We start from the raw sequence: 230,686 nt of genomic DNA on the forward strand, positions 1-230,686 counted from the left end.
ACGAAGTAAATAAGGCTCTTGGGAAATGTGACATATTAGTGAACGGAGCAGGAGGAAATCACCCATTAGGGACAACGTCAAAACCATTTTTCGAGCAAAAAGATCTTGAAACCGACTTGGAGGGCTTCAAGACTTTTTTTGATTTAGATCCAAAAGGTATAGAATTCACTTTTAATTTAAATTTTTTAGGAACCCTACTGCCTACTCAAGTTTTTGCTCAAGATATGGTGGGTCGTGAAGGGTGCAGCATTTTAAATATCTCATCAATGAATGCTTTTACTCCGTTAACAAAGATTCCTGCTTACAGCGGGGCAAAAGCGGCAGTATCAAATTTTACACAATGGCTGGCAGTTCATTTTTCAAAAGTAGGTATTAGAGTAAATGCACTGGCACCGGGGTTTTTCTTGACGGAACAGAATAGAACACTTCTTACAAACGAAGATGGAAGTTTAACACAACGCGGTCAACAAATTATTGATCAAACACCTATGGGACGATATGGCGAGCCTGAAGATTTAATTGGTACTACGCTATGGTTGTGCGGAGAAGGTTCAAAGTTCGTTACCGGAGTTGTGATTCCAATTGATGGGGGATTTGCCGCATACAGCGGAGTTTAATAATAGTAAATGAGCTTAACATTAGAACAAACATGGCGATGGTACGGTCCAAGTGACCCGGTCTCCTTATTGGATATCAAACAAGCCGGTGCAAGTGGTGTAGTTTCAGCACTACATCATATTCCTAATGGTGAGATATGGCCTCTTGACGAAATTAAAAATCGTAAATCTGAAATTGAAAATGTTGGTTTAACCTGGTCAGTGGTAGAAAGCGTTCCTATTCATGAGGCGATAAAAACACAATCTGGTAACTATCCAATTTATATTGAAAATTATAAACAGACTTTATTAAACCTGGGAGCTTGTGGAATCGATATCGTATGCTATAATTTTATGCCGGTATTAGACTGGACACGTACAAATCTTGATTATGAGGTTGATGATAGATCAACCGCACTTCGATTTGAAGCCAATGCCTTTGCTGCCTTCGAATTGTTTCTACTAAAACGCCCAGGTGCTGAGAACGATTACACAGAACGTCAAATAAAAGATGCCAAAAGCTATTTAGAAACTATTTCCTCAAAAGACCAGGAAAAATTAATTGGAAATATTATAGCAGGTCTACCGGGCGCCGAAGAAGGATATACATTAGAAGAATTCAACCAAATCTTGTCTACTTATAATGCAATTGGGCCTAAAGAACTTAAGCAGCATCTCTATGAATTTTTGGCAGAAATAATACCGAGTGCTGAAAAAGCAGGTGTACTCATGTGCATTCACCCTGACGATCCTCCGTATCCAATATTGGGTTTGCCGAGGGTAGTAAGCACAGAACAAGACATTAAGGAATTGTATGAAGCCGTCAAAAGTCCAAATAATGGATTGACCTTTTGTACCGGGTCTTTTGGTGTAAGAGAAGATAATGACCTTGTGGGTATGATAAAACGCTTAGGAGATCGCATACATTTTATACACCTTCGAAGCACAAAAAGGGATCAACATGGCAACTTTCATGAAGCGAATCATTTGGAAGGAGATGTCGATATGTATGGTGTTATGAAAGCCCTGATTGAGGAACAAAACTGGAGAAAAAAATCGGGGCGAAAAGATATTCGCATGCCATTTAGACCGGATCACGGTCATAAAATGTTAGATGATCTAAATAAGAAAATAAATCCCGGATATTCTGGGATTGGGCGTCTTCGAGGCTTAGCAGAATTGCGGGGTCTTGAACTGGGTATTAGACGCTCACAATAATAATTAATTGATAGTAAAATAAATATATATGTCAACAATTTTTGAAACACGATATGCATCTGGGCCAAAGGCGGTAAAAGAATATGATACGACTCAACTTAGAAAAGAGTTTTTAATAGATGACTTAATGCAAACCGGAGCCATAAAATTTACTTACACACACTATGATAGATATATTGCCGGTGGTGCGGTTCCGACCTCTGATTTAAAACTGGAAACGATAGATCCGCTTAAGGCAAATTACTTTTTAGAACGTCGCGAGATGGGCATAATTAACGTTGGTGCCTCAGGAAGCATTTCAGTGGATGGAGAAATCTTTACCATTGAGCATAAAGACGCTTTATATATTGGCAAAGGTGCGAAGGAGGTTGTTTTCAAAAGTGATGATGCCAAAAATCCTGCTAAATTTTATATAAACTCGGCACCTGCTCATACATCTTATCCAACAAAAAAAACCAGTTTACAGGATGCCAATAAGATTGAATTAGGGAGCTTAGAAACAGCAAATCATAGAACCGTAAGCCAAATGATTATAGGCGGAATCATAACCACATGTCAATTGCAAATGGGAATGACCGAACTTAAAACAGGAAGTGTTTGGAACACCATGCCTGCCCATGTACATGATCGCAGAATGGAAGTCTATTTTTATTTAGACATTCCGGAAAATCAAGCTGTCTGTCATTTTATGGGCCAACCACAAGAAACGCGTCATATATGGATGCATAATCACGAGGCAGTAATTTCTCCTCCATGGTCGATTCATTGTGGTTCAGGTACTTCAAATTATACATTTATTTGGGGAATGGCCGGTGAGAACTTGGATTATGGAGATATGGATGTTGCACAAATCACAGATTTAAAATAAACGATGTCGTTGGACTTATTTAATATAAAAGGAAAAGTTGCTCTCGTTACAGGTAGCACTCATGGACTTGGAATGGCCATGGCTATGGGATTAGGGAAAGCCGGCGCAACGATTGTCGTCAACGGGAATTCATCTCAGGAGAAAATTAATAAAGCTGTATCTGACTATAAGAATGAAGGTATTCATGCCGTAGGTTATAAATTCAATGTTGCTGATGAACAAGAAGTGATCGATACCATTAAAAAAATTGAAACTGAGGTAGGTCATATAGATATTTTAGTTAATAATGCCGGCATCATTAAACGTACCCCTTTAGCCGAAATGGAGGTCGAAGATTTTAAGGCGGTTTTAGACATTGATTTAGTAAGTCCGTTTATCGTTTCTAAACATGTTGTTAAAGGAATGATGAAGCGAAAGGAAGGAAAAATAATCAATATATGCTCTATGATGAGTCAACTGGGCAGAAATACAGTTGGTGCTTATGCGGCGGCGAAAGGCGGTTTGGTGATGTTAACCAAAAATATGGCAACCGAATGGGCCAGATTTAACATACAGGTAAACGGTATAGGTCCCGGTTACTTTGCTACGTCCCAGACAGCACCTATTCGCGTCGATGGACATCCATTTAATGATTTTATTGTCAATCGAACACCGGCAGCTAAGTGGGGCGATCCAAATGACCTGGCAGGGGCAGCTATCTTTTTATCCTCTAAAGCAAGTGACTTCGTGAATGGACATATTTTATATGTTGACGGAGGTATTTTAGCCACCATCGGTAAACCTTCAAACGAATTGTGATGATGAGAAAAATTATCTCTTTATTAGTGATCTTATGTTCTTTTTCGTGCTCTAAAAGGTCTCAGGAGGATATTTATGTGAAAGTAAAAAATACCTTGGATTCGGACAGAGTATTTGAAACTGTTGAAATAGATATTTCAGATGTCGAATTGAAAAATCACACGCTTATTGTTACAAATGATCAAACAAAGGATACACTTATTTCACAATTGGTTGATTCGAATATCGATGGAAGAGCAGATGTTCTTTTATTTCAACCTAAAATAAGCGCAAATTCGGAAAGTACTTTTAAAGTCATGTTAGCACCAATGTCTGAGGAAAAAGATGTTACCGAAAATGAGCGCTGTTATTCGCGTTTTGTTCCTGAAAGAACTGATGATTATGCCTGGGAAAACAATCGTGTTGCCTTTAGAACGTACGGACCCGTAGCACAAAAAATGAAAGAAGACGGTGTGAAAGGAGGCACGCTTTCAAGTGGAATAGATGCTTGGTTAAAGCGTGTCGAATACTCTATAATCAACAAATGGTATGAAAAATATACCACAGGTACAGGTACTTACCATGAAGATACAGGTGAAGGCTTAGATAACTTTCATGTGGGTGTGAGCCGGGGAGTAGGAGGAGTTGCGGTTAAAAAAGATAGTACTTATTATGTTTCCAAGAATTTCATTACATGGAAGACCATAACCAAAGGACCCATTCGCACGAGTTTTGTTTTGACCTATGCCAACTGGGATGCTAACGGAAACGCCATATCTGAAGAGAAAATGATTTCATTGGATTATGGTAGCAATCTGTCGAAGTTTAAGATCACTTTAGATGGTACCGATACAATCTCTGCCGGACTTACCCTTCATGAAAAAGATGGTGAAATTGGTGTTAATCAAGATAATGGTTGGGTTAGTTACTGGGAACCTCATGACGATTCGGAGTTAGGGACGGCTATTGTGATTCCGGAAAATGCAATGATTGGCTATGAACATTATGTAATAGATCGAAAAGATGAAAGTAATCTTTTCGCTCATATAAAAATCAAAAACAACAAAGCCGTTTACTACGCAGGATTTGGATGGAAAAAAAGTGGTCAGTATACAAATAAAGCAACTTGGGAAGCTTATTTAGATCGTTTTTCGAAGAATTTAAAAAATCCTTTGCTCATTGAGATGCACTAATTAAAAAAGCGATCATGAAATTTAAGAACTTATTAGTACTGATTTTCCTTGCGGGTGTCGTTAATTCTTGCTCTCGAACTGAGGACTCAAAAACTTTGCGCTTGGGTCACGGACTGGATGTCAGTCATTCGGTTCATAAAGCCATGGTAAAAATGGGACAAGACCTTGAGCGTCTCTCCAATGGTAAAATGAAACTTGAAATATACCCGAGTCAACAACTTGGTACAGAGCGGCAATGCCTTGAGTTGTTGCAGATAGGGAGTTTAGATATGACCAAAGTTTCTGTTGGAGTTCTCGAAAATTTTGCACCTAAAATGAAGGTCCTTGGATTACCCTTTTTATTTCGCGATAGGGCACACGCTTTTAAGGTTCTAGATGGCCCCATAGGACAACAATTGCTTAACGATGGTGAAAAGTATTGGTTGAAAGGATTGGCTTATTATGACGCCGGAAGCAGAAGCTTTTACACCAAAAAACCCGTGAATACACCAGAAGATTTGAAAGGACAAAAAATACGCGTGATGGAAAGTGTAACAGCTATGGATATGGTACGAGGACTTGGCGGTTCTCCAACGCCTATTTCTTGGGGTGAATTATACACTGCTTTGCAACAAGGTGTTGTTGACGGTGCTGAGAATAACCCTCCAAGTTTTTACCTGTCAAGGCATTACGAAGTTTGCAAGTATTATACATTGAATGAACATACAGTTTTACCTGATGTATTATTAGCCGGGACACATCTTTGGAAGAAACTATCTAAAGAAGAACAGGGCTGGCTTAAGGAAGCTGTAGAAACATCAGTTGTATATCAACGTAAGCTTTGGTTAGAAGCAGAAAATGAAGCCCTACATGCCGTTGAAGAGGCGGGAGTACAAATTATTCGGCCTGATAAATCACTTTTCTCAGATAAAATTAAAGATTCTTATGATAAGTATAAAGATGACAAATCTTTCTACAATCTTATAAAACAGATTCAGGCTACAGAATAATTAAATGCTAAAAACGAATTCATGCAATTAAGAAAAACCTTAGACAAGATCGTCGCTAATTTTCTGATCATCCTTATGGGAGTAATGGTCATAAATGTGCTTTGGCAAGTAGCCAGTCGTTATATTTTGGGGTCTCCAAGTTCGTTTACGGATGAATTGGCACGTTATTTAATGATATGGATAGGTATCCTTGGGGCTGCCTACGTTTCTGGACGAAATATGCATGTCGCTATTGATGTACTGCCGAGACGCTTCGAACCACCAACTCAAAAGCGCATGATGGTTCTTGTGCGAATATTGATTATTCTTTTTTGTTTGGTGGCTCTGGTTATTGGTGGTTCGAGATTGGTTTATATTACGTATGTATTAGGGCAAAATTCACCAGCGCTTCAAGTACCACTTGCCGTGGTCTATGCTGTCATACCCATAAGTGGTATTTTGATCATTTACTATAAAATCTCCGACAATCTAAAAAAAGAATAGACCATGGAATACATACCAATTCTCGTTTTAGTACTAAGCTTCATATACCTTTTGGCGATTGGAACACCGGTGGCATGGAGTATTGCAATTTCATCACTTTTGACATTGATGGTTAGTATTCCTATTATACCGGCCGCCACTACAATAGCACAGCGAATAGGAACAGGCTTGGATAGTTTTGCCTTGTTGGCTATACCTTTATTCATTCTTTCTGGTGAACTCATGAATAAGGGTGGTATCGCTCACAGGCTCATTGCTTTTGCTAAAACGTTGGTTGGAGCCTTACCGGGTGGACTGGCACTAATCAATATTATCTCTGCTATGCTGATGGGAGCTATTGCAGGTTCTGCTATGGCCGCCGCCTCTGCCATGGGGAGTATTTTAGGTCCGGAAATGGAAAAAGAAGGCTACTCCAAAGAATTCGGAGCCGCTGTAAATATTACTGCTGCTACAACCGGATTGGTCATTCCTCCAAGTAATGTATTAATAGTTTATTCGTTGGCCAGTGGAGGTGTTTCTATTGCTGCCTTATTTTTGGCGGGGTATATTCCCGGTATTCTTACCGGATTATTTCTGATGATAGTAGCCTTAGTATGGGCCAAGAAGAAAGGGTATAAAACGGGTAAGCGTAGTAGTTTGAAAGAAATTTTCAAAACGTTTATTGATGCACTACCAAGTCTTTTTATGTTGGTAGTTGTTATAGGGGGTATCGTAACAGGCATATTTACCGCAACAGAAGCATCTGCAATAGCCGTTTTATATAGTTTTTTATTAGGTCTTTTCTACAAAGAGATTACACTACCTAAAATGCCACAGATTTTACTAAATTCTACGGCGACCACAGCAATTGTAATGTTATTGATCGGTGCTTCAATGAGTATGTCATGGGCATTGAGTTATGAAAATATACCACAGGAAATTAGCACCGGACTTTTGGCATTAAGTGATAATCCCATTATTATCCTACTCATTATAAATGTGCTACTTCTTTTTGTGGGAATCTTTATGGATATGACACCGGCAGTACTCATTTTTACACCAATATTTTTACCGGTAGTTACAGAACTAGGTTTAGACCCCATACATTTTGGAATTATAATGGTTTTGAACTTGTGTATTGGACTTTGTACCCCACCCGTGGGATCTGTACTCTTTGTAGGAGTAGGTATCGCCAAAACATCCATAGAAAAGGTAGTAAAGCCATTACTACCTCTGTTCATAGCCATGATAATTTCACTGTTTTTAGTCACCTATTTCCCGGAGTTGAGTCTTTGGCTACCCAGACAATTCGGTTTTTAAAAATAACTTAATTGTAAATTCTGCCTGATAGTTTCTCCATGGCTTGCATTACTAAAAAACCCTCTTCTGCCGTACACGGATTCTCTCCTTTGCCTAAAAAATAATCAACAACGGCCGTAATCATAGGTTGTTGAATATGTTTGGGATTTTTGAATTTGAATACTTCATCACCCGTTTCGTTTGAAAGATTGACCTTTTCTCCATAAAAAGAAAACCGAATACTTCCTTGTGTACCGTAAATAATACATTCGTCCTTTTGGTTCTTTCTAGCACTAGTAAAATTCCAAACACCTCTAAACTGAAATCCGTTTTTAAAATTAATGATGCCATTGACAATGCTTTCAACAAAATCAAGACTGTTTTCTGAGTGCGAGAATCCTTCAATTTTATCAAAAGGTCCAAAATAATGATACATCAAATCAATTTGATGAGGTGCTAAATCATAGAAATACCCACCTCCTGAAATTTTAGGATTTAATCTCCAGTTGTTCTCAGTATTGGCAATAATAGTTGATTTGTTTGGCTGTAATATTTGTAGGTCAGCGAATAACGGTTTCCCTATGGCTCCTTGTTTTAATAGCTCTTTTACTTTTAAGAAAGCGGGAAGTTTCCGGCGATAGTGAGCGACCGTCAATTTAGCATTACTTTTAGCAGCAGCCTCACAAATAATTGCTGCTTCTGTTGTGGTTAATGCCATGGGTTTTTCTAAATAGACATTTTTATTTTCTTTCAAAGCCTTTAAGGTATATTCGAGGTGTGAAGATGGAGGTGTAGCAATGTAAACAGCATTAATGTCTTTATTTTTTAAGAGTTCATCTGCCGAATCGTACCATTGAGATACTTGATGCCTCTCGGCAAAATCTCGCGCTTTTTCAGCATCTCGACGCATTACTCCTATGAGTTTTGATTGTTCTACTATATTAAAAGCAGGCCCACTTTTGACTTCAGCAACATCGCCACAACCAATGATACCCCAATTGACTTGTTTCACAGGTTTACATTTTTATAATTATTGAAAGTTGAAATAATTCTTGGCATTGTAATAACAAATATCGCTTACAATTTTACCAAGCCATTTTTCATCATTAGGCAACTCTCCGTTTTCAACATCCTTGCCGATAGTATTGCATAAAATACGCCTAAAATATTCATGCCTGGGGAAAGACAGAAAACTACGAGAATCTGTTAACATTCCCACGAAACAGCTCAGTAAACCCATATTTGAGAGCGTGTTCAATTGTTTTTCCATACCATCTTTTTGATCTAAGAACCACCAAGCTGCCCCGAATTGAACTTTACCGCGAGTCGACCCATCATTAAAATTACCTACCATGGTCGCAAATACTTCATTATCTGAAGGGTTCAGATTATAGACTATTGTTTTGCTAAGCTGATCTGTGCTATCTAAAGTATTGAAGAAATTACTCAAGGCACGTGCCTGTGAGAAATCTCCTATGGAGTCAAATCCGGTATCAGGACCTAATTGAGAAAGTAATCTCTTGTTATTGTTTCGCAGAGCTCCTAAATGAAACTGTTGGACCCATCCATACTTATGATAACACTTTGAGAGATGAAGGAGCGTATTCATTTTGAAAAAATGAACTTCCTCATTAGTTAGCTCCTGATGATTTTTTAATTTATTGAATAGCGTCTCACAATCGAATTTGTCAACTTCAAAATGATATAATTGTTCAAAACCATGATCAGCAAGCCTTCCACCGGCTGAATGAAAGAAATTAATTCTGCTTTCAAGGGCAACTAATAAATCGGAATAAGAATCGATCTCGTTTTCAACTGTATATTCCAATTTCTTAAGATAGGCCAAATAAGCTGGTCCATTTTCAACTGCAAATGCCTTGTCAGGCCTGAAGGTTGGAAGCATTTTTATGGAGCTATTCTTCTTTTGAACTGTCAAATGATGCTCAAGGGTATCTGTTGGATCATCGGTGGTGCATAGCACCTCAACCTTATGATGCTTTAAAAGTCCTAAAGTACTATGAGTAGGATCTTGTAGCAATGCAGTTGTCTTATCATAGATATATGTAGCATTTTCAGGGGTTAGAAGCTCATCGATATCGAAATAACGCTTAAGTTCCAAATGTGTCCAGTGATAAAGCGGATTTCTTATGGTGTAAGGAACCACTTCAGCCCATTTTAAAAACTTTTCCTGATCGGTGGCATCACCAGTGATATATTTTTCATCGATTCCAAAGGCCCGCATTGCACGCCATTTATAGTGATCTCCGGCGAGCCAAACTTGACTTATATTTTCGAATACACTGTTTTCAGCAATATCTTTTGAAGGAAGATGGTTATGATAATCTATAATGGGTAGCTCTTCTGCATAGTCAAAGTAGAGTTTCTTTGCAAAATCATTTTGCAGTAGAAAGTCACCTGTGATAAATGTTTTCATGATTTTTTAACTCTTTAACTCTTTGATTAAGGCGAGTGTGCTTCTTACTGTTTTTTCCAATCTTGAATAATCTTTGCTTGCGATGATTTCTTTACTAATGAGCTTAGAACCCATTCCAACACAGGTAACTCCTGCATCAAACCATGCTTTTAAGTTAGACTCTTCAGTGCTGACGCCACCTGTTGGCATTATACTCGTCCACGGTTGTGGGCCTTTAATGGCCTTGACAAATCCAGGACCATAAGTGCTCCCTGGAAATAATTTCACAATCTCACAGCCTAATTCTTCCGCCTTATTTATTTCTGTTAACGAACCACATCCAGGTGACCATAAAACCTTTCGTCGATTACAGACCATTGCGATATCTTCTCGCAACGAAGGTGTTACAATAAAATTTGCACCCATCTGCATAAAAAGGGATGCTGCTGCTCCATCAGTAATTGAACCTACACCCATAACCATACCTGGTAACTCATTAATCGCATACGTATTAAGTTCATGAAATACTTTATAGGCAAAATCTCCCCTAGCAGTAAATTCAAGCAACCTTGAACCGCCGTCATAACAGGCCTTTAAAATTTTCTTACCTAATTCGATATCTGGATGATAGAACAAAGGAACCATACCCTGTTCCTTCATTAAATTTGCCACCTCTATTCTTGAAAATTGTGCCATTCTTTAATTTTTATCTCGCTACTCTACCAGAAGCATCACCTCCCATTAATTTTTCTACTTCCGCTACCGTTACCAAATTGGCATCACCTTTAATAGTGTGTTTCAGACATGAGGCTGCCACCGCAAAATCTAACGCATTTTGATCATCATCTGGATATTTGAGTAAGCCATAAATTAAACCTCCCATAAAAGAATCTCCTCCACCTACTCGATCTACAATATCTGTTATTTGATATTGACGTGTTTCGTACATTTTAGAACCATCATAAAGTACTCCGGCCCAGGTATTATGAGATGCAGAAATAGAACCTCGAAGCGTTGTAATGACTTTTTTTGCTCTTGGAAATTTTTCCATCATTTGTTTACAAACAGACAAAAAGGCTTCTGCTTTTACATCATGGCCATGTTTATGAACATCTAAACCTTCAGGATGAATACCAAAATGCTTCTCAGCATCTTCTTCATTCCCTAAGACAATATCACAATATGAAGTGAGTTCCGTCATTATTTTTTCTCTGACTTTATCGTCACAGTACTTCCATAATTTAGCACGATAGTTTAAATCGGTAGAAATGGTAATGCCTTTGGCACTAGCCATTTTTACGGCCTCTAAACAGGCATCAGCTGCTCCTTGTGATATTGCAGGGGTGATTCCCGTCCAATGAAACCAAGAGACGCCTTGAAAAACAGAATTCCAATCAATCATTCCTGATTTAATCTCAGCGATCGCAGAATGGGCACGGTCATAAACCACTTTACTACCGCGACTTACTGCACCGGTTTCTAAAAAGTAAATTCCTAAACGATCACCTCCATAGACAATTTTATCGACTCCAACACCTCGTTTACGCAGTTCCATCATGGCACATTGACCGATATCATTATTTGGTAGACGTGTCACAAAATCAACTGGAACACCATAATTTGCTAAGGAGACTGCTACATTAGATTCTCCTCCACCGTATACAACATCAAAGCTAGATGCTTGTGAAAATCTTAAAAACCCGGGAGGTGCCAATCTTAGCATAATCTCTCCAAAGGTTACTACTTTTTTCATATTTAAGTTTAAAACGATTATTCAGATTTGGCCTCCATTCAATTAATAGATCGAATTGAATTCTCTGTCGAATTTACAATTGTCTCTGAAATTTTTTTGGGATGGCATTAATATTTTTGATTTGAATATTTTTATAAAATACCTCTGCTCCTTCAGATTGAATCTGAATTTGTCCTTTTGTTAATGGTTCTAGTTGATTTTTAGAATTGAGCATTTTAGAATTATAAAGTACCATAACAACTTTTCCGTTCACAATATGCAGACTAGTGTCTTCAAAACAAATAAGTTCGAGGGTGTTCCATTCACCTTGCGGATTTTCATTATCAAAACCTTTATTGCAATGACCTGGATATTTATTTGTCACACCAGAAAAAGTTTCTTTTGTTCCAGTAGGGGTATAGTCGAATTCTTTAGAACCGCTTTTTTTTATAGATGGAATGTCTATTTCAACATTTTTTAAACTGTAGTAATCTCCTACATCACCTTCTTGAACCTGAAACTCTTGTGACTGCATCCAGACATTCCAAAATTTACGAAAAGGGCCGGTGCAGTGATATAATATACCACTATCTTTTTTACGGTGTAAGCGAGGCTCCCATTTTTTATCTCCCCATTTGAATTCCATTTTTAAATGATAGTTTTTATATTGAGCTTTAGTTGTTAGCGCTCCATAGATCTCACCAGAGATATGTACCATCTGATCATTGCCATCTTTTTTTATAGAGAATACATTTTTAGGATCATTATTGAGGCCTAAGGCGCTTGAATTTTTTCCATCGCTTTGCGGATCAACATTCTTTAGATCTTTTACAGAGGCATGCGGAGCCCCAATAAACACGTCCCAATTTTCGTGTAGACTTTCGGTTAGGAGTGGCGTCCATTTTGTTGATGCTCCAATGACCTCTGATTGATCAGATGCCCAAAGAATACCTTTTTCAATAAGTTGATAAAATCTTTGATCATTGTAGACCTCAATGGTGTGCCCTATTCCTGAATAGAAGACTTTACCACCGTCATAATAATGATACCATATAATAGGGTGATCCATGTTCATTTTTTTTCCTTCGTAAGATGTCTCATCAAGGGAGGCCAGAACGTTCACATGTTTCGCTACAGGCTTTCTAAAATTGTACCATTCATCTTTAAACTGCTCCTTATTATTTAAATGACTTATGGCACTATGCTTTGACTCTTTATTTATTTTTAAGGTAGCTGTCTGAACTTTCGGATGGTTATCGAACGAGGCACCGATCATTTCGTTATACCAGGGCCATTGATGTTCAGTATCTGAAGCCGCATGAATACCAACAAATCCACCGCCCTGCGCCATATAATTTTTTAAACCTTCTTGTTGTAAAGAATCTAAAATGTCACCGGTTGTATTCAAAAAAACAAGTGCATCGTATCTGTTCATTCCATCGTTTGAAAAAAGATCGGCATCCTCTGAAAACACAATGTTCCACTTATTTCGTTGTGCCATTTTTTTTAAAAACGCCTTTCCTGTTGGAATTGATTTGTGCCTAAATTCGGTAGTTTTAGAAAACACTAATACGTTTACGGGTATTTCTTCAGGCAATGTTGATGACATGCTAACGAAAGCCATTAGAAGAAAAAGGACCATATACAGTGGTTTGATCATTCTTAATATTTTCTTTTTTTACGTTTTCTCATCGAATTTGCTTGAATATTTCCAACAAATTCTTCATTTACGGGATCCCAAGTCAGACGGGTATTCAATTCATAGGCAATATTAGCTACATTGCATATAGTGGCTGTTCTGTGGCCCGTTTCCACATTGCAAATTGGTTGCGTTCTCGTCTTAATTGCCGACAACCAGTTTTGATAATGATTTCCTTGCCCCGAAAAAGGTCTTGGTTTCTTAGCTTCCGGATGTGATAAAACAATAGAAGCCGGTAACGATTCTAAAAATTTTCTACTTACATCAAGAATACCTTCTGATCCGATAAATCTTACAGCGTTGCCTCTATTAAAGTCTTCATGAAACATTTCAACACCGTTGGCATAGATCATTTTCATTCCTCTTTTTGCATTCTTATCATTTGGAGGAATAAATTGGGTAGGTCCAGAATTATCCATACCTAAATACCATTGAACAATATCGAACATGTGCGTACCCCAATCGGCTAGTTTACCACCACCAAATTCTTTAAAATGTCGCCATCCGGGATATTCTTTTACTTCTTCGGGCGCTATACTGTTATGGTAAGTAACTAGTGGAGCCGGTCCGCACCATTTATTCCAATCAATACCTTTTGGTAATTTTTCTGATGGCAAATCATAGTTTCTATACGGGTCACCAACACTTACCAATACTTTCTGTATTTCACCAAGTTTTCCGGAGTTAATAATTTCTTTTGCTGTTATAAATCGATTCCATGATCGCTGCATACTGCCAGTTTGAACAATGCGCTTATTTTTTTTTGCAGCACTAACCATTGCTTGCCCATCAGCAATTGTATGCGTCAGGGGTTTTTCACAGAAAACATCTTTTCCGCAATTCATGGCGTCGATAGATTGAATGGCATGCCAATGATCAGGCGTTGCAACAATAACCGCATCAATATCTTTTCTTTTTAGAAGTTTTTGATAGTTCGAATATGTTTTAACACCAGCGTAATTGTGAATATTTCTATTTTCTGAATAGAATTTTTCAACATTTGCTTTAAAATAATCAGTCTTGGATAACCATACATCACTCCCCGCAACAATTTGAGCTTCTGTATTCGATATAAACCTATCTGCTAGAATATTCCCTTGTTTTCCTAGCCCTATGATACCAATTGTTATCTTATCACTCGGAGCAGTAAATCCCTGCCCTAATACATGCCTCGGAATGATACTAATTCCCGCAAAGGTCAGGGCAGAATTCCTTATAAATTTCCTTCTTGAAACTGCAGATGAGCTTGTATTTTTTTTTGGCATGGTAAAAGTTTTAAACTTGATTCCTGTTTACTTGAACATATACAATACTTCTCTTATTCTTAAAGAATTTTATCCCGGGTCAAACCGACAACAGGGTCGTTATGTACGCGCTTATAGTTTTTTCAATGCTTCTGCATTCTTTTGCTAAACACTAAAAATAATACTCCACATAATAGCCAAGCGGGTAATGTTACAAAAGAGAGAAATATATCAAACTGAATTGATATAAAATAAAACAACCCAAAACTAATCGCCCAGGCAAATAGTACGGATTTATTAAATGAGATATTCGCGACTTCTGCATAGTTTTTTATTATTCCGGCTTTTTTATGAAAGAAATGCTCAAAAACAATGATTGCTCCAAAAGGGGCCAGTATAAATCCATACAGCGCAACAAAACCGAGAAGTTTCATAGCAAAAGCAGGGAATAAGCCCGCGATTGTTGCCACTGTACCTGCAATAATGGTAACCCAGAAGGTTGAAACTTTTGGAATAATGGCCTGAAACGCCAATCCCGCGCGATAAATTGTTGGGTTTGCGGTGGTCCAACCAGCCAGCACTACTGCGATGATTCCAAAAATACCGATGGCATTATTTGCCAAGGGTCCTGGTGCAACAGGAGGTGCCTCCCCATTACTTAAAAAAGCTTGTGCCTCGGGTGACTTTAAATACACGGCATATAATAATGCAGCCGCAATCCAAGCCATATAATGTCCCACATACATACCTGCTGCTGTAGTCCAACCTGAACTTTTCTTCTTAGCGAATCTAAATACAGACAAATCCGACATACCTACATGCATGGCTGCATTAGCAAACCAAGACCATATAACAACATGCCAGAATGTAAATTTAATTTGTCCAGGAAACGGTTCTGATCCTTCACCCCAAATATCCCAAAACTCAGAAAAATTAGTAACGCCTAACTGACCCAAAGCTACGACTCCACATGCAATAAAGGCCAACACTATTAATGGCGACATCCAGTTGGCAGCTTTTGATACGGTATCATAGCCTTTTGAAGCAATTAGTGAAATCACAGCTCCTATAATTATAACAATTATTATCCATGTAGGACCATTAGGTGTTGTATCCGTTAGTTTAGGCATTTCCATATCAAAAGGAATTCCAACCGCGGTTGCCGAAACGGTGATCATGGCGCCGGCAAGGAAACAAAAGAGAATACCATTGGCCAAATTATAGCCAATGACTAACTTTTTTCCACATATTTTTTCTAATTGATAATAGAGTGTTAGTCTGTTTTTAACGGCAATTTCTGCGGTTAGGAAACGCCAACTTAGAACGGCTAATAAATTTCCCAATAATAAACCAATAATTAGGTCAAAAGCACTCACGCCAGCCGTTAAAAATAAGGGACCTATCATAAATTCGGTACCTGCGGCATGCTCTCCGGCATACATTCCCAAAAAACTTTTCCAGCTTTTTAACTTAGATTTTGGAACAGGTTCTCTTTCAAATTCTCCTCCTGCTACTTCTTCTATGTCTTCTTCGATATTATATTGACTCATAGGTATTGGTTAATTGGTTCGTATTAAATGATTTGGTAAATCGGCTACGGTTTCACAGCAAAGCTGCTCCATAACCTGTTGTAATTCTGTCTTCAATAAAGAAATTGTATGATCACCGCCCTGTTTTCCGAGTGCTGAAACACCGTACATAAAAGACCGGCCCATAAAGGTAAATTTTGCTCCGGAGGCTAATGCACGAGCAATATCAGGACCTGAGCGAATACCACTATCCATCATCACTTCTATCTGGTTGCCGAATTTTGAAGCGATGGTTTCTAGAGGTTTGATGGTCGATTGCCCTGCATCTAATTGGCGTCCTCCGTGGTTAGAAACGATGATTCCGTCGAGACCCAAACGAATGGCTTCTGCAGTATCAGATTCAGATGCGACACCTTTTAAAACAAGTTTGCCTTTCCATAGATCTCGTATGGGTTTTATTTTTTCTTCATTCAACCTCCCACTAAACGTTTCATCCATAAACTTTCCGAGTTGTTTTAAATCCATCCCTTTGGGCATATAGGGTTTTAGTGTGTTGAAAGTGGGGATTCCATATTTGAGGGTTTCTACAGCCCAATGAGGTTTGCTTAGGACTTGTAGAATATTACTGATAGACATTTTTGGTGGCATTGCCAATCCGTTGCGAATATCTCTTGGTCTAAACCCAAAGGTTGGAACATCACAGAGAATTACTAATACAGGGCATTCTGCCGCTGCCGCTCTTTTAATAATATCATCACGCAATTTATTATCGGTAGGATGATATAATTGAAACCAGGCCTTTCCTTCTGTCAATTCGCTTGCGCGTTCTATATTTGACGTTGTTACGGTACTCAGAACAAATGGAATGTTATGTTCAAAAGCAGCTTTTGCGAGAATTTCTGGAGAATTCGGCCACATCAACCCTTGTAAACCAACGGGTGCTATTCCGAATGGAGCATCATATTCAATCCCGAAGAGGGTCGTTTTTAGAGAAGACCCATTATAATCTCTAAGATACCTTGGTTTCAGCTGTACCTCCCTGAGTTCAGAAGTATTTCGACGTAAATTTACGTCTTCATTACAGCCACCATCCAAGTATTCAAAAGCAAATTTCGGAATACGCTTTTGTGCCTTATTCCTTAGGTCATCAATAGATGGATACTTGGTATTAAATGATAGTGCCATAACTTATATTTTAATTTATAATAAATGGTACATGCTTTTTTAAGGAATAATTTTCCTTCAAAAATTTTGAATTTAATCTGGTATCTGAAATCACGATTGCGGCACCCAATGCCGATCCCAGAGATGAATTGGTCGTTCTCAACTTCATACCCCGCAGATAATGACTTAGTAATTTTATATAGATGTCATTATCACTAAACCCTCCGTCTACATACAACCTTTCTATAGGGTCGTTGCCAATGGCGGTTTTTATACTCTTTACCTGCATTCTTACCAGTTCGATCATAAGATGGTGATAGGCATGTTCAAAAGTAGCGTAGGGTATTTTCGTTTTTAATGGTTGACTTTTATCGATTAAACTTTTCCATTTAAATGAGTAGGTAAAGTTTTCTTCAATTTCTTTAAATATTTTGTAATCAAATTTTACTTGCTTGTGGTGGTCATTTGCAACACCGTATTTTTCTGCTAATTCAAGTACTTGAAGTTTATATTCATTCCCTAAGAATAAGCGTGAAGACTTTACGGGTTTTCCAATAATGCGCATATAATTGATACATTCCGCTTGGATATCTTCTTCCGATAACGCTTTCTCCGTAAAGGGATTGAAAGCAATACTCCAGGTGCCTGTTGAGACTAAAATGAATTTTTTCTTGTCACTTCTAATATAGGGTATTAGCGCTGCAGAACTATCATGAATACCAACCCCAATTTTAATTCGGTTCCCATTATAATTCATATTGATACTTGTTTCAGATGATACTATTGGAGGTAAAATTTCATCTATTTTTTCTGTGTAAACCCAATCATGGTAATCCTTCTTTTCATAATCCCATAAAGCCGTATGGCAGCCAATACTTGTATACTCAGAAACAGGTATCTTCGTAAAAATGTAACTTATATATTGCGGTAGGTGTAAAGAATATTTAATTTTCTTAAAAATGTGAGGTTGTTGGTATTTCAACCAGTACAATTGCATTCCGGAGTTCAACATACCGGCATTCGTAGTTCCGGTTTTTATGGCAAAATCCACAGGAGGCCCATATTTTTCGTAAAAAGAACCGATAATCTTTTTATCTAGCGGTTTGGTATAATTGTATAAAGGTGTTAGAACGTCTCCGTGTTCATCAAGGTGCACAAAACTCGCTCCATACGTAGAAAAATTAATGGCAGTTATATGATATTTGTGGTCGTTGAGAATCCGGTCAAAAACTTCTTTTAACCAATTTTTCAGGGCATGTAGGTCTTCAGTAGGGTAGCCGTCTTCATCTTCAATCTCAGCGAAACGATCATATTCTCGATAGACTTCTTTAAAATTTTTATCAAATAAAAAGAATTTCTTATTAGTCTTTCCAATATCGAATACAGCTGTAACCTTCTTTTTCATTTCTCGGTTTTACAGTCCTGAAGCTATTGTTTTTGTCCCTCTTTGTTTGATCAGGTTTGCTCTCACATTTAAATTTCTATAAGCATCAATTGGATGAAGTGCACCTCCCGATAACAATCTTGCTTTTTCTATAAGGGGTCTCACATCAGTTCGATAAGCGTTTTGCAAAAGTTCCTGACACTTAACTACATCGTGGTTGCGTTGTGCTTCTTTTAATAAAGGCTGATTAACCAGTAAAGATTTAGCATATGCCTCTTGAATAGCTTCCAATGATTGAATAATATCCTCTAAAGGGTCTTTAATATTATGACTTGCGTCAATCATCCAGGCCGGATATGGATTTTGCGGATTATTTTCCATACCATAAACCAATTCATTAAAAATAAGGAATAATGCATATGGTTTGATACTGCCAACCGTGAGGTCATCATCTCCATACTTGCTGTCATTGAAATGGAAACCACCTAATTTTCCTTTTAGCATGAGAGTAGATACGATTTGTTCTATGTTCGAATTTGGTAAATGATGCCCCAAATCAACTAGCGTGTAGGCTTTTTCACCGCATTCGTTTGCAAGCATAAATGACGTACCCCAATCTTGAATGACCGTACTGTAAAAATTAGGTTCATAGGGTTTGTATTCAATGAATAACTTCCAATCACTCGGCAAAGACTTATAGATCTCTTTAAGACTATCCTGAGTGTTTTGTAATGCAGTTTGAAAATTATGTTGTCCGGGAAAGTTGGAGCCATCGGATAGCCATACGGTCAAACTTTTTGACTCGAGCTTCTCTCCGATTTTAATAACATCAATATTATGTTGTATTGCCTGATCACGAACAGCCTCGTTTGTATTGCTAAGGGAACCAAATTTGTAGCTTTCACCATCGTTTTCTTGATCTTGAAATGTATTAGAATTAACGGCATCAAATAGTATCTTATGTGAATCGGCCCTTTCTTTGATAGCGGCATAATCCTTCGGAATATCCCATGGAATATGTAATGAGATAGCCCCTGATGTCTGTGTAAGGCTATGTATGATACCCACATCATCAATTTTTTGCTCGAGGCTTGCAGGCTCTCCTTTAAACCCAAATCTTCCAAATCGTGTTCCACCTGCTCCTAAAGCCCAACTAGGTATGGCAACCTGAAAGTCTTGAAGTTTCTTAACGACATCATCAACTTCAAGAGCTTGTTTTGACAGCCTATTCGCTAAAAAATCAAAACTTTCATGATGATCTGAAAGATGCTTTTTGTTGATGCTTTCGAGGTTGTTTACATCTATTCTCATTTATTTCTTTTATTTATGACACATTCGCCGACATTGAATATAAAAAAAATAGTATCGTAGTTTATAATTTTATCTCACATTTTATTGAAATACCAACCCTTTAAAAATTGGACCTCCATAAATTTTTTACAATCTATGGAAGTCAATTTAACTACTAATTCAAATAACTATCGTACAAATGCATTGGCCATTCCACCATCTACATTTAGTATATTTCCGGTTGTCTTATCTAAAATACCGACCAAAGAGAACACGCCATTGGCGATATCTTCAGGGTATATGATTTGATTTAATAAATTTCTTTTTGCATAATGTGCCGGTAGTTCATCAACGGAAATACCATAGGCTTTGGCTCTGCCTTCAGCCCAATCACCTTCCCAAATCTTGCTTCCCACAATCACGCCATCTGGGTTTACGGTATTTACTCTAATTTGATCCTTCCCTAATTCAGCCGCTAATAAGCGCGCCATATGCTGTTGAGCTGCTTTTGAAGTTCCGTAGCCAACATTGTTCGGTCCGGAAACGAGCCCGTTTTTACTCGCTATACAGATAAAATTACCTCCAAGTGATTGCTTTCGCATGATGGCAACGGCTTCTTTTGCCAGCTCAAATTGTCCTTTTACTAAGACATTTTGTAATAAATCCCAATCATCTTCGGTTGTTTCTTCGATAGGTTTCGAAATTGCTAAACCGGCACTATGTACCACAATATCTATACCTCCAAATTCTAAGCACCCTTTTGAAAAGGCTTCTACAATAGAATCTTTTTTGGTTACATCACAAACGCTGTAACTCGCAATATCTTTGGGGTATGTTTCTAGGGCTCGTTGCAATCGATCTTCGTCAATATCTGTAAGGATGACGTTGGCCCCTTCGGTCGCTAACTTATCTGCTATGGCTTTGCCAATACCTCCGCCCGCTCCGGTAACCAGAGCTACCTTTCTCGATAGTGGTTTTTCTTTTGGCATACGTTGTAGTTTAGCTTCTTCCAATAACCAATACTCAATATCAAAAGCTTCTTGCCTTGGTAACGAAGTGTAAGAGGTAATGGCCTCTGCACCGCGCATCACATTTATTGCATTGATATAGAATTCACTGGCAACACGAGCAGTTTGCTTGTTTTTAGCGAAACTGAACATCCCAACTCCTGGAAATAAGATAATAACCGGATTCGGATCCCGCATTGCTGGGCTATTTTCACGCTTGCAAGTGTTATAATACTCCTTGTATTCTGCTCGATAGTCTTCAAAAACAGGCTCTAAACTCTTGAGAACCTTCTCAGTATCTGATAAGTCTTCACGTATATCTAAGGGAAGTATCAGTGGCTGTATTTTGGTCCGTAGAAAATGATCAGGACAAGAAGTCCCCATAGGAGCAAGACGCTCTAGGTCATTACTATTTATATATTCCAGAACAACATCATTATCATTAAAATGTCCAATCATACGGTTTTCAGAAGACGCCAGCCCTCGAAGCAAAGGCATTAGTTGAGAAGCTTTTTCTAAACGTTCTTTTTGTGGAAGGCTTACTGTTTTTTGACCACCAAACACAGTGCCTTTTTCTCTGATTTTGTTTTCTATAAACGCTGAGGCCATTTCAATGACTTCCAAACTATTCATATAGCATTCATAAGAAGTTTCTCCCCATGTAAATAGGCCGTGGCTACCCAAAACAATTCCACGAATTCCCGGATTATCATTTAAGCATTTCTCAAGTTGTAAACCCAAATCAAAACCGGGCCTTTGCCAAGGTACCCATCCCATAGAATCGCCCCAAATCTCTTTTGTAACTTTCTCACTGTCTTTGGCAGCCGCCACTGCAATGAGCGCATCAGGGTGCAAGTGATCTATATGCTCGAATGGAAGTAGTCCGTGTAAAGGAGTATCTATAGAAGGTGCTTTGCTCTCTAAATCATAAATGCAATGATTAAATAAACCGACCATACGATCTTCATCATGGAGACCTTGATAAACATTTTTAAGATTTCGTAACCGCTCAGTATATAAACCGGCGATTCCAGCTCTTGTGAGTGTTCCGATATCACCTCCCGAACCTTTTACCCACATAACTTCTACTTCATCATTCGTCAGTGGATCTTTTTCAAATGTTTTACAACTTGTATTCCCACCGCCATAGTTTGTTATTCTTAAGTCGGCTCCTAAAATATTTGAACGGTATAAAAATAACGCTACTTCATCTCCTTTCATTGAAGATGCTTTCTCATCATCCCACAAATATTCAACGTGCTTAAAATTCGTTGTTACCATAGTATCAATAATTGCATTCTTACACAACGAAAATATTCCAACACCATAGACAATGCATCCTGTACTATGCTGATAGACCATTTTAACCATTAAATTGTTAATTCAGTTTTTTCTATTAATTAGAATTGTTATGTTTGAATTATATTTCATGTTTTAAGTGATACCCCATCCTTTGGAAAAGCAGCAAGCTATACATATCGATCACGATTCAAGAATCCCTAAATACAAGCAAGTTCTGGATTCTATAAAAACCAATATCAAAGAGGGCGTACTTTTAATGGGAGATCGAATTCCATCAATAAATGAGTTAAGTGAAGAATGCTTGCTGTCGCGAGATACTGTAGAAAAAGCGTATGCTATTTTAAAAGAACAAAATATTATCGAGTCTGTTAGAGGTAAGGGGTATTATGTGACAAAAACGAACCTGTCTCTAAAAGTAAAAGTGTTGTTTCTCATTAACAAAGCGAGTTCTTATAAGGTCCGTATTTTTAATTCATTTGTAAGTACGCTTGGAACAAATGCTCACGTCGACTTGTTTATTTATCATTGTGAGGCTTCGGTATTTATGGACATTTTAAAAAGTAGAATAAATCGGTATGATCATATTCTTATAATGCCTCATTTCAAAAATCAGGAATCTCGTCATATGGGATGCCCAGATGATGTACTGAAGTTAATTCATTCAATACCTAGTAAAAAACTAATAATTGTTGATAGAGACCTTAAATTTCTAGAGAATGAAGCAGGACGCATTTATCAAGATTTCACCGAAGATATTTGTTCAGCTCTTAACACGGGAATTGAAAAATTAAAAAAGTATAATAAAATTGTACTTGTTTACCCCGAGAAAGCCGTATATCCATACCCAAAAGGAATCGTTACCGGCTTCAAACGCTTTTGTATTCAACATAATATTGATTACGAGTTACTTGATAAAATCTATGATGATATGGAATTCCAACAGAGAGACCTGTATATCATCATCGAAGAATCTGACCTCGTGAATTTGGTGAAACAAAGTAGAGATCAACAGTTGAAGCTCGGAGAAGATATAGGAATCATTTCTTATAATGATACGCCTTTGAAGGAGCTATTGGGGATTACTGTCATCAGCACAGATTTTAAAATGATGGGGCTGGAGGCAGCAAAAATGATTTTAAACAAACAAAATATTTCGGTGAAAAATAAGTTCAATTTTATTGATCGTTTTTCTTTGTAGTAATTACTTTTACGTATTCACCGTTTATCTTTTCTTCGATTTCGTTCTACTTCGTGTACTATTCTAAACTATTAATAGTGTTGCATATTTTATAGGGTAACTCTAAATAAACTGCTGTAAAATCTGTGTCATTTTTTGTCAAAAAATGATTTACCCAACAGTACAGTACAGGATGCTTAATAATTCCCATGTTTATAAAATTGTGCGCAGGTCAATCAAAGAAATAGCCATTTAATAAAGGGCTCCTAAAGTTTCTTGTTGACGCGAATAAAAAAATAATTTATATGATAAATCCCAAACTTAAAATGAGACAAAAAGCCCAGAAACAGTATGGAATTACTTCTCTTACTGTGCTATTGGTTTTCATTCTTTGTAGTTTTATTTCATTTGATTTACAAGCTCAAAGAACAATAACCGGTAAAATTACTAGTGAGAATGGGGATCCACTTCCTGGAGTAAATGTACTGCAAAAAGGTACTCAAAATGGAGTTGGAGCCGATTTTGAAGGTAATTACTCAATTAAATTAATTGCAGGAGAGCAGACATTAATTTTTTCTTTCGTTGGTTTTGAATCCAAAGAAGTTGTCATTGGTGCAAGTGATGTGATCAATGTCATACTGCAGGAAGATGCGGAGAGCTTAGACGAAGTTGTCATAATTGGTTATGCGCCCGTAGCAAGAGAGAAAGTGTTAGGTGCCTTAGCATCCGTGAAATCTGAAGAACTTGTTAAGGCAACTCCAGTAAATGCATTTGATGCTGTACAAGGGCGCCTTGCCGGTGTGCAACTATTAAGTAATGGTGGCCCGGGTTCTGGTTTTGATATTAGAATAAGAGGTGTTGCTACCTTTTCATCAGGCACAAGTCCACTATTTGTTGTAGACGGTCAACAACTAGAAAATATAGATAATATAGACCCAAATGATATTGAAAGTTTTGAAGTTTTAAAAGATGGTGCCACAGCTGCTATTTATGGGTCAAGAGGCGCTAATGGAGTAGTATTAATAACAACGAAATCCGGAAAAGCCGGTGATGTTAAGTTTGATATAACTTCAAATTCTTCATTTACTTCCTTGAATGGTGAAATCCCCTTGGCTAATACGCGGCAACGAATTTTATATGAGAGGTTAAGACAAAACAATACCGCAAATTTAACAGTACAAGAGCGTGATTCTTTAAGTTTAATTAACCGAAATTCGTATGATTTACAAGATCTGCTAACAAGAACCGCATTAAGACAAACAGTAAATTTAAGTGTTAGTGGAGGTAGTGATAAAGTAAAGGTGTTATGGAATACTGGTTTTCAAGATCAAGAAGGAGTTGTTGTGAATAGCCAATACAAAAGAATCAATTCAAGGTTAAAACTGGATTTTGATCCTTCATCCAAGTTCAAGTTGGGCACCAATCTAAATGTTTCGTTTGAAGACCAAACAGGGTTGAATGAAAATCAAGTATTTCAGCAAATGGTAGAGCGAATTGCCTATTTTCCAATTTTCGAACCGAATGGTACATTTACTCCTGAAATTGCAGGACGTCAAAATCCTGTAGCTGAAGCGAACTTAAGAAAGCTGAGAGATCGTAATTTTCGTTCTCAAATTTTCAATTATGCGCAATATAAAATATTGCCGTCGCTTTCATTGAAGTCTACTTTAGGTATTAATTTTCGGTACAGAAAAAGAAATGATTTCGAACCCATTCTAACTCAAAACCCTAACAGCCCTATTCCTAGAGGTGCTGAAAGAAGAGGTTTAACCTATGATATTCAACAGGAAAATTTCCTAAATTATAATAATACTTTTGGAGAACATACTTTAGGTGTATTTGCTGGTATGCAAATACAAAAATATTTTAGCGAAGGCTTTAATGTTTCTGCACAGTTTGTTTCAGACGATATTCAAACATTTAACAATATAGACCCCTTGACATTCGCTGTAACTAATGGAACGGTGAATGAACGCCATAATTTATTCTCATTATTTGGAGGCTTAAGTTATGACTATAAAAATAAATACTTGGTAGGCTTTACCTTACGTAGAGATGGCTCATCACGTTTTGGAGATGATCAAGAATACGGTAATTTTCCTTCATACAACGTAGGGTGGAGGATTAGTAATGAAGGTTTTATGGAAAATACAAAGGACGTTATTAATAATTTATTGATACGTTATGGTTATGGTGAGACCGGAAACGAAAATATTGGAAATTATGATGCTATCAGTACGTATTCACCTGGTTTTACTTATAACGGAGTGAGTGGGGTAGCACCAACTCGTTTAGGTAACCCAACGATAAGTTGGGAAAGTACTGCCTCTTCCAATTTTGGTGTTGATTTGGGATTGTTTAAGAATCGCCTCAATATCACATTTGATGTTTGGAAAAAAGAAACAGACGATCTATTGGCGAATGTACCTTTACCGGAAGAGAGTGGTTTTAGCAGTATCAGACAAAATGTTGGTGGAGTTGAAAACAGGGGTATTGATCTAGGAATCAATGGAACGATTCTTCAAACAGAAAATTTTACTTGGGATGCAAGTTTTAATATCAGTACACTTGAAAATGAAGTTACTAAATTAAATGACGGTGTAGCGTTTCAATCAGGTGACTACTTAATTGAAGAAGGTCAGCCCTTAGGTAATATATTTGGGTTTAGAAATTTAGGAGTCTATCAGTATGACGAATCTAATGCATATGATGAAAATGGTGTTCGTTTAACTCCAAATTTTGATACGAACGGAACTTTTGTTAATTACACCTTAAATGGTCAAGAATATACGGGTACTGTAAGACAACTAAGAAATTCTGGTCGTGTTTTAGAAGGAGGGGATATTATTTGGGAAGACCTGAATAATGATTTAGACATAAACAATGCTGATAAACAGGTTATTGGTAATGGTTTACCTGAATTGTTTGGGGGTTTTTCAAGTGATTTCACATATAAGAACCTAAGTTTAAGTTTTTTATTTGATTTTACCTTTGGTAATGATCTTTGGAGGAGATATGATGAATTACGTAATGATTTGAATTCAAGCAATGAAACACCGGGGCCCGATAGAATAGAAGGCGCTTGGAGAGAGCAAGGGGATGTTACAGTGTATCCACGTTTAAATAGGGTGCCACAGAATAGAGAGCGTCCAAATAGCTTTTTCGTTACCCCAGGAGATTTTATAAGACTGCGTTTTGTGCGATTGAACTATAATATGCCAAAATCATTACTAGACAAAATTGGTTGGGTTAATAGTGTATCATTCAACGTATCCTTAAATAATTTCGTGACATGGACAAACTACCCGGGATACAATCCGGAACTAGGATCCAGAACCAACCCGTTACAACCGGGCTTAGATAATTTAAGATATCCGAATACACGTGAAGTGATATTTGGTTTGCGAGTTCAATTATAATTAAATAAAAATATACTAATGATACAGATTATGAATAAAAAACGATATAAGCTCATAAGTATTTTGCTTGCAGTAGTTTTCTTAAGTATTTCATGCGACGATCTTGTTGATGAGCAGCCAATTAGTGAGATTGGAGCTGAAAATTTTTGGCGAAATAACAATGATGCCGCTTTGGGTGTGGCAGCTATTTATGACGGAATGCAACCCACTTACAGATTGAAACGTTATTTCTGGGGAGAATTCAGATCTGACAACTTTACGTACGGTAGTGAATCTGCCAGCGCTAATAACTTGGAGATTGTAGCGAATGATATTAACTCTGATAATAGTGGTGTTACAAGATGGACTGATTTTTACATAATGATCAATAGAGCGAATTTAGCGATCAAATATATTCCCCAAATAAGCGGATTCGATGAAGATCTTTTGGCACAAGCACTTGCAATCAGGGCCTATGCTTATTTTGACGCTATACGAGTATGGGGAGGTGTTCCCTTGTTTACCGAACCTGTAGAAAATGCAACACAAGAATTGCAACTGCCTAGAACAGACGCTTCTACAATCATGAATGAGGTAATTATTCCTGATATGCTGAGAGCTGAAGAACTAAGTGCACAAGTTGCAAATAACTATCGTTTCTCCAGAACGAGCATTTGGGCGTTACAAGCAGAGGTGTACATGTGGCTGAATCAATATGATAATGCTAAAATAGCATTGGATAATATTGTAGCGTCTAATGAGTTTAGTTTGGCCGTTGGTATCGACCAATGGCAAAATATGTTTTTAAATGATACAGGTGATGGTGGGGGTCCATTAAAAGTTATGGAAGGACCAGAATTAATGTTATCTATTAATTTTGATCTTAACGAACCGAGAGATAATCCTGGCCAGACTAGAGCTAATAGGTCTGGAATTTTCGCCTTGTTTTTTGCTGGCTTACCATCATATTTTATATCACCAGCACTAGAAAATAAATGGAGAGAAAAATTCCCAATAGATAGTGCAGGTTGGTACAATAAATTTCCGGGTGTGGATCCTAATATTCGAATATCAATCGACGGAGGAGAGCCTACTTTTCTTTATGGAGATTGGCGGTATTATTTATCTCGCGAAGGTGGTTTTGATCTTGGTGTTAGAGATGTTGGCGAAGCGAGATTGGCTAAATACAATAAGTTCAATTACAGTCAAGATTTGGATGACAGTGATATCGTTCTATATAGATACGCCGGAATGTTATTATTATTAGCTGAAGCTGAAAATCAATTAGGTGACGCAACACGAGCTTTGGAATTAGTCAATGAAATTAGAACGGCACGTCTACTTCCACTTGTTACAGAAGCAGAATTTGGCGCAACAACGGAAGAACGAGAGAATTATATACTAGATGAGCGTCAGTTAGAGTTGTTAGGAGAGGCACAAAGGTGGTGGGATTTGCGAAGAACGAATAAGGCCATTGAAGTACTCAATCCTATATTGGATACATTGCCCGGAGGAATTCCATTAACTGAACAGAGATTGTTATTTCCACTTTTTGACGATCATCTGGTAGAAAATCCATTATTAGAACAAAACCCAGGATATTAAAATAGTATTAGATTATGAAAACTATAAAAAAAATGAATTTTAAGTTTCTTCCGCTAGTAGCTTTTATGATGTTATTCGCAGGATGCGATTTAGAACTGCAAGAGGGCTTCGATTTTGTTCCTGAAGTAGACGCAACGGACCCATTTGCCGAGCTAACAGCTTGGGAGTTTATACAATCTGCAAATGAATTAAATGATGATGGCTCTTTGAATAATGAACGATTCAATTATATGATCGCAGCTATTGAAAGAGCTGGTATGGTCGATGAATACAATGGCACAGATCCCGAAAGAACATATTTGTTACTTAACAATAATGCATTTACGGGTGGAGGTGATATTATTCAATTAATAACCGGTTCTAGTAGCGTGGCGGATGGAGAAACACCAGAGCAGGTCATGGCAAGGGCTGACCCTGAAGTCTTGAGACTAATATTACAATACCATATTGTAACAACGTATGTTGCCCAAATACCAACACTTTTTGAGTTTAATGTCAATTATGTATTTCAAACTCTTATCCCCGGTGAGGATGGTATAATAGTAATGCGAAGAGATAATAGATATAGAATAGATATCAATAGGGCTCCTGCTCCATTACCATCTTCGGCGACATCTCAATGGGAAAGAGTACGTAATCATAATTATGTTTTTAATAACGGAATTGGTCATATTATTCAAGATCCGGTAAGAAATCAACCGTATCCAGATCCAGTTATTCCTTAATCAATTGTTAAATAATTTTATAATTTGTTTAGACCTCCATTGTCAACAATGGAGGTTTTTTGTTTCTTATTTTTTTAGATTCGAACGAGCGCGAGAGAGGCCTACACTACAGGTTAGTTATATTTTTAATTTAGATTATTTTTAAACATCAAATAAAACGCACTCATGAATATTTTTAACATACATCGCCCCAAAGTCAAACTTTACTGCATTTTTGGCTTACTTTTAATATCTTGTAGCGAGACTAAAACACAAGTGCCTTGGGTAGATTTAATCGAAAAAGAGAATTTGAATAATTGGATTGTTCGAGGAGGTCAGGCCAACTACGAATTAAAAGATGGAGTGATTACAGGTACAACAGTTGCCAATACGCCCAATACTTTTCTAACCACCGAGCAATTATATAGTGATTTTATTTTGGAGCTAGACTTCAAAGTTGATTCTACAATGAATTCAGGTGTGCAAATACGCAGTAACAGTTTTCCATACTATAGAAATGGCATAGTACATGGTTACCAGGTTGAAATAGATCCTTCAAAGCGATCATATAGTGGAGGTATTTATGATGAAAAAAGGAGAAAATGGCTTCATACGCTTGAGAACAACAACGACGCTCGTGCAGCATTAAAACAAAATGAATGGAACTCTTTTCGTATTGAGGCCCATGGAGACACGATTAAAACATGGATCAATAATGTACCGGCCTCTTTTTTGATTGATAGTAAAACGGCTACCGGATTTATAGGATTACAGGTACACAGTATTAAAAATAAAAGTGATGCCGGCAAAAAAGTACAGTGGAAGAATATTAGAATTATAACCGATAGCGTATCTAAATATACAACAGCATCCCCTCTCAAACCGATTACCACTAAGAATAAGTTGACGATAGATGAGCAAAAAAACGGATGGGAGCTACTCTGGGACGGAACAACTACAAAGGGTTGGAGAGGAGCAAAACTCGATACTTTTCCGTCGAAAGGATGGGAGATACATAACGGTGAACTAACAGTATTGGCTTCAGGTGGCGGCGAATCAGAAGCCGGGGGTGATATCGTTACCAGAGAAATGTTCGAAGACTTTGAACTAAAAGTTGATTTTAAAATCACGGAAGGGGCAAATAGCGGGATTAAATATTATGTAGATACTGAATTGAATAAAGGTGCAGGCTCATCTATAGGGCTAGAGTACCAGATTCTTGACGATCTAAAGCATCCCGACGCAAAATTGGGTAGTCATGAAGGTAGCAGAACACTGGCATCTCTATACGATTTAATACAAGCAAGTAGACAAAAGCCTATACATGCTATCGGTGAGTGGAATACCGCACATATTATTTCAAAGAATAATCATGTAGAGCACTGGTTAAATGATATGAAGGTGCTTGAATATGAGCGTAAGAGTAGCGATTATAGAAAATTAGTTGCAGCAAGTAAGTATGCGAAATGGCCCAGTTTCGGTGAACTTAAACGCGGACATATTCTGTTACAAGATCATGGCGATCACGTTACTTTCAAAAATATTAAGATTAAGTCCACCAAATAAATAATAAATGTAACTATGAGTAGTAACAGAAGAAATTTTATAAAAAAAACGAGCTTGGCGGCTATGGGAGTAGGTTTAAGCGGCAGTATTAATGCAATGTCTGCTATAAGTTATCGTAATATTATTGGTGCAAATGATCGAATTAACCTTGCCATTCAAGGATTGGGTAGAAGATATCCTGCTTTTATTGCTCCTATTGTTCAAAAAGAAAGCAACGTAAAATTGGTATATCTCTGTGATGTTCTTAAGAGTCAAAGAGAAAAGGCAGCAGCCAAATTCGCTGAAAAGAGTACTCATAAACCTAAACTTGAAAATGACATTCGTAAGATTTTTGATGACAAAAATATAGATGCCATTTTTATGGCTACACCTGATCATTGGCATACTCCAGGAGCATGTATGGGCATGCAGGCAGGGAAGCATATTTATTTAGAGAAGCCATGTAGTCACAATCCGAAAGAAAATGAACTTGTGGTGGCTTTTCAAAAAAAATATGATAAGGTGGTACAAATGGGGAATCAACAGCGATCGTCAGTTGAAACGAACCAAATAATTAATGATATTCACAATGGTATTATTGGTGATGCCTACAAAGCGATTGCCTTTTATGTAAATGGAAGGGGCCGGGTACCGGTTCCAACCAAAGCGGCACCACCTGAAGGATTAGATTGGGATCTTTTTCAAGGGCCATCTCCGCGTAAAGCATATATGCACGATACCTGGAATTACAATTGGCATTGGTATGGATGGGATTTTGGAACTGCTGAAATGGGCAATAACGCCACACATGAACTAGACATCGCGCGATGGGCCTTGAATGTAAAATACCCGGAACAGGTTAGTGTTATTGCCGGAAAACATCAATTTAAAGACGATGGTTGGGAAATGTATGATACAATGGAGGCTACCTATAAATTTGCTGATGGTAAGATGATACAATGGGATGGAAGTAGTCGAAATGCACATAATAAATATGGCCACGGCCGCGGTACCATTATTTACGGATCTAAAGGTTCTGTTTTTGTGAACCGTGGTGGTTATGCCTTATATGATTTAAAAGGTAAATTAATTAAAGACAGTAAAACTGAAGGTACCGAAGGAGGCGTTGCATTGGGTGGGGGTGGAGATCTTACGTCCAGACACACCATTAATTTTTTCGAAACCATTAGAGGTAAACAGAAATTAACATCACCGATTGAAGTAGGAGCGGTCTCACAGATGCTAACACACTATGCAAATATTGCAGCTCGAATTAATAAGCCATTTGATGTCGATGCAACTTCTGGAACAATTTACGATAGAAAAGCCATGCAGTTATGGTCAAGAGAATATGAACCCGGTTGGGAACCGAAATTGTAAAGAATAAATTTGGTTTTAGTAAACGCTTTTATCTGCTAAATTTTCAGGATAGCACAGGATAGGAAAGATTGCGTTTACCACTATGTTTGAGAGATTACATCAATTGAATATGTTCAGGCAATTTTTGTATGTAGATCATCAATTATTTAAATCAAGAAATATGCATCACTCTAAATTTAAATGTCTAATAATCATCTTATTGAATTGCATGTATGTGTTGGCCATTTATGGACAGGACGCTTCTGTTAAAAGCAATGAGAAACCAAACATCATATTTATTTTAACTGATGATCAGCGTTTTGATGCATTGGGATATGCCGGTAATAAATATGCTACAACCCCAGAGATGGATAAGTTGGCGCAAGAAGGAACCTATTTCAAAAATGGCATCGTTACAACTCCAATCTGCGCTGCGAGTAGAGCCAGCATACTGACTGGACTTACTGAGCGGGCTCATAATTTCAATTTTCAAACAGGTAATGTTCGTGAAGAGTATATGGCGAATTCATATCCAACACTTTTAAAAAATAATGGATATCACACCGGTTTTTATGGCAAGTACGGGGTGCGATACAATGATTTAGAGAAGCAGTTTGATGAGTATGAATCATATGACAGAAATAACAGATATAAAGATAAGCGGGGTTATTATTATAAAACCATTGATAACGATACGGTCCACTTAACGCGGTATACCGGTCAAAAAGCACTTGATTTTATAGATGCAAACGCGAGTGATGAAAAACCTTTTTGCTTGTCATTAAGTTTCAGTGCACCGCATGCCCATGATCCTGCAGAAGACCAATACTATTGGCAAAATACGACGGCCAAATTATTGGCAGACACCACCATTCCGGGCCCTGCACTAGGGGATGATAAGTACTTTGAAGCACAACCGAAAATTGTTAGAGACGGTTTCAATAGATTGCGTTGGACATGGCGTTATGACACGCCTGAAAAATATCAACACAGCCTCAAAGGGTATTATCGAATGATTGCAGGAATCGATTTAGAGATTGCAAAAATTCGCAAAAAGCTAGCAGAAAAAGGCCTTGATAAAAATACAGTGATCATCCTAATGGGTGATAATGGTTACTTTTTGGGAGAACGACAATTCGCCGGAAAATGGCTAATGTATGATAATTCCATACGCGTGCCCTTAATCGTTTATGATCCAAGAGTAAACAAGCACCAAGATATTAATGATATGGCCTTAAATATAGACATACCACATACGATCGTAGATTTGGCCGGAGTGGAGGCTCCAGATTCATGGCAAGGTAAAAGTTTGATGCCAATTGTAAATGGTCAAACAAATACAATAGGTAGAGATACGATTTTTATAGAGCATATTTGGGATTTTAGTGAAATCCCGCCAAGTGAAGGTGTACGAACTGAAGAATGGAAGTATTTCAGATATGTGAATGACAAAACGATTGAGGAACTTTATAATTTAAAGAAAGACCCTCAAGAGGTCAAAAACTTAATTGGTAAGAAAAAATACAAAGCTGTTGCGGATAAGCTGCGCTCGAAATTAGATGAGTTAATTAAGAAAAACAGTAATAAATACAGAGCGGCACCAACTGATTTGACAGTTGAACTTATACGAGAGCCAAGCACTGATGTTCAAATATATGATGTAAAACCAGAATTTGGATGGACGGTTCCCGTGGCATCAAAATTTCAATCTGCTTATCAAATTCTAATAGCCTCCAATAAAGCTACAATTGATGCTAATAATGGTGATATTTGGGATAGCGGAAGAGTGGCTTCCACGAAATCGACAGATGTTGAGTATGCAGGTAATGCTTTAGAAATAGGAAAATCGTATTACTGGAAAGTTAGAATTTGGGAACAAGAAAATCGATTGGTAGATTATTCTGAACCTCAAAAATTTACCACGGGCCAGAGTAATAGCTACATTATTTCAACAGAAAATAAATTCGTTACTACAGAAGTTAAACCTGCAAAGTTTGAAAAAAGAGATGACTTCTATTTTATAGATTTTGGGAAGGCGGCTTTTGCAACTATGGATTTTACATATAAGGCCAAAGCACCACATACATTAGCGATACATGTAGGAGAAATGGCCGATGATAAAGGGAATCTAAATAGAACACCGCCTAAAAAAAGTAATATCCGATATCAAGAAATAAAAGTTGATGTAAAACCTGGTCAAACTAAATATCAGATTAAAGTTCATGAAGACGAACGGAACACAAGAGCTAATAAAGCCGTGCCTTTACCAGATGGTTTTCCGCCTTTAGTACCATTTAGATATGCAGAGGTAGAAGGCGCTCAAAGCGACCTAAAGGCTGAAGACTTTACACAATTAGCATTTCATACCTACTGGGATGAAGACGCCAGTAGTTTTGAGAGTAATGATAACATTTTAAATCAAGTTTGGGATTTATGTAAATACTCAATAAAAGCCACTACGTTTAATGGGCTTTATGTTGATGGTGATCGAGAACGGATTCCTTATGAAGCCGATGCATACTTAAATCAATTAAGCCATTATACTACAGATAGAGAGTTTGCCATTGCAAGACGTACTATTGAGTATTTTATGAAGAATCCTACATGGCCCACGGAGTGGCAACAACATGTGCCTCTATTGATTTACGCAGACTATATGTATACAGGTAATACAGAACTCATAAAGCGTTATTACGAACCCTTAAAGCATAAATCATTATACGAATTATCTAATGAAGATGGTTTAATAACATCGACTAAGGTTGATGCTGCCTTTATGAAAAAACTTGGTTTTCCTGATGGGTACAAAAAGCCTTTGACTGATATTGTAGATTGGCCAGGACCAAACTTTAATGGTAGCAAAACCAAAGGAGAGCGTGACGGTTTTGTCTTTAAACCATACAGTACAGTGATTAATTCATTCTTCTATGAGAACATGAAAATCATGGCAGAATTTGCAAAAATTCTTGGTAAAACGCAAGAGGCTCTGGACTTTGAATATAGAGCTGCAAAAGCTAAAAAAGCGGTGAACGAACAGATGTTTGATGCAGAGCGTGGTGTATACGTCGATGGAATTGGTACAGACCATGCTTCACTACATGCTAATATGATGCCTTTAGCCTTCGGGTTGGTTCCTGAAGAACATCTTGAATCTGTTGTAAATTACGTAAAATCTAAAGGAATGGCTTGCAGTGTATATGGCGCACAATTTTTAATGGACGGATTATATAATGCTGGTGAATCTGATTATGCACTCGATTTATTGACTGATACTTCCGATAGAGGCTGGTACAATATGATAAAAATTGGATCTACAATTACTCTTGAAGCTTGGGATAATAAATATAAGAATAACTTAGATTGGAATCATGCTTGGGGTGCTGTGCCTGCAAACGTAATCCCAAGAGGATTATGGGGAATAAAACCTAAAACAGCAGGATTTGGTGTGGCAACTATTAAGCCGCAGATGAGCAAGTTAAAATCGAGCGAAATTGAAGTACCAACAGTAAGAGGAACGATTAAAGGAAAGTATACTTATAATGGAGCTAGACTTCAAACCTATGAAATTGAAATTCCGGGGAATATGGTCGCCGAGTTTTCTCTAAACGGTTTGGACGGAAAGGACTTAATCCATAATGGAGAAAAAGTACCATCCGCTTTTGAATCTATACGGTTGTCACCCGGGACTCATACCATTCAACTAAAAATAAATTCGTTCTAATCTCATAACATGTGAATAGGTACTTCCTAATATTTATTGCTGTTCTTTCATTGATGTCATGCCACAAACAGGCAGAAGTTGAAGTGAAAGGTGAACTAAAAAAATGGCATAAAATAACATTGAATTTTGAAGGCCCTGAATCTAATGAATTAGCTGAAGATAATCCGTTTTTAAATTATCGCTTAGACGTCACATTTAAGAATAAAGACAAGGTCTATGTGATTCCGGGATTCTATGCAGCCGATGGTAATGCAGCCGAAACAAGTAGTGATTCAGGCAACATATGGCAGGTGCGGTTTACCCCAGATGCGATTGGCGAATGGACCTACACAACATCCTTTAAAAAAGGCGAAAATATTGCCATAGCTGAAACCTTCTTTGGAGCCTCTAGCGCTGGTTTTATGGATGGTCAGACCGGAAGTTTTATTGTGGTTGAATCTGATAAAACCGGTATTGATAATCGTGCTAAAGGACGACTGCAATACGTAGGTGAATCCTATTTAAAGTTTGCCGAAAGTCAAAAATATTTTATAAAGCTCGGTGTTGATGCACCGGAAAACCTATTAGCATACAATGATATTGATGTGTCAACCAACGCATTAGGTTTTCAAAAAACATGGGAGCCTCATTCCAGAGACTATGATGAGAGTGCGGCACCATTTGTTTGGCAAGAAACGAAGGGTAAAAACCTTTTAGGGGCTATCAATTATTTGTCAAGTGAAGGGTTAAATGTCTTTTCATTTTTAACATTCAATGTTGACGGAGATGACCGCAATATTTTTCCGCATTTACTGAAAGTTTCCATTGGTGATTATGAAGCCTATGCCGGAAACAAAGAAAATAAGGAGGCTTGGGAAACGATGTTTCATAAAACACGATTTGACGTTTCTAAGCTTGAGCAGTGGGAGCGCATTTTTGAATACGCTGAAAAGAAAGGTATGTTTTTACACTTTAAAACACATGAAACTGAAACCGATCATTTAATGGATAAAGGTGTATTTGGTACAGAGGGTAAATTGTATTATCGCGAATTGATCGCCAGGTTTGGACATCATTTAGCAATGAATTGGAATTTAGGAGAGGAAAATAATCAACCCATTGAAGAAGTAAAAAAAGTAGCCAATTATGTTTCGAAGCTAGATGCTTATAATAGCCACTTAGTTATACATACATTTCCGAATAAAGATGATAGATACGAAGCATTCATAGGAGATCAGTCACCACTAACAGGTGCTTCATTGCAGTTAAGTCATGAAGAGTTCAATGATGTACATCCAAGGGTTTTAAAGTGGCGTGAAAAGTCAAATGCAACCGGTAAAAAATGGGCATTGGCCGTTGATGAACCGGGCAAGGCTAAAATTGCTTTATTACCAGATGATGAAGACCCAGAACATAATTATGCCAGGGGAAGGGCCATGTGGGGAACGCTAATGGCCGGAGGTTATGGTGTTGAGTGGTATTTTGGCTACGCAAGTCCGAATTCAGACTTGACCTGCCAGGATTTTAGAAGTAGAGATCTTTTTTGGGATCAGAACAGACATGCGCTACATTTTTTCAATACCTATATTCCGTTCTGGGACATGGAACCGAATGATAGCCTAACAGCTGATGAGATAGCGTATTGTCTTGCGAAAGAAGGTGAAGTGTATGTTATTTACGCCGAAGCGGAAGCAGATAAAATCAAACTAAATCTGGGAAATTCAAATGAAATTTTTACTGTAAGATGGTTTGATCCCAGAAATGGTGGAGACCTTCTTGAAGGGTCGATTGTATCAACAAAAGCAACCGGTATCGTTGCATTGGGGAGTCCGCCGTCGGCAACAGACAAAGATTGGGTGATCTTAGTAAAACGCATTGAATAAAAATCGCTTATGATTCAAAGGTTCAACATTTTGATATATAGCATATGCTTCGTCATTAGTATAAGTATGTATGGTCAAAAAGTACAGCGTCCTTTTATTTGGGTAACGAGCAGCGAGCGAAGCCACATTCTCGATAAGATTGAAAATAAAGCCTGGGCAAAGTCAACGTTTCAAAAACTCAAATTCAGGGCAGATTCAATCGTAAAAATACATGCACAAGGACCGGAGAATTTTTTAAAAGATTTTCCCTTTGATTGGGATGCTGAACAGCCAGGTAAAACACCACCGCTAACGTACACAGATATTGATGGCCCTAAAGGTCATAGCAACCTTGACAATGCCAGTGAATCGGACCTTGCCAACTTTAATAAACTTTCAAAATACTTACAACTGGCAATCGAGTGTGGGGTGGTGTATTATTTGACCGAGAAAGAGACTTATGCACAATGTGCGACTGATATTCTTAGTGCTGCAATACAAGGCATAGTTCAATTAGAGCCTTCTAATTGGTCAGGTCGAGGTGGTTGGCTTTGTCCTGACGATATCTTGCGCGAATCAAGACGAATTGGTGAAAAATTTCCCATTGCTTACGATTTTGTGGCCGCATTTATTAAGAAAGGTGGTAAGACCTATGATGTGGGTAAAAAATCAATGATAGCTTTTCCTGAAAGAAAAGCACAACAAGTCTTTCGAACCTATGCTAAATTAGTCGTTGAACATGGAATGATCAACTCAAATCATCCTGTTTTAGAAGCAAATTGTTTAGTATATAACGCGCTTGCGTTAGAAGATATTGATGAAAGAAATAAGCATCTCAACTACTTTCTCAGTAAGAATACACCACATCAAGACGCCCTAACAAAAATTTCAGAAAGCTATAAAACGCTAGGAGATATCTGGCCAGAAACTTCACAATACACGAATGATGTTGCAAAGCGCACAACCTTATTGATGTACTTATTAGTAAAGTATGATTCAAGTCTAGATCTGGGGCAACACTATGTGAATATTCCTTGGGCGCTACAACGCTTGGATTATTTGGTATATCCCAATGGTGATTTAATTCTTTGGGGAGATGGGCATAGAAAATATAAAACTCCCTATCAAGCTTATGAAACAGCATATGAATTAGGTAAAATTGATGAGGTACCCATTCTTGTTGAACGTTTTGGAAACTTATTGGGTAGTGCAACGGCAAAAGGTAACTATTCGAGACATGGTTTAGAGGCCTTATTATGGTTTTCTGAGGAATTTGAAGAAAAACCACAATCAATTGATTTACCTAGAACCGATGAACAGCCTCATGCAGGAATATTCCTTCAACGCAATATAAGTTCCACTCGTAATCCGGATGACGGTTTGATGTGTTTTGTTGGAGGTGCACCTATGGTACATGGGCATGCCTCTGGAATGAACATTGAATTGTATGGTGAAGGCAAAGTATTGGGTATTGATAACGGTCGTGGCCGCTATGCCAAGGATATTCACGAAAACTACTCTCGCCTCTTTGCTGCACATAATACTGTTATCGTTAATGGTGCCTCTCAAGGAGAGGGACACTGGGTGAATTTAGGCATGGATACTGTTCGCTTAAAAGTGATGGAGCCTATGCCTACCAAAACTGCGGTTTCTCCCAATTACTCTTTTACAACTACCACTTTTTTTGATGGAGGTGGTGATGGAGCAGAGGCCAAACAAGAACGAACTTTAGCCTTAATTAGAACATCACCAACCACTGGATACTACGTTGACGTTTTCCGATCAAAATCAGCGTTACCGAATGAATTCCATGACTATCTCTATCACAATTTGGGGGAGTCCGTAAATTTTTTAAATCAAGACTTAGCCCTTGAAGCTGACCCCAAAAGGTACCAAAAGAATGCTAAAGATAAATGGATTAGAAATCGTATCTATCGAAATCCCGGATGGCATTTTTTCACAGATGTTATGACCTCAAAAACCTATAATAGATCAGTAGAGGTTTTATTCAAGGCCGAAAAATTCAAGGATAAAAAAAGGTATATGAAGGTGTTCTTACCAGGGTTCGAAGACAGAACCTATACTAAAGTTAAAGCGCCAAAAAGCTTCGAAGCCCCAGAGCCCTATAACTCCATGCCAACGCCAACCTTGGTTGTACGCCAACAAGGAGAGGCCTGGAATCGTCCTTTTGTTGCGGTTTTTGAACCGTTTTCTTCTCAGGGTAATACGATTACTTCAGTCGAAAAATTACTACATAATGGTGAATTCAAGGGATTAAAGGTGATTAGCGAGATTGATGGTAAAATAATCGAGCAGTTTATCATTACACAAAACAAAAAAGAACTGTATGAAAATAAGAAAGAGCGATTTTCTTTTAGCGGTTCTTTTGCTGTCATAACTAGAATTGTAGACCAAAAATTATTGAATATCTATGTAGGTGATGGGTATGAGCTCAATTACAATGCTATTCAAATTAGCTCAAAGGACGGAGAATCAATAAGAGCCTATTTAGATTTTTCAAAACCCAATCACTCCACTAATACCTCAGAAAACGCTCAGGTTCATATTGGTCTAAAAGAATAGATCTCAAATGTATGGGTAGACACTTAATCTGCTCGCTAACGACTTGGTCTATTGCTAATAGTTAAAGGCATAAATGCTAGGTATGTCAAACAGTATAGTGCAGGATGCCAGATTTTTGCTCAAAGGCTATTTTAGAGACTTAGTAGAATGATATAGAAATTAGGAGAAGATCAAAATGTCACACCATCGACTAATTTGTAATGTTTAAAACAGACGACAGTTTATCAATAGCCATAGATTCATCATTAAGTGAAATGAAGTACAAGTAATGAGCAATGCAGGTGTTAAGATTTGACATAACAAAGAATAGGGCACTAATCATGATGTTTTTCATGAGTTTCGTGCTGCCAGGGCATGCACAAAATCCCATAGTTCCAAATAAAGGATTGAATGACCCACACATTCATATTTTTAATGACACGGCTTATGTGTATGCATCACATGATAAATCTGCAAACAATACTAGATTCATTATGGAAGATTGGTGGGTTTGGTCGTCTCCAGATTTGGTAAATTGGAAGCAGGCAAGTGTGTTAAAGCCAAAAGATACATATATAGGCGATGATTTTCAAGGATGTTGGGCGACCGACGTAGGGTATCGTAATGGTAAATACTACTGGTACTTTTCAGAAAGAAATAAGCAAACGGGTGTTGTTGTTGGCGAAAGTCCCACTGGTCCTTGGACAGACCCTCTTGGTGAGCCTTTACTTACTTCCGAGCTAACTCCGACTCATGAATACGATATGGCAATTTTCGAAGAAGATGGCGAGCATTATATCATTTTTGGTGTTTGGAATTATTATATAGCGAAACTAAATGATGATATGATAAGCTTGGCTGAAACGCCAAAGAAAATTGAGATTAAAAATCCGAGAGGGCCGTACAACCTTGATGGAAAAAATAAAGAGAAACCTACAGATGACAAACCTTCGGTACATAAATATAACGGCAAATATTACCTGTCATGGGGCTGCTTTTATGCAATGTCTGACAACCTATATGGCCCGTATGATTATAAAGATACCGTTATAAAAAAGGAGAGTTTTGCACCCGGTTATGATGCACCTACCTGGCCACATGGTTTTTTGCAAGGAAGGCATGGTAACTTCTTCGAATGGAATAATCAGTGGTATTACACCTATTGTGATATCAGCCAAACCGGTAATCGTTACTTTAGAGATGCTTTCATAAGCTATGTACATTACAAGAAAAATGGTGAAATGGCACCCATACGAATTGACGGCATTGGTGTGGGTCGTTACGAAGCGAATCAACCGCGAATAGAGGCTGAAGATTACTTCAAAGCCATTGGTTTTGAAAAAGTTGAACATGCTGACAACGTATTCAGTGTGCGTACGAAAGAAAAAGTGGCTGTTCTAAATTTTCCTAATGTGGAAGGGCTGGAATCGGCAAAAAAAATCAAATTATTCGTTGCAGGAACAACACCAAATATATTTACGATAGAAATTAGAAAGGATGGTCAAAATGGAACCTTGTTAGGCGCCAGTAAAATTAATGTATCAAATAATCCTGCTTCTTTTCAAGAATTGACTATTGATTTGATGCCAATGAATACCATAGAAAACTTATCCATAATAATTAAAAAATTCAATACAAAGGAAATTCGGCTTGATGCTTTTTCCTTTATCAAATAAGATACGATGAACAATTACATTAAGTATACATCCATGAATAAATTTCTCACTAGATCATTAAAAGTCATACTTCTGATTTTTATGCTCTCTTGTTCCAATGAGAAGAACGAAGAAGCCCAAAATAGCGCAAACAATACTCGCCAAATTGACGAAAAGGTTGATGCATTGATTGCTAAAATGTCTATCGAAGAGAAAGTTGCCCAAATGCGTATTTTTCATGCAAACATAGGTGTGAAGTCAGATGAAGAGGGTAACTTGATCTTATCAGACAGAGTTAAGGAAAAACTAAAACTAGGTATAGCAGGTATTAAGAATCCCGGTGAACATATCAGCCCTATCGCGGCAGCCAAACTAAATAATGAATTACAGAAATATATTATTGAAAATAACAGATGGGGCATTCCTGCCTTGTTTGTCACCGAATCTTACAACGGTGTAGATGCCGAAGGTTGTACAAAATTTGGTAGACCCCTAACATCTGCAGCTTCGTTTAATCCAGAATTGGTCAATCGTATGTGGGATGTTGTTGGAAGAGAAGCTCGTTTACGAGGAATGCACATGTGTCACTCTCCGGAAGCTGATATTGTTCGTGACCCACGGTTCGGACGAATGAGTGAGGCCTTTGGTGAAGATACCTATCTAACAACTCAAATGGTCACAAATGCCATAAAAGGTGTTCAAGGTAATTATGAAGGTTTAGGAAATGGCACACATATCGGGGCTGTTGCCAAGCATTTTGCGGGATATGGTCAGGTACTAGGAGGTCGAAATTTTGCGGCAGTCGAGATTTCTCCCCGAACCTTGATCGATGAAATCTACCCACCCTTTGAAGCAGCCGTTAAAGATGCGAGATCTCTAGGCATTATGGCATCACATGGTGATTTAAATGGCATTGCAAGCCACGGAAATCCAGAACTTCTTACGGGAGTACTTCGTGATGAATGGGGGTTTGATGGATATTTGGTATCAGATTCAAATGACATCGCACGATTATTTTATTTTATGAAAGTAGCAGAGACTCCGGAAGCTGCTGCATTAATGGGACTTGAAGCAGGGATTGATGTCGACCTTTATGCAGAAGATTCATATGCACTTCTTCCTAAAATGGTAAAGGAAAATCCCGAAATCGAAAAGCTGATTGATCGCTCTGTAAGACGTGTATTACGTACAAAGTTTATTTTGGGATTATTTGACGACCCCTATATTGATTTAAATGATGTGGAAAAAGAGGTGAGGTCTGAATCTTCATTAGCATTGGCAAAAGAGGCCGATCTGGAGTCTATTATACTATTAAAGAACGAAAATGATGCCTTGCCCTTAGATAAAAATAAGCCGACTAAAATAGCATTATTAGGGCCACTTTTAAGTGAAGATACTCAAGCTAATTTTGAAGCTGTTGCAGGAGACAACATCCGTTTTACTTCCGAAAAAGGATTTAATTTAACAGATGAAAAAAGGGGAGTACCTAACTTATTAGAAAGAAATCCGAATGCTATTAACAAAATGATGACGATTGCGCGTCAATCGGATGTTGTAATTTTATATTTAGGAGGTGATGAACACACCGCAAAAGAAGCTTATTTTAATGGAACGCTGGGTGATAGAGCAACGATTGAACCCGTCGGTCAACAAGATGAACTCATTACCAAGATTAAAGCATTAGGAAAACCTGTAATTGTCGTATTGAAACATCGAAGAACTTTAGCAATCAACACCATTTCTGAAATGGCAGATGCGATCTTGGATATTTGGGATCTAAGTGAGTTTGGTGATCAATCAACAGCAAAAATAATTTTTGGTGAAGTGTCCCCCTCAGGAAAATTACCTGTTACAGTACCTCGCTCAATCGGGCAATTACCATTTCACTACAGTCAAAAAGAAATTAATTATAAGAAAGGATATTTATTTCTGGAAGAAGGGCCTTTATACCCGTTTGGTTTCGGACTTAGCTATGCAAAATTTGAATATTCCAATATCCAAATTTCTGATACTTTGATGACTCCTGATACGAAGCTCAACGTAAGTGTAGATGTTACCAATGTCGGTAAGGTTAAGGCAAAGGAAACGGTTCAACTCTATTTAAAAGATGAAATCAGATCGGTTTCTCCTCCAGATAAAGAACTAAAAGGTTTCGAGAAAATTGAATTGGCACCGGGTGAAATGAAAAAAGTTTCATTTGCGATAGATCCTAAAATGCTTGAATTTACAGGACTTGAGATGAAAAAAATATTGGAACCGGGCAAGTATAAGGTAATGCTTGGAACTTCCTCACAGGAACATTTGGAAACAACATTCACACTAAAAAAATAAAAAATGAAGAAACTAATAACAAAACTTTTGGTTGTTTTTATGCTATTTAATTGTACTGCGGTTCAAGAGGTTGTAACTCAAGAGCCTATAGATAAATCTAAAATAAAGGCATCAATGATAAAAGCTCTGGAGTGGCAAGAAGTGCATCCTATTATGGCATTAGCGCCTACTGACTGGACCAATGGTGCTTATTACGTAGGAGTTGCGAGAGCACATAAAACCACAAAAGATATGATGTATATGGCTGCCTTAAAAAATCAAGGTTACCGAAACAATTGGCAAACATTTAAAAGATTACACCATGCAGATGATGTTGCTATCTCATATAGCTATTTATATGTCGATAAAACGGAGCGCAGAAGAAATTTTGTGGATTTAGAACCTACAAAGAAATTCATAGATGCACATTTATATGAACCCGATAGTTGGAAAGAAGGTACAGATAAAAGTGCAATGGGTAAAACGATTCTATGGTGGTGGTGTGACGCCTTATTTATGGCTCCACCTGTTATAAATCTCTATGCGAAACATACAAAGCAACCAAAGTATTTAGAGGATATGCATAAATACTACATGGAGACGTATAATCAGTTGTATGATAAAGAGGAGCATTTATTTGCTCGAGATATGCGCTTTGTATGGAAAGGGTCAGAAAAAGATGAAAAAGAACCAAATGGAAAAAAAATATTCTGGTCTAGAGGCAATGGGTGGGTGCTTGCAGGCTTGGCATTGCTTTTAGAAGATTTGCCCAAGGATTATGAGCACCGTAGCTTCTATGAAAAGTTATACAAAGAAATGGCAGCGAAAATTTTAAGTATTCAACCCAATGATGGTCTATGGCGTACTAGTTTACTTTCTCCCGAATCGTATGATCATGGAGAAGTAAGTGGAAGTGGTTTTTACACCTTTGCACTGGCATGGGGTGTTAATAATGGACTCTTAGATAAAGCAAAGTATACGCCTGCTGTAAAAAAAGCATGGAATGCCCTGGCCGCGTGTCAACATGATGATGGCCGTGTTGGTTGGGTGCAAAATATTGGAGCATTTCCAGAACCAGCCTCAGCCGACAGTTGGCAAAACTTTGGAACCGGTGCTTTTTTGATGGCCGGAAGTGAGATACTAAAACTAGCAGATTAGATAGGTCCTATTTCCAAAAAGTATTCACTGCCTTGGCCTTATCCGTTAAATAGTGAGGCGAGGCAGGGTTAATAAAAACGATTTTAATAAGGTAATATTGTTGCTTATAATTTGAGTAAATACCTTTATTTATGAAACATAATTTATTAGTTTTATTAGGGACAGTTTTATTTTTGGGTTGTCAATCAGAGAATAAAGATTCCGTCAACACTACCGATGGAGTACATTTAATAGAACTAAGTCAAAATTTCAAATCACCTTCGCAAAAGTACTATCCTGAAACTTGGTTTCACCTTAATGGCAATAATATTAGCAAGGAAGGCTTAACCTTAGATTTAGAAGCTATAAAGGAAGCCGGATTACAGGGTATTCATTTATTTAATAAATCGGGAAGGCTTTATCCCAACGTGGAACCCATTAAAATTCTATCACCAGAATGGGAAGACATGATTCGGCATGCAGCAGATGAATGTAAGCGCTTAGGTTTAAAATTCACCATGCAAAATTGTCCAGGTTGGTCAATGACTGGTGGTCCTTGGGTGCCTGTGGAGGAGGCACAACGCGAGGTGGTTGAGTCAGTTTACAGAGTTTCAGGTGGACAAACCTATAATGACGTATTAGAATTAGATTCTTTATATAAGACTTCAGATTTCAACTATCAAGATATTCAAGTATTAGCTTTCCCAACACCAGAAGGAGATGATTTAGAACCCTTAAATCCTTCAAAAATTGAAACTAATAATAGTGCAGTGCCTTGGGAAGCGATTTTTAATCCAAATTCTAAACTCATCGTTACACGAAAAAATACGTATTTAGATAAACCTTTAAAAACTTATAGAAATCAAGGAATTACAAAAGTAAATGATGCTAATTCTTGGGTAAAAACTGTCTTTGATGATGCTGTGACATTACGCAATATTACCTTTCCGCAACTACGTCACATCATTGTAGGTACGCAATATCCAAAAGTAGATGTAGCTCTTAAAGTTGAAGCCATTGTTGATGGCGAACTAAAAATAATTACAACTGTAAAGCTACCTGATGCCAATTGGAATGATCGTCGTAAACATCTCACGTTGGCGATTCCTGAAACCACATCAAATATATTTGTATTTACGTTTCAAGGCAATCATAAAATAGCACCAGAATTTATTCGATTAAGTTCAAATCCAAAACTTCATAATCACCAAGCTAAAGCGGCTAAAGTATTGCGTCGTCTTAAAGACGATGTACAAATTGATTATGCCCAAAACACCATTATCAAATCCAATGCAATTATTAATCTTTCTGATAAAATGACTTCCGAAGGGCAATTAATTTGGGACGTTCCCGAAGGCAATTGGACCATTGTACGTTTTGGTCATATCAACATGCGATTAACCAATAAACCTGCAGTACCCGAAGCTACGGGTTGGGAATCTAGTAAGTTGGATAAAGTTTCTATTGAAAATCATTTAAGAAACGGCATGATTGGAAACTTAATTAAGGATGGAGGTCCAATTGGTGATGGAAAATTACACGGTTTGTTAATTGATAGCTGGGAAAGCCATGTGCCTACTTGGACCATGAATTCTGAAGATATGTTTGCCGAGTTCGAAAATCGAAGAGGTTATAGTATGAAAACCTATTTACCTGTTACAATGGGTTATATCGTTGAAAGTCCAGAAATAACGACTAAGTTTTTACGAGATTTACGACATACCATGGATGAGGTGTTTATTGATAATTTCTTTACACATTTTGCAACGGTTGCGCACGATATGGGAGCGGAAGTATATACCGAAGGTGCCGGAGGCGAAGTTTTACCTATTGATCCTATGCGTTATTACGGAGTTAGCGATATTCCAATGACTGAGTTTTGGTATCCTAAAGAACCATCTGCCCAAAGAGAATATGCAAAACCAATATTTAATGCAGCATCTGCAGTACACCTATATAATAAGCCAGTTTTGGCTGCCGAAGCTTGCACGCAAGTAGGTGTAAAATGGAATGAACATCCATTTTCGGTTAAATATTTAATCGACTATAATTTTACAAAGGGTGTCAATCATTTGGTGTTTCATACCTTTTCACATACACCACAAACTGATGTATTTCCAGGATCTAGTTTTGGAGGTAACATCGGTTTTCCATTAGTACGTCAGCAAACCTGGTGGCCATACATGAAAGATTGGACGGACTATTTAGCTCGAAACCAGTATGTTTTGCAACAAGGTGAATTTGTTGCCGATGTATTAAGATACTATGGAGACCATTTTGAGCGTCCACCATTCGACTTAGATTATTTTCCTAAAGGTTATCGTTTTGACTATTTAAATGCTGAAATATTACACGATAAGTTGAGTGTTAAAGAGGGTAAAATTCGTGTAGAGAATGCAGGAGATTATCGCATCATTACTCTTAGAGATTCAAAAGAAATGTTATTGTCTACGGTAAAGAAACTAAAAGAATTAGTGCTGGCAGGAGCCGTGATTCTTGGTGAAAAACCATTAGGTTCACCTAGTTTAATGGATGATGAGAATGATTTAGAAGAATTATCCTCAATAGCCGATGAGTTATGGGGAAATACGATTGAAGGTGTAAAACAAGTAGGAAAAGGAAAAGTGTATTGGGGAAAATCACTTGATGCTGTTTTAGAAGCTGAGCGTATTGCTCAAGATGTTATTGTTCAAGATGATTTAGATATAAAATGGATTCACCGAGAAACGGCCGACGCACATATTTATTTTGTCGCTTCAAATCATGATAAACCAGTTGATGTTTCATTGAGTTTTAGAGTAACGGGTGTATACCCTCAATTATGGAATGCCTTTACGGGCGAACAACAAGAAGCAAAAGTTTGGAGTACATCAGATGATAGAACCAATGTGGCTTTATCTTTTGCACCAAGTGGAAGTATAATTGTGGTGTTTTCAAAAGGTGATAAATTGCCTTATGCTTCAAAAGTAACCTATAATAATGAGGTTATTTTAAATGCTGAAACTGGGTGGTATAATATTCATGATACAGAAGATTTTCCGAGCATATCTTGGGAAGGTAATAATTTGCTTGCTTCAGAAGCAGGCGTATATACTTTTTTTCAAAATGGGAATAAAACATCTAAAACCATTACATTCAATGAGCAACCCCTACAAACAGATTGGAAATTATCTTTTAATGAAGGTTGGGAGACTCCGAAGTCGATTCAAATTTCAGAATTAAAATCACTTACTGAACTTGATAATGATGCTGTAAAACATTATTCTGGCACAATAACCTACGTTAAAACAATTGAGGTTAAAGCAACTGGAAAAACCACTTTATTAGATTTAGGAGAAGTGGCAAACATTGCAGAGCTTTGGTGTAATGATAAGAAAGTTGGTGTAAAATGGGCACCTCCATTTGTTTTTGATATTTCGAATGATATTAAAAAAGGCCAAAACACCATTGAGGTCAAAGTAACCAATACGTGGCGCAATCAACTCATTTTTGACAATACAAGGTCCGAAAGTGAGAAGAAAACCTGGACCACAAATCCACCTAAACAAAACGAGACTGAATTGGAGGTTTCTGGCTTGATAGGTCCTGTTGTGTTAAAAACAATCCAATGAAATAAACAGCAATAATATCAAAAGTGATCAATGCATACAAGAAATCGGTACTACATTTTTATACATGATTGTGCGGGATAGTTTAATGTATTGAACTTGTTATTATTGTTCTCATTTCAAACCATTTTGTTTTATTATATGGATAGTACGAATTGGATATTTCAATTCTTAGGACGCTTACACCTTATTCGTCCATTTTCCGATAGGACTACTCGTATTGAATTTATTTTGAAGCGCCACCATCAGAGGGAAGTGTAAAGTATTAAGAGATCGAATTAACAGGATGGTATATTTAGGAGCTGCTATTCCATATTTGGAATTCAATGAAGGTAAAAGAGTTGTACAATCACCGGGTCCTATAAAGGGTAAATAGAAAATGCAAAGAGCACCAAGTACATATCAAATTTCGATTCTTGTCGTTTTTCTTTTTTTGAGTGTCGCATGCCTTTGTAGCACCAAGCTCTATGCCAACGAAACTAGCCTTAAAGTTTTGACTAAATTTCAAAAAAATGATTCACTTGAAATTGGTTTTAAGTCCCCACCGCCCTCAGCAAAACCCCGCACATGGTGGCATTGGCTAAATGGTAACGTATCGAAGTCCGGTATCACCAAAGATTTGGAGGCCATGAAGGCCGTTGGTATTCAGGAGGCACAATTATTCAATGTTAAACTAACCTTGCCAGATGGGCCTGTCAAATATCTGAGCCCTGAATGGTTGTCCCTTTTTAAGTTTGCAGCCCAGGAAGCTAAACGATTAGACATGGAACTTGCTTTTCATAACGGCGCAGGTTGGTCATCCAGTGGAGGGCCATGGATCACTCCAGAACATGCCATGCAGACCGTGGTATACAGTGAGATGGTGCTGGTAGGGGGTAAACGGTTACGAGAGCAATTACCACAACCGGAAATGAAACATAATTACTATAAAGACATTGCCGTACTTGCCTTTCCAAGACCCACAAATACTGCGAAAATAGAAGAGCTGGACTATAAAAATCTTTCAGGCAGGGTGCGCAATCATCTATACCCAAATACCAAAGCAATTCCCCAATCGGCCATCATAAAGAAAAACATGGTGATTGATCTAACCGATAAGGTTTCAGAAGCGGGTATTTTAGAATGGAATGTACCAACAGGTGAATGGGTCGTATTGCGATTAGGGCACACGCCCACGGGTAAAAGTAACCATCCTTCACCTGAGTCTGGTAAGGGTCTTGAATGTGACAAAATGAGTAAAGAGGCGGTTGATGTTTTTTGGCAAGGGGGGATACAGCCAATTATTGAGGAACTCGGCGATCTGGTTGGTACAGTGGTCAACAATTGTTTGATTGATAGTTATGAAGTGGGAACCACCAACTGGACAAAAGGATTTGATCAACAATTCAAGCGATTGAGAGGCTATGACCTACTGCGGTACTTGCCCTCAGTAGCGGGCTACTTTGTAGATAGCGGTGAGGTTACCGAACGCTTTCTATGGGATTTTAGAAGAACCATCGGTGATTTAATGGCGGAGAATTATTACGGCCGTTTTAGAGAGCTTTGTCATAAAAACGGACTTAAATTCTCAGTTGAGCCTTATTGGGGGCCATTTGATAATATGCAAGTAGGGGCAACCGGTGATATTGTCATGTGCGAATTTTGGAGCGGAGGATACCCCTTTTTCGATTCGCCAAAGTTTGTGTCTTCAATAGCACATTTAAATGGAAGCTCGATTGTAGGAGCCGAATCGTTTACAGGAATTGGTGGGTGGGACGAACACCCGGCATTATTAAAATCTATTGGAGATAGGGCCTGGGCGCAGGGTATTAACCGTTTTATATTCCACACCTATGTACACCAACCTTGGGACGTCGGTCCGGGATTGGCACTTAGTTATCATGGCACCGATTTTAATAGACTGAACACTTGGTGGTATCAAGGAAAAGGGTTTATGGATTATATCGCACGATCCCAATTTCTATTGCAGCAAGGGAAGAGCGTAACCGACGTTCTGGTATTTACAGGAGAATCGTCACCGAATAACGCCTTGCTCATGCCCGAAATCAAGGCCATGGGGTACGACTATGATTTGATTGGATACAATAAATTGATGGAGCTGACCGTAGAAAATGGCAAATTGAAAACTGTCGTTGGTGGCGAATATGCAGTATTGGTTTTACCCGATATTGCATGGATGCGACCTCAAACCCTTCAAAAAATTGCTGATCTGGCTAAAAAGGGTGCTACCATCTTGGGGCGGCCACCATTAAAATCACCGAGTCTTGAAGGATACCCGAAATGTGACGAGAGGGTAAGGCAATTAACACAAGAACTTTGGTCAACAGGCCTGATAAAAAATAGTTCAATTGCTTCATTTTTAGAGAATACTGAAATTCCGTCTGATTTTAGTGTTGCAAAAGGTGATGCATCTGAGATTAGTTTTATTCATAGAAAAACCCCAAACGCCGATATTTACTTTATAGCCAATGCCAAGAAGGAAAGTGTGAACCATCAATTCAGGTTTAGGGTTGCCAACAAACAACCGGAACTATGGGATTCGCAAACCGGTCAAATTACGAAACCAGCTGTTTGGCAGCATAATGACGATGGTACCACCACTGTACCGATAACCCTAGATGCAGAAGGTTCGATTTTTGTTGTATTTAGAAATGCTTCTACTGAGTTGTCTCATTTGGTGGAAACCAGTTTCGAACTTGAAATGCCCACCCCCAAACCCATATCCAACCTTAAGATTATAAAAGCAGAATTCGGTACCTTTTTACAAGAAGGATTAGTAGACATCACAGAAAAAGTCTCCCAAGCCGTAAATGACGGAAAACTGGATATTAGAGCAACCCGACATTTCTGCGACTGCGACCCGGCGATGGGCTACAAAAAAGAATTTAGAATGCGCTATCAAACAGGTGACAGCATAAAAGAAATGAGCGTTCAAGAACTGGAAAACGTTAAAGTGTCAAGCGATGGAGAGCTAAAAATAGTTAGGGCAATTTTCGGTAAATTCAAACCTGAGACTTGGGGTGTGCCCGAAAAATATCCCATCATTGACCTTACCGAAAAAGTAAAAGATTTGAAAATGAATGGGCAATTAGAAATACTGGTTGATGAAAAGCTTGTCCATGGGTTAAAGGCTGAAGGTCCTAAACCTTTATTACGTGTCACCTATACTATTGATGGATTACCACATACCATTTATATTCCCAAAGGGCAGTATCTTAACCTTACGAGTGAACGACTTCAACCTACTTTCGCGCTTGAAAGTGATGGTATTAAGTGGATATCTCCTTATCCCGGAACGCTAACATACACCAAATCGTCAGGAGCCACAAAAGACAAAGAGGTACGATCAGTACCGAAACCTCAAGAGCTTAACGGGCCTTGGGAGGTAACGTTTTCATCACAACAGGAAAAAACTATTTTTAATAAGCTATCATCATGGTCTGATTCAGAAGAGGAGTCCATCCGTTATTTTTCAGGAACCGCCATCTACAAAAAAGAGTTTGAGGTTAGAAAAAAGTCATTGAAACCTGACCTGACTTTTGAGTTAGATCTTGGCAGCGTTCATGTTATGGCAGAAGTTATCTTGAACGGCACTTCTTTAGGGATATTATGGAAGGCTCCATTTAGAATCAATATCGATCAGGCCTTAAAAAAGGGGACAAATCAGCTAGAACTTAAAGTGACCAATCTCTGGGTCAATTCATTGATTGGCGACGAACGTTTTCCGCTAGATGTTGCATACTACCCTAAAGGTATTAAATCATGGCCTACATGGTTAGATACCTCCAAAATCCGCACTTCTGGTCGCAAAACCTTTGCAAGTCATTCGCATTGGCAATCAGATTCAGGACTTTTAAGTTCGGGCCTGTTAGGCCCTGTGCGCATCATTGCATATAAGAGCGTTCTGTTAGATTAATATAAAAAAGAGCAACATAAAAAATGCGATATCAAAAGTTAATACTTTTAAACTTCGAGTAGGATATGAAGCGCATTTTATGCTAATAATGCATAACAAAAATAAGATTTCTTAAGACCATGACTTTATCGTTTCTGATAATGTAGCACCCCATTGTACGGGATAGTTTAATGTATTGAACTTGTTATTATTGTTCTAATTTCAAACCATTTTGTTGTATTATATGGATAGCACAAATTGGATACTTCAATTCTTAGGACGCTTACACCCTTTATTAGTCCATTTTCCGATAGGACTGCTTGTGGTGGCACTTATTTTTGAGGCGTTTACCATTGGAGGAAAGCGTAAAGGATTAAGAGATGGAATCAACTGGATGGTATATGTAGGGGCTGCTGTTGCCAGTTTCTCTGCGCTTTTTGGTTGGTTATTACGTTCGCAAGAAGATTACAATAGTGATTTGGTCGATAATCATCAATATACTGGCATTGCCACAGCAATTTTAGCATTGATTACTGCTTTCATTTTATGGAATACATCGAAGAAAAAATTTAAAAATTTAAAAGTATATCGATTCTTTTTGATTGTCACAGTAGTTGTGTTAGGGATAGCGGGACATTTAGGAGCCAGCATTACCCATGGAGAAGATTATTTATCGTTTGTTTTGCCGGGTAGTGAAGATGGCTATGATACGTATAAGGCTACAGCCCTGCTTTCTGAATTCGATAATTCTGATACACTTTCAACGCTACAAAAAGATAAATTAAACCTCGAAGTCAGAGCTATTTTTGCCCATAAATGTTATCAATGTCATAGTGAAAACAAGCAAAAAGGCGAATTAATACTAGAGCATAAAGAAGGTGTATTTAAAGGAGGAGAATCCGGGGTCTCCATTGTTGCCGGTAAACCTGAAGAAAGTGAGTTGTTTAGGCGTATTACGCTTCCGGCAAACCATAAAGAAGTAATGCCCGAGAAAGGAAAATTGTTGAACGATAGTCAGATCTCCATAATTAAACTATGGATTGAGAATGGAGCACATTGGTCAGATAAGGAGGTTAAAATATTTCCAGAAGCCAAAATGGCACTTCAAAAGCCTGCGTTACCTTTAGCAACAAATCAAAATCACCCGGTTGATAAATGGGTTGATCAATATTTCACAAAGCATCAAATTGATTGGCCGGAGATCGTTGATGATAGAACTTTTATTCGGCGCGTATATATGGATATTGTTGGATTACTACCTCAACCTGAAGCGATTCAAGAATTTACTCGAGATACGAAGCTCAATAAAAGAGAAGTATTAATTGATTCGTTATTAGCGGATAATAAGAATTACACGCAGCACTGGTTAAGTTTTTGGAACGACCTGTTGCGAAACGATTACAGCGGAACAGGATTTATTACAGGTGGTAGAGAAGAAATTACGCAATGGCTCTATACATCTTTAATACACAACAATTCTTATGATCAGATGGTCAAAGAACTAGTCAATCCTATACAAGGCTCCCAAGGTTTTATAAAGGGTATAAAATGGAGGGGTGTTGTAAATGCCAGTCAGCGCACAGAAATGCAGGCTGCGCAGAATATAGGGCAATCTCTTTTAGGTGTTAATGTGAAGTGTGCGTCCTGTCATAACAGTTTTGTGAGTAACGTATCACTCAAACAAGCCTATGATTTTGCGGCAATTTTTTCGGACACCATATTAGAATTAAATCGATGTGATAAACCTATTGGTAAGATGGCAAAACCCGATTTTCTGTATCCCGAATTAGGAAGTGTAGAAGGGGAAACGATTGAAGATCGTTTATCACAGCTCTCTGAAGTTATGGTAAAGCGAGATAATGGGAGATTATACCGAACCATTACGAATCGTTTTTGGGATCGTTTGATGGGAAGAGGCATAATTGAACCGCTGGATGAAATGGACAATACTCCATGGAATGATGATTTATTAGATTGGTTAGCTGTTGATTTTATCGATTCTGGTTCAGATTTGAAACATTTACTAAAACGCATAATGAACTCTAAGGCCTATCAATTGCCAACGGTCAACTACAAAACATTAGAAGAACTCAAGGAAGAATACGTGTTTAAAGGGCCGGTTGTACGACGTTTAAGTGCTGAACAGTTTTCAGATGCTATTAGTCAGGTTGTAGCCCCAGTTTATGTCGCTGTAGAATTTAATCCTAACGAAGAAAAGATGCCAGCATTACGCATTTGGCATCATGAAAAAGACTTAACGAATACAGTATTGCCACTACCCGGAAAACGGTATTTTAGAAAATCATTTAAACTTTCTAGAGGACGCATAAAACAGGCTTCGGTTTTAATATCGGTAGACGATTCTTATAAATTATTTATAAATGGAAAGCATGTGGGAGAAGGCAATAATTGGACGAATGTTGGGAAATACAATGTCACAAACCTTTTAAATATGGGTAATAATATTATTGCTATTGAAGGAAATAATGTTGGAAAAATGGACAATCCGGCAAGTATTTTATTCGCGATGAAAGTTACTTTTGATGATAATAAAACCTTTAATCTCTATTCCGACAAAACATGGATTAGCACGGACAAAACGCCTAAGACTAATTGGACGAATTTAAAGTTTGATGATAGTAAATGGGTTGAAGTTCGTGATTACGGAACGAACAATTGGAGTAAGCTACTAGAATTTACGTTCAAAGATCATGAAAAAACGTTTGCGAGAGCCAGCTTGGTTAAACAGCATTCTTTTTTGAAAGCTTTAGGAAGACCAAACAGAGAAATTGTAACTACGAAAAGAGAAGAACAAGCTACTTTGCTGCAAGCCTTAGAATTGACCAATGGTGGATTTTTTAATGGCGTGTTAGAGCAGGGCGCGGAAAAATGGCTCAACAAATATGGTAACAATAGCGGTTTAATTGTTAATTCGTTGTATCAGGAATTACTAGGAAGGCATCCTTCTTCTGATGAGCAAAAGATTTTAATGGCTTCTTTAGGTAATCAACCAAATATAGAACAAGTTCAAGATGTAATTTGGTCGGTTTTAATGTCTCCTGAATTTCAATTTATTAACTGATGAAAATAGATGAGGGGTGATGAAGGATCAAAATAATAAGATGAACTCACGTAGAGAATTTATAAAAAAAATGACAGCGGCAAGTATTGCTGCGTCAGCAACAACTATTCCCGTGGCAAGTTTTTTAAGTTCCTGTTCACCTGAAGTTAAAAAAATCGCGGCATCAGCAGATAGTGTTGTTTTGTTATGGATGGCAGGTGGAATGGCACACACAGAGACTTTTGACCCTAAAAAATATGCGCCTTTTGAAAAAGGATTACAAACCAATAGTTTATTAAGTACGTTTCCAAAACATCCAACAGCAGTTGATGGTTTAGAGTTTTCTGAAGGTTTGCAATCTATCGGTAGTGTGATGGATAAAGGTGCTATTATAAGGTCTTATAAAGCCGCAGATTTAGGTTTTATACTTCACACAAGACATCAGTTTCACTGGCATACCTGTTATGAACCACCACAATCGGTGCAAGCACCACATATTGGTGCTTGGATAGCAAAAGAATTAGGGCCGGCTAATCCAGTAATACCGCCTTTTATTTCAATTGGGCAACGTTTTACAATGGGAGAAGCAGAAGAGTTAAAGGCGTTTCATACCGCTGGTTTTTTAGGCAGTGAGTATGGCCCATTTTTAATTCCTGATCCTTCAGAAGGTTTAGATAGTGTACGTCCACCTCAAGGCATGTCTTTAAAGCGTTTCGAGGCACGTTATAAACTGTATAAAGAATTAGCTAATAAAAGTGAAGTGATGGAGCAAGCGAGCGATTATCAGAGAGAATCGCTAATGCGCTCAATGGAACAATCATACTTACTTTTAAACTCACCAGAAGCTAAGGTGTTTGATTTATCTCAAGAGTCGAAAGAAACATATAATACTTATAACACAGGACGGTTTGGACTAGGATGTTTACTAGCGAAGCGTTTAGTGCAAAACGGTGGGCGATTTATAAGCGTATCTACAGAATATGAACCTTTTTTAGGTTGGGATACACATGCAAATGGGCATACTAGAGCTAAACAAATGAAAGCTTTAATTGACAGGCCTGTAGCACAATTAATAAAAGATTTAGATGAATCCGGTCATTTAGACAGAACCTTGGTTATTCTAGCCAGTGAATTTAGTAGAGATGCTATTATGGAAGGACGTCCGGGAGAAGAAGTTAGAGATCAGGCAAGAAGACAACCAGATAAAATTGAGCATATTAGACATTACGGAATGCATCGTCATTTTACTGATGGTGGCTCTATTTTAATTTGGGGTGGAGGTGTTAAAAAAGGATTGGTTTACGGTAAAACGGCGGATGAAAGACCATGTGTTTCTATTGAAAATAAGGTAGTTATAGATCAGGTGCATCAATCTATTTATCATGCATTAGGGATCGATTCTCAAACGCATTATGAAATAGAAGGCAGACCGTTTTATACAACGCCAGATGGTAAAGGAGAACCTATATTGGACTTGTTTGGAAAAGAATTAATTGCATCAAAAGAAAGCAAAGCATAATAATGAATATAATTCATGACTAAGTCTAAAATAAATCGCAGAGCATTTATAAATTCTACGGCAAAAGCCAGTTTGGGCTTGGCTGTTGTTCCTCATTTCAACATATTAAAATCAAAGCCTGAAATGTTTGAAGACATCATTGGGCATGGAGATTTTAAATATAAAGTGCATAAATCATGGGGAGATTTAGATCGAACAATAACACCTGTTAAAAATTGCCATGAAATGGTAATGGATTCGAAAGGGCGCTTGATTATGGTGGGAGACAACACTAAAAATAACATTTTGATTTATGACAAATCTGGAAAACTTCTAGATTCTTGGGGCATTCGCTATAGCGGAGGTCATGGTTTGTCTTTATGGAATGACGGTTCTGAAGATTTTTTATTTATATGTGATTCTAAGGGAGAAAGCCTAATAAAAACAACAACAAACGGTAGAGAATTAATGATTATTGGGCATCCTTCTGAATATGGTGCTTACGAGAAAAAAGATGAATTTAAACCAACGGAGAGTGCTATTGGTCCTAATGGAGATATTTATATTGCTGATGGTTATGGCTCAAACTACATACTTCAGTTTACAAAAGATGGTGAATTTATTAGAAAGATTGGAAGTGGCAGAGGTACAGGTCAAGACCAGTTTCAAACCGCCCACGGTGTGTGTATTGATTATCGCAGTAAAGGAAATCCTACTTTGTTAATTACATCAAGAGCTGCAAACTGTTTTAAACGTTTTACACTAGACGGTAACTATATAGAGCAAATAGATGTACCAGGAGCATTCGTATGTCGCCCTGTAGTTCATAATAAAAATCTGTACTCAGGAGTTTGTTGGTCATCAAATACAGGTTATAAAGAAGGAGATCAGAGTACACATCCTTTTAAGACAAGCCCTAAATCGGGTTTTGTTACTATCTTAGATGAAAATGGAAAAGTAGTGTCTAATCCTGGAGGCACAAAACCTATCTACAAGAAAGGAAAACTGCAACATATGGCACAAGAAAAACCCGTTTTTCGTCATTGTCATGATGTCTGTGTTGATAACGATGAAAACCTCTATGTGTGCCAATGGAATGCGAACAAGACATACCCTATAAAATTAGAAAGGGTTTAATTTGAATTGAATAATAGTATGAGATTAATCGTCATTTATTTTTTGTGCTTGTGTTCTGTAGTCCAGGCGATTGAAGTGAAAGATTTGAAATGCCAGTCTAAAACAAATCCTATAGGAATAACAACAGCGAGACCGAGCTTTAGCTGGACTTTTGTCGGTGATGATAAAAGTCCGGAGCAAGGTGGTTTTCGTATCATGATGGCCTCAAGCATTGAAAAACTCAAATATCCTGATATCTGGGATACAGGCCCAACCAGTAAATCTGAAACAGGCCCTTATCACTACCTTGGAGAGCCATTAAAATCTGGCCAAAAAGTTTACTGGAAGGTAACTGTATGGGGTAACAACAGAGGAGTTAAACACAGTGAACCGGCATGGTTTAAGATGGGTGAAATTGTAAATCCAGAAAAACCATTTGAACCTCCAGTCTTTGAACAAAAGGAAGGTGTTGTACAAATCATTTTAAATCCAAATGATGAGGGAAGAACGTTTGAAGGCATTGGTGGTGTAAGCGCAGGGGCTTCAACCGATTTATTGTACGATTATACAGATCCATATCGCAGCAATATTCTAGATATTTTATTCAAACCTAAATTTGGAGCAGGTTTTCAGCACCTTAAAGTAGAAATGGGCGGAGGAGAAAACTCAACTTGTGGCTCTGAGCCATCGCATGCTATCACGCGTGAAGAGTTAAAAAATCCAGTTACGAGAGGATACGAGTTTTGGTTTATGAAAGAAGCCAAAGACAGAAATTCAAACATGATTTTGGAATATCTGCCATGGAGTTTCCCTGGCTATCTAAAAGAAGATATTTATACAAAAGAGTCAGCTGAATATTTTGTAACATTTTTAGATGTAGCTAAAAGAGATTGGGGCATAGACATTGATTGGGTAGCGGCAGCCGAAAACGAGAACTATACCGATCGCGATTGGCTGGTGAACGATTTAAAGCCTTTGCTTAATGCCAGAGGTTATGAGAATGTAAAAATTCAAGGTCCCGATGACAATAGTGGCGATTGGCAAATATTTGAAGAGCTGGAAAAAGATCCCGAGTTTGCGAAGGTAATCGAGGCAGTTGGTTACCATTATGTAACCGGACGGGAGTTTAATGAAAACATGGTAGATGGTCGGGGACGCCCAACGACTGAAAAAGCAAAAGCATCGGGCACCCCACTTTGGGCTAGTGAAGACTGGAGCTGGACCGGAAAAGAATGGGGTGGTGCAGGAGCACTTAATTTAGCTCGTTTATTCAATAAGTTTTACATACGCGATGAAATTACGAAAACCTTAATTTGGGCACCTATTGGTTCAATTTATGAATCGGTTACTTGGGATAAAGCTGGAGCTATGAAAGCAAACAGCCCATGGAGCGGTTATTATGAATTATGGCCAACCATTTGGGCTATCGCACACACCACCCAGTTTGCAGAACCTGATGGTTGGAATTATCTCAATGATGGTTGTGGTCTGTTTGATGCATCAACATACAAAGGTAGTTGTGTTACTCTTAAAGAGAAGCGAAGCGATAACTGGAGTATGATCATTTGTACCGAAGAATCGGAAACCATAGAAGTGAAGATCGAGAATGGACTATCAAATAAGATAGTACATGTCTGGAAATCCGATGAAGATGAGCAATTTGTTCAGCAGAGCAGCATTATTCCAAAAAATGGAGTGTTTACCATTGAGCTAGAAGCCAAATGCATTTATTCATTAACAACTACGAGCGGTCAACAAAAAGGGCAATACAAAATACCTGAGGAAACTGCTTTTCCGTTTCCATATAAAGAGAATTATGAGAATAGGGAAGTAGGTGATTTGCCAAAGTATCATTCAGACCAAACAGGTAGTTTTGAAATTGCCAAAAAAGAAGACGGAACAAACTGTTTAAAGCAAATAAATCCGGAACAAGGTTACGACTGGATGCGCATTTACCGACGGTCAAATATTAAGCCTAATACCTTGATTGGAGATGTAAACTGGAACGATTTTACTTGTAGCGTCGATGCTTTTATCGAAGGCGGCAATGTAGAACTCGGCGGTAGAGTGCGGGGCAGTTATTTGAGAGGATATCGCTTTATTCTAGGAAAAGAGGGGAAATGGAAACTTGTTTTTGATAAAAATATCCTTGCAGAAGGCAGTATCAATCATTTTGATGGAGGACTTTGGCACAACATAAAACTTCAGTTTCGTGGTAAAGAGATTCAAGCCTTTGTTGATGGAGAATTTATTACTAAGGTGAACGATGAAAGTAGATCTGGCTATGTTCTATTGGGAAGCTCTTATCATACTAATATGTTTGATAATTTGGTGATATCAGATTGAAAATAGTATGACGGTTTATGGAATTGAAGAAGTTAAATTTAATAAGAATTACTATGGTAATTTTTACATCTGATAATGGTGGGGTAGTATTTAAATAATAGACTAAAGCCATTATTAAAGCTAATTAGTGCCTTAGTAATTCTTATTAAATTTTAGACACATGAAGATTCACCTAAAAAATTATAAAAGTAACAACCTATTCACAATACTGTTGATACTATTTGTGATATTAATATCAAGTTGTTCTAATTCCGATGCTGGGGTTTCACTTGCGAACCTTAAATTTGAATATCAAAATTATATAGAATAGAACTTTCTAAAACAATAGTATTACTGAATATAGCAGGACATTTAGGAGCTAATTTAACACATGGCTTTAAAAAGTATTTAGATATAACATATTTCGATCGATGAAAAAAATGAAACGACATACTACTTTTCTTCAAATAGTTATTCTATTGTGTTTAGTTTTTGAAATTTCTGCTCAGGAAAATAAAAGCTTGGAAAATATATTGGATAGCCTTATCACCTATACGAATAGTAATACTCCAGAGAAAGTTTATATACAAACCGATAAAGATCTCTACACCAGTGGGGAGACCATCTGGTTCAGAACCTATGTGCTGAACGGGATAGCGCACACCCCTAGCACTATGAGCAAGGTCGTTTACGTAGAACTGGTCGATTCAAAGGACAACATAATCGCGCAGCAAAAACTATATGTAGAATCCTCGGGAGCTGCGGGCGATATAATGATTCCTGGGGGAATGGAAGAAGACACCTATGTACTACGTGCCTACACCAAATACATGTTGAACGAAAAAGAACCCGTACTTTTTCAAAAGGAGATCCCAGTTTCATCAACACAAAGCGATTGGAATGAAGAACCTGATAAAGGTTCAAAGAAAAAAGTAACGAACAACAAAGCACCAAAACAAGGAAGTGTCAAATTAAGAACAACTAAACCCGTTGTGCAATTCTTTCCGGAAGGCGGTGATCTTGTGGTAGGTTTAGAAAGTGTTTTGGCTGCAAAAGTCACCGATTCAGAGGGCAACGGTCTTTCTATGGAAGGTAAAATTCTCGATCAGAACGGTGATATGGTCTCGCTCTTCGATAGTTACGAATTTGGTTTGGGTCGGTCCGCTTTTAAGGTGAAACCGAATACCGATTATTACCTACAAATCCCATTCGATGGTAAGATGGTAAAGTATTCACTACCCCAACCTTTATTAAAGGGTTATACTTTGCGGATCATGAACCGCGGTGAGCATATAATGATAAGTTCATCTACAAACATTACCAATGGTCTACAGGGTGCACTACTGATAGGTCATATTCGTGGTGATGTAATCTTGAAGCAGGTATTAAATGATAATGCTAAAAACACTAATACCATAAAATTGCTCACTTCCAAACTACCGGATGGAATTGCACATTTTACCTTGTTCGCGCCAAACGGCGAGCCAGTAAGTGAGCGCCTGACATTTATCGAAAACCCTAAAAACAACTTGGAATTATCGCTAAAAACAGATCAACAGGACTATGGTTTACGTGAAAAAGTTAATGTGAACCTTGCCCTAATTGATGATAAGGGAAAACCGCTTAATGGCGATTTTTCGATGAGCGTATTTATCCAGAATGAAGTGCAGAAGGATGCGAACAACATAAAGAGCTGGTTGCTATTGAATTCCGATCTAGGCGGAACGATCTCGAACCCGAGCTTTTTCTTCCGAGAAGATGTAAAAGGCCGCGAGTATTTGTTAGACTTACTCATGCTTACCCATGGTTGGCGGAGGTTCACTTGGCAATCCCTTATGAACGAAAATGTTCGTAAGGAAGCACCCTTCTTTCCCGAAAAGGGTATTATGATAAATGGTATCACTACTGCGTTCAACAATAAGTACCAACCAAAAAAGGTACTTGCGACCTTGAATATCGTTGCAAATGAATTGATACAGGAAAAAAAAATGACCAATGCACAGGGCAGATTCAGTTTTGGCCCGTTTATTTTTATGGATAGCATAACTGCAGTTTTAAACGCGAAGAAGGTACCTGAATCGAAAAAGAACAAAGACCGGTTGACCATACAACTGGACCCATACTTCCCTGAGGTAAAGGTCAAAAATTATATCGAACGAGAGAGCCGTACCAAAACGGTAAGGGGAATTCAAAAGAAACCTTATCCCCTAAGTAAGGTAGCACAAAACATAACACCCGATTTCAAATACGACCCCAATGTCACTAATTTGAACGAGGTCGTAGTGAAAGCGAAAAAAAAGAAAACCCGACAAGAGCTCTTAACTGAAAAAATGAATGCTCGAACATTACATGGACAAGCAAATAACAGACTTATTCCAGACTCTATTCCTGGGGTGGGTCCAGGATCGCCCACATTCGATATGTTAAGATCTGTAGGTGGGGTTCAGATTTTCGGTAACTTTCCAAATCAATCGGTATCAATAAGAAAGGAAGGGGTTCTTTTTGTACTAGATGGTATCCGAGTCTCCCCTGATCGTGTTCAAACTATTCCTATTACCGATGTATTGTTTGTAGATGTACTTAAGGGAGCTGAAGCTACTATTTATGGAGGTTTAGGTCCTGGTCGGATTGGTGGTGTCATAGCTATTTACACCAAAAGAGGTGATGATATCCCGCAAAAACCAAAAGTACTTTCAGGGGTTAGTAATGTGACAATTCCCGGTTTCCATAAGGCAAGGGAGTTTTATAAACCCAACTACGCAATCGCAAAACCAGCGCATAAAAAGCCTGACTACCGCAGGACATTACATTGGGAACCGGATATTAAAATCAAAACTGACTCGGCATCCAAATTGAATTTCTATACCGGTGATACCGCGGGCAACTATGTGATACGGGTAGAGGGTATAACCTATGACGGTAGGCCAGTGAACGAATTATACAGTTTTAATGTTCTAAATTGAAAATCTAAATAGTATTTACTAAATCAATGCTGATTTTCGTAAATTTAAGCTTAATGTAAACGGAAAAAATATGAAGAAAATAGTCGTTATCATCCTAGTACTTTCTTTTCTATCCATGGGAAAGAAAACGGAAAAAGCACTTCCCATATTGGGAATAGCCCATGTGGCGTTTCAAGTCTCGAGCTTGGAACAATCACGTGCTTTTTATACTGCTTTTTATGGCTTCGAATTCGCCTTTGCGGCGTATGAAGATAGAGAGGCTTGGTATTTAAAAATCAACGACGACCAATTCGTGAAGTTGATTTCAAAACCCGGTGGGACGGACGATAATCGGTTAGTGGAAGTCGCCTTTCAGGTTTCAGACATCAAAACTACTGTCGAAATGCTCAGAGAACGAGGGCTAGATCCAACACCAGTGGAAAAAAAGTCCGATGGTACCCTAGAAAGTGCTCTCGTAGATCCGAACGGTCATAAGCTGTTTTTTGTTGAATATACTCCCGGTTCAAAGCAGACGCTAACGCGAGGTAAGCATCTAGGGGCAAGGCGGGTTTCCGATCGTTTGCTTCATGTGGGCATCACAGTAGCTGACGAAGAGGTGGCCAACGAATTGTATCGAGACGCTTTAGGCTTTCAGGAGATCTGGCGAGGATCCCGTAAGGAGGGTGGTCCGGATGCTTGGGTGAATATGCAGATACCAGGTGAGAGAGGTGACTACGTTGAGTATATTCTTATAAATGATATGAAACCAAGTCGAAAGCAAATGGGTAATATGCATCATATGTGCCTTTTGACCGATAATATTCAGAAAGCGCATCGCGATATGCTGTTTAATGCCTTGCCCGATATTGAACGTCACGAGCCCATGATTGGCCGGAGCAACCGCTGGCTGTTTAATGTGCACGATCTCGATGGCACGCGTAGTGAATTAATGGAATCAAAAGAGGCAGTAACTAAATGATTAAAATGATAATGTTATCTCGGTTCTCGCTGCTGGCAATCCTGTTTTTAACGGTTAGTCCTATGGTTCTTCCGCAAGCGGGTTTTGCACAAGACGTGTCAGCCGCCGCCCTGGTTGGAAAAGAGAATCCTCGGTTCTTCGGAGCTAAACGCGGAGCCTTACCCAAGGTGAAGCAAGGCATTGCCCGAAATGAGACCTCGCTTATGCCAGCCTACAAGGCCCTGTTAAAGGCTGCTGATGAAGCTTTAGCAACAAAACCCCCAACGGTAACCGATAAAAAACGACATCCAGTCACTGGCAATCTGAATGACTACTACACTCAGGCGCCTTACCTTTGGCCCGATCCTTCGAAGTCAGACGGTCTGCCATACCTGCCAAAGGATGGTGTAATCAATCCGGAATCCAGAAACCCCGATTTAGCCGACTATTCGCGCGGCCAGCAGATAGGGCACTTGGTGGAATCGCTCGCCCTAGCCTATTACCTAACGGATAAAGAATCGTATGCGGCACATGCAGCCCAATGCCTGCGGGTTTGGTTTATCGACCCCGAAACGCGGATGAACCCGCATCTACAGTATGCCCAGGCCGTACCAGGTAGAAACCAAGGGCGGTATATAGGGATGATCGAAGCTGGCGGTGTAGTGCAAGCAGTCGACGCAGCGGGTTTATTGGATGGATCCACGCATTGGAGCGAAGACGATCGGGCGGCATTGGAGATATGGATAAAGGACTTTCTAGATTGGTTTATGAATAGTGAGTATGGTCGCGAAGAGGTACAGATGCGACAGAACCATGGCACCATGTTCGATGTAAGAGTTGTGCGGATGGCGCTCGCCTTGGGTCAACATGACCTAGCTCGTGATAAGCTAGAATCGGTTAAAGAAAACCGTATCGCGCTTCAAATAGAACCGGATGGGGCCCAACCCATGGAACTGCGTCGTACCAAGTCGTTTAATTACTCCGAAATGAATTTGACGGGACTCATAGAGCTAGCGACACTCGGGGAGTGGGTCGGAGTCGATTTGTGGAGCTACGAGACAGGAGATGGCCGCAGCATAAGGCAAGCATTGGAATTCCTTCGACCATATGTCGAGGCAGTGCCAGAAGGCTCGCCTCCTAAGGTCTGGCACTACAAGCAGGTTGTTCCCTATCTGCCAGAGATTCTCGCTCCTGCATTTCGTATGGCGAGTTTAGGGTATCAGGATGAGGAATACGAAGAGATTGTTTCACAGTTCCCTGATTTCAGAGCATCAAGTTTTCAGCTAAAGCACCCGAAACGTTAGTTTTGAGGAATTACTAAATAAGAATTATGAAAAAAATCAGTTCAATTTTACTTTATCTATTTTGTGTTTCGGCTTTATTGGCACAAAACGAAATTCAATCTGAGCAAAAAAAGACGACAGTAGACTCAATTTTGAATCCCGCCCTCAATAAGACATTAGAGGAAATAAACGATCGGTTCGAACATGTCGATGTCGAACTTATTGAGTGGCCCAATGAGCTGCAAAAGAAATTGGGGAAACTGAAGAAGATTGCCTTTTTGGCTTCTCCCGTGAAGAAGCCTACCGGTAAATTGCCATTACTTATTTCATTGCATGGTGGAGGGGGCAAAGAAATGAGCTTAGAGCGACAGCTTGCCCGATCAGCGAAAGTTAAAGGCTTGGGGTTGGCAGAACTTGCGAAAAATGATTTGGTGTTGCTGGAGCCGAACACGGCGGGGAATTGGGATGTTAGTTCACTAAATGTGATGCTCGATTACGTTCTGAAGAATTATCAGGAGATCGATGCGAATCGTGTTTATCTGATGGGGCATAGCATGGGTGGTCGGGGTACCTGGGCTTGGATCAATGAATCTTCGAATCGTTTCGCGGCGGCAGCGCCCTGTGGTTTCTCAGCTGGTGAGACCGGTGATGCGCAGCGCTTGGTAAACTTACCGATTTGGGGCATGGCAGGTGGAGATGACGGAGATAGAGCCACTGGCATCAGAAAGATGGTGAAGCGCTTAAAAGCGGCGGGGAACAGGAATGTGAAGCATACGGAATTTCTTGGAGCTAATCATGCTCAAGGAAATGCGGCTGTTTTTAGTTCGGTGGAGTTGGTCGATTGGATGCTTCAATTTTCTAGAGAGATGGATTAAATGACCTTCGACCCATTAAGTTAACATAACTTTAAGTGTATATACAGAGAAAAAGAAAAAGGCGAAAATGAAAAAATATATAGGTGTGATGCATATCGCGGCAGAGTTTTTTATTAATGGTCAAAACGCAGGGCTTGCTTGGATGCCACCATTTCAAGTAAATATTAGTGATCACATCAAAGTGGGTCAAAATCATTTGGAACTTCGAGTGACCAACCAATGGAGCAATCGATTAATTGGTGATGAACGCTATCCCGCGAATGATGACGGATATCTATTAGGCCCGCATCGTGCTACAGATTTAATTATGCCGGCTTGGTATACCAACAATCAATCAAGGCCCTCTGGTAAGCGAACCACTTTTACCATGGCACCATTTTATAAGAAAGATAATCCCTTGATGCCATCAGGCCTCTTAGGGTCCATAACGCTCAATTTTTTGAAAACTATTCAATATAAATGATGGAGAAAATACATACGATCTTAAGAAAATTCTACTCCAATAGGCTTTTTGTTATCCTTTGTTTTGGCCAGTTCTTTTCTTGTGGTGATGACGTCAAAATATCACGGCTTACTTTCACGAAAGTCACAACGAATTACAAAGAAAATCCAACCTCGATAGAAAGCGAAAAACCAAGATTTTCCTGGGTTATTGAAGCAGAGGGATTTAACAAATCACAATCTGCTTACCATATTATGGTTGCAAGTGACAAAGGCAAACTTAACGAACAGGATGTAGATATTTGGAACTCTAACAAAGTGGAATCTGATAAGTCTACCTTCGTTCCTTACGAAGGAAATGTTTTACAACCTATACAAACCTATTTCTGGAAAGTGAGGATTTGGGATGAAAAAGGAAATCCATCAGAATGGTCAAAAGTACAAACCTTTCAAATGGGTTTGATCAATGAGGGCAATTGGGGTGCTTCTAAATGGATAAGCCTCAACAAGGATACAAGAACATCTCCACACCGTTTCAGAGACTATAAAACAGGAAAAATGAAGAAAGCTTTTCCTGTTGATGGCTTTGCTGCTAGTTATTTTAGAAAGCAAACCAATATCAATAAGCAAGTAGAAAAGGCAGAGGCTTATATCTGCGGCCTGGGATATTATGAGTTATATTTAAATGGCAATAAAGTGGGCAACCATGTGTTAGACCCAGCACCTTCCAACTATGATAAACAAGCCTATTATGTACATTATGATATTACTGAGCAGCTCAAATCTGGAGAAAATGCATTCGGAATTATGTTAGGTAATGGGTTTTACGGACAAAATATTTCATGGAAAAACGACCCAGAATCTGAAAGAGATTTGGCATATGGACCTCCTACGGTGAAACTTTTGGTTAAAATCAAATATACCGATGGCAGCGAAACCGATTTTTTTACCGATAAGACCTGGAAAGAAGCCACCGGGCCTATTGTATTCAACAATATCTATGGTGGAGACACCTATGATGCAAGATATGAGATCAATGGCTGGAACACGACTGGATATAATGATAAGCGTTGGGGCAATGCAAAAGAGGTTTTTCCAAAAGTTAAAAGAATAAGTGCGCAGCAAATACCACCCATCAAAAAATTAAAAGAGTTAGATCCTCAAAGAATATTCAAAGGTGCTGATGGGGAGTGGATCGTTGATTTTGGGCAGAACATTGCGGGTTGGGTACAATTAAATGTGCAGGAAAAAGAAGGTCAGCTCATCGAAATTACAACTACCGAAGCTTTACGTACCGATGGCACCGATATTTTTCAAGGATCTACAGGCGGCGGGGCCAACGGAATGCCTCAGATATACAAATACATCTGCAAAAGTAGTGCATTTGAATCTTGGGAACCAAAATTCAGTTATCATGGGTTCCGCTACGCGAAGATTAAGGGCATTTCGAAAAAACCAGATGCCAATATGATCAAAGCAGTGCTCGTAGCCAGCGATATTCAGGAAACCGGAAGTTTTAGTTCGTCAGATGAGTTACTGAATAAAATGCACAATATCAGCAAATGGACGATTGTTGATAACCTGCATGGCATCCCTGAAGATTGCCCACATCGCGAAAAATGTGGTTGGCTTGGCGACGCCCATGCCTTTGCAGAATATGCCTTGTATAATTATGATATGTATGATTTCTATAAAAAATACATGGAAGACATTCGTACTCAAATGCGACCTACCAAAGGACACAACGATCCCGATATCAAATTTCAGGTACCAACCATGATCGCACCTGGAAAGCGCACTTCAACCTATGCAAAAATAGATTGGGGCGTGGCCACCATGTATCTGCCATGGTATAATTTTTTGTATTACGGAGATGATACCATCATTAGCGACTATTACGAAGAAATGAAGGGGCTTACGAACTTTTATCTTTCTTTTAAGGACAAAAATGGCATTATGCAAGATGGTATGGGAGATTGGTGTCCACCACGCTGGGATAGGAGAAAAAACCCAGGCGCTATGGAATGCGATCCCATTATTTCGGCAAATGCCTATTTTTATGATGTACTCGGAATTATGGAAAGGTTTGCCAAGATGAATAATGACCCTACCTATGAAGCTCAAATGAAGATGGAAAAAGAGGCACTAAAAGAAGCATTCAATACTACTTTTTTAGTTGATATTCCTGAAACAGGTCATAAGTGGTATGCAAGTCAAACGGCAACGGTACAGGCATTACAATTTGGAATGGTACCGGATAAGGAAATAGAGAATGTAGTTAACGGTTTAGTTCATGATATTGTTGAGGTCAAAGGCGGACATCATTCAACGGGGATTCATGGTAACAGGTATATTTATACGGTCTTAACTAAAAATGGAAAGGCTGATTTAGCGTATCAAATATTAACAACTCCAGATTTCCCCAGTCAGACGTATGTTATGAACTCAGGGTTCAGTACATGGCCAGAGCGCCAATTTGAATGGGAGAAGATGGAAGGGCCAACGAATTCATTAAATCATCCCATGCATAGCGGTTTTGCTGCTTATTTTTATGAATCGTTAGGAGGAATTAAATCTACCTTTGAATCTTCCGGATATAAAGAATTTACAGTGAACCCAAATTTCCCCCAAGAGATTACTCAAACTTCAGTTACAGTTCCTACACTATATGGTACTATTAAAAATAATTGGAAAACGAATGGTTCCAATTTTTCCATGAGCTTAGAAGTTCCATTTAATACCAAAGCTAAGATTGAAGTAACAGAGAAGGAATTAGAATCCTTGAAAATCAATGGAACTACGTTTGAAGACTACAGTAATGAAAACGGAACACAGGTTATTAATAATTCAATCTTAGTTTTAGGTTCAGGAAAATATGTGATTGATTATCAACACTTAAAAAATTAATATTAACACGTGTTTATTTTAAATAAGTCATTGTATTGATGAACGATTTACACTCTTAATAGAATTACTGGATGCACAGCAGTCAAAGATCAATAATTCGGTGAATTATCGACGTTAACAGGATAGAACAGGACAGTTACAGATGCGACAGGACAGTTATTAGCTGCTTAGAGAATACTTTTAGTTCTACTAATAACTAAACTAATTTTTATGGATTTAATTACGAAGGTTAGAACACATTCAAGCTCTTGCAGAACATGGATGTGTCTGCTATTAATGTTGTTTTGCATGGCAATGACAAATGCACAAACGGTAACTGGTACCGTGACCGCCGAGGGCGAGCCTTTGCCCGGAGCTACGGTATCGATCAAAGGTACTACAACAGGTACAACTACCGACTTTGACGGGAAGTATACCATCAATGCAGATTCGACGGATACACTTGTTTTCTCATTCCTCGGATATGGCGCGAAAGAAGTTTTGGTTGGTAACCAAACAGAAATTAACGTGGTGCTGGAACCAAGCAATACTCTTGATGAAGTAGTAGTTATTGGTTACGGAACACAACGCAAATCTGATTTGACAGGATCGGTAGCAACCGTTAGTTCTGAAGATATAACAGCTGTGCCTGTAGCAAGAGTAGATCAAGCATTGCAGGGTAGAGCTGCCGGTGTGCAGGTGACACAAGTAAGCGGAGCACCTGGAGCAGGCACAGCCATAAGAATAAGAGGAGGTAACTCAATAACAGGGAGTAATGAACCACTTTGGGTTATCGATGGTATTATTGTGGGCACAAACTTCAATTTGAATAACCTGAATACCAATGATATTAAATCTATTGAGATTCTGAAAGATGCTTCTTCAATTGCTATTTATGGTTCAAGGGGTGCTAACGGGGTTGTTTTAGTAACCACCAAAAATGGTGCTAACATTGGTGGTGGTAAGCCACAAATAAGTGTAGGTGTTTATACGAGTACACAATTAGTGCCGGAAAGGCCAGATTACCTAAATCAGGCACAACAAATAGAATATACCAACGCTGATGCTATAGCTAGGGGTGTGGCCGAGCCATTTCCTGGAAATGCATCTGACTACCCAGATAATGACTATTTAGACCTTTTATTAGACGCATCACCTATTTATAATGTGGATGTTTCTGTAGCTGGTTCTTCAGAAAATGGAAGTGCAAGCTATTATAATTCGTTAAACTTTTTCGAACAAGATGGTCTTATAGAGAATTCAGGAATACAAAAATATATATTTAGGTCTAACTTAGATTTTAAACTAAGTGACAAATTGAAAATAGGAACTCGCATTAATTATTCAAGAATTAAACAGGATAATGCTCTTGTGTCTTATGGAGGTCTTCTTGGTATTTTACCAACCCAGCCCGTATTTAATGATGATGGTTCTTTTAACGGGGCAAATGAAGTAACAGGTAATCCGTTTAACAATCCCGTTGCCACATCACAATTAGATATAAATGAGACTTTTACAAATAATTTGCTAGGTACGGTATATGTAGAGTATAGCCCTATTGAAAATTTAATTATTCGTTCTACTTTTAATCCGGATATTACGAATTCTAAAAGGAACCGATTTATATCTAGCCAACGACCAGATCTACAACCGGGAGACAGTAATGCTAGCGTAAGCACGACATCTTCCATCGGATGGAACAATGAAAACACAGTGCAGTACTCTGGAATAATTGGTGAAGATCATAACTATACGGTTTTAGGTGGTGTTTCTTTCCAGAAAAATACTGTAGAAACTTCATTTGCACAAGCTTTTGGCTTTACAACTGATGCCATTACATTCAACAACTTAGGATTGGGAAGTGATCCACTGAGAAATGTAGTAGGTTCAGGCTTCAGTGAATTTCAAACAGTTTCCTTTTTCGGAAGAATTAATTATTCGTACAAGGATAAGTATTTATTAACATTGGTTGGTAGAAATGATGGAAGTTCTGTTTTTGCTCCTGGTAATAAATACGAGTTTTATCCTTCAATAGCCGGAGCTTGGAAGATTACAGAAGAACCATTTATGCAAGATCAAAATATATTTAAAGATTTAAAATTAAGAGCTAGTTACGGTAAGTCCGGAAATCAGGCCATTTCACCCTACAATACCTTAGGTGTTTTAGTTGAGGGAAATACTTCTTTTGACGGTGCTGAGCTTCCTGGTGTTGTCTTGGGAAGACCGGAAAATCCAAACTTAAAATGGGAAACAACAACGTCATTTGACATTGCTTTGGAAGCTTCGCTTTTTGGAGGTAGAGTATTTACAGAATTTAACTACTATCGTAAAGAAACAGAAGATTTATTATTAGATGTAACTATACCTAGGCAAACTGGGTACACAAGTCAATTACAGAATGTAGGGTCTTTAGAGAATACAGGTTGGGAATTTCTTGTGAACTCTACTAACGTTCGCTCGGATAATTTCAATTGGAATTCCACCATAACCCTTTCTTCTAATAAAAATAAGGTATTGGATCTTGGCGGTCAAGAATTTATAGATGTAATTACAGATCCAATTTTAGGAGCAGGAAACTTAAGAATAATTGTTGGAGAAACCGTTCCGGTATTTACAGGAGCACGGTATTTAGGAACTTGGAAAAGTCAAGATGAGATTGATGCTTCAGGACAAAATCCTGCAACAAATGCTGTTGGTGGTCCTAGATATGAAGATTTAGATGGGAGTGGTGATATTACCCCAGAGGATTATGTGGTGCTGGGTAACCCATTTCCGGATTTAATTTATGGATTTGAAAACAATCTTTCTTACAAAAATTTCGACTTAAGTATCTTTATTCAAGGTACTGTTGGTAATGAGGTTTGGAATACTAGAACGCGTAATAGTTTTTTCATTCGCGGGGAGCTTCCGAAATATGCCGAAGTTGCTAACTATTGGTCACCTGAGAACCCAACGTCTGACATTCCTAGACCAGGATTCGTTGAAGGAGCTTATGTTCCCAATTCTGTCGATGTTGAAGACGGCTCACATTTGCGTTTAAAGAATGTAAGACTTGCTTATAATGTACCCGTTGAAAAAATCGGATGGAAAGGTGTAAAGGATATGCAAATTTACGCTTCTGGAACTAATTTATTTATCCTTTCTGATTTTAGACTAATTGATCCAGAGACGAGTCAATATGGTAGAACCGGTCTGGGAAATATAGCTCAGGGATTTGCCGGAGGAGAGTATCCCAATGCCAGTGTTTTAAGTTTTGGACTTAACGTAACTTTTTAAAGAATAGATATGAAAACAAAAAATATATTTTTATACGTATTTCTAATTTTCGCAAGTTTTAGTTGTGAAGATTTTTTAGAAGAAGAACCACGAGATATTATTTCTCCGGAAAATTTCTTTGCCTCGGACGCGGATGCCAAACAAGGTATCACAGGCATTTACTCCATAGTTAAAAATAACTCTATTTATGGACAAGCAGGACTAGATAATTGGTACGACAACGGGGTGGATATTATAGAGCCTAACCGTACGCATCCAATTTTCGAGGTAATGGGTAATTACACATTGAGTGAAGTAACTGCTGACCTATCAAATCAGTTAATGAGTGTAGCAGATACTTGGCAGAATCTGTATAGAGTTATTTTAAATACCAATGTTATTATTAATAGGGTTTCAGGAAATGCAGCGATTTCAGAGGATGTTCAGACCGATGTTATCGCAGATGCTAGATTCATACGTGCGATGGCTTATTGGCACATCACTAACCTTTGGGGCGACGCACCTTTTTATACGGAAGTTCTTACCTTAGAAGAGATTGGTGCACTAGGAAGAACTGATCAACAAGTTATCTTAGCCAGTGTATTAGAAGATTTAGCGTTTGCACAAAATAATCTGCCATCTGTATTTCCAGCTGAGGATAGAGGCAGGGCCTCTAAGTGGGCTGCAGCTATTATAGAAGCTAAAATACATATGAAAGCTGAAAATTGGCAAGCAGGATTAGATAAATGTCTTGAGATAATAAATCAGTCACCTCATAGTTTACTACCTAATTATGCAGATGTATTTGATCCAGAAAACGAATATAATGCAGAAATTATTTGGTCCTTAGATTTTGCTAAGGACATTACAGGTCAATTTGAGCCAGCGTTTCCAGGCCGTGCATTTGCTGGAAATAATTATTGGAGGCCAAGTTTGTTTAATCCCCGTATACGTGATGAGCCTGCTAATGCAGCAGATAGGGATCCATTAAGAGCGGCTTTGGCAGCTAATGGAGAAGAATTTAATGGTACTGGACTTCAGATAGCATCAAAAGACTTTGCTGAAAAGTTTCCTTTGAACGATCTAAGAAGACCTTTGAATGTTATGGGTTCTTACGAGGGCTTTCAATTAAATCATACCTATATGCCTAAGTTCATGAATCTCAATTTTGAGACTTCGCCCCGTTTTAATCATGGCGACAATAGATTGGTATTTAGATTGGCGGATGTTTATTTAATGGCTGCAGAGTGTGAAAATGAGTTAAATGGTCCTGCGAATGCATATCAATACATTCATCCCATACGTCAACGTGCGTATGCCACACAAGCTGAATGGGAACTTGTGGGCTTGAGTCCACAAGAATTTAGAGAAGCCATTTACGATGAGCGTAAATGGGAGCTGGCGGCTGAAGCACACAGAAGATACGATTTAATTAGATGGGGCATTTATTTGGATGTTGTTCGTAATGCAGAATTTAAAACGTATACTCCAGGTGCAAACATACAAGATTACCATGTTCTGTTGCCAATACCATTATCAGAATTACAATTAAATCCTGCTTTATTAGAATCAGATCCAACAAATAATGGATATAGATAAGAATTAGTATTTGAGTTAGTTAGTTTTTATACAATCGAAGACCGAAATAAACTATTTCGGTCTTCTTTCTTTTACCATATCGTTCTAGTTAAGTAAGTACTAATTAGTTTTAGGGACAAATGCTATTTATGAGAAATTTATCTTGTCTTAAGATCAGTTATGGCGTCGTTTAATTTCATGAACCTAGATAAATGAAATATAAAAAGGTTGGGATTTCCCAACCTTTTTATATACTTCAAGATTAAAACTTAATCTCCTCGAAAAAAACTAGTCTATTTCTACTTTTTCATACGTAGTACTTGCCCACCTAATTTGAGCCCTGCCTCCTTTAACTCTATATGCTCCATATCGAATACCAGACTGCGTACCTCTTTCTGGTTCTGGAATATTCCAATTGAAAACTGTTCCTCCAATTACTGCATCTGCGTACTGTATTTTTTTCGTAGCGTCATCAGGATCTTGTCTAAACCCTACCTCCAATTCAATGTCTGTGGCCTCATTTTTCTTAATGTTTTTCAGAAAAATAAAATCCCTTCCTTCCGCTCCTGATCCACCTCTATAATTAATTTGTTCTCTATAGATATCGAATGATACTTGAACTTGTTCACCTTTACTATTTGTTCCATAAACAGGTTTTGCCAAATACAAGCAAATCGCCGGATCAGCTGAACCCCCACCTCCAGTGTGTTTGCCTTTAGCTTGCATAAAATAGCTACCATCATCATTGTCTCCTGTAGTATCGCCCACTTCAATGATTCTAACTATTCCTGAAAATCTGGCATAACTTCCTACTCCTGTAGTTTGAGATCTGTTTAATGACCGTTCTATCCTCGGTTGTAAACCGTTAGTATCTATATGATTTGAACCTGTCGTTATGTTGTATACACCCCAAAATTTTCCGTAAATAGTACTTTCTTTGTAATTAGCGTAACAACTTCTATCGTCAATTGTTCCTACATTAATAGGATTTACTATATCCGTTTCTCTAACGGTATTAGTTCCCGCAGCTGTACAAGTGGTAAATTCACCTGTTTCTTCATCACTCGGTTCTTCTTCTATAATTGCTTCTTGTATGTCTTCAACAGGAGTATCATCTTTTTCACAAGAAACGAAACCTATAAAAACAATTAATAAGACAATTGACCCAAGTTTAAAATTTAAACTTTTCATGAGGCTTTTTTTTGTTTTAGCAAAAAAACTAATATAAAATAAATGAACCATCCTGAACCATCCTGAGCCATTTTAAATGAAATGCTTTCTACAGATTTGTGCCCTCATAATTAGTTCGCAAAAAACCATATCAAGCAATTCTTGGTTTTTCAACAAAATATGATATTAATAAAAGTAGCTTTATAAGAGGAATACAGTATAGTACAGGGTACAAATACTATTTACGAAACTTATCTTGCTCTGATATTTGTTATTTCTGTGTTTAATGAAATTAAAAGTTGTTTTTGCGATATCTTTTTTAACTTCATTTCTGGCCTATTCTCAAATAGAACATGGGCTGAGAGATCAGCAAGGCCGACATTTTATCCCTCGCGGTTTCGTGGTAAATACAAATGATCACAAAGGCGAAGTTTTCTTCAATAGCGATGATTACGCCAGAATGGTAAGAATGGGCGCTAACGTTCAGGTTATACGATTAGAACTGGGTAAATTAAGTGATTTCCCAGGTGCTAAACTCGAATCTAATTATCTCTTAAAGTTAGATTCACTAGTAGATCTAGGAAGAAATTCTGACATAAAAACGGTATTTAAAATGACTGTATATGGTGTCAAAGACTTTGTTTGGGAAGAATTCTGGGAAAGTAAAAAAGGTGAGCAAAAGACCTACATAAACGCATGGAAAGTTATCTGGAATCGCTATTCAGATAATGCATCTGTTTTGGGGTATGATGTAGTGAATGAACCAAGAAAACTGACGATGAAAATATCCTATTCTGATCTCACATCAAAATATCTCATCCCACTCTATCAAAAAATTATTGATGAAAGTCAAAAAATAAATGCCCATAAAAAGATTTTGATTCAGTCTATTTTTATGAATAAAGGTGAGGGTATTGATAACAATCAATATGCAGAAATTAAGGTATCTATTAATAGAGATAATGTTGTTTTCGCTCCTCATATTTACCAGGATAAAATTGATTATATAAAACCTGTAATGGATCGCTTTGATAAAGAATCAAAGTTGCTAAATGCTCCAATTCTTATTGGAGAATGGGGGTTTCCCACTTTTGCAGCGACCGATACATTGATTGAAGGTAGATTGGGGCAACTAAAGTACAGAGAACTTTATATTAGGACAGCCATGATTTTTGATAAGATGGGTGTTGGTTCCATCAAAGCCTGGTTTTTGGGTAATCGCAGCATGCAAAACTTTCTACCGGGTGGACCGTCAACATGGGCTATATTTAGTGATGAAAAAGATGCCGGCACGGTCGAACGAAAGTATATTACAGATGTTATTTCCAGACCTTTTCCTCAGACGATTGCAGGAAATATTCAATCATTTTTATACAATCACGCAACAAGAACATTAGATATTGAAATAAAACCAGATAATACAAAAGGAGCGTCCAAAATATTTATTGGAGCGAATAGGCATTATCCTGATGGTTTTTCGCTACTAATAAATGAAGATCTAGTCATGTATTTTAATCCGTTAAAAAACGTAGGACTTGAAACCTATAAATGCCCTAAAGGTTTAGATCCTTCCGATTTTATTTGGGATTCAAAAAGTCAAAAATTAATAGTTTTAAAATGGCTAGAAAATAAAGAGTACTTAAAAATAAAGATTGTTCCGGGATTAAGGAATTTTGACATTAAAAATTAAACATATGAGGAAATTATTATTTATTAGCTTTTTTGCATTCTTGTTATTGAATTGTAATTCGGAGAAAACTACTTCTAAAACCCTGAGTCAGGAAGATTCAGAAATTGCTAAAAAAGTTGAGGATCTTATTAGGCAAATGACGCTAGAGGAAAAGATTGCCGAAATGACACAAGATGCCCCAGCCAATGATCGGCTGGGTATTCCATTTATGAAGTTTGGTGAAGGTTTGCACGGATTATGGTATGATGGGGTAACAGTTTATCCTCAAGCTGTTGCATGCGGTTCCACCTGGGATCCTGAGCTCATAAAAAAAATGGCTTCGCAAACTGCCCTAGAAGCAAGAGCATTAAACATCACACATTGTTATTCTCCTAATCTAGACGTTATTTCGGGAGATGCACGTTATGGTAGGGTTGAAGAATCTTATGGTGAAGACCCATATTTAGTATCACGTATGGGAGTTGCCTTTATTCAAGGTATGCAAGGAATGGGAGAAGAGCGATTTGATGAAAATCATATTTTAACAACTGCCAAGCATTTTGTAGGATATCCTGAAAATAGAAGAGGTATCAACGGGGGATTTAGTGATATGTCAGAGCGTCGATTGCGCGAAATCTTTCTACCTCCGTTTGAAGCAGCAATAAAAGAGGCCAAAGTTGCTTGTATAATGCCAGGGCATCAAGATTATAACGGGGTGCCTTGTCATATGAATAGTTGGTTATTAAATGATTTGTTGAGAGACGAGTTAGGATTCGACGGATTTATAATTTCCGATAATAATGATGTTGGCAGACTACAAACCATGCACTATATCACAGAAACAAGAGCTGAAGCGGCAATACTCGGCCTCAAGGCAGGAGTTGATATGGATTTGGTTTTAGGCAAACCGTTAGAATTTTATGCATACCATTCAACGGTATTGAAAGATACACTTGAGAAAAATCCTGAATTGGTAAAGTATATTGATAGAGCTACCTCACGAATTCTCACCGCCAAATATAAATTAGGGTTGTTTGGTTCTGATTTAAAAGAAGCAAAAACCGATACTGTAGTCAGTAAAAAAGAACATCAGGAGTTTGCCTATGAAATGGCAAAAAAAGCGATTATCCTGTTAAAAAATGAGAATAACTTATTACCATTGGATATCAACAGCATTAATTCTTTGGCAGTTATTGGCCCCAATTCAACAGAAGAAAGACCATCGAAAGGAACCTATTCTTTGTTAGGTGGTTACTCTGGCTTACCACCTTACTACGTCTCAGCCTTGGAAGGATTGACCAATAAAGTAAAAGGAAAGGTAAAGATTAACTATGCCCAAGGATGTTCGCTATTAAGTAATTCAAAGGAGGGTTTTTCTGAAGCTATAGCCGCTGCAAGAAAATCGGATGCCGTTGTTCTTTTTGTTGGAGGTTCACGCAGAACTGGAGGCGAAGGTGTCGATAGATCAAATCTTGATTTATATGGCGTTCAAAACGAATTGGTTGAAGCCATTCATAAAACCGGTAAGCCAGTTATTGTTGTCTTAATTAATGGTCGTCCGCTTTCAGTTAATTATATCGCAGAAAACATACCCTCAATATTGGAAACATGGTATCTTGGGATGCGATCTGGTGATGCCATTGCAGACGCCATTTTTGGTGACACCAATCCGGGAGGTAAATTAACAGTTTCATTTCCGCGATCAGCAGAACAAATTCCAGTCACATATCTGGAACGTCCTGATTTTATCGGAAGCGGTAAAGGTATTTATAAGTTTAGCGATAAATCACCGCTATTTCCATTTGGATATGGATTAAGTTATACCACATTTAAATATGGTACACCAACATTAGATAAAGAAATAGTAGCTAGTAATGAAACAGCCTGGGTGTCAATAGATATTACTAATACAGGGGAGAGAGCTGGTGATGAAGTTGTTCAGCTCTATGTTAGAGATGATTTTGCATCTGTTGGACGTTATTTGAAAATGTTAAAAGGATTTGAGCGTATTACCTTGCAACCAGGTGAAACAAAAAGTGTGAAGTTTAAATTAGGTTTCGAAGAACTGGCAATACTAAACCAACAAATGAAAAAAGAAGTAGAGCCCGGTACGTTTACAATATCAGTGGGATCTTCTTCTTTAGAGAAAGATTTACAAAAAGTGACCTTAACAGTAAACTAAATAAATGGAGGAAACAATGGCTCCCCATAAGAATAATATTCGTTTAGCTTTAAGTAGGTTAGCGATCGCCTTTTTCATTTGTCTTTTAATAATTAATTGTCAAAAAGAAAAAAATCAAGAGCCAGATGGGCCTAAAGACTCATCATTTGCACAACTACAAGAGCGCCCCAATATCTTATGGCTGGTTACAGAAGATATGGGTCCGTATATTCCTTCATTTGGTGACTCTACCATTGTAACACCCAATCTAAGTCGATTAGCAAAAGAAGGTATTGTGTTTCCAAATCTTTATTCTACTTCGGGTGTTTGTGCTCCAAGTAGAGCAGCGATTGCAACAGGTATGTATCCCTCAAGTATTGGAGCAAATCACATGCGTACCAATTCTTATACAAAAGAAAGAGGCTTGCCGGCGTATGAAGCAATACCCCCTCCTGAAGTTAAAATGCTTAGTGAATTACTCCGTATGCAGGGTTATTATTGCACAAACAATTATAAAACAGATTATCAATTCCGTGCACCAAAAACGGCATGGGATGAAAGTAGTCCGTACGCACATTGGCGAAATCGAAAGAAGGATCAACCATTTTTTTCGATTTTTAATTTTACCGAAACACATGAATCCGGTTTGTTTGAGCCCTACGGCTTTAGGCAAATAGAGACCAGACATTACCGTGGTGGTGATACGACGTACACATGGAAGCAAAATGGACTGCCTGATGCAAAAAACAGAACATTAGAGGCAGATACACCAAAGCATTTAGCAAAAGAAACAACGTTTAATATCCCTCCATACCTCCCAGATACTGACGTTACCAAGCGTGATATGTGGAAATTATATAACAATATAGCTGAGATGGATAGACAGGTAGGAGCCGTCTTAAAACAACTCGAAGATGATGGACTACTTGAGAATACCATCATATTCTTTTATGGTGATCATGGAGGACCATTACCAAGGCAAAAACGACTCATTTATGATTCAGGTTTAAATACGCCAATGATCATTCGATTTCCTGATAAATTAAGAGCGGGAACCAAAGATGAACAGTTAGTCAGCTTTATTGATTTTGTGCCAACATTATTGTCTCTAGTAGGAATAGCCCCTCCTAATTATTTGCAAGGACAATCTTTTTTAGGAACATACAAGTCAGAAAATAAGCGAAACTATATTCATGCGGCAGCCGATAGATTTGATGAAGTAACTGATGCTATTAGAGCGGTTAGAGACGGACAATTTAAATATATTAGAAATTACCGGCAAGAACAACCTTACTATTTACCTCTTGGCTATAGAGAGCAAATTCCCACAATGCAGGAATTATTGAGACTGCATGAGGAAGGAAAATTAAATGATACGCAGGCTCAATGGTTTCGAAAGACCAAGCCCAAGGAAGAATTGTTTGATTGTAGAGCGGATCCTCATGAGTTAGTGAATTTGGCCGAGAATCCGGCCTACAAAGAAAAACTTATAGAGTTACGAGGAGAAATGGACAGATGGCTTACAAATATTGGTGATCAACCGAACCTATCCGAAAAGAAATTGATTGATCAACTATGGATGGGTGCCGATAACCAGCCGAGTACTTCCACACCAAAAATCATATTTTCTAATGGTGAAGTAGCTATAAGTAGTTCAACCCCTGGGGCCTCTATAGGTTATAAGATAAAGACAAAAGATACCGAGTATCCAGATGCCTGGAGTATTTATCAGAAACCTTTTGCAGTTACAAAAGATGCAAAAATACGGGTACAAGCCCATCGTATTGGATTCAAACCAAGTAAAACTTTTGAGACAGCTGGGTCACAAATCAAATAATTATTTTAATATAAAATGAGGGGTGCCAAAAAAATAAATGTGAAGATATTGTCAACTTTCTTATGGGTAATAGCTTACTTCTTAGTACACGTTACGGCGGTAGCTCAGAACGCAAACGAAGCTGGTCAAAAAACACTTACGAGTATGAATTTCGGTCGTTTAGAAGCTATAAAAAATGACATTAAGAGCGGCGCAGATATCCGTAAGAAAGCCTTAGAAAAATTATTGATAAAAGCAGATAGTGCCTTGGCTGAAGGTGTTTTTAGCGTTGTGACCAAAACACAAACACCCGCGAGTGGCGACAAACATGATTATTTAAGTTTAGGTCCGTACTGGTGGCCCAATCCCAATACTTCAGATGGACTCCCATGGATACGAAAAGACGGTGAAATTAATCCGATGACTCGAAAAAACAGCACCGATTTCGAAACAAAAAATAAGATGTTCAATAATACGTACACATTAGCTCTAGCATATTTCTTTTCAGAAGAGAAAAAGTATGCTAAAAAGTTAGTTGAACTTCTTGAAACCTGGTTTATCAATCCCGATACAAAAATGAACCCTAACCTTAATTTTGCACAGGGAATTCCAGGTAAGAATACGGGTAGAGGTATAGGAATAATTGAATTTACCGGAATTACCAAGATTATAACTGCTATAGAAATTTTAGAGATTAACGAAAGTATGGATGCTGTTATGAATAAAGAACTTAGAGAGTGGTTTGCATCGTATCTCAATTGGCTTCAAACCAGTAAAAATGGGGTTTTCGAAAAGAATACGAAGAATAATCATGCTACCTGGTATGATGTACAAGTAGTCAGTATTCTTTTATTTTTAAATAGAATAGAAGAGGCTAAAGAAGTTCTAAAAGCCGTTAAAGAAGAGCGCATCCCTGAACAAATTAAACCAGATGGATCTCAACCTCATGAATTGGCACGAACCAAAGCCTTATCTTATAGTGTAATGAATTTGAGAGGATTTACACAACTCGCATTTCTTGGGTCAAAGGTCAATATGGATTTATGGAATTTTCAGACAAGTAAGGGTGCAAGTTTAATGAAGGCGTATGAGTTTTTAAAACCTTATGCCAAAGGGGAGAAGGAATGGGATTACGAACAGATCCATAGTCTCAAAACTGCGCAAAGAAGTTTGAAGCTTTTATTTGCCAAGGCGGGTAGTCAATTTGATATAGAAGATTATTGTCTCGTTGGATCACAGGCAAGTCGTGATTCCTCATCACTTTTAAAATACTGTAATACTGGCAATAAATTGAAAAATTAATGATAAACCTTCCGCAGATCAACTAGTCAGGACAGTACGGGATGAATGATTTGTAGTTGAAGTTTATTTTAGCTAAGAATAGTGTTTGATATTTGATTCGACCTTTAAATAGGGTCATCTAAATTGCCAATATTTTCATACGTGTCTTAGTTAACATGAATAATTTTAAAGGTTGCTATTCACCTTTTTTAATGCTGCTAATTTGTTTGTTTCATCGGAAAGATGTGTTGGCTTTCAATATAATTGAGAAATGCAATTAAACATTACAATTAGAGAAGTTGCCGAAAAGTCAGGGTATTCGGTATCAACGGTTTCGAAAGCTTTAAATGGGAGTTCTGAAATAAGTAGAAAAACAAAAGGTAGAATTAGTAGGGTAGCTAAAAAACTCAATTATACACCTAACAACGCAGCAAGAGCGTTGAAAGTTAAAAGAACCGGTATCATTGCGGTTATTATACCGAAGATAAATTCCATTTTTTTCTCCGATCTTATTGCGAAAATACAAGCCCATGCCTTTAGAGAAGGTTACAAAGTTATTATCCTCGAATCTCATGATAACAATGAAAAGGAAGAGCAATGTTTAAATTTTATCCAGGATGGTTGTGTTGATGGAATTATTATAATAAGAACCCGTATTATGAAAAATTCTACAGCTCGGAGTGAAGTAGTACTTCGAAATTCCATCAATTTACCTTTTGTAAGAAAAAAGCTCAATGAACTTCAAAAAAATACCAACATGAATTTGATCTCAAATGAATGTGTACAACAGCTACTTGGTAAAATAGTGAGTAAAAGAATCGCATAAAATGGAAAGATTAGCCTTTAAAATGAAACTAAAACCAGGCTTCAAGAATGAATATATTGAAAGGCATAAAAAGATTTGGCCGGAACTAAAAGAATTGTTGCGGTCTGTGGGCATTCATGAATATTCTATTTTTTTTGATCATGAGACGAACACTCTTTTTGCTTTTCAAAAAATTTCGGGGAAAAGTGGTTCTCAAGATTTAGCTACCAATCAGGTAGTTCAAAAGTGGTGGGATTTTATGGCTGACATTATGGAAGTTCATGATGACAATTCACCTGTTTCAACCTCTTTAGAAGAAGTATTTTATCTGGAATAAGCAGTTATTACAATAACACAGGAGTAAAAAATAAACATATGAAAAGACGATCGTTCATAAATTTATCAGCAGCAACAGGTATCGGTTTAATGTTCCCAATGTATGCATGTGTGGGAAATGATGGTAAGCATACCAAAATGAATATTGGTGACATGACAGCCTACGAGAAACAATGCTTTAATTTACTAACGACCTGGTGTGACGCTATGATACGGGACCAAGTTAATAACCCAGACGATGCAGCTTCAAACGGTGCATTATACTGTCATGCCTGTGATCTCATTCATGGTCGTTGTATGGATTCAGTATATCCGTTTTTGTATATGGCTGATATAACTGGTGAGCAAAAATATTTGAATGCTGCCATAAGAGTGATGGATTGGTCTAAAAACGTTGATAAACCAGATGGAAGTTGGACGGTAATGGCAAACCCAAAATCATGGAATGGTATCACAGTATTTGGAGCGATTGCTTTAGGAGAGGCCCTACATCACCACGGACATATTTTACCCAAAGAAGTTAAAGAGAAATGGGAGCAACGATTAAGAAAAGCAGCTGATTTTATTTATAAGAAATTCGATATGAATTTCAGTCATATCAATTATCGATTTACCGCCATTTATGCATTGTATTTTCTAGGCAACTATTTCAATGAAGAAAAATATATTGCGCGCAGTATAGAATTTGCTGATGAAATTCCGAATTGGCTAACAGAACCAAATAAATTAATCTACGGAGAGGATAATCCCGATAATGAAAAAAGTGCAAAAGGTTTATACCCGATAGACTTGGGCTATAATGTCGAGGAGACATTAAACGGTGTTGTACAATATGCGATTCTTGAAAAAGACGAAAAATTAGTACAGTTATTAACCGAATCTTTAAATGGTCATCTGGAATTTATGTTACCAGACGGTGCTTGGGATAATAGCTGGGGCACCAGACAAAATAAATGGACCTATTGGGGAAGTCGAACTACTGATGGTTGTCAACCGGCATTTTCATTAATGGCTGATAGAAATCCCGCTTTCGGCACAGCAGCTTTTCTGAGTACAGAATTACTGGAACGTTGTACTGTAAATGGATTGTTGGCAGGAGGGTTGCACTACCAAACTCATGACATAACACCCTGTATTCATCATACCTTTGCACATGCAAAGAGTTTAGCCTTTGTATTAGATAATAAGGACAAATTACAAAACGTAAATAAGAATAAACCAATTCCAAGAAAGACAAATGATGGCGTTAAGCATATTGCTGACCTTGACGTATGGCTAGTAGCCAGAGGTCCCTGGAGAGGAACGGTATCTTCTTATGATCAGATTTGGAAAAAGAAATATTCTGTTGCAGCCACAGGAGGGGCATTAGCGGTTTTATGGCATGAAAAAGTAGGTCCGCTATTTACTGCAAGTATGGCTGAATATATTGAGGTGGAACCGTATAATCAGCAGGAACAACCCGGTGAGGACTTTTGTATAACACCGCGCATTGAGCGTTATGATGATGGGGTATGGTATACAACTATTCATGATTTAAAAGCTAAAGTAGCTAATACAGATGCAAACGGAATTGTACATTTTGTGGTAGATGCCGCATTGACGAATCGAGAAAAACAAACACCGAAATCTGAAGGGGAGGTGCAATTGCACTATCTCTTTGATCAAGAAAAAACTATTATAAGAGCGCTAAGAAATATATCTGGTTCAAATACAGATGTATTGGTTTTACCGATACTTTCACCGACCGGTGAAAAAGTAGTTCAACCTTCTGATAACAGGGTCGAAATTTATAAAGAAGGAGGCACCGTTGTTATCGAATCAAATGCCCCAATCGCTATCAAACCTTCTAAGAAAGAACGTATTTTCAATATGGTACCTGGGGTTGAAGTTGTACCAATAATGATCAATTTTCCAAAAGATACGACCGAAGTCGCTGCCACTATAAAGGTCGAATAAATTGACTTTTTTCGAGCGAGACAGGGCAGGACAGTTTTTTTGAAAAAAAAAAGAACCTTGCTTTATTATACTTTTTAATTAAAAGCATCATTAAACATGAAACGAGCACCTTTTATCTCAATAATCACTTACCTTGCCATAATCTTTTTTATGAGCTCTTGCACTAAGCAGGTTATTGAGCAACCTATATTCTTAACGGTCTCAGAGGGATTTAAAAACCCTATAGGATTTTACGATGCTAACCCTATATTTTCATGGCAATTACCAGTTTCTGATAAGGTATCGAGTCAGTCTGCATATCAAATAGTTGTTGCCAGTAGTCCAGATCAATTGCCAAATAATGCAGATTTATGGGATTCCAAAAAACAAGAAACAAATCAATCTGTATGGGTTAAATATGATGGTAAGCCACTTGCATCTCGCCAAAAAGTATATTGGCAAGTAAAGTATTGGAACCAAAATGACGAAGCCTCAAAGTGGAGCGAACCCAATCATTTTGAGTTGGGTTTATTAAACAATAGCGATTGGAAAGCCAAATGGATTGGTTTAGATACCGCTAAAGACAGTGTTAGAGGGCGTGGAAATACTCTCATACATAAACCACAATACTTAAGAAAAGAGTTTGAGTTATCTAACGACGTAACTTCAGCACGTTTATACATTACAGCTAAAGGTGTGTTTGATGTTTCTATTAACGGTGAAAATGTTTCTGATGACGCGATGTCGCCCGGATTTACAACTTATGACAAACGTATTGAGACCTTAACGTATGATGTTACTAATTTAATAGAATCAGGACAAAATACAATTGGTGTTGAACTGGCTTCTGGTTGGTATTCTGGTCGTTTACTGTGGGGAACAACACCATGGGATAATACGATTTCTCCAAAAGTTTTAGCTCAGTTAGAAATAACGATGAGTGATGGAACCAAAGAAATTATTGGTTCTGATAATAGTTGGAAAGGAATGACAAATGGTCCGCTTCAGTTCGCAGAAATCTATGATGGCGAAATTTATAATGCGAATTTAGAAATGCCCAATTGGACGACAAATAATTTTGATGATAAAGATTGGACGTCCGTTGAAGTTGCAGCTATTGATGATGACGTTAAGTTAGAACCTAAACGCCACGCTACAGTAAAAGAAAAAATAGTGTTAACGCCGCAAGACATTACGAATAATGATGGAGCAATCGTGTTCGATTTAAAACAAAATATGGTAGGTGTACCTGTTGTAAATGTTCCAATGAAAAAAGGAGATACCCTTCAAATCAGATTCGCCGAAATGCTATCACCTGATGGCACCTTTTACACTAAAAATTATAGAAGTGCAAAATCTACTGATTATTACATTGCTTCACAGGATGGTAATATTGAATATAAGCCTAAGTTTACATTTCATGGGTTTAGGTATGTAGAACTTAGCGGATTTGATACTTCTAAAGAACCTTCTAAAGACTGGATAAAGGGTCTAGTTTTATATTCCGATTTTGATGATAACGGTACGTTTACATCTTCACATGATAAATTGAATCAACTACAAAGTAACATCGTTTGGGGCTTACGTGGTAATTTTTTAGATATTCCTACGGACTGCCCGCAACGTGATGAACGTTTAGGCTGGACAGGTGATGCTCAGGTATTCGGGCCAACATCCATGTTCAATGCAGATGTGTATAAATTTTGGACGAGTTGGTTGCAAAGTGTCAGGGAAGCACAGTTAGAAGATGGCGCTATTCCTTGGACGGTACCCGATTCACGTGGTAATAAAATTGGAAGCTCAGGTTGGGGTGATGTCTGTACGATTATCCCTTGGAAAATCTATATGCGTACTGGTGACACGAGTATTTTAGAGGAGAATTTTGATATGATGCAAAACTGGTTGAAATATCATGAGAAGAGATCAAAAGATTATATTTCAAATATGATGTCCTTTTCAGATTGGTTGCAACCTTATCCTGAAAATGGTGATACCAGAGGTGATACGTCTAGCAAATTAATTGGTACTGCTTTTTATGCACATTCAGCTAAATTGACAGCGAAAGTTGCTGAGGTATTAGATAAGACAGAAGAACAGGCTAAATATGAGGAATTGTATACTACTGTAGCAACCGCTTTTGAGAACAGATTCTTCGATGATACAGGGAAAGTTAAAGATGTTGCTGAAACACAAACATCATATTTATTGGCTTTGGCTTTCGATTTAATTTCAGAAGATAAAAAAGCAAACGCTAAAAAATTCTTAATAGAAAAGATAGCCGAAGCCGATAATCATTTACGAACAGGGTTTTTAGGAACACCATTACTATCGGAAGTTCTAGATGAAACAGGCGAAATTGATTTAATGTACAAATTATTGTTTAATGAAACCTACCCATCCTGGTTTTACTCTATTAATCAAGGTGCAACAACCATTTGGGAACGTTGGAATAGTTACAGTAAAGAAGAAGGGTTTAATCCTATGAACATGAATAGCTTAAACCATTATGCATACGGAGCAATTGGACAATGGATGTATGAGCGTATAGCAGGTATTGCACCACTAGAAGCTGGATATAAAATCATTAAAATAGCGCCTCAACCCAACGAACCATTAACATCGGCTTCGGCAAGTTTAAACACACCTTACGGAAAAGTATCGTCTTCATGGGAAATTAAAGATGGCAAGTTCAACTTCGAAGTAGTGATTCCACCAAATACAACAGCTAAAGTCATTATACCTGCTGATTCAAGCCTAGCACTTCAAATTGACGGAAAAACTTTTGAAAATAATTCAAATATGAAGTTGATTAATACAGAAAAAGATGCTTTCGAATTGGAAGTGCAACCTGGAACGTACACATTTCAATCAAAACTTAAATAATTTGTAAAAATGAAGATAAATTTTGTATTGTTTCTACTTTTAGGATCAAACATATTTGTAAATGCCCAATCGACAAATTTCAACAAGCCAATTGTTGATGTAGACGTTATTTTTATGGAAAATAATGGCATGGTTGCCATTGAGGCAGAGTACTTCAATAAACAAAGTAAATCAGAAATCAGACAATGGTACATAACCTCTAAAGACGCTTTGTCCAATGTAGGACGGGACGAAGATCCGCAACATAATATTGGAGCTAGTAATGGTGCTTATATTGAAGTATTACCAGATACTAGAGTGACACATTCTGATACGCTAATTCATGGAGAAAATTTCTCGAATAAAGCTGGTGAAATTGGAGTTTTACATTATAAAGTTAGAATAAATAATCCAGGACGATATTACGTTTGGGTACGTGCTTTTAGTACGGGAAGTGAAGATAATGGTGTACACGTTGGGTTAAATGATGAGTGGCCGGAACATGGTGAACGCATGCAATGGTGCGAAGGAAAAAATAAATGGACTTGGGAAAGCAAACAACGAACAAAAGAAGTGCATTGTGGTGTCCCAAAAGCAATTTATTTAGATATAGAAAAGGCAGGTATTCACGATATACAGTTTAGTATGCGAGAGGATGGTTTTGAGTTTGACAAATTTATTTTAACCAAAGACAGTTCATATATACCAAAAGATGAAGGGTTAAAAGTCACAACCCTTTGGCCTATGCAATCCTATTATAAACAGATTGCCGCATCCAATATCGAAAATAAAACCTTGCCCATTGATGATTTTCCAATAAAAGGTACTGGATTTTACAAACATGCTGGAGGCAAATGGCTTGGTATTAATCCTAACAAACAAAAAGAAGCGCAAACATCTACGTCTTTTACATTTAAAAATGGAAGCTATGATATGGTATTTGTTGCTGTTGGCGAAAATGATGGACAATCGGAGTTCAAAATTCTAATTAATGATAAAAAATTAGGCGCGTTTAAACCTCCTTTAACGAAAGACATATTTGAAGAAGGCGAAAATAACAATGGTCTTTGGGAAAATGTGAAACTAAAAAAAGGAGATAAAATTACGGTTGTAGCAAAAGTAGGTAGTGCCGATGGAAAAGAATGGGCAAGAGCCCGCTGGTCAGGTATCATCTTTGCTCCAGTTGGTAAAGGTAAAGATGTTATAAGAACACCATTCAAAAGCAACTTAGAGGTGGTACAAAATTCTGCACCTGTAATAAAAGCGCCTTCAGGTCGCATTGCCATTGTTGCAGATGGAAACTCACCAGATCCTGATGATCTTGGTGGAACGGCAGTCTCAATTGCTTTGTTAAGAGCTTCTGGGCTCGAAAACAGGCTTGTACATTATTCGCATAGTTGTGATTTGTTAAGAAATCAGCGGATTTCAGTGGCCGCCGAAAAGGAGCGACATGCCTTAATGCAAAGTGCCTGTGACGTAACGGCAAGACGCTGGGGCGGATATGATAATATGACGTTTTACGATGCAAAATGGCAACAAAAAGAAACGGTAGATGATCTTGTCAATGCGATAAATGCGTCAACGGCTAATGATCCACTATGGATTATTGAAGCAGGTGAACCTGATATTATTGGTTTTGCACTTGATGCTTCCAAAAAAACAAAACACAAATTTGTCAAAGTAGTGACGCATCACCCCGCGAATGACGACGCCGGTGATTATTATACATGGCAGCAGATTTTAGATTTCGGAATTGAAGAAGTCCGTATTCCCGATCAAAACATTGGGTTGAAAGTTGATATTGAGCATTGGGACTGGGCGAAAAATCATCCTGACCCTAGAATTCAAGGTATATGGATTCAAGGAAAAATTGCAGAACTAGATGATGTGGTCAAATTTCAAAAAGGAAAGTGGGATTGTTCAGATGCCGGGATGGTACTCTACTGGATTACAGGAGCCACTAATGGAGGGCTAAATCGTGGGAATGTAGGCCATGTAAAAACAATATTATTGGACCATGTTAATAAAAAATAAACTATAAAAATATGGTAAAAAAAGTACAACACTCCTTGGTTATTTTACTCATGCTGATACTATTAGCTTCTTGTACCAAGAAGAATACTAATAAAGCTATCACCAAAGAAAATATTGGCACGGAATTACCAAATATCGTATTCATCTTATCTGATGATCAAGCATGGACTGACTATGGTTTTATGGGTCATGAACATATAGAAACACCGCGTCTGGATAAATTTGCGGCCGAAAGTTTGACATTTCAAAGAGGTTACGTATCGACCTCGCTTTGTGCACCTTCTTTGGCGACTATTATCACCGGATTATATCCACAGCAACACGGCGTTTTGGGTAACGATGTTACCTATGATCGAATTCCAGATAAAAAAGAAGCGAGAAAACTACGAAACGTAAACTACAGACCCATAATAGAAAATTTTGAAACGCTCACAACCTTACCGGATTTACTGAAGGCTAAAGGTTATCTTTCATTTCAAACAGGTAAATGGTGGGAAGGTAATTATAAAGTTGGAGGCTTTGACTATGGGATGACACACGGTGACGAAAAACGAGACGCACGTCACGGAGACTATGGCTTGGAAATTGGCCGAAAAGGGTTGGATACTTTGTACAATTATATTGATTTAGCCGTAAAAAAAGAGAAGCCATTTTTTATGTGGTATGCCCCCTTCTTACCTCATACACCCCATAATCCACCAGATAGTTTATTGCAAAAATACCTTCCGAAAGCACCATCAGAATATGTAGCTAAATACTGGGCCATGGTTGAATGGTTTGATCAAACTTGCGGAGACTTATTCGATTATATTGATGACAAAGGACTGTCAGAAAACACATTATTTGTTTATGTCACTGATAACGGGTGGGTTCAAAATTTAAATGATTCACGCTTTAATGAAATATCGAAGCGCTCTCCCTACGACTACGGGTTGAGAACGCCTATCATGTTTAAATGGAAAGGTAAAATCACGCCGCTAATGGACACTCAAAACCTCGTAAGTAGCATTGACATGGTACCTACAGTATTGAGTATGTTGGATATAGAACAACCAAAAGAAATGAAAGGAATTGATGTTTTAGATCAAAAGAAACTCAAAAGTAGAGACGCCATTTTTGGCGAGATCTATGCACACGATTTTGACTCGATTCAGTCAAGTATTTTTTACCGAATTGCAATAACCGATCCATATAAGTTGATTATCCCAGATAGTACAAATAAACCAAATGAAAAAGTACAACTATTTAATATATACGAAGATCCGTATGAAGTACGAGATAGTGCCGGGGCGAAACCGAAAATAGTTGAAACTCTAAATAAAAAGATCGATAATTTTTGGAAAGAATAGATGCCTAAATATGTATAGAAAAGTATGTATAACGTTCATTATGGTCACCTTATTTTTGTCTTGTAAAAACAACAATGAGATGAAAGAAAAGAGCGTCGCTATGGCGAAACCAAATATACTGTTCATTTCTGTTGATGATTTAAACAATTGGATAACACCTATTGATGGGTATTCTAACGCCAAAACACCCAATTTTGATAGGCTAGCTGCAATGGGGGTAACCTTTACCAATGCGCATGTTCAAGCGCCGCTGTGTGGTCCGTCAAGAGCTTCAATTATGTCTGGACTTAGGCCTTCTACTACAGGAATATATGGTATGACTCCGGATAATCAAATTCGTCGCCCAGGAAATCCAAGTACTAAGGATATCACTTTTCTACCAGAATATTTTGCAAACAATGGCTATCACACTATGGGAATCGGTAAGTTATTTCATATTCATGCTCCAGACAGTGTGTTTAATGAATCTGGTGGACGCGTAAAGGGTTTTGGACCCTATCCTGAAAAGCGATTTGTTTGGGATGGTTTTGGTAAGGGTATAAAAGGGAAACACGGAAGAACGAGTACAGATTGGGGGGCTTTTCCCGAAAATGATAGCTTAATGCCCGATCATCAATCTGTTAATTGGGTCATAGAGCGCTTAAATAGAGATTATGATAAACCTTTCTTTATGGGCTTGGGCTTTTTACGTGTACATGTACCCTTATATGTACCTCAAAAATGGTTCGATATGCATCCCTTGGAAGGCATAAAAACACCACCGTATCTAGCAGATGATTTAAATGATATTCCTCCTGTTGGTTTGCAGATAAATGACTTACCAATGATGCCATCCACAGAATGGGCGAAAGAAAGTGGAGAATGGAAAAAAATTGTACAAGCCTATTTAGCTTGTATGAGCTATGTTGATTATGAATTGGGTCGTGTTTTAGATGCCTTAGAACAAAGTAAATATGTAGATAACACCATTGTTGTTTTATGGTCTGATCATGGATATCGATTAGGCGAAAAGGGCACTTTTGCAAAGCATGCCTTATGGGAAGCTGCTACCAAGGCACCTTTAATGTTTGCCGCACCAAATTTACCAAAAGACAAGAAGATTAATGTGCCCGTAGAGATGCTTTCAATCTACCCAACACTTTTAGAATTAAGTGGATTACCGGCTTATAATAGGAATGAGGGAACTAGTTTAGTTGCACTGATGCAAAATGATGAAGGACTGGAAGAGGCTATAGCGATAACAACATTTGGTATGAATAATCACGCGGTAAAGGTCGACGAATACCGATATATCCGCTATGAGGACAATACAGAAGAGTTCTACGATCATCGTTCTGATCCCAATGAATGGATAAACCAAGCATATAATCCTAATTATAAAGATAAAATAGAAGAACTGAAAGACTATTTACCAGGGATTAATGCTGAATGGGATTTAGCTTCTAACTATACGTTTCAGCCGTATTTTGTAGAGCAAAAAGCAAGGACGAGTAGTTATAATATGAAACCTGTAGAAGTTATAGGAGCAGATAGGTAAGCACGAGTAAATTAACCTTAATTAAATGATGTTTTTAAAAAATAGATTTCTTGTCATAGTTCTCGGGGCGATTATCTGTTTTTCCTGTGGTCCAACCCCGATAACAAAAATTAAAGAGGTTAGCGAAAAAAAGCCAAATATCGTATTCTTTTTAGCCGATGATCAAGATGTTTATGATTATGGATGTTATGGAAATGAGAAAGTGAAAACGCCCGCAGTAGACCGTCTTGCCAAAGAAGGAATGTTATTCAACAATGCATTTACCGGACAAGCAATATGTGCACCAAGTAGGGCGCAGCTATTCACGGGTAACTATCCGTTAAAAAATGGATGTTTTGCGAATCACACTGGCACGAAACCATCGGTTGAGAGTGTGACAAAACGTATGAAGCAACTAGGCTATGAAGTGGTTCTTGCCGGCAAAAGTCATGTTAAACCTACAGAGGTTTATAATTGGGATAGGCAATGGAATCCGGTTCCAAAAAAAGGAGTGCCGAGAGAATATATTCCTTTAGATAGCATAGCGGACTACTTTAAAAAGAGTGAGAAACCATTTTGTATGTTTATTACATCAAAATATCCGCATGGAGAATATTTTGATGTGAAGAATGCCAATGCAGATTCCATCAAATTCTATCCTTTTAATGAACATAAAAAGAATAGTAAGTCTTTTGTCAAGTCTAAAGCAGGATATTATCGAAGTATCGAAGAAGATAATACACAACTAGAAAAGGTATTACAGCTGGTAGATGACCATTTGAATAGAAACACGATTTTTATTTATAGTGCAGATCATGGTGTCTCCGGTAAATTCACCGTTAAAGATGTAGGACTCAGAGTTCCACTCGTAGTACGTTGGCCCGGTGTTGTGAAACCTGGAACAAAATCAAGTCAGTTGGTGCATTACACAGATGTACTTCCTACCTTCATAGATATAGTGGGTGGTGACGTCGCTTCAGATATGGATGGTAAAAGTTTCTTACCATTGCTGCAAGGAAAAGATATTGAGGTAAATCAATATGTCTACGGAGTTCGAACCAATCAAAACATATTACAATCAGAGATTTTTCCATCGAGGATGATCCGCGATAAGCGTTATAAATATATACGAAATTTCAATTCGATTGAGGTTCTCGATAAAAACCTAGGGAGTAAGCCAAATGTGAATGTTTTTATCAAAAGAGGGGCATTAAAATTCAAAGATGAACCTTTTGAAGAATTGTACGATCTAGAAAATGACCCCTTCGAACAACATAATCTGGTTAAGAATCCCGATCATTTAAGTACGATCGAAAGATTAAAGACGGATATGTTCAGCTGGATGGAGAAGCAAGGAGATTTTTTACAGGAACAACCCGGATACATGCCAATAATTACACCTAAAGGTACTAAAGGTTTTAAGCTAGACCAAGATACAAGAAGAAGAACCATTCCAGATTCACTGAAGAATATCCTTAACAAGGGAGATTATTTAGTTATTGAACATTGGTAGTCATTGAATAATAGAATCAAAATGAGAGCATTTAAATATCTGATAGCAGTTGTAATTCTTTTTATTTCATGCAAGAATGAAAAAAAAGCGAAAGACCTGCCTAAAGAAAAAAAGCAGATGAATGTTTTATTCATCGTGGTTGACGACCTCAGACCCGAACTAAATTTTTATGGAGCAAATCATATAAAATCACCTCAATTGGATGCATTGGCAACGCAGAGTTTAGTTTTCAATAGAGCCTATTGTAATATTCCAGTTTGCGGGGCATCAAGAGCAAGTTTACTAACGGGAATTCGCCCCACGCGACATAGATTTTTGAATTATAAAACCAGGGCAGATGTTGATGTGCCGAAAGCTGTGTCTCTACCTATGCTATTTAAGAAAAACGGATATACAACAGTGTCAAATGGTAAAGTATACCATCAGATTGACGACGACAGTTTAGCCTGGGATCGTATTTGGTTTCCAAAAGGAAGTATTCGTGATTATCAACTGAAAAAAAATATTGAGATTAACTCTGATGAAAGTCAAGTGAGTGCTGGTGGTTACCCCGTTGAAATGGCTGATGTAGAAGATACAGCCTACTTCGATGGGAAAATAGCAAGAAAAGGCATCGATGATTTACGAAAACTTAAAAATAGTAAAGAACCCTTTTTTCTTGCCTTGGGTTTTATGAAACCACATCTTCCGTTTAACGCTCCTAAAAAATACTGGGATTTATACGATAGAAAAAAAATAGTCTTGCCGGAAAGCTATGTGCAACCTCAGACTACACCAAAAAAGGCCTTTCATAATTTCGGAGAATTACGTGGGTATGCCAATGTGCCGAAAAAAGGAGAGGTGCCAGAAGATCTGGCAAAAGAACTAATCCATGGATATTATGCTTGTGTAAGTTATATCGATGCTCAAATTGGTTTGGTATTAGATGAATTAAAAAAATTACAACTTGAAGATGATACGATCGTCGTTTTATGGGGAGATCATGGGTGGAATTTAGGAGACCATAAACTATGGTGCAAGCATGTGACTTTCGAAACGGCCTTGCGTACTCCGTTGATGATTAAAGTCCCAGGAAAAACATCAGGTCAAACTACAAATGCCATTACAGAATTTATAGATGTATATCCAACCTTATGTGAATTGACAGGAATAGAAATCCCAAATACGGTGGAAGGTCAAAGTTTAATGTCTGTTCTAAATAGTGAAAAACGTGAAAAAGATTGGGCGGTTTCCAAGTTCAAAGATGCTGTTACATTAATTAAAGGAGACCTATTTTATACCGAATGGACCGATGATACAGGTGTTGCTTATGAACGCATGTTGTTTGATCATAGTAACGATCCTTTAGAGCTTGATAACCTGGCGGAAAAAGAGGAGCATCAACAAACAGTCATTTTGCTCGCAAAAGAATTAAGAGAAAAATGGGGAACAGATTTTTTAAAAGAAAACCAAAACATAAAATATAATGAGTAAGAAATATAAGATCGCTGTAGTTAACGGTGATGGAATAGGCAATGAAATAGTGCCGGCAGGAATTTCTGTACTTGAGGCGGTTGCTAACAAGTACAATTTTGAAATCGAAACACAAGAATTCTCATGGGGAGCAGGTTATTATTTAAATCATGGAGAGTTTATGCCTGAAAATGGTTTAGATACTTTAAAACAATTTGACGCTATTTATTTTGGCGCCGTAGGTCTACCTGAGGTAGATGATACCCTGCCTGCTAAAGACTATACGTTTAAAGTTCGTACTGAATTAGAGCAATACGTCAATTATAGACCGGTAAAGTTATTTGCGGGTGTTGAAAGCCCCTTAAGAGATAAAACCGCAAATGATATTGACTTTGTAATAATCCGCGAGAACAATGAGGGTGAATTCGTGCAAAACGGCAAAATAATGTATCCGGATACTCCGAACGGAATGGCCATTGATACCAGTATTGTTACACGAAAAGGAGTTGAACGTATCGCCCATTTTGCTTTTAAACTAGCCAGGAAGCGACGTAAAAAAGTGACGAATGTCACCAAATCAAATACGCTGATTTATTCATTAGGTTTTTGGGATCGTGTGATTGCTGACGTTGCCCAGCAATATCCAGATATTGAATATAGTAAAATGTATGTAGACAATGCCTCCGCAAGTTTTGTTTTGAAGCCTGAAGTTTTTGATGTGATTGTCACCACGAATATGATCGGTGATATTTTGTCTGATCTCGGAGGAGCCATCATGGGAAGTCTGGGTTTGGGCGGCAGTGGAAATATCAACCCTGAAAAAGAGTTTCCGTCCATGTTTGAGCCTATTCATGGATCAGCACCTGATATTGCCGGGCAGAACATTGCAAATCCAATCGGACAAATTTGGTCGGCCGCCATTATGCTTGAACACCTTGGTGAACAGGAAGCTGCTCAAAACATTTTAGATGGGATTGAACACGCAACGACGACCAGAAACCTTACAAAAGACCTTAAAGGTACAGCAACGACAACTGAAATAGCAGAAAGCATTGTGAAATTTATAGCATCTTAATAGTGATATATTATGTTTGATTTGGCTTCAAAAAATGTAGTAGACTTAACATTATCTATGAGTAACGAAATACCCGGGGTTGAAATTACGTCGGCGAAAGAACTCTCATCAGATGGATGGAATGCAACCACATTGCATCTATACTCGCATAGCGGCACCCATATGGATGCACCGATGCATTTTGAAGTTAATGAGCAAACTATTGATCAGATTAAAACTGATCGCTTTATCTCAGAGGCCTGGGTAGTTGACCTCACACATATAGCTCCTGGGACTTTGATCGGGATTGAAGATATGAAACCTATTGAGCATAAAATTAAGAAAGGTCAAAGCCTTTTATTGCGTACTGAGTGGAGTAAAAGAATCAACACTCCGGCGTACAAAAATGAATTACCTCGAATCAGTAAAGACCTCGCACATTGGATGGGGGTAAAGCGACTTAACATACTAGGAGTAGAACCTCCATCTGTTGCCGATGTCAATAATATAAAAGAGGTAACTGAGATACATCATATTTTGATGAACCATGATGTAATAATTGTTGAAGGGTTGACAAACTTAGGTCAGCTGACAAAAGAAAAGGTGGTATTGATAGCACTTCCATTAAAAATTAAAAATGGAGATGGAGCACCAACACGCGTGCTGGCTTTAGAATAAAACATGATAGTAAAAGAGCACATAGTAAAATCTATACAGCAGGGTGCTGAAAAAAGTAGACGAAAAGAAGTGTTAAATTTTCTTCGTGAAAATTCGCGCACGTTTGTAATACTAGATGATGATCCTACAGGCACGCAAACAATGCATAACGTACCAGTGGTAACTGACTGGGAATATGCAACCCTTGAATATCAGATCATCAATAGTCCCGTTTTCTTTCTTCTCACGAACTCTAGGAGCCTGCAAGCGAAAGAAGCGAAAAAATTGGGGCTGTCAATAGGTTTATTATTGGCTGAATTGGCGAAGGAACATCGAAAAAAATTAATTGTTATCAGCCGTGGTGATTCAACGCTTAGAGGTCATTATCCTGACGAGGTTATATCACTTTTGGATGGTCTAGGTTGGAAAAATGCTAAGCATGTTTTAATTCCAGCTTTTTTTGAAGGAGGTCGATACACTTTTGAAGATGTTCACTATGTGCAAGAGCACAATGAATTTATACCTGTTGGTGAAACACCATTTGCCAGAGACTCCACCTTTGGATATTCAAGTTCGAACTTAAAAGCCTATATCGAAGAAAAATACAATGGTCTGGTGAAGGAGAAAGATGTCTTAAGTTTTTCAGTAGCAGAACTTCGAAACAAGACGGTGACTACTATTAAAAACACGATTCAAGATACAGAATGCGGTCATCTTATTGTCAACGCGACCTCTCGTGTTGATTTAGAAACATTTGCGATTGCCAGTCTCCAATGTAATGAAAACCTTATGTATCGCACTGCTGCTTCTTTTGTAAATGCCATAACCGGTATCCCTTCATTACCCTTATTGACGAAAGAAACCATTTTAACTCGTAATCGAAAATATGGAGGGCTTATTGTTATCGGGTCTTACGTACCAAAAACAACAGAACAACTCAACTATTTGAAAAAAAAGAATGCGAAAGCCGTATTTATTAAAATAAAGGTAGGTAAGATGTTGGTAAATGAACCCGATAGCGTGTACATTAAAAATATCGTAAAAATTATCAATAATACCCTGGCTAGCGGCAAAGATGTTATACTCTATACAAGTAGAAAAGTGCATACAGGGAGTACTAAAGAAGAGAATCTGACAATTGTGAACAGAGTATCTGAGGGTTTGATTAGTTTGGTAAAATTAGTTTCAGTAAGGCCCAAATATATCCTTACAAAAGGCGGAATTACATCGAGTGATATATGTGTCAAGGCCTTGGGTGGAAAAAGAGCCATGGTAATGGGCCAAATTTTGAAAGGGGTACCCGTTTGGAAATTAGGTAAGTCATCTAAGTATCCTGAAATTCCTCTAATCATATTTCCTGGAAATGTTGGTAAAAAGAATGACTTATATAATTTAATTAAACAACTACAATGAAACCAAGCAAGTACTTTCCCAGGCGTTACTTCATGGTGTTAGGTACTTTTCTCTTAGCACTATTATTATATGTTGATAGAATATGTATCTCAGTGGCAAAAGATCCTATTGCAAATAGTCTCAGCCTAACGGATAAACAAATGGGATGGGTGCTAGCAGCATTTTCTTTAGGATATGCTTTTTTTCAAACACCCTCAGGAGTGCTTGCAGATCGTTTTGGCCCTAGAAAAATATTGGCGCTCATAGTAACAATTTGGTCTGGTTTTACTGCGTTAACCGGAGCCGCTTATAATTTTGTTTCACTCTTAATTATACGTTTTTTGTTTGGTGCTGGAGAGGCCGGAGCCTTTCCGGGAATGTCAAGAGCGATTTACAGTTGGATTCCATTAAAAGAGAGAGGTATTGTGACCGGAATCAATTTTTCTGGCTCGCGTCTTGGCGCTGCCTTTTCACTACCAGTAGTAGCCTGGTTGATTGACACCTACGGTTGGAGGACTACCTTCGTAATATTAGGAGGTATAGGAGTACTATGGGCCATTGTCTGGTATCTGTTTTTTAGAGATAATCCAGAAGAGCATAAGGGAATTTCTGATCGGGAAAAGGAGTATATAATTTCGACTAGACAAGATAAAGAATCGACGAAAGCCACAGAATCCATAAATTTTGGAGTTCTGATAAAATCTAAAAACATGTGGTATGCCATGGGACAATATTTTTGCAGCAATTTCACCTTTTTCTTTGCACTAACATGGTTGTTCCCTCATATAAAGAAGGTCTACAACTTAGAAACGGTAGAAGCAGGGTTTTATACAGCAATACCGCTTATTTTTGGTGCTTTTGGCAACTGGTTTTCAGGTTGGCTTATCGACAGAAAATTTAAAAAAGGAAAATGGGATGCTTCAAGAAGAATTCCGGCAGCTATAGGGTTTTTTCTCGCAGCAATAGGATTGATTGGTAGCATCTATATGCAATCGGCTGTTGGAGCCATTTTATTTTTAAGTATTGCAATTTTTGGGGCGGATATGACCTTACCACCGTCTTGGGCATTTTGTGTTGATATTGGTAAGAAACACTCAGGAGCGGTTTCAGGGACCATGAATATGGCGGGTAATATCGGGGCCTTCATAACTGCATTGTTATTTCCATATCTATTGGCATGGACAGGTTCGACAACTTTATTTTTCATTGTTGGTGCCACATTAAATGTTCTGGCAATCCTATTTTGGTATAAGATGAAACCACAGAGAAACTTTACACAATATTAGATAATGCTAAGAGGCGTATGCATCGGTTTAGGATATTTCAGTCAGTTTCACTTAGAAGCTTGGAACAGACTGAAGAATGTTCAAATTACAGCAATATGCGATGTCAATAAAGAAAAAGCGAAGAATGCGGTTTTAGCATACGGTATACAAAACATCTACACTGATATAGAGGAAATGTTTATCGAAGAGCAGCCAGATTTTGTTGATATCATTACACCTCCTAAATCACATTTAGCTATATGCTTATTAGCCATCAAATACAAAATAAACATCATTTGTCAGAAACCCTTAACACCAACTCTAAATGAGGGAAAGCAAATAGCTATGGCTGTTGAGAATGCACCTATTCGGATGATGGTTCATGAAAATTTTCGATTTCAACCTTGGCATATTGAAATGAAAGCCTTGTTGGATGCAAATACCATTGGTGATTTATTTACGATAAACGTACGCATGCGCATGGGTGATGGCTGGCAAAAAGATGCATATATGAATAGACAGCCATATTTTCGAGAAATGGAAAAGTTGCTGATGTACGAAACAGGTGTTCATTTTGTTGATCTAATGCACTATTATGCGGGTAAAATAGCTAAAGTATATGCGCGATTGAAAAGATTGAATACTGTGATTAAAGGTGAAGATTTTGGGTGGGTCCATTTTGATTTTGAGAATAGCGGTGTAGGTTTTTTTGATGCAAATCGCTATAATGAAAGTACCTGTGAAAATCCGAGATTAACTTTCGGAAACTTTTTAATAGAAGGAAGAAAAGGCAGTATAAGACTCTATGAAGACGGAAAAATAACACTACAGTTACTGGGACAAAAGGAGCAAGAGCATATCTATGATTTCGAAGATCGAAATTTTGCGGGTGACTGTGTTTATTTTACGCAAGAACATTTTATTCAGAAATTAAATTCAGGAGATGCATTTGATACGTCTGTTCATTCTTATTTAAAGAACATGGTGGTATTAGAAAAAATTTATGAATCGAGCCATGAAGGAATTCCAAAGGATATTGATTATTGAAATCCACGTCTATGAAAAGAGTGTTTTATTTAATTCCTTTTTTAATGATTTTTATGTTTCAAGACCTGATCTGTCAGTCAGAAATAATTAAAAATCAATGGGAAAAAATAGAAACTAATAATAGCCCAATTGCTCGACATGAGAACGGTTTTGTCGCTATTGACACTCTTTTTTATCTCTTGGGCGGAAGAGGAATCAAAAAGACATCTATTTATAATGTTAACACGAATACATGGTACTTTGGTAAGGAGCCACCCTTAGAAATTCATCATTTTCAAGCAGTTTCTTATCGAGGGAAAATTTATGTAGTTGGCGCCATGACCGGAAAATATCCTTATGAAACACCACTTTCAATGATGCTAATCTATGATCCGGATTTAAATCGATGGGAGGAGGGTTCCGAAATTCCGGAAGAAAGACGGAGAGGGTCTGCAGGTGTAGTTGTGCATAAAGATAAATTGTATCTTATTAGTGGTATCGTTGATGGCCATAATTCTCAGCATGTTCCTTGGGTTGACGCATATGATTTTAAAACAAAAAAATGGAAAATCCTTGAGGATGCCCCTAGGCCCAGAGATCATTTTCATGCTGCATATTATGATGACAAAATATATACTTCTGGGGGTAGAAATTCGTCATATGCTACTAAACAAACTTTCGAGTTGACCATACCCGAAGTTGATGTATATGATATTAATTCAAATAAATGGATGACTTTACCGGAAAACTTAAATATACCAACAGAACGTGCTGGTACGAGCACCGTTTTTTATAAGGACAATCTCATGGTCATTGGTGGAGAAAGTGCGGTGTTAGAAACTGCCCATGATAATGTTGAGATATATAATGTTACTTCAGACAAATGGTATAAAGCACAAAAACTGAAAGTTGGTAGACATGGCACTCAGGCAGTTATTTATAAGAATTCTATTTATACCGTTGCCGGAAGCGGGAATAGAGGAGGGTCACCAGAATTATTTTCCCTCGAAAAATTAAATTTGACGAAGAAGTAATATTCTATTGGCTATAGATTCTCATTTGCAAACTTGAAGGATTAGCAATTTTTAATTCTGTTGAGGTCCTTTGAAGTTTACCCGTAGTTTGATTCCTTTTAAAAACCACGATATTATCAGAAAATTGATTTGCAACAATTAAAAACTTGCCTGATGGATCGATCACGAAATTTCTTGGATGCTCGCCATGGGTAGGCTCGCGATCAATTAAGGTTAAATCACCATTTTTCATATTTATTAAAAAAATAGAAATGGAGTTTTCTTCGGGTGCTCTATTCGATGCGTATAAGAACCTTCCGTCCGGTGATATATGAATATCAGCGGTTCTATAGATGTCTTGTTCATTCGCATAAGAGAGATAGTCTTTTTTAAAAATCAATTGACCATATTGATAATCATATTGCGATATTTTACCACTCAATTCAGCAACACCATAAGCATATGTTTCATTGGGATGAAAGGTAAAATGCCGGGGCCCGCTTCCTGGTTTCATTTGTACCGTAAGATCTTTTTTACTTTGCAGAACATTATCTGTTGATGGAGTCCATTCAAAACCTCGAATCTTATCAGCTCCTAAATCTTGGGCAAAAACAAAATTGTGATCTGGAGAGAAATTACTCGAGTGGATATGGGCAGCATCCTGACGGCCTTTGACAACGCTACTATCTCTAAATTGCAATAATTGATCGTAAGGATTCAATTTACCATCTTTATTTGATTTAAAAACGGCAATGCTTGGGTCTGTATAGTTAGAAGCAATCAAATACGTTCCATTCTCTGACATTGTGAGATGTACTGGGTTTCTACCACCCGAGTCTCGCTCGTTCAAGAATGACAATTTTCCGGCGAGTGAATCTATGGCAAATGCTGAAACCGTTCCGTTTGAATTTAGCTGACTCTTGGTAACCGAATATAAAAATCTTCCATTGGGTGATAGTGTTAAGAATGAAGGATTTACGATGCTATCTACTACGTCTAATAATGCTACTTCTGCTGTTTCAGAGTTGAAATCATACATATGTATTCCTTTGGAAGGCTTACCGGCAGTATAACTTCCAATAAAAAGTAATGTTGTTGGTGTTTTTTCATTTTTACATGATAATACAGAGATCACAAATAGCAGTATATAAGTTGATATACTGGTGCTTTGAATTCTCATCCTGTAAAGTAAGTTAAAATGCCAATAACAAGAACGACTAATAAAACAGAGAGTACTATATCAATAGTAGCATAACTTCCTTTTAAGTCTTGTTTCTCTTCTGCAGTCAGCGTTCCGAATGATAATCCACGAATCAATTGGTAGTTCGGAGGATTCGTTGCAAGGCTGACAGAAATACATAAGATGACCGAGAAAATAAACATAAAAATGGCCATATGTGCAAAGTTAATTGTTGCAAACCCGTACATCAGACCAGATGCTAATTGTTCACCTGTCTCTTTAAAATGAGCAATTTCTGGCTGATACAATATTTCGGTGGTTAGTCTTAAGACGAGTAGTCCTAATCCTGCCAGTAGGGTAGTGATAGCGGCCTTTGCATTCACCCTTTTCCATATAATACCAAGTAAGAATACTGTTGTAACGGGTGGCGCTATATATGACTGAACATTTTGTAAATATTGATACATCACACCACCACCAATTTTTTCCATGACCGGGATCCAAAAAATCCCTAATATGACGATAAAGGAAGTGGCGATCTTACCGATTCTAAGTAATTCTTTTTCTGTTTTCTTGGGTTTTAGTTTTTTATAGATATCAATGGTGAAAATTGTTGAACAAGAATTAAAAACCGAAGCCAATGAACTCATTAATGCTGCGATAAGGCCTCCTGCAACCAAACCTTTTAACCCAACTGGTAATAGTGTTTTTACAAGCATAGGGAAGGCCCTGTCAGCTTTTTCAATGCTGAATACTTCAGGATTCTGAACAGATAGTGCAAAAGCAATGATACCTGGAATTAGGAAAATGAAAATCGGCAATAATTTTAAATAGGCTCCAAAAATCGCACCGCGTCTTCCAATCTTTATATTATTGGCGGCTAGTGTTCGCTGAACAATGTACTGGTCGGTACACCAATACCATATACCCACAATTGTTCCTCCTATTAATAAACCGGTCCATGGAAAGTCAGGATCGCTCATCGGCCTCCACATATTAAAATGTTGAGGGCTCACCGCTTTCACTGTGGTTGTTAATTCTCCCCAGCCACCAACTTCTTGTAAACCTAAATAGGTAATTATAACGGAACCTAGAATTAGAATTATCGTCTGTAAAGTCTCAGTATAAATAACTGCTTTCATACCACCGACGATTGTATAGATTCCTGTGAATATCACAATGCCAATGGCACCACCCCAAAATGAGACACCCAATAATTCAGAAACCACAATACCCCCGGCATATATAGTTACCGAAACTTTTGTTATTACATAACCTACAAGCGAAAAAAGTGATAAGAACCATCGTGATCGACTATCAAATCGTTTCTCTAAAAATTCAGGCATGGTGTAAGCCCCACTTCGAATATAGAATGGTAAAAACAACCATCCTAAAAGAAGTACGATCCAGGCATGCAGCTCATAATGAGCCATGGGGGTACCAGATTCAAAACCGGTTCCTGCAAGACCAACTACATGTTCTGACCCTATATTCGATGCAAAAATAGAAGCCCCGATTACAAACCAACCTACATTTCTTCCGGCAAGGAAATAATCTTCAGTATTTTTATTCTTTTGTAGTACCACCCATACGGCGACAGCGATAAGTGCTGCGAAATAAATAGCCAAAACCCACCAGTCTGCAGCTTCTAAGATTGTATTCATATATGTTGTGTTAATTGATTAGATATATTGGTTGATTATATTTTCAAATAGTTCTTGTTTTCCACTTTTAAGCTCGAGTTCACCATTTTCCCGGGCAATTTCATAAAGATCTTTTAGACTTAATTTACCATTTTCGAAATCTTTTCCTTTACCGGAATCGAATGAGCTATAACGCTGTTTACGCAATTTTTCATAGGGGGAGAAGGAAATAATTTTATCAGCAATCAGCAAGGCCCTCGCAAAGGTATCAGCACCACCGATATGCGCATGGAATACATCCTCGGGATCGGTAGAATTTCTTCTGATCTTTGCGTCGAAATTAATACCACCACCTTGTAAGCCTCCAGCCTTTAAGAACACAAGCATAGCCTCTGTAGTTTCCTGAATATTATTCGGAAATTGATCCGTATCCCATCCATTTTGATAGTCACCCCGATTTGCATCAATACTACCCAGCATACCTGCTTTTGCAGCCACGGCGAGTTCATGTTGCATGGTATGTTGAGCTAAAGTCGCATGGTTCACTTCAATATTCATTTTGAAGTCTTTATCTAATCCATATGTTTTTAAGAAACCAATTGCTGTTGCACAATCAAAATCATATTGGTGTTTCATAGGTTCCATAGGTTTCGGTTCAATAAAGAAAGTACCCTTAAAACCTTGACTACGGGCATAGTCTTTAGCCATGGTTAGAAATTGTGCCATATGATCGAGTTCACGACCCATATCTGTATTTAGTAGCGACATATAACCTTCGCGACCACCCCAAAACACGTAATTCTCTCCGCCAAGGGCCATTGTAGCGTCCAAGGCGAGTTTTATTTGTCCACCTGCTCTAGCAACGACATTAAAATCAGGGTTTGTAGCGGCACCATTCATATACCGCGGATTCGAAAAGCAATTTGCAGTACCCCACAAAAGTTTGATTCCCGAAGTCTGTTTTTTCTCTTTAATATAATCGATTATAGTAGCTAAGCGCTTTTCAGATTCGGCAAACGTCGCTCCTTCCTGGATCAAATCAAAATCATGAAAGCAGAAATAATTAAAGCCCATTTTACTGATAAATTCGAAGGCTGCATCTGCTTTATCTTTTGCTGCTTGAATAGGATCAGATGATTGATCCCAAGGAAAATTTTGAGTTCCCGGCCCGAATGGATCTGCACCCTGACCACAGAACGTATGCCAGTAGGCCACAGCAAATTTAAAATGCTCACGCATCGTTTTCCCGGCGACTACCTGCTCGGGATTATAATATTTAAATGCCATTGGATTATCGGAACCTTTGCCTTCATACTGAATCTGTCCGATACCTTTAAAATATTCTTTTTCGCCTAGTTGAATCATGTTATTTATATTTTTAGTCGAATTTCTAATTCGTTTTTCCATGTATGATACGCTTGTAGATAAGCTGCCTTTTGAGGTAGTGGTTCGATGGCCTTTACAAGATCATTCTTCATACTATCTTCAACAAATTTTTCAAAACTTCCATTTATTAAACCTGATGCTTTGGCTGCTCCAATGGCACCGGTTGTATCATAAACTTCAATTTCATGATCAATTAAAGTGGCTACTGTTAAGGCAAAAACATCTGAACGAAATAAGTTGTCATTTCCCGCTCTGATGACTGTGACTTCTGCGTTGTCATTCTTTAAAATTCCCATACCATATACAAACGAGAAAGCAATGCCTTCTAAAGCCGCCCTGTATAAATGTGCATCGTTATGAATATTTAAATTTAAGTTACAATAATGCGCGCCAATATTTTTATTATTCAACATACGCTCAGCCCCGTTACCAAAAGGAAGAACCACAACACCATCAGAACCGACTGGAATCCTTGCTGCTTTCGTATTCATATTCTCATAGGAACTTTCAGCACAATTGTTTAGTAACCATCGATATTGAATACCTGCTCCATTGATGTTCAATAGTTTTCCGACGGTTGGTTTCTTTTTGGTATAGTTCACATGTGCAAAATGATTGATTCTCGAACTTTCTTTTGATTTTAGATTATCGGTAACCGCATAAAGTACCCCGGAAGTACCACCTGTTGTAGCAACTTCTCCCGGCTTGAATACGTTTAATGATAAAGCATTGTTAGGTTGGTCGCCAGCTCTATAGGTAACTTGAGCACCCATGGGTAACCCAGTTGCATCGGCTGCATGAGCATTTACCATTCCTTGATTCGTGAAATTTTCAACAATTTCAGGAGTTAAGTTGTTATCAATTCCGTAATGGTCTAATAATTCAGTGGCGACTTTGTGATTTTTATAATCCCAAAACATACCTTCGGAAAGGCCATTTTTTGTGGAGCATATTCTACCCGTAAGTTTATAGGCTATATAGTCTCCGGGAAGTAAATATTTATGGATTCTGTTATAGACGTCAGGCTCATTCTCTTTTACCCATTTCAGTTTGGAAGCTGTAAAATTGCCGGGAGAATTGAGCAAGTGATTCATACAATAGGATGTGCCTAATTCCTCAAAAGCACTATTCCCTATAGAAACAGCCCTACTATCACACCAAATAATTGCGTTTCTCAATGGATTCCCGTTTTGATCGACAATTATTAAACCATGCATTTGATACGAAATACCAATTGTGCTAATTTTAGAAGCATTAATACCCGATTTCTTTATGGCCCTTTTTGTGGCGACACAGAGGTGCCTCCACCAAATTTCAGGATCTTGTTCTGCCCAATCCTTTTGCACCGCAATTATGTCCATTTCCCGCTCCGGTTCATGTTGCAGAATGATCTTTTCTTGAGTTTGTGCATTTACAATGGCAACTTTTATAGAAGAACTGCCGATGTCATACCCTATTTGATACACGGTGTAGGTTTCATCATTATGAATGCTAAAAGTAAAGGTGACTTATTTATTTTCCGTCCTGTGCTATGCTGTCCATAACTTCAATATTACCTTGTTCAATTTATTTAATATTCAAATGGAAACAAATCGCTATAAACAAAAAGTGAGTAATTCGGTGAGTAAGAGAGAAGTTGAATTTTAAATAACTGATAATTAGTTAGATAAAAGCAAGGTTCTGATCCCTCTTTCTCCGCTTAGAGCGAAGCTCGATTTCTGAAAAGAAATCGGGCTTTTTACTTTTTGGAATAGTTCGAACAAAGTTCGGGTATATGGAGAAAAGTAAAAACACATAATACAGCATTCGCTTTATCGAGCTTCATTGTAAAGAGTGCGTGATTGAGGGATCATGAGTGTAAAGCGAGTAATCCCGATGCCAGCCCGCCATCTGACCCATTCACTAAAAAGGTACATTATACCTTTTCTAAACGTTCTGTCTCCCTCTTTCTCCGCTGAAATTTGGTTCCATTTGAACTCATTTGCCTGTAAATAAAATGTTTACATGCTTTTTTCATTTTATTTAGTTCTATTTATTTCATTTTGTGCGTACCCAAAAAGGGCACTGAAGGTGTCACTTATTTAATTATCCAACTGACACCTCGAAAAAAAACTTTATATAAAGCAGCAATTTGTTATTCTTTGACCGTATTATCCTTTCTGGATCACTTTAGTCAATTTATAATGATTCATTTCAGATATATCATTAAAGAATGGTCTGACATAGCTTAAAAAGTCCATAAAATCTTTCGATTTTCTAAATCCATTTAAGTGATCTTCGGTCGAGGTCCATTCTATTCTTAAAATAAAACTTTCAGGTTCTTCTTCACATTGTGTTAACTCATAACTTAAGCAGTATTCTGAATTATCGAGTTGTTTTGACGCCTGTGCATACGCTTCAATAAAATCGTTTTGTCTATTTTCCCTAATTGAGTATCTAATGTATTCTACTATCATATTTTTTATTTACCAAATTGCTATTATACGCGTTAAGCCTCCAGTTGCTTCTTCGACTTTGGGCGCACCAACAAAAACCGTTGCTCCAGTAGTAGGGATTTTATCAAGATTTGCAACACACTCCAAGGCCCATTTTCCAGCTCCCAGAATTATTTTGTGAGTTTTATATTCGTGGTCATAGCCTGGATCGAACGAAATAACATCCACTCCCACACCAGAGATATTTCTTTCCTTAACTAAAAAATTTGCTGCTTCTACAGAGATTCCAGGAAAGTGTTTTACCCCATTTTCATCCAACCCAATGAACTTTTCTTCATGCAAGTATTCTTCCCACCCAGAATACATAAAAACGCAGGCATCTTCTGGAATCTTCCCATGAGTTTTTTCCCAATTAAGGATGTCTTCTTTGGTTAATTCAGCATTCTCATTGTCTTTACATTTAATACTTATATCAATCACAACTGCAGGAACTATTAAATTCTTTATATCTAAATCTTCCAATCCCATTCCGTCTTTTATAAAGTGATTAGGTGCATCTATCTGTGTGCCTAAATGCTCGTGTATTTGCCAACTGTTTGCTGCAACACCTATTTTATCAATGTCTGCAATAACTTTACTTTTGAAAGGAAAAGTGATTCCAGGAACTGGTATATACGGAAAGTCTTCATTGAGTGTATGTGTCAAATCAACAATATTATTATATAGCGAAATTGCCTGTGGAGGCTTGAGCCAATTATCAATACTTCTACTTAAAAGGAAATCTCCTTTGTAATTGGGATATATTTTTTTCATAATTGAAGTGGCTTCTTCCTCAGATTTCGACAAGCTAACAACTTCAATAAATGTTCTTATATAATCAATGTTTTTACTGAATAAACCAACTGTTCCCATTTTTCCATGGCCGGGATAAACCTTAATGTCTGGATCTGTATTCGCTATTAAGTCTTGTAATTTATCTATCCAATTTTCAGCTGATTTTTTATTCACTCCACTTCCTAACCAAAGGAATGTTTCATTATACACCAAATCACTTGTAAATAACACATTAAGGGATTTTGATGCTAATAAGGTTGTATGCGAAGCTTCCATTGGTTCTTCAATTACACTTATTGAAAGGTTATATTTTCTATCGATTTTAATAAGAGGTTGATTGTAAATCCTAATAAGATTTTCGTAATCAAAACCGTTCGGATGCTTTTTACTTTTAGGCATTAATTCTGGCTGGCTGTCAAAAAATCCATTTTTTGAAGCATAAGTAACATAACCAATAATGTCTTTTTTAATAAGCTCGTTAGCGACATAAATGGGTGTGTCGGGAAAACTCTTACTCAGTTCTGGTAATCCTTGAAAATGGTCAGGATGTCCATGAGTAATGAATATCATTGCTACTTCTTTATTTGCATCCCCAAGCGATTTAGTAAGTCTCTTAGCATCCTCTGTTGAACGAAGAGCATCTATCACATATGTTCTTTTAGCGCTCTCTATGACATATGAGTTTGCAGCAACTGCAGAGCCCTCAATTCTGCTAATCTTAATATTTTGTGCTGTGACAATTGAAAAATTAGTGATTAAGAAAAAAATTAAAATGATTTTATTCATGTTGTGTTTATTTTGTTGGTCTGATGTTAGAATAGTTGCCCCTTTATGGAGCTTACTTTTTGTTCTTGAATTCACCTATTTTTATAATTGTTTAACTTAGATTATAGAGATATTTCTTCTATTGAATTTGTGATTCATTATTTTCTTGTTTTATTACCACTTTTCGATTTTTCCATCACTAACGACACGTCCTGATTCAATTATCGAAGTCATAATGAATATCTCAATGGGCTTCAGATTTAAATATTTCTGAAAAAGTTCAGATAGTACATTCTGGATTTTTTCAATTTCAGATTGTGACCATAGTGATGGCAGAAATAAATTAATCATCACAGTATAGTTTTTCCCAAATTGATTGAAGTCTGATATTAAGTTCAATGTGATGTTGTTTACATCCACATTAAGCACTTCAGACCACATTCACTGACTATGTATTGAAAATCTTTCTTATCTGTTTGTTCACTTTTTATGTAACAATTGGCTATTGGGATTTTTAATCTTTTAAATATTTATCCATTTCTTTAAGGCAATCTCTATACTTTTGAATTTCAAATTCACTAACTTTTTCAATTGTCCCTAGAATATTTCGAAATACTTTGGATTGATAGATTTTCACAGGTTGAACTTTATCTCCATAAAAATCGAAGTTGTTTCTTAAATAGGGGTAATAGTCGTTAGCATAAACATCCATGGTAACTTTACTTATGGACTCTATCCACCTATAGTATTCATATAGATTGGTGATTCTCTTTTTACTTTCGAAATCTTTCATGAATCTTATATCACCTGTTTCTACCAAAGATGAATACGCATTTTTTCGTATATAAACTCCTCCCATGTTAACCAACTCCAAAGACAGCTGATTGATTTTTGCATAGTTCTCTTTCTTTTTGATTAAATCAATAATGGTGTCTAATCTTGAGAGATTTTCTTCACAATAGGCTATACTTCTTTGAAGTGAATATTTGTTGTATTGGGTCTCTTCTTTTATTTGAGTTAAATGATTATTTATGGTTTCCTTTTGTTCCTTTTCTAAAGAGTACTGATTTAATTGAAAGGCAATTAGTATCCCTATAATCACAACAAAAAACTCTAGTGCATGGTTTAGCCAATCTATTTTTTTCTTATCACTCATTTAATTATTTCATTCTTAATTTATGAGGACTCGTTTTCGGAATTCTTTCAATAATACCTCTTGCTTCTAAATCGAGTTTAACAGATACGATATACCAGGTTACTTTTCCGTCAAATGATTTGGTAAGTTCTTTTACTGCTAAATCATCTAATTTTTCATAAGTTATTTCACTATGCTTTTTAATGGTTTTTACAACAAAGTCTTTGATAAAATCATACCGTCGTTTTAATATGTTTACTCCTTTTTTTCCTTGCGGATGTAAGGTCATTATGCGTTCTTCAGTTTTCATGTTTATAGTTTTTAAAAGTGTATAAGCCAAATAAAAAACCCAAGAGTGCAAATGAGACGAGTTTATCAATAACATTAGCTAATGTGTAATCTAGTGGGAAGAGATGCCAATTCATCTGCCCAAAATCATTAATCAGAATTAATAGTAGGGCGATGAGCATACAGAGAATTAGTATTGGCTTAAATTGATGTTGTTTTGTTTTTATTAAGATAAATAGAAGCGTGATGACGGTTAATAGATTAATAACTCCACTCCATAAAAATTGAGAAGGCTCGAAAAAATTAGTTGAACCTTTTTTATACACCATTAATGTAATTCTTGGACCTGCTTTGAGTTTGGATTCTATTTTATCCATACTTTCAGGTGCATTAGTCTCTGGCAATCCTGGATAATGGTAAACACCATCTTTTAATAGGGTATTTTGCAAATGGCTCATGTCTATAGCATTATCTGGGATGTTAGACAAGGAATTGCTATGAAAGGGAAGAACCATCCAAGAGAGTGCGTTCCACATAAACAATATTAAAGTCCCGAGCAGTATTGATATAATTATTCTATTTTTCATTTGTTATTAATTGAGTTATTCTTTATCAAGTGTCATTTCAAAAAATTGAAACCAATTTTCACCTTGTTTGTATTCACCTTTTTCATACCACTGGTGGTGTTCATTAATCCAAATAATAAAGCGGGAATATTCATTAGGATACCAGTAAAATTTCCCTCCTTTTAATTCTGCTCTAAATTTGTTGTTAACACCAGTTTGTAAGTAGGAATGAAATGAAAAATCATCATCCTTTTTATTATAAGAGATAATAGCCATAGCGTTATGGATTATTTTACCATTTACTTTTCCCGTGCCCTCTATCAAGATTGTGGTGCTATCTAGTTTAAATTGCACCACCTCAGTTTGGTTAAATGTGTTCTTTTTTCCTTCCCTATCCATCATCCAACCAGAACCTTTCCAATTGCCTACTAAGAATTCAAGTTGAGACACTTTGGCTTTTGAAATAGAATCTGATTTAATATTTTGAGAGAAGTTATGTTGAAAAATTAAGGTTGATATAATTGCTAATGCTATTTTTTTATATGACATATTTAAGTTTTTGTAATAAGAGTAGATATAAATAACACATCCAACCAAATATTAATCCTAATAATATATTTTGACTGTATGTGCTTTTATTTTAAAACTAAATGTTTGATGTTTTGAAAGTCGCTCTAAAAGCGAAAAAAGGGTTTCATAAAATTATATGCTACCCTTTTTCTGCAATTCTTAGTCTTTTGCCAATTTATTTCTCTTGAGAATGAGCAATGGGCGAACTATGGGTGCTTATTGCCCTTACCTCTCCGTTCTTTTTAACAAAAGCATCTGTGAACCTTAATGAAACTCTGGTAGTGTCTTGATTTTTCACAAATATCAATTCTTCTCTTCCTGTAACTAAAGCCATGTCTCCATATGTTCTAACAATCGTATCCTTAAGTATAATATGTTTTAAGGTGGTTTCTCCAGGAGTCATTCCACTCAAAGCTTTCTTCTTATTTGTAGTGCTTCCATCATCTGAACCAGAGTACATCCAAGTACTATCTAAAACATTATTAATAATTGAAGCGTCATTTTCAAGCATACCCTTAGCCCATTTCGCCATTGTATTGTGAACTTCCTGTTTTGTAATGAAATGTTGTGATAGTAATTCATTTTTTTTAGCTTTATTACATGATATAGTTATAAAGAATAGCATTATCAAAAAAGATGGTTTTTTCATCATTTTATTTTTTTGGAAAAAGTTCTTTCAAGGATCTTCCTTGAAAAATCTTACTAACAATCTTCCATTCTCCATCAATTTTCAATAGATTCATGTAGTCAACCATTATATAATCAGGGAAAATAATTTCTAGTCGCGCATTTGCGGCAGTACCTACTATGTTTATTTGAGAGATGTTGGTTTTTCTATTTGATTTTGGTTCGGGCTTCATAGCTTTTTCAAAAAACTCAAGTGCATTCACTTCTTTATAACCGTCATCCGAAACGTGTTTCATCATAGCATTTTTATGAAAGGCCTTTTTTAAAGTATCAAAATCATTGTTGGTTCCACCATCCAAATAATAATTTAGAGTTGTAGATATCGCTTTATATTCTTCCTCAATAGATTGTCCAAATCCGGTTACTGAAATTAAGCATAGTAAACAAGTGGTAATAGTAATTCTAATAGTTTTCATAATTTATAATTTTAGGTCCATATTGATTTTGCAACTTCTATAAAGCGCTTCATTGTTTCTTTTTTACCTATTGTTACTCGCATCCAAGTACCCCCATCTATCTCTCCTGCACCTACTACAATATTTTTTTTAGCATAAATGTCACTAAGATTTCCTTTGAAGGGGTCACATTTGAACCAGATAAAATTACCATATGGCTCTACACAATATCGATTAAGCTTACGTAATTGGTTCAGTGTATAATTACGATTCTCAAGATTTTTTAATCTGGATGTTTCAATGAAACTGGAATCATTTAAACTGGCTATTGCTGCTGCTATCCCTAAGTTACTTAGATTGGCTCCTGCCCAAGCCTGATAATTTTTAATTGTCTTAGTCAGTTTTGGGTTTGCAAATGCATATCCTACACGCATACCAGCTAGACCGTATATCTTTGAGAATGTTCTTACGACTATAATCTTAGGGTTGTCTTTTATAAGATGCACCACACTTTCATTATTTGCGACATACTCTATATAGGCCTCGTCTACAATAATGTAAGAATGCTTAGAAACACGTTTACAGAAATCTAGTAGGTCTTGATAATTTGTTTTTTCTCCCGTTGGATTGTTTGGATTTACCAAGTAAACTACTCCAGGGTTTTTGTTAGAAAGCTTTTCAATATCGTGTAAATCTATTCCCTTTTGGTTCGTTACTTTTGCCCTAGTAATTTGTCCGCTAAATCGCTTAATATACATCGGCAGAACATCAAAAGTAAGTTCTGAAGTAGTAAGATGTAGTTTTTCACGTACACACCAGCAAGCTAAAATCTGCAATAAATCTGACGATCCTGCTCCCAGAATTACAGACTCTAAATCTATATCGAATTTCTTTGCAAGTTTATCAGTAAGTTGTTCACGCAAATCGTTGGGATAGCGATTTCCATTGAAAATGTTTTCTGTTATGGCTTTACGAGCTTTAACCGAAGGACCATAAGGGTTTTCGTTTGAGCTTAACTTAACCATCTTTATTGCCCTATTTATTTCAGCACTAAAAACATCCGTTGGTTTCAATAATATTGCAGAACCAATCAACATAGATGAAGAAATCCATTTTCGCCGATTCATGTAACAAGTAGTTTAATTTGCAATACAAGAAACAAGCAGTTTCTCTTTACATGAAGCAAAACCTTTTAAAAAGTTGATAGAGCATTTGAAGTGTTATTAAAGAAGAGAACAAGGCGGTTATAAAGAACTTATTAAGCCTCAGAATGTCCTATATCTTTAATTAAATTTTTACGCATACTTCGGCTTACCGGAACCTTTTTTCCAGAGGATAATTGGATATCATAGGCATTCGTTTTTCTTTTGATAATGGATTTTAGATGATCTAACGGTATAACATAAGATTTATGGACTCTTACAAACCTAGAGGATAATAATTTTAATAATTGGTTCATTGGTTTGTCGTAAACTTTAACAGAACCATCAAGTAATATCAATTCAGAATAAATACCGGCTGCTTTTATGTAATCGATACTATCGGTTGATACGAATTCAACTCCTTTTCTACTTTTTATGGCAATATATTTTAACTTTAAACCTTTGGATATAGTGTTATTACTAAAACGATCAATTGCCAATTGTAATCTATCAATGGTAAAAGGCTTACCAACAAAGTCCAGCACACCATATTCAAAAGCTTCAATAGCTTTGTCTATATAAGCAGATACGATTATCGTATAAAATGATTCTGCAGTCAGCTTTTTCAAAATTTCAAAACCATTCTTGCCATGAAGATTAAGGTCAAGAAAAAGAAGATCAATCTTATGTCGAGAACAAAATTCAAAACACTGATTTACAGTAGAAACTGTGTGTATTTCCGAAGGGAAATCAACAACTTCACTGATAAACCTATAAAGTCTATCGGCAATTAGCTTTTCATCTTCGCAAATGAGTATTTTTTTTAACTCCATACGGTTATTATTGATAGCCATCCCGAAGAGTCTGGATATGATTCAAATTTAAAATTATCGCCATATGATTCCTTTAGTCTTGAAACTACGTAATTGAAACCCATACCATGCTTTTTAGGTTGTTCTGTTACTTCCCCATCATTAAAGATTGAGTAGACCTTTGAATTATCTTTTACTTGTTTAGAAATATTGAATACTCCTTTTTCTCGGTTTTCGTAACCATGGGATATGCCGTTTTCTATGAGTGTTAGAAATACACCTGGAGGAATTTCATCGGCATCTGAAATGTTTTCAGTCTTTAATTCAAACTTGATGTTTTTCCGAACACTCATAATACCTATATAAGAAGATATAAGTTCTATTTCATCCTTAACAGAAATAAGATTTTGGTCGCTAATTTTAGCAAAAAGCTCAAATTCTTTTGATAAATCTTGCACAAAATTTGAGGCCTTGATAGGATAGGTTTCTATTAGTTCTTGCAATGATGTCAATGAGTTTAATATAAAATGCGGTTGAATTGTGGTTTTCAACAATTGATTCTCTAGTCTTGAAGATCGTAAAAGGGCATTTTGATATTCTTTGTTTTTAGCTGATAATTCTAAACTAGAATAAAGTACCATACATAGAATAAGGAAAATAGCGCCAACAAAATATCCGTAATTCAATAAATTTTGCCATCCCAACCAAACACAAAAGACAAAACCTAAAATACCAAATAAAATTAAATAACCCTTTTTATTATATACTACTACATATATACTTTGTATCAATGCAACTAGCAGACTTAACTTAATATATTGTAATTCTTCAACAAAAAAGAAGAACATTATAGATATTACTGCATACGTTATTATGAACCATTTTTTATAGGGTATAGAAAAATAATGTGAAAGAAATATGCTTAATGATAGCATTCCAAATATAACTGATAAATAGACCAGCTGATAAGCGTTTAAATTCAATAAAGGCAAAAGGACTTGCTCATTAGGATAAGTCTTAAGATATATTTTAAAACAATGAAATAGACAATAAAAGGCAAAGAACAAGTATGATAGTTTTTTGCCAAAACCGAAATATAGAGCAACATTAAAACACGCTGCGGTTACAAGAATAGAAACAATAATTAGGGTGCTTTCATGTAGTGTGAAATCCATAGTAGTTGCCATAATTTATAAGAACAAATTACATTTATTTCGGTTGTTTAGAAACTTTCTTTTTAAAAGTTATATAAACTTTTAAAAGGTTATGATAAATAAATTAGCCTTATCTATTTGCATTCCTAAACTGACTAGGTGTACACGAATTATATTTTACAAAAGCCCTATTAAAAGTTGTTTTATTGTTAAAACCAGATTCCATAGCTATAGGAGAATGCTACTTTATCATTTATAATTTCGACATCGCGTAATCCTTCATTTATTTTAGTGTTAGAACCAATCCATTTTCTTCCTGTTGCACAGAGGATAGAATTAAAAAAAAGATTGTATATATTAGAAAAGAATGTTTCAATTTAATCAACTTTTTTAATCATGTAAATTGAAAATAATAATAGTTTATTATTGAATAAATGAACTTGCTGGTTCATCAAACAAAATTGAAGCTTTTTGATCTGGATTTTCGTCGATAAAGTCTTTCACAATCTTAAAACCAATAGAATAACCAGTCCATCGAGGTATATCTTGGTTGTTGCCGAAAAACCAATCTCCATGATTGTAAGAGTTCTCGCTCCATGTTTCACTAGCAGTATTTATCCAGGCCTCTAATTCACTTCCTGTAATTGCTATACTCCAAATTGGCGGGTCAACACCAGTAACCTCCATAGAAAAACAATCTGCTAATCCCTCTGAAACGATAGCTTCAATTAGGTTTGTGCCATAACCAACCGTACGTTGTCGTTTGGCGTGATGCATTTCATGTGCTAATATAGGAGCAAGCTCGGTAGCAATAGATTGTTCTAAATTAGAAAAGTTAGGATTTATATATAAAAGTATCTCGTTTCCATTTGGGTTAAAACCACCTATACCTATTTCTGGAATTACATTTGTTGTTGAAACATCTACTTTGATTGTTAAATTATCAATAGGCATTATTTCATTGACTAAAGAAATAATTTCCCTAGCTATCCCTTCAATGTTTTCTTTTACTTCATTTAATGTATTGATTTCTTCAAATAACAAAATGCTTCCGAAACCTATTTCTATTGTTGAATTTGAATTAGCTTCTTGTGAATCTTTTTCGGAAGAACAGCTTAACAGGAACAAAAGAATTGGAAAAATATATGTTTTTAAATTACGCATTCAATAACATACTATTCAATTTTACAAGTAAATGTACCTTCTGTAATCTCAATGGTTTCAGTACCTTGAAAACGTATCACTTCACTACAGTTAAAAACTCCACTAAGTACATCTCCATTTAGAGTTAAGGTTAACTGACATGGTGAAGAGTCTTCTTGATTGGAATATACCTTGTCGCCATCGTGCCAAAAGATATCCCAAAGCAATCCAGCTGGGCAAGGACGGTTCTGAGGATCTACAGGGGAGTATGTTCCTGCTCCCGCATAATTGCATATATCTATATCTATATGTGGACTATTTTCTCCATTAGAAGCTTTATCCCTTGCTAATCGAATCCACATATCACTTCCTGTTAACATGCAAAATATTAGATTATCGTCGCTATTATATGTTATTGCCTCATCATAGCCATCGCCTGTTAACTTAAAACTTGCAATAGCTGTAAATGTTTCCTCTGGCTGCTCTTCTTTTTTATCATCTGAAGAACAACCAATAATGCCTAACAGAAGTATTAGGACGAACATTGAATAAGATGAAAACTTATTCAGTGCAACACGTTTTTGATTCGATAAAACTTTCATAGAATTACAGATATACATTAAACGCCACCGAAACTATGAAAAAGGAATAGAGTTAAAGTTAATATTGATTAAAAACAGGTGTCATCAAATTATTTGTAGCCTGTTTTTCTTTCTAAACTCACTTGGCGTACAAGTATTATATTTCGCAAAAGCTCTATTAAAAGTAGTTTTATTTGTAAAACCAGATTCTAGAGCTACGGCCAGGATTTTAAGGTGGTCATATTCCGCATTTAGTAATAAGGTTTTACTATACTGAATTCTTTTTTTATTAATTAGATCATTAAACGATGTATTATATTCTTCGGAGAGTGTTTGAGAAATATGGTGTTTTTTCTCATCAATATTCTTAGCTAACTTTCCTAAACTTAATTCCTGGTCTTTAATATTATCTAAATCTAATAAGTAATTCTCAATCTTATTAAAAATTCTATTTTTCTGTATTTCATCAAGCGTAGATTTTGAATATTTAATATTTATCTTCTCTAAAATATCTGGGTGAAAATATAACATATACCCGATAAATAATATTAATGTTGAGGCAACAACGTGGTATGCTATAAAGTACTTAAACTGTAAAAAAGAAGCATAAAAACTAGCTTGTAAAAATGCTGATATCATATAAATAAACAGAATAGTAAACATGTAGCTTTTTAATTTTGAAGTTAATTTTTTTGTACCCTTCTTAACCGTATAGAAAATCACTGCGCCGTAGGACAAAATGTGAACTACTTTTATATAATTAACTGGAACTATTAATTCATGCAAATTCTTTCTTATATATAAAATTCTCTGTTCACCGGTCATTGAAAAAAGATAGATGGTTACAATGGTCAAAGCAAAGAACGGAATAAGATGTAGTAGAGATATAGAGGTGATTTTTCCCTTGGGGTTGGTCAAAAATTTAAAATGGAATAAAAGGGCTGGGCCAAATAAAAAAGAAAGTGGAAAGGTAATCATGAAGAACCGAGGGTATAATTGAAGTATACCGCTGGTTTCATATAAAAAACTCAATTGTTTTAAAGTAAAGACCAGTATAAAAATTGCGAGTAATACATTGGTCTTTCTGGGCTTTTGAAATATCAAGCCGCCTGTCACAATAAATCCGAAGATTATGTATAAGAACAATATATACCTTAAAATTTCCATTTAAAACCCCTAATCCATTGTCTTTAATTTGTCACTGGACAAATTTAACACAAATAAAAAATTCTCAGGCAAGCTTACTTTTTTTATTTAAGGTAGTGTTGAAATTTATAATTTTATCAGTTGTGAGCATTTCCAAAATAACTAAAACTACTTCTTACGTTTAAGTTTATTCTTAAGATGAAAAGTATACGTAAAATTGAAACCAAAGTTTAGATTAGGGTTTTTGAAATTGAAATTATTTCTAGTTTGAGTAATAAAAGCATCTTCAACCATACTTACTGCATTAGTAAGCATAAATTGTAACATGACGTCGCTTTGTTCCCAATTAACACCAATAGAAAATGGCCCATAGGTATCAAATGATTTTACAGGATTGGCAACATAATAATACTCAGAAACAAACGAAACATGCCCACCTAGTTTGTATCTCCCTCCAAAACCAACAGCGAAGTGATCCTGTGGATCATCTTCTTGAGATACTTGCCCTCTATGTATATATGTAGGTGAAATTTGAAGAGAGAATTTAGGTGAAATTTTCTTAGCTATTAATACTTGAGAAGTAAAAGAAAATCTATTTGAAGCATCTGAATTATATCTTGACCCAGATAATCTTTCACTAAAATAACTTGTGTTTTGAAATAGTGAAATACTCAAAGGTGATCCTTTGCCGCCAGTACGTTGCCTCACTAATTTATATTTTAAAAAACCATCAAACCTACCATCAAAAGTAGTACCTCCAACTCCTATCATTAGCCGATCAGAAATTCCGTATTCAAGCGCAATTCTAGCACTTAATTTATCCACAAAGAAGCTCTGAGAACGTTCTGAAGGAGTATTCCAAAACCTATTGGCTATGAATACATCTAATGTCCCATCTTTTCTTGTTTGTACAGATTGACCAAATGTGATTCTAGAAAACTTAAAGGTGGCTTCGGCATAATTTATTGTATCTGTTTGCTCCTTATCTAGTATACCAAGAAGATCTTGCGCCTTTAGTGAACTGAATACAAAGACCAAAAATGAAAAGAAAAATATTTTTTTAGTTATCATATGATTCATATTCAAAATTAAAATCTACCAAAATAGTTTTAGCAATATTCCCCTCTAGAAGAGGGGGTATTTTTATATTATAATCTTTTACTTGTGCTTCAAAAGAACCACTGACTATAAATTTTTCTTGTTGTTTTTCAATTTTAGTCTTTATTTCTAATTCTTTAGTTGCACCATGCATTGAAAAATTTCCTTTCACCATACGCGTTTGTACCCCTTCAAAGGTTGGGTCAAAATCAATGATCTGGCCTTCAAATGTTGCTTTAGGATAAATATCAGATTCTATATAGCTTTCATTAAAATGCTCACGCATCAATGCTTTTTCAAATACAAAGGCATTCATTAATACACTTACTGCAATTTTACCAGATGATAGATCAATGATGCTTAAAACTTGATTGTTTTCTGCTTTAATATTTTCTACGGGAGTATATGAAAAAAAGGATACTTTGCCTTGTCTTGCAATTACTTTATCAGATGCTTTCTGCACAAAGATTAAAGGGATTAGTAAGAAAATGAAGAGTTTATTCATAATTCTATTGAGAAATAACACAGTTTAAAAAAATGGCATCTGACAAAAAACCTTTAAATATTCCCTTTAGTTTAATCGTATCTTCTGGGTTAAGTTTTGAAACATATTCTTTTTGGTTATTCTGCATATCACAAATTATATAAGCACTTTTCTTGTAATTGTCTCCTAAAAGGATGGTGGTTCTATTATTAAGGTAGTTAATTTCTTTAATTACACCTTCAATTTCAACTATTTGTTCTGCCTTGATGATATTTTTATTCTCATTTTTTATTATCTCTATGACGGTTTTTGCATCTAATCTATGTGCAGGTTTATTATATGTTATGTCAATTACATCTGATTTTTTAAGGTAAGTGGTCTGTATAAAGAAAAAGGTTAATGAAGTAAATAAGATAACTAAAATTACTATATATAAACTATATTTTCTCAAGGCTTAATTTTAGTTAAACACATTTTTTTAAAATATGAACCTAGGGTTTAGATATCCCTAGGTTCAAAACTACTAAAAATTTAAACTTCTCTTTTTCAATTTTCTATATTAAAAGTTCCAGTCATAGAACCATGAAATTCACAATTATAGAATAGGATATCAGGAGCGTCATTAGGAACAGTAAAAGTGATGGTACCTTGTGCAGCTCCATTATTTATCACTCCATCATTAAATGCATCTCCAGTGCCAGTACCTTGTATTGATTTAATAATAAAAGGATGACCAGGAGTATCTACTACAAATTCATAGGTTTCACCTCTTTTTAATGTAATATCCGGGTTTGAAGTATTATTTAAACCTTCTCCGGTAAATAAATATGCAGATGCACCTTGGTTGCCTACGTTGTAAACAATAGATTGTGGTTCCTCTGCTTCCTCTGCAGGTTCTATATCCTGATTAAGGATTGGCCAAATACCAGCTACAGGAAATCCTACTCCAAAATTATCTCCTCTTTGTGTGTCTTGTCCAAAGAAATATAATGGCCAGCCTTTATAAGTAAGCTGTTGCCTTCCAAACACATCTATAGAACCAAAATCAGCTAAATTCAATACACTTGGTACATTTTCTAATGTTGCTTCAAAAATTGGCCATACGCCATTGTTTGAGAAATCATCTGCGGTGAAATTATTAACATTATTGGTGTCGTTTATAAAACTATATAATGTATTGCCTTCTGCATCTGTCATATAGAAAGTTTGTTCATCACCAGGAGTATACTCACTTGTAAGGTTGGTTTCATTGTCTTGCGCATCTCTACCTACCAATTGAGATTGCGCCATCATTACTGTATAATCTGGCTTTGCTACAAACCAAACACTTCCTGAACCATCGCCATTAATATCACCGGCAGCTACGTCGTTAGCAAAAAGGTAAAGAGGCCATCCTTTGAATGTTGTTTGCTGCGAACCATCATCACGTGTAATTGTGCCAAAATCACTAGCATTCAGGCCATTATCTAATGTTAATTGATCTGCAAAGAAAGCTGGCCAGGCATTTGCACAGTCACCATTACAATTTGAACTTGACTTGCTATCAGGAGAAAAGAAATAAAGAGTGAATCCTTCAGAGTTAGTTAACACATTTCCGAAGTTAGTATTGTTGTTTAATCTAACAGTATTATTTTCTACTGGTGGAGGATCAATAACATCTGGACTCGAATCATCACTGCTGCAACCTAGTAGCAGAATGAACATTAACGATAATAAAAATAAATTTTTCATGATTGTTTTTAATTAGTGTTTAAGTTATTATTCAATTGAATTAAAAATTATATATGGTATCCATCTTTTTTTTTGAAATCCATTATGCGCTCATTTTATGTGAATGATTTGTATTCGTTGAGCATTCACAAAATAGGGGTGCAAAGCTTGTTTCTCTAATCTGCTCTTCTTTTGGAGGATAGCCGATTGCGCTAAGGGTATTCAAAACTTCTGATACCTGATTCGCTCTGTCGAAATTGAAAACGATCAAAGAGTCTGATGGGTAGAGGTAAATATTCTTCACATTTTGCACTTCCATGATCTTATCTTTTATAGAGATTACACATTTTGCACAGAACGAATTTTGAACGAATATTCTAGCTAAACTTGTTTTCATAATTCATCGTTTTAGTATTTAAAAGACTCTAGAAAGGTTAAAGCCAAAGAATACATCACCATCTGTCCAATCTCCAGTAGCCTGTCCTAAAAAAGTATTGATATTCATAGGTTGCGCATTGGTAAAATGTAATTGGAACACATGTCCTCCTGTTTCCAGATCAAATCCTACAGAGAGTGGATTCCTAAAAGGGGAGTTTGAAGCGCGGTTCAGATGCAATCCGTAGTCAATATTTATAGACCATCTTTTGGTTAATTTATGTCTGCCTCCTATACCTATTGCAAATTGTGTATTGTCTTGCTCTTCTAGTGCTACCAGATTATCGTGAAATAATGTAGGTATTAACTGAATAGAAAAATTCTTATTTAACTTGCTCGATATAAGTGCTTGGGTAGAATAGCTGAGTCTATTTTCAAACTCCAATAGCGGAAGTTCATCCTTATCAAGGTTAGTATTTACCAAAACACTATTGAACAGTACCAATGTAAAAGGTAAACCACCTTTCTTTTGTCTTGCAAGACGAAGCTTTAAAGAGGCTTCATAAGTCTTTTGAAAAGAACTTCTTGACACTCCAATACTTACCCCATCTGTAATGCCATAAATAAGATTAAGTCTGGTAACAGCTTGATCCAAACCAAAAAAGTCTTCTATACCGGTTTTAACAGACCCAAACCTATGGGAAACTACAAAGTATAACTCTTTTTTGGAGACCATTTTAGTGGACTCAAAATTTACAATCTTAAGCCCTTTAAATGCTGCTGTTTCATAACCCTTTTCTATTGTAGAAGTATCAATTTCATTTAATAATTCATCTTGTGCAGCAACTAAAGATGGAAATACTAATAAAAAGAAGAGTAATTTTTTCATGTTAGTTATATTTTTAAGTTGATTATTTAACAATAGTTGCTTGGTCTATTTTCACTAGCTCAAGAAGATCATCATACCCTACGCACCTGCCTTTAATATCTACTTCATTGTCTACCGATAAAGTGTTTAAGTTCTCTACACTAAAATTTACTTGTACTTTGTCATCAAGTATTATAGAGCTCTGTTCTATAGATGTTACTTTGCCGTTTGTTTTGATTACCTTATCAATGTATTGTAAAGCTTCATTGGTATTGCTCATTAACTTGATTAACTGGTTAGGCTCTAGTTCAAAATCTACTTTCTCTTCAGCAATATTTCTATGGTCTTTGTAGATGTAATTGTATACTGAATACCCACCAATAAACATTACTATCAAGATGCCTAAAACGAGATATAACTTCTTTATTTTCATTTTTTTACGAGCTTAAAATCTAGGCTAACATGAACTTCTTTAGCAATTTTATTGCGTACAATTTTTGGAATCTCTATATCAAAATCTGATGGAGTTACTTTAAATTCACCAACCATTGAAATAGTGTCATCTACTTTATGAATTTTTAGTATGGTTTCTATTTCTTTTTGTTTGCCGCGTATTTCCAAAATTCCTTTAACAGTTACTTCGGTAGTAGTAGCACTAAAATCTTTATTGGGATTAAAATCTAATAGTGATCCTTTAAAAGTTGCTTTAGGATATATATTTGACTCTATATAATTCTCATTGAAATGCTCTTGCATCAGTGAATTCTTGAAACGAAATCCTTTCATTAATGCCAATGAAGCTATTTGATTGTTCTCTTCATTGTAGATGGCAGTAACTGATTTATTAGTAGCTTTTACTTCCTCAAAGAGTTTTTCTGAGGCTTCAAAGATTATGACTCCATTTTTGTCTAAATACTTGCTTTGAGCGAAGGAGAATGAAAATAATGCTATGCCAAGCCATGTAGCTATAAATAATATTTGTTTGTTTACTTTTTTCATATTAATTTCTTTTATAGTTATTCTTCTCTAAAGCCCTCTTCAATCCATTGCTCTACCACATCAATTGTAGCTTGTGGTAATCTACCTGATGGAGGCATTGCCCTTGGTTCACCAGTTTGCCTACTTATAGCTCTTAATAGCTGCCCATTTTGTGCACGTGTTAATACTTGTTCATAGTTGGTAAGGGGGAAAGGAGCGCCATTTTGAGTAGGGTCTGAGTGGCAGCCTAAACAATTATTACTAATAACCGATTGAATATTCGAGTTGTATGAGATTGGTCCTTCTTGGTCTACCATCTCTATGAGGTCACTTTCACTATCATTGCTACATCCTATGAGTAGCAACATGCCAAATAATAGAATGAGTTTGTCTGTTTTTCTCATATGTTTAAGCTTTGTATTTATTTTTTTGTTAGAACTTTTACGTTTATAGAACACCACAAAACAATCACTAAAAGCCAAGTTTTATGCAACAAACCTTTGTGAAAGGGAAAAATTAGTCTTGAAAAGGAATATTTAAATCTTAATGAAAAGCTATTAAGGTAAGTTTTGAGATAAATTAAATATTTACTCAAGAGGTCATCTCTTAGGATGATTCATAAATGATCTAATTCTTATCTTAGCTGAAACTTATTCTGGTCAATTAATGAGAAAAGATAGACTTTATTTTTTCACTTTTTTATCAATTACAATTATCTACAGCATTATTGCCAGTATTGCTTTTCGTTACTTGGTAAAAGAAAGCACATATCAATTGCTAGAAACACATTTAATATTTAGTAAGAAGGAAGCAAAATCTTTCGCCATTATATTAGGACAACAATTAGTACATGGTATTTCTAAGGATTCTTTAGTTAGTAGTATTCAAAAAAGTTTCAACGGTAGCGATGTTAGTATGGGTTTTTTGAGTATCTATGATTGGTCTGGTAAGGTTATAGCACATCCAGATATAAAAAATGTTGGCCTATTAGCTAGCACAAATAATTCATTTGTATCCTCAGTTAAGGATGATCTTACTGCTAAAAAATTTTATGATTTATTAAACGCTGAATTAAAAAAAACAACGTTAAATTCAGTTGAAGAGAATAAGTTAAGGTCAAAGGTTATTTCTCTTAATTCTGTACATAATTCTGATTGGTTATTGGCATCGCATGTAAGAATTGATAGTGTAGGTTTACAAATAAGTGACTTTAAAAGGCAGTTTTTAATTATTTTTCTGTTAATGGGTTTATTTGTTATAATAGCTTCTGTAGTTATTCTCCGTTTGCTTGGTAGTGCCTATGAGAAAAAGCTAGAGTTAAAGAAAGAGAAATTAGAAGACGAGGTAATTAACCTATCTAAATTAAATAGGGCAGTAGGAGATTATCAACAAAAAGTAATTCAACGAGAAACTATAGTTGAAGATGATTCTAGCTTTACTAAGAAACGGATCTTAACACATATTCGAAATGAGCTAGTTCCGGTGTCCATAGATATAATTTCTTATATCTATACAGAAAATACCATTACGTATGTAATTTGTATGGACGGCAAGCGCTCTACAACCAATTTAAGTTTGGATGAGCTTTTTGCACAATTAGATGACTCTTATTTTTTTAGAGCCAATAGACAATTTATTATTTCAATATCTAGTATTGATAAAATTGTAAAATATGGTAATAATCAACTTAAAATACTAGTCAAACCTGATTCAGAGTCTAGCATCATTATAAGTAAAAATAAAGCATCGCAATTCAAACAATGGTTGAATTCATAGTAAACCCTTAAAGAATATCCCTAGTAATTTTTCGTTTATAATTGTTATATAGTAGTAATCTATATAATAAACCAATTAATCAACGCTAAACATGGAAATTCAAAACCCACCTAACCTGCAACTGGTTGAAAATCTAAACACTGACGCTAGAGCTACATTTTATAGAAAAACATATACACATCTGGCCGGAGCTGTCTTGCTATTTATTTTTTTTGAGATTTTATTTTTTCAGATACCCGCAGTCGTCAATTTTGCCTTGTCTTTAACAGGAGGTTATAGTTGGCTATTGTTATTAGGTGGATTTATGTTTGTAACCAACTATGCTGAAAAAATGGCATTACGGTCAGATGATACCACAGTGCATTATGCCGGACTTGTATTATATGTTATAGCCGAAGCTTTTATATTCATACCGTTAATCTTTATTGCAATGAATATAGCTGCAGATGGTGGATTTAACTTATTATATCAGGCAGTAATTTTGACATTGTCTTTATTTACCGGACTTTCTGCAGTAGCATTTTTTACCAAAAAGGATTTTTCTTTCTTAAAGTCCATTTTGACTATTGGCTTTTTTATTGCCTTAGGGTTAATTATTGCAGGTACTGTTTTCGGATTTAATCTAGGATTGTGGTTTAGTGTAGGTATGGTAGTATTAGCTTCAGGTTCTATATTATACCAGACGTCAAACTTGGTTCATAATTATAATGAGAATCAATATGTAGCAGCAGCTTTAGGCTTATTTGCTTCATTAATGTTATTGTTCTGGTATATACTAAGTATTTTATCTAACGATTAATTCTATTCCCTTTATTTATATGTAAAGCTCTTTGTTTGCGCAAAGAGCTTTTTGTTTTTTGATCCTAAAATTCTATTTAAGAATATAAATACGCTTCTCGATACAATCCCCTTTGATTGATCACTCGAAGTGACGAAAATTTCTTATCTATTATTAAATTTAATTAACTATCATTGTATTTCGTACTATGGAAACCACCACAATTTTTAGTGTTTTATTGGGTATAGGCTTAGCTGCATCAGTTGGTTTTCGAGTTTTTGTACCTTTATTTGCCTTAAGTGTTGCTTCTTATTACAATATTATTCCGTTAAATGATAATTGGGAGTGGGTTGGGAGCATGCCTGCGATGGTTACATTAGGTATTGCCACAATTATTGAAATTATAGGGTATTTGATTCCTTGGTTTGATAATTTATTAGATACGATTGCAGTTCCCTTAGCAGCTGTTGCAGGAACGGCGGTAATGTTATCCACAGCAGCAGACCTAGACCCAGTTATTACTTGGGCACTTGCTATTATTGCTGGTGGTGGAACGGCCACAGCTATTAAAACATCTACATCTACAACACGACTCGCTTCAACAGCTACTACGGGAGGTGTAGCAAATCCAATAGTATCAACGGTAGAAACGGGTTCTTCCATTGTTATGGCTATTTTAGCCTTTGTGGCACCAGTATTTGCTATTGTATTAGTAATTATTGTTTTATGGTTGATGTTTAAAGTGTTTAAGTGGTTTAAACCTTCCAAAAAAGTAAGCGAAACGTAAATTATTTTCAGATATTTGCAGCCTAATTTGAGCAATGGCACAAAAACCCAGCATTCCAAAAGGTACGCGTGATTTTTCACCTACAGAAGTAGCAAAACGTTCATATATTTTTGAAACGATCAAAAAGTATTTTGAGCTGTTTGGATTTCAACCTATTGAAACGCCTAGTTTTGAAAATTCATCAACCTTAATGGGGAAGTATGGTGAAGAGGGTGACCGATTGATCTTTAAAATTTTAAACTCAGGAGATTTCTTAACCAAGGCTGATGATAACTTATTAAAAGATAAGAATAGTTTAAAAGTAACTTCTCAAATTTCTGAAAAAGCCCTACGTTACGATCTAACAGTTCCTTTTGCCCGCTATGTAGTACAGCACCAAAATGAGATTGTATTCCCTTTTAAACGTTACCAGATGCAGCCCGTATGGCGAGCGGACAGACCTCAAAAAGGGCGTTTTAGAGAGTTTTACCAATGTGACGCAGATGTGGTGGGTAGTAAATCATTAGTACAAGAGGTTGAATTTATCCAATTATATGATGCTATTTTTTCAGAGTTAAGAATAGCAACTACTATTAAACTAAATAATAGAAAAATTTTATCAGGTATAGCCCAGATCATTGGTGCACAAGATAAACTCATTGATTTTACAGTAGCGCTAGATAAGCTTGATAAAATAGGAGAGGAGGGTGTCATCAATGAAATGACTGCTAAAGGCATTTCTGAAGAGGCTATTAATAAAGTAAAACCATTGTTTAACCTCTCAGGCAGCAATACTAAGAAATTAGCGCAGTTGAAAACAATACTTTCTGATTCCGTCGAAGGAACCCAAGGTGTTGAAGAATTAGAGTTTGTATTGAATACAGTTGATGGTTTAGGACTAAAAACAGCAGATTTAGCATTAGACGTTACGCTAGCACGAGGCCTGAATTATTACACCGGAGCTATTTTTGAAGTAGTAGCAAAAGATGTGAAATTAGGCTCTATTGGTGGCGGTGGTCGTTATGATGACCTTACTGGGATTTTTGGACTCAAAGATGTGAGTGGTATAGGAATTTCATTTGGTTTAGATAGAATTTATCTTGTTTTAGAAGAATTAAATTTATTTAAACTATCAGTTAAATTACCGAAGCCTAAAGTGTTGTTTTTAAATTTTGGAACTCAAGAATCAATCTACTGTTTAGAAACAATGAAAGTACTCCGTGAAAATGGAATAAAAACTGAGGTATATCCCGATAGTACCAAGATCAAAAAGCAGATGAATTACGCCAACAGACGCCAAATTGAATATGTAGTTTTGGTAGGCGAGTCAGAATTAGAAACAAAAACATACACCTTAAAAAATATGAATTCAGGTGAGCAGATGAGTTGCAACCTTGAATCATTGATAGAAACGATGCAGAATTCGTAATTTTGCATAAAATTGAATAGGATGTTTGACGGAAAAAATGCGAAAGTGAACATAGATGAAATAGGAGACGACCATATAGCATCATCAGCTAAAACACCATTGCGAGATGATGCATTTGAACTATCTGATGATGAGAAGATACAAGCTATTGAAGAAGATGTAGCGCATATACTTCATAAATTGGGCATGGACCTCACGGATGATAGCTTAAAAGGCACACCAAGGCGTGTGGCTAAAATGTTTGTAAAGGAGTTGTTTGGCGGGTTAAACCCAAAAAGAAAGCCAAAGCCTTCTACTTTTGACAACAACTATAAGTATGGTGAAATGTTGGTAGAGAAGAACATTACCGTGTATTCTACCTGCGAACATCATTTATTGCCCATAGTAGGAAGAGCTCATGTAGCTTATATATCTAACGGCAATGTGATTGGTCTTTCTAAAATGAACCGTATTGTAGATTATTACGCAAAACGACCTCAAGTACAAGAACGCTTGACGATGCAAATCGTTCAGGAATTACAACAGGCTTTAGGTACTGAAGATGTAGCCTGTGTGATTGATGCCAAGCATTTATGCGTGAATTCAAGAGGTATTCGTGATGTTGCCAGTAGCACAGTGACATCGGAATTTGGTGGTAAGTTTAAAGAGAATGCCACCAAACGTGAGTTTTTAGACTATATCAAGTTAGATACTGAGTTTGGAGATTAGGTTTTGTCAAGCTGAATTTATTTCAGCTTCTCATCATGTCATTCTGAAACAAGTTCAGAATAACATTTAGAGATTAGATAAAAATGCCATCGTGTCTACACCGTCGGCATAATCGGCAAGTGAAGGCTGTTGTGTTTGGCCAAAGTCTACAGTATTCTCTAATTCATTACTCACTATACATTGAATTTGTTCCTTTTCGCGAATTAATTTTTGTTGTAATGCATTCAAATCATTGTAATACTCATAAAAGAGCGAGGCAATAGGTGAGGCATAACTGCTATCTTCTTTGAGCATGATGAATCCGTTTTCTAATAAATCGAACTCACTCATTAAATACACAGCCTTATTGTAATCATAGTTATTAGCGTACTTTGTATACTCTATAACATCTTTATAATTATAGAGGGTATTAAATAAGGCATCAAAATTATAATCTTTGGGTACAAACAATTTTGAAACACTTCGGCATCCCAAGCCAAAGTACCTAAAGATATCTTCACCGAGCCCCAACAATTCTTTTTCTGATTCATTTCCTGTTAAAACAGCAACACTGTTCCTGTTTTTCCTTATAATATGTGGATATTTCCCGAAATAATAATCAAAATACCGAGCAGTATTGTTACTACCAGTTGCAATTACCGCTTCAAAACCTTCTAGTTTTTCGTCTGTAAAAGAAATTTTGCCTTTAAAGTCAGTCGTTACATGCTCTAAATACTTAGCAATAAGAGGTAAAAAATGTTTATCATTAGAAGACTGCTTTACGATAATGCTGTGCCCAGAAATTAAAACAGATAAAAAATCGTGAAAACCTACCAAAGGAATATTTCCTGCCATGATCACGGCAATGGTCTTTGACTCCTTTGTTTTTTTATAGCTAGAGGCCCATTTTTCTAAATTATCTCTGGTTAGTTGCTCTGCCCATGACTCAAAAGCATGTAAAATATTATCCTCTGTAAACCAGCCATTATAGTCCTTAGCTCTTTTTAATTGCAATGAAAAAGCATCAAAAAACAAATCGTTGCATAGCGCGGCTTCATTTTTCTCAACCTCTGTTCTAGAAAATTGACTCAAAAATTTCCCTAATTCAACAAATCCGTCAATTCTGTTTTGTGCTAGCATTTATTATTTTTTATCCCAATAAATATCGGGATGTTTCTTATTTTTGCAGGAGCAAATTTAATGAATTTATTATGGCTATTATTATAACAGATGAATGTATAAACTGTGGTGCTTGTGAGCCTGAATGCCCTAATACTGCAATTTATGAGGGTGCTGATGACTGGCGTTATAAAGACGGTACATCGCTAGCAGGTAATGTGGTGTTACCTAATGGTAAAGCGGTTGATGCCGATGAGGCTCAGGAACCTGTTTCTGATGAAATTTACTATATAGTACCTGATAAATGTACTGAATGTAAAGGGTTTCATGAAGAGCCGCAATGTGCTGCGGTATGCCCTGTAGACTGTTGTGTGCCTGATGAGGATCACGTAGAAACGGAAGAAGAATTGCTTGGCAAGCAGCAATTTATGCACCCTGAAGATTAAGAATCAATGTTTTTTAAATAGAAATCTCAAATGAAAATTTGGGATTTTTTTATGCCTTTCCTTCACTGAGGAAACACTATATTTGCACCGCTAAAAATTAAAATATGAAAGCCGGAATTGTTGGATTGCCCAATGTAGGAAAATCAACCTTATTTAATTGTTTATCAAATGCTAAGGCACAAAGTGCAAACTTTCCATTTTGTACCATTGAGCCCAATATTGGTGTGGTAAATGTGCCCGATAAGCGTTTAGAAAAATTAGAAGAATTGGTGAATCCTGAAAAGGTGATTCCCGCCACGGTTGAGATCGTTGATATTGCTGGTTTGGTTAGAGGTGCAAGTAAAGGTGAAGGATTAGGAAATCAATTTCTAGCAAATATTCGCGAAACAGATGCTATTATTCATGTATTACGATGCTTTGACAATGATAATATTGTACATGTAGATGGTTCTGTTGACCCTATTCGCGATAAGGAAACGATTGATATTGAGCTACAACTAAAAGATTTAGAATCAGTTGAAAAGCGTTTAGAACGTGTTAAGAGAACTGCTAAAACAGGTAACAAAGAAGCGCAAGCTGAGCAAGGAGTATTAGAAAAAGTAAAAGCAGTGCTTGAAAGTGGTCAGTCTGTTCGTTCTATAGAGCGAACAGAAAAAGAAGCAGAGTTGATGCAGTCTATGCAATTTATAACAGATAAACCTGTATTGTATGTTTGTAATGTTGATGAAGCTTCGGCAAAGTCGGGTAACGCATATGTAGATCAAGTTAAAGCAACAATTAAAGATGAAAATGCTGAAATATTAGTCTTAGCAGTGGCAACGGAAGCTGATATTGCTGAGTTAGAGACTTATGAAGAGAAAGCCATGTTCTTAGATGATTTAGGCTTGGATGAGCCAGGTGTTTCAAAATTGATTAGATCGGCTTATAAGTTATTGAATCTACAAACATATTTTACAGCTGGTGAAAAAGAAGTGCGTGCCTGGACCATTCACATCGGTGATACGGCTCCACAAGCAGCTGGAGTTATTCACACAGATTTTGAAAAAGGATTTATACGTGCTGAGGTCATGAAGTATGATGATTTTGCGAGTTATGGAAGTGAATTAAAAGTAAAAGAAGCCGGAAAGTTATCTGTAGAAGGTAAGGAATATGTTGTTGCAGATGGTGATGTGATGCATTTTAGATTTAATGTATAAGTAGCTGGATGCTTGAAGTCAGAATTAGTAGGTCAATGATTTTCTGTCAGATTGAGCGCAGTCAAAATTAAAGAAAATAGGATGCCTCTTAAAGGTAAATCAAGAGAATGAAGTTTGAACTCAAGGGATTAGATCAGGAAAGTAAAGCTAGAGCAGGAGCTATCACTACAGATCATGGTGTTATAGAAACGCCTATTTTTATGCCGGTAGGTACAGTGGCATCTGTAAAAAGTGTACATCAGCGTGAACTTAAAAATGATATTAATGCTGATATCATTCTTGGTAATACTTATCATTTATACCTGCGTCCACAGACTCAAATATTAGAGCAAACGGGAGGTTTACATAAGTTCATGAACTGGGATAGGCCTATTTTGACGGATTCTGGTGGTTATCAGGTATATTCCTTATCAGATAATAGAAAGATCATTGAAGAGGGTGTAAAGTTTAAATCGCATATTGACGGTTCTTCGCATTTCTTTTCTCCAGAGTTCTCTATGGATATCCAGCGAAGCATCGGTGCTGATATTATCATGGCATTTGATGAATGTACTCCATATCCTTGTGAGTATAATTATGCCAAACGATCTATGCACATGACACATCGTTGGCTAAACAGATGTATAGATCACCTAAAGAAAACCCCAGAAATTTACGATTATAAGCAGACATTGTTTCCTATAGTACAAGGTAGTGTGTATAAAGATCTTAGAAAGCAATCGGCTGAATATATAGCTTCTGTTGAAGCTGAAGGTAATGCCATTGGTGGACTCTCTGTAGGCGAGCCCGCAGAAGAAATGTATGCTATGACTGATGTAGTTTGTGAAATTTTACCAAAAGATAAGCCTAGGTATTTAATGGGAGTAGGTACTCCTATTAACATTTTAGAGAATATAGCGCTTGGTATTGATATGTTTGACTGTGTTATGCCTACGCGTAATGCACGTAACGGTATGCTGTTTACTGCACATGGAACAATCAATATTAAAAACAAAAAATGGGCAGATGATTTTTCACCTATTGATGAAATGGGTATTACCTACGTTGATACAGAATATTCAAAAGCATACTTACGCCATCTATTTATATCTAAAGAGTATTTAGGAAAACAAATAGCTTCCATTCATAACTTAGGTTTTTATTTATGGTTGGTAAGAGAGGCTAGAAAACATATCTTAGCAGGAGACTTCACTTCATGGAAGAATCAAATGGTAAAACAGATGGATAAACGTTTGTAATACGTGCGAAAACTAGATAGATACATACTCAAAAAGTACTTAACGTCTTTTGTTTTTACACTTTTAATTCTATTACCAGTAGCGGTAGCTATTGATGTATCTGAAAAAATAGGAAAGTTTCTGGCAAATGCGGAGTTAACATTTTCTGAGATCGTAAATGACTATTACATTCCGTTTATGATTAATTATGGAAATACGTTTATGCCTCTGGCATTATTTATTTCTACCATTTTATTCACTTCTAAACTGGCAAATGACACAGAGATTGTTGCTATTCATAGTGCGGGAATTTCATTTAAACGATTTTTAAGACCATACATTATTGGTGCTACGATTATAGCTGTTATAGCTTTATTTGCTAACCACTTTATAGTGCCTCAAACCAATGGAAAATTTGAAGACTTTAAGGAGCAATATACCAGAAGGAATAAGAAATCAAAAACACAAGTAAGTCAGGTTAACTTGCAATTAAATGAAACTGATTTTGTGTATTTTAGAAACTTTGATTTAAAGCGCAACTTCGGATATAATTTTTCTTTTGAGCACTTTGAAGGCTTACAATTAAAGTATAAGCTTATTTCAGATAATATTCGTTATAATACAAAGGATTCTACCTATACATTGAACAATTATAAAAAGCGTATAGTAGGAGTAAAAGGCGATAGCATTGAAACCGGTAGAAAGTTAGATACAACCTTTAGTTTTTTTCCTAAAGATTTATTGTATGTTGATTATTTGGCGAGAAAAATGCCATCACATGAATTAAAAGAACATATAGCACAATCTTCAAAAAGAGGAGTGAAGAATCTAAACCAATACAAGGTAGAATTGTATAAACGCACAAGTCTACCAATTTCTTCATTTATATTAACCATTATAGCTGTTGCTTTAGCTTCTAAAAAGCGTAGGGGAGGCTTGGGCATTAATTTAGCCATTGGAATTACCCTAATGTTTATTTATGTGTTTTTTATGAAAGTATCTGAAGTTATAGGTGCTAGTGCTTCTTCTAATGCATTATTTATGGTTTGGTTGCCCAATATTTTATTTGGTATTTTAGCCACCTACCTATATGTTAATGCAAAACGCTAATCTCAAACACAATCTTCATTTACATGTATTAGTTTTTATTGCGGGCTTTACCGCAATACTTGGCGAGCTTATTTCTATAGAAGCATTTTCATTGGTTTGGTATAGGATGTTGATTGCAGGCCTGTTAATGTTTGTATATATCAAACTAGCAAAGATCAACCTAAACATTACACAGAAGACTTTTTTTAAATTTCTCTTGGCAGGTGTAATTATAGCATTACATTGGATCACTTTTTTTGCATCTATTAATGCGGCTAATATTTCCATTGCATTGGCTATGTTCTCCACAGGAGCCTTTTTTGCATCTATTATTGAGCCTATATTTTATAGGCGGAGGGTACGAGTTTATGAGATTATTTTTGGACTTATTGTTATTCTGGGAGTATACCTGATTATTGATAGCGAAATAAAATATTTGGAAGGCATTTTATTAGGGATATCTTCGGCTTTCTTTTCTTCACTTTTTGCAGTGATTAATGGACGTTTTGTAGAAAAATATGATGCAAGTGTGATCTCATTTTACGAGTTTATAGGTGGTGTGGCATTTATCTCTATATATCTAGTCTTTGCAGATCAAGGTTTTAGTGCAGAATTCTTTGATCTTAGCAATTTAGATTGGATCTATATTTTCATTTTGGCTTCTGTTTGTACGGCTTATGCATTTATAGCGGCTGTGCATATTATGAAATATATAAGCCCGTTTACGGTGGTTTTGACCTATAATTTGGAGCCTGTATATGGCGTTATTCTGGCATTGTTGATTTTTGGAGAAAGCGAATATATGAGTCCTAAATTTTACTACGGAGCCATCCTAATTTTACTTACGGTTGTGCTGGATGCCATCATTAAAAGAAAGCCCGATTTACTGAATTCTAAAAGCTGATATTATCTAAACAAAGTTTATATCTTTGTACTACTAACTTAATAAACCCTGATGGAATACTTAGATTTTGAAAAACCAATACAAGAGCTTGAAGAACAGCTAGAAAAGTGCTTGTTAATTGGTGAAGAAAGTGATATTGATGTATCTGAAACCTGCGAGCAAATAGAGAAAAAGCTGCAGAAAGCAAAGAAAGATATTTATAAAAACTTAACTCCATGGCAACGCGTTCAGTTGTCGCGTCACCCAAATAGACCATATACCTTAGACTTCATAAGTGCCTTTACAAAAGGAACATTTATGGAATTGCATGGAGATAGAACAGTGCGCGATGATAAAGCCATGGTTGGCGGATTAGGGAAAATAGGAGATCAATCATTTATGTTTATCGGTCAACAAAAAGGTTATAATACTAAGACACGACAATATAGAAACTTTGGGATGGCCAATCCTGAAGGATATCGCAAAGCATTACGTTTAATGAAAATGGCTGAAAAGTTTGGTATTCCTGTTGTAACCATCATTGACACTCCTGGAGCTTATCCGGGATTAGAAGCTGAGGAACGTGGACAAGGAGAAGCTATTGCTCGTAACATTTTTGAAATGACCATTTTAAAAACACCTATTATTTCAATGATTATAGGTGAAGGTGCTTCTGGTGGTGCTTTAGGTATTGGTGTAGGAGATCATGTTTTGATGTTAGAAAATGCCTGGTACTCTGTAATTTCTCCAGAAAACTGTTCATCTATCTTATGGCGTAGTTGGGATCATAAAGAACAAGCTGCAGAAGCTTTGAAATTAACTGCCGCTGATAGTAAAAAACTAAAAGTTGTAGATGAGATTGTAAAAGAACCTTTAGGCGGTGCTCATAGCAATAGAGAAGAAGCATTTAAACTTGCTGAAAAAGCGGTTTTAAAAGCATTTAGTGAGTTAAAAGATATTCCATTAAAGAAATTAATTGACCAGCGAATGGATAAATACGCTAATATGGGCGTATTCAAGGGGTAATTTCCTAATTAAATTATGAAGATTCTTTCTACAGCACAGCTTTATGAAGCTGATAAAATTACCATTGAAAAAGGTAATATGACGTCAGCTGATCTCATGGAGCGTGCAGCAACATTATGCTTTCAATGGATTCACAATAGACTTCAAGGTAATACCATACCTATTTGTGTATTCTGTGGTACTGGTAATAATGGTGGTGATGGCTTAGTTATTGGTCGCCATTTAAAGCAGCATGGATATAATGTGCAGGTTTTTGTGGTAAATTGTAGTAATAAGCGTTCTCAAGATTTCTTGATTAATTATGAGCGTTTAAAGGAGTTGGGTGTTTGGCCAGAAATGATTACTTGTAAAACTGAGTTACCCGAGCTTCATAAAGATATGATGATCATAGATGCCATTTTTGGCTTAGGTTTAACAAGACCGCCTGAAGATGTGCTCAAAGAAGTGATTCAACATATAAATGCTTCTAATGCATATGTACTTTCTGTAGATGTGCCCTCAGGAATGTATGCTGAAAAATCAATAATAGATAGAGAAGCTGTGGTAAGGGCATATCATACACTTACATTTCAAACACCTAAACTGGCATTTTTGTTACCAGAAAACAATGAATTCATTAATACTTGGGATATCATTGATATTGGTTTAGATCCTGAATATTTATATAATGTTGAAGCAACTACTCATTTAGTTGGAAAGCAAAATCTGATTCCATTTTATAAATTCAGAAAAAAGTTTTCGCATAAAGGTGATTTTGGACATTCTTTAATTATAGGTGGAAGCTATGGCAAGATAGGTGCTGTTTCATTAGCTACCAAAGCTGCGTTTGCTGTTGGTAGTGGATTGGTAACAGCGTATATACCTAAATGTGGTTATGCTATACTACAATCTACTATTCCAGAAGCGATGGTAGAAACCGACGCTGAAACAGAAATACAAAATTTCAATTCAAAAGTTGATGCTACCGTTGTTGGAATGGGAGTAGGATTAGGCACTACTACAAAAACAGCAAATGGTTTTGCTAAATTTTTAAAAGAAAATAAAAAACCTTTGGTAATAGATGCAGATGGAATTAATTTATTAGCTAAGAAAAAGAGCTTATTAAAATTGATACCAGAAGGATCTGTGTTAACACCACACCCTAAAGAATTTGAACGTTTGGTTGGGGTCTGTAAAAATGATTTTGATAGACTCTCTAAGCTAAGAGAAATATCTTCCAAATATAAATTAGTTGTAGTTCTTAAAGGAGCGTATACAGCTATTGCCCATGAGGGTGTTCTTTATTTCAATACAACAGGAAATCCGGGACTGGCCACAGGAGGCAGTGGCGATGTACTAACAGGTATTATTACAGGTTTAATAGCTCAAGGCTATGGTTCTTTTGAAGCTGCCATACTAGGAGTTTATTTGCATGGTAAAACAGCTGAGTTGGCTATGGAAAATGAAGTGCTTGAAACGTTTACAGCATCTCATATTATAAATTACTTGCCAGATGCATTTAAACATTTGTTACAAAAAGAAGTACCACCTGCGCAAAATTCCCAAGAGCAAGAAGCACAAAAGTCAGATGCTCATCAGGTTAATACAAAAGCTTAGAAATCACTAAAAGTGACGTTCTACACTTTTTAAGTGGTACAATGATCTAGATATTCAACGACTCAAATAATTCTTCTAACCTAGGTTCAGAAGGTCTAGGAGCGTCAGCAGAAACGATATTTCCTTGAGGATCTATCAAAATAAATCGTGGTATACCTGTGATTCTATAGTCAGTAACAAACTTTGAGTTCCAGTCGCTATCTGCTAATATTTGATAACCACTCAGTCCACGTTCTTTTACCATTGTTTTCCACCTATCCTTATGCTCTTGTTTATCTATAGATAAACCTACAAAAGCAATGTTCTTATTCTCATACTTATGCTCTAAATCTTTTAAATAAGGAATTTCACGTTTACAGGGTCCACACCAGGTAGCCCAAACATCAATATATACGTACTTTCCTTTTAATTCATCTAAAGAAACGTTCTTACCTTGAATATCTGGATAATTAAATTTTGGTGAAGGTTTTCCTTTGCCAAGTGTAATCAGTAAGTCATGTTTTGAAGCATAGTTAGAATTCAAAAAGTTGACTAGTTGTTGATTTGATTTCTTTTCGTTCTCTATAATAGTAGAGTCTAAATCCTGGCCATTAGCTAAAAGACCATCTAATGTATTACTCAATGAAGCTACTTTTTTATCGAATTCAGGTTTCTCAAGAATGAAATATTCATTAAAGTTCATAAACTCACCATCTTCTTGAAGACGTAATTTATCAGCAAAATAGTTATTAGAACCTGCACCTAAGCCTGAAAATTGAATGGTTTTTACCAAATCGTTGGCGTCATATTCAACATTAATATTGTATCCATTCTTCAATTGAACAACCACATTTTGATCACCGTTTTTAAACATATAGAAACCATCTTCAACTTTTAAGGTATCCTTAAAATTGCCTTGTTCATCAATACCAATAGTTTTCTCAAATGAAGGATTGGCAATAATGATTTCTTTTACTTTAGGATTTGTGATTGTCCCCGAAAGGGTGACAAAATCTGTTGAAACAGTTTCATTTTTTTTACAGGATACGATTGCTGTAAACACCAGAATCGACATGAATAATTTCTTCATCGTATAGGTTTAATAGAATACAAAAATATAGAATAATTACATCTTAATGCACATTAAGACATAATAGTTCATTAAACCTTACAGCAATAAAATTATTTAATTTGAAGCTCCTGAAAAAGTGAGGTTAATTGCTTTTGAGAAGGACGTGGAGCGTAGGCATCTACTATTTTTCCTTCAGGATCTATTAAGATAAACCTTGGGATGGTAGTAATATTATAAGCTCTAATAAAATTAGAATACCAATCCTTATCAGCAATCAAATGTGTTCCCTGAAGCTGTTCTTTATTGATAAAAGCTTTCCACTTATCAGTATCTTTCTTGTAATCTACTGAGATACTCACAAACTGAATATTGTCGGTATACGTGTTTTGGATATCTTTTAAGTATGATATTTCTTCTTTACAAGGTTCACACCAAGTTGCCCAAATGTCAATGTAGGTATATTTACCACTAAAGTTTTTTAGGTTCAGAAGGTCGCCATTTATATCTTCAAAAGAAAAATCTGGAGACAATTTACCAGCGGAAATCAATGATTTCTCATTGTTTTTAGTAACTTCTTTACTGATGGTGAAGGAGAGAGTTGCAATTACTACAATAAGTAGTAAAAAATTTCTCAAACTTGTCATAATTAGCTGATTTAATTTGGTTTAGCCTATTAATATTAACGTAATATTTTCAAAATATTATATACCATCTACTTATATAACAATTTTATTGGCAAAATTCCTAGATTTGTTGACCTTTGATTAGCTAATTGACTAAATGAAAAATGTACATTTTATAGATGCTAATAAACTATATCTATCTGATATAGTGAGTATTGTGTCTGAAAATAAAAAAATAAAGTTGTCGGATACAGCTGTAAAAAAAATTGAACAAAGCAGAAACTACTTAGATCAAAAAATTTCTGAGAGTGATAGACCAATTTATGGCATAAACACTGGGTTTGGTGCGCTTCATAATGTTAAAATATCTTCTGAAAACCTTACTTTACTTCAAGAAAACCTGGTTATGTCGCATGCATGCGGTACTGGTGATGAGGTACCCCATGAGATTGTGAAGTTGATGCTTCTTTTTAAAACTCAATCCTTAAGTTATGGTTTTTCTGGGGTTCAGTTAACTACTGTAAATAAGTTAATTGACTTTTATAATAAAGATATTTATCCTGTAATTTATACGCAGGGCTCTTTAGGAGCTTCAGGTGATTTGGCACCTTTGGCACATTTGGCTCTGCCATTAATTGGAAAGGGTGAGGTAGTGTATCAAGGAGAACGATTTTCTGGTGAAGAAGTACTAGAAAAGTTTGGTTGGCAAAAAATAGCATTACAATCAAAAGAAGGTTTAGCATTATTAAATGGAACACAGTTTATGAGTGCTTATGGCGTTCATATCTTGTTGAAGGCTTTTAAGTTATCCTATTTGTCAGATTTAATTGGCGCTATTTCATTGGATGCTTTTAACGGACGTATAGAGCCTTTTAATGAGTTAATTCATTTAATTCGCCCGCATAACGGACAGCTAGAAGTGGCGAAGCGTATCAAAGAATTTCTGGATGACAGTGAAATCATATCGCAAAAGAAGAACCATGTGCAAGATCCTTATTCTTTCAGGTGTATGCCTCAGGTGCATGGTGCTAGTTTAGACACCTTGGAATTTGCGCGAAAAACGTTTGAGACAGAGATTAACTCTGTGACTGATAATCCTAATATTTTTACACATGAAGATGCCATTATATCGGGCGGTAATTTTCATGGGCAACCGTTGGCTTTAGCATTTGACTATTTGGCAATTGCCATGTCTGAATTAGGAAATATTTCTGAACGCAGAACATTTCAATTAGTTTCAGGGTTGAGAGGTTTACCAGCGTTTTTGGTATCAAATCCGGGATTGAACTCAGGGTTTATGATCCCTCAGTATACTGCTGCCAGTATTGTGAGTCAGAACAAACAACTGGCAACACCGGCTTCTGTTGATTCTATTGTTTCTAGTAACGGGCAAGAAGATCATGTAAGTATGGGTGCTAATGCTGCCACAAAAGCAAAAAGAGTGGTAGATAACTTAGAAACTATATTAGCAATTGAATTATTAAATGCAGCTCAAGCACTGGAATTTAGAAAACCTTTAAAATCGTCACCATTTATAGAGTCATTTATACAAGCGTATCGTCAAGATGTTGAATTTATTGAAGAGGATGAAGTATTGCATGATGATATACAAGCTTCGCTTGAATTTATTCAGTATTTGGTAATAGATTCGGAAGAATTATTTTAATAAAGTGACTTAGCCACAGTTTTTACAAAGCTGAGGTGGTCTTCTAGAAGTTACTCTATTAAACGCAATAGGCTTTTGACATTTTTGGCAGGTAGCATATTCTTCATTATCAATGCGTGCCAACATCATCTTTAATGCTTTTAATTTATGTTCAATAACTTCAACTCTGCGCTTTGTTGTAGTTATATAAGCGCCGCTACTCAAACTTGCATGAGCTTGCGCATGTTTTTTATATTCAGATATTGAATTATATGTACTTTCAATTTCTTGTACAATTCTCTCTTGAAGGGATTTATGAGCGCTCATTTATTTGGGGTTTACTCGCTAATTTTCAAGGTTCAATATACAAAAAAGAAAACAACATTTTCTTTGCTTAATCTTCAACCAAAGTATAATGACCATGGATACATAGCCATTTTCCATTTTCTTTTACAAAGATTCTGGTGGACTTTCCTCGTGTAGCAAAAGGTGTTCCGTTGGTGGAACCACTATCTGACCAATAATAAGTAATGAAAGCAGTGTTTCCGTTTATGGTAACCTTAGGATCATGCATTTCGGTATGAATAGGTGTAGAACTTTCAACCCACGCTTTAATTCCTTTTAGTTCTGCTTCCTTGCCAGAACGCAATACGGAGTTGTATTCTCCAAATTGCGTAAAGTCTTTATGTACGTGAGATGCGTAGCGCTTCATATCTCCTTTTTCAATAGCATCCCACATATCTATTAAAGTTGATTTGATCAGTTGTTTTTCTTGGTTGATATTGACTTTATCTTTAGCACAAGAAAATAATATAATCGAAAGAAATAAAATTTTAAGGATACTATTCATCTATCAAATTTGTAAGGCCTTATTTTTAATCTATATCTCAAAATATGTAACTGTTGATTTGTCATTCCTGCGAATGCAGGAATCCAGTTTTTGCAGTTCAGTCTAGATTCCTGTCTTGCCGGAAATGACATAAATGTAAAAAAATCCCTCCTAAAAAGGAGGGAAGTGATTTATTCTTTTTCTTCTGTGGCTTTCTTTGCCTTTTTAATCTTAATGGTGAGTTCTTCTTTTTCCTGATCTAGATCCATAAAGATCGTATCGTTCTCTTTGAGTTTAGAGCTTACAATCTCTTCCGCCAAGGCATCTTCAATATACTTTTGAATTGCTCTCTTAAGTGGACGCGCACCATATTGCTTGTCAAAACCTTTATCGGCTATATAATCTTTAGCTTTATCGCTTAAATTTAAGGTATAACCAAGTCCATCAATACGCTCTAATAACTTCTCTAACTCAATATCAATGATCTTATGAATGTCTTCTTTCTCCAAAGGATTGAAGACAATTACATCATCAATTCTATTTAAGAATTCCGGCGCAAAGCTTTTCTTTAATGCATTTTCTATTACGCTTTTTGCCATAGCATCTGCCTGCTCTTTTTTAGAAGCCGTGCCAAAACCAACACCAGTACCAAAGTCCTTCAATTGACGCGCTCCAATATTGGAGGTCATAATGATAATTGTATGTCTAAAGTCTATCTTTCTTCCTAAACTATCCGTAATATAACCGTCATCAAGTATCTGCAAGAGCATATTAAATACATCAGGATGCGCTTTTTCTATCTCATCTAGAAGCACAACAGAATATGGTTTACGACGAATCTTTTCAGTTAATTGACCACCTTCTTCATAACCTACATATCCGGGAGGTGCACCAATTAAACGAGAAATGGCAAATTTTTCCATGTATTCGCTCATATCTATGCGTACTAAAGCATCTTGAGAGTCAAATAACTCTCTTGCCAATACTTTTGCCAATTGCGTTTTACCAACGCCGGTTTGACCTAAGAAAATAAACGAACCGATTGGCTTATTAGGATCTTTCAATCCAACTCTATTACGCTGAATGGCTTTTACTACTTTTGAAACGGCTTCGTCTTGACCAATAACTTTGCCTTTAATTAAATTATGAAGATCGGCTAGGCGTGCACTTTCTGCTTCAGCAATTCTATTTACAGGAATACCGGTCATCATAGAAACTACTTCTGCTACATTATCTTCGGTCACTGTTTCCTTATGTAATTTCGACTGATCTTCCCAGGCTTTTTGAGCAGCGGCCAAATCTTTTTCTATACGTTTTTCATCATCACGAAGTCGAGCTGCCTCTTCATATTTTTGACTCTTTACTACGCTGTTTTTAAGCTCTCTAACTTCCTCTAGTTGCTTTTCTAGTTCAAGTACTTGTTTGGGTACAACAATGTTAGTAATATGAATTCTTGAACCGGCTTCGTCTAAAGCATCGATCGCTTTGTCTGGTAAGAATCTATCTGTCATGTAACGATTCGTAAGCTTCACACATGCTTCAATTGCCTCATCTGTAAAAGTTACGTTATGGTGATCTTCGTATTTATCTTTGATATTATTCAGAATCTGAATGGTTTCTTCAACAGATGTTGGCTCTACCATTACCTTTTGGAAACGACGCTCTAAAGCACCATCTTTTTCAATATTCTGTCTAAATTCATCCAAAGTGGTCGCACCAATACATTGAATTTCGCCACGTGCTAATGCAGGCTTGAACATATTTGAAGCATCTAATGATCCTGTAGCGCCACCGGCACCAACAATGGTATGAATCTCATCTATGAATAAGATAATATCATCATTCTTTTCTAACTCATTCATCAATGCCTTCATTCGTTCTTCAAACTGACCGCGGTATTTAGTACCAGCTACCAAACTAGCAAGGTCTAAAGAAACAATACGTTTATTAAAGAGTATTCTTGATACTTTACGCTGTATAATACGTAATGCCAACCCTTCCGCAATTGCTGATTTACCAACTCCTGGCTCACCAATTAAAATAGGATTGTTCTTCTTTCTCCTACTTAAAATTTGTGAGATGCGCTCTATTTCTTTTTGACGACCAACAACAGGGTCAAGCTTACCTTCTTCGGCTAAAGCCGTTAAATCGCGTCCAAAATTATCGAGAACAGGTGTTTTTGATTTTTTACTGGCCTTACTTCGTTGAGTTCCTCCACCATCACCGCCTTCAAACGGATTTTGTTTTGGAGTATCAAAATCATCATCAGTCTCCGCCTTTGGGGAAATCTCAATGTCATCATCTAAGAATAACTGACTGAATACGTTCTTCACTTCATCATAATCAATATCAAATCTGTTCAGCAGCTTAGTAGTAGGATCATTTTCGTTTCTGAGCACACAAAGTAATAAGTGCGCAGTACTTACGGCTTTACTCTTGTATAGTTTTGCTTCTAAAAATGTTGTTTTTAATGCTTTTTCGGCTTGTTTTGTAAGGTGAAGGCTTTTCTTGTCGTTGCCATCAATAGCTTGGGAATTTGCCGGACTTAGCCCTTCTATCTTCTTTCTCAACATCTCCAGATCAACATCAAGGGCCGTCAATATATCTATTGCTTCGCCATTAGCTTTGCGAAGTAATCCCAACATAAGATGCTCAGTTCCAATAAAGTCATGCCCCAATCTAAGGGCTTCTTCTTTACTGTAGGCAATTACATCTTTTACTTTTGGTGAAAAATTATCGTCCATATATCGTATTTATTGTCGTAAAATTAGTAGAATTTTTTAATATTCATTACAAAAGTTATGCCCATCTATTAACAGTGACGTAATGTCATGTAAAACAGCATATTTACTGGTGTTAATTGTTAATAAAAACTGTTAATAAAACACGCTTTTTTTGCTTTTTAAAAGGTGTATTTATTGTAAATTGCTCCGATTATAAAAACGAGTAAAACCAAAAGAAAATTATATGGCAGAAGGTGAAAAGTTAATTCCTATTGCAATAGAAGATGAAATGAAGTCATCATACATTGATTATTCAATGTCTGTGATTGTATCTAGAGCATTACCAGATGTAAGAGATGGCCTTAAACCTGTTCACAGAAGGGTGTTGTTTGGTATGCATGAGTTAGGAATACGAGCCACAGGTGCACATAAAAAGTCGGCAAGAGTAGTTGGAGAAGTATTAGGTAAGTATCACCCTCATGGTGATACATCTGTATATGATGCTATGGTGCGTATGGCTCAAGATTGGAGTATGCGCTATGAAATGGTAGATGGACAAGGGAATTTTGGTTCCCCAGATGGCGATAGTCCTGCAGCAATGCGTTATACTGAGGTTCGTATGCGAAAGATATCAGAAGAAATGTTGGCTGATATTGAAAAGGATACTGTAGATCATCGCCTGAATTTTGATGATACTTTACAAGAACCTACAGTCTTACCTACCAGGATACCAAGTTTATTGGTTAATGGTGCTTCTGGTATAGCCGTTGGTATGGCCACCAACATGGCACCACATAATCTTTCTGAGGTGGTAGATGGTACGGTTGCATATATAGATAATAATGCTATTGAAATTGATGAGTTGATGCAACACATCAAAGCACCTGATTTTCCTACGGGAGGCACTATTTATGGATACGATGGCGTAAAAGATGCTTTTCATACAGGTCGTGGTCGGATTGTAATGCGTGCAAAAACTGTTTTCGAAGAGATTAATGGTAGAGAGTGTATTGTCGTTACGGAGTTACCTTTTCAAGTAAATGGTGCTGATTTAATGAAAAAAACGGCTGATTTAGTTAATGATAAGAAAATAGAAGGTATTGCTTCATTGAGAGATGAGACGAGTAGGAAAGGGCGCCGTTTGGTATATGTATTGAAGCGTGACGCAATACCAAATATTGTTTTAAATAAGTTATTTAAATATACAGCACTTCAGACATCGTTTAGTGTTAACAATATTGCATTGGTTAATGGTAGACCAGAAATGTTAAATCTGAAAGATTTAATCAAGCACTTTGTAAACCATAGACATGATGTAGTAGTTCGTAGAACAAAATACGAATTAGCAAAAGCAGAAGCCAGGGCACATATTTTAGAAGGGTTGATTATTGCATCAGACAATATTGATGAAGTAATTAAATTAATACGTGCTTCTGCCAATGCAGATGAAGCTCGCGAAGTGTTGATAAAACGTTTTGAATTGTCAGAAATTCAAGCTAAAGCAATAGTTGAAATGAGGTTACGTCAGCTTACTGGTTTAGAACAAGATAAACTAAGAGCTGAATATGAGGAGATTATGAAGTTGATTGAAGACCTCAAAGATATACTAGCTGATGAATCACGTAGAATGTCTATCATCAAGGAGGAATTATTACAAATTAAAGAAAAATATGGTGATGAGCGTAGATCAGTAATTGAATACGCAGGTGGAGATATGAGTATTGAAGATATGATTCCTGATTCTAAAGTAGTAGTAACCATTTCTCATGCAGGTTATATTAAAAGAACCAACCTAGATGAATATAAAGTTCAAAATAGAGGCGGACGTGGTCAAAAAGGTGTTGCTACACGGAATGAAGACTTTCTAGAGCATCTATTTGTAGCTACAAATCATCAATATATGTTATTCTTTACCCAAAAAGGTAAAGTATTCTGGATGCGTGTGTATGAAATACCTGAAGGAAATAAGACATCTAAAGGTAGAGCTATTCAAAACCTGATTAATATTGAGCAAGACGATAAGGTAAAAGCCTTTATATGCACACAGGACCTTAAAGATGAAGAGTACATCAATAACAATTATGTAATCATGGTGACCAAGAAAGGTCAAACCAAGAAAACATCTTTAGAGCAATATTCTAGACCACGAACAAATGGTATCAATGCTATTACCATTAAAGAAGGTGATGAATTACTTGAAGCCAAGTTAACAGATGGAAATAGTCAGATCATGATTGCTGTAAAATCAGGTAAGGCTATTCGTTTTGAAGAAGCAAAGACAAGACCAATGGGTAGAAATGCTTCCGGTGTTCGAGGCATCACCTTAGCTAATGATCAAGACGAGGTTATAGGAATGATTTCTGTGAATGATATGGAGAGTAATATATTAGTAGTCTCTGAAAATGGATATGGTAAACGTTCTTCTCTTGATGATTATAGAATTACCAATAGAGGAGGAAAGGGTGTAAAGACTATTAATGTTACAGAAAAAACAGGTAATTTAGTGGCCATAAAGAATGTAACTGATGAAGATGATCTTATGATCATTAATAAATCAGGCATTACAATTCGTATGGCAGTAGCTGATTTACGTGTAATGGGACGTGCCACACAAGGTGTACGCTTAATTAATATTAAGGGCGATGATTCTATTGCTGCCGTTGCCAAAGTAATGCATGAGGAAGATGAAGAAGGCGAGAATTTAGAAAATGGCACGGAAATTGAAAATGACCAGTCAGAACAAACAACAAACAATCAAGAATAATTAATTAAAACTAAAAAATGAAAAAACTAGTACTAGTGCTGATGGCAATGTCTTTAGGATTGTCTGTATATGCACAAAAAGACGAATTAAAAGTCGCTGAGAAAGCATTGAAAGGCGGTGATGCTGCTGCTGCTAAATCTGCGATTGAACAAGCAGAAGGTAAGCTTGAAGATAAATATAAAGCTAAATTCTACTTTTTAAAGGCTAAGACTTACTATGATATGGCTAAAAAGAATCCTGCAAATGCTGAAGCTTATCAAACTGCTGCTAAGTCATTTCAAGATTTAATGGATTTTGAAAAACAATCTGGTAAGAAAAAGTACACTGCAGAAGCACAGCCTATGTTACAGCAATTGATTGGTGACGTATCTAATAAAGGTATCAAAGAATACCAAGCTAAAGATTATAAGAATGCTAAGGAATCTATGTATCAAACATATTTATTGAGTCCTAAGGATACGGCATTTTTAGAGTATGCTGCAAATGCTGCTTATTTAGATAAAGATTATGATAATGCGTTTAAGCATTTTACCACGTTAAAAGACTTAGGTTATACAGGTATTACAACCAAATACACCGCTGTAAATGTTGAAACTGGTGAACGTGAGGATTTAGGATCTAAAGTACAACAAGACTTGATGGTAAAATCTAAGCAATATAAAGAGCCTAAAACAGAAGTTTCTGAATCAAAAAAGGCGGGCATTATAAAAAATATAGCCTATGTTTTAGTTGAAAAAGGTGAAGTAGAAAATGCTATTGCTGCAGTAAAAGAAGCGAGAGAAGCTGACCCTAGTGATACGAACTTATTAATGACTGAAGCTAATTTGTTGCTAAAACTAGATAAGAAAGATGAATTTGCTGTTTTAATGAAAGAGGCTATTGAAAGAGATCCAAATAATCCATCTTTACATTTTAATGTAGGTGTTATTAATGCTGAGCAAGGTAAGTTAGAAGAGGCGAAAGCTAATTATAAAAAGGCTATTGAGTTAGATGAAAAGTATACAGATGCCTATATCAACTTAGCGGCTGCTATGTTAGAAAAGGATAAGGAATATGTTGAAGAAATGAACAATAACTTGAGCAACTTTAAAAAATACGATGCTATTAAGGCGAAGCAAGTTGAGTTATATAAAGAAGTAATTCCTGTGTATGAAAAAGCATTTTCTATTAAGAAAGAAAAAGATGGAAAGCCTGATGTAGATATAGCAAGAACTTTGATGAGTCTTTACGAAAATATTGGTATGGATGACAAGTTTAAGGAAATGAAGGAAATCTGGGATGCTTCCAGAGGATAAATTATCTATTATAAATAATAAAAAACCCGCTTTTGAGCGGGTTTTTTAATTTTATATGATCTTTTTTATAACACGTAACTTGTGTGTATGTCTTCGTAATTCCTCATTAAAAATACCACTCTGGTCTAAACGATCAATTCTAACTTTACCACTAGCATGAATAATATAATTATTCGCCATAATAATTCCTACATGAATGATCTCCCCATCTTTATTATCAAAAAAAGCTAAATCGCCTGGTTCACTCTCTTCAATAAAACTTAATACTTCGCCTTGAGTAGCTTGCTGCGATGCATCACGTAATAATTGTACTCCGTTTACTTTATACACCATTTGGGTCAGCCCAGAGCAATCGATTCCTAAAGGTGTTTTTCCTCCCCATAAATAAGGAGAGTTTAAGTATAAAAAAGCTGTTTTTACAATTGTATTCTTAGACAATTTGCCAGATATGATTGATGCGTCAGTTGTGTAAGTAACCCCATCAATTTCAAAAGAATTATTCTGGTAGAACGGAAGTGTAACACCTAAAGAAACTGGTATTAGTTGCTTTGAAGATTCATTAGTTACAAAATCTACTAATTGAGTAGTTACGGTTATAGTATCTTTATCAAGTTTTTTATAATAGTCTTTAGAAATTTTAAGAAACTGCTTTTCATCTACCCAACCTTCATACAAATCATAAGCAAGTCTGATTTTTCGCCATTGTTTAGACTTTTCTATGACTTTAAAATGTTCCCCAAATAAAACTTGTGAGACCATTTCACTTTTATCACTGGGTTCAATCCTTAAAGGAATGACACTTAAATTACAAATTCCGTATGGCATCAGTTATATCAGAGTCTTTCAATTACAACAGCACTAGCTCCTCCACCTCCGTTACAAATAGCAGCAGCACCTAATTTAGCATTGTTTTGCTCTAAAACATTCAGTAAAGTGATTAGAATACGTACACCTGAACACCCTAATGGATGTCCTAATGAAACAGCACCACCATTTACATTTACATTTCTATCAGAAAGTCCTAATATTTTCATATTGGCAAGTCCAACTACAGAAAAAGCCTCATTAAATTCAAAGAAATCAATATCATCTAATGTAACATTTGCTTTTGCTAGGGCTTTTGGTAACGCCTTAGCGGGAGCTGTTGTAAACCATTTAGGCTCCTGAGCAGCGTCTGCATAACTTTTTATTATTGCTAAAGGCTTTAAGCCTAATGCTTTTGCTTTTTCTGAAGACATCAATACCATAGCACCGGCGCCATCATTTATAGTTGAAGCATTTGCTGCTGTAACTGTACCTTCTTTGGTAAATGCAGGTCGTAATGATGGTATTTTTTCCATCTTTACATTTTTATACTCTTCATCTTCAGAAACAATTATAGGCTCACCTCTACGTTGAGGCACCTCTACGGGTACAATTTCATTGGTAAATTTACCATCAGACCACGCCTTCGCTGATCTTTCATATGATTGAATAGCAAATGCATCTTGTTCTTCACGTGAAAATTCGTACTTTTCAGCGCAGGCATCCGCACAAACACCCATAGCGGTTTGATCATATACATCAACCAAACCATCCTTTTGCATACCGTCTTCCATCTTTGCAGGACCAAACTTGGTTGCACTTCTAGCATGATAGTAATGGGGAATTAGACTCATATTTTCCATACCTCCTGCAACCACAATATTTGCATCGCCTAAGGCAATTGCCTGAACACCTTGCATCACAGCTTTCATTCCTGAAGCGCAAACTTTATTTACAGTAGTACATGGTACTGTATCAGGAATACCTGCATAGATAGCAGCTTGTCTAGCAGGTGCTTGACCAGTACCGGCTTGAACAACATTACCCATTAATACTTCTTCTACATGTTCAGGATCTAAATTAATTTTATTTAAAGCACCTTTTATAGCTATAGCACCAAGTCTGGGGGCAGGTACAGCTGATAATGCACCCATAAAACTACCTATAGGTGTTCTAACGGCCGACACAATTACTACTTCTTTCATACTATTTTAAGTAATAAATTGACTTATTTTATGAAGTCAAATTTGGATTAATTAAGTTGCTGCGAATTTAACCATTTTTGCCAAAACAGAGCTTTTGAAGACTATATAATCTTTACAACTATTATACGTTAAATTTATGTAGTTTTGAGACTAACTAAGCGCCGGTAAATGAAAGACTTCATTAATAAGCTCTATCAGAATCACTCGCTGATTTATAAGATAGTTCTATTTAGCATTACTGCCTTTGCTATTGTATATCTTTTTCCAAAAAGTGGGCATTTTGGATTGGATATACAAAAAGGGAAGATTTGGCAATCAGATAATTTGTACGCTCCCTTTGATTTTGCAATCCAAAAATCTGAAGATGAAATAGAAGAGGAGAAGGAAACTGTAGAAGCTAATAAACAACTATATTTCTCATATAACAAAAGCGTAGAACAACGTTCTAAATCAAACTTTTCACAACAAATAGCTGTAAATATACCTGATAGTGTGTTTACTAGTACCAATAAAAGAAATGCTATTAGGCACGCTGAAAAATTATTAAACACCATTTATAAGTCGGGTTATTTAGAAAATGATGATGTTAATAGAGCTACAAAAAAACAATTGGTCAATTTAAGAACAGGTAATGAAGTCAGACAACTCATTTTTGATAAATTTTTCACGCAACAGGAGTTGAATGCTTTAATTGATAACCATTTTAGAAGCAGTAATCATGAACGTTTGAAACCGTATTTCAAATCTGTGTATGATGAAGTACTAGAGCCTAATGTGTATTATGATAATGAATTTACTCAAAAAGTGCTTGATGAAGAGCTTAATAAGATATCATATACCAAAGGGCTGGTTTCAGCCAATGAACGAATAATCTCTAAGGGAGATGTGGTTGAAGGTAATAAATATGAAATACTTGTTTCACTTAGAAATGAGTATCAGTCACAGTTGTGGAGTAAATCAAATTATAATTGGATTGTTTTTGGGTATATCATTTTAGTAGCCTTGGCTTTATTAATGCTATTATTGTTTATCAAGCAATATAGACCTTGGGTTTTTGAAAACAATACAAAAATTACCTTCATATTTTTTAATATACTATTGATGGTAATGCTGGTTACGTTTGTAGTACGTTATAGAGTATCTTATTTATATGTAGTACCGTTAATTATATTGCCTATAGTACTTAAAGCATTCTTTGATGCCAGATTGGGTTTATTTACCCATGTATTGACTGTCTTACTGCTTGGGTTTATAGTGCCTAATAGCTTTGAGTTTATCTTTTTGCAAATAATTGCCGGTATTGTTACAGTTCTTACCATATCTGAGCTTTATAAAAGAGCAAATCTATTTATATCAATAAGTAAAATCACGTTGGTCTATATGGTGGCTTATTTTGCTTTTTCTATAATTCAAGAGGGTAATGCCAGTAAAATGAATTGGGAATATTTTGGATTGTTTGCTCTAAATGGAGTGCTATCATTTTTATCCTTGCTGTTAATTCTCATTTATGAAAAGACTTTTGGTTTGGTTTCAGATGTTTCCTTATTAGAACTATCGAATACTAATTCAAAATTACTTAGGGAATTGAATGAAAAAGCACCGGGCACCTTTCAGCATTCTATGCAAGTAGCTAACCTTGCTGAGGCCTGTGCTATTGAAATAAATGCTAATGCCATGCTAGCTAGAACTGGAGCCTTGTACCATGATATTGGTAAAATGTTGAACCCTATGTATTTTACTGAGAATCAAACTACCAATGTAAATCCGCATAATGATCTTACACCTAAAGATAGTGCAGAGATCATCATTAATCATGTAATTCATGGTATTGAGTTGGCAAAAAAGAATGGTTTACCTGATAGAATTATCGATTTTATTAGAACACACCATGGAACGAGTCAGGTATACTACTTCTATATGAAACAAAAAGAATTGAATCCTGAATATGTAGATATTGAAGATTTTACCTACCCTGGGCCTATACCATTTTCAAAAGAAACTGCCATTTTAATGATGTGTGATGCTGCTGAAGCTGCTTCTAAAAGTATAAAGGAGCCTACAGCGCAATTAATTGATGAATTGATTGAAAAAATAGTTTCTACCCAGATGAAAAATAATCAGTTTATGAATGCTGATATTACTTTCAAAGAAATTGAAACAATTAAAAAAGTCATTAAGAAAAAATTGAACAATATTTACCACTTACGAATAGAATATCCTGAATAAAAGAGTTTAAAAATTAACTCTTAAACTCAGGTTAGCAGTAAAGGGTAGGGCATCAATAGTAGTTTCAACTATTTCTGAATCTTCGTTCAAAGAATAATAAGTATTTAAATCATTTTGACGATCAATAACGTTTAGTATAGCCAACCCTGCTTGTGCATTTATCCTTTTTGAAAGCTTTATCTTGTAAGTAGCAGATGTGTTAATCCTAAAGTAGTCATCCAAATTGCTACTATTTGCAGGTAAATAGTTTATTTGATCATTTATTATAGGATTTGTTTGGTTGGGTAGCGTAGTAGGAATGCCGGTATGCCAAGAAAGGCCCAGAGATACATTTAACTTATCTGTTGTATAAGCAGAACCCAACCCAATAGCATGAGCTATTTCTAAGTTGTTAGGAAAATTAACTTCTTCAAAATCTTGAAATTCATACTCATTATCCATAAAAGCGTAGCTAAACCATGTATTTATTTTTTTGAATTTTTTATTGACTAATAAATCAATTCCAAAAACATCATAAGAACCTAATGCTTCTGAAAAAATGTATTGATTTAAAAAATTCTGACTTCTTGAACTAATTCCGTCTACGTTCTTAAAATAGGATTCAAGATTTACAATAAACCCATTCTGATTAAAATTAAGACCTGCCGAGTACTGATTACTTTCCATTACTGGTACATCTATATCATCTGCAACAAACCATCTACGCTTTTCTACACCAAAGAAGTCATTTTGAAAGTTAATAATTTGTGTAGTACTCTGATGCTTTTGTTCCGCCAATATTTCAACACTAAAGGCGTCAGATAATTGATAGTTAGCTGTAAATCGGGGTTCTACATACGTTTTATCTAATTCATCTATATAACTGTACCGAACACCACCAATAACGTTTAATTTTTCATTTTTTGATCGATACTTAAGCTGTCCATACCCACCGTGTTCCTTTAATACATCTACTACTAATCTGGTAAACCTAGGATCATCAACATCCGTTAAATTAGTGGCCGCTGTTTCCTTAAATTGATACCCACCTGATAATCTAAATAGATCATTAACCTCATAAGAAGCATCTAACTTAACAGAGGTTTCATCCATTCCATTAATTTGCTTGATATTCAATTCTTCAAGTATGGCAATATTTTCAGCTTCTAATGAATAATCCATTTCGGTAAGCTGTATGGAAGTTCTAAAAGCATCGCTCCATTTTCTTTCATAGAATAATCCTCCAGCTAAGCTACTTTGTAATAAAGCACTTTCTTTGACTATAGGTTGATTATTAATGATTTGATTTTCAAAAAAAGTAAGCTTATTATCTACATAAATAAAATTGGCTCTCAGCAAGTCTTTTTCTGAAGGTTTAAATAACCATCTGGCTGTGGTATCATAAAAGTCAAAATCTATATTTGAGTTTGCTATTCTTTCTACTTCAGTGTCTTGCTCAATTCTATTAAAATAAGACCTATAGGTTGGTGTTTCAATTAAATCACTAATGGCTTTTCTAGCAGAAATTTGAATTGAAGATTGATTCCATAAAGGAATGTCAACAAAACCATCAGCATTCACAAAATTAACACCAATGCTTCCTTTAAACTTTGGGGTTAATCTTTTCTCTGTATTCATTTCTATAGTACCAGAAACACCATCTGAAAAAGCGGCGCTAGTACCATTCTTAATTACTGATACATTATCGGTTATAAGAGGATTGAAAATTGAGATTAAGCCAAAAAAATGTCCAGCTTGATACATTTTAATACCATCCCATACAATAAGATTCTGATCATTGGTGCCACCTCTTATATTGATGTCAGAAATGGTTTCGTTTACACTCAATACTCCTGGTAGTTCCTGAATAGATTGCAATACATCAGTTTCTATTACACCTGGTAGAATCTCAAAATCCTTAAAATCAATATTTAGAATGCCATCTATACTCTTATCTATACCTTTAATTAAGAAATTGGTAATTACAATTTCAGATAATGCCTCTACATCAGGTATTAATAAAATTGTTGGGCACTCTTCTTCCTTAAAATTCATAGCAGGCTTCTGAAGCGTTTTGAAGCCTAAATAACGTATGGTTAGATATTCGCGTAATGAATTTACCTCAATTCTAAAGTAACCATTTTCATCACTAACAGTTTGAAAGTTCTTTCCTTGAATGGTAACACCTTCTAATGCTAAATTTGTTTCATCGTCTAGGATTGTACCACAGAGAATACGAGAAATTACTTTCTCATTAATAGCAATAAAATTATTGCTTAAAAAAGTGAATTCTAAGCCTGTTTGTTGACTTAAATTATCAATTTTATCTCTAAATGAAAGATTTTCTGGTGGTGGTGTTACAGAAATGTCTTTAATGACGTCATCAGCATAAGAGAACTGATATTCATGTTTTTTCTGTAATTCGGTTAAAACCTCTTTTAAAGATACTTTTGAAGTATCCTGAGCATAAAGACCTTGAGAAAAAATATGTAGTGCAAAAAGTATAAGTGCCAAAAAGCACTTATACCTCTTACATTTATTTTTTAGATAAGATGATCGTATTTCTACTATCTGTTCTATGAGCTAATTCTAAAGGTACACAAATAGATAACAAAGCTTCATCTAAATTATTGTGTACAAATCCACCCGTAAACATACGATTTATATCAATATCTTCGGAAGTTTCAATAACAATTCCGTATTGTCTTTCTAACTCTTTGAGTACCTGTAATAAAGGAGCACTCTTAAAGCTACTCATATTCTTCAACCATTCTGGTTCACTTATATAGGTAGTGTCAAGTGTAAGTGTGCCATTTTGAATTCTAAGTGTCTTGCCTTGTGTTAATTTTTCTTCTTTGGTGTCAGATTTTACACTTACTACACCCTCAAAACATTCAACTTCAAGGTAGTTACCTCGGCTATTTACAGTAAACTCAGTTCCTAAAACGCTAATGGTACCGTCTTCAGTAACTACATCAAACTTAGAACCTTTAGCTACTTTAAAATAAGCTTCACCTCTTAAATTGATTTCACGTTTTTTTGACCACTTCTTAGTATCATAGGTTGCTTGAGAAGCAGCATTTAAAACTACAGATGATGCATCAGGTAGCTCAAAACTTGTTTGTTGACTGGCTAAAGTCTGAACGGATTCAAGAGAGTTGTTATTAAAAAATGTAAAGTACAACCCTAAAGCAACCACCAACATGGCGGCAATTCTGTACAAATGTTTATAAGAATTTAACTGTACAACACGAGTTTCTTTCTTTTCCTGCTTATCAGCAGTGTTTAGCTTGGCTTTGAATGACTCAAAATCTTCCATTTTATGGAAATTAGAAGCCTTAAAGCGTTGAGCACCCTCTATGATCTTTGTATTAAGATCAAAATCCTCAAACGACTTAAACTGATCTAACTCTGTAGGGGAGAGCTCGTCATTCAGCCATTTTTGTATTAATATTTCTTTTTTCATTTTTAATTTTGTTCGGCTATTTGCTATAAAAACAATTGACTTTTAAAAATTCCCGAAAAAATTTTAAATTATTTTAATTCTTTTATTTCTTCCTTAATTATTTTGAACGCAGAATAGATTCTATGTTCAACAACTTTACGCGTTACACCAAGCATTTCAGCTATTTCCTTATGACGTTTTCCTTCAACTTTATTGAGTAAAAAAGCCACACGTTGGTCTTCACTTAATTTTGCTAAAGCACGTTGATATTTTTGATAGAACTCACTTTCTTCCATCAAAAACTCGGGAGATTCGTTGGTGTAATCGAGTGCAGTGCTAGTTTGTTGGTACTTTAAAACAACTTTTTGATGCTTTATTTCATTTAATACCAGGTTTTTAGCAACCATAAAGACAAAGCCTTTGGCTTTTTCTACAGTCACATCTTTACAATTATTCCACAATTTAATAAATGCCTCTTGTACTTTATCAGTTGGGTTAAACTGATCTCCATACTTGTAATAGAGAAAGTTTAGTAAATCGTTACAATAATCGTTATAAATATTAGCATATACTTTTTCTTCGCATACATTATCCGCCATATGAGCTATTGTGGGTTGGAATTAAAAGTGCCTAAAAATAAAAAAAATATCTTTGGTACAGGAAATTTTATACTTTAGTTGTTTATTATATGTAACGTTATACAATTCATGAGGCATTTATTGAGAATATTTATTTTCATTCTCTTGTTATCTTCTTGTAGAGAAGAAGAAGTGGTTGACATATCTTCTAATGATTCAGTAGTAAGCACTAATTCAGTAATTGCTGGATATTTAAAAAGTATTGCTTTAAACGATGGTTCTGTAGATAATATATTGGATAGAGCGAATTGTTTTAGTTTAAAATTACCAGTTACAATTACAATAGACGGTGCAAATCAAACAATTACTACTAATGATGATCTAAGTATTATAGAACTGGCATCCAATAAAGACTTTCAAATAAACTTTCCGGTTACCATTGTTTTTGAAGATTTTTCTGAATTAGTTATAAATAGTGATACTGAGTTAAATGAGCAAGCTAATGATTGTAATGGAGAAGGACAACCTGATGAAGATATAGAGTGTGTAGATTTATCATATCCTGTTTTAGTAAGAAGTTTTAATGCTATTACTGAACGTATTTCTGATCTTGAACTTCTGAATGACAAAGATTTATATGACTTTACATTAACTTTAAATGTAAATGATGTTCCAAGTATTGAGTTTCCTATCAGATTAATTTTAGCTGATGGTTCTCAAATACCAGTAAATACTATTACTGATCTTGAAGATCTAATTAATCGTGAAAAAGATAATTGTGATGAGAATGATGATTTTGATTTTGACAATGATGGTATAGAAGATCAAAATGATATATGTCCGTTTGTGTCTGATGCTAACCAAAATGATTTAGATAGTGACGGAATAGGCGATGCCTGTGATCCTGATATTGATAATGATGGTATACCTAATGCAGAAGATACATGCCCCATAGATGTAGACCCCGATCAAAATGATAATGATGGAGATGGTTTAGGTGATTTATGTGATGATGATGATGATAACGACGGTATTCCTGATGTATCAGATAACTGTCCGTTAACGGCCAATGCGAATCAACAAGATATTGATGGAGATGGTATAGGTGATTTATGTGATGATGATAATGACAATGACGGTATCATAGATCTTTTAGACAACTGTCCGCTGAATGTTAATCGGGGTCAGGAAGATATTGATGGAGATGGTGTAGGTGATGTTTGTGATGATGACTCTGACAATGATGGTATTCCTGATGCATCTGATAATTGCCCGTTTAATGCAAATCCGGGTCAGGTTGATACAGATGGTAATGGAATTGGAGATGCTTGTGAAGATGACGATGATAAGGATGGAATATTAGATATTAATGATAACTGCCCGGTAACACCAAATCCGGGTCAAGAAGATTTCGATGGAGATGGTATTGGTTTTGCATGTGATAGTGATTGTGATACAAATGTTATTATTTGTCGAGACGGAGTGACACTCAATGTAAACTGCAATGTGCTGCAAGTGCAATTAGATCTTGGCGCAACTATTGGGCCTTGTAATTAGATAAATACTAATTTGGTAAACATATAAAGCTACTTTCTAGAGAGTAGCTTTTTCTTTTTGGTATAGAGTTGAGATTCTAATCTGATTTTCAGGAATTTTAAGTGCTAAGTTGTTTCTATAATAAGGGATAATTAGGAAAATTATGAAACAGCTCATACACCTTGCGGTATTTGTACTGCTATTCATATCTTGTAGAGAAGAAGAGATTATAAATAGTTCATCTGATGATTCGGTTATAGCTAAAAATTCTATGGTTGCGGATTATCTAAAGAATATTTCGTTAAAAGACGGTTCTTTAGATAACATATTAGATAGAGCAAATTGCTATACTGTTAAGTTACCAGTTACCATTAATATTGATGGTAGTAATCAAATAATAGCTACTGAAGACGACTTTGACATTGTAGAAGAGTCACCTACAGGAGTTTTTAATTTTATCTTTCCAATTACTATTATTTTTGACGACTTTTCTGAAATGATGATTCATAATCAATCAGATTTAGATGTACAAGCGAATGGTTGTAATGGAGAAAATCAGCCAGATCAGGATATAGAGTGTTTAGATCTTATATATCCTATTAATATTCAGAGTTTTGACGCTATTACTGAGCAAATCAATACAATCACGTTAAATAATGATGCTGATTTGTTAGAGTTCATAGAAGCTTTAAATGATAATAATGTACCTAGTGTAGATTTTCCATTAACTTTTATTTTATCAGATAGGAGTTATCAATCCGTAAATAATATTACAGAGCTTCAAGATCTTATTACAGAAGAAAAAGACTCATGTGATGAAGATGATGATTTTGATTTTAATGATCAATGTGTCAATTGCGGTATTGACGTAGTACAAAATGCTCTTTCAGTATGTCAAGACTGGACAATCAAAAAACTACGACTGAACAATGTAAATTTAGAGAATAATTATGCAGGTTTTGAAATGAATTTTTCCTCCGGAAATGTACTTACCCTTTCTGATAACACAACTGTATATAATGGTACATGGTTTTTAAATGAGATAAATGGTGAAATAGTAATGTCAATTACTCTTACAGGTGCTGCCGACTTTGATGGAGATTGGGTTTTTCATAAGATACAAGGTAATGGAGCTAAAGAGAAATTAAAATTTAGAATAGGTGCTAATAAGCTTCGTATTAAAACAGCCTGTTTTTAATATATAAAACCTTTGCATATTGTTATAAAAGCTGGTTCTATTTGGGTCAGTTTTCTTATTTTACAGTATATTTTTATTTTGCATCAAGAAATTTTTTAATTTGATTATCAGCATTTTACAAAAAAAATATTTTTTTTTCGGGAATTTTTACGGGTACGTTGTTTTTAAGATGAATTGGGGAATTCATAGTATGACAAAATTATATAAAAGGGAGTAGAGTAAAGCGACAACTGCTCTAGTGAAAATTAGAGCAGTTTTTAACAAACAACAAACAAAGCAAAAAGAAAAAGATCATGCAAACAACTACTATTAACCTAAAAAAAATCATCACAGCAATAGCATTTATGTTATTTTCAGCATTATGTATTGCACAGGGATTTCAAAAGCTAGATGAAGCACCACATGATATTTCATATTTAAGAGCAACAAAACTTTCTAAGCCTCTAGCAAAAGTGCTTTATGGAAGACCAACGCATGTTAGTAATGACGAAGTTTTTGGTACAAAAATACCTTTTGATCAATTATGGAGAACAGGAGCTAATGAAGCTACAGAGGTAAAGTTTTACAAAGATGTAGTATTAGGTGATAAAGTGGTTGCAGCAGGTACATATGTATTATTAACAATTCCAAACGAAGACAGCTGGGAAATCATCTTGAGCTCAAACATAGATGTATTGGGTGCATTTCAGTATGATCCAATATTTGATGTTGCAAGAGTTCGAGTGCCAGTTAAAAGAGCAGAAAAATTAGACACTTTTTCAATTGCATTTAAGCAAAAGAGAGGAGAGGAGAATTTCATGGTATTGGCTTGGGGATCTACAAGAGTAAATGTGCCAATGAATTTTAAAGAACAAGATTACTTTGCAGATGCTAGTAAAACAGATAAAGAATTAAATAGAATATAATTGTAGTCAGCTAAACATACATTAGAAATAAGAGCCTTATAATTTTATGAGGCTCTTATCTTTTTTTGGTTAAAAAAATAAGAAAAGCTATTGTGCTAACTAATCTTATTTATTACATTTGCACCCGCCTAGATAGAAATGTAATTTCTAATAAGTGGCAAGCACTTTTTTAAAGTGCAGTTCTTTAAAATTTAGGAGAGGTGCCGGAGTGGTAACGGAGCAGATTGCTAATCTGTCGACGGGCAACCGTCGCCTGGGTTCGAGTCCCAGTCTCTCCGCTTTTAAAGTAATTTAAAAGCACTCTCTTTTGAGTTATTAAGTTTTTCGGGGTGTAGCGTAGCCCGGTTATCGCGCCGCGTTTGGGACGCGGAGGTCGCAGGTTCGAATCCTGCCACCCCGACAATAAAAATAAAGCCAGAGTTTGCGTAAAAAGCTTGCTTTTTTAAGAAAACAGAGGTTTTATTTTTGAATTGGCATCGTTGCCAATTTCAGGATCAACGAACAAAGAGAGTTAATCCTTAAAACTTTAAAATTCGCAGTGAGTTTGCCATCACACCATAGGGCGCCTCATCGAAATTGAGAGCTAGAAATTGCCTGCCCATCGGCTGGCTCTTTCGCTAAAAATGTCAGGAGCTTTCGAACGTTACTCTTGACTTTCCTGAGAAGCCAGCGCACCAACTGGCCCCTCACTATAAAAGCCCCGGTGGGTCTTTTACATGCGTTCGATCCGGTCGCGTAGCTCAGCTGGATAGAGCATCTGCCTTCTAAGCAGACGGTCACAGGTTCGAATCCTGTCGCGATCACGCATAAACACTGGCTTCTTAGCTTTTTAAGCTTTGAAGCCTTTTTTATTTGCAAACTTTTTGCAAACAGCATTGAATTTTAACAATTTTTTAACGTTTTTAACTCTTAACAGTCAGTCTGTTACTCGTAAAAAGTAGGTAGGTTATTCAATTCTCTTTTATAAGTTTTCCAATTGGGCATATACTTACTTAACAGAGCCTTAAAATTATCATTATGATTACGTTCTATAAAGTGCATTAACTCATGGACAATCACATATTCTAAGCAACGCCTCGGCTTTTTAGCCAATTCAAGGTTTAAGAGTATTTTCCTTTTTTCAATGTTACAGGAACCCCATTTTGTTCGCATTTTTTTTACTGCCCAAGAATTACAATTTAGTTTTGTCTTTTGCTCCCAAGATTCTAGAATTTCGGGTACTACAGATTTGAGATGGTTTCTATACCACTCATTAAAAACCTTTCTTTTGCCCTCTTTTGTTGTACTTGGATTTACAAATAGCTCTAAATAGGTTTTGTTTTTAACCTTTATCTCATGTTTTCCGTGTCGTTCTATTACTTTAAGCAAATAGCGTCTACCATCAAAAAAATGACTTTCTCCTGTAATGTATTCTCTTGGAGTTTCTCTTAGCTGCTCATAAAAACTCTTTTGATGTTTTTTAATCCATCTAATTTTACCAATGGCATACAACCTTATCGCTTCATCATTTAAGTCTATCGGAGCAGCTATCCTTACTCTTCCAGTAGGCGGATAGACGGACAAATGCATATTCTTGATATCCTTTTTTACAACATCAATAGTTAAATCCAATATATTTATTTGTTCCTCTTTAATACTCATTTTGATTTTTTACAATTTCAAAAATCTCATCTACGCTATAACCGTTAGGCAAAATATGCTTAATAGCTATCTTAATTTTTTTCTCTTTTAATTTATTACCTCTAAAATCCGCTTGTTTGTTATATCGAATAGTTTCATCCATTGCTATTGCCAAATCTTCATCTTGCCCTAAATTGTCATATAAAGCCCTCTTTGCATTGGTATCTAGGACGCTTGGATAATTTGCAGTTTTATTTGGTTGAACTACCCGCTTAGTCAATTCAATAATTTTAGCTAAGTATTCTTTATAATCTAAGGCACCTCGCTTACGTTCTAAAATTAGCTCATAAAGAATGGTAGACATTTTCTCAAAATAGTGCGGGTTTGTTGGGCGTTCTGTATTAATTACTTTAGCAATATTGTTCTCAATAGTCTCTGCTACGGCTTCTTTATCTTTTTGAATACCCTCTGGCAAAGATTTTATCGCCTCATCTTCTCCGCGTTCTACAATCAATTGAATTAAAGATAGGTCGTCAAAAGCTGAGACAACTTCACTTTCATCTGCTCTTATGTAACTATCTATTAGATGTCGCATAGCAGGCTCAAAACGTTTTAGATCTATATAATCACCGCTAGACTTTTCTATTTCATCTCTCAAGTTTGTATAAAACTTAACTTCATTTTTGATAGTTTCTATCTCTGAAGGGATATATCCTGCCTCCTCCATTTCATTTGCAATATTTGCATAGGAACGGATTAATGAAATTGTATACTTATAAAGATGTGTTCTTAATTGTTCTGTATTCTTTAAGTCATCTGGGTTTTCAGACGTACCACAAAAAAATCGTTGAAAATGGATTGTATCTTGAGGATGCACAGGCTCGCATAATGCTTTTATAGTTTCTCTTGCATTTTCTAATCGCTCTTTGGCTTTTTCTAAGCGGTTATCTAGTAGCTTTTTAACATCATCACTATCATACTCGCCAAAAGCCTCTTTAGTATAATCGTTGATAGAGTTTTCTAAACTTTTAAATAAATCCTTGTAATCAATAATATAACCATACTCCTTACTTTCTCCATCTAATCTATTTACCCTACAAATTGCTTGAAATAAACCATGATCTCTCATTTGTTTATCTATGTATAAATAGGTTGCTGATGGTGCGTCAAAACCTGTTAATAGTTTATCTACTACAATCAGTAGTTTCATTCGAGCTGGCTCATCAATAAACTTTTTCTTAGCTTCTCTTTCAAACTCCTCAGGAGTTTTTCCACTCAACATCTTGTTGTATACCTCATATTTTAATAAGTTTTCGGTATATCCATCTTCTCCTATGAATTCTTGACTTATACTTTTTAAATTGGGCTCATAAGATGTAACAATTGCACATCGTTTGAATCCTTTTTGTTGAAAAACCTCATAATAACGACAGGCTTGGTATACATCGCCTGATACTAGCATGGCATTGCCAGTACCGTTATTCAAACGATCTCTTAGCTCAAAATCCATCAAAATATCATCAACAATCCTGTTTAAACGGTCTTGTGAACTCAAAACCTTTTGCATTGTTCCCCATCGTTGTTTTAATTTTCGCTTAGCTATGTCTGTTAACCCTTTGGTTTTAGCATTAAACCATTGATCTATTTTTTCTTGCGAAGTAATGTTTTGGTCAACGTTTCGGGCTTCATAGCGTAAATCTAAAACTACTTTATCATCTACAGCCTCATCAAACTTATAGGTATGTATATACTTACCGAATATTTCAATACTTTTTTGTTTGTCTTTTTTCAATAAAGGCGTTCCAGTAAAACCGATAAATAATGCATTAGGTAGAATTTCCTTCATGGCTTTATGCAATGTGCCTGATTGTGTACGATGGCACTCATCTACAAATACAAACAAATTACCTTTGGCTTTAAAATCTTTGGGTAAATTCTGCTTTATTTCATTAGCAAAACCTTCAAAATCTGCATCTTCTTTACTGCCAAATTTATGTACAAGTGAACACAAAAGCCATTCGTTCTTTTCATTTAATTTATTTACTAAATCTTGTCCGCTTGTAGTCCGATAAATACGTTCTTCTACTCCTTTAAATACTTTTTCTATTTGTTCATCTAACTCGGTTCTATCAGTAATAAGCAATACTCTGGCATCTTCTTCATTTTCTCTTAGCCATTTTGTGAGCCAAACCATTGTTAAACTCTTACCACTTCCTTGGGTATGCCAAATGATCCCGCCCTCTCTTTTTCTTATACGCTTTTGGGCAGCCTTAATGCCAAAATATTGATTATGACGACATAACTTTTTAACTCCTTTATCAAACACTATATAATCGTGAATGATTTCTAAAAACCGTTCTTTTGAGCACAGCTGAGAAAGATGTTTTAATAACTTGTCTTGTTCAGTATTTTCTTCTTTCCATTGCAAATAATATTTTTCTGAAGTCTCAATAGTTCCATATCGTAATCCCTCAGTGTCATTCCCTGCCATTACGAACTGCATCGTTGAAAAAAAATCACCAATAACCTCTTTTTCTTGATTGAGCAAGTTTTGTCTTATACCTTCTGTAACACCAATAGTGCTTCGCTTTAATTCGATAACACCAAGTGCAATACCATTTAAATAAATAACAATATCTGGTCTTTTCGTATGCTTCCCGCTAATGGTAACTTCTTCGGCAATGGCAAAATGATTGTTTAAAGGATTTTTCCAGTCAACCAGCCAAATGGTTTCTTTATTTTCTCCAACATCTGGGCGAACTTTAACACCATAACGTAATAATGAATAGACTTCTTTATTAGCATCATAGAGACTTGTTCCTAAACAATCCGAAGCTTTGACTAACTTGTCTATAGCCTTTTGGATTAATGCATCTGAACAGCCTTGTTTTTTAAGGAAGGGAACAAGAAACTGTGTTTCAATGTTGCTATTATTGCTTCGGTCTTTCCAATCCCCGAGATAGTCGTACTTTAAAGCGAGTTCAAAATATTGAATGACTTTATTCTGGGTAATTCTTTCAATTTGTCCTATATCACTCATAGCAAGTGTTTATTTTTTATTGCCAAATAGCTGATCTATTTTATCAATGGTGGTATTTATGTTAGCATCAGAAAAAATCGGACGTTTTAGTTTTGGTCGCCACTCTTTATGATTATTGATTAATTCTTTTATGGTTTCAAAATTTACAGGTTTACCTTCTCTTTTTAAATCTTCCTTTGCCATATCTACCGTAGCCCATAATTCTAACTGGTCTCTTTTGGTATATTTAAATTGATGTATCCATTGCAATAAATCTTCTCCATACCAACTCTTAAAATAATCTATTGCCTCAAAGACATTCTCGTCTGCTAAAAAGTTCTCGTACTTTTTACCCTTGTAGTTTGAAATATGCTTTTTAATGTATTTGTTTTGTAGTGCAATTTTTTCAGCACCTCCGTATCGAGTTTTTGGTTTGTATGGGCCAGCTGCCTTTTTTAAGTATCCAACATCTTTTTCTTCTTTATAGCGTTTCAATAAATAGGACACCTTTGTATACATGAATCTAGTAAGTGGAAATTGTTCACTACCGAAAGCATGAGCCATTGTACCTATTAAGACTGCATCATTAATATGCTCGTTATGCTTTTTAGACTCAGTTTCCTTTTTAAAAACAGGAGCAGGTTCTGCAGCCATTAATAGAGATTCTGTATTTTCCTCTCTAGCTGGTTCTACCAATCTTGTTTTACCAGTTAACAACTCCTGCATTATACCTTGTTTTAGCTTCTGAGTTTTTTGCAATTGCTTTTCTAGCATTTCTATCTCAGCATCCATATCACTTAAAATTCCAGCTATTATTATCTGTTCCTTAATGTCGGGTAATCTTATTTTGACTTTTGAGACATGAGAAGGGCCAAAGTTTAATTGTGCTGAACCTGTGGCAGTGCTTCTTATTTGATTTTTGAAATTAGCAGATTTTAAAAAGTGAAATAAGTAGCCTTTATTTAGAATGTAATTATTAGTCACTTTAAACCTCATTGTACTCGTATTCATACATAACGGTAAATCATTACTCTTTGCAATAGTAACTTTTTCTTCAAATTTATCTATTGTAACACCCGAGCAAGCAATCAAAATATCGCCATCATCTACAAGAAAATGTGAGTACCATCCATTCGCTTCATCTGAAGAAATAAATCTGTCAGTTTTGTCTAGTAATAATTTACCTTTTTCAATATTTGTACCATTCAACAATTTGATTCCTTTATTAGTAAACTGATGTTTTCTCACTCCAGGCCCCTCTTGAAACCAACAAACACTTGTAAAATCATATTTTTTCCAATCATCTTCTGGCCTTAGAACTTTATCCATTACTCCATCCCTTAAAGCTCTCTTTTTAGCAATCAATATTTTTATATTATTGATAAGTTGATCTGTGTCATCGATAACTTGAGCAATAGTTTGTTGTTCAAAAGTCGTTGGAGGGATAGGTATTTTAAAAGTCTTTATTTGCCCAATATTAAGCCCTTCTCTGTTACCTCCAGACTGAAAACTATTTATCTGACTTTGGCCAATTTTTGAAAGTAAAACACTATTTAAAAATTTTGGATTCACTTTATTAAAAACAGGTCTAATAATACACACATGCTGGTTAACGTTTCCATGCTCTAATAGTTCATTAGCTATTGCACTTCTTCCAATTGAGGCACCAGAAATATTGAGAAAAACATCGTTCTTTTTTATCTCACTATTTGAAAAAGTCAAATGAGTCAAATCATTTATATATGCTAAGTCATTCAACCTCAGAGCCCCGTAACCAATATTCTGACTTCTAATAAAAGGCCTTCCATAATTTTGGTATACTTTTGAGCCACCTCTAGGAGTTATTCCGCTTCCAATCTTTGAAGTTAGGTTTTCTAAATCGAATAAATTCCAGTCTTCTGGAATTACTCCTATTTCTGTATGTTTGAAACCTTTTTTTAGTTCCATACCATTCCCATTCTTTTTAGATGATGTGTTACCCTTTCTTGTAATTGTTGTACCTGTTTTTCAATTTGAGGTAATGGTTTTTCGTAACGTTGCGCCAACTCACTCACCCTATTAGTCAGGCGTTGACTAATTTGGTCTATTTCATCGTCAATTGTAGATTTTAAGTTAGTAAGCCATTTATCCTCAACAATTAAGGTCTTTATTTCTTCCACACTTAATTGTGGATATTTTGCATATACTTTTTGTTGCAATTTCGTTTCGGTTTCTTTTAAGGTTTTTTTATTGGCGGTTTCTAAGCTTAATAGTTTTTCGTAGGAATGCAATACCTCATATTCATCGGCACAATCAGCATCTCCTTTTATTTCTTTCAAGCGTTTGGTTAAATTACCCTTGGTAATGTTGCCTTTATCGTTGATTACTTCATTTAATAAGCCTTCATCCCCCGAGTGCTCTTCGATGAGTTCTGTCATTTCGGTAGCAAGAGATTCTAAATAAGTTTCTATGGCTTGTACTTGGGTTTGTTCTTCTGTAAAATAGCGGTTTATCACTAGCTCAAAAGGAATTAACTCACTTTCGTATTCTCCCTTTTTAATTTTATCGTTTTTATCTTTTGCAGGCGTAAGTGTTGCGTTCCATCCATCTTCCCATATTAAATAACTGTCATCTTTTAAGGTCTCGTTCCAATAATCCATTAAATGTTGATAGATGTCATAAGGGTTAATGAGTGATTTGTTATGATATTGTTGTAGCAAACTCTCAGAAATATCAACAATTAATTGTTTGGGTCTTGTACCTCCAGTAATATTCCAAAGTTTGGATTTGTTTTCGGTTTCCCACTTTGTAAATACTTTGTCCAAAGTTTCACGATACTCAACAAACTCAGTGTGGTTAAAAATCGTTTCTTTTATGCTCTTCTGTGGTACAACTAAAGTGCTATAACCTTCTCGTTTAGCAGGATGAAATAAATGCTCTTTTAAGCTTGGATATACTTCCCAATACGGCTGTAAGGCATCAACATCTCGACTGGGGATATCGCCTAACAAATGGGCTTCTATATCCTGCAAATCTTCTTCTTTTTGCCCATCTATATAGCGTGGTATGTTCAGGTTGTATTCATTTTGTTCAATCTCTTTATAATCCACCATACGAGAATATTTATCAATCTGTTGTTGATTGTTAAATACATCTACAATTTTATGAATATCCTGCTCTCTTAATCGGTTTTTATTACCGTCTTTGATATAACCTTTACTAGCATCAATCATAAAGATACCTTTTCGAGTAGCAGCGTTTTCTTTATCAATTACAATAATACATGCAGGAATACCTGTACCATAGAACAAATTGGCAGGTAAACCTATAATACCTTTTATGAGTCCTCGCTTTATGATATTAGTCCTTATGGCAGCCTCTGCATTACCTCTAAACAAAACACCATGAGGTAAAATAACTGCCCCTTTACCCGTACTTTTTAAAGAGCGGATAATATGAAGTAGAAATGCATAATCTCCGTTCTTGTTTGGTGGAATACCAAAACCGTCAAAACGTTTATATAAATCGTTATTTGGGTCAAAACCACTTGTCCAAGATTTCACCGAAAACGGCGGATTTGCCACACAGAAATCGAAGCGTTTTAAGTCATCACTATCTTTATGAATTGGGTTAGATAATGTATTACCTTGAACAATGTCTTGAACTGCTTCTGGATTGTTATGCAGTACCATGTTCATTTTTGCCAAGGCAACGGTTGCATTATCTTTTTCTTGTCCATAAATAGTTAACCCATTAGGTGCTTCATCATTTACTTTTAAAAGTAGAGAAGAGCTACCACACGCCGGATCATATACAGTTTGAGATTGAGAAGTAGCATGGTCAACACCAATAATCTTAGCCATTATGCGAGAAACTTCCGCAGGTGTGTAAAATTGGCCTTTACTTTTACCTGAATCCTTAGCAAAGTTTTGCATTAAGTACTCGTAGGCATCTCCCAATAAATCATCATCTTCTGCTCTGTTGTTACTAAAATTGAGAGCAGAATTTTCAAAAATAGCAACTAGTTTGCTTAATTTTTCAACTAGTTCTTTTCCTTTACCTAATTTATCCTCATCATTGAAATCTGCCATTTTTTGCAACATATCAAAACCATTCTCCTTATCTATTGGAGCAAGAACTTTTTTATTGATATAATCACCTATATCATCTTTTCCCTTCATTTTAACCAAATCGCTAAAACTAGCTCCCTCTGGAATAGTGATTAAAGCGTCTTCGTCATTCGCATATTTATCCGAAACGTATTTTATAAATAAAAGTGGAAGAATATAATCCTTATATTGTGAGGCATCCATACCACCACGCAATTCATCACAACTCTTCCAAAGCGAGCTATATAATTCTGATTTTTTTACTGCCATTGATTAGTTTTTTAAAATTTCAAATAGCTTAACATTTAAAAACAGATTTTCTACACCTACTTTTTGAGATTTTAAAACTCCTATTTTTTCTAATTCTTGTAAATATTCCGCTGCTGTTTGTCTTTTGGCTATATTATTATCTACTAAAAATTTAACCTTTGTATAGGGTTGCACAAATAGTAGTTCTATTAATTCTTTAGAATAAACTCTACTAGGTAAATTTTCTTTAGCATATAGTATGGTTTCATCCATCAATTCGTTTATGGCATTTATCTTTTGCAAGGTGTATTTAGCAGTTTCCTCAACACCTTTAAGTATAAATAATATCCAAGCTTCCCAATCACTATTTTCTGTAACACCTTTAATTTTTTGATAATACTCATTTTTGTTTTCAATAATGTACTTACTCAAATATAAAATTGGAGTGTCTAGTAATTTTTTATCCACTAAATACAGAATATTTAATACTCTTCCTGTTCTACCGTTACCATCAAAAAAAGGGTGTATCGCTTCAAATTGATAATGCATTACTGCTAGTTTTAATAAATCGTCAATGCCGTTATCATCATGTATAAAGTTCTCTAAATTGTGCAGTAGCTCTCGTATTAATTGTTCGCCTTCAGGTGGTGTGTATATAACTTCATTAGCGCTCATTATTCGCGTACCAGGGGTATTTCTTACACTTGCATTATTCTCCTTGATTGTTTGAACAATTTTAATAATGGTATTTGTAGAAAGCGGACGTTCTTTTAACGAGTTAAAACCATCCCATAAAGCTTGTCGGTATCTTAGTACTTCTTTTGTTTGTACATCGGTTGCACTAATATTTGAGGAAAAGGCTTTATATAAGCTATCCTGTGTAGTAACGATATTTTCAATTTCCGAACTGTCTTTCGCCTCTTGCAGTGTAATAGCATTTACCAGCATTGACTGATTGGGTATTTCGTCTGCTCTACCTTTAAGCTCAGCCAAAACCTTATTTGCCGCTATCGCCTGTTTTAATATAGTTTTTGTTTCTATATCTACTGTTGGCGGTAATACGGGTAAATTGTTGTAAGGTTGTTCTTTATTGTACATGGTTTCGACAAATGAATGTATATATGTCGATGATTTCGACATAAGCCAAATATATGTCGAAATTTTAAATATACATCGACATTTGTTAAAAAGAAATTACCTATAAATGTAATTGACTGGATATCAATAAACGTTTTTACAGTAATGGATTCAGAGGTAGGTGTAGCGTAGAGAATCCGTTACTTTAAAAATGAAACAAACGAGCCTCAGGCGAGTGCGTTAGAAAAACATAGAGATTAAATCTTATAAAAACTCCGCTTTTAGTTCTTCAAATTCTTCTTTTGAAATATCTAAGTGATAATATCCCTTTCCAAAGGTTTTATCAACATAAACTACCTTTCTCAATACATTTTCAAATTTTCTTCTTAAAACTTTTAATTCTTCCTTGGTATAGTATATTTCATTAGAATACTTACTTAGTAGTTTTTCAGTTTCTAATCTTGATGCTTCTATTTCTTCTTGTGAACGTTCGATATAAACTGGTTCTGGTTTCTCTATTCCCTCAAATAGTCTCTCTAACATCTCTCTTGTCGGTATGAGCTGCGTTTGTTCAATATTTCTTAAAAGAGCTATTATATAATCCAATCGCCTATTAATTCCAATAGTAGAAGCAAAAATAGGATGGGTCATAGCATCGTAAGGAGACAAACCTGTGTCCTTAAAAAAGGCAATCATATATTCCAGAGTCTCGGAATAATTTGGTCCAGTTTTTATTGAGTATTCCTTGAATTCTTGAAGTGTCTTTCTCCGTAGTCGAATTGTATTAAAATCATCCATATTATATGTAATTGTTACAATGAATCCTTAATTTTAAAGGCTTTATTTTCATTTTTGCGTAAAACCTCTAAAATCAAGAAATCAAAAATTGGGTTTATTTAATTGATTTTCAATTAAATATGTGATAAGCAACATCGCGCAGCGTGTTGCCCTCTTGCTTTTCAAAACTCGTTCACAAAGTGAACCAATTTTAAAAACATTATTTCGTTACCGAAATTAGAAATTACTAACCCTTTCATGATAGTTGTCTAACATAGTTGTGGGTAGTGATTTTAAATAGATTTGGGTAGTATCTAACTTACTATGCCCTAACATGGCAGAAATGGCCATAACAGGAATATTTTTAAGTAAAGCTTGTGTAGCAAAAGTGTGCCTAGAAACATACGTAGTTAGCTTTTCTTCAATGCCACAAAGCTTTGCTATTTCTTTTAAACCTGCATTATATCTTTTACGTTCCCATGCAATTTCCCGTTCTTGAATTTCTAAAGAACTCCTCTTAATAATTGGGAATATATAATCTTGTTGAGACTTGCCATTTGTGTAAATGCTAAGAATCTCATTAAGAGTATCTGTAATTTTAATATCAAATAACTTACCTGTCTTTTTCCTTCTGAATTTTAATCTATTGTCAGTTATGTTTTCAAGTTTCAGATAAGCCATATCTGTAAAATTCATTCCATACAATAAATACGAACAGATGAAATAGTTGCGATACCTAAACAAAGTAGTGTCTTTCGGTAATTCTAAATCTACAATGCGCTTTATATATTTAAAGTCTATTGCTCTCTTTTTGGTAGGTGTTTGTCTTATGGTATAATTAAAAAATGGATAGGCTTCTCTATCTATAAGCCCTTCTTTTATTCCTTTATTAAAAATTGCTCTATACGTTCTTAGATATGATGACAAACTATTTAGACTATTACCCTTACCCAAATGATATTTTTCAAACTTTAGAATAAATGAATAGTTGAATTCATTAAATTTTAAATCGCGTCCATTCATAAATGTTCTAAGTACACTTAAAGAACCTTTATAGCTTCTTGCCGTACCATATCTGTGTGATTTCTTCAAGTCTTCGACTAATGAATAGCCGTAACCTATAAACGAAACATATTTATGGTTTTTTACAATTCGGTTTTTAACTTCATCAATAGACATATAATGAAGCTTTTCTTCGTCGTATAGTTTATTTATAATATCGTTTGCTTTGGTTTTCTCTTTGAGTAATAAATTATTCAATCTATGTACAGAATCTACATTTGGATAATTTTTTGTAATTTCAACTTTACGAGAGTCCCAGTATTTTTTAGGCACAGAAAACCCAGTAGAAATTGACGTAGTTTTTCGGAAGTGAGTAAGGCGTAAAATTATTGGAAAACTACCATCTTTTTTCTTTCTTCGAGTATCTAAAATGAGGCTCAAAAACGTCTTCATACTCTCGAAGTTAAGAAAAAAATTTGCAAACAATTTGCAACATTTTATTTGATTTCAAAAAAATAGATTTGAAACCAAATTTTATTAAAACGCTAAATTACAGCTAATTGAATAGGTGTTTTTAAATTTTTACTTCATGTCTAAAAGAGGCTTCTAAGCAGACGGTCGAAGGTTCGAATCCTTCCGCGATCACAAATAAATAGATCAATAAGAAAAAACGCCAAGCTTGCTTGAGCGTTTTTTTGTTTGGGCTATTTTCAATCCCGATACCTATCGGGAGGAGCTTTGTAAGGATATATAATCCTCGAGCTATCTAATCAAAAAAACCTACAGAGAAAATTGCAGGTTTTCTATTTTTTATCTTTAGTATTAGTAAGATAGTTATTGTTAGATCATCCCGAGTAGTTTGAATTGACAATTTTAGAAGTTATCACAATATTTCCATCCATTTGAAGTTTTTGTCATTTTTAAGTCATCAACCCAAAACTCAGAAGGATCTTTCCCAGAAAATATTGAGAAAGGAGTAATATCAACAGCTTTATATTGCACTTTAACATTTGCTGTATTTCGAGAAGGAATTTCTTGAACTTCCAACACTTTATCAACTACATATTTAAATGTTTTAGCGTTAGCACTTTTTCCATTTTCTGGTATTCTCTCCATATGCTTTAAAGCTTTTTCATTCAGTTTAATAGCATACTCCTTAGTACCCTTTCTCCATCCCTTTTTAAATTCCTTTATAAGTTTCATATCTAAATATCCCTGACTTGCTAATTTTTCATATTTCTGAAATAAATCTAAGTCGTAATCTTTATTTGTAAAAGTAGCTTTTCCTATAGTAAGTAAAGTGCTTCGTTGTAATGGTTCATTCTCAAGACATTTAGTAATTATTTTTTTTGCTTTTGAGTTACTTAATTCATCGCTACCGCAAGAAAAAATAAAAAACGATGCTATTAGAAGAAAAAATAATGTTCTTTTCATCATTTCTTAATTTACAATTAGATCAACGGTGCCATTTGTATCTAAGTTAGATTCTAGAATAAACTCATTGGTATTTGTTCCATCATTAATTGATAATGCCGCCGTATTAGGTGATATACTACCTTCATTATGTGCAAATAAGAGTATATAATTATAACCATTGAATTCTAATGTTGTCTGAACTTCAAATTTATTAGCTGGTCCGTCTAAAGTTCTTTCTGCAATTAATAAATTTCCATTGACATAAATGGAAACAATATCCCCATCAATTCGACCATGATCCCAAATAGAAATCGTTATTTCCCTATTTTGAACTTCAATTTCTCCAAGAACATCATTATCTCGGTCCATAAATGTATCTGGTATAATACTTTCATTATTTCTTGTCACTTCATCATCACCGGAGCAGCCTGTAATACTTACAGTAATAGTTAAAATGATTAATTTTAATAGTAGAGTTGTTTTTTTCATAATAGAATTTTTTAAAAGTTGATTTGATATTTTTTTGAAAATGAAAGTATTTTCATTTTCCTATAAATTGTTATTTAATAGAAAAATCAAAAACTGACTGATTTGTTCTGCCTTGTGGTACTTGCCCTTGGTAGATGAAACAGTATTCACCCGGAGATAGAGATTCAGGCGTGACTTTGAATTTATTTCCCTCTGTTTCTTCAATAGAAAAGGGGAGCGCATGTTTAAGATCTATACCATCGCTACTAGAAACTAAACTCTCTTTACCAATAATAATTTCTCTTAGGTTTTTTCTTTCTTTAACAGTAAGTTTTACAAGTACAAATTCATTGGGGTTGCTAGCAACCCTAAACCACCAATTTGGAATAAAAGTTGAATTTCCTGTTGATTGACTATTTTGCAAGTTATTTACTTCACTTGTTGATGTATCAAAAATGAAAGTAAATTCAGGCTTATTTGACTTTATAATATTATTTGACTGAGTTCTTGGTAATTGAGCACGTTTTTTAGAATTGATAAATCCTGAAACTAATTTTTGAGCAGCAGAGTTTGAATTCGTGCCTGAGAATACTGAGGGTTGCATTAGTTTTTGTTTGCCCGAAATATCTATAAAATAAATTCCTGTTTTAGATTTTGAATTATGTTTAGACTTCCTCATAACCAATGATATGATGTCAGAGGATATGCCTGCCTTTTTAAGGTCAGATAACGCTTTAATTGAAGTATCAAACTTTACATCAGATGTATGTATTTTTTCAATGATTGTATTATCATCAAAACCTAAATCTTTCATCTGAATAATTGCTTCATTTGTAATAATCTCCTGGGCAAAGAGATTGTTAGATAAGACAAAAAGCAACAACATGTTAATAGTAAGGCATATTCTTTTCATAGAGTAGGGGTTTAGACCAACAAACCTAAAATTCAAAAAAGAAATTTCCTTACGGTTTTCCGTAAAAAGATGTTTTTAGTTAATAAAATATTAGATTAAGCCCAAATCTTTAGCTTTAGCAATTAAATGAATGCTGTTTTTTGCTTTTAGAAGTAACTTAAGTCGATTAATTTTTTTTTCTATGGCACTTAAGCTGTTTGGTTTCACAGCACTTTTTTTTAACTGAATAGCAATTTCCTTTTGACTAAAACCTTTTGACAACTTTTGTAAAAGACTAATGTCAAAATCATCAATATCATTATTGTTATTCTTGTATTGATGCATGCGCAAGTCCTTTGAGAAGTAGCTCTTGCCTTTATATATTGAATGAATTGCAGAAGCAAGCTCTTTTAAAGCATCTCTTCCTTTTGAAACAAAAGCATCAATTTGATATTTTTCTACTAGTATTTGTATTTTTGAAACTCTACTTTCTACTGAATATACAATTACATTTAAATCAGCGTTTCTTGACTTCAATTCTTGAATAAGCTCCAAACCGTTTTTGATTTTTTGTTTTCTATGATCTGATTTAAATTCAATATCAACCACTAATAAATCAAAAGGTTTTTTGTCTAGTATTGCTCTTTGAAATTTCATATTCGCATTATCGCAGTACTGAGCAAATTCTATATGCTTAATTCCTACTTTTTTCTTTAAAGTCTCTACAATGCCTTCATTCACGCTGGCATGGTCATCTACTACTAATGCTTTTTTATACATGATGTTATAAAGGGAATGTGAAATTTATACAGACTCCTTTTGGTTTTGTTAGATCAAAATTAAAAGTACCATTAATATTTTTAATACGGGTTTCCACATTCCTTAGCCCATTATTATATTTAGTTGCGTTTCCAAATCCAATACCATCATCTTTATAATTTATAACCATTTTCTTCTTTTCTCTTTTAAAAGATACCAATACTCCCGTTGCCTTACTATGCTTTTTCATGTTGGTCATTAATTCTTTCAAGACACGTTCAACAACAATTTTTTCACTGTCGCCTATATTTCGCCAGATTTCTTTATTTAGTCCTTTGATCAATATACTTACATTATCATTTCCATAAGAAAGTAGTAGTTCTTTTAATTCAGTAGAATAATAGTTGTTTTCTACATTAACCTCACTGTTTTCATAAGATATGTCACGGATTCTTAGATAGAGGTTATTTATCTTAGTGAGCAGTGATTGGCTTCTTAAGTCAGAATTTCTTTCTATTTGATTCATTAAGTTATACATATCATTTGCCAATTCATCATGCACTTTTCTTGAAATTCTTTTTTCGGTAGTATAAATCTCTTTTAACTTCTCTTTTTTATGACGCTGTTTCAAAAAATAAAATATGAATGCGCCTGAAACAATACCTAGAACTACTAATAAAAAAGCAATTATTTTTTGCCTTTTTTCCTTATTTAATGCCGCATCTTTGAGTTTCTGTTCGGTGTTTAGTTTAACTATGGTTTCTTGCTTAATTCTGTCGTCATATTTATACTTGGCAAATTGTGTTTTTGCCTTTAGTTCAATTTTATAAAGGCTATCATTCAACTCAATATACCGGTCTTTATATTGCACTTTTTTTGGTTGTTGTTGTATTAAAAATTTTAGAGCTTCTAGCTCCCCTTTAGGCATATTAATTTCTTTTGAAGCTGCTATTGCCTTTTTTAAATAATACTCAGACTGTTTAGTATCAAGCTTCACAAAATATTCACCAACATGTAGGTAACTAGCTATTAAACCTCTTTTATCATTTTGTTTGGTTCTCAATTTTAATGCTTCAAATAATTTGGGAAGTGAATTTTTGCTCCCACTTAACCATTTGGTATATGCATAATTATCAAGTACCCGAGCATGTTGCAACGGGTTCCTTTTTAATAGCGTATCATTTTTTATTGAGTTAAGTATTTCAATAGCGTTTTTGTAGTCACCATTATCTTTATATGCGGTAGCTAAGTTATTATAATATATAAGCTTGTCTTTTTCAAATTTTGTTGTTTTTATTGCTAGCTTGTAATATTTGACAGCATCATCATAGTTAAATAACCCTTGGTGGTTGGTTGCTAAAACACTATATGATGAGGCAATGTATTTTTCATCTTTTTCAGGAGTTAGTAATTGAAGTGCTTCTGTAATGGTTTCTTTGCTACCTATAAAATCCCCTTGATTTTTTTCTATTTGAGCGATGCTTAATAACCTTCTACCTACTTGACTGCTATCGTTAATTTTTGAAAAGTGGTTTTTTGATTTATTGTAGTAGTAAAAACTACTGTCTAAATTACCTCTAACTTTGTGATAATAAGCTAACGCAGTAGATGCTTTGCCCAGGTAAAGATTATTTCTACTTAAAGAGGCTCTTTTTAATAAAACTCTATCATAGTATAGAGTGCTGTCTTTTTGATTTAAATTATAATGAAGATTACTTTTTTGATATATTATTGATAATGTTAATGAATCCGTAAAACGATCAGTAGTAAGAAAATAGATTGAATCTGTAAACTTTAACCTCTTATCAAAACCTAATGATTTGTCCTTACTCTTTAAGAAAATAAGGTAATTTTTTTTGTTGAAAAATAGATGTTTTGATTCATCAGATTTTTTACAGCTATAATTCAAAATTAGAATAAATAAAATGCAAATTATTTTTACAGCTTTCATCAAAACAGGTTAGTTAAGATAAAAGTAAAAAAATATGGTCATATTAATTTAATATGACCATACACAATTAAGGATTATTCATTTCCTCTTCCGTCATCAACCTCACCATCTTCACCAGTAGTTTTTAACTCTTGATTTTCTTTACTGTGAATAATGTCATCTTGAGAGCAAGAAGTAAAGTTCATACCTAATAATATAATTGCTAATAATATGACTGTTTTTTTCATCTTTTTTTTCTTAAAATTTTACAATAGGTGTGCTGCTCAGCTGTTTTATTGCTAAGTCATGCAAGGATTAAATCCTTTTGAGTTTGGGAGTACTCCGTATTGCTTTGGGAAGTGGAAACCTGAATGCTCAGCAACTGCTACTTCCCAGTTAGAAGTGCTAGAACATCAGATTTCCTGAAAGAATTAGTTTTGTACATTTGTTATACTAGCTAGGTATAACTGCAACTAATTCTGTGACAAAACTATTTGAGATGTTCTAGATAACTATGGACAGATAGCAGACAATTTTCGGACAATTATTAGACAAAGGTTTTATTTAGCGTTTACTATCATTTATGAAGAATGAAATTATAGCTGAAATTGTTGGCAAGGCGTTTAGTAAAGCGCGTTTGCATAGCCATAAAGATTCTGTATACGCTTTATCTAATCATATAAGTAATGAGTTAGATAACGAATTAAGCTATAAAACAGTAGAAAGATTGCACAAGACCTATATCTCACATGAAGAAGGGAAAAGAAATTCAGATCTTTCTAGTATACAATTAATGTGTAATTATATTGGTTATAAAAGTTATAAGGATTTTGTTGAGAATAGAATTACTGATGAAAATATTGACCCAGATAAGTTTGAAGCAATACCTCCAACTCTAAATAATGGTGGAGAAAAAAGTAATATCTACGCCAAATACTTTATAACCATTATTGGTATTTTACTTTTAATTTCGATTATTGGTTATAGTGTTGCAAAGAATGTCTACAATATTGGTAAAGAAGTTAATTTAATGAGGAAGTTAAATGAAAAGGAACTTTCAAATTATTTACAAGAGGGTAAACCTGTTTATCAGGCCATTTTAGCTTCTGGGGATAAAGAATATTTTAATACACGGGGTCAACATCCTGATACCGGTGAAAAGCTTACAATGTTAAGTAAAGAAGAGCTTCAAAAAATTGTTGATAAAATTAAAAAAGTAAAGCCTTCAGGTGGCACAATTAAGAAGAGTATTAAACCAAATGTTTCAGTTAGTTCAGAAGTTTTATCAAACCAGTTGACCCTATTAATTTTTGATGAGAATAACAGAATTAATAATAGTGCAACCAGTATTTTAAAATCAAAAAAATTCACTACTTATAATCTAAACAATAATATTTCTTTACAAGGAATTGATGGTACTGAAATTCATACCATGATGGTAGGCAATATTTCAAAAATAAAAGATAGAATCAATTCTGAACTTATCTGTATAGGTACGATAAAGAAGTCGTTTAGAACAAGTACAATAAATTCAAGTATTAAGATATGTGACTTGCAACTTGACTATAACACCTTTAACCGAAAGGGAGAACGCTTAGATCATCTGTCAAAATCAAATATGTATAAAGGGCAAGGCTTTACGGAAAGCGAAGCGGAAAACAGTGCTTTAAAGAAGATCAAATAGTAAATCTTATTTTTTATATTCTGTTTATTTTTCTAAAACCTATTTAATTGTGTAGGTTTTTGATTTGCAAGTTTCCACTTTCAATTCTCCCATATCCTTAAGAAACTTACTATATGCTCTGAAATTGAGATTGTTTTCAACCCCTCTAAACTTTTTATCGTCTATAAAATCCGACCATTTAGCAACATGGTAACTTAAAGGTCGATTAATTAACCTGTAAACACACTTTGTTTCTTTAGCATCTAGAATTATTGTTTTATGTTGAGTACGGCGATGATATTTGGCATCCCTATAGTAGACTATTTTAACAATTATTTTTTCATCAGTTACATTACTAAAACATAAGTCGCCCGTACTCATTTCTTTACATTTTGAATCAACAGTATCAGGGTTATTTATGGTTTCATTTGAGCCTAAAGGTGTATTAAAACCTCTATTGGTAGTATTGCCACCATTAACACTAACCCCTAAATACGATGCGATATTTTCATTAATAGGTAAACTACCCATGTTGGCAGCAAATTGTAAAGCGGTTTCTGTATCTAAAACTTTAGCTCTCACTTTTACAATGCTGTTTAGTACAGTATAAGTGCCCGTAATAATGGCATCTACGGCAATGATCTTACCCAGTTCTTTTGCAGTAGTTTCATCAATATAACCTTCAGAATTGAGCTTATGTTCCTTTAAAATGGCATCTAAATGATTACGATCTATAAGGTCAAAGTTCTTTCCAAAATTAGTCAGGTATACAGAAAAATCTTCTGTTATGTAATTTCCAAGTGCTGTTCTTTCACCATTCTCAGTAATAAACCCCCAAACGGCTATCTTTTTCTTATTACTATTGCTAATTTTTGTGGCTAAACCTTCTGCTAACTTTTCCAGTTTTGAATCAAAATCCTGAGCAAAAACTAAAGAAATTGAGGTAAAAAAAAGCAGAAAGCAAAATAGTCTTCTTCTAATCATGGCATTTTTTTTAAAATTAATTATGGAATTTTATTGTTAGATTCTTTTTAAAGCAATTACTAATCTATAAATATACCTAATTAATTTAAACGTAAAATACGGTTTACCGTAATCTAACATGTCAGTATTTTACATGTTGAAAAAAAATAGCCTCATGAAAGTGAGGCTATTACTTTATAAAAGTGTTATGTAATTCTAAATATTCGTAGCTCCCCAAACCTTGGTATACTTTTCACAGTGAATAATAATAGACTTGAAGTCACTAATATCTATATTACTTGGTAATACATATTTTTGTTTCCCTTTACTAGAAGTCAATTCACCAACAAAAACACCGTATTTTTCAACAGCATCATTCTTTTTAACAGCTTCAGCAGATTTCCTTGTGATAAATAACTTAAGGTCTGGTCCTCTTGAGGTTTTAAAATTATCACCAAGTACCAAATAGGTTTTTCCGTTTGATTTTTCTATGGACCAGTCTCCACTGACGCCATAATTTTTCTTAACCCATGTATTTCCATTTTGGGCTGTTAGACTAAAGCTAATAAATAACACGAGTATTGAAGTAAAAATTGTTCTTTTCATTTTATAATTATTTTGACCTCATTATAGTCGTCAAAATAGATCTACCTTTCAAATAGAAATAAAAAAGCCTCACATATGTGAGGCTTCAACTATAATTTGTTCTATGACTCTAAATCAATCTCTTCTATCATTAAACCTATAAGATAGTCCAAATATAATTTGATTGGGTCTATTATCTACATTAAAGTTGGTGTTTAAAAACTCTCCATCTGCATCATTCTCAAAACCTTTTTCCCACCGAACATCAATACCTAATCTTCCTAGCTCTAATCCGGCACCTAATTGTAAACCAACACTAAAATCATTGGTTTCAATATCACTTACATCATTCACACCAAAATCAGAGTCCAAGATATACTGAAATGATGGGCCTCCAAAAATGTGTAACGGACCAAATAATTTCCCACCAATTAATATAGGAATGTCTAGTTTTTGCGTTTCAAAATCGGCATCACCACGATTATTTACATTATTAGAGTCATAAGAGTTGTTCAACTTTGTATACATTAACTCTGGTCGTACATACAAACCTAGGAAATGCACTCTTGCCCATAATCCAGCATGAAATCCTGCCTTCCCATCTGCACCAGTAATAACATTTTCAATGTTATTTCCTGTTTCTGAAATAACTTCTGAAAGGTCACCACCAAAGTTGTAGTTGAGTCCGGCTTTTGCTCCCCAGTCAATTTGGGCGAATGAAAGAGAGCTGAAAAAGGTAATGGCTAGTATTGTTAAAAATACTTTCTTCATGATAAATGATTTTTTTGTTAATTATTTCTTAATAACAAAAGTAATGCCAATGCCTTTATGAAGATGTTAAATTAAGATTTTCTCTTAATCACTTTTTCTACTGCATTGATGATTGCTGTAGCATTAATACCATATTTATCCATTAGTTGAGCTGGAGTTCCAGATTCACCAAAAGTATCCTGCGTAGCTACAAATTCTTGCGGAGTAGGGGTGCTCTCTGCTAAAACTCTGGCTACACTTTCTCCTAAACCTCCATAGTAATTATGCTCTTCGGCCGTAACAATACATCCTGTTTTGGCAACAGAAGCCAGTATCGTCTCGCCGTCAAGTGGTTTTATCGTATGGATATTTATAACTTCGGCAGAAATACCTTTTTCTTCCAGTTTTTCTGATGCTTGTAATGCTTCCCATACCAAATGACCTGTAGCAACAATGGTTACGTCACTGCCTTCAGTAAGTTGAACAGCTTTTCCTATCTCAAAAGTTTGATCTTGAGGAGTAAATACTGGAACTTTAGGTCTTCCGAATCGCAAATAAACAGGCCCATGATGCTCTGCAATAGCTAAAGTAGCAGCTTTTGTCTGATTATAATCACAAGGATTTATCACCACCATACCAGGAAGCATTTTCATCAAACCAATATCTTCTAATATCTGATGCGTAGCACCATCTTCACCCAATGTTAAACCTGCATGACTGGCGCATATTTTCACATTCTTATCAGAATATGCTATGGACTGGCGAATTTGATCATAGACTCTACCTGTAGAAAAATTTGCAAACGTGCCTGTAAATGGAATTTTTCCACCAATGGTGAGTCCAGCTGCAATGCCCATCATATTGGCTTCAGCGATACCTACTTGAAAAAACCGATCTGGATTTTCTTTGATGAATTCATCCATTTTTAGAGAGCCAACTAAGTCAGCACAAAGTGCCACAACATTAGGGTTTGTTCTCCCTAATTCGGCTAAACCGGCTCCAAAACCTGAGCGTGTATCTTTTTTTTCTGTGTAGGTATATTTTTTCATTGTATAAATGGTCTGAACAAGCGCAAAAATAAAAATTGTCGTCTTTTCTGGTTTATAATTTCATCATTTCTTTATAGAACTTATGAACAGGGAATCCCATAACATTAAAGTAACTACCTTTTAATTTCTCTACTGCCACAAAACCTAGCCATTCTTGTATACCGTATGCTCCGGCTTTATCAAGTGGTTCAAATTTATTAACGTAGTATTCAATTTCCTCTTTAGCTAATTCCTTAAAATATACATAAGTAGTATCACTAAAAGTTACTTGTTTTTCTTTTGTTTTAATACAAATGGAAGAGATGACATCATGAACATTTCCTGAAAGCTCAGTAAGCATCTCTTTTGCTTCTTCTAGATCTTTGGGTTTTCCTAAAACCTTTCCATTAAATCGTACAATGGTATCTGCAGTAATTAGAATGTCTTTTTGAGCTAGTTCCCCATCATAGGCATTCGCTTTTAATTCGGCTAAGTAATTGGTAATTTCACTTCCGTGGAGATACTTAGGATAAACTTCTTCTACATTTGAAGTTTTTATTATGAATTTTAATCCTAAGCCTTCTAAGATTTTTTTTCTTCTTGGGGAACCAGAGCCTAAAATTATAGTATGTGATTCAAATTTTTTATCCAGCATAATGCATTGAAATTGAAATAACAATAATAGAGAGCATGCCTAAAAGCATAATGCCCTTTAGTATTCTACTTAAGTATCTATATTCATCTTTTTTTTCAGCATAGAGTATTTTTCGCATGAAATATAATAATGGGAAAAGTACTACAATGAGCATGTACGCCAATACCAGTGGTAATCTAGAAAAATTATTAAAGCTATAGTAGGTAACAAATGTCAGTGGAATAAAGCAAAGATAAAAAATGAAATATTTTGTTTTCTTATCTCCTATTAATATTGGAAGCGTCTTCATATGTAATACTTCATCACCTTTAACATCTTCTATATCCTTGACCAGTTCGCGCAAAAAGTTAAACATAAAAGCAAATACGGCATAGTCTAATAACCCACCAAAAGCGTAATAGGACTTCACACCGTTTTCGTCATTAAGAACAGGAATAACATCAAAGAAACCTATTATTAAAATGCTTAGTGAAATTAGTAGTGATACTACAATGTTGCCTATAACTGGGTACTTTTTTAGCGTTGAAGAGTATAAATTCAGTAGTAGGGCCGTAATAATAAAGGTGGCTACAAATGATAGGTAATCAACATAGTAAGCTATATAAAACCCTATACTAATGCCAATAAAGTTAAGTGCATGGTATAGGTGATTTGCCTTTTTTTTACTGATTTGTTTAGTCACCAGTAATTTATTGGGTTTGTTAATTTTATCTGCCTCTATGTCATAGATATCATTAATAATATTTCCTGCAGCGGCTATCAACAAAGTAGCAAGTACTAACAGTAAAAAATGAAAAATATCAAGCTTTGATTCTATACTAAATGCCGGGAAATAAACATATTTAAAAAGCAATTGAATAAATGCAATCATTAATAGGTTTTTCCACCGTATCAATTGTAGAAAGTGGGTTAATTGCATCAAAAGTTCTTTTTGATTCTATCTAAAGTACGCTTGTTATCACGGTCTTTAATAGTTTCTCGTTTATCATGTAACTTTTTTCCTTTACACAGCGCTATTTGAAGTTTTGCCCAACCTTTATCGTTTAAAAATAGCTTTAATGGAATGATAGTTAACCCAACATTTTGAACTTCTTTTCGCAGCTCTCTGAGTTCACGCTTATTTAGTAAAAGCTTGCGTTCACTTTTAGGTTTATGGTTGTATACATTACCATTGATATACTCTTCAATATACATATTAATCGCAAACAGCTCACCCTTGTCATTAAACTCACAAAAGCTTTCTGTAATTCTAGCTTTACCCGCGCGGATAGACTTAATTTCTGTACCAGTTAACACAATGCCAGCTACATAAGTGTCAAGTATTTCATACTCAAAACGTGCCTTTTTGTTTTGTATATTAATATTGGGTTGCATGGGTGCAAATCTAGTTAAATTTTGATTGTATTTTTACGGCAATAAAATGATATAATATGGAATTAATACTTGAGTCATGGCCATGGTACGTTTCAGGTGCTTTAATAGCATTTGTAATGTTCTTACTACTTATGGTAGATAAGAATTTTGGTATGTCCTCTAATTTAAGAACACTATGTACTATATGTGGAGCGGATAAAAAGGTTGAGTTTTTCAAGTTTGACTGGAAGTCTCAAAAATGGAATTTAGTGGTTGTTTTAGGTGCTATTCTTGGTGGTTATCTCGCTTCAAATTATTTATCAAATACTGTTGCTGTGAACATAAACCCTGCTACAGTTGAACACCTAAATTCTTTAGGCTTTCAAAGTGCAGGAAAAGAATATTTACCAGCAGAACTTTTTGATATTTCGGTATTCTCTAATTTAAAAGGATTATTACTTTTAGCAGCAGCAGGCTTTTTAGTTGGTTTTGGTACGCGATATGCCGGCGGCTGTACATCAGGCCACGCTATTTCTGGTTTGAGTAATTTACAATTACCTTCCTTAATTGCTGTAGTTGGTTTTTTTATTGGAGGGCTTTTTATGATTCATATATTATTTCCAATACTATTCTAAAAAATGAGAACGATTATATATTTGCTAATAGGAATTCTTTTTGGCATCACCATATATAAATCAGAAGCAGCTTCATGGTTCCGCATTTATGAAATGTTTCGGTTCGAATCTTTTCATATGTATGGTATTATTGGTACTGCTGTTATCTTAGGAGTACTAGTAGTTCAATTGATAAAGCGATTTAAGATAAAGTCTTTCTACGGTCAGGAAATACAATTTGAAAATAAAAATAGAAGCATCAGTAGGTACTTAATTGGTGGTATCATCTTTGGCTTAGGTTGGGCATTAGCTGGTACTTGTCCAGGCCCTATGTTCACACTTATTGGTGCAGGCTATCTACCCATTTTAGTAGTAATAATATTTGCAATTTTAGGTACGTTTATTTACGGATTAATACGTGATAAACTACCTCATTAGCCTTTTGTTTTAATGACTATGTCTGAAATATTTTCGCCATCAATTGTAACAATAAACAAACTTGAATTGTCATTATCTTCCATTTGCTGATATTTATCTTCCTTTATAAGCTGATTGACGAAAAATGGAATAGTATTGCTGTGACCTACCACTAAAACTTTTTTGCCTTGAGTCTCTTTGAGAAAGGCTTCAAAATCAAGTTTGAAAGGATGGTATGTTTTAATTTCCAACTCTAATTTATCAGCAATAGGTTTGGCTGTTTGATTCGTTCTATTATAGTCTGTTGAGTATACAGCTTCAATTCCATAGTCTGATAACAATTCACTCCATTTTATAGCTCTTTGCAACCCTTTTTCCGTTAGATTAGGATTCTTATTTTCAGTATCAGATCTATCTTTTTCGGCATGGCGAATCAAAAAATAAGTTGATTTTTCAACTTCCTGCGCAAAGCTAAACGAAGAAAAAACAAGAACACCCAATAAAACAAGAACACTTAACTTTCTCATTCTTTAAAAACTACTTTTATATCCATTTTCACACCATTACGAATAATTTTTAACATTGCAGAACCTTTAGTGGTGTCATAATCACGCATTACTTCAACACAGTGATCCTGGCTTTTAAGAGCTACATCATCAATATGTGTTAAGATATCACCAACCTGAATGCCGGCAGCTTCACCAGGATGATCTTTAGAAATCTTATTAATGATAACCCCATTGGTCTCACCATTAAATGCTTTTTGAGCTGGGCTTAAATTATCAAAATGCAAACCGAACTTCCATTTTTTCTTTTCTTTTACCTCTGTTTCTTGAGCTAAACTAATGTTTACAGCTATGCACAGCATTAAAAATGTAAAAATTATTTTTTTCATATGTTGCTATTTACTTTCTTTAATTTTAATCTAAATATAATACAATCTTTTCAACTTTATTATTTCTTGATACGCTCATAAAAACCTGTCCGTAAGTATATTTATATCTATTCAATAATTGATTAAACACCTCTAAGTTAAGAATAGAATAATCATCTAATTTAATGATTATATCTCCTTTTAAAATACCACCCCTATTGGCAGCAAGTGCGGGGTATACATGCTCAACAACAACTCCATGGCTTAGATTAGAAGCACCTTTATTTTCATCATTAATATCTTCAACTTTAATACCAAATTTAAGTTCAGCCAGATTTTCTTTAGAATTGTTTGCGTTATTTGATGTTGTTGAAGTTGCACTGCAACCCCACATGAGAAGTATTAGTGTATTTATAATGATGTTTTTTTTCATTCTAAATGAATAAGATATAAAGATACTAAGAACTTCTTAAAGAATAAATCTCCTCTAGTAAGCATACTATTATGCTAATTTTTATGTTTTTAATTATAAATATTTTAAAATGAGGCTATTTTTATTATTGGTGTTTTTTATTTCAGTCACCATTCAAAATACGAATGCCCAGAGTTTAGAGGTGCAAATGCTGACTTTGGTTAATGAATTAAGACAGAGCAGGGGGCTTAACTCTGTACAATTGAACAATGCACTCAACCAGGCTGCGTTTAACCATTCCCAGGATATGGCAATGAATAACTATTTTAGTCATACTGGCCGTAACGGATCCAATTTTTCGCAAAGGGCTCGTGATGCAGGTTATGCCGGATCGCCAAGAGGTGAAAATATAGCAGCAGGAAATTCTACGGCTCAAGCTACTTATAATCAATGGTTTAATAGCAGCGGTCATTTAAATAATATGTTGAATAGCAGTGTGAATCAAATGGGTATAGGTCGTGCTTTTGACAGTAGTTCAAGATATGGCTATTACTGGACACAAATATTTGGGGTAGGAGACAATACTTTATCAGATGGAGGCACTCCAGAAGAAATTGCCGCTACTATTTATCCAAATCCTGCAAAAGATACATTTAATGTACAATTAAAGAATTTCAATAAAACTGAAGCAAACGTTCGACTGGTATCGCTTACAGGGCAGACAGTATATCAGGATTTGATGAACTTCACCGGAAATTCCCTTACCATAGATATTTACAATTTAAAAGCAGGAATCTATTTACTGTATATCCAGAATTTTAAAGAGGCCTATAAGGTTGTTAAGTTATAACATAAATAGAACCTTTTAAAAAGAGTTCAATTATTTGTTTCCACATATATTGAAAGATTAAATGATTATCTTTAGAGAGTAAAAGAAATTGTTAAAATGCTGTCTTTCAAGAGAAATGCTCAACTCATATTTTTGATTTTAGTTGGATTACTTCAAATTGGCCATACACAGAATCAATCTTTAGATAGCCTAACCAAACTTCTTAAGTTTAACATAACTGATGAAGAAAAAATAGAGATAAACATTAAGCTCTATATAAATAAAAAAAATACTGACCCTAATTCAGCTTTCAACTATTTAAAAAACGCTCGGTATTTAATAGAAAAAGTAGAAAACGATTCTATTGAGACAGAGCTTCTTCGCAGATTTGCTGAATTTTATTTAGATAAACATAATTATGATAGTGTGTTTGTTTATGTTCAAAAGGCATTAGATATCAATAAGAATCCTTTATTAAAAACCCTCATAGATATTTATTCAATACAAGGAACAACTTATTATTACAGAGGAGAGTATGATGAAGCGATTCAGAGCCACTTAAAAGCTGCTAAAGTAACAGATGATTTAGATTTAGATACTGGCAAGGCAAGAGTATTGAATAATATTGGGATAGTGTATATTAAGCTAGAAAATTGGAATAAAGCAGAGGAATACATGAAGCAATCATATGAAATATGTGAAGCACATAATATAAAGAGAGGAATGTCATACACATTGGGAAACCTAGGTATCATCTTGAAAAACCAAGGTAAATATGATGAAGCAATTAAAATGTATTTAAAGTCTATTGAAATCAATAAAGAATTTAATGACCTTGCTGCCATTTCCAGAAACTATGATAATATTGGCGCTTTATATGAAAATAATGAAGAATTGCGCAAAGCTGAAAGAAGTTACCAACAGGCGATTGTATATGGTGAACAATCCAAAAACCACTCGACTTTAGCTACTAGCTATCACAATTTGGCTAGTGTTCAAAATAAATTGAAAAATTATATCAATGCTGAATTGAATTATACAAAAAGTGAAGAACTAGCTAAAAAATTGAAATTAAAAGATATTTTAAAGGTAGTATATCTTGGTAAAGCCATAACATACGAAAATCAAAAAAAATATGATCTCGCTTTAGATGCGCGAAAAAAATATGAAAAATGGAAAGATAGTGTCATTAATTCTGAGCACCTATCTGTAATAAGTGAGCTAGAAATCAAATATAAAACCGAAAAAAAAGAGAAAGAAATCTTAACACTTTCAGAACAAAAGCTAAAAGATGATGTTGCCATTGAAAAGCAACAAACCAGTATAAGGAGGTTGTCTTTTGGTTTAATTACATTACTAATGCTATCGGGTTTAGGTTTTGTAATATTTCGACAATATTCTAAAAACAAAAAACAGCAGGATTTAATTTCAGTCATTGCAGACACGCAAATAGAAGAGCGTAAACGAATAGCTCAAGATTTGCACGATAGTGTGGGCGGCTCATTGGCTTTAGCAAAAAATAAACTGGAAAATTTACTAAAGTCTAAAAAAGGAAAATCTCAAGAAACGGATGATTTTTTAGATATCATATCTAAAACTTCTGATCAAATTCGTCAAGTATCACATAACATGATGCCAGGTGAATTGGTAAAGTTTGGCCTGGTTTCAGCAGTACAAACAACCATAGACCAAATTGATGATAAAGCTCTAGAAACTAATTTATATGTTCACAACTTAGAAGAACGTATAGATAAAACCAAAGAAGTACATCTTTTTAGAATTATACAAGAAATTATTCAAAATGTATTAAAACATGCTAAGGCTAGTGAATTAAATATTTATCTAAATAAATTTCCGAAGTATTTAAACCTAATGATCGAGGATAATGGAATAGGTTTTACAACAGAAATGTTAGCTAACCACGGTTTAGGGATGAGTACTATAAAAAATAGAGTAGCCTTTCTTAAAGGAAAGCTTAACATAGATTCAGGTAAAGGAAATGGCACTACGTTTAATGTTCAAATTCCATTACAATGACTACAATAGTTATAGCCGATGACCATAAATTATTTCGTGAGGGTATTAGCTCTCTTTTGACCAATGAAAAGGATATAAAGATCATTGGACAAGCTAGTAATGGAGAGGAAGTATTGCAGCTACTGCAAAATAAAATACCTGATGTTTTGCTTCTTGATATAGAAATGCCAAAAATGGATGGCTTTGATACCCTCAGAGAACTGCAGAAGCAAAAGGTAGATACAAAAATATTAGTGCTAACAATGCATAAATCAGCTGAGTTTGTTAAAAACATATTTAAAAATGGAGCTTCAGGCTATTTGCAAAAAGATGCCGGAAAGGAAGCTTTATTAGAAGCTATTGCACAAGTAAAGAGAACAGGAACTTATATTACTGACGAAACCAGTCGTTTAGTCATGGAGAGTTTTTTAGAAAAGAATAGAAATATTCAAATTTCACCGCGCGAAAAAGAAATTATTGGCTTGCTTTCAGAAGGCCTTACTACTAAAAAAATTGCAGAACAGTTATTTATTAGTCCACATACTGTTGAAACACATCGTCAAAACATACTTCTTAAATTAGGTCTTAAAAATACTGCTGAACTCATAAAATATAGTATTAAGAAAGGTATTGTATAGATCTTAACCCTAATTTTCTCATTCTCAAAAACTAGGTAAAAACCTTAACTCACTAGTGGTTTTCTACTATTTTTAGTTTTGGCGTTTTTTAGCTAAAAAGAAATAAGATTATGTTATGAAATTGCAATATCAATAATCTAAAATCTTAATTACTATGAAAAATTTAATTCAATCTTTATTAATTATAACTCTAGCAATTTTTTTGACTAGTTGTGAGGCATTAGTAGAAAGCTTATATGGCGGTATTGCAGCTAGTTGTCCTAGCGTATCAGAAAGCAGCAATTATAACACAGGTGATGGTTTTGATACAGCCTCAGTTAAAAGCAATACAAATGATTCAGATAGTGAATTCGTTTTAGGATACAGGGCCGGTGTTGGTACAGAGGTTCCTTTAGGTGGTAAATTCTCAGTAGATACAGGTTTATTCCTGGCTGGAAAAGGTAATAAAACCTCAACAAATGGTTTTGAACAAAAATTGAATCTTACCTATATAGACATTCCGTTAGCAGCCACTTATAAAATTGGTGAAGGAGGTTTTAACATCTATGGAGGAGTGCAGCCTTCATTTCTTCTTAATGCAAAACTAAAAACTGAATTTAATGGTAATAAGGACTCGCAAAAGGTAACAGACCAATATAATACTTTTGATCTTGCTGGCATTGTAGGCGTTGGTTATCAATTTAATAATGGTTTTGGTATAAACTTTGGATATGACCATGGGTTATTAAATATTAATTCCGATGATTTTGGGAATTTTGATGCCAAAAACAGAGTACTTAGATTAGGCTTAAGATATAATTTTGGTAAAAAACTATAATATTTTGAATTAGTTTATTTTCTGTTGAATAAAAAGCCCTTGCAAACTAAATTGCAAGGGCTTTTTTTAACTAACTTAACTAATCATTTATTGAATCTCAATCATTTTAGCCTTAGGCTCTACCTTTTCTATTTTAGGTACAGTTATAATTAGCTCACCATTACTATAGTTTGCTGAAATCGCATCACTATTTACAATATCTTTAGGTAAATTAAAGCTTCTTTTGAATGATTGATAGCTATACTCTTTACGGCTATAGTTTTCTTTGGTTTCTTCATTGTCAATTTTCTTTTCAGAAGAAATGGTCAATACATTATTTTCAACATTAATTTTAATAGCTTCTTTTGCCAATCCTGGTACAGCAACTTCAACAGTAAATGATTTTTCATCTTCTTTAATATTTACAGCCGGAAGTGTAGTATTCGTATTAGAAAAGTCTCTAAATACATCATCAACCAATGTTGGGAAAAACGGAAATTCTGATCTTTTTACTAACATAATTTTTATAGTTTAAAATTGATATTTCATGTTTAAATTCATAAGGTCTATTGCAAACAAAATACCAATTGATTTTTGATGCCATTTTAGCAGTATTTTACTGAAAATAAAGACATTTTGTCAATTGATTGTCAGTTTATTATATAAAAAAATCCGCATCTAAATTATTATCTAGATGCGGAGCGGAATATGTAGATGTTCTTTTAAAAATTTCAGCAAAAGAAATTGTTAATAGAACAGGTTGCCTTATTTGTTTCTAAAGACCAATTGATCATCAAAAGCATCTAATAAAATAGTACTTTCTGATATTACTTTACCAGCCAATATTTCTTTAGATAATTCATTCAATACTTTACGCTGTATCACTCTTTTAATTGGGCGTGCCCCAAACTGGGGGTCAAACCCTTGTCTTGATAAGCTTTCAATAGCTTCATCAGTCCAGCTCATTGCAATTCCTTTGTCTGCCAACATATGAACCAATCCACCAAGCTGTAATTCAACAATCTTAGTCACTTCAGCTTTGTTAAGCGGCGTAAACATAATGATCTCATCTATTCTGTTTAAAAATTCAGGTCGTACAGTTTGTTTTAACAAACCGATTACGTCAACTTTTGTTTTTTCAGTAATCTGCTCCCGTTTACTCATATCTAATTCATTGAAATTTTCTTGAATAATATGAGAGCCCATATTTGAGGTCATTATAATTATTGAATTTCTAAAATCAGCAACGTGTCCTTTATTATCAGTCAATCGCCCTTCATCTAGTACCTGCAACAGAATATTAAAGGTGTCTGGATGTGCTTTTTCAATTTCATCTAACAACACCACAGAATATGGCTTTCTGCGCACCGCTTCAGTTAACTGCCCACCTTCATCATAACCAACATATCCCGGGGGTGCACCAACCAATCTACTTACTGCATGACGCTCTTGATATTCACTCATATCAATGCGTGTCATTGCAGACTCGTCATCAAATAAATACTCTGCCAATGCTTTTGCCAATTCAGTCTTACCAACTCCGGTAGTGCCTAAAAATAAGAAGGAACCAATCGGTTTTTTCTCATCTTGCAAGCCTGCTCTAGACCTACGAACGGCGTCAGCGACAGCCCGAATTGCTTCTTCCTGGCCAATGACTCGTTTATGTAATTCGTCTTCAAGCTTTAATAGTTTTTCACGCTCACTTTGGAGCATCTTTTGAACAGGAATACCCGTCCATTTTGCAACCACTTCAGCTATATCTTCACTCGTTACTTCTTCTTTAATTAAAGCATTTTCTTGATTTTCAATCAACTCTTTTTGCAATTCTTGTAATTGCTCTTCTTCTGCTTTGATCTTTCCATAACGTAATTCAGCTACCTTGCCATAATCTCCTTCACGTTCTGCCTTCTCAGCTTCTAGCTTAAAGGCTTCTATGTTCTTTTTCGCTGCTTGAACCCTCTCTACGATCTCTTTTTCACTTTTCCATTTAGCATAGATAGATTCTCGATCATCCTTTAGATTTGCCAGTTCTTTTTGGAGATTCTGCAGCTTTTCTTTATCGTCTTCACGTTTTATGGCTTCAATCTCAATTTCTAACTGCATAATCTTCCTATCCAGCACATCTAATTCTTCAGGCTTTGAATTGATTTCCATACGCAATTTAGCAGCTGACTCATCCATAAGATCAATTGCTTTGTCAGGAAGGAATCTGTCTGTGATATAGCGTTGAGATAATTCTACAGCAGCAATAATAGCATCATCTTTAATACGCACTTTATGATGCGTTTCATATTTATCTTTGATACCTCGTAAGATTGAAATAGCACTCTCTACATCTGGCTCATCTACTATAACCTTCTGAAAACGGCGTTCTAAGGCCTTATCTTTCTCAAAGTGCTTTTGATATTCATCCAATGTAGTAGCACCAATGGCTCGTAATTCTCCTCGCGCTAGGGCAGGCTTTAAGATATTCGCAGCGTCCATAGCACCTTGGCCGCCACCGGCACCAACAAGCGTATGTATTTCATCAATGAACAACACAATTTGTCCATCAGATGAAATGACTTCCTTTACTACAGACTTTAAACGCTCTTCAAATTCGCCTTTGTATTTAGCTCCTGCAATTAAAGCACCCATGTCAAGTGAGTAGATGACTTTTTCTTGCAGATTTTCTGGAATATCACCCTTTACGATACGATGTGCCAAGCCCTCCGCAATAGCAGTCTTACCAACTCCTGGCTCACCGATTAAAATAGGATTGTTCTTGGTTCTACGTGATAGGATTTGCAGAATTCTTCGAATCTCTTCATCACGACCAATAACAGGGTCTAGTTTACCATCATTAGCAAGCTGATTTAAATTCTTTGCATACTTGTCTAATGAATTATATGTGTCTTCAGCACCTTGTGATGTTACTCTGCTTCCTTTGCGTAACTCTTCAACAGCTTTCTTTAACTCTTTTTCTGTTACACCATTATCTTTTAGTAGTTGCGCTGTATTATCTTTTCCTTTTAGAATTGCCAATAACAAATGCTCAATAGAAACATATTCATCATTTAGTTGCTTAGCAATATTTGCAGCGTCACCAAACATTGTGGCTGTATTTCGTGAAAGTATAATTTCACCGCCTTCTACCTTTGAGAAGCTTTGTAATATAGTATCAAGTGTCTGTTTAAAAATAGCTACGTTCACTCCAAGTTTATTTAATAGAAAAGGAGTAACGTTTTCATCAACTTCAAAAATGCCCTTTAAGATATGTGCATTTTCTATTTGTTGATGACCAAAACCTTGTGCAATTTGCTGTGCTTGTTGCACGGCTTCCTGAGACTTTATGGTATAATTATTAAAATTCATATCTCGCTTATTTCAAAAGCTGAGCCAATGTAAGAAAGTACTTTTTTGAACGACAAAATGACCGAAAAAGCAGTTTTTTAAAGACAAAATGTCTATTTTAACCAAAAATTTAAATGAATGGGATTATTAAAGAGCCTCTTTGGAGGTGAGCGAAGAGAACAACCAAAGCCTAAAATCAATTGGATTCCTTTAACAGAGACAAATCAATTAGATGAAATAATCAATAAATCGAGTGATAAATTTCAAGCTATTTTTAAGCACAGCACAAGGTGTGGCATTAGTAGTGGTGTTTTAAGGCAATTTGAGCGTCAGGAAAATACCGATAAAATAGACTTTTACTATTTAGACCTCTTGAACTATCGTTCTATTTCCGATGAGATAGCCAATAGGTTTGGTATTTTGCATGAATCACCACAATTAGTAGTACTAAGAAATGGAGAATTAGTCACTCACGCATCTCATTATGATATTATGAGTGTGGAATTAACTGCTTAAAACTGCTGTTGACCTAATAGTGCTGTTACTTTTTGTTTAAAATTGCTTATTGAATACTTAACGAATAAAAAATCATCTGGATAAGGAACTTCTTTGGCTTTTAACGCATCATAATATTTCTGCTCAATTGCGCGTTGGTCACCTCTATATTTGCCATAGGTATTCTGAAACTTAGCCTCACCAAACATAGGATTATTTGCTGTTTGTTTGGTCTTAAAGTTCTTGATACTTACTGTACCATCTAATTTTGACGTTTTGTTTTGCTGATATAAAACTACTTCAGCTCTTGCAATGGCATATTTAGGAACTCTAATATCATTACCTTTTTGATCTTTCATTACATTGCCATTACTATCTAATTGATATTGCCAACCATCTTGTACTTTAGCCTCTTGAGGAACCGTTTGGGTTTTGGTTTCAGGTTGAGTAAATGATAACTTATCTAATTTAATATCTACCTGATATGCATATGGAGTATTTCTTTGGTATTTATCATGAAAAATTACCCAAGGATTATCAAATCCGCCAGAATTAATTCTAGAAAAACCTTGTAGGCTGTCTTTTGGTATACTCTTTACATTATTAATAAGCTTTACAAAAACAAAACTACTACCTTGATTTTTGGCTTTTTGAATTAATTGGTCCAAGTCAGACCTGTATGTCGGATTCACATAAATCAATTCTTCAAAATGCTTATGGGCTTTGCGTGCTCCTTCAGTACCGCCTTTCATCTCTTGCATAGCCATATTATATAAAGAAGCAGAGTAGGCATCCTTTGACTTTTTTAAATCACTTGAATAATCTTTAAAATTGAATTTTACTTCTTGTCCTTCATAGTATAAAGGTTGTAACACACGTACTTCATCTTGACGCAAATCAAGATTTAAATAATTACCATAAGCTTTTTTAAGCGACTGAGGTGTATTTTGAGTTTTTAGTGAAGCTATTTCATTCAAATCTTGTGTAGCAGCTTTTTCAAAAGCTTCTTTCAAAAGAGGTATATGTTTTTGATTAGACTTGCTCGATTTATCCTTTGATAATTGCGCTAAAGAATTGTTAAAAGCATTTGCATAATTACCTGTTTGTAAATAGTTGGTGGTTTTTTGAGTGCCACCACATGCCACTAAAAGGAATATTACCAATAGGTAAGCTAGTTTTTTCATTGTTTTGGTTATTAGTATATCTACGAAAATAGCCTAATTTAAATAAAAATCAAAGGGTATTCAAATTAGGCTATTTAATTATTGATGCTTTGCAATTATTCTACTGCAGGTTTCACCTCACCAATACATTCTCCAAACCCAATTCTAACATCATTATTTTGGCAATGCGCTCTCATAATAACTGTATCACTATCTTCAATGAATTTACGCTCAGATCCATCTTTTAGTTTTATAGGATTTGCTCCTCGCCATGTTAATTCTAACATAGAACCATAGCTATCAGGAGTAGGTCCTGAAATGGTACCTGAACCCATCATGTCACCTGCACGCACATTACATCCATTTACAGTATGATGCGTTAGTTGTTGTGCCATTGTCCAATACATATATTTAAAATTGGAATTGGCTACAACAGTTTCTTCGCCACCTTTCGGTTGAATTCCTACTTGTAAATGAATATCAAAACTATGCTTTCCTTTATGTTGTAAATAGGGTAGTGGTTGAGGATCTTGTTTTGGGTTTTCAACTCTAAACGGTTCAAGGGCATCTAACGTAACAATCCATGGTGAAATTGTAGAAGCAAAATTCTTCCCTAAAAATGGTCCTAGGGGCTGATATTCCCACGCCTGTATATCACGTGCACTCCAGTCATTGAATAGAACCAATCCAAAAATATAATCTTCGGCTTCTTCAATAGCAATACTTTGCCCAAGATCATTAGAAGCAGTTGTAATAAATGCCATTTCTAATTCAAAATCAAGCAACTTAGAAGGACCAAAACCAGGAGTATTGCTCCCTTCAGGAGGCCTTGACTGTCCTATAGGTCTTCTAATTGGTGTTCCAGAAGGTATAATTGAAGAGCTTCTGCCATGATATCCTATGGGTACATGCAACCAATTGGGCATTAATGCATTTTTAGGATCACGGAAAATACTACCTACATTTGTAGCATGCTCTTTGCTGGCATAAAAATCGGTATAGTCACCAACATCTACAGGAAGTTGCATTTCTACCTCATCCATTCTAAAGATAATTCTATCTTTATGAACGGCATTATCACGCAACTCACCGTTTGTTGTATCAAATATTTCGGCAATTCTATTACGAACTAACCTCCAGGTAATTCTACCATCTGCAATGAAATCATTTAAGCTATCTTGTAAAAAAATATCATCAGTTAGGGGTATCTCATTAAAATATCCTAATTGATGCAATGCTCCCAAATCAATGGCATAATCACCTATACGAGTGCCAATTGTAATGATATCATCTCTTGTTAAAAAAACACCAAAAGGAATATTTTGGATAGGAAAATCAGAGTTTTCTTCAACTTTTAACCATGATTTTCTGTTAGGATTATTAGCGGCTATTTTCATTTGATAAGTTGTGAATTATTTTTTATTCAAATATAGATGTTTATACGTATTTGAAAAATGAAATTATTACTTTTGGCTACTTATTTAACAACTAAAGTATTAGCCTCAAAAACTTATTAGACAATGCAACGTGATCAACAAATCTTTGACCTTATCCAAGATGAAAAGGAAAGACAATTACATGGTTTGGAATTGATAGCTTCAGAAAATTTTGTGAGCGACCAAGTTTTGGAAGCTGCTGGTTCTGTTTTAACCAATAAATATGCTGAAGGATATCCTGGAAAACGCTATTACGGAGGGTGCGAAGTAGTTGATCAAGTTGAACAAATTGCTATTGATCGTGCCAAAGCGCTGTTTGGAGCAGAATATGTGAATGTACAACCACATTCAGGATCGCAGGCGAATTCAGCAGTTTTCTTTGCTTTGTTGAAACCAGGTGATAAAATCTTAGGTTTTGATCTGTCACATGGTGGACATCTAACACATGGTTCACCTGTGAATTTTTCAGGTACTCTATATAAGACTTCTTTCTATGGAGTAGAGAAGGAGACGGGTGTTTTGAATTATGATAAAATTCAAGAAACCGCAGAAAAAGAAAAACCACAATTAATCATTGCTGGAGCTTCTGCTTATTCTCGTGATATTGATTTTAAACGTTTTAGAGAAATTGCAGATAGTGTTGGTGCTTTTTTAGTAGCAGATATTTCACATCCTTCAGGGTTGATTGCTAAAGGTATTTTAAATGACCCTATGCCACATTGCCATGTGGTAACTACAACTACGCACAAAACATTAAGAGGGCCAAGAGGTGGAATGATTATGATGGGTAAAAATTTTGAAAACCCTTGGGGAATTACTTTAAAAAGCGGTAAACTAAAAATGATGTCAGCTATCTTAAATGGTTCAGTATTTCCTGGAAATCAAGGTGGACCTCTAGAGCACATTATAGCTGCTAAAGCAATTGCTTTTGGTGAAGCCTTAACAGATAAATTCTTGCATTATCAAATTCAAGTAAAGAAAAATGCTGCTGCAATGGCTGCTGCTTTTGTTGCAAAAGATTATCATTTGATTTCTGGAGGAACAGATAACCATATGATGTTAATTGACTTAAGAAATAAAGATATTACTGGCAAAGCTGCTGAAAATGCCTTGGTAAAAGCAGAAATCACAGTCAATAAAAATATGGTTCCTTTTGATGATAAGTCACCATTTATAACCTCAGGAATTAGGGTTGGTACCGCAGCGATAACTACACGAGGATTAAAAGAAAATGATATGAGCACTATAGTAGACCTGATAGATGAAGTTGTAAGAAATCATGAAGATGAAAAGGTTTTAGAAGCTGTTGCCAAAAAGGTAAACGAACTTATGGCTAATAGACCTCTATTTGTGGCATAATTAAATTAAAAAAATAATAAATGAAAAAGACAGTTTTAACCTTAATGCTAGTGCTCGTTTGTATTGCAAACTTTGCTCAAACTCAAGAAATAGAAGAATCAGATTTTGAAAAGGATACCTATTTGCTTGTAGAAACGGTTTCTAAACCTGCTTTTCAACCTGTTGTTGATCAGTTTTCCTCAATTGTAGCTGAAGACAAAAGAGAAGCTTTTATAAAAGAGGTGGATAAAACCTTTCCAGAATTGTATGATTCTATGGCTAAAATATATATGGATGAATTTACACACGACGACATAAAAGCCTTATTAGAATTTTATAATACCCCGGTTGGTCAAAAGATGGCTGCTAAATCTGGTGTATTGGCACAACGTGGTATGATGGCTGGTCAATCTTGGGGGATCAAAGTACAGGGGCTTTTGTCAAAATTTCAGTAGCACGAATTTCTTCAACACATCATTTTGATCGAAGCAAGAAATCTAAAGTGAGGTCTTTTCAATAAATATATTTTTGATTCTAAAATGATGCGTTAGTTATCATTAAAACTAGATTCTTGCTTTCGCAGGAATGACAATTGAAATTAATCTTGCTCTTCTTGTGCTCTTTCAACAATATTTTCTGGTAATGCTTTCTTAGCCTTAGCACCCAATTTTTTAATTTTTTCTACACTTGCAATCAGGTTACCTTTTCCTTCAAAGAGCTTATTCATAGCTGCATTATAATCTGTTTTAGAAGCATCTATTTTTTTACCTACACCAATTAGATCTTTCATTAAGCCATCAAATTTATCATATAATGCACCGGCTTGACGTGCAATTTCAATGGCATTTCGCTGTTGCTTTTCATTGTTCCACATGGTATCTATTGTACGCAAAGTAGCCAATAGGGTAGCAGGTGTTACAATAACAATATTCTTTTCAAAAGCTTTATTGTACAACTGATTATCTTGATTAATAGCAATTGCAAAGGCGGGTTCAACCGGTACAAACAACAAAACAAAATCAGGCGATTCTATCTGATAAATATCTTCATATTTCTTTTCGCTCAATTGTACCACGTGACGGTTTAAGGAAGCTATATGCTCTTTTAAAGCTTGCTCTTTTTCCTGTTCATCCTCGTTATTCACAAATTGCTCATATGCTGTCAAAGACACCTTAGAGTCAATGATCATCTTTTTACTATCAGGTAGATGTATAACCACATCCGGCATCACACGCTTGCCATCATCAGACACAAAACTTTGTTGAATAAAGTATTCTCTATCTTTCTCTAAACCTGACTTTTCTAACACTCTCTCTAATACTAATTCACCCCAGTTTCCTTGTGTTTTACTATCACCTTTTAAGGCCTTAGTGAGGTTCAAAGCCTCTTTACTCATTTGCTCATTGAGTTCCTTGAGTCCAAGTATTTGCTGACGTAAAGCTGCGTGACGATCAATACTTTCTTTATGTGTGTCCTCAACTTTCTTTTCAAAAGTCTTGATTTTTTCCTGTAAAGGATTTAAAATGATTTTTAAATTCTCTTTATTCTGCTCAGTGAACTTATTTGATTTTTCATCTAGGATTTTATTGGCCAATAATTCAAAATCCTTTCGCAATTGCTCCTGTTGTTTTGCTAATTCTTTATCGCGTTCCTGATTTTGCTGTTGCAAATTTTCATATTCTGAATTTCTTCTTGTAAGCTCAGTATTTAAAAAATCTTTCTCACGCCTAACTTCCTCACGTTCATTTTCAGTTTTTTCAATGGTGTTTTTTAAGTCATCAATGGCTATTTGCAATTGCCTGTCACGTTCTTCAAGAGAACTTAATTGGGCCTTGCTTTTTAGACTATTAATATACATGCCTAATAAAACTCCAATAATAATAGCAACGATAAAAATGATGATATAAAGAATGCTTTCTTGCATAGACTAGTTAAAATTTATAAGGTTATATCCCTCTTTTTGAAAATGAACCAAGGTAGTCATTGCCGATAATGCCACTTTTACATCTTTAGAAACCTTCGTTCTATCTAAGTTTCTTGATTTCAAAGATTGTCCGCATACATAGATATCAACGTAAGCATCCTTAAGTGCCTTTAACAATGCTATGTTTGGATTGTTGTTACCTACAATTACATTTTTTGCAGCAGCACCGTGCAAAACCAACACTATATTCATATTTTGCATAGGGACACCTTGTTGGCCATGCATATTTAAGAAACGTGCCACGGTATTAATCATAAGGTTTTCTCTACCACCTTTAGAGAGGTCTGAATAAACATCAAAAATAACATTATAGGTTTTCTTAGTATCTAAAAGTAGATCGGGTTGGTCAATTTCAAAAACATTCCCATAATCTTTAATTATTGGTCCAGCCTTTTTCTCTTGAGATAACCCGTAAGTTATTGAAAAAAAGAATAATACAAGGTTGATAAAAGAAGTTTTCATTTTCCTAAATTTCAAACATTAATATTACAAAATATATAAGGATTGACCAGTATTTGATACTTTGTTTGTAAAATTGTATCATTGACTAATGAAATGGTTATCCATACTTATTTTTCAGAAGCTTTTAGGTTGGAAGATCATAGGTGATTTCCCAACGTTAAAAAAGTATGTCATTATTGTGGTGCCTCATACTAGTTGGGTAGATTTTCTGGTCGCTTTGTGTGTAAAGTTTATCAAGAATTTAAAAGTGAATTATGTAGGCAAGGCTTCATTGTTTAAATGGCCTTATGGTGCTTTTTTTAGGTATTTTGGTGGGCGTCCTGTAGATCGTTCAAAAAACACCAATAAAGTTCAAACTATCATTGATGAGTTTAAGGCCAGTGATGAATTTGTATTTGCTTTGTCACCTGAGGGTACAAGAAAAAAAGTAACTGAATTTAAAACTGGTTTTTATTATATAGCTGAAGGTGCAAAGGTACCAATAGTGATGGTAGCACTGGATTATGAAAATAAAGAGATTCGTGTTTCAGAACCCTATAGACTTACAGAGAATATGGAGGCTGACTTTGAGCATTTCTATTCGTATTTTAGAGGTGTGAAAGGAAAGAAAGCAGAATATAGTTTTTAATTTAATACTGCTTTTTCATTAATATTAGACGATGCAATCCTAAATACGCAGTTATTTTTAGAGTTTCTCCTTCTTCAATTTTGAAATACATTAATTCCCTGTTGTAAGAGTTATAGACACGGATCGTATCGTCACAGAATTCATCAAATTCCCATCTCAAATGTATTTCATTATTGAAAATACTGTCTTTTAAGTTTGGGTAAAAATAAAGTTGTTTGTTTTCTGTTATTTGAAAAACACTGCCAATAAAGTCATTGTTTTTTTGAGGTAAGGGGCTGCATATGTATGGAAAGTACTTTTGATATTGAACTACCCATTCACCATCAACATCGGACCCAGAGTAATCAGGATAGTAAACTGCACAAGACTGAATGAATATTGTAAGAATCAAAACTCGCTTCATAAAAAGAAGACGAACTTATATTGTTCTTGTTACTAATTTGAAATGATAGTTTCTATCGTGGCAAGTAATTTAAAATCCTTTTCAGTTACTCCATCTGCGTCATGGGTAGACAATCGAATAGCTAATTTATTGTATACATTACTCCATTCAGGGTGATGATTTTGTGCTTCTGCTTCAAAAGCTATTCTTGTCATGATAGAGAAACAATCTTTAAAGCTTTCAAATTCTAAGGTAGTTTCTATACCATTATTGATATATTCCCAATGTGAATAGTCTTTTAATTTCTCTTGTATTTGCTCTTCAGATAGTTTACTCATGATTTTTGTGTTAGATTGTCATGCTGAACTTGATTCAGCATCTATGTAAATAAATAGATTCCGCATCAAGTGCGGAATGACAAGATTGATGTATAAAAATACAAAAAGCAATCTACTTATTATTTGTCCTTCTGAGTGCAACGAAGAATCTATCCAAAAAAAGATGCTTCCTCAAAAGTCTTAAGGTCAGAATGAAAAGAAGATCCTTAGCCTTTATAAAAAGGTAATTTTATCACGGTTGCTGGCACAGCATTTTTACGAATTTGGATATGAATTATACTTCCAATATCTGTAAAAACCCTTGGTACATAACCTAGGCCTATACCTTTTTTTAGAGAAGGACTCATAGTACCTGAAGTAACTTCCCCCATTTTTTTTCCATTTCCATCCACAATATCATAGCCTTGACGAGGTATACCGCGGTCATTTAATTCAAAAGCGATTAATTTACGATCTGTACCATGCTCCTTTTGCTTTTTTAATTCTTCGTGGTTGGTAAATTCTTTCGTGAATTTGGTGATCCAACCCAATCCAGCTTCAATAGGAGAAGTAGTATCATTAATATCATTACCGTATAGGCAGAATCCCATTTCCAAACGTAATGTATCTCTTGCTGCCAAACCTATGGGTTTAATATCATAAGGTTCTCCAGCTTCCATTACTTTATGCCATACCTTTTCAACATCTTCATTTCGCACATAAATTTCAAACCCACCAGAGCCTGTATACCCGGTTGCAGAGATCATGACATGTTCAATACCTGCAAAATCAGCGACTTGAACAGTATAATATTTCATGTTTTCAAGATCAACTGAAGTTAATGACTGCATAGCTTCTGCAGCTTTAGGCCCTTGAATAGCCAACAAGGAAAAGTTTTCTGATACATCTCTCATCTCGGCACCTACATCATTTTTTGATTCAAGCCACTCCCAATCTTTTTGAATATTTGATGCATTTACTACCAGTACATATTTATCTTCCTCTAAACGATAGATAATTAAATCATCAACAATACCACCATCATCATTAGGCATACAGCTGTATTGTGCTTTACCATCAAATAACTTTGAGGCATCGTTAGAACAGGTTTTTTGAATTAAAGCCAGCGCATTAGGGCCAGAGATTACAAATTCACCCATATGAGAAACATCAAAAACACCAACTCCTTTTCTAACAGTTTCGTGTTCAATATTTACACCTTCATATTGTACGGGCATGTTATAGCCTGCAAAAGGCACCATTTTAGCTCCAAGAGCTTCATGTATATGAGTTAAAGCAGTATTGTTCATCTAAGTTTTGTGATTTGGTTCACAAAACTAATGATTAATTGTTGAGTAGAAAAGATTTTAGCTCTTCATAAGAACTGATGAACTTTGCTTCTTTTTTTCGATTAACAACTTCTTGTATTTGAGGAGGATATGCTATTTTTTTATTAACAACAGGTTCTACTACATCCAAAAACTTCACCGGGTGTGCTGTTTCTAAAAAGATGCATAGTGTATCAGGATTTTCTTGCTGGTATGATGTACACCCCAAGTAACCAACTGCACCATGTGGGTCAGCTACGTAATCAAAATTCTTATATAGATGCAGCATGGCATTACGTGTTTGATAATCTGTAAAGGCAAATGAGTATAACTCCTCTTTTAATTGTTTAAAGCTATTGTTGTGTAATTTTTGGATCCTAACAAAATTACTAGGATCACCAACATCCATGGCATTAGATATGGTTTGTACAGATGGTTTGGCTTCATAGTTTCCTGATTTCAAATACTCAGGAACCACATCGTTAGCATTTGTTGCTGCAACAAATTGATGTATAGGCAAGCCTAATTTTTTTGCCATCATTCCAGCACAAATATTTCCATAATTACCACTAGGCACTGAAAAAACCAGTTTTTTACTATTTTCTTTTAATTGCTTGTAAGCGAAAAAATAATAAAACATTTGAGGTAACCATCTTGCTATGTTAATAGAATTGGCAGATGTTAATTGGTGATTTTGAGTAATTGATTCATCTAAGAATGCTTTTTTTACCATTGTCTGACAATCATCAAATGTTCCTTCTACTTCTAGTGCTTTGATATTTTGTCCTAAGGTAGTTAATTGTTTTTCTTGAACATCACTTACTTTCTTGCTAGGATAAAGAATAACAACGTCTACATTTTCAACCCCTAAAAAGCCACTGGCAACAGCTCCACCTGTATCTCCTGAGGTAGCTACTAGAACAGTCACTTTATTGTTATTTCCTTTATTAAAATATCCGAGGCATCTAGCCATGAAACGAGCACCAACATCTTTAAAGGCCATGGTTGGCCCATGGAATAGCTCCAAGGTTTTTATATTTGATTCAATGTCAACAACAGGAAAATCAAAAACTAATGTTTCTTGTATGATTTCTTTTAAATCCTTTTCAGGGATTTCATCTCCAACAAACTGTTGAATTGCTTTGAGGGCAATCTCTTCATTAGAATATTCAGAAATAGTTTCAAAAAAATCTTTAGCAAGCGGCATAATATTTTCTGGAAAATACAAACCTCTATCAGGTGCCAACCCCTTAATTACTGCTTCTTCAAATGAGACAACAGGTGCATTATTGTTTAAACTATAGTATTTCATTGATGTGAAATCGTTTTTACGCCTTCAGTACTAATTTTAGAGGTGAAAACCTCAAAATCAATCGCAGTATTTGCATAGGTACTTTTCATAGAATCTGTTACCACATATGCATTCTCTTTTCCTTTACATAAAGCAAAAATTGTAGGACCTGATCCCGAAATTCCAGCTCCCAATGCACCCACTTCAATTGCTTTTTCTTTGACTTTATCAAAATAGGGAATGAGGTGTTTTCTTGCCGGTTCTACAATGACATCCTTTAGAGATCTACTTATTAAATTATAGTCATTTGTATGCAATCCGCTTATCAAGCCACCAACATTGGCCCATTGTGTTACAGCATCTGTTAATGGAATCTCTTTCTTCAATACATTCCGTGCATCTTCAGTTCGTATTTCTATTTGAGGGTGTATTAAGACAACATACAAATCTTCCGGAAAAGGTATTTTAACAATGTCTAATGGAGCACTTTCTCTAATAAGCACAAAGCCACCAAAAATAGCGGCGCAAACATTATCAGCAATCTGAGAACCACAAGCAGCTTCTTCACCTAGCATGGCAAATTGAGCAAGTTCAGTATTATTATAGCCCAGCCCTAATAGTTCATTAACGGCGAAAGCAGTACCTGCAGCACTTGCAGCACTTGAACCCAGCCCACTTCCTGGTTTAAATCCTTTATAAATTTCTATTTCTAAACCTGAATCAATATTTTTATCTAAAAGCATTGCTTTAGCGACGGTACCAACCAGATTCTGATCAATGTTATAAGGAAGATCGGCTCCTTCAATTTTAGTAATTTTCAGTTCTTTTGAAGGCGTTTGTCTAAAGACCATTTCATCACCAATACCTTCTAAGGCCAATCCTAAAGCATCAAAACCACAAGACACATTAGCAACAGTGCCTGGAGCAAATATCTTAATCTCATTCATTAGCTAATCATTTGCCGTTTTGATAATGTCAGCAAAAAGACCAGAAGCAGTTACTTCGGCACCTGCACCTGCACCTTTTACTATCATAGGTTGTTCGCTATATCTATTCGTATAAAACATCACTATATTGTCTTTACCCTCTAAATTATAAAATGGGTGTCCCACAGGAATTTCTTTGAGACCAACTTTGGCCTTACCTTCATTAAACTCTGCTACATATTTTAATTTACAATCATTTTCTTTTGCCTTGTTATAAAGGTTATTGAAATGATGAGCCTCTTCTTGAAGGCTCTTGTAAAAATCCTCTACAGAATCAGCATTTAAATTACTATCTGTAAGAAAAGAAGTGTTTTCTATATCGTCTAGTTCAATTTCATATCCACTTTCTCTTGCTAGAATTAAAATTTTTCTTGCTACATCAACACCACTCAGATCTATTCTTGGGTCAGGCTCTGTATATCCTTCCTCTTGTGCTTGCCTTACCACATCATGAAAACTTCCATCTGAATTAAAATTGTTGAAAATAAAATTCAAACTTCCTGATAGCACCGCTTGAATAGAATGTACTTTATCGCCTGAAGTAATTAAATTATTAAGCGTGTCAATTATTGGCAATCCGGCACCAACATTCGTTTCAAATAAAAATGGTGCATTGTACTTCTTTGACAAATATTTTAAATTTCTATATTCATTCAAGCTACCAGAACATGCAATTTTATTACAAGCAACTACTGCAATACTGTTTTCTAAGTACTTTTGATACATATTAGATACATGAGCATTAGCCGTTATATCTACAAAAACACTATTTCTTAGATTTAGGTCAATTACTTTTTCTAAAAAGACACTCAAATCGGCTTCATCAGAAGAACTCAAACTTACTTCCCAATTTTCTAAATCAATTCCATGTTCTTTGAACACCATTTTCCTAGAATTTGAAAGACTTATGATTCTAAGGTTGATGCTTAAGTTTTCTCTTAGATATAATTGTTGTTGCCTGATTTGATCAATTAGTTTACTGCCAACGTTTCCAACACCTGTTATAAATAGATTAACTTGCTTCAGATTTCCTTCAAAGAAATGCTCATGTAAGCTATTCAAAGCTTTTTTTGCATCTTCTGTTGCTATTACAGCAGAAATATTATTTTCAGAAGCACCTTGTGCAATGGCTCTAATATTTACATTGTTTTTTCCTAAGGTACTAAACATTCTACCACTGATACCCTGATGACTTTTCATCTGATCGCCTACCAAAGCGATAATGGCCAAATCCTTTTCAACATCTATAGGTTTGATCCTTCCTTTAGACATTTCAAACTCAAAAACATCTTCAATTAACTGTTTTGATAATATCGCTTTTTCTTCATCTATGCCAATACATATGGAATGCTCTGAAGACGCTTGTGTAATAAGTTTAATATTAATATCATGCAAGCCTAGAGTTTCAAAAATGCGTTTTGATATTCCGGGTACACCAATCAATCCTGATCCTTCTATGGTAATCAATGCTATATTTTCTATATAAGAAATGCCTTTTACCGGCATAACATCTTTACTTAATACATTTGTGATTAGGGTACCTTTGCTTTCAGGCTCAAAAGTATTCTTGATTAATATTGGAATTTCATTAGTTAAGGCCGGATGTATAGTTGGTGGATATATAACCTTGGCACCAAAGTGTGAAAGTTCCATAGCTTCTTGATAGGAAATTTCTGTTATGGGTTTTGCCTGTTTCACAATCTTTGGATTAGCAGTATACATACCACTTACATCTGTCCAAATTTCTAATACTTCACTATTCAAAGCGGCAGCAAAAATAGCGGCAGTATAATCTGACCCTCCGCGTCCTAAAACGGTTGTTTCTTTTCTGGTATTAGCCGCAACAAATCCTGGAATAATGATCACATCAGCATTTGATTTCTCAATAGCTTGTTTAATATTTGTGTTTGATTTTTCGAAATCTACACTAGCATTTGTATAGACATTATTGGCTACTAAAAGATCGCGAGCATCTAAGCGCTCAGAATTTAAACCTTGAGATTGCATAGCCTCATTAATAACATATGATGAAATAAGCTCGCCGAAGCTCACAATTTTTGCTTCAACTTTAGGAGTAACTTCTTGTATTAAGGCTATACCTTTATACAGCCCTTTTAAATCTTCAAGCTTATTTTGTATGAACTTATAAACCTTGTTTTTTGCTTGCTCATCGTCTATTAATTCATTTACAATGTTGATTTGCCTATCAATAATTTCTTGAACGATTTTATCAACTTTTTTGTGCTTGGCTTTTAAAGCTTTTTCAATGCTGTCAAGAAGTAAATTGGTAATACCAGAAAATGCAGATACAACAACAATCTGCTTTTCCTGATTTCCTTTTGCTATTGAAATAACCGATTTTATATTTTGAGCAGAGCCTACTGAAGTACCGCCGAATTTTAAAACTTTCACCTTAATGTTTTTTGCTAACTATAATTAAACAATAATAACTGAACTAAATGAATGATATATTTATAAATTAACCCCGAAGGGTCATAATAGAAATAGTAGTATGGCCGATAATGCCAAAAATAGATGAAGTGATATGAATGTTTTTATTGTTTTGCACCAAGCAAAGTTAATTTATAAAAAATTAAATACAAGTTAAATCAACCATTAGTATCGTTTTTTATGACATTAGTATTTACTACTATTTTTATTCACATATTTTTAATAAAAATGTTATTATTCTGCTAAAATTATAATTGTATTTTTATCCAAATTAAAATGTCGTCATGATAAAGAAATTTTTAATCACTTCTATTACTTTATTGGGCATTACTTTTTCAAGTGCTCAAGAGCTGTTACCAACAGATTTTTTATCAACAGATTTTCACGAAAATAGAAGAGATGCATTGCGCAGCAGCATGCCTCAAAACAGTGTAGCTGTTTTTTTTGCCAACCCTATCAGAAATAGGGCAAATGATGTAGATTATGTGTACCATCAAGATCCCAATTTTTATTACTTGACAGGTTATAGAGAACCTAATGCAGTTTTGGTTGTTTTTTCAGAAAAAGTAGCTTTAGATGGCACTATGGTAGATGAAGTGATGTATGTACAAAGCAAAAACCCTACTGCAGAAATGTGGACAGGTAGAAGACTTGGTGTAAAAGGAACTAAAGAACAACTTGGATTTGATACAGTTTTTCAAGCTGAAGAATTTGCTAATCTGGGTATAGATTTTAAACAATTTAATAAGGTATTAATCTTTGATTTTAAAAATGACTATAGAAACTCTTCAAGAAATGCAGCAGATATTTTTGATTTAACAGAACAACTCAAAGAGAAAATTGGTTACAAAAAAGAGTTGGTTCCTAACCCTACTAAAGATAGGTTGTATCAAGTCATAAAGTCTACAGATATTGAAAATAGTGCAAATGTTGCTCAAAATTTAGGTAGATACCTTGACTTCTACCCTGAGTTAAAAAAAGATGAATTGTTGGTTGGCTATCAAACCGCTTCTAATAATGCATTACGAAAAGAATTCAAGCAAAAAATTACATTCAAACTTGATTCAAAACCTAAAACGAATATAGATATACTAACACTTGGTGGATTGATGGGATCCTTGCGTGAGATAAAATCTGAAGAAGAACTCAAATTATTAAAAAAGGCAGTTGAAATTTCAGCTGTAGGACAGATTGAAATTATGAAAGCCATGCATTCTAATATGTCTGAAACTGAAATACAAGGTGTACATGAGTTTGTTTATAAAAAATATGGTGCAGAGTATGAAGGTTACCCTTCAATAGTCGGAGGTGGAAATAATGGCTGTATTCTACATTATATTGAAAACAATAAAACCAAAGTAGGTAATGATCTTGTGTTAATGGATTTGGGTGCTGAGTACCGTGGCTATACAGCTGATGTCACTAGAACAATACCTGCAAATGGCAAGTTCTCGCCTGAGCAAAAGGCTATATATGATTTAGTATACCGGGCGCAGGAAGCAGGAATAGCAGAAGCAAAAATTGAAAACCCATTTAATGCACCTAATTCAGCTACTATAGAAGTTATCAATAAAGGCCTTGTTGAACTTGGAATTATTAAATCCTTGGATGAGAAACATAATTACTATCCTCATGGTTCTTCGCATTATCTAGGTTTAGATGTTCATGATCCTGGGAATTATGGTCCATATAAAGAGAATATGGTCATTACTGTAGAACCAGGAATTTATATTCCTGATGGTAGCCCATGTGATAAAAAATGGTGGGGAATTGCTGTACGTATAGAAGATGATATTCTTATTACAAAAAATGGTCCCGTCAATTTATCTGCTAGAGCTCCTAGAAAATCAGATAAGATTGAAAAAATGATGAAACAAACAAGTGTTCTAGATAATTTTAAATTGCCTAAGCTGGATTAAAACTCAATGATTTCTTGATTTTTGATAAGATCATCTATAGTTTCTCGCCTTCTTATAAGGAAGTCTTTTCCCTTGACTACCAATACTTCTACAGGTCGATACCTTGAATTATAATTTGAAGCCATAGAAAAGCAATAGGCGCCAGCATTGCTAAAACACAAGATGTCACCTTCGCTGATCTCACTAATTCTTCTGTTAGCTCCTAGTGTATCAGTTTCACAAATGTATCCTACAACACTATAAAATCTTTGCTTACCGTCAGGGTTAGATATATTATCAATATGATGATAGGCGTCATAAAACATAGGGCGTATCAGATGATTCATGCCTGAATCAACTCCTGCAAAAACAGTTGAAGTAGTTTGCTTTACTACATTAACATTTGCTAAAAATTTTCCTGCTTCGCTCACCAAAAATTTTCCAGGTTCGAACATCAAAGAAAGTTCTCTACCAAAGTCATTACAGAAATTATTAAACTGATGTGATAATTTTTTACCCAGTTCTTCTATATCCGTTTCAATATCACCTTCTTTATATGGTACCTTGAAGCCGCTTCCAAAATCAATAAATTCAATATTTTCAAAGGTCTTTGCTGCATTAAAAAGAATTTCTGTAGCTCTTAAAAAAGCATCAACGTCATAAATGTCTGATCCTGTATGCATGTGAATACCATTGATCAACATTCCCGTATTTTCAACCACTCTATGAATATGTGGTAATTGATGAATGGATATGCCAAACTTAGAATCAATATGCCCCACAGAAATTTTACTATTTCCTCCAGCCATAATATGTGGATTGATACGTATACAAACAGGTGTTTCAGGATACTTCTGTCCAAACTGCTCTAAAATGGAAATATTATCAATGTTTATTTGTACACCAAGTTCTCTGGCTTGTTCAATCTCTTCTAATGATACACCATTAGGTGTATAAATAATTTCATTGGGGTCAAAACCTGCTTTAAGTCCCAATTGAACTTCTTGTATTGATACAGTATCTAGACCTGAACCTAATGTTTTTATGAATTTTAAGACGCTAACATTTGACAATGCTTTTGCAGCATAGTTTATCCTTAAACTTTGCACATCTTTAAAGGCACTTGTAATGCGCTCATATTGAGAAGCAATTTTATCGGAATTGTACACATATAAAGGAGTACCATATTTCTTTGTTAGGTCTAATAAAAATTCAGAAGTCATAATTTATGATTCATAATTGGTGGGTAAAAATAGAAATAACAATATTCTAGAAGTAGTTAATTCCTAAAAACAAACATATTTTGATTTCCTGTTAATTTTTAGTTCGTTCAGCTGTCAACTCAGCTATCTTTACAATTACTTGAACAGCTTTTTCCATAGATTCAACAGGAATATACTCATAACGTCCATGAAAATTATGACCGCCCGCAAAGATATTAGGGCAGGGGAGTCCTTTATATGAAAGTTGAGATCCGTCCGTACCACCTCGAATAGCTTTGATTATTGGTTGAATTCCTAAACTTTTCATTGCCTCTTCAGCTATGTCAACAATATGCATCACAGGTTCAATTTTCTCTTTCATATTGTAATATTGATCTTCTATGGTAACAGAAATTAAGTCTATACCTAATTTCTTGTTAATGTTATCGGTAATTTTCCCGAAGTTAGCTTTACGTTCTTCAAATAACCCCTTGTCATGATCTCTAATGATATATTGTAATTCTGTTTGTTCAACAGAACCCTTGTTAGCATATAGATGATAGAAACCTTGATATTCTTCTGTTTCCTGTGGAATTTCATTTTTAGGTAATGCCGATATAAATTCATTTGCAATCAACATTGAATTCACCATTTTGCCTTTGGCGTATCCAGGGTGTACTATTTTACCCTCAATAATTACCTTGGCTCCAGCCGCATTAAAATTTTCATATTCTAATTCACCTACCTGACTTCCATCCATTGTGTATGCCCATTCAGCTCCAAATTTATCAACGTCAAATAAATGTGCTCCTTTACCCACTTCTTCGTCAGGTGTAAAAGCTACTCGAATCTTACCATGTTTAATTTCAGAGTTTTGAATTAAATATTCCATAGCAGAAACAATTTCTGTAACACCAGCCTTATCATCAGCCCCAAGAAGTGTTGTGCCATCAGTAGTAATCAATGTTTGTCCTTTGTATAAAAGTAAATCCTCAAAATAATCAGGAGATAAGATGATGTTTTCCTTTGTATTTAAAACAATGTCTTCTCCACTATAATTTTCATGAATTTGAGGATTAACATTCGTTCCTGAATAATCAGGACTTGTATCTATATGCGCTATAAACCCAATAGTAGGAACCTCAAAATCAATATTACTTGGCAATGTTGCCATGATATAGCAATTCTCATCTAAAGTAACATCTTTCATTCCTATTTTTTCTAAATCTTCAACGAGAATTTTTGCTAAATCCCATTGCTTTTCAGTACTAGGAAATTTAGGATTTTCAGGGTCTGATTGGGTATCTATTCTTACATATTTAATGAAACGATCTATAATATTTTCCATAGTAATTATTGGATGAATTTTATCTTATCAGTAATATTTAAAGATTCGCAGAAGCGCCCATCAACATTGACATCACCATATACTTTGGTGGTTAGTAAAAAATACTCATCTATTTCAGATTTAATGTAAACCTGTAAAAAATTATAAGGATAGTTATTGTATAAACCTCTTGAAAGGTTCCAATACATGTCTTTTTTATGAAATTTTCCAAACCCTGACTTAACTGGGAGTAATTTTTCTCTAATTCTTAATGTATCATTGATCTTTTGTTCAAAATCTTCATCAAAATATAATTCACCTTGATACCAAGCTATATCTATGATGTAAGTTTCTGTTAATTGTTTTGTAGTATCAGCGGCATAAATTTGTGATTTATACTCATCGTAGTATAGTTGTTTTTTCCATCCAATAGGAAGCTGAATTCTAAACTTCTTTAAAATATCACGAATTTCCTTAGTTGTACCTATATCAGATTTCGTTTCACAGTTAAACTCCTTCAATACATCATTTTTTTGACAGCCAAACACTAATATTATGAAAGCTAATAAAAAGGAAGTTTTGATAAGAGGTTGATAGTTGACTTTTAACACAATTAATATTAATTTTAAGAGTTTACCAAAAGTATAAGTTTTACGAATAACAGCAAGCTAGTATCTAAATTTTTATGAAAGCTTTGGTAATTTCTGGCGGTGGGAGCAAAGGAGCCTTTGCAGGAGGCGTGACCGAATACTTGATTGAAGAAAAAGAAAAAGATTATGATCTTTTTCTTGGGACTTCAACAGGTAGTCTTATGGTATCTCATTTGGCCTTAGGAAAATTATATGACCTAAAAGCTATTTATACCACGGTAACACAACGCAAGATTTTTAGCAATAATCCTTTTGTAGTAAAAACGGTACATGGTGAAAAAGTAGTAAGTGTAAATCATTTGAACACATTATGGAATTTTATTAATGGTCGCCGTACGTTTGGAGAGAGTAAGAACTTAAGAAAGTTTATTAAAAAATATGTTACAGAAGATTATTTTAATAGGATCAAAGAATCTGATAAAGATGTTATTGTAACCGTATCAAATCTTACCAGAAATCAAGTTGAATATAAATCTATTAAGGATTATGAGTATAAAGATTTTTGTGATTGGATTTGGGCGTCGTGCAACTATGTGCCATTTATGAGCTTACTCAGAAAAGATAAATTTGAGTATGCAGATGGCGGTTTTGGTTGTTTAGTACCTATACAGGAAGCCATTTTACGCGGAGCCAAAGAAGTTGATGCTATTATTTTAGAAACAGAAATTTCCCAATTGAATAGACTACCTTCAAAAAACCCATTTACCCTAATGAGCAATGTCTTTGAGTTTATGCTAGATCATGTTGAACGTCATAATGTAAGTATTGGTAAATTAGAGGCTAAACATAAAGATGTAAAATTGAATCTATATTATACGCCTACCGTTTTAACTACAAACTCTTTGGTCTTTAATAAGAAGCTAATGAAAAAATGGTGGAAGTATGGTTACAAACATGCCCAAAAGCAATATTTAGAAATGAATAAATTAAAAGATTGAAAATTATTTGGATTTATAAAATTAAATTCTAAATATTTGTAATGATAAAAGAAACCATGAATTTAACACAATTACATCATCACCATTTTCATATGTTCGCTCAGGCGAGTTGAAAATGTATTTGCTGTAATAAAAAAATATATTTAAACCCGTTTGAGTACATCAAGCGGGTTTTTCATTTCTTGATATGATGTATTCAGACAAAATGAAGATTAAAAATGAGTAAATTAAAGATTGCCATACAGAAGTCTGGTAGATTAAATGAAGATTCTCTAAGAATCTTAAAAGATTGCGGTATTGCAATTGACAATGGAAAAGATCAATTGAAAGCATCTTCGAGAAATTTTCCATTAGAAGTATTTTATCTGCGAAATGGAGATATACCTCAGTATTTGCGTGATGGAGTGGTGGACATAGCTATTATTGGAGAAAATGTCTTGATTGAAAAAGGAAACGATATAGACTTTGTTGAACGACTGGGATTTTCTAAATGTAGAGTTTCCCTTGCGGTACCTAAATCTGAATTGTATACTAACAGTAACTATTTTGAAGGTAAGAAAATAGCAACATCATATCCAAATACCGTTAAAAGTTACTTTGAGTCAAAAGGTATTAATGCAGATTTACATATCATTAATGGCTCAGTAGAAATTGCACCAAATATTGGCTTGGCCGATGGTATTTGCGATATTGTTTCCAGTGGGAGTACTTTGTTCAAAAATAACCTGAAAGAGGTAGAAGTACTTTTGACCTCTGAAGCTGTATTAGCTGTATCACCAAAAATATCTCAAGAGAACCAAGAGTTGCTGAATAAGTTGCAATTCAGGATTCAATCAGTCTTAAAGGGGCGCCAATCAAGGTACGTACTGCTAAATGCCCCTAATGATAAATTACAAGATATCATAGATGTTTTGCCTGGTATGCGAAGTCCAACGGTACTACCCTTAGCAGAAAAGGATTGGAGCTCAGTACACTCAGTAATTAGTAAAAACCAGTTTTGGGAAATTATTGATGAATTAAAAAAAGCTGGAGCTGAAGGAATATTGGTTTGCCCAATAGAAAAAATGGTGTTGTAATGAAAAAGATAATTAATCCTGATAGAGCAGAGTGGACGGAATTATTAAAAAGACCTACACAATCAATAGAGGATATTGAGGAGACCGTTACCCAAATATTTGATGAAGTTAAGCAAAAAGGTGATGAAGCACTCAAAAAATACACTTCCTTGTTTGATGGTGTGCAAATAGAAAGTCTATTAGTTTCTGAAAAAGAGATAACAACAGCTGCCGCTGAAATTTCTACTGATCTAAAAGAAGCCATTCGATTGGCAAAAAGTAATATTGAAAAGTTTCATAAGGCTCAGATAACAGAAAAGATAACGATTGAAACGTTAAAAGGTGTTTCTTGCTGGCAAGAAAAAAAACCTATTCAAAAAGTTGGACTTTATATTCCAGGAGGGACGGCACCACTATTTTCAACAGTATTAATGCTGGCAGTTCCGGCATCTATTGCAAATTGTCAAGAGATTATCCTTTGCTCTCCACCAGATAGAAATGGTAACATCAATCCTGTAATATTATATGCAGCACAATTGTGCGGTGTTACAAAAATTTTTAAAGTTGGAGGTATTCAAGCTATTGGGGCAATGACTTTTGGTACGGAAACGATACCAAAAACGTATAAGATTTTTGGACCGGGTAATCAGTATGTTACAGTGGCAAAACAGCTGGCTACTAAGTTCAATACTGCTATAGACATGCCCGCCGGCCCTAGCGAGTTGCTAGTGGTAGCAGATACTTCTGCAAATGCTTCTTTTGTTGCTTCTGATTTATTGAGTCAGGCTGAACATGGTAAGGATAGCCAAGTTATTTTGGTTAGCACTTCAGCAAAATTAATCGATAAAGTAGAATTTGAGTTAGAAAAGCAAATTGCAGTATTACCAAGAAAAGAAATTGCTGTGACAGCCATCAATAACTCAAAATTAATTTTGATGGAAAATGATGCTAAAGCTTTAGAGTTTATTAATGAATATGGTCCTGAACATTTTATTATTTGCGTAGAAAGTGAGGATTATTATATTGAGAATATTCAAAATGCAGGTTCAGTATTTGTAGGAAATTATACACCTGAAAGCGCTGGAGATTATGCTTCAGGCACAAATCATACTTTGCCTACAAATGGCTATGCAAAACAGTACAGTGGTGTAAATCTTGACAGCTTTATGAAAGCTATGACTTTTCAGAAAATTTCAAAAGAAGGTCTTAAAATAATTGGTCCTGCTGTAGAATTAATGGCTGAAGCCGAAGGTTTGCAAGCACATAAAAATGCTATTAGCTTAAGACTTAAAAGCGTTGAAGATGAATAGTTTTGATCTTTCAAGTATAGCTCGTGAAAATGTATTAGAGATGAAGCCCTATTCATCGGCTAGAGATGAATTCAAGGATTTTGATACAGATATGATCTTTTTGGATGCCAATGAAAATCCTTTTGAAAGTGGAGTTAATCGTTATCCAGATCCACAACAGTTAAAGCTCAAAAAAGCCTTAGCTAGTTTAAAAGGTCTAGAAATTGAAAACATTCTTTTAGGCAATGGCAGTGATGAAGTTTTAGATTTAATTTTTCGTGTGTTTTGCTATCCTGAAAAGGATAATGTAATTACACTGCCTCCTACATATGGTATGTATAAGGTGCTGGCAGAAACAAATGCTATTGAAAATAGAGAGGTATTGTTAGCTGAAGATTTTCAACCCAATACCGAGAAAATACTTTCAGCTATTGATAACAACACTAAACTTATTTTTTTATGCTCACCAAATAATCCAACCGCCAACTCTTTTGAAGCAACCAAAATTGAACGACTAATTAAAGGTTTTAGCGGTATTGTGGTGATTGACGAGGCCTATATAGATTTTTCGGATAAAGAATCATGGCTAAGGCGTTTGGAAGAGTTTCCCAACCTTATTGTAACACAAACTTTATCTAAAGCCTATGGAATGGCTGGTATTCGTTTAGGTATTTGTTATGCATCTACCCAAATAATAGGGCTTTTAAATAAGATCAAACCTCCCTACAATGTGAATGAACTGACACAAGAAAGGGCTCTTAAAAGAGTGCTTGATCAAAAGGCAGTATCAAAGGAGGTAATTAAGATAATCTCAGAGAGAGCAAAACTTAGAGAAGAATTATCTAAGATAGAATTTGTAAAGAGAATATCTCCAACAGATGCCAATTTTCTATTAATAGAAGTAGATGATGCAGATAGGCGATATCATGAACTTATTGACAAAGGAATTGTTATTAGAAATAGGTCAAACCAACCTTTATGCGAAAACTGTCTACGATTTACAGTAGGTACAAAAGAAGAAAACAAAAGATTAATAGAAGTATTAAAAGAACTATAAATGAAAAAAGTACTCTTTATTGACAGAGATGGAACCATCATTAAGGAAACAGCAGATGAGCAAATTGATGCTTTTGATAAAATGGTATTCTACCCAAAGGTGTTTACATATTTGGGTAAAATAGCTAAGGAGTTGGACTATGAGTTAGTAATGATTACGAATCAAGATGGATTAGGCACTGATGCTTTTCCAGAAGAAACATTTTGGCCCGTACACAATTTCATTTTAGAATCTTTTGAAAATGAAGAAGTTGTTTTCGATAAAATATTTATTGATCGAACATTTCCGCATGAAAATGCAAATACGCGCAAACCTGGAACCGGGCTACTGACTGAATACTTTTCTGAGGAGTATGATCTTCAAAACTCTTTTGTCATTGGAGACCGATTAACAGATATGGAGCTCGCTAAAAATTTAGGAGCAAAAGGTATCTTTATTGATGATGAAACAAATCTAGGTGTTGGTGAAACGAGTGTTAGCGATCATGAACTAGAGAAGTCAATTGCTTTAGAAAGCAATGACTGGCAAAAAATTTATGAGTTTTTAAAGCTGAAAGACCGCGTGGCTGAGATTACAAGAAAGACCAATGAAACGGATATTTCTATTAAACTCAATCTTGATGGAACAGGTAAGAGTAACATAGATACTGGGATAGCCTTTTTTGATCATATGTTAGATCAGTTAGCACGCCATGGTCAAATGGATTTGGATATCTTGGTTAAAGGTGATCTTGAAGTTGATGAGCATCATACCATAGAAGATACAGCTATTGCTTTAGGAGGAGTTTTTGGAAAGGCATTAGGAAATAAATTAGGTATTGAGCGCTATGGATTTTGTCTACCAATGGATGATTGTCTTGCCCAAGTTGCTATTGATTTTGGAGGGCGTAATTGGCTTGTTTGGGAAGCAGACTTTAAACGTGAAATGATTGGAAAAATGCCAACGGAAATGTTTTACCATTTTTTCAAATCGTTTACTGATGGCGCTAAAGCCAATCTCAATATTAAAGCGGAAGGTACTAATGAGCATCACAAAATAGAAGCTATTTTTAAAGCCTTTGCAAAAGCTATAAAAATGGCAAAAAATAGAGACGTGGAGAAAATGATTTTACCGTCAACCAAAGGCATGTTATAGATGAAAATAGTCATTGTAAATTATGGTGCTGGTAATATTCAATCCATTAAGTTTGCCCTTAAGCGCTTAGGGTATGAAGCCCTGTTAAGTGATAGTGCAAAAGAGATTAAAGCTGCTGATAAAGTTATTTTTCCAGGAGTTGGTGAGGCCAGTAATGCTATGAAAAAATTGAAAGCTACTGGATTGGATAAATTGATTCCAGAATTAAAACAACCTGTTTTGGGTATTTGCTTGGGTATGCAATTAATGTGTCGTTATTGCGAGGAGGGAGACACCCAAGGTTTAGGTATTTTTCAAGATGATGTAGTGAAATTTAATCATAAAGTAAAGGTACCCCAAATAGGATGGAATCAGATTTCAAATTTAAAAGGAGAATTATTTAAGGATATAAATGAAAGTGATTATATGTATTTGGTACATAGCTATTATGCTCCGTTGTGTGAAGAAACTATAGCATCTAGCACGTATGGTATTGAATATTCAACAGCGCTGCAAAAGGATAATTTTTATGGGGTTCAATTTCACCCTGAAAAAAGCAGTAAAGTGGGTGAGCAACTATTGAAAAACTTTTTGGAGTTATGAGAATTATACCTGCAATAGACATTATTGATGGAAAGTGCGTTCGCCTTTCTAAGGGTGATTACGATACGAAGAAAGTATATAATGAAAAACCACTTGAGGTTGCCAAAGAGTTCGAAACACATGGTATTCAATATTTACATTTAGTTGATCTTGATGGTGCTAAGTCAAAACATATAGTCAATTATAAAGTATTAGAACAAATTGCAACTAAAACGGATTTAAAAATTGATTTTGGTGGTGGTTTGAAATCGGATGAAGATTTAAGAATAGCATTTGAAAGTGGCGCAAATCAGATTACAGGAGGAAGTATAGCGGTTAAAGATTCTGAAATATTTGAGGAATGGATCCTAAAGTTTGGTGCAGAGAAAATCATTTTAGGTGCAGATGCTCTAGATGAGAAAATAGCTGTAAGTGGTTGGTTGGAAGAAAGTGATCAGGAATTAATTCCGTTTATAAAAAATTATCAAGAGAAAGGAATTCAATATGTTATATGTACAGATATTTCTAAAGATGGAATGCTGCAAGGTCCTTCTTTTGAGCTTTATAAAAGGATTCTGACCGAAGTAAGTAACATAAGGTTAATTGCGTCAGGTGGCATTTCGGCTTTTGATGAATTACCAAAGTTGGCAGAAATTAGATGTGAGGGAGCCATCATAGGAAAGGCTATTTATGAAAATAGAATTAGTTTAAAACAATTAGAAAACTATATAATTAATAATTAAAGGTCATTGCGAGGAGTTCGAAACGAACGACGCAGCAATCTTTTAAACAGATTGCTTCATTTCATTCGCAATGACGAATGTGAATTATGCTAACAAAAAGAATCATACCCTGTTTAGATATTAAAAATGGACGTACTGTAAAAGGTGTCAATTTTGTTGATTTGCGGGACGCTGGTGACCCGGTTGAATTGGCAGATGTTTACTCTAAAGCTGGGGCTGATGAATTGGTGTTTTTAGATATTTCGGCTACTGAAGAACGAAGAAGAACCCTACATGACTTGGTGTTGAAAGTAGCCGAACGAATTAATATTCCTTTTACAGTTGGTGGTGGTATTTCTTCAGTTGAAGATGTAGATGATTTGCTGCACTGTGGCGCAGACAAGGTCTCTATAAATTCTGCGGCTGTTAAGAATCCTGAACTCATTAATGAATTGTCTAACAAATTTGGCAATCAATGTATTGTGGTAGCTATAGACGCCAAGCAAATTAATGGTAATTGGAAGGTGCATTTAGTTGGTGGTAAGGTGCCAACGGAAGTTAACCTCTTTGAATGGGCAAAAGAAGTTGAACAAAGAGGCGCAGGAGAAATCCTCTTCACATCAATGGATCATGATGGAACCAAAAATGGTTTTGCAAATGAAGCTTTGGCGAGATTATCAAAGGAAGTGAATATTCCAATAATTGCTTCGGGAGGAGCAGGTACAATTCAACATTTTGCAGATACCTTTATTAAAGGTAAGGCAGATGCAGCGTTAGCGGCAAGCGTTTTTCATTTTAAAGAAATTGAAATAGCCGATTTGAAAAGAGAGTTAAGGGAGAATAATATTCTTGTAAGGTTATAAATCTTTGTCATTCCTGCGAAGGCAGGAATCTCATCAATATGAATCGTAAAAAAACTAATATATTTCTGCCTCCGATAACTATCAGGACGGAGGAATGACAATTAAAACTTATGAATATAAACTTCAATAAAAATAAAGACGGCTTAGTGCCAGCCATCATTCAAGACGCAATAACCAAAAATGTATTAATGTTAGGTTATATGAATGAAGCGGCCTATGAAAAAACACTATCAACTAAAAAAGTGACTTTTTTTAGCCGCTCTAGACAGCGCTTATGGACTAAAGGAGAAGAGAGTGGTAATTTCTTAAGCTTGGTAGACCTTAAGCTAGACTGTGATAATGACACTTTGCTTATAAGCGTACATCCTAACGGGCCCACTTGCCATACAGGCTCTGATACTTGTTGGAATGAACCCAATAACCCATCTTATGGATTTTTGTCTGAACTTGAATCTATCATTCAAAATAGAAAAGAAAACCAAAACGATGAAAATTCCTATGTAGCATCCCTTTTCAGAAAAGGCATCAATAAAATAGCGCAGAAAGTAGGAGAGGAAGCTGTTGAAACAGTTATAGAAGCAAAAGACACGAATGATCAACTTTTTTTGAACGAAGCGGCCGACCTTTTATTTCATTATTTAATCTTGTTAAAAGCTAAAGGTTTTTCATTGAATGATATCGCCGAAGTTCTGAAGAAAAGACATTAACAATTCTTTAATGTTTTTCATCTGATTTAGTCGTATTTTTATACAATGGCGCAAAGCATTAGGAAAGGATTCATATTTGATACATTTAAAGCCGAAGAGCAGTCACCTTTTGAAAAGTTATTTGAGATTTTTCAGGAGTTGATTGTGCATACTTCTGGAGATGTAGATGAAGCCATTGATTGGCTACGCCAATTGGATGAAGAATATGAACTCACTACGCCTCATTATACGATTGATGATTTTATTGAAGATCTCAAAAAGAAAGGGTATTTGCGTGAAGAAATCCAGCCTAATGGTAGTGGAAACGGTTTAAAGATCACAGCAAAGACTGAGCGAGCTATCAGACAAAGAGCACTAGATCAAATGTTTGGTAAGCTAAAACGCAGCCGATCAGGAAATCATAAAACAAAATCTCTTGGAGTAGGTGATGAACAAACAGGTGAGTTCAGAAATTATCAATTTGGAGACACACTCGATCGTATCTCTATGACCGAAAGCATAAAAAATGCCCAGATTAATCATGGAATTGGTGATTTCACCATCAATGAAAATGATTTGGTGGTTGAAGAAACCAATTTCAAGGCACAGATGAGTACTGTATTGATGATAGATATTAGCCATAGTATGATATTGTATGGTGAAGATCGAATTACACCTGCAAAAAAAGTGGCTATGGCGTTGGCTGAATTGATCACAACACGATATCCTAAAGATACCTTTGATATTATTGTATTTGGTAATGATGCCTGGCCCATTTCTATCAAAGATTTGCCTTATTTGAATGTGGGGCCATATCACACAAATACGGTTGCGGGATTACAATTAGCGATGGATATTCTACGTAGAAAACGTAATACTAACAAACAGATATTTATGATTACTGATGGTAAACCTAGTTGTATGCGCTTACCAGATGGCACTTATTATAAGAACAGTGTAGGTTTAGACAAGCATATTGTTGAACGGTGTTATACCATGGCAGCACAGGCCAGAAAATTGCATATACCCATTACAACATTTATGATTGCTCAAGACCCTTATTTGATGCAATTTGTGCGTCATTTTTCTGAGGCAAATAAAGGAAAAGCATTCTTTACGGGGTTAAAAGGATTGGGAGAAATGATTTTTGAAGATTACGAAAATAACAGAAAGAAAAATATAAAAGGATAAATCTATCACCCTGAGCGGAGTCGAAGGGTTTTATAAACTAAAACAAAAAATGGATTCCTGCTTCCGATAGCTATCGGAAGCAGGAATGATAACATAGGATGAAAATAGAAAACATAAAAACATTAGGAGAACTAAAAAAAGTAGGTTATCAATCAAAATCTATAAAAGATGAATTGCGCGATAATTTAATAGCGAATATTAAGACCGGTTTACAGGTTTTTGAAGGTGTTTGGGGTTATGAGCATTCGGTGATACCAGAACTAGAAACTGCAATTTTATCGCGTCATAACATCAATTTATTAGGTCTGCGGGGGCAGGCAAAAACACGCCTAGCACGATTAATGGTCAAGCTTCTGGATGAATATATTCCGGTAGTAAAAGGATCAGAGATTAATGATGACCCTTTGATTCCAATTTCTAGATATGCATCAGATTTAATAACTGAAAAGGGAGATGACACACCTATTACCTGGCTACATAGAGATGAGCGTTTTTCCGAAAAATTGGCAACACCAGATGTTACAGTCGCCGATCTAATAGGGGATGTAGACCCCATAAAAGCAGCGAATTTACGTTTAAGTTATGCTGATGATCGTGTGATTCATTTCGGAATGATTCCCAGGGCAAACCGCTCTATTTTTGTAATCAATGAGTTGCCTGATTTACAGGCACGTATACAAGTATCTCTCTTTAATATTTTGCAAGAGGGAGATATTCAAATTCGTGGATTCAAGCTGAGACTACCTTTAGATATTCAGTTTGTGTTTACAGCCAACCCTGAGGATTATACTAATAGAGGAAGTATTGTGACGCCATTAAAAGACAGAATAGGTTCGCAAATTCTAACGCATTATCCTGAAAAAGTAGAAATTGCACAGCTTATTACAGAGCAGGAGGCTAAGGTAGATACAGAACGAGTGGAAAGAATATATGTACCTGAATTAGCTAAGAAGTTACTAGAACAAATTAGTTTTGAAGCACGTAAAAGTGATTATATAGATGTTAAAAGTGGTGTGAGTGCCAGAATGAGTATTACAGGTTTTGAGAACTTACTAAGTACTGCTGAACGCAGAAGTATTTTGTCAGGAGATGAGAAAACTACGATTCGTTTATCTGATTTTTTAGGTGTGACGCCAGCCATTATTGGTAAAGTAGAATTAGTATATGAAGGTGAACAAGAAGGTTCTGTTTTTGTAGCGAGACAACTGTTAAGTGACAGCATAAAAACATTGTTTTCTGAATATTTTCCAGACATACCAAAATTAGAACATAAAGATGCTGAAACACCTTATGATGGTATTATAGAATGGTTTTTTGAAGAAGGAAGTTTCGAGTTGTTGGATGATATGAATGATGCTGAATATCAAGATTCACTGGGAGACATTAAACCATTGACGAAACTAATTGATAAATATCAAGACAGTATTCCTGATTCTGACAAAGATTTTCTAAAAGAGTTTGTTTTATGGGCACTTGTAGAGCACAAGAAATTAGATAAGAAACGATTCACGAAAGGGTATAAGTTTAACGATCCTTATAGTAGTTATATCAAGAATATTTAATTCATTTTTTGCCTTAACTCATGGAAAAAACCGTCATAGTATTCCTTAAATGCTATAATGTTTCCATCTCTATCTTTATCAAAAACTAATTTATCCATGGGCCAACGTTCAATCCAGAAGGAATCATTTCCAGAATGGTACATTTTTTCACCTTTTGAAGCGTTAGCTGCAAAAGTATAATATAAGTGATTATCTTCTAGGTTAATATAGATTTTCACCTGTTCTTTATCACCTTTATGACGTCCATATATCCCTTCATATTGCTTTAAATTATCAATTGCCAATTCATTTTTACCTTTAAAGTTAGGAACGGGTTTATCCAATAGCACTAGCGATATAGCACTCGCAATTGATCCGGCGTTAGAAGGAGTTCTGTCAGTATTCACAAACACTAATAAGGTTAGGTCTTTTTCAGGATAGTTTGCTAAATGCGCCCATCTTGTATAATGTCCCCCCGTTCTACCTATTATTTTGAAACCTCCGAATTCACCAGTTCGAACGCCCAATCCATATCCTGATTTTATTCCGTTATTTAAAATTCTAGGAGTGATCATTTTGTTGTAAGATTTTTTGGAAATGACAGCTCCACTTGACCACTCTTTATGAAATTTTAGTAAGTCAACAGCCGTAGTTGTTAAACCACCATCACCTTTTATCCAAGTCCAATGCTTAGTTGGTGTTAATAAGGTATCCTTTAATATGAAATATTGACTTGTATTAGGATGATTAGTTGCCTCTTTAATTAACTTGATATTTATGTCTAATGGTTTATTTATAATTCTATCAATCTCAGCTTGGAAAGTATTACCGGTCATACGTTCAACAATCATAGACATAAGAACATAACCAGAATTATTATAGAGATAGCCTTCACCTGGTTCGTAGGGGGAGGGTGTTTTTTCAAAAATATTATAATAGTCATTTTTAGATGGTTCTTTTCCTGTTCTAACGTATATAGTGTCTATTATAGGTGTATATTCAGGTAAACCTGAAGTGTGAGATATCAAATGATGTAATTTAACTTTCTTTGCTTGCTCTTTATTTGGATAATCGGGAAGAAGCTCATATAAGGACTGATCTAATGATATTTTACCTTCATCAACTAATTTCATAACCACAGTTGCTCCAATTAATTTTGAGATGGAAGCTATTAAAAAAATATTATCATTTTTTACCGGTTTCGTTCGAGCGGAATCAACAAACCCAAACCCTTTGTTATAAAAAGTTGTTTCTCTATGTGTAATGGCAATTGAAAGCCCCATGACCATGCCACCATCAATGAAGCTTTGAGCTATTGAATCAATGCTTTTTTGTTGTTTTTTGTTAAGGATATTGGTAAGTGAATTTTGTGTCTTTAATACAAGGTTTGAATCATACTCTTGTTTTTTGGCATCTTGGCAAGACCAAAATACGATTAGGGTAATCCCGAAGCAAAATGATAAATTTCTAATTGTCATTAGTATTATTTTTTTGTCCAAGCCTGGCTTATCAAATGACTGATTACTTTCCATTCTCCATCTTTCTTTTGAAATACCATTAAATGATGGTTATGCCTATCTTTCATAGCTGTACCATCACCCCATTCTTGTCCTTTTACTACTGTTTTAGAACGTACAACAGCAATCTCTGGCGCTAAAAAATCAATATCGTTGTATTGGTTTTCAGATTTGCCCTTCATTACGAAATCAAGAGAATAGATTTCCGTTAATAAAGTTTTTAAATCGTCTTTATTTTGCATGCGATCGCCAAAAGCATTGGTCCAATCCACATTGTCGTCATAATACTTGGTGGTTTTCTCGATATCTTTTTCTTTCCAACCTTCTGCAATTGTTGTAATAATCTTTTTGATTTCTTTTGTATCATTTCCATCCTGTGAGTGTAGAGAAAATGTTAATAGAAGGCAGGAAATAAATGTTAAATATTGCATTTCGATAGATTTAAATTAAATTTATTTGATTTTTAAAACTGATTATCAAATAATTACGATACAAGTTAGGAAATATCAAAATCTAATGAAAGTAAAATTTCATACATAGTCAGTTTTTAGTTGTAAATAGTAACTTTTGTGCGATAATGAGTAAATTATCTATTCATTTAGCATAAAAAAAGGTGCCAGATGGCACCTCAAAATTTTAATATATATAATTTTATTTTAGCCAGCCATTAGCTATACCCTTTTTAGCCAGCCATACTAAAAATAACGATACAATTATAATCATAGGTGTCATTGCATTCGCCATTTTTAAAGAAAATGTGATATAACTCATTTGAATAAGTACGGCAATTAATGAGATTAGCAAGACAGTATAAGCTAATTTCATTTTAAGAAGTAATAGTACACATCCTATAAGTCCTCCAAAAACGGCAATCGCAAAAACAGCAGTGTACCATGATGGTACATTATTAGCTATTTCAATTTGACTTTCAGTAAGAGCTGATTTCCATCGTTCGGTTTGGTATGCTTGCCCTATATATTGGTCAGCTCCCAAGGCGTTCCAAAGAAGCCCAATAACGGAAACAATCCAAAACCACACAGGTACTTTGCTTGTAGTTTGATCAGTCATAACTTTTAATAATTAATTGGTTAATAGTAAATTAGATGCCTCCAAAGTAATTAAATTATGGGTGTTAACAAAATATTTAACTATAAGTGAATGAAGTTTTCTATCTT

The 230,686-nt window shown here is 35.5% G+C and carries 186 protein-coding genes and 3 tRNA genes (1 of these 189 running past the window's edge); 98 read left to right on the forward strand and 91 right to left on the reverse strand.

Going from position 1 to position 230,686, the window contains the following annotated elements:
* From AC1EU5_RS10530 to AC1EU5_RS10565, 8 genes are all read left to right on the forward strand, one after another.
* A protein-coding gene (locus AC1EU5_RS10530; RefSeq protein WP_480192348.1) for an SDR family oxidoreductase crosses the window boundary here: on the forward strand, positions 1–617 show its 3' portion. 211 nt of this gene lie to the left of the window's left edge; only the last 617 of its 828 coding nucleotides appear in the window; its start codon lies off the left edge, out of view; it ends in the stop codon at positions 615–617.
* A gap of 9 nt (positions 618–626) precedes the next feature.
* Entirely contained in the window at positions 627–1,814 is a 1,188-nt protein-coding gene (gene uxuA / locus AC1EU5_RS10535) for a mannonate dehydratase (protein ID WP_480192349.1), read from the forward strand.
* A 28-nt stretch (positions 1,815–1,842) separates the two neighbouring features.
* On the forward strand, positions 1,843–2,682 hold the full coding sequence (kduI, locus tag AC1EU5_RS10540) for a 5-dehydro-4-deoxy-D-glucuronate isomerase (protein WP_480192350.1): 840 nt from the start codon (positions 1,843–1,845) through the stop codon (positions 2,680–2,682).
* Between the two features lie 3 nt (positions 2,683–2,685).
* Positions 2,686–3,480, forward strand: a complete 795-nt coding sequence (locus tag AC1EU5_RS10545; protein ID WP_480192351.1) for a gluconate 5-dehydrogenase — start codon at positions 2,686–2,688, stop codon at positions 3,478–3,480.
* 2 nt (positions 3,481–3,482) lie between these two features.
* Positions 3,483–4,652 carry a DUF4861 family protein gene (locus AC1EU5_RS10550; protein ID WP_480192352.1) on the forward strand — a complete coding sequence of 390 codons (1,170 nt, stop codon included), beginning with the start codon at positions 3,483–3,485 and terminating at the stop codon, positions 4,650–4,652.
* A gap of 14 nt (positions 4,653–4,666) precedes the next feature.
* On the forward strand, positions 4,667–5,641 hold the full coding sequence (locus AC1EU5_RS10555; protein ID WP_480192353.1) for a TRAP transporter substrate-binding protein: 975 nt from the start codon (positions 4,667–4,669) through the stop codon (positions 5,639–5,641).
* Positions 5,642–5,716: 75 nt separating this feature from the next.
* Positions 5,717–6,124, forward strand: a complete 408-nt coding sequence (locus AC1EU5_RS10560; RefSeq protein WP_480192354.1) for a TRAP transporter small permease — start codon at positions 5,717–5,719, stop codon at positions 6,122–6,124.
* 3 nt (positions 6,125–6,127) lie between these two features.
* Complete coding sequence (locus AC1EU5_RS10565; RefSeq protein ID WP_480192355.1) at positions 6,128–7,423, forward strand: TRAP transporter large permease; 1,296 nt, start codon at positions 6,128–6,130, stop codon at positions 7,421–7,423.
* Between the two features lie 7 nt (positions 7,424–7,430).
* Here AC1EU5_RS10565 and AC1EU5_RS10570 read toward each other — a convergent pair whose 3' ends face one another.
* From AC1EU5_RS10570 to AC1EU5_RS10620, 11 genes are all read right to left on the reverse strand, one after another.
* Positions 7,431–8,414, reverse strand: coding sequence for a Gfo/Idh/MocA family protein (locus tag AC1EU5_RS10570; protein WP_480192356.1), 984 nt, complete (start codon positions 8,412–8,414; stop codon positions 7,431–7,433).
* A gap of 18 nt (positions 8,415–8,432) precedes the next feature.
* Positions 8,433–9,836, reverse strand: coding sequence for a glucuronate isomerase (gene uxaC / locus AC1EU5_RS10575; protein WP_480192357.1), 1,404 nt, complete (start codon positions 9,834–9,836; stop codon positions 8,433–8,435).
* Between the two features lie 6 nt (positions 9,837–9,842).
* Entirely contained in the window at positions 9,843–10,511 is a 669-nt protein-coding gene (locus AC1EU5_RS10580; RefSeq protein ID WP_480192358.1) for a bifunctional 4-hydroxy-2-oxoglutarate aldolase/2-dehydro-3-deoxy-phosphogluconate aldolase, read from the reverse strand.
* A gap of 10 nt (positions 10,512–10,521) precedes the next feature.
* Entirely contained in the window at positions 10,522–11,568 is a 1,047-nt protein-coding gene (locus tag AC1EU5_RS10585) for a PfkB family carbohydrate kinase (protein ID WP_480192359.1), read from the reverse strand.
* A gap of 73 nt (positions 11,569–11,641) precedes the next feature.
* The gene (locus AC1EU5_RS10590) at positions 11,642–13,207 is read right to left on the reverse strand and encodes a ThuA domain-containing protein (protein WP_480192360.1); all 1,566 of its coding nucleotides are present in this window, start codon (positions 13,205–13,207) and stop codon (positions 11,642–11,644) included.
* A 2-nt stretch (positions 13,208–13,209) separates the two neighbouring features.
* Positions 13,210–14,511 carry a Gfo/Idh/MocA family protein gene (locus AC1EU5_RS10595; protein WP_480192361.1) on the reverse strand — a complete coding sequence of 434 codons (1,302 nt, stop codon included), beginning with the start codon at positions 14,509–14,511 and terminating at the stop codon, positions 13,210–13,212.
* 122 nt (positions 14,512–14,633) lie between these two features.
* A complete protein-coding gene (locus AC1EU5_RS10600; protein WP_480192362.1) occupies positions 14,634–16,040 on the reverse strand; it encodes a purine-cytosine permease family protein in 1,407 nt (468 codons plus the stop codon).
* A gap of 9 nt (positions 16,041–16,049) precedes the next feature.
* On the reverse strand, positions 16,050–17,204 hold the full coding sequence (locus tag AC1EU5_RS10605; RefSeq protein ID WP_480192363.1) for an alpha-hydroxy acid oxidase: 1,155 nt from the start codon (positions 17,202–17,204) through the stop codon (positions 16,050–16,052).
* Between the two features lie 10 nt (positions 17,205–17,214).
* Positions 17,215–18,588, reverse strand: coding sequence for an FGGY-family carbohydrate kinase (locus tag AC1EU5_RS10610; RefSeq protein ID WP_480192364.1), 1,374 nt, complete (start codon positions 18,586–18,588; stop codon positions 17,215–17,217).
* A gap of 9 nt (positions 18,589–18,597) precedes the next feature.
* Positions 18,598–19,878 (reverse strand): sugar isomerase, encoded by a 1,281-nt coding sequence (locus AC1EU5_RS10615; protein ID WP_480192365.1) that lies wholly within the window; start codon positions 19,876–19,878, stop codon positions 18,598–18,600.
* 167 nt (positions 19,879–20,045) lie between these two features.
* On the reverse strand, positions 20,046–22,145 hold the full coding sequence (locus AC1EU5_RS10620; protein ID WP_480192613.1) for a bifunctional aldolase/short-chain dehydrogenase: 2,100 nt from the start codon (positions 22,143–22,145) through the stop codon (positions 20,046–20,048).
* Positions 22,146–22,317: 172 nt separating this feature from the next.
* On the opposite strand from AC1EU5_RS10620, the gene AC1EU5_RS10625 reads away from it, so the two are divergent.
* From AC1EU5_RS10625 to AC1EU5_RS10750, 26 genes are all read left to right on the forward strand, one after another.
* Complete coding sequence (locus AC1EU5_RS10625) at positions 22,318–23,364, forward strand: GntR family transcriptional regulator (RefSeq protein WP_480192366.1); 1,047 nt, start codon at positions 22,318–22,320, stop codon at positions 23,362–23,364.
* A gap of 305 nt (positions 23,365–23,669) precedes the next feature.
* Entirely contained in the window at positions 23,670–26,762 is a 3,093-nt protein-coding gene (locus tag AC1EU5_RS10630) for a SusC/RagA family TonB-linked outer membrane protein (RefSeq protein WP_480192367.1), read from the forward strand.
* Positions 26,763–26,792: 30 nt separating this feature from the next.
* Complete coding sequence (locus AC1EU5_RS10635) at positions 26,793–28,346, forward strand: RagB/SusD family nutrient uptake outer membrane protein (protein WP_480192368.1); 1,554 nt, start codon at positions 26,793–26,795, stop codon at positions 28,344–28,346.
* A gap of 14 nt (positions 28,347–28,360) precedes the next feature.
* Entirely contained in the window at positions 28,361–29,071 is a 711-nt protein-coding gene (locus tag AC1EU5_RS10640; protein ID WP_480192369.1) for a hypothetical protein, read from the forward strand.
* Between the two features lie 165 nt (positions 29,072–29,236).
* A complete protein-coding gene (locus AC1EU5_RS10645) occupies positions 29,237–30,616 on the forward strand; it encodes a 3-keto-disaccharide hydrolase (RefSeq protein ID WP_480192370.1) in 1,380 nt (459 codons plus the stop codon).
* 15 nt (positions 30,617–30,631) lie between these two features.
* Complete coding sequence (locus AC1EU5_RS10650) at positions 30,632–31,975, forward strand: Gfo/Idh/MocA family protein (protein ID WP_480192371.1); 1,344 nt, start codon at positions 30,632–30,634, stop codon at positions 31,973–31,975.
* Positions 31,976–32,135: 160 nt separating this feature from the next.
* Positions 32,136–35,675, forward strand: coding sequence for a sulfatase-like hydrolase/transferase (locus AC1EU5_RS10655; RefSeq protein ID WP_480192372.1), 3,540 nt, complete (start codon positions 32,136–32,138; stop codon positions 35,673–35,675).
* 11 nt (positions 35,676–35,686) lie between these two features.
* Entirely contained in the window at positions 35,687–37,537 is a 1,851-nt protein-coding gene (locus AC1EU5_RS10660) for a DUF5060 domain-containing protein (RefSeq protein ID WP_480192373.1), read from the forward strand.
* Between the two features lie 66 nt (positions 37,538–37,603).
* Positions 37,604–40,099 (forward strand): endo-acting ulvan lysase-like protein, encoded by a 2,496-nt coding sequence (locus AC1EU5_RS10665; protein WP_480192374.1) that lies wholly within the window; start codon positions 37,604–37,606, stop codon positions 40,097–40,099.
* A gap of 332 nt (positions 40,100–40,431) precedes the next feature.
* A complete protein-coding gene (locus AC1EU5_RS10670; protein ID WP_480192375.1) occupies positions 40,432–41,754 on the forward strand; it encodes a family 43 glycosylhydrolase in 1,323 nt (440 codons plus the stop codon).
* Positions 41,755–41,835: 81 nt separating this feature from the next.
* Positions 41,836–44,064: a glycoside hydrolase family 3 N-terminal domain-containing protein gene (locus AC1EU5_RS10675; protein WP_480192376.1), complete on the forward strand. Its 2,229-nt coding sequence runs from the start codon at positions 41,836–41,838 to the stop codon at positions 44,062–44,064.
* Between the two features lie 3 nt (positions 44,065–44,067).
* Positions 44,068–45,201, forward strand: a complete 1,134-nt coding sequence (locus tag AC1EU5_RS10680; protein WP_480192377.1) for a glycoside hydrolase family 88/105 protein — start codon at positions 44,068–44,070, stop codon at positions 45,199–45,201.
* Between the two features lie 131 nt (positions 45,202–45,332).
* Positions 45,333–48,791 (forward strand): glycosyl hydrolase, encoded by a 3,459-nt coding sequence (locus AC1EU5_RS10685; RefSeq protein WP_480192378.1) that lies wholly within the window; start codon positions 45,333–45,335, stop codon positions 48,789–48,791.
* Positions 48,792–49,167: 376 nt separating this feature from the next.
* On the forward strand, positions 49,168–52,704 hold the full coding sequence (locus AC1EU5_RS10690) for a glycosyl hydrolase (protein WP_480192379.1): 3,537 nt from the start codon (positions 49,168–49,170) through the stop codon (positions 52,702–52,704).
* A gap of 223 nt (positions 52,705–52,927) precedes the next feature.
* Positions 52,928–55,765, forward strand: a complete 2,838-nt coding sequence (locus AC1EU5_RS10695; protein WP_480192380.1) for a DUF1549 domain-containing protein — start codon at positions 52,928–52,930, stop codon at positions 55,763–55,765.
* 40 nt (positions 55,766–55,805) lie between these two features.
* The gene (locus AC1EU5_RS10700) at positions 55,806–57,263 is read left to right on the forward strand and encodes a DUF1501 domain-containing protein (protein ID WP_480192381.1); all 1,458 of its coding nucleotides are present in this window, start codon (positions 55,806–55,808) and stop codon (positions 57,261–57,263) included.
* Positions 57,264–57,278: 15 nt separating this feature from the next.
* Positions 57,279–58,379, forward strand: coding sequence for a 6-bladed beta-propeller (locus AC1EU5_RS10705; protein ID WP_480192382.1), 1,101 nt, complete (start codon positions 57,279–57,281; stop codon positions 58,377–58,379).
* An 18-nt stretch (positions 58,380–58,397) separates the two neighbouring features.
* A complete protein-coding gene (locus AC1EU5_RS10710) occupies positions 58,398–60,704 on the forward strand; it encodes a glycoside hydrolase family 78 protein (RefSeq protein WP_480192383.1) in 2,307 nt (768 codons plus the stop codon).
* 410 nt (positions 60,705–61,114) lie between these two features.
* Positions 61,115–63,646, forward strand: coding sequence for a TonB-dependent receptor plug domain-containing protein (locus AC1EU5_RS10715; RefSeq protein ID WP_480192384.1), 2,532 nt, complete (start codon positions 61,115–61,117; stop codon positions 63,644–63,646).
* Positions 63,647–63,716: 70 nt separating this feature from the next.
* A complete protein-coding gene (locus tag AC1EU5_RS10720; protein WP_480192385.1) occupies positions 63,717–64,604 on the forward strand; it encodes a VOC family protein in 888 nt (295 codons plus the stop codon).
* Positions 64,601–65,887 (forward strand): alginate lyase family protein, encoded by a 1,287-nt coding sequence (locus AC1EU5_RS10725; protein WP_480192386.1) that lies wholly within the window; start codon positions 64,601–64,603, stop codon positions 65,885–65,887. Before AC1EU5_RS10720 ends, AC1EU5_RS10725 begins: the two co-directional genes overlap by 4 nt.
* A gap of 26 nt (positions 65,888–65,913) precedes the next feature.
* Positions 65,914–66,741, forward strand: coding sequence for a carboxylesterase family protein (locus AC1EU5_RS10730; RefSeq protein ID WP_480192387.1), 828 nt, complete (start codon positions 65,914–65,916; stop codon positions 66,739–66,741).
* 25 nt (positions 66,742–66,766) lie between these two features.
* Positions 66,767–67,204 (forward strand): glycosylhydrolase-like jelly roll fold domain-containing protein, encoded by a 438-nt coding sequence (locus AC1EU5_RS10735; RefSeq protein WP_480192614.1) that lies wholly within the window; start codon positions 66,767–66,769, stop codon positions 67,202–67,204.
* Positions 67,201–70,089, forward strand: a complete 2,889-nt coding sequence (locus AC1EU5_RS10740) for an alpha-L-rhamnosidase (RefSeq protein WP_480192388.1) — start codon at positions 67,201–67,203, stop codon at positions 70,087–70,089. Before AC1EU5_RS10735 ends, AC1EU5_RS10740 begins: the two co-directional genes overlap by 4 nt.
* Positions 70,090–70,299: 210 nt before the next feature.
* Positions 70,300–73,344: a SusC/RagA family TonB-linked outer membrane protein gene (locus tag AC1EU5_RS10745; protein WP_480192389.1), complete on the forward strand. Its 3,045-nt coding sequence runs from the start codon at positions 70,300–70,302 to the stop codon at positions 73,342–73,344.
* Between the two features lie 9 nt (positions 73,345–73,353).
* A complete protein-coding gene (locus AC1EU5_RS10750; RefSeq protein WP_480192390.1) occupies positions 73,354–74,922 on the forward strand; it encodes a RagB/SusD family nutrient uptake outer membrane protein in 1,569 nt (522 codons plus the stop codon).
* A gap of 267 nt (positions 74,923–75,189) precedes the next feature.
* Here the strand turns inward: AC1EU5_RS10750 and AC1EU5_RS10755 are convergent, their stop codons facing one another.
* The gene (locus AC1EU5_RS10755; protein WP_480192391.1) at positions 75,190–76,092 is read right to left on the reverse strand and encodes a hypothetical protein; all 903 of its coding nucleotides are present in this window, start codon (positions 76,090–76,092) and stop codon (positions 75,190–75,192) included.
* 265 nt (positions 76,093–76,357) lie between these two features.
* Between AC1EU5_RS10755 and AC1EU5_RS10760 the strand changes: the two genes are divergently transcribed.
* From AC1EU5_RS10760 to AC1EU5_RS10850, 19 genes are all read left to right on the forward strand, one after another.
* Positions 76,358–77,761, forward strand: coding sequence for a cellulase family glycosylhydrolase (locus AC1EU5_RS10760; protein WP_480192392.1), 1,404 nt, complete (start codon positions 76,358–76,360; stop codon positions 77,759–77,761).
* Between the two features lie 4 nt (positions 77,762–77,765).
* Positions 77,766–79,922, forward strand: coding sequence for a beta-xylosidase (locus AC1EU5_RS10765; RefSeq protein WP_480192393.1), 2,157 nt, complete (start codon positions 77,766–77,768; stop codon positions 79,920–79,922).
* A gap of 4 nt (positions 79,923–79,926) precedes the next feature.
* Entirely contained in the window at positions 79,927–81,738 is a 1,812-nt protein-coding gene (locus AC1EU5_RS10770) for a sulfatase family protein (protein ID WP_480192394.1), read from the forward strand.
* 39 nt (positions 81,739–81,777) lie between these two features.
* Positions 81,778–83,019: an alginate lyase family protein gene (locus AC1EU5_RS10775; protein ID WP_480192395.1), complete on the forward strand. Its 1,242-nt coding sequence runs from the start codon at positions 81,778–81,780 to the stop codon at positions 83,017–83,019.
* A 250-nt stretch (positions 83,020–83,269) separates the two neighbouring features.
* Positions 83,270–83,824, forward strand: a complete 555-nt coding sequence (locus AC1EU5_RS10780; protein WP_480192396.1) for a LacI family DNA-binding transcriptional regulator — start codon at positions 83,270–83,272, stop codon at positions 83,822–83,824.
* Position 83,825: 1 nt separating this feature from the next.
* Entirely contained in the window at positions 83,826–84,140 is a 315-nt protein-coding gene (gene rhaM, locus AC1EU5_RS10785) for an L-rhamnose mutarotase (RefSeq protein ID WP_480192397.1), read from the forward strand.
* Between the two features lie 38 nt (positions 84,141–84,178).
* Entirely contained in the window at positions 84,179–86,095 is a 1,917-nt protein-coding gene (locus tag AC1EU5_RS10790; protein ID WP_480192398.1) for an ulvan lysase-like protein, read from the forward strand.
* 96 nt (positions 86,096–86,191) lie between these two features.
* Complete coding sequence (locus AC1EU5_RS10795; RefSeq protein WP_480192399.1) at positions 86,192–88,957, forward strand: family 78 glycoside hydrolase catalytic domain; 2,766 nt, start codon at positions 86,192–86,194, stop codon at positions 88,955–88,957.
* Positions 88,958–88,966: 9 nt separating this feature from the next.
* A complete protein-coding gene (locus tag AC1EU5_RS10800) occupies positions 88,967–90,970 on the forward strand; it encodes a hypothetical protein (protein ID WP_480192400.1) in 2,004 nt (667 codons plus the stop codon).
* 11 nt (positions 90,971–90,981) lie between these two features.
* Complete coding sequence (locus AC1EU5_RS10805; protein ID WP_480192401.1) at positions 90,982–92,319, forward strand: sulfatase family protein; 1,338 nt, start codon at positions 90,982–90,984, stop codon at positions 92,317–92,319.
* A 79-nt stretch (positions 92,320–92,398) separates the two neighbouring features.
* Entirely contained in the window at positions 92,399–93,856 is a 1,458-nt protein-coding gene (locus AC1EU5_RS10810; protein WP_480192402.1) for a sulfatase, read from the forward strand.
* Between the two features lie 25 nt (positions 93,857–93,881).
* A complete protein-coding gene (locus AC1EU5_RS10815; RefSeq protein ID WP_480192403.1) occupies positions 93,882–95,348 on the forward strand; it encodes a sulfatase family protein in 1,467 nt (488 codons plus the stop codon).
* Positions 95,349–95,369: 21 nt separating this feature from the next.
* Complete coding sequence (locus tag AC1EU5_RS10820; RefSeq protein WP_480192404.1) at positions 95,370–96,821, forward strand: sulfatase; 1,452 nt, start codon at positions 95,370–95,372, stop codon at positions 96,819–96,821.
* Positions 96,814–97,875 carry a tartrate dehydrogenase gene (locus AC1EU5_RS10825; RefSeq protein ID WP_480192405.1) on the forward strand — a complete coding sequence of 354 codons (1,062 nt, stop codon included), beginning with the start codon at positions 96,814–96,816 and terminating at the stop codon, positions 97,873–97,875. Before AC1EU5_RS10820 ends, AC1EU5_RS10825 begins: the two co-directional genes overlap by 8 nt.
* 12 nt (positions 97,876–97,887) lie before the next feature.
* Entirely contained in the window at positions 97,888–98,532 is a 645-nt protein-coding gene (locus AC1EU5_RS10830) for a cyclase family protein (protein WP_480192406.1), read from the forward strand.
* Between the two features lie 3 nt (positions 98,533–98,535).
* On the forward strand, positions 98,536–99,924 hold the full coding sequence (locus AC1EU5_RS10835; protein WP_480192407.1) for a four-carbon acid sugar kinase family protein: 1,389 nt from the start codon (positions 98,536–98,538) through the stop codon (positions 99,922–99,924).
* Positions 99,921–101,189: an MFS transporter gene (locus AC1EU5_RS10840; RefSeq protein ID WP_480192408.1), complete on the forward strand. Its 1,269-nt coding sequence runs from the start codon at positions 99,921–99,923 to the stop codon at positions 101,187–101,189. The genes AC1EU5_RS10835 and AC1EU5_RS10840 overlap by 4 nt, the downstream gene beginning before the upstream one ends.
* 3 nt (positions 101,190–101,192) lie before the next feature.
* Positions 101,193–102,215 (forward strand): Gfo/Idh/MocA family protein, encoded by a 1,023-nt coding sequence (locus AC1EU5_RS10845; protein ID WP_480192409.1) that lies wholly within the window; start codon positions 101,193–101,195, stop codon positions 102,213–102,215.
* Between the two features lie 11 nt (positions 102,216–102,226).
* The gene (locus AC1EU5_RS10850; RefSeq protein ID WP_480192410.1) at positions 102,227–103,228 is read left to right on the forward strand and encodes a Kelch repeat-containing protein; all 1,002 of its coding nucleotides are present in this window, start codon (positions 102,227–102,229) and stop codon (positions 103,226–103,228) included.
* A 4-nt stretch (positions 103,229–103,232) separates the two neighbouring features.
* Here AC1EU5_RS10850 and AC1EU5_RS10855 read toward each other — a convergent pair whose 3' ends face one another.
* From AC1EU5_RS10855 to AC1EU5_RS10985, 27 genes are all read right to left on the reverse strand, one after another.
* Positions 103,233–104,387: a lactonase family protein gene (locus tag AC1EU5_RS10855; protein ID WP_480192411.1), complete on the reverse strand. Its 1,155-nt coding sequence runs from the start codon at positions 104,385–104,387 to the stop codon at positions 103,233–103,235.
* Positions 104,384–106,051: a sodium:solute symporter gene (locus tag AC1EU5_RS10860; protein WP_480192412.1), complete on the reverse strand. Its 1,668-nt coding sequence runs from the start codon at positions 106,049–106,051 to the stop codon at positions 104,384–104,386. The genes AC1EU5_RS10855 and AC1EU5_RS10860 overlap by 4 nt, the downstream gene beginning before the upstream one ends.
* Before the next feature lie 18 nt (positions 106,052–106,069).
* Positions 106,070–107,395, reverse strand: coding sequence for a xylose isomerase (gene xylA, locus AC1EU5_RS10865; protein WP_480192615.1), 1,326 nt, complete (start codon positions 107,393–107,395; stop codon positions 106,070–106,072).
* A 5-nt stretch (positions 107,396–107,400) separates the two neighbouring features.
* Positions 107,401–108,882, reverse strand: a complete 1,482-nt coding sequence (locus tag AC1EU5_RS10870) for a xylulokinase (protein ID WP_480192413.1) — start codon at positions 108,880–108,882, stop codon at positions 107,401–107,403.
* A 684-nt stretch (positions 108,883–109,566) separates the two neighbouring features.
* Positions 109,567–109,872, reverse strand: coding sequence for an antibiotic biosynthesis monooxygenase family protein (locus AC1EU5_RS10875; RefSeq protein ID WP_480192414.1), 306 nt, complete (start codon positions 109,870–109,872; stop codon positions 109,567–109,569).
* Positions 109,873–109,881: 9 nt separating this feature from the next.
* Complete coding sequence (locus AC1EU5_RS10880; protein WP_480192415.1) at positions 109,882–111,471, reverse strand: cyclase family protein; 1,590 nt, start codon at positions 111,469–111,471, stop codon at positions 109,882–109,884.
* A gap of 493 nt (positions 111,472–111,964) precedes the next feature.
* Positions 111,965–112,606 (reverse strand): DUF6090 family protein, encoded by a 642-nt coding sequence (locus AC1EU5_RS10885; RefSeq protein WP_480192416.1) that lies wholly within the window; start codon positions 112,604–112,606, stop codon positions 111,965–111,967.
* Positions 112,607–112,610: 4 nt separating this feature from the next.
* The gene (locus tag AC1EU5_RS10890; protein WP_480192417.1) at positions 112,611–112,895 is read right to left on the reverse strand and encodes a DUF6958 family protein; all 285 of its coding nucleotides are present in this window, start codon (positions 112,893–112,895) and stop codon (positions 112,611–112,613) included.
* Positions 112,885–113,460, reverse strand: a complete 576-nt coding sequence (locus AC1EU5_RS10895) for a hypothetical protein (RefSeq protein WP_480192418.1) — start codon at positions 113,458–113,460, stop codon at positions 112,885–112,887. The genes AC1EU5_RS10890 and AC1EU5_RS10895 overlap by 11 nt, the downstream gene beginning before the upstream one ends.
* Positions 113,461–113,475: 15 nt before the next feature.
* Complete coding sequence (locus AC1EU5_RS10900; RefSeq protein ID WP_480192419.1) at positions 113,476–113,988, reverse strand: hypothetical protein; 513 nt, start codon at positions 113,986–113,988, stop codon at positions 113,476–113,478.
* A 196-nt stretch (positions 113,989–114,184) separates the two neighbouring features.
* Complete coding sequence (locus tag AC1EU5_RS10905) at positions 114,185–114,658, reverse strand: nuclear transport factor 2 family protein (protein ID WP_480192420.1); 474 nt, start codon at positions 114,656–114,658, stop codon at positions 114,185–114,187.
* Between the two features lie 4 nt (positions 114,659–114,662).
* A complete protein-coding gene (locus AC1EU5_RS10910) occupies positions 114,663–115,112 on the reverse strand; it encodes a nuclear transport factor 2 family protein (RefSeq protein ID WP_480192421.1) in 450 nt (149 codons plus the stop codon).
* Positions 115,113–115,123: 11 nt separating this feature from the next.
* The gene (locus AC1EU5_RS10915) at positions 115,124–116,218 is read right to left on the reverse strand and encodes a pyridoxal phosphate-dependent aminotransferase (RefSeq protein WP_480192422.1); all 1,095 of its coding nucleotides are present in this window, start codon (positions 116,216–116,218) and stop codon (positions 115,124–115,126) included.
* 131 nt (positions 116,219–116,349) lie between these two features.
* Positions 116,350–117,087, reverse strand: coding sequence for a LytR/AlgR family response regulator transcription factor (locus AC1EU5_RS10920; RefSeq protein WP_480192423.1), 738 nt, complete (start codon positions 117,085–117,087; stop codon positions 116,350–116,352).
* The gene (locus AC1EU5_RS10925; protein ID WP_480192424.1) at positions 117,057–117,893 is read right to left on the reverse strand and encodes a sensor histidine kinase; all 837 of its coding nucleotides are present in this window, start codon (positions 117,891–117,893) and stop codon (positions 117,057–117,059) included. Before AC1EU5_RS10925 ends, AC1EU5_RS10920 begins: the two co-directional genes overlap by 31 nt.
* A gap of 436 nt (positions 117,894–118,329) precedes the next feature.
* Positions 118,330–118,425, reverse strand: a complete 96-nt coding sequence (locus AC1EU5_RS10930; protein ID WP_480192425.1) for a hypothetical protein — start codon at positions 118,423–118,425, stop codon at positions 118,330–118,332.
* 197 nt (positions 118,426–118,622) lie between these two features.
* Complete coding sequence (locus AC1EU5_RS10935) at positions 118,623–119,363, reverse strand: DUF2268 domain-containing putative Zn-dependent protease (RefSeq protein WP_480192426.1); 741 nt, start codon at positions 119,361–119,363, stop codon at positions 118,623–118,625.
* 11 nt (positions 119,364–119,374) lie between these two features.
* Positions 119,375–119,944: a hypothetical protein gene (locus tag AC1EU5_RS10940; protein WP_480192427.1), complete on the reverse strand. Its 570-nt coding sequence runs from the start codon at positions 119,942–119,944 to the stop codon at positions 119,375–119,377.
* Positions 119,945–120,028: 84 nt separating this feature from the next.
* Positions 120,029–120,586: a helix-turn-helix domain-containing protein gene (locus AC1EU5_RS10945; RefSeq protein ID WP_480192428.1), complete on the reverse strand. Its 558-nt coding sequence runs from the start codon at positions 120,584–120,586 to the stop codon at positions 120,029–120,031.
* 651 nt (positions 120,587–121,237) lie between these two features.
* Positions 121,238–122,140: a DUF5777 family beta-barrel protein gene (locus AC1EU5_RS10950; RefSeq protein WP_480192429.1), complete on the reverse strand. Its 903-nt coding sequence runs from the start codon at positions 122,138–122,140 to the stop codon at positions 121,238–121,240.
* On the reverse strand, positions 122,130–122,672 hold the full coding sequence (locus tag AC1EU5_RS10955) for a YceI family protein (protein WP_480192430.1): 543 nt from the start codon (positions 122,670–122,672) through the stop codon (positions 122,130–122,132). Before AC1EU5_RS10955 ends, AC1EU5_RS10950 begins: the two co-directional genes overlap by 11 nt.
* Positions 122,673–122,676: 4 nt before the next feature.
* Entirely contained in the window at positions 122,677–123,102 is a 426-nt protein-coding gene (locus tag AC1EU5_RS10960; protein ID WP_480192431.1) for an OB-fold protein, read from the reverse strand.
* A 95-nt stretch (positions 123,103–123,197) separates the two neighbouring features.
* Positions 123,198–124,382: a hypothetical protein gene (locus AC1EU5_RS10965; protein ID WP_480192432.1), complete on the reverse strand. Its 1,185-nt coding sequence runs from the start codon at positions 124,380–124,382 to the stop codon at positions 123,198–123,200.
* Between the two features lie 394 nt (positions 124,383–124,776).
* Positions 124,777–125,625, reverse strand: a complete 849-nt coding sequence (locus tag AC1EU5_RS10970) for a DUF5777 family beta-barrel protein (protein ID WP_480192433.1) — start codon at positions 125,623–125,625, stop codon at positions 124,777–124,779.
* Positions 125,626–125,647: 22 nt separating this feature from the next.
* Complete coding sequence (locus AC1EU5_RS10975; RefSeq protein ID WP_480192434.1) at positions 125,648–126,037, reverse strand: hypothetical protein; 390 nt, start codon at positions 126,035–126,037, stop codon at positions 125,648–125,650.
* Positions 126,034–126,603 carry a YceI family protein gene (locus tag AC1EU5_RS10980; RefSeq protein WP_480192435.1) on the reverse strand — a complete coding sequence of 190 codons (570 nt, stop codon included), beginning with the start codon at positions 126,601–126,603 and terminating at the stop codon, positions 126,034–126,036. The genes AC1EU5_RS10975 and AC1EU5_RS10980 overlap by 4 nt, the downstream gene beginning before the upstream one ends.
* A gap of 17 nt (positions 126,604–126,620) precedes the next feature.
* The gene (locus AC1EU5_RS10985; protein WP_480192436.1) at positions 126,621–126,986 is read right to left on the reverse strand and encodes a cytochrome c; all 366 of its coding nucleotides are present in this window, start codon (positions 126,984–126,986) and stop codon (positions 126,621–126,623) included.
* A gap of 262 nt (positions 126,987–127,248) precedes the next feature.
* Here AC1EU5_RS10985 and AC1EU5_RS10990 point away from each other — a divergent pair, with 262 nt between their 5' ends.
* From AC1EU5_RS10990 to folE, 5 genes are all read left to right on the forward strand, one after another.
* Positions 127,249–128,358 (forward strand): LytTR family transcriptional regulator DNA-binding domain-containing protein, encoded by a 1,110-nt coding sequence (locus AC1EU5_RS10990; RefSeq protein ID WP_480192437.1) that lies wholly within the window; start codon positions 127,249–127,251, stop codon positions 128,356–128,358.
* Positions 128,359–128,449: 91 nt separating this feature from the next.
* The gene (locus tag AC1EU5_RS10995; RefSeq protein ID WP_480192438.1) at positions 128,450–129,157 is read left to right on the forward strand and encodes a Bax inhibitor-1/YccA family protein; all 708 of its coding nucleotides are present in this window, start codon (positions 128,450–128,452) and stop codon (positions 129,155–129,157) included.
* A gap of 187 nt (positions 129,158–129,344) precedes the next feature.
* A complete protein-coding gene (locus AC1EU5_RS11000; RefSeq protein WP_480192439.1) occupies positions 129,345–129,923 on the forward strand; it encodes a DUF4126 domain-containing protein in 579 nt (192 codons plus the stop codon).
* A 34-nt stretch (positions 129,924–129,957) separates the two neighbouring features.
* Positions 129,958–131,331, forward strand: a complete 1,374-nt coding sequence (gene hisS, locus AC1EU5_RS11005) for a histidine--tRNA ligase (protein WP_480192440.1) — start codon at positions 129,958–129,960, stop codon at positions 131,329–131,331.
* Positions 131,332–131,352: 21 nt separating this feature from the next.
* A complete protein-coding gene (gene folE, locus AC1EU5_RS11010) occupies positions 131,353–132,039 on the forward strand; it encodes a GTP cyclohydrolase I FolE (RefSeq protein WP_480192441.1) in 687 nt (228 codons plus the stop codon).
* Between the two features lie 66 nt (positions 132,040–132,105).
* On the opposite strand, the gene AC1EU5_RS11015 is transcribed toward folE, so the two are convergent.
* The gene (locus tag AC1EU5_RS11015) at positions 132,106–133,158 is read right to left on the reverse strand and encodes an acyl-CoA reductase (protein ID WP_480192442.1); all 1,053 of its coding nucleotides are present in this window, start codon (positions 133,156–133,158) and stop codon (positions 132,106–132,108) included.
* Positions 133,159–133,229: 71 nt separating this feature from the next.
* On the opposite strand from AC1EU5_RS11015, the gene AC1EU5_RS11020 reads away from it, so the two are divergent.
* The 7 genes from AC1EU5_RS11020 to AC1EU5_RS11050 all read left to right on the forward strand — a co-directional run bounded on the left by AC1EU5_RS11020 (position 133,230) and on the right by AC1EU5_RS11050 (position 140,590).
* Positions 133,230–133,583 carry a 4Fe-4S dicluster domain-containing protein gene (locus AC1EU5_RS11020; RefSeq protein ID WP_480192443.1) on the forward strand — a complete coding sequence of 118 codons (354 nt, stop codon included), beginning with the start codon at positions 133,230–133,232 and terminating at the stop codon, positions 133,581–133,583.
* A gap of 104 nt (positions 133,584–133,687) precedes the next feature.
* Entirely contained in the window at positions 133,688–134,779 is a 1,092-nt protein-coding gene (gene ychF / locus AC1EU5_RS11025) for a redox-regulated ATPase YchF (protein ID WP_480192444.1), read from the forward strand.
* Positions 134,780–134,886: 107 nt separating this feature from the next.
* The gene (tgt, locus tag AC1EU5_RS11030; protein WP_480192445.1) at positions 134,887–136,017 is read left to right on the forward strand and encodes a tRNA guanosine(34) transglycosylase Tgt; all 1,131 of its coding nucleotides are present in this window, start codon (positions 134,887–134,889) and stop codon (positions 136,015–136,017) included.
* Between the two features lie 3 nt (positions 136,018–136,020).
* The gene (locus AC1EU5_RS11035) at positions 136,021–137,106 is read left to right on the forward strand and encodes an LptF/LptG family permease (protein ID WP_480192446.1); all 1,086 of its coding nucleotides are present in this window, start codon (positions 136,021–136,023) and stop codon (positions 137,104–137,106) included.
* On the forward strand, positions 137,093–137,989 hold the full coding sequence (locus AC1EU5_RS11040) for a DMT family transporter (RefSeq protein ID WP_480192447.1): 897 nt from the start codon (positions 137,093–137,095) through the stop codon (positions 137,987–137,989). The genes AC1EU5_RS11035 and AC1EU5_RS11040 overlap by 14 nt, the downstream gene beginning before the upstream one ends.
* A gap of 51 nt (positions 137,990–138,040) precedes the next feature.
* On the forward strand, positions 138,041–138,994 hold the full coding sequence (locus AC1EU5_RS11045; protein WP_480192448.1) for an acetyl-CoA carboxylase carboxyltransferase subunit alpha: 954 nt from the start codon (positions 138,041–138,043) through the stop codon (positions 138,992–138,994).
* Between the two features lie 15 nt (positions 138,995–139,009).
* Positions 139,010–140,590, forward strand: coding sequence for an NAD(P)H-hydrate dehydratase (locus tag AC1EU5_RS11050; RefSeq protein WP_480192449.1), 1,581 nt, complete (start codon positions 139,010–139,012; stop codon positions 140,588–140,590).
* 46 nt (positions 140,591–140,636) lie between these two features.
* Here the strand turns inward: AC1EU5_RS11050 and AC1EU5_RS11055 are convergent, their stop codons facing one another.
* Positions 140,637–141,659, reverse strand: coding sequence for a TlpA family protein disulfide reductase (locus AC1EU5_RS11055; protein WP_480192450.1), 1,023 nt, complete (start codon positions 141,657–141,659; stop codon positions 140,637–140,639).
* Positions 141,660–141,751: 92 nt separating this feature from the next.
* Positions 141,752–142,285, reverse strand: coding sequence for a TlpA family protein disulfide reductase (locus tag AC1EU5_RS11060; protein ID WP_480192451.1), 534 nt, complete (start codon positions 142,283–142,285; stop codon positions 141,752–141,754).
* Positions 142,286–142,421: 136 nt separating this feature from the next.
* Between AC1EU5_RS11060 and hutH the strand changes: the two genes are divergently transcribed.
* A complete protein-coding gene (hutH, locus tag AC1EU5_RS11065; RefSeq protein WP_480192452.1) occupies positions 142,422–143,930 on the forward strand; it encodes a histidine ammonia-lyase in 1,509 nt (502 codons plus the stop codon).
* A gap of 9 nt (positions 143,931–143,939) precedes the next feature.
* Here the strand turns inward: hutH and AC1EU5_RS11070 are convergent, their stop codons facing one another.
* From AC1EU5_RS11070 to AC1EU5_RS11080, 3 genes are all read right to left on the reverse strand, one after another.
* The gene (locus AC1EU5_RS11070) at positions 143,940–144,236 is read right to left on the reverse strand and encodes a hypothetical protein (protein ID WP_480192453.1); all 297 of its coding nucleotides are present in this window, start codon (positions 144,234–144,236) and stop codon (positions 143,940–143,942) included.
* A 67-nt stretch (positions 144,237–144,303) separates the two neighbouring features.
* Positions 144,304–144,759, reverse strand: a complete 456-nt coding sequence (locus tag AC1EU5_RS11075; protein WP_480192454.1) for a YybH family protein — start codon at positions 144,757–144,759, stop codon at positions 144,304–144,306.
* A gap of 170 nt (positions 144,760–144,929) precedes the next feature.
* Positions 144,930–147,482, reverse strand: a complete 2,553-nt coding sequence (locus AC1EU5_RS11080) for an ATP-dependent Clp protease ATP-binding subunit (protein ID WP_480192455.1) — start codon at positions 147,480–147,482, stop codon at positions 144,930–144,932.
* 223 nt (positions 147,483–147,705) lie between these two features.
* On the opposite strand from AC1EU5_RS11080, the gene gyrA reads away from it, so the two are divergent.
* Positions 147,706–150,225 carry a DNA gyrase subunit A gene (gyrA, locus tag AC1EU5_RS11085; RefSeq protein WP_480192456.1) on the forward strand — a complete coding sequence of 840 codons (2,520 nt, stop codon included), beginning with the start codon at positions 147,706–147,708 and terminating at the stop codon, positions 150,223–150,225.
* 17 nt (positions 150,226–150,242) lie between these two features.
* The gene (locus AC1EU5_RS11090; protein ID WP_480192457.1) at positions 150,243–151,520 is read left to right on the forward strand and encodes a tetratricopeptide repeat protein; all 1,278 of its coding nucleotides are present in this window, start codon (positions 150,243–150,245) and stop codon (positions 151,518–151,520) included.
* Positions 151,521–151,571: 51 nt separating this feature from the next.
* Here AC1EU5_RS11090 and AC1EU5_RS11095 read toward each other — a convergent pair whose 3' ends face one another.
* Positions 151,572–152,345 carry a C40 family peptidase gene (locus AC1EU5_RS11095; RefSeq protein WP_480192458.1) on the reverse strand — a complete coding sequence of 258 codons (774 nt, stop codon included), beginning with the start codon at positions 152,343–152,345 and terminating at the stop codon, positions 151,572–151,574.
* Positions 152,346–152,353: 8 nt separating this feature from the next.
* Complete coding sequence (locus AC1EU5_RS11100) at positions 152,354–153,529, reverse strand: acetyl-CoA C-acyltransferase (protein WP_480192459.1); 1,176 nt, start codon at positions 153,527–153,529, stop codon at positions 152,354–152,356.
* A gap of 168 nt (positions 153,530–153,697) precedes the next feature.
* On the opposite strand from AC1EU5_RS11100, the gene AC1EU5_RS11105 reads away from it, so the two are divergent.
* Entirely contained in the window at positions 153,698–155,755 is a 2,058-nt protein-coding gene (locus AC1EU5_RS11105; protein ID WP_480192460.1) for an HD family phosphohydrolase, read from the forward strand.
* A 6-nt stretch (positions 155,756–155,761) separates the two neighbouring features.
* Here the strand turns inward: AC1EU5_RS11105 and AC1EU5_RS11110 are convergent, their stop codons facing one another.
* The 3 genes from AC1EU5_RS11110 to AC1EU5_RS11120 all read right to left on the reverse strand — a co-directional run bounded on the left by AC1EU5_RS11110 (position 155,762) and on the right by AC1EU5_RS11120 (position 159,778).
* On the reverse strand, positions 155,762–158,248 hold the full coding sequence (locus AC1EU5_RS11110) for a TonB-dependent receptor (RefSeq protein ID WP_480192461.1): 2,487 nt from the start codon (positions 158,246–158,248) through the stop codon (positions 155,762–155,764).
* 22 nt (positions 158,249–158,270) lie between these two features.
* Positions 158,271–159,200 carry a FecR family protein gene (locus tag AC1EU5_RS11115; RefSeq protein ID WP_480192462.1) on the reverse strand — a complete coding sequence of 310 codons (930 nt, stop codon included), beginning with the start codon at positions 159,198–159,200 and terminating at the stop codon, positions 158,271–158,273.
* 68 nt (positions 159,201–159,268) lie between these two features.
* Positions 159,269–159,778 carry an RNA polymerase sigma factor gene (locus AC1EU5_RS11120; protein WP_480192463.1) on the reverse strand — a complete coding sequence of 170 codons (510 nt, stop codon included), beginning with the start codon at positions 159,776–159,778 and terminating at the stop codon, positions 159,269–159,271.
* 108 nt (positions 159,779–159,886) lie between these two features.
* On the opposite strand from AC1EU5_RS11120, the gene AC1EU5_RS11125 reads away from it, so the two are divergent.
* The 6 genes from AC1EU5_RS11125 to AC1EU5_RS11150 all read left to right on the forward strand — a co-directional run bounded on the left by AC1EU5_RS11125 (position 159,887) and on the right by AC1EU5_RS11150 (position 164,199).
* Positions 159,887–161,314, forward strand: coding sequence for a thrombospondin type 3 repeat-containing protein (locus AC1EU5_RS11125; protein WP_480192464.1), 1,428 nt, complete (start codon positions 159,887–159,889; stop codon positions 161,312–161,314).
* Between the two features lie 142 nt (positions 161,315–161,456).
* The gene (locus tag AC1EU5_RS11130; protein ID WP_480192465.1) at positions 161,457–162,491 is read left to right on the forward strand and encodes a hypothetical protein; all 1,035 of its coding nucleotides are present in this window, start codon (positions 161,457–161,459) and stop codon (positions 162,489–162,491) included.
* A gap of 293 nt (positions 162,492–162,784) precedes the next feature.
* Positions 162,785–163,396, forward strand: a complete 612-nt coding sequence (locus AC1EU5_RS11135; RefSeq protein WP_480192466.1) for a DUF2911 domain-containing protein — start codon at positions 162,785–162,787, stop codon at positions 163,394–163,396.
* 194 nt (positions 163,397–163,590) lie between these two features.
* Positions 163,591–163,674 (forward strand) — tRNA-Ser (locus AC1EU5_RS11140).
* 47 nt (positions 163,675–163,721) lie between these two features.
* Positions 163,722–163,796: transfer RNA gene (locus tag AC1EU5_RS11145), tRNA-Pro, on the forward strand.
* 329 nt (positions 163,797–164,125) lie between these two features.
* Positions 164,126–164,199: transfer RNA gene (locus AC1EU5_RS11150), tRNA-Arg, on the forward strand.
* Between the two features lie 121 nt (positions 164,200–164,320).
* Here AC1EU5_RS11150 and AC1EU5_RS11155 read toward each other — a convergent pair.
* From AC1EU5_RS11155 to AC1EU5_RS11215, 13 genes are all read right to left on the reverse strand, one after another.
* Positions 164,321–165,037, reverse strand: coding sequence for a M48 family metallopeptidase (locus tag AC1EU5_RS11155; protein WP_480192467.1), 717 nt, complete (start codon positions 165,035–165,037; stop codon positions 164,321–164,323).
* Positions 165,027–168,056, reverse strand: coding sequence for a type I restriction endonuclease subunit R (locus tag AC1EU5_RS11160; RefSeq protein ID WP_480192468.1), 3,030 nt, complete (start codon positions 168,054–168,056; stop codon positions 165,027–165,029). The genes AC1EU5_RS11155 and AC1EU5_RS11160 overlap by 11 nt, the downstream gene beginning before the upstream one ends.
* Positions 168,057–168,065: 9 nt before the next feature.
* Positions 168,066–169,982, reverse strand: coding sequence for a restriction endonuclease subunit S (locus tag AC1EU5_RS11165; RefSeq protein ID WP_480192469.1), 1,917 nt, complete (start codon positions 169,980–169,982; stop codon positions 168,066–168,068).
* Positions 169,973–172,393 carry a type I restriction-modification system subunit M gene (locus AC1EU5_RS11170; RefSeq protein ID WP_480192470.1) on the reverse strand — a complete coding sequence of 807 codons (2,421 nt, stop codon included), beginning with the start codon at positions 172,391–172,393 and terminating at the stop codon, positions 169,973–169,975. Before AC1EU5_RS11170 ends, AC1EU5_RS11165 begins: the two co-directional genes overlap by 10 nt.
* Before the next feature lie 3 nt (positions 172,394–172,396).
* The gene (locus tag AC1EU5_RS11175) at positions 172,397–173,512 is read right to left on the reverse strand and encodes a Fic family protein (protein ID WP_480192471.1); all 1,116 of its coding nucleotides are present in this window, start codon (positions 173,510–173,512) and stop codon (positions 172,397–172,399) included.
* A 201-nt stretch (positions 173,513–173,713) separates the two neighbouring features.
* Positions 173,714–174,247: a BfmA/BtgA family mobilization protein gene (locus AC1EU5_RS11180; protein WP_480192472.1), complete on the reverse strand. Its 534-nt coding sequence runs from the start codon at positions 174,245–174,247 to the stop codon at positions 173,714–173,716.
* A gap of 216 nt (positions 174,248–174,463) precedes the next feature.
* Positions 174,464–175,681, reverse strand: coding sequence for a site-specific integrase (locus AC1EU5_RS11185; RefSeq protein WP_480192473.1), 1,218 nt, complete (start codon positions 175,679–175,681; stop codon positions 174,464–174,466).
* A 420-nt stretch (positions 175,682–176,101) separates the two neighbouring features.
* Positions 176,102–176,662, reverse strand: coding sequence for a hypothetical protein (locus AC1EU5_RS11190; protein ID WP_480192474.1), 561 nt, complete (start codon positions 176,660–176,662; stop codon positions 176,102–176,104).
* 6 nt (positions 176,663–176,668) lie between these two features.
* Positions 176,669–177,133 (reverse strand): hypothetical protein, encoded by a 465-nt coding sequence (locus tag AC1EU5_RS11195; RefSeq protein WP_480192475.1) that lies wholly within the window; start codon positions 177,131–177,133, stop codon positions 176,669–176,671.
* A 70-nt stretch (positions 177,134–177,203) separates the two neighbouring features.
* Complete coding sequence (locus tag AC1EU5_RS11200; RefSeq protein WP_480192476.1) at positions 177,204–178,025, reverse strand: hypothetical protein; 822 nt, start codon at positions 178,023–178,025, stop codon at positions 177,204–177,206.
* Positions 178,026–178,115: 90 nt separating this feature from the next.
* Entirely contained in the window at positions 178,116–178,784 is a 669-nt protein-coding gene (locus AC1EU5_RS11205; RefSeq protein WP_480192477.1) for a response regulator, read from the reverse strand.
* Between the two features lie 4 nt (positions 178,785–178,788).
* Positions 178,789–180,714, reverse strand: coding sequence for a tetratricopeptide repeat-containing sensor histidine kinase (locus tag AC1EU5_RS11210; RefSeq protein WP_480192478.1), 1,926 nt, complete (start codon positions 180,712–180,714; stop codon positions 178,789–178,791).
* Between the two features lie 74 nt (positions 180,715–180,788).
* Positions 180,789–180,941 carry a hypothetical protein gene (locus tag AC1EU5_RS11215; protein ID WP_480192479.1) on the reverse strand — a complete coding sequence of 51 codons (153 nt, stop codon included), beginning with the start codon at positions 180,939–180,941 and terminating at the stop codon, positions 180,789–180,791.
* A gap of 335 nt (positions 180,942–181,276) precedes the next feature.
* Here AC1EU5_RS11215 and AC1EU5_RS11220 point away from each other — a divergent pair, with 335 nt between their 5' ends.
* Entirely contained in the window at positions 181,277–182,377 is a 1,101-nt protein-coding gene (locus AC1EU5_RS11220) for a hypothetical protein (RefSeq protein ID WP_480192480.1), read from the forward strand.
* Positions 182,378–182,416: 39 nt separating this feature from the next.
* Here the strand turns inward: AC1EU5_RS11220 and AC1EU5_RS11225 are convergent, their stop codons facing one another.
* The 7 genes from AC1EU5_RS11225 to smpB all read right to left on the reverse strand — a co-directional run bounded on the left by AC1EU5_RS11225 (position 182,417) and on the right by smpB (position 187,711).
* Positions 182,417–183,340, reverse strand: a complete 924-nt coding sequence (locus AC1EU5_RS11225) for a FlgO family outer membrane protein (protein WP_480192481.1) — start codon at positions 183,338–183,340, stop codon at positions 182,417–182,419.
* 195 nt (positions 183,341–183,535) lie between these two features.
* A complete protein-coding gene (locus tag AC1EU5_RS11230; protein WP_480192482.1) occupies positions 183,536–183,925 on the reverse strand; it encodes a DM13 domain-containing protein in 390 nt (129 codons plus the stop codon).
* A gap of 114 nt (positions 183,926–184,039) precedes the next feature.
* Positions 184,040–184,675 carry an outer membrane beta-barrel protein gene (locus AC1EU5_RS11235; RefSeq protein ID WP_480192483.1) on the reverse strand — a complete coding sequence of 212 codons (636 nt, stop codon included), beginning with the start codon at positions 184,673–184,675 and terminating at the stop codon, positions 184,040–184,042.
* A gap of 71 nt (positions 184,676–184,746) precedes the next feature.
* Positions 184,747–185,703 carry a transketolase family protein gene (locus tag AC1EU5_RS11240; RefSeq protein WP_480192484.1) on the reverse strand — a complete coding sequence of 319 codons (957 nt, stop codon included), beginning with the start codon at positions 185,701–185,703 and terminating at the stop codon, positions 184,747–184,749.
* Positions 185,704–185,755: 52 nt separating this feature from the next.
* Positions 185,756–186,337 carry a Maf family nucleotide pyrophosphatase gene (locus tag AC1EU5_RS11245; RefSeq protein ID WP_480192485.1) on the reverse strand — a complete coding sequence of 194 codons (582 nt, stop codon included), beginning with the start codon at positions 186,335–186,337 and terminating at the stop codon, positions 185,756–185,758.
* Positions 186,327–187,256, reverse strand: coding sequence for a geranylgeranylglycerol-phosphate geranylgeranyltransferase (locus AC1EU5_RS11250; RefSeq protein ID WP_480192486.1), 930 nt, complete (start codon positions 187,254–187,256; stop codon positions 186,327–186,329). The genes AC1EU5_RS11245 and AC1EU5_RS11250 overlap by 11 nt, the downstream gene beginning before the upstream one ends.
* Entirely contained in the window at positions 187,256–187,711 is a 456-nt protein-coding gene (gene smpB, locus AC1EU5_RS11255) for an SsrA-binding protein SmpB (protein WP_480192487.1), read from the reverse strand. Before smpB ends, AC1EU5_RS11250 begins: the two co-directional genes overlap by 1 nt.
* A gap of 56 nt (positions 187,712–187,767) precedes the next feature.
* Between smpB and AC1EU5_RS11260 the strand changes: the two genes are divergently transcribed.
* The gene (locus AC1EU5_RS11260; RefSeq protein ID WP_480192488.1) at positions 187,768–188,325 is read left to right on the forward strand and encodes a YeeE/YedE family protein; all 558 of its coding nucleotides are present in this window, start codon (positions 187,768–187,770) and stop codon (positions 188,323–188,325) included.
* A 3-nt stretch (positions 188,326–188,328) separates the two neighbouring features.
* Positions 188,329–188,742, forward strand: a complete 414-nt coding sequence (locus tag AC1EU5_RS11265) for a YeeE/YedE family protein (protein ID WP_480192489.1) — start codon at positions 188,329–188,331, stop codon at positions 188,740–188,742.
* Here the strand turns inward: AC1EU5_RS11265 and AC1EU5_RS11270 are convergent.
* From AC1EU5_RS11270 to AC1EU5_RS11280, 3 genes are read right to left on the reverse strand one after another with little or no spacing between them, the layout of a single operon-like run.
* Positions 188,739–189,248, reverse strand: coding sequence for a SixA phosphatase family protein (locus AC1EU5_RS11270; protein ID WP_480192490.1), 510 nt, complete (start codon positions 189,246–189,248; stop codon positions 188,739–188,741). The genes AC1EU5_RS11265 and AC1EU5_RS11270 overlap by 4 nt on opposite strands.
* Positions 189,245–189,616: a PDZ domain-containing protein gene (locus tag AC1EU5_RS11275; protein ID WP_480192491.1), complete on the reverse strand. Its 372-nt coding sequence runs from the start codon at positions 189,614–189,616 to the stop codon at positions 189,245–189,247. The genes AC1EU5_RS11270 and AC1EU5_RS11275 overlap by 4 nt, the downstream gene beginning before the upstream one ends.
* Before the next feature lie 25 nt (positions 189,617–189,641).
* Positions 189,642–190,028 carry a PDZ domain-containing protein gene (locus AC1EU5_RS11280; RefSeq protein ID WP_480192492.1) on the reverse strand — a complete coding sequence of 129 codons (387 nt, stop codon included), beginning with the start codon at positions 190,026–190,028 and terminating at the stop codon, positions 189,642–189,644.
* A 109-nt stretch (positions 190,029–190,137) separates the two neighbouring features.
* On the opposite strand from AC1EU5_RS11280, the gene AC1EU5_RS11285 reads away from it, so the two are divergent.
* The 4 genes from AC1EU5_RS11285 (at position 190,138) to AC1EU5_RS11300 (ending at position 194,307) form a co-directional block, all read left to right on the forward strand.
* Complete coding sequence (locus AC1EU5_RS11285) at positions 190,138–190,857, forward strand: CAP domain-containing protein (protein ID WP_480192493.1); 720 nt, start codon at positions 190,138–190,140, stop codon at positions 190,855–190,857.
* A 96-nt stretch (positions 190,858–190,953) separates the two neighbouring features.
* Entirely contained in the window at positions 190,954–192,873 is a 1,920-nt protein-coding gene (locus AC1EU5_RS11290; RefSeq protein WP_480192494.1) for a tetratricopeptide repeat-containing sensor histidine kinase, read from the forward strand.
* A complete protein-coding gene (locus AC1EU5_RS11295; protein ID WP_480192495.1) occupies positions 192,870–193,490 on the forward strand; it encodes a response regulator in 621 nt (206 codons plus the stop codon). The genes AC1EU5_RS11290 and AC1EU5_RS11295 overlap by 4 nt, the downstream gene beginning before the upstream one ends.
* 154 nt (positions 193,491–193,644) lie before the next feature.
* Positions 193,645–194,307 (forward strand): porin family protein, encoded by a 663-nt coding sequence (locus AC1EU5_RS11300; protein ID WP_480192496.1) that lies wholly within the window; start codon positions 193,645–193,647, stop codon positions 194,305–194,307.
* Between the two features lie 87 nt (positions 194,308–194,394).
* Here the strand turns inward: AC1EU5_RS11300 and AC1EU5_RS11305 are convergent, their stop codons facing one another.
* Both AC1EU5_RS11305 and clpB read right to left on the reverse strand, forming a co-directional pair.
* Positions 194,395–194,805, reverse strand: a complete 411-nt coding sequence (locus tag AC1EU5_RS11305; protein WP_480192497.1) for an Hsp20/alpha crystallin family protein — start codon at positions 194,803–194,805, stop codon at positions 194,395–194,397.
* A gap of 246 nt (positions 194,806–195,051) precedes the next feature.
* A complete protein-coding gene (clpB, locus tag AC1EU5_RS11310) occupies positions 195,052–197,640 on the reverse strand; it encodes an ATP-dependent chaperone ClpB (RefSeq protein ID WP_480192498.1) in 2,589 nt (862 codons plus the stop codon).
* A 117-nt stretch (positions 197,641–197,757) separates the two neighbouring features.
* Here clpB and ytxJ point away from each other — a divergent pair, with 117 nt between their 5' ends.
* Positions 197,758–198,135, forward strand: a complete 378-nt coding sequence (gene ytxJ, locus AC1EU5_RS11315; protein ID WP_480192499.1) for a bacillithiol system redox-active protein YtxJ — start codon at positions 197,758–197,760, stop codon at positions 198,133–198,135.
* Here ytxJ and AC1EU5_RS11320 read toward each other — a convergent pair.
* Together AC1EU5_RS11320 and fahA are read right to left on the reverse strand one after the other, a co-directional pair.
* Positions 198,132–199,298: a hypothetical protein gene (locus tag AC1EU5_RS11320; protein WP_480192500.1), complete on the reverse strand. Its 1,167-nt coding sequence runs from the start codon at positions 199,296–199,298 to the stop codon at positions 198,132–198,134. The genes ytxJ and AC1EU5_RS11320 overlap by 4 nt on opposite strands.
* A 95-nt stretch (positions 199,299–199,393) precedes the next feature.
* Positions 199,394–200,674 carry a fumarylacetoacetase gene (gene fahA / locus AC1EU5_RS11325; protein WP_480192501.1) on the reverse strand — a complete coding sequence of 427 codons (1,281 nt, stop codon included), beginning with the start codon at positions 200,672–200,674 and terminating at the stop codon, positions 199,394–199,396.
* A 123-nt stretch (positions 200,675–200,797) separates the two neighbouring features.
* Between fahA and glyA the strand changes: the two genes are divergently transcribed.
* On the forward strand, positions 200,798–202,072 hold the full coding sequence (gene glyA, locus AC1EU5_RS11330; protein WP_480192502.1) for a serine hydroxymethyltransferase: 1,275 nt from the start codon (positions 200,798–200,800) through the stop codon (positions 202,070–202,072).
* A 20-nt stretch (positions 202,073–202,092) separates the two neighbouring features.
* A complete protein-coding gene (locus tag AC1EU5_RS11335; protein WP_480192503.1) occupies positions 202,093–202,506 on the forward strand; it encodes a DUF2059 domain-containing protein in 414 nt (137 codons plus the stop codon).
* A gap of 143 nt (positions 202,507–202,649) precedes the next feature.
* On the opposite strand, the gene AC1EU5_RS11340 is transcribed toward AC1EU5_RS11335, so the two are convergent.
* A complete protein-coding gene (locus AC1EU5_RS11340; RefSeq protein WP_480192504.1) occupies positions 202,650–203,975 on the reverse strand; it encodes a DNA recombination protein RmuC in 1,326 nt (441 codons plus the stop codon).
* Positions 203,976–203,978: 3 nt separating this feature from the next.
* Positions 203,979–204,497: a DsrE family protein gene (locus AC1EU5_RS11345; protein WP_480192505.1), complete on the reverse strand. Its 519-nt coding sequence runs from the start codon at positions 204,495–204,497 to the stop codon at positions 203,979–203,981.
* A gap of 88 nt (positions 204,498–204,585) precedes the next feature.
* Here AC1EU5_RS11345 and AC1EU5_RS11350 point away from each other — a divergent pair, with 88 nt between their 5' ends.
* On the forward strand, positions 204,586–205,125 hold the full coding sequence (locus AC1EU5_RS11350) for a 1-acyl-sn-glycerol-3-phosphate acyltransferase (RefSeq protein ID WP_480192506.1): 540 nt from the start codon (positions 204,586–204,588) through the stop codon (positions 205,123–205,125).
* Between the two features lies 1 nt (position 205,126).
* Here AC1EU5_RS11350 and AC1EU5_RS11355 read toward each other — a convergent pair whose 3' ends face one another.
* From AC1EU5_RS11355 to thrA, 6 genes are all read right to left on the reverse strand, one after another.
* Complete coding sequence (locus AC1EU5_RS11355; protein ID WP_480192507.1) at positions 205,127–205,528, reverse strand: hypothetical protein; 402 nt, start codon at positions 205,526–205,528, stop codon at positions 205,127–205,129.
* Positions 205,529–205,560: 32 nt separating this feature from the next.
* Positions 205,561–205,845 (reverse strand): 4a-hydroxytetrahydrobiopterin dehydratase, encoded by a 285-nt coding sequence (locus AC1EU5_RS11360; protein WP_480192508.1) that lies wholly within the window; start codon positions 205,843–205,845, stop codon positions 205,561–205,563.
* Positions 205,846–206,051: 206 nt separating this feature from the next.
* On the reverse strand, positions 206,052–207,134 hold the full coding sequence (gcvT, locus tag AC1EU5_RS11365) for a glycine cleavage system aminomethyltransferase GcvT (protein WP_480192509.1): 1,083 nt from the start codon (positions 207,132–207,134) through the stop codon (positions 206,052–206,054).
* 34 nt (positions 207,135–207,168) lie between these two features.
* Positions 207,169–208,464, reverse strand: a complete 1,296-nt coding sequence (gene thrC, locus AC1EU5_RS11370; protein WP_480192510.1) for a threonine synthase — start codon at positions 208,462–208,464, stop codon at positions 207,169–207,171.
* Entirely contained in the window at positions 208,461–209,390 is a 930-nt protein-coding gene (locus AC1EU5_RS11375; RefSeq protein WP_480192511.1) for a homoserine kinase, read from the reverse strand. Before AC1EU5_RS11375 ends, thrC begins: the two co-directional genes overlap by 4 nt.
* A 3-nt stretch (positions 209,391–209,393) precedes the next feature.
* Positions 209,394–211,841, reverse strand: coding sequence for a bifunctional aspartate kinase/homoserine dehydrogenase I (gene thrA, locus AC1EU5_RS11380; protein WP_480192512.1), 2,448 nt, complete (start codon positions 211,839–211,841; stop codon positions 209,394–209,396).
* Positions 211,842–212,164: 323 nt separating this feature from the next.
* Here thrA and AC1EU5_RS11385 point away from each other — a divergent pair, with 323 nt between their 5' ends.
* Entirely contained in the window at positions 212,165–213,799 is a 1,635-nt protein-coding gene (locus AC1EU5_RS11385; protein WP_480192513.1) for an aminopeptidase P N-terminal domain-containing protein, read from the forward strand.
* On the opposite strand, the gene lysA is transcribed toward AC1EU5_RS11385, so the two are convergent.
* The 3 genes from lysA to AC1EU5_RS11400 all read right to left on the reverse strand — a co-directional run bounded on the left by lysA (position 213,796) and on the right by AC1EU5_RS11400 (position 216,828).
* A complete protein-coding gene (gene lysA, locus AC1EU5_RS11390; protein WP_480192514.1) occupies positions 213,796–215,001 on the reverse strand; it encodes a diaminopimelate decarboxylase in 1,206 nt (401 codons plus the stop codon). The two genes, AC1EU5_RS11385 and lysA, sit on opposite strands and share 4 nt — an antisense overlap.
* 91 nt (positions 215,002–215,092) lie before the next feature.
* Positions 215,093–216,328, reverse strand: a complete 1,236-nt coding sequence (gene pepT, locus AC1EU5_RS11395; protein ID WP_480192515.1) for a peptidase T — start codon at positions 216,326–216,328, stop codon at positions 215,093–215,095.
* Positions 216,329–216,333: 5 nt separating this feature from the next.
* Positions 216,334–216,828, reverse strand: a complete 495-nt coding sequence (locus AC1EU5_RS11400; RefSeq protein ID WP_480192516.1) for a hypothetical protein — start codon at positions 216,826–216,828, stop codon at positions 216,334–216,336.
* Positions 216,829–216,992: 164 nt separating this feature from the next.
* Between AC1EU5_RS11400 and AC1EU5_RS11405 the strand changes: the two genes are divergently transcribed.
* From AC1EU5_RS11405 to AC1EU5_RS11455, 11 genes are all read left to right on the forward strand, one after another.
* Positions 216,993–217,895 carry a patatin-like phospholipase family protein gene (locus tag AC1EU5_RS11405; RefSeq protein WP_480192517.1) on the forward strand — a complete coding sequence of 301 codons (903 nt, stop codon included), beginning with the start codon at positions 216,993–216,995 and terminating at the stop codon, positions 217,893–217,895.
* Positions 217,896–218,113: 218 nt separating this feature from the next.
* Complete coding sequence (gene hisG / locus AC1EU5_RS11410) at positions 218,114–218,971, forward strand: ATP phosphoribosyltransferase (protein WP_480192518.1); 858 nt, start codon at positions 218,114–218,116, stop codon at positions 218,969–218,971.
* Positions 218,971–220,260: a histidinol dehydrogenase gene (hisD, locus tag AC1EU5_RS11415; protein ID WP_480192519.1), complete on the forward strand. Its 1,290-nt coding sequence runs from the start codon at positions 218,971–218,973 to the stop codon at positions 220,258–220,260. The genes hisG and hisD overlap by 1 nt, the downstream gene beginning before the upstream one ends.
* Positions 220,253–221,296, forward strand: a complete 1,044-nt coding sequence (hisC, locus tag AC1EU5_RS11420) for a histidinol-phosphate transaminase (protein ID WP_480192520.1) — start codon at positions 220,253–220,255, stop codon at positions 221,294–221,296. Before hisD ends, hisC begins: the two co-directional genes overlap by 8 nt.
* Positions 221,297–222,430, forward strand: a complete 1,134-nt coding sequence (gene hisB, locus AC1EU5_RS11425; RefSeq protein ID WP_480192521.1) for a bifunctional histidinol-phosphatase/imidazoleglycerol-phosphate dehydratase HisB — start codon at positions 221,297–221,299, stop codon at positions 222,428–222,430. It abuts the gene before it with no gap.
* Positions 222,431–223,012 (forward strand): imidazole glycerol phosphate synthase subunit HisH, encoded by a 582-nt coding sequence (gene hisH / locus AC1EU5_RS11430; protein WP_480192522.1) that lies wholly within the window; start codon positions 222,431–222,433, stop codon positions 223,010–223,012.
* Complete coding sequence (gene hisA, locus AC1EU5_RS11435) at positions 223,009–223,734, forward strand: 1-(5-phosphoribosyl)-5-[(5-phosphoribosylamino)methylideneamino]imidazole-4-carboxamide isomerase (protein ID WP_480192523.1); 726 nt, start codon at positions 223,009–223,011, stop codon at positions 223,732–223,734. The genes hisH and hisA overlap by 4 nt, the downstream gene beginning before the upstream one ends.
* 86 nt (positions 223,735–223,820) lie before the next feature.
* A complete protein-coding gene (hisF, locus tag AC1EU5_RS11440; protein ID WP_480192524.1) occupies positions 223,821–224,576 on the forward strand; it encodes an imidazole glycerol phosphate synthase subunit HisF in 756 nt (251 codons plus the stop codon).
* Between the two features lie 110 nt (positions 224,577–224,686).
* Positions 224,687–225,283, forward strand: a complete 597-nt coding sequence (hisIE, locus tag AC1EU5_RS11445) for a bifunctional phosphoribosyl-AMP cyclohydrolase/phosphoribosyl-ATP diphosphatase HisIE (protein ID WP_480192525.1) — start codon at positions 224,687–224,689, stop codon at positions 225,281–225,283.
* Positions 225,284–225,328: 45 nt separating this feature from the next.
* Positions 225,329–226,453 carry a vWA domain-containing protein gene (locus tag AC1EU5_RS11450; RefSeq protein WP_480192526.1) on the forward strand — a complete coding sequence of 375 codons (1,125 nt, stop codon included), beginning with the start codon at positions 225,329–225,331 and terminating at the stop codon, positions 226,451–226,453.
* 98 nt (positions 226,454–226,551) lie between these two features.
* Positions 226,552–228,015: a magnesium chelatase gene (locus AC1EU5_RS11455; RefSeq protein WP_480192527.1), complete on the forward strand. Its 1,464-nt coding sequence runs from the start codon at positions 226,552–226,554 to the stop codon at positions 228,013–228,015.
* On the opposite strand, the gene AC1EU5_RS11460 is transcribed toward AC1EU5_RS11455, so the two are convergent.
* The 3 genes from AC1EU5_RS11460 to AC1EU5_RS11470 all read right to left on the reverse strand — a co-directional run bounded on the left by AC1EU5_RS11460 (position 228,012) and on the right by AC1EU5_RS11470 (position 230,579).
* Entirely contained in the window at positions 228,012–229,472 is a 1,461-nt protein-coding gene (locus tag AC1EU5_RS11460) for a serine hydrolase domain-containing protein (protein ID WP_480192528.1), read from the reverse strand. The two genes, AC1EU5_RS11455 and AC1EU5_RS11460, sit on opposite strands and share 4 nt — an antisense overlap.
* Before the next feature lie 5 nt (positions 229,473–229,477).
* Entirely contained in the window at positions 229,478–229,942 is a 465-nt protein-coding gene (locus tag AC1EU5_RS11465; RefSeq protein ID WP_480192529.1) for a YybH family protein, read from the reverse strand.
* A 220-nt stretch (positions 229,943–230,162) separates the two neighbouring features.
* Positions 230,163–230,579: a hypothetical protein gene (locus AC1EU5_RS11470; RefSeq protein ID WP_480192530.1), complete on the reverse strand. Its 417-nt coding sequence runs from the start codon at positions 230,577–230,579 to the stop codon at positions 230,163–230,165.
* Positions 230,580–230,686: the final 107 nt, after the last annotated feature.

The organism is Maritimimonas sp. 2405UD52-3 (genome assembly GCF_056591715.1).

Coding starts and splice junctions, on each gene's coding strand:
- AC1EU5_RS11060 (WP_480192451.1), bottom strand. CDS start 142,285: ATGACAAGTTTGAGAAATTTTTTACTACTTATTGTAGTAATTGCAACT.
- AC1EU5_RS11260 (WP_480192488.1), top strand. CDS start 187,768: ATGGAATTAATACTTGAGTCATGGCCATGGTACGTTTCAGGTGCTTTA.
- AC1EU5_RS11450 (WP_480192526.1), top strand. CDS start 225,329: ATGGCGCAAAGCATTAGGAAAGGATTCATATTTGATACATTTAAAGCC.
- AC1EU5_RS11125 (WP_480192464.1), top strand. CDS start 159,887: ATGAGGCATTTATTGAGAATATTTATTTTCATTCTCTTGTTATCTTCT.
- AC1EU5_RS10720 (WP_480192385.1), top strand. CDS start 63,717: ATGAAGAAAATAGTCGTTATCATCCTAGTACTTTCTTTTCTATCCATG.
- AC1EU5_RS10895 (WP_480192418.1), bottom strand. CDS start 113,460: ATGAAAAATAGAATAATTATATCAATACTGCTCGGGACTTTAATATTG.
- AC1EU5_RS11275 (WP_480192491.1), bottom strand. CDS start 189,616: ATGAAAAAAATAATTTTTACATTTTTAATGCTGTGCATAGCTGTAAAC.
- AC1EU5_RS10675 (WP_480192376.1), top strand. CDS start 41,836: ATGCTCTCTTGTTCCAATGAGAAGAACGAAGAAGCCCAAAATAGCGCA.
- AC1EU5_RS10645 (WP_480192370.1), top strand. CDS start 29,237: ATGAATATTTTTAACATACATCGCCCCAAAGTCAAACTTTACTGCATT.
- AC1EU5_RS11055 (WP_480192450.1), bottom strand. CDS start 141,659: ATGAAGAAATTATTCATGTCGATTCTGGTGTTTACAGCAATCGTATCC.
- AC1EU5_RS10930 (WP_480192425.1), bottom strand. CDS start 118,425: ATGGAATCTGGTTTTAACAATAAAACAACTTTTAATAGGGCTTTTGTA.
- hisS (WP_480192440.1), top strand. CDS start 129,958: ATGGCACAAAAACCCAGCATTCCAAAAGGTACGCGTGATTTTTCACCT.
- AC1EU5_RS10715 (WP_480192384.1), top strand. CDS start 61,115: ATGAAAAAAATGAAACGACATACTACTTTTCTTCAAATAGTTATTCTA.
- AC1EU5_RS11265 (WP_480192489.1), top strand. CDS start 188,329: ATGAGAACGATTATATATTTGCTAATAGGAATTCTTTTTGGCATCACC.
- AC1EU5_RS11230 (WP_480192482.1), bottom strand. CDS start 183,925: ATGAAAAGAACAATTTTTACTTCAATACTCGTGTTATTTATTAGCTTT.
- AC1EU5_RS11070 (WP_480192453.1), bottom strand. CDS start 144,236: ATGAGCGCTCATAAATCCCTTCAAGAGAGAATTGTACAAGAAATTGAA.
- AC1EU5_RS11175 (WP_480192471.1), bottom strand. CDS start 173,512: ATGTCGAAATCATCGACATATATACATTCATTTGTCGAAACCATGTAC.
- AC1EU5_RS10670 (WP_480192375.1), top strand. CDS start 40,432: ATGAGTTTCGTGCTGCCAGGGCATGCACAAAATCCCATAGTTCCAAAT.
- AC1EU5_RS11465 (WP_480192529.1), bottom strand. CDS start 229,942: ATGCAATATTTAACATTTATTTCCTGCCTTCTATTAACATTTTCTCTA.
- hisH (WP_480192522.1), top strand. CDS start 222,431: ATGAAAATAGTCATTGTAAATTATGGTGCTGGTAATATTCAATCCATT.
- AC1EU5_RS10725 (WP_480192386.1), top strand. CDS start 64,601: ATGATTAAAATGATAATGTTATCTCGGTTCTCGCTGCTGGCAATCCTG.
- AC1EU5_RS11405 (WP_480192517.1), top strand. CDS start 216,993: ATGAAAGCTTTGGTAATTTCTGGCGGTGGGAGCAAAGGAGCCTTTGCA.
- AC1EU5_RS11220 (WP_480192480.1), top strand. CDS start 181,277: ATGAAGAATGAAATTATAGCTGAAATTGTTGGCAAGGCGTTTAGTAAA.
- AC1EU5_RS11090 (WP_480192457.1), top strand. CDS start 150,243: ATGAAAAAACTAGTACTAGTGCTGATGGCAATGTCTTTAGGATTGTCT.
- AC1EU5_RS10595 (WP_480192361.1), bottom strand. CDS start 14,511: ATGCCAAAAAAAAATACAAGCTCATCTGCAGTTTCAAGAAGGAAATTT.
- AC1EU5_RS10970 (WP_480192433.1), bottom strand. CDS start 125,625: ATGAAAAAATTACTCTTCTTTTTATTAGTATTTCCATCTTTAGTTGCT.
- AC1EU5_RS10920 (WP_480192423.1), bottom strand. CDS start 117,087: ATGGCTATCAATAATAACCGTATGGAGTTAAAAAAAATACTCATTTGC.
- AC1EU5_RS10925 (WP_480192424.1), bottom strand. CDS start 117,893: ATGTTCTTCTTTTTTGTTGAAGAATTACAATATATTAAGTTAAGTCTG.
- rhaM (WP_480192397.1), top strand. CDS start 83,826: ATGGAAAGATTAGCCTTTAAAATGAAACTAAAACCAGGCTTCAAGAAT.
- AC1EU5_RS10680 (WP_480192377.1), top strand. CDS start 44,068: ATGAAGAAACTAATAACAAAACTTTTGGTTGTTTTTATGCTATTTAAT.
- AC1EU5_RS11100 (WP_480192459.1), bottom strand. CDS start 153,529: ATGAAAGAAGTAGTAATTGTGTCGGCCGTTAGAACACCTATAGGTAGT.
- AC1EU5_RS10710 (WP_480192383.1), top strand. CDS start 58,398: ATGAGATTAATCGTCATTTATTTTTTGTGCTTGTGTTCTGTAGTCCAG.
- AC1EU5_RS10690 (WP_480192379.1), top strand. CDS start 49,168: ATGCAAAGAGCACCAAGTACATATCAAATTTCGATTCTTGTCGTTTTT.
- gyrA (WP_480192456.1), top strand. CDS start 147,706: ATGGCAGAAGGTGAAAAGTTAATTCCTATTGCAATAGAAGATGAAATG.
- AC1EU5_RS10620 (WP_480192613.1), bottom strand. CDS start 22,145: ATGGTAACAACGAATTTTAAGCACGTTGAATATTTGTGGGATGATGAG.
- AC1EU5_RS11020 (WP_480192443.1), top strand. CDS start 133,230: ATGGCTATTATTATAACAGATGAATGTATAAACTGTGGTGCTTGTGAG.
- AC1EU5_RS11280 (WP_480192492.1), bottom strand. CDS start 190,028: ATGAAAAAAAACATCATTATAAATACACTAATACTTCTCATGTGGGGT.
- AC1EU5_RS11105 (WP_480192460.1), top strand. CDS start 153,698: ATGAAAGACTTCATTAATAAGCTCTATCAGAATCACTCGCTGATTTAT.
- AC1EU5_RS11185 (WP_480192473.1), bottom strand. CDS start 175,681: ATGAAGACGTTTTTGAGCCTCATTTTAGATACTCGAAGAAAGAAAAAA.
- AC1EU5_RS11285 (WP_480192493.1), top strand. CDS start 190,138: ATGAGGCTATTTTTATTATTGGTGTTTTTTATTTCAGTCACCATTCAA.
- AC1EU5_RS10980 (WP_480192435.1), bottom strand. CDS start 126,603: ATGAAAAAAGTAAACAAACAAATATTATTTATAGCTACATGGCTTGGC.
- AC1EU5_RS10745 (WP_480192389.1), top strand. CDS start 70,300: ATGGATTTAATTACGAAGGTTAGAACACATTCAAGCTCTTGCAGAACA.
- AC1EU5_RS10650 (WP_480192371.1), top strand. CDS start 30,632: ATGAGTAGTAACAGAAGAAATTTTATAAAAAAAACGAGCTTGGCGGCT.
- AC1EU5_RS11345 (WP_480192505.1), bottom strand. CDS start 204,497: ATGAAAACTTCTTTTATCAACCTTGTATTATTCTTTTTTTCAATAACT.
- AC1EU5_RS11300 (WP_480192496.1), top strand. CDS start 193,645: ATGAAAAATTTAATTCAATCTTTATTAATTATAACTCTAGCAATTTTT.
- AC1EU5_RS10590 (WP_480192360.1), bottom strand. CDS start 13,207: ATGATCAAACCACTGTATATGGTCCTTTTTCTTCTAATGGCTTTCGTT.
- hisF (WP_480192524.1), top strand. CDS start 223,821: ATGCTAACAAAAAGAATCATACCCTGTTTAGATATTAAAAATGGACGT.
- xylA (WP_480192615.1), bottom strand. CDS start 107,395: ATGATTCAACTAGGCGAAAAAGAATATTTTAAAGGTATCGGACAGATT.
- AC1EU5_RS11385 (WP_480192513.1), top strand. CDS start 212,165: ATGATAAAGAAATTTTTAATCACTTCTATTACTTTATTGGGCATTACT.
- AC1EU5_RS10835 (WP_480192407.1), top strand. CDS start 98,536: ATGATAGTAAAAGAGCACATAGTAAAATCTATACAGCAGGGTGCTGAA.
- AC1EU5_RS11455 (WP_480192527.1), top strand. CDS start 226,552: ATGAAAATAGAAAACATAAAAACATTAGGAGAACTAAAAAAAGTAGGT.
- AC1EU5_RS11215 (WP_480192479.1), bottom strand. CDS start 180,941: ATGAAAAAAACAGTCATATTATTAGCAATTATATTATTAGGTATGAAC.
- AC1EU5_RS11165 (WP_480192469.1), bottom strand. CDS start 169,982: ATGGAACTAAAAAAAGGTTTCAAACATACAGAAATAGGAGTAATTCCA.
- AC1EU5_RS10890 (WP_480192417.1), bottom strand. CDS start 112,895: ATGAAAACTGAAGAACGCATAATGACCTTACATCCGCAAGGAAAAAAA.
- AC1EU5_RS11160 (WP_480192468.1), bottom strand. CDS start 168,056: ATGAGTGATATAGGACAAATTGAAAGAATTACCCAGAATAAAGTCATT.
- AC1EU5_RS10550 (WP_480192352.1), top strand. CDS start 3,483: ATGAGAAAAATTATCTCTTTATTAGTGATCTTATGTTCTTTTTCGTGC.
- AC1EU5_RS10800 (WP_480192400.1), top strand. CDS start 88,967: ATGAAGATAAATTTTGTATTGTTTCTACTTTTAGGATCAAACATATTT.
- AC1EU5_RS11200 (WP_480192476.1), bottom strand. CDS start 178,025: ATGAAAAGAATATGCCTTACTATTAACATGTTGTTGCTTTTTGTCTTA.
- AC1EU5_RS10585 (WP_480192359.1), bottom strand. CDS start 11,568: ATGAAAAAAGTAGTAACCTTTGGAGAGATTATGCTAAGATTGGCACCT.
- AC1EU5_RS11170 (WP_480192470.1), bottom strand. CDS start 172,393: ATGGCAGTAAAAAAATCAGAATTATATAGCTCGCTTTGGAAGAGTTGT.
- AC1EU5_RS11470 (WP_480192530.1), bottom strand. CDS start 230,579: ATGACTGATCAAACTACAAGCAAAGTACCTGTGTGGTTTTGGATTGTT.
- pepT (WP_480192515.1), bottom strand. CDS start 216,328: ATGGAAAATATTATAGATCGTTTCATTAAATATGTAAGAATAGATACC.
- AC1EU5_RS11350 (WP_480192506.1), top strand. CDS start 204,586: ATGAAATGGTTATCCATACTTATTTTTCAGAAGCTTTTAGGTTGGAAG.
- AC1EU5_RS11130 (WP_480192465.1), top strand. CDS start 161,457: ATGAAACAGCTCATACACCTTGCGGTATTTGTACTGCTATTCATATCT.
- AC1EU5_RS10990 (WP_480192437.1), top strand. CDS start 127,249: ATGAGAAAAGATAGACTTTATTTTTTCACTTTTTTATCAATTACAATT.
- AC1EU5_RS10545 (WP_480192351.1), top strand. CDS start 2,686: ATGTCGTTGGACTTATTTAATATAAAAGGAAAAGTTGCTCTCGTTACA.
- ychF (WP_480192444.1), top strand. CDS start 133,688: ATGAAAGCCGGAATTGTTGGATTGCCCAATGTAGGAAAATCAACCTTA.
- AC1EU5_RS11305 (WP_480192497.1), bottom strand. CDS start 194,805: ATGTTAGTAAAAAGATCAGAATTTCCGTTTTTCCCAACATTGGTTGAT.
- hisB (WP_480192521.1), top strand. CDS start 221,297: ATGAAAAAAGTACTCTTTATTGACAGAGATGGAACCATCATTAAGGAA.
- AC1EU5_RS11355 (WP_480192507.1), bottom strand. CDS start 205,528: ATGAAGCGAGTTTTGATTCTTACAATATTCATTCAGTCTTGTGCAGTT.
- AC1EU5_RS10965 (WP_480192432.1), bottom strand. CDS start 124,382: ATGAAAAATTTATTTTTATTATCGTTAATGTTCATTCTGCTACTAGGT.
- AC1EU5_RS10820 (WP_480192404.1), top strand. CDS start 95,370: ATGAGAGCATTTAAATATCTGATAGCAGTTGTAATTCTTTTTATTTCA.
- hisIE (WP_480192525.1), top strand. CDS start 224,687: ATGAATATAAACTTCAATAAAAATAAAGACGGCTTAGTGCCAGCCATC.
- thrC (WP_480192510.1), bottom strand. CDS start 208,464: ATGAAATACTATAGTTTAAACAATAATGCACCTGTTGTCTCATTTGAA.
- AC1EU5_RS10910 (WP_480192421.1), bottom strand. CDS start 115,112: ATGAAAACTATTAGAATTACTATTACCACTTGTTTACTATGCTTAATT.
- AC1EU5_RS10555 (WP_480192353.1), top strand. CDS start 4,667: ATGAAATTTAAGAACTTATTAGTACTGATTTTCCTTGCGGGTGTCGTT.
- AC1EU5_RS11195 (WP_480192475.1), bottom strand. CDS start 177,133: ATGAAAAAAACAACTCTACTATTAAAATTAATCATTTTAACTATTACT.
- AC1EU5_RS10840 (WP_480192408.1), top strand. CDS start 99,921: ATGAAACCAAGCAAGTACTTTCCCAGGCGTTACTTCATGGTGTTAGGT.
- glyA (WP_480192502.1), top strand. CDS start 200,798: ATGCAACGTGATCAACAAATCTTTGACCTTATCCAAGATGAAAAGGAA.
- AC1EU5_RS10940 (WP_480192427.1), bottom strand. CDS start 119,944: ATGAAAGTTTTATCGAATCAAAAACGTGTTGCACTGAATAAGTTTTCA.
- kduI (WP_480192350.1), top strand. CDS start 1,843: ATGTCAACAATTTTTGAAACACGATATGCATCTGGGCCAAAGGCGGTA.
- AC1EU5_RS10880 (WP_480192415.1), bottom strand. CDS start 111,471: ATGAATAAAATCATTTTAATTTTTTTCTTAATCACTAATTTTTCAATT.
- AC1EU5_RS10885 (WP_480192416.1), bottom strand. CDS start 112,606: ATGAGTGATAAGAAAAAAATAGATTGGCTAAACCATGCACTAGAGTTT.
- AC1EU5_RS11120 (WP_480192463.1), bottom strand. CDS start 159,778: ATGGCGGATAATGTATGCGAAGAAAAAGTATATGCTAATATTTATAAC.
- AC1EU5_RS10855 (WP_480192411.1), bottom strand. CDS start 104,387: ATGAGAATTCAAAGCACCAGTATATCAACTTATATACTGCTATTTGTG.
- AC1EU5_RS10810 (WP_480192402.1), top strand. CDS start 92,399: ATGAAAGAAAAGAGCGTCGCTATGGCGAAACCAAATATACTGTTCATT.
- AC1EU5_RS11270 (WP_480192490.1), bottom strand. CDS start 189,248: ATGAGAAAGTTAAGTGTTCTTGTTTTATTGGGTGTTCTTGTTTTTTCT.
- AC1EU5_RS10700 (WP_480192381.1), top strand. CDS start 55,806: ATGAACTCACGTAGAGAATTTATAAAAAAAATGACAGCGGCAAGTATT.
- AC1EU5_RS10795 (WP_480192399.1), top strand. CDS start 86,192: ATGAAACGAGCACCTTTTATCTCAATAATCACTTACCTTGCCATAATC.
- AC1EU5_RS10845 (WP_480192409.1), top strand. CDS start 101,193: ATGCTAAGAGGCGTATGCATCGGTTTAGGATATTTCAGTCAGTTTCAC.
- hisC (WP_480192520.1), top strand. CDS start 220,253: ATGAATAGTTTTGATCTTTCAAGTATAGCTCGTGAAAATGTATTAGAG.
- AC1EU5_RS10665 (WP_480192374.1), top strand. CDS start 37,604: ATGTATGGTCAAAAAGTACAGCGTCCTTTTATTTGGGTAACGAGCAGC.
- AC1EU5_RS10565 (WP_480192355.1), top strand. CDS start 6,128: ATGGAATACATACCAATTCTCGTTTTAGTACTAAGCTTCATATACCTT.
- AC1EU5_RS11375 (WP_480192511.1), bottom strand. CDS start 209,390: ATGAATGAGATTAAGATATTTGCTCCAGGCACTGTTGCTAATGTGTCT.
- AC1EU5_RS10750 (WP_480192390.1), top strand. CDS start 73,354: ATGAAAACAAAAAATATATTTTTATACGTATTTCTAATTTTCGCAAGT.
- AC1EU5_RS10600 (WP_480192362.1), bottom strand. CDS start 16,040: ATGAGTCAATATAATATCGAAGAAGACATAGAAGAAGTAGCAGGAGGA.
- clpB (WP_480192498.1), bottom strand. CDS start 197,640: ATGAATTTTAATAATTATACCATAAAGTCTCAGGAAGCCGTGCAACAA.
- AC1EU5_RS10830 (WP_480192406.1), top strand. CDS start 97,888: ATGTTTGATTTGGCTTCAAAAAATGTAGTAGACTTAACATTATCTATG.
- AC1EU5_RS10730 (WP_480192387.1), top strand. CDS start 65,914: ATGAAAAAAATCAGTTCAATTTTACTTTATCTATTTTGTGTTTCGGCT.
- AC1EU5_RS10850 (WP_480192410.1), top strand. CDS start 102,227: ATGAAAAGAGTGTTTTATTTAATTCCTTTTTTAATGATTTTTATGTTT.
- AC1EU5_RS11335 (WP_480192503.1), top strand. CDS start 202,093: ATGAAAAAGACAGTTTTAACCTTAATGCTAGTGCTCGTTTGTATTGCA.
- AC1EU5_RS10945 (WP_480192428.1), bottom strand. CDS start 120,586: ATGTTTACTATTCTGTTTATTTATATGATATCAGCATTTTTACAAGCT.
- AC1EU5_RS11225 (WP_480192481.1), bottom strand. CDS start 183,340: ATGATTAGAAGAAGACTATTTTGCTTTCTGCTTTTTTTTACCTCAATT.
- AC1EU5_RS11340 (WP_480192504.1), bottom strand. CDS start 203,975: ATGCAAGAAAGCATTCTTTATATCATCATTTTTATCGTTGCTATTATT.
- AC1EU5_RS10740 (WP_480192388.1), top strand. CDS start 67,201: ATGATGGAGAAAATACATACGATCTTAAGAAAATTCTACTCCAATAGG.
- AC1EU5_RS10875 (WP_480192414.1), bottom strand. CDS start 109,872: ATGATAGTAGAATACATTAGATACTCAATTAGGGAAAATAGACAAAAC.
- AC1EU5_RS11320 (WP_480192500.1), bottom strand. CDS start 199,298: ATGAAAAAACTAGCTTACCTATTGGTAATATTCCTTTTAGTGGCATGT.
- AC1EU5_RS10605 (WP_480192363.1), bottom strand. CDS start 17,204: ATGGCACTATCATTTAATACCAAGTATCCATCTATTGATGACCTAAGG.
- lysA (WP_480192514.1), bottom strand. CDS start 215,001: ATGACTTCTGAATTTTTATTAGACCTAACAAAGAAATATGGTACTCCT.
- AC1EU5_RS10825 (WP_480192405.1), top strand. CDS start 96,814: ATGAGTAAGAAATATAAGATCGCTGTAGTTAACGGTGATGGAATAGGC.
- hisA (WP_480192523.1), top strand. CDS start 223,009: ATGAGAATTATACCTGCAATAGACATTATTGATGGAAAGTGCGTTCGC.
- AC1EU5_RS10780 (WP_480192396.1), top strand. CDS start 83,270: ATGCAATTAAACATTACAATTAGAGAAGTTGCCGAAAAGTCAGGGTAT.
- AC1EU5_RS11080 (WP_480192455.1), bottom strand. CDS start 147,482: ATGGACGATAATTTTTCACCAAAAGTAAAAGATGTAATTGCCTACAGT.
- AC1EU5_RS10790 (WP_480192398.1), top strand. CDS start 84,179: ATGAAAAGACGATCGTTCATAAATTTATCAGCAGCAACAGGTATCGGT.
- AC1EU5_RS10900 (WP_480192419.1), bottom strand. CDS start 113,988: ATGTCATATAAAAAAATAGCATTAGCAATTATATCAACCTTAATTTTT.
- AC1EU5_RS10695 (WP_480192380.1), top strand. CDS start 52,928: ATGGATAGCACAAATTGGATACTTCAATTCTTAGGACGCTTACACCCT.
- AC1EU5_RS11095 (WP_480192458.1), bottom strand. CDS start 152,345: ATGCCATACGGAATTTGTAATTTAAGTGTCATTCCTTTAAGGATTGAA.
- AC1EU5_RS10950 (WP_480192429.1), bottom strand. CDS start 122,140: ATGATAACTAAAAAAATATTTTTCTTTTCATTTTTGGTCTTTGTATTC.
- ytxJ (WP_480192499.1), top strand. CDS start 197,758: ATGGGATTATTAAAGAGCCTCTTTGGAGGTGAGCGAAGAGAACAACCA.
- AC1EU5_RS11040 (WP_480192447.1), top strand. CDS start 137,093: ATGCAAAACGCTAATCTCAAACACAATCTTCATTTACATGTATTAGTT.
- AC1EU5_RS11205 (WP_480192477.1), bottom strand. CDS start 178,784: ATGTATAAAAAAGCATTAGTAGTAGATGACCATGCCAGCGTGAATGAA.
- AC1EU5_RS10615 (WP_480192365.1), bottom strand. CDS start 19,878: ATGAGAATAGATGTAAACAACCTCGAAAGCATCAACAAAAAGCATCTT.
- AC1EU5_RS10635 (WP_480192368.1), top strand. CDS start 26,793: ATGAATAAAAAACGATATAAGCTCATAAGTATTTTGCTTGCAGTAGTT.
- AC1EU5_RS11245 (WP_480192485.1), bottom strand. CDS start 186,337: ATGCTGGATAAAAAATTTGAATCACATACTATAATTTTAGGCTCTGGT.
- AC1EU5_RS11050 (WP_480192449.1), top strand. CDS start 139,010: ATGAAGATTCTTTCTACAGCACAGCTTTATGAAGCTGATAAAATTACC.
- AC1EU5_RS10770 (WP_480192394.1), top strand. CDS start 79,927: ATGGAGGAAACAATGGCTCCCCATAAGAATAATATTCGTTTAGCTTTA.
- AC1EU5_RS10805 (WP_480192401.1), top strand. CDS start 90,982: ATGGTAAAAAAAGTACAACACTCCTTGGTTATTTTACTCATGCTGATA.
- hisD (WP_480192519.1), top strand. CDS start 218,971: ATGAAAAAGATAATTAATCCTGATAGAGCAGAGTGGACGGAATTATTA.
- AC1EU5_RS10685 (WP_480192378.1), top strand. CDS start 45,333: ATGAAACATAATTTATTAGTTTTATTAGGGACAGTTTTATTTTTGGGT.
- AC1EU5_RS10630 (WP_480192367.1), top strand. CDS start 23,670: ATGAGACAAAAAGCCCAGAAACAGTATGGAATTACTTCTCTTACTGTG.
- folE (WP_480192441.1), top strand. CDS start 131,353: ATGTTTGACGGAAAAAATGCGAAAGTGAACATAGATGAAATAGGAGAC.
- smpB (WP_480192487.1), bottom strand. CDS start 187,711: ATGCAACCCAATATTAATATACAAAACAAAAAGGCACGTTTTGAGTAT.
- AC1EU5_RS11135 (WP_480192466.1), top strand. CDS start 162,785: ATGCAAACAACTACTATTAACCTAAAAAAAATCATCACAGCAATAGCA.
- AC1EU5_RS11235 (WP_480192483.1), bottom strand. CDS start 184,675: ATGAAGAAAGTATTTTTAACAATACTAGCCATTACCTTTTTCAGCTCT.
- AC1EU5_RS10955 (WP_480192430.1), bottom strand. CDS start 122,672: ATGAATAAACTCTTCATTTTCTTACTAATCCCTTTAATCTTTGTGCAG.
- AC1EU5_RS10655 (WP_480192372.1), top strand. CDS start 32,136: ATGCATCACTCTAAATTTAAATGTCTAATAATCATCTTATTGAATTGC.
- AC1EU5_RS11155 (WP_480192467.1), bottom strand. CDS start 165,037: ATGAGTATTAAAGAGGAACAAATAAATATATTGGATTTAACTATTGAT.
- AC1EU5_RS10705 (WP_480192382.1), top strand. CDS start 57,279: ATGACTAAGTCTAAAATAAATCGCAGAGCATTTATAAATTCTACGGCA.
- AC1EU5_RS10860 (WP_480192412.1), bottom strand. CDS start 106,051: ATGAATACAATCTTAGAAGCTGCAGACTGGTGGGTTTTGGCTATTTAT.
- AC1EU5_RS10755 (WP_480192391.1), bottom strand. CDS start 76,092: ATGAAAAGTTTAAATTTTAAACTTGGGTCAATTGTCTTATTAATTGTT.
- uxaC (WP_480192357.1), bottom strand. CDS start 9,836: ATGAAAACATTTATCACAGGTGACTTTCTACTGCAAAATGATTTTGCA.
- AC1EU5_RS10760 (WP_480192392.1), top strand. CDS start 76,358: ATGAAATTAAAAGTTGTTTTTGCGATATCTTTTTTAACTTCATTTCTG.
- AC1EU5_RS10560 (WP_480192354.1), top strand. CDS start 5,717: ATGGGAGTAATGGTCATAAATGTGCTTTGGCAAGTAGCCAGTCGTTAT.
- AC1EU5_RS10815 (WP_480192403.1), top strand. CDS start 93,882: ATGATGTTTTTAAAAAATAGATTTCTTGTCATAGTTCTCGGGGCGATT.
- AC1EU5_RS10985 (WP_480192436.1), bottom strand. CDS start 126,986: ATGAGAAAAACAGACAAACTCATTCTATTATTTGGCATGTTGCTACTC.
- AC1EU5_RS10580 (WP_480192358.1), bottom strand. CDS start 10,511: ATGGCACAATTTTCAAGAATAGAGGTGGCAAATTTAATGAAGGAACAG.
- AC1EU5_RS10975 (WP_480192434.1), bottom strand. CDS start 126,037: ATGAAAATAAAGAAGTTATATCTCGTTTTAGGCATCTTGATAGTAATG.
- fahA (WP_480192501.1), bottom strand. CDS start 200,674: ATGAAAATAGCCGCTAATAATCCTAACAGAAAATCATGGTTAAAAGTT.
- AC1EU5_RS10765 (WP_480192393.1), top strand. CDS start 77,766: ATGAGGAAATTATTATTTATTAGCTTTTTTGCATTCTTGTTATTGAAT.
- AC1EU5_RS10935 (WP_480192426.1), bottom strand. CDS start 119,363: ATGCGTAATTTAAAAACATATATTTTTCCAATTCTTTTGTTCCTGTTA.
- AC1EU5_RS10610 (WP_480192364.1), bottom strand. CDS start 18,588: ATGAAAAAGAAGGTTACAGCTGTATTCGATATTGGAAAGACTAATAAG.
- AC1EU5_RS11250 (WP_480192486.1), bottom strand. CDS start 187,256: ATGCAATTAACCCACTTTCTACAATTGATACGGTGGAAAAACCTATTA.
- AC1EU5_RS11000 (WP_480192439.1), top strand. CDS start 129,345: ATGGAAACCACCACAATTTTTAGTGTTTTATTGGGTATAGGCTTAGCT.
- AC1EU5_RS11295 (WP_480192495.1), top strand. CDS start 192,870: ATGACTACAATAGTTATAGCCGATGACCATAAATTATTTCGTGAGGGT.
- gcvT (WP_480192509.1), bottom strand. CDS start 207,134: ATGAACAATACTGCTTTAACTCATATACATGAAGCTCTTGGAGCTAAA.
- AC1EU5_RS10915 (WP_480192422.1), bottom strand. CDS start 116,218: ATGAATCGGCGAAAATGGATTTCTTCATCTATGTTGATTGGTTCTGCA.
- AC1EU5_RS10905 (WP_480192420.1), bottom strand. CDS start 114,658: ATGAAAAAACCATCTTTTTTGATAATGCTATTCTTTATAACTATATCA.
- hisG (WP_480192518.1), top strand. CDS start 218,114: ATGAGTAAATTAAAGATTGCCATACAGAAGTCTGGTAGATTAAATGAA.
- AC1EU5_RS11460 (WP_480192528.1), bottom strand. CDS start 229,472: ATGACAATTAGAAATTTATCATTTTGCTTCGGGATTACCCTAATCGTA.
- AC1EU5_RS10995 (WP_480192438.1), top strand. CDS start 128,450: ATGGAAATTCAAAACCCACCTAACCTGCAACTGGTTGAAAATCTAAAC.
- AC1EU5_RS11240 (WP_480192484.1), bottom strand. CDS start 185,703: ATGAAAAAATATACCTACACAGAAAAAAAAGATACACGCTCAGGTTTT.
- tgt (WP_480192445.1), top strand. CDS start 134,887: ATGAAGTTTGAACTCAAGGGATTAGATCAGGAAAGTAAAGCTAGAGCA.
- AC1EU5_RS11190 (WP_480192474.1), bottom strand. CDS start 176,662: ATGAAAAGAACATTATTTTTTCTTCTAATAGCATCGTTTTTTATTTTT.
- AC1EU5_RS11360 (WP_480192508.1), bottom strand. CDS start 205,845: ATGAGTAAACTATCTGAAGAGCAAATACAAGAGAAATTAAAAGACTAT.
- AC1EU5_RS11210 (WP_480192478.1), bottom strand. CDS start 180,714: ATGAAAGCTGTAAAAATAATTTGCATTTTATTTATTCTAATTTTGAAT.
- AC1EU5_RS11115 (WP_480192462.1), bottom strand. CDS start 159,200: ATGAAAAAAGAAATATTAATACAAAAATGGCTGAATGACGAGCTCTCC.
- AC1EU5_RS11180 (WP_480192472.1), bottom strand. CDS start 174,247: ATGGATGATTTTAATACAATTCGACTACGGAGAAAGACACTTCAAGAA.
- AC1EU5_RS10640 (WP_480192369.1), top strand. CDS start 28,361: ATGAAAACTATAAAAAAAATGAATTTTAAGTTTCTTCCGCTAGTAGCT.
- AC1EU5_RS11075 (WP_480192454.1), bottom strand. CDS start 144,759: ATGAATAGTATCCTTAAAATTTTATTTCTTTCGATTATATTATTTTCT.
- hutH (WP_480192452.1), top strand. CDS start 142,422: ATGAAAAATGTACATTTTATAGATGCTAATAAACTATATCTATCTGAT.
- AC1EU5_RS11045 (WP_480192448.1), top strand. CDS start 138,041: ATGGAATACTTAGATTTTGAAAAACCAATACAAGAGCTTGAAGAACAG.
- uxuA (WP_480192349.1), top strand. CDS start 627: ATGAGCTTAACATTAGAACAAACATGGCGATGGTACGGTCCAAGTGAC.
- AC1EU5_RS11015 (WP_480192442.1), bottom strand. CDS start 133,158: ATGCTAGCACAAAACAGAATTGACGGATTTGTTGAATTAGGGAAATTT.
- AC1EU5_RS11290 (WP_480192494.1), top strand. CDS start 190,954: ATGCTGTCTTTCAAGAGAAATGCTCAACTCATATTTTTGATTTTAGTT.